The sequence below is a fragment of the Cellulophaga sp. F20128 genome, from assembly GCF_023015805.1.
Lineage (GTDB): Bacteria > Bacteroidota > Bacteroidia > Flavobacteriales > Flavobacteriaceae > Cellulophaga.
On the sequence record NZ_JALKBA010000003.1, the window covers coordinates 57672 to 288357 of the forward strand.

Here is a 230686-nt window from a genome sequence, read left to right on the forward strand (position 1 = left end):
GGGCTGCGTATTCTAATTTTGAAGAAGAAGAAAAGGGAAGTATTGAAATCGGTAAAAAAGCAGATTTTGTCCTTTTAAATAAGGATATTATGAAGATAGAAGAAAATGAAATACCAAATACTATTGCTGAGCAGGTGTATATTGGAGGTGTTAAGGTTAAATAAAACAAGTAACATGCTTTCTGAAAAACAAAAACCCGAAACGGTATAGTTTCGGGTTTTATTATGCGTTGTAGTCAAGGAATTATTCAGGAATAGCAAAAGGAACAGAAACTAAAGTAGTTCCCCAGCCCATTACCATTGCGCTATCTGTAAAAGTAATTGAGAAGGCATCTAAAGATTCTTCGCCTTTAGAAACTTTACCAGAAACTCTTGCTATGTCATTTTCTTTTTTATAAGAATAAGCGCCCCATTGGTTTAAATCGCTGTTTAAGATTACAGTCCATTCTTTAGAACCAGGAACAGTAAACAAAGAGTATGTGCCGGCCTTGATGGTTTTTCCTCCAAAGTTGGTAGTACCATAAAAAGTAATTTCAACAGCTTCATTAGCACCAGTTCTCCAAACTTTACCTTCTGGAGCCAAATCGTTTACTACTCTTCCTTTTAGTTGTGGTCTACTATAGATTACACGAATATCCTTTTTTGAGTTTTTATAACTAGAGGGATAAGCGGCCATGTCGGCAGGACTTTTGTCTAGTCCACTAAATTGTTGTGCAGTAGCATTGGTAGAAAATACCATAGCTAATACGAATACTGATAATGCAAATAAGTTTTTCATAAATGTTGTTTTTTGTTTTTTTCAAATTTAGCGACATTTTCGCAGTAATAGTATATATGGTCGCTAAAATTATACCAACTTACAAAATGCTTGTTTTATTTTCTATTCTATGGTGAAATTATATAATTTATAATTAAAATACATATTTATAGTTATAAATTGAAATCAATTAAGGTAATTATGTTTTTAAATTGAAAGTTTAATTACATCTTTGTAATCAAATTGATATTAAATAAAATAGTATGTGTGGAATAGTTTGTGCATTTGATGTTAAAGAGAGTACAGAGGATTTAAGGCCTCAATTATTAGATATGTCTAAAAAAATAAGACATAGGGGACCAGACTGGAGCGGTATATATGCAAATGAAAAAGCGATTTTAGCACATGAGCGTTTGGCTATAGTAGATCCTGCATCTGGAAAACAACCTTTGTTTAGTAAAGATGGTAAATTGGTTTTAGCTGCTAACGGTGAAATCTATAACCATCAAGAGTTAAGAGCTCAATTTGAAGGAAAGTATGATTTTCAGACACAATCAGATTGCGAAGTTATTTTGGCTTTATACCAAGAAAAAGGTCCTGCTTTCTTAGATGAATTAAACGGTATTTTTGGGTTTGCTATCTATGATGTTGATAAGGATGAATATTTTATTGCCCGTGATCATATGGGTATTATTCCTTTGTATATGGGTTGGGATGCTAATGGAACATTTTACGTTGCATCAGAATTAAAAGCCTTGGAAGGTGTATGTACCAAAATTGAATTATTTCCACCAGGACATTATTTGTTAAGTAAAGAAGGTGAAGTAAAACAATGGTATTCTCGTGATTGGATGGAGTACGATGCGGTAAAGGAAAACGAAACCAGCATACAAGAGATAAAGGAAGCCTTAGAAGCAGCAGTTCATAGGCAGTTAATGTCAGATGTACCTTATGGGGTACTATTATCTGGAGGCTTAGATTCTTCAGTAACATCGGCAATAGCTAAAAAATATTCTCAAAAAAGAATTGAATCTGGCGATACAACTGATGCATGGTGGCCGCAATTGCATTCTTTTTCTGTAGGGCTGGAAGGTTCTCCAGATTTGGCAGCAGCACAAAAAGTTGCAGAACATATTGGAACGGTACACCATGAAATTAAATTTACTATTCAAGAGGGGTTAGATGCCATAAGAGATGTGGTGTATAACTTAGAAACATATGACGTTACTACAATTAGAGCCTCTACACCAATGTATTTAATGGCACGTGTTATTAAATCGATGGGCATTAAAATGGTGTTGTCTGGTGAAGGTGCAGATGAATTGTTTGGAGGATACTTGTATTTCCATAAAGCACCCAATGCTAGAGAATTCCACGAAGAAACGGTTCGTAAATTAAGTAAACTTCATATGTATGATTGCCTTAGAGCAAACAAAAGCTTAGCTGCTTGGGGTATAGAAGGTAGGGTTCCGTTTTTAGACAAAGAATTTATAGACGTTGCTATGCGTATTAACCCTCAGGATAAAATGATCAATGGAGAGCGTATGGAGAAATGGGTTGTTCGTAAGGCTTTTGAGGAAATGTTACCCGAAAGTGTAGCGTGGAGGCAAAAAGAACAATTCTCAGATGGTGTTGGATACAGTTGGATAGATACCTTGAAAGAAGTTGTAAGTGTAGAGGTTACAGATGAGCAATTGACCAATGCCAAGTATAGATTTCCATTGCAAACGCCAACTTCTAAAGAAGAATTCTATTACAGAGCTATTTTTGAAGAGCATTTTCCAAGTGATGCAGCTGCCATGTGTGTCCCTCAAGAGGCATCCGTAGCCTGTAGTACAAAAATTGCATTGGAGTGGGATGAAGCATTTAAAAATATGAACGATCCATCGGGTAGGGCAGTGGCAAAAGTCCATACAGATGCCTATGTAAAACAATAATTTTTTACGATGAACTGGTCCCAGTTCTAGACGGTTTAAAAAATATATAATCTATAAGGAGCGCCAAATTTTGGCGCTCCTACTTATTTAAAGACCTTCTAAGGCACTCTTTTTTTTTAACTTAGTTTTAATATTATTTTTTTTCATGAAATTGACCTTAAAATTATTTTAAGCGCGTTTAAGAGGTTTTTTGGTTAAAAGCAAAAATGTTGATAACTATTTTAAAAGAGCCTTAGAACGATTTAAAATTAGGGAAGCAAAACTTTATCTTTGTTAGATTGTATTTTTTAGGATGAAATTAAGCACAATAATTTATATATAATGAGCGAAGAAGCAAAAAAAGATAATTATTCAGCGGATAGTATTCAGGCGCTAGAGGGAATGGAGCATGTGCGTATGCGGCCTTCCATGTATATTGGAGATGTAGGTGTTAGAGGTTTACATCATTTGGTGTACGAGGTAGTAGATAACTCTATTGATGAGGCAATGGGTGGTCATTGTGATACTATAAGTGTAACAATAAATGAAGATGGTTCTATTACTACCAAGGATAACGGTAGAGGAATCCCGGTAGATTTACATAAAAAAGAAGGAATATCTGCATTAGAGGTTGTAATGACCAAAATTGGTGCAGGTGGTAAGTTTGATAAAGATTCGTATAAAGTATCTGGGGGGTTACACGGTGTAGGTGTATCCTGTGTGAACGCACTTTCTAGCCATTTAAGAGCTACGGTCTATAGAGAAGGTAAGGTATGGGAACAGGAGTATGAAAGAGGCAAGTCTTTATATCCTGTTAAGAATATTGGAGAAACTACAGAAAGAGGAACAGTAGTTACTTTTTATCCAGATCAAACTATTTTTACCCAAACGGTAGAGTATAGTTATGAAACCCTTTCCAATAGAATGAGAGAGTTGTCATTCTTAAACAAGGGGGTAACGATCACAATGACCGATAAGCGTCAGAAAGATGAAAAAGGGGAGTTTGTTTCTGAAGTGTTTTATTCAGAAGAAGGTCTTAAAGAATTTATCAAATTTTTAGACGGGAACAGAGAGCAACTTATAAGAGAAGTTATTTCAATGGAAGGGGAAAAGAACGAAATCCCTGTAGAAGTAGCAATGGTCTACAATACATCTTATACTGAAAACCTTCATTCCTATGTGAATAATATTAATACACATGAAGGAGGAACGCATTTATCTGGATTTAGAAGAGGATTAACATCAACCTTAAAGAAGTATGCAGATGCTTCAGGGATGTTAGATAAATTAAAATTTGAGGTACAAGGAGACGATTTTAGAGAAGGGCTTACGGCTATAATCTCTGTAAAAGTTGCCGAGCCACAGTTTGAGGGTCAGACCAAAACGAAACTGGGGAATAGAGAAGTTTCTGCCGCTGTGAGTCAGGCTGTTTCTGAAATGTTAACCAACTACCTAGAAGAAAATCCGGATGATGCTAAGATCATTGTACAGAAAGTAATTTTAGCGGCACAAGCACGTCATGCAGCAACAAAAGCGCGTGAAATGGTGCAACGTAAAACGGTAATGAGTATCGGTGGTTTACCCGGAAAATTATCAGATTGTTCTGATCAAGATCCAGTAAACTGTGAAGTTTTCCTTGTTGAGGGAGATTCGGCGGGTGGTACTGCCAAACAAGGTCGTGATAGAGCGTTTCAGGCCATCCTTCCACTCCGAGGGAAAATCTTAAATGTTGAAAAGGCAATGCAACATAAAGTTTTTGAAAATGAAGAAATCAAAAACATTTATACGGCCTTAGGTGTAACCATCGGAACAGATGACGATAGTAAAGCGTTAAACTTAGATAAATTGCGTTACCATAAAGTAGTGATTATGTGTGATGCCGATGTAGATGGTAGTCACATTGAAACATTAATTCTTACTTTTTTCTTTAGATATATGAGAGAGCTAATAGAAGCTGGTCATATTTATATTGCTACTCCGCCTTTATACTTAGTTAAAAAAGGAACTAAGAAAAGATACGCTTGGTCAGACAAGGAAAGGGATGAAATAGCGGATAGCTTTAACGGTAGTGTAGGAATACAGCGATATAAGGGTCTGGGGGAGATGAATGCCGAGCAGTTGTGGGATACTACAATGAATCCAGATTTTAGAACATTAAGACAAATTACAATTGATAGCGCAACAGAGTCAGATCGTGTTTTTTCTATGCTAATGGGGGATGAAGTACCTCCTAGAAGAGAATTTATTGAGAAAAATGCTGTTTATGCGAACATTGACGTATAAAAACAACGCTTACACAACAAAAACTCGCACCATTGGTGCGAGTTTTTTAGTTTTACGTAAAACCTATGGTTTTATTTAAAATAGTATTATGAAAAAAGTAAGTATAATGGCTTTATTGTTGTGGGGTGGGTACGCATCCGCACAATCTAATGCAAACGAAATTTTTGCTGCCGGTGTAGCAGATGCAAATACATTTATTAACGGCTATTTGTCCCCGGCATCCGAGGGAATGTTGTACAGCCTTTCTGGCGGATGGTATAATACGGCAGATGCTAAACCCTTAGGAGGTTTTGAGATTTCTATTATTGGAAATATGGCCCAAACTCCAGATGATAAAAAATCTTTTGTTTTAAATACATCAGACTATGAAAACCTGCAGTTTGATGATGGTAGTCTGTCAAAATCTGTTTCAACAGCTTTAGGAGACATACAAGGTATTGGGGTATATGTAGAAGGTGAAATTGCACCTGGTGTATCTTCCCGGGAAGATTTTGAACTTCCCACGGGCCTGGCTTCGGAAAATATAAACTTTGTACCCGCTGCCTTTTTGCAAGTTAGTGTTGGGTTGTTTAAAGGAACAGAGCTTAAAGCTCGTTTCTTACCTAAAATAGATACCGAAGAAGCAAACTTAGGCTTGTATGGGTTAGGAATTCAGCACGATTTTACAAAATTACTGCCGGCAGATAAGATTTGGCCTGTGGCTTTGTCAGCAGTGATTGGTTATACTCATTTAGTTGGAAGTTATGATTTTACAGAGCAAAGCGCTATCGCCGGTGAAGACCAGCGATTAGAGATGGAGATGAATACTTGGGTTTTTCAAGCAGTAGTTTCAACAAAATTACCGATTATAAATTTTTATGGAGGTCTAGGGTATTTATCGGGTAAGTCTACAGTAGATGTATTAGGTACGTATAGAGTGCAATCTGGTCCTTTTGTAGGGGATACGTATACAGATCCGTTTTCTGTGCATACAGATGCTAATGGAGTTGTGGCAAATGTAGGCGCAAAGCTGAAGCTTGGCTTCTTTAGGTTAAATGCAGATTATTCTATTGGAGAATTTAACAATCTATCGGTAGGTATTAACTTTGGTTTTAGATAGTAGAAAAAAATAGTATAAAACGAACAAAGCCTTCTATATCAATAGAAGGCTTTGTTCGTTTTATAAGGGAGCTTTTATTTATTCCCGGACTGCTAAAGTTTCACCATTTGTTTCTTCTAAAACAAAGGTCAACTCATTGTTTGCAGATGTTTCTGTTTTTTCGACACTATTCGATTTGGATTTTATTCTAACAATATCATTGGGCATTTCTGTGCCGGGGTAAGAAATTGTATAGGTGTCGCCATCAAATGTCCAGCTGAAATCTGTTAAAAAAGCAATGTTATCGTTCGTATAGCTATGATACCTCCCTAAGTAAGCATCATTAAATATCCATTCTTGCTTTGATGCTGTGGATTCCTGTTTTGATTCTTCGGATTCCGGGCTTGATGTTTTTGACCAAATTCCAATAATTGGGTCGTTGTTTTCTGGAATTTCAGAGCAACTAAAAAATGCTAAAGCAGCAAAAGTAGCAATGAAAAAAAGTAGGGTTTTTTTCATAAGTAGGTATTTTAATTAATTTGGGTAGGACAAATATCCTGAATTTTTGTTGTGAATCTTATTTTTTTCGATGTATGCACCTTTTTGTTGTGTTTTTTCGATTAAATGCAATTTTCTTTAACATTAGGCTGTTTTTAAACGGTTTTATCTGTGAAAAAGAATATTAAAGTTAGGGTATTGGCATTGGTATTTGTTTAAATTCTTTATTTTTGGCAAACATTAATAAAATCATTAAACATTAAATAAATAGATAGGTATGAAAGTAACGGTAGTAGGTGCAGGTGCAGTAGGCGCTAGTTGTGCAGAATACATTGCAATTAAAAATTTTGCATCGGAAGTTGTTGTACTAGATATTAAAGAAGGATATGCAGAAGGCAAAGCAATGGACTTAATGCAGACGGCATCTTTAAACGGTTTTGACACTAAAATTGTGGGTTCTACTAATGATTATGCCAAAACAGCAAATAGTGATGTTGCTGTTATTACTTCAGGTATTCCTCGTAAACCAGGGATGACTAGAGAAGAATTAATAGGTATTAATGCAGGTATTGTAAAAACAGTATCAGAAAACCTAATTAAGCACTCGCCAAACGTTATCCTAATTGTTGTAAGTAACCCAATGGATACCATGACGTATTTGGTGCATAAAACAACAGGATTGCCAAAACACAGAATTATTGGAATGGGTGGTGCTTTAGATAGTGCACGTTTTAAATACAGATTGGCAGAAGCTTTAGAAGCGCCAATTTCTGATGTTGATGGTATGGTAATTGGAGGTCATAGCGATACAGGTATGGTGCCATTAACAGCACATGCTACAAGAAATAGTGTTAAGGTTTCTGAATTTTTATCCAAAGAAAGATTAGAGCAAGTAGCGGCAGATACTAAGGTAGGGGGTGCTACATTAACTAAATTGTTAGGAACTAGTGCTTGGTATGCTCCTGGAGCAGCCGTTTCGGGTATGGTACAGGCAATTGCCTGCGACCAAAAGAAAATGTTCCCTTGTTCTACCTTATTAGAAGGTGAGTACGGTTTAAATGATCTTTGTATTGGTGTTCCTGTAATTTTAGGTAAAAACGGAATCGAGAAGGTTGTAGAAATAGAACTAAGTGATGCTGAAAAGTCAAAAATGCAAGAAAGTGCAGCGGGAGTTTCTAAAACCAACGCCCTTTTAGATTTATAATACAATAAAAAACAGTGTAAAAAAGGGTGGCAAATTTATTTGTACACCCTTTTTTATATAATATAGATAAATATATTGTCAGTTCTTATCTTATATGATATATTTGCACGCTATATAAAAATTACCAATAATAAACAAAAACTAATGTATAATAAAGGACTTATAAAGCTGTTTGCTTTTTTATTTGGAATCGTAAGTATCTACCAGTTATCCTATACTTTTATAAGTAGTAAGATTGAAAATGAAGCCGCAGTTTACGCTTCAAGTAAAATTTCTGATACAGAAGCTAATTTTTCTAAGGAGAGAGAAGCTTTAGAAACAAAGTACTTAGATTCAATTGGAGATAATTCTATTCTTGGGTATACAAACTACAATGAAGCTAAGAAAAAGGAATTAAATAAAGGGTTAGATTTAAAAGGTGGTATTAACGTAACACTTCAAATTAAGATTAGAGATATCTTATTGGGGTTAGCTAACAACACGAAGAACCCAGCATTTATAAAGTCATTGAACGATGCAGATCTTGCGTCTCACAATAGTGATAAAACATATATTGATTTATTTTTTGAAGCCTGGGATGCCAATAAAGGGGATACTAAATTAGCTTCTCCAGATATATTCTTTACAAAAACGTTAAGTGAAGATATTAAAACGATGGATGCTTCGGATGATGAAGTAAAGACTATTATTCATCAAAAAGTTGATGAATCTGTAGAATCTGCTTTTGAAGTACTAAGAGAACGTATTGATGGTTTTGGTGTAACACAACCCAACATACAAAGAGAAGGTAAATCTGGTCGTATTTTAGTAGAATTACCGGGAGCCAAAGATAAAGCAAGAGCACAAGAATTATTGTCTAGTACTGCGCAATTGGAGTTTTGGGAAACTTATCCTCAAAATGATCCTAATGTAATGCAGTTTATTAATGCAGCTAATGAGAAATTAAGATCATTAGTGAAAACAGATACTCCTAAGGATATTTCTAAGCCAGAATCTGAAATAGATTCATTGTTGTCTGATGTTACACAAGATTCATTGGGTGTCGCCAACCAAGTAAATCCATTAGGAGATTTAATTGTAGGTATCCCTAATAATTTTGCAGTAGCAAACTTTGCAATTAAAGACACGGCTAAGGTGATGGAATACCTTAGAATGCCAGAAATTAAACGATTAATTCCTAATGCCATTCAGCATATCAAATTTATTTGGGAGCGTCCAGCAAAAGGTGTTGAGGTAGTAGGTCTTTTTCCTATAAAAGGAAATAGAGATAATGAACCAAAAATGAGTGGTGACGTCGTAAGTGCGGCACGTGCACAATTTGACCAATTGAGTAACCCAACCGTTGGTATGGATATGAACGTTAAGGGTGCTAAAGAATGGCAAAAATTTACGAGTGAAGTTAATTTAAACCAAACAGGTATTGCTGTGGTTTTGGATAACAGAGTATATACAGCTCCTGGTTGTTCGGTAGTTGGTGGTATCTCTGGAGGTAGTACAGAAATTTCAGGAGACTTTACCATTACAGAAACACAAGATATTGCAAATGTATTAAGAGCAGGAAAGTTGCCAGCCAGAGCAGAAATTATTGCATCTGAAGTTGTTGGACCATCTTTAGGGCATGAGTCGATTAATAGTGGTTTAATGTCTTTCTTAATTGCAATGGCATTGGTATTGGTTTGGATGGTTTTTTACTATGGTAAAGCAGGTGTAGCCGCAGATATTGCGTTGTTGTTAAACATATTGCTGATTTTTGGTGTATTGGTTAGTTTAAATGCGGTATTAACCTTACCAGGGATAGCAGGTATTGTTTTAACTATTGGTATGTCTGTAGATGCAAACGTACTTATTTTTGAACGTATAAAAGAAGAACTCGCAAAAGGTAAAGGGCAATCCTTAGCCATTTCTGATGGTTTTGGAAATGCCTTGTCATCAATCTTAGATGCAAACATAACAACAGGACTTACAGCAATAATTTTATTTATTTTTGGATCAGGACCTATCAAAGGTTTTGCAACTACATTATTGATAGGTATTGCAACTTCTTTGTTTACTGCAATTTTTGTGACAAGATTAGTAATTGAAGCGTATGCTGCTGGTAAAGGGAAACGTTTAGACTTTTATACAGGCTTAACCAAAAATCTTTTCAAAAATTTAAATATTGATTTTTTAAAGAAGAGAAAATTTGCCTATATATTCTCAGGAATTTTAGTATTAGTTGCTGTAGTTTCTTTGTTTACTACTGGATTACAACAAGGGGTAGATTTTATTGGAGGAAGAAGTTATCAGGTACGTTTTGATCAGAGTGTAAATACCTCTGAAATTCAATCGAGCTTGAATACTGTTTTTGATATGGGTACCAATGTAAAAACATTTGGAGAAGACAATCAGATTATGATTACCACTGCTTATAAAGTAGATGTGGAAGGGATTGAAGTAGATGAAGAAATTCAAGATAAATTATTTACTTCATTACAAAACTTACTGCCTTCTGGTTTGTCTAAGGATAATTTTGTAAATGGTCAAGTAGATGGTCATTCAATTGGAATTTTATCCTCTAAAAAAGTAGGACCAACAATTGCAGATGATATTAAGAAAAATGCTGTTTGGGCTATCTTAGGCTCCTTACTTGTGGTCTTCTTGTATATCCTATTGCGTTTCCGTAAATGGCAATTCTCTTTGGGAGCGGTTGTAGCTGTATTCCATGATGTTCTTATTGTATTGGGTGTGTTCTCTATTTTTGGAAAGATAATGCCATTTAATATGGAGATAGATCAAGCATTTATAGCGGCCATATTAACGGTAATTGGGTATTCCTTAAACGATACGGTGGTTGTATTTGACCGTATTCGAGAAATAGTAAAAGAAAGAGGTTGGAAATCGGGTGAAAATGTAGGTATCGCTTTAAACAGCACCTTGAGTAGAACTTTAAATACCTCTTTAACGACCTTGGTAGTGTTGTTGGCGATCTTTATTTTTGGAGGTGAATCCTTAAGAGGATTTATGTTTGGAATGATCGTTGGTGTAATGGTAGGTACGTATTCCTCACTATTTATTGCAACTCCAGTAATGTATGACACATTGAACAAAAAATTACAAGCAGGAGAAGAAGAGTAAAATCCCCTGCAATAGCTAAAGAATTAAAAAGCTGCTTTCAATATATTGGAAGCAGCTTTTTTTTTTTAAGTTGTGATTTTTCCAAGGGATCCAGCGGCACTTTTACAGAGTTCAAAAGTACATCTCGGTTTTAAATGGGGCTCATTTCTATGAGAGACAAAAATGATGGCTGTATTATGTAAGGCTGCAATCTTATTTACCAAAGCAACAAACAGAGCTGCGCTTGCATCATCTAGGCCTGCAGTAGGTTCATCTAAGATTAATAATAAAGGTTGTTTAATCATAGCTCTAATCAACATGGCTAAACGTTGCTGTCCAACAGAAACATCGCAAAAACGCTTGTTCCTTAAATGCAGTAAATCCGTTAGCTCCAACCATTTTTTTGCAGTTCCTAACTGTAGTTCGGTGGGCTTGGTATAAAGACCTACAGAATCGTTAAAGCCAGAAATTAGCATATTCTCGAGACTGTGATTTCCTGTAAAATTTTCTGTCATCGTAGGCGTATAGTAGCCTATTTGCTTTTTGATGTCCCAAATGCTTTCCCCGCTTCCTTTTTGTTTGCCAAATAGGTATAGCTCCTTTCCATATCCTTTGCTGTTTTCTCCAATAAGCATGGAGAGTAGTGTTGTTTTTCCGCTACCATTTTCTCCAATCAGTTGCCAAAAATCTCCTTTGTTTACCGTCCAGTTAATGTTGTGTAAGACTTGGTTCCCCTCAAAATCTACAGAAACGTTTGTAAACCTGATAAGTTCCGAATGTGGATATGACGCTGCTTTTTGGTTTATAGGAATTTGGAGCCCTTCTAGGGTAGATTTAGGATGTAATGATGCTATATAGTCACCTATGTTTTGAAACGGCTGTAGGTTGCTTTGTTCTAGTTTAAATATCTTAGAATTTAAAGGCAATACATCTTCTGACCTACTTATGATTAAAAGTAAGGTCGTGTGTTTTGCAATTTCAAGTAAGAGTTCCTTTAGCTTTCTTTGAAAAGCAGCATCAAGATTGTCAAACGGATTATCTAGAATTAAATAATTGGGTTTTAATTCTAGTAAATACTGTAACAACACTTTTTTTTGCTCACCACTAGACATGGATTTAAGACTTTGTATACTGTGTTTCGTGATTATCTTTTTATCGTGAATTTCCTCCTCATCAATAAATTTTTGGATGGTAATTTTTGAAAAAAGGGCAACACTTTTATGTGATAAAAACAGAAAGTCCTTCGGTTTGTTTTTTTGAACTAAAGAGGCTATAAATTCTTTTTTGTTAGAATTGTTAGTCGTAAATATGGTATAATGATTTTGCATAAATTAATTGGTTCTAATCCATTCGTCTGTAGTTTTCCATAAGGAATTTTTAAAATGAGGTCTAAAAAAGCCAAAATGCTTCAGTTTAGCTAAGTCGGCTGCAGCGGGTATGTAATGAACTCGCTTTGTTTTTGCAGAATTAAATTGGGTTGTAAGCCAATCTACAGCTTCTTTGGGTGCAAAATTGTCCTTCGGGAAGCTATAGGAGAGTATCGGAATATTAAGGTTGCTAAAAAAATGAGAGGCCTCACTGTGGTAATGCATAAAGTAGTTTTTTTTTCTGCCCCATCTTGCCCATTCATACGCCATATTTTTAGGTAAGTTTTCAAATAATCCCATTTTTTTTGCGGGAAAGTAACCGAAAATTTTAGTGGCAATAGGAAGTACTGCGGACCAAAAAAGAAGCATTTTTAATTTATGAATTCCACCAAATAAATTCCAATAACCACTTTGAGATGCGACAAGTACTAGTTTGTCTATCATTTTGTAATTGCCATTAAAACCTACTATTTGCCCGCCAATACTGTGGGTAATTACGGTAAGTTTATGAAGTGGATTTTTTTGCTTTGCATATAAGGTTATAGCAGCTTGATCAATACTGCCCCATTCTTTTAAAGTGGAAGTATTTTTCCTTACTTGTTTTATATGTCCGCCAGAACTTCCTATTCCATTATAGTCAAAAGTGTAGACAGTATACCCTTTAGTAGCGAAAAAGGTAGCGAATTTATAGTAGTATTTTTGAAGAACCCCGGTGGCAGAACTAATTAAAATGGTTTCGCCATTTCCTTTAACAGAAGAAAACTCTGTTGCGGTAATAGTGTGCCCCTTGGTAGTATTTATTTTTATTTTTCTAGAACCAATTCTCAATGGTTTGTTCTTTCAAATTGAATACGATCACCAACTTCTAGGCCATACTTATCTGCTAAACCGGCATTTATTTCCAAAACGTACTGTACTGGAACTTCCGAGGATAGGCTAGACTCGTCTAGCGGTTTTGCATTTTTTTTAAAGCTAACAATTTTTAAATTGTCATCTATATAGAGTAGGTCTAGTGCAATTTTAGTATTTTTCATATAAAAGGAATGCATGGAAACATCAGGGAATATAAATAGCATTCCTTGGTTTTCATCCATACTATCGCGGTCCATTAAGCCTGTTTGTGTCTCGTATTCCGTTTCTGCAATTTCAATATCCAATTGCAAGGCTAGGGTACTGTCTTTTGCTTTAGTTATTGTTAGAGTGGCTTCTTTTGAAAATGTTGCCGTAGCCCTTTCAATAATTTTTACTGGCTTTTCTTTACAGCCTACAATTATAAAAAGTACTGAGAGTATTAATAATGTCTTGTTTTTTAGGGCATTCATTTTATGCTTTTTTAGGTCTAAAAACAAAATAGGCTCCAATTAAAATAAAGGGGATACTTAACCATTGACCTGTTGATAGGGCGCCTTCTATGCCAGATTCAAACCCACCTTGACTTTTCTTTACATATTCAACAAAGAAACGAATAGTCCACAAGAGAATTAAAAATAGACCAAATAAAAATCCAGCTTTGTCTTTCTTATTCGTTTTCCAGTAGAAATAAGATAGAATTATAAAGACAAATATATAGCAAATCCCCTCGTACAATTGTGCTGGGTGTCTAAAAGGAATACTCTCTAGGATGCTAGCAAATTTTGGATTGTTTTCAATGGCATTATAGGCAGCACTAACTGTTTTTTCTTGGGTTAATGCCAATGCTTTATAGGCTGGCATATCATCAGAATCGCGAATAAATTTAGTGGCAAATACAAATGTTTTCTCCGTTATTTTCCCGTTTATCTCAGAGTTGAAAAAGTTACCCAATCGAACAAAAAATGCACCAATAGCTACAGGGATCACTAATCTATCCAACAACCATAATACTTTAAATTCCGGGTATTTTCTGTAGTATAAAAACATCCCTATTATAATACCTATGGCGGCACCGTGGCTGGCTAAACCGGCAAAACCTGTAAATTCATATCCTTGTATTAATCCAAAAAGTCGGCCACTCGCCGTTTCTCGTATTGGCAGTAGTATTTCTATCAAATGGTTTTGGTAGTAAGCCCAATCATAAAATAAGACGTGGCCTAAGCGTGCGCCAAGCATCGTTGCAATTACCGTATATAGAAATAGGGAATCTAGCTGCTCTATCGGCTTCTTTTCATGAGCAAAAATCTTTTTTATAATAAACCATCCTAGTGTAAAAGCTACTATCCATAACAGGTTGTAGTATTTTATCTGTATTGGTCCAAGGGTGAACAAGGTTTCATTAGGATTCCATAATATACTTAAAAAATGCATCTATTTTATTTTAGGAATGGCTAAGATAGGGAATGCATAAAGAATATTGAAAAATGAATAATTAAAAGTTTACTAAACTTTAAGGTACAGGGTCATAACCGTTGCCTCCCCATGGATGGCAGCTAAAGATGCGTTTAATTGCCAGCCATCCACCTTTGAATAAGCCGTATTTTTTTAAGGCATCTACCGTGTAATGAGAACAGCTAGGGGTGTATCTACAACTGGCTGGAGTGAATGGTGATATAACGGTTTGATATATTTTTACCAATAGTAGAAAGGGTGCTATTAGTATTTTCTTTATCATTTTAAACGAATTTAAGAAACGTTAAATGTTGTGCCGTCTTTGCCGTCCTTTAATTGTATGCCCATAGCTAATAATTGATCGCGTATCTGATCTGATAATGCAAAATCTTTATTGCTACGTGCATCATTGCGAAGTTGTATTAATAAGTTTACAACCTCTTCTAGCTTTTTAGAATTGCCGTTGCCATCTTCATTGACTCCTGTAAGACCTAATATTTCAAAAACAAAGGTGTTTAGCGTTTCTTCTAAAATGGTTTTGTCATTTGCTGTAATGCTTTCTTTTCCATCTTTAATAAGGTTGATGTGTTTTACAGCTTCAAATAAATGAGCAATTAAGATGGGTGAATTAAAGTCATCATTCATTGCGTCATAACATTTTTGCTTCCAAGCATCCACATTGAGGTTGCTTGAAGAACCCGTTGGTAGTCCCTTGAGATTTGTTATGGCCTCCATTAATTTTAGATATCCCTTTTCTGACGCTAATAAGGCGTCATTACTTAGGTCTAAGATACTGGTGTAGTGCGCTTGCATCATAAAAAAGCGAACTGCTGATGGAGAAAAAGGTTTACTTAATATTGGATTTTCACCAGTAAACATTTCATTTGGGTAAATATTGTTGCCGGTTGATTTAGACATTTTTTTACCATTGAGTGTGAGCATATTAGCATGTAGCCAATAATTTACGGGAGAAACTCCGTTACTGGCTTCTGCCTGTGCAATTTCACACTCATGATGCGGAAATTTTAAATCCATTCCACCGCCGTGAATATCAAAAGTTTTCCCCAAATATTTAGTGCTCATAGCGGTACACTCTAGGTGCCAGCCCGGAAAACCGTCTCCCCAAGGGGATGGCCAGCGCATAATATGTTCTGGTTCCGCTTTTTTCCAAAGGGCAAAATCTTGTGGATTTTTCTTGTCACTTTGTGCTGATAACTCACGAGTATTGGCTATCATATCTTCTAGTTTTCTGCCACTTAATTTTCCGTAATTGTTGGTTTTGTTAAACGTTACAACATCAAAATAAACAGAGCCATTTACCTCATATGCAAATCCTTTTTCAATAATTTCCTTAATTATTTCTATTTGCTCAATAATATGACCCGTTGCAGTAGGTTCTATGCTTGGTGGTAAAAAATTGAATTTTTGTAAAGTGTTGTGAAAATCTACGGTGTAGCGTTGTACTACTTCCATAGGTTCTATTTGCTCTAACAGTGCTTTTTTTGCAATCTTATCTTCGCCCTCGTCTGCGTCGTCAACCAAATGTCCGGCATCTGTTATATTACGAACATACCGAACCTTGTATCCCAAATGCTTAAAATATCTAAATATCATATCAAAAGACATAAATGTACGGCAGTTTCCTAAGTGTACATTGCTGTATACTGTAGGTCCACATACATACATACCAATATGTCCTTCGTTTATGGGTTTAAATACTTCTTTTTTTCCTGCAATGGAGTTATAGATTTTAAGGGTTTGGTTTTTATAGATTTGCATGCTTTGGTGCGCTATTAAAAGTTGGTGTCAAGATTTATGTAATCCAAAAATTCACTACGGGTAGCGTCCTCTTTAAATTTACCGCCATATTCCGCAGTTACAGTACTACTTTGTATGTCTCTAATGCCTCGAGAGTTTACGCATAAGTGTTTTGCATCAATAACGCAAGCTACATCATCTGTGCCTAAAACCTCTTGTAGTTCTCTAACTATTTGAAGAGTTAGTCGCTCTTGAACTTGTGGTCTTTTTGCAAAATAATCTACAATTCGGTTCATTTTTGATAAACCAACTACAGTACCTTTAGAAATATAGGCAACGTGTGCAACACCAACAATAGGTAATAAATGGTGTTCGCAAGTAGAGTATAGGGTTATGTTTTTCTCTACCAACATTTCTCCATACTTATATTTGTTGTCAAAAGTTGAAGATTTTGGTTTCTTATCTGGATGTAATCCTCCAAAAATTTCTTTTACAAACATCTTGGCAACGCGTTTGGGAGTTGCGCTTAGACTATCATCTTGTAAGTCCATTCCCAATACGCTTAAAATATCTTTTACGCTGGCTTGTATCCTGTCTATTTTTTCATCATCACTCAATTCAAACGCATCATTTCTTAAAGGGGTGTCTTCAGCTGCTGATAAATGGTCGTTGTCCATTTCTTCATCTAGCCCTTCTATAGTGCTTTCTATTTTCATTAATCTAAATTTTAGAACTGCAAAGATAAACATAATCTGTCATTTTATGTTATTGTTTGGGGTGTTTGCCTGTTTAAAAAATTCTAACCTTTACTTGGAATAAATCACAGTTAACTTCTTCTGTTTTTTAGAATTGTGCGAACCCAATTAAAACACTGTAAAACCTATGGTTATTAGTTCAAAAAGTACGCTTATAGTAAGTAGTTTTAAGCTAGTATGGACTTGTTTACTGCGTATTTCATCGATAAAGCGAAAAAATATTCGGTGTAATGCAATAAAAAGTAGTTCTTCACGCTTATATTATGATTATTCAGTAGTGCTTAAGTTTTTCATAATCTATGCGAGTACATATTAAATTAGTGTTTTGCTTTATTTTATTTACGGCAATTGGGAATGCGCAAAACTCACCAGATTGTAGGTCTGCAATACCAGTTTGTGGTGATGCACCTATTGTTGTAATGGCCGATGGTAGTGGAGATATTGATGATTTTGATCCAGATGTTATTCGTCAAACAGGTTGTTTGGAAAAAGGGAGTAATAGTTCTGCAAATATAGAAAATAACACATCTTGGTTTGCTTTTAGGGCATTGTCAGATGGACGTATTGGTTTTGATCTTGAAGCTACTCCGGTTGCTGGAAATGCAACGATTACGGCAGAATGGGATTTTGCAGTTTACGGACCAGACACAGACTGTGTAAGTATTAGTAATGGTACAGCTCAACCCATACGGTGTAACTATGAAGTAAATCCAACTCCTTTTACGGGGCTAGGGGTAAATCCTGAAACCGGACAAGCAGGTCATTCTTTTGTTAAGGGAAGTCAAAATACTTATGATGATTGGTTAGACATTGTTGCTGGTGAAATTTATTATATTCTGATCAATAATTACAACACCAATTTTGATGGTGATCCAGAATCGTATACTTTAACATTTACGGGAGAAGCCGATGCTTTGGACTGCACCTTTAGAGATGAGTTTTTAGGTTTGGATATTATTGGTTGTGAGGGAGATCCAGATATTGTGCTGAGTGCTTTGCGTTCGCCTGCCGGACCAGATGTAGCCAGTGTCACTTGGTCTGTAGATTATGATGATGACGGTGTAATAGACGTTCCTAATATAGGATCAGGAACTGAGTATACCGTAGCAAGTCCAAATTCAGGAAGGTATTTTGTGGAGATTACCACGGCCTCAGGAATGCCACCTACCGTAGTGGATGATGGAGGAATTCTTATTCTTTTTCACGCCCCACCAAATCCTGCAGATATAGAAATATTGGTTTTAGATTATTTGGTAGATCGGAACAGAATAGAGGTAGTTGTGAATGGAAATAGTAGTTATGAATATGCAATAAATGGTGGCGATTTTCAAGATGATCCCATTTTTAACGATGTGCCACCCGGACAAAACACTTTAATTGTAAATGATAAAAACAATTGCGGTATTACGGATGAAATTCCGTTTTTAGTCATCGGGTATCCCAAATTTTTTACACCAAACCAAGATGGGGTGCATGATACATGGAACATTCTAGGTATTGAAGAATTGATAGATCCTAAAGTGTATATTTTTGATCGTTACGGAAAATTATTAAAACAATTAAATGCGAATTCTTCTTGGAACGGAACATTTAATGGTAAGAAAATGCCAGAATCTGATTATTGGTTTCGTATGGAATATGCAGAGGATGAGCAAACCATCATTGTTGCTAAAACGCTGCAAAATCATTTTACCTTAAAGCGATAGTATAAAAAAAGCCGTCCCTTAGAACAGCTTTCTTATAGGTGTAATTTGTGTTTCTTTAGAAATTTACGGTATATCCTAAAGTAACATTTGTTTGCTTGTGATTTATCCGAGCTGGTGTTGTTAGTCCGGCATCAAATAATTGCTTATCTGCATCTTGTTCGGTTGTGTTAAAGGCCAAATCCAATCTACTTGGGCCAAAATTATAACCAATACCTAAGGAGTAGCCGTTTAAATCACCAATAATGTTTCCGTTCGCATATGGACTTTGTTCATACCGATATCCGCCTCGTAAACTAACTTCATCTATTCTGTACTCGCCACCTAGTCTGTACGTAGTAACAGTTCCTAATTGATTTGCAATAGCAGTGTTGGACATAGAAAAAGAAGCGTCATTTGTGGGGCGTAATTCAGCGTCTCTCATATCTTGAAAACCGTAGTCAAAACTCAATAATCCATCTTTTCCAAATACAACTGCTAAACTTCCTGTTACTTTACTCGGTGTTTTTATCGTGTATTTTTCAAATAAATTAACAACCTTAAAGTTGATGAAATTTATGTCATCCGCGGCTATATCTGAAGAAATTCGTTGTGAGGTGTCATCCGTTAACTGATACCAAGTAGGAGATTGGTAGCTACCTCCAATGCGTATATTGTCATTTAGTTTTGCAATAGCACCAAGTGTAAAGGAAAAGGCACTTCCTTCCGTATGTAAGAAATTATCAAAAGTGGTTCTTTGTATTTGAGAGCTAGTGTCGTAACCAATTTCTGTAAATTCAGTGTATTTGTCGTATAAAATACTATGGATATTTATAGCAGCACCCACATATAAATTTTCTTGGTATTGGGAGGCTAAGTTTAAGGTGAATTTGTTATTGTAGCCCGTGGTGTTTTGTAAGAAATTTTGCGTTACAGTGCTGTAATCAGCGGTACTAACATAATCAATATTATTGTCATTACTTTCATCTACAGGGTCTATTAATCCGCCGTAATACCCTAGAAAGGCTTGTTGATCTGCAAAACCTAATTTCTCACCAATATCCAAATAGGCTTCTTCAATATATTCTCCGTCTTGTATTAATAAGGGGCCAAAGGGAGTGCCTTGAGCATATGCTAAAAAATACTGGTCTATACCTTGGTTGCTAATGCCAGAAATTGAAATGTTGTTATCAAAATTTTGAACAATGCCGTAGTTGGCTGCAATGGCAAGTTTACGCCAATTGGAATTATTCGATTTAAAAACCATTACCCCCCCAATTTGGTTAATTTCTAAATAATTTTCATCAAGCTCACTATTTCTATTAAAATAGGTTGCATTGTTTTTTTTGTAATAAAGGGATAGGGTTGCTGTGAATTGGTGGTGGTTAAAAACGGCAGCCCCTGCAGGATTAACGGCTATGGCAGACATATCGCCACCCAGGGCTCCAAAAGCACCACTCATACCTTGATACCGTGCTGTTCCTATAACGTTTTCTTGGCTGTATTGAAGTACATCGTTCATGTTTTGGGCAGATGCTAACGTGCATACCAAACCCAAGAAGAATGTGATTTGTTTTTTCATTCTTTATGTTTTATAAAGTTTGTTTTTTGTGATTTCAAAGACTTTTTATTCATTTTACCTTCCTCTACCAGAAGACCTACTGCTGCTTGATGATGACGATGATCTACTGCTACTAGATGATCTTGTGCTAGAGCTAGAAGATGATGATCTTGTTGGAGCCGTAGTTGTACTTCTAGTGCTACTAGGTGTGCTTCTATAGCTACTACTTCTATTGCTGCTAGATGAGCTAGGAGCCGGTCTAGTGTAGGTAGAGTTGGTTCTTGTAGAACTTCTTGTTGTAGTTGTAGGCCTAGGGCTCGTCGTTGTAGTACGTTGATAGGTGCTACTGTTTGTTGAGCTACTACTAGTCCTTGGTGTGCTATTGTATGAGGTGTAATTTCTAGAGCTCGTATTGTATTTTGGTTGGGTTCGCGTAGAACGACTAGTTCTATATGAAGAATTTCTTTCTATACCGTCAACACTAACATTAGATCTTGCGCTGTAGTTGCTTGGAGTTCTTAGGTTAGCTGAGCTATTGGTGGTCGTTGCCGACTTTCCAGAACGATATCTTGTTGTAGCCGTTCCTCTAGTAGGGCTAGTAGTTAGATTGGAGCGTTGCGCGCTCGTTCTGTAGTTATTGTTTGAGATTGTATTTGTGTTATAAGAACCACGTCTACTGTTGTTGTAGACATAAGAGTTTCTTCCGTGATTGCTATAATATGGGCTATAGTTGTTGTAATAAGGACTGTAATAATGATTGCCCCAGCCGTAGCCATATCCATAACCGTATCCAAATCCGATGCCACTCCACCCATATCCAAATCTGTGTGGTCTCCAAGAAGGCCCCCACCAAGAATTGTAATGTCCGTAGCCACCGTAATATCCGTAACCACCATATCTACCATACCCATAATCACCCCAAGGGCTATAATAACCGTAGTTGCCCCATCCGCCGTTATCGTGAATGTTAATACTTATGGAAGTTGGGTTGTCTCCCCATCCAGGGTTTCCTTCATAATTATTGTCTAAGCCTTCATCTTGTACATCGCTATAGTATCCATCAACATCTGTAAATAGATCGCCTTCTATAATATCATTGTATTCATTCGCTTTTTCGCCAAAATATTCTTGGTAGGCGTTATTTTGGTTTTCCGCAGTATTAACTTCTACTGTTTTTGTAGCACGGCTTGAATAAATACCATCATTGTCGTAATACGAGGCTTCTTGATAGGAACCACATGAAACAATTAAGACAGTAGTTATTGCAGTAAAAACAACTCTTTTAATATTTTGAATGGAGTACGAATGTATCATGATGTTAAATTTTATTGTTGTACAATGTAAAAATAGTTAGTTTTGCCGAACTATTTATTTTTAATTGATTAAAACACAATTTTTGTGCCAAACTACTAATAATGAGCAAGAAGTTAACGAAAAGAGCAGAAGATTATTCCAAATGGTATAATGAACTAGTAGTGAAGGCGGATCTAGCTGAAAACTCTGGTGTACGTGGATGCATGGTGATTAAGCCTTATGGCTATGCTATTTGGGAAAAAATGCAGGCAGAACTGGATAGAATGTTTAAGGAAACCGGACATGAAAATGCCTATTTTCCAATTTTTATTCCAAAATCATACTTGAGTAAAGAAGCCAGTCATGTAGAGGGGTTTGCTAAGGAATGTGCTGTGGTTACCCACTATCGTTTAAAGACCGCAGAAGATGGTTCTATTGTTGTGGATGAGGATGCAAAATTAGAAGAAGAGCTTATTGTAAGGCCTACATCGGAAACAATTATATGGGACACCTATAGAAAATGGATTCAGTCTTATAGAGATTTGCCTTTACTTATAAACCAATGGGCAAATGTAGTGCGTTGGGAGATGCGTACACGTTTGTTTTTACGAACGGCCGAGTTTTTATGGCAAGAAGGTCATACTGCGCATGCAACAGAAGCTGAGGCCATTGCTGAAGCAGAACAAATGATGAATGTATATGCCGATTTTGCTGAGGATTTTATGGCAATGCCTGTTATAAAAGGTGTTAAAACAGCAAGTGAACGTTTTGCAGGAGCCATTGAAACGTATTGTATAGAAGCATTAATGCAGGATGGTAAGGCATTACAGGCCGGAACTTCCCATTTTTTAGGACAAAATTTTGCAAAGGCATTTGATGTTAAATTTGCAACCAAAGAAGGAAAGCAAGAGTATGTGTGGGCAACTTCATGGGGTGTTTCTACTCGCTTAATGGGAGCCTTGGTGATGACGCATAGTGATGATAATGGATTGGTTCTACCTCCTAAATTGGCGCCTATACAGGTGGTTATAATTCCGATATACAAAGGTTTAGAGCAGTTAGATGCCATTGCAGAAAGAGTTGCGCCTTTAGTAAAAGAATTACGGGCTAAGGGAATATCTGTAAAGTTTGATAATAGAGATACGCATAAACCTGGCTTTAAATTCAATGAATATGAGTTAAAAGGAGTACCTATACGTATTGCTTTGGGGCAAAGAGATATGGATAATGGAACTTTTGAAGTTGCTCGTAGAGATACCTTGGAAAAGCAAATTATACCAGCAGATGAGATTGTGGTGAAAATTGAAGGTTTGCTAGAGGATATTCAAGAGAATATTTATAAAAAAGCAATTGATCACAGGGCTAATCATATAACAGAAGTAAACTCTTATGATGAGTTTAAAGAAATTTTAGCGTCTAAAGGAGGATTTATTTCAGCACATTGGGACGGGACAGATGAAACCGAAGAGTTGATTAAAAATGAAACAAAAGCTACGATACGGTGCATTCCTATTGATGTTAAAGCAGAAAATGGAAGCTGTATGGTAACGGGAAAACCTTCTAAAAATAGGGTGTTGTTTGCAAAGGCATATTAAAATTGTAAAAAATTACAGTTAGGTGTTGCAATAATTAAAAATAGTTGTATTTTTGCATCCGCAATACGCGAAAAATAATGGTCCGTTCGTCTAGGGGTTAGGACGCCAGGTTTTCATCCTGGTAACAGGGGTTCGATTCCCCTACGGACTACAAGTTCTTAAGCAGTACAGCTTGTTTTGAAATTGAGTAAGTGTTGTGCTTGCTTTAATTTTATACTGTACAACAGACAAACAATGGTCCGTTCGTCTAGGGGTTAGGACGCCAGGTTTTCATCCTGGTAACAGGGGTTCGATTCCCCTACGGACTACAATTTTTGGGTATCGACCCTATAGAAAAAAAACAAAATAATAAAAACAAAATGGCAAATCACAAGTCAGCATTAAAGAGAATTAGAAGAAACGAAGCAGCACGTGTACGTAACAAGTACCAGCATAAAACAATGCGTAATGCGTTGAAAAAATTGCGCGCTGAGGAAGATAAGAAAGCTGCTGAAACAATGTTGCCAACAGTTATTAGTATGTTAGATAAATTGGCAAAGCGTAACATCATTCACGTAAACAAGGCTTCTAACCTTAAAAGTAAATTATCAAAGCAGATTGCAGCTTTATAGGTTGTAATTTCTAAAGTATAAAAAAGCGCTCTTTTTTTAAAAGAGCGCTTTTTCTTGTTTTAATCTTTTAGTAGCTTCCTTTTCATTTTAATAAAACCAACAATAAAGCATAAATACATTACAGGAATTAATGTTAAATGCAATCTTCTTACCCATAGGTAATTGTCTATGTTAGTGATCACCCTAAAATTGTTAGAGATTTTAATGGGTAGGTATCCAGAGTAAAATATAAGCAAACCCCAGCCAAGCCAAAATAGAATGTTTTTGGTGGGATCTAATTTATTTTGATGCCAATCAATCTGATTGAAATAGGTTAAAATAATCAGGATGAGGGTGCTACTTCCAAATATAAAAGTAAATAGCAAGGATTCTTTAAGTGGATCCTGTATGCAGATATTTGCAATACTCCCAACTATAAAAATAATCGAGGCATAAAAGATCAGTTTTTTATAGAGAATAGTTTGTATGTGATTCCTAAATAGATTGAAAAAATATAAAAAGTATACTACATAAAAAATATTGTATAAAACAACATTATAATTAGTGTAAAAGGCATTCATTGATAGGCTAAATATATCGGGATATTCTGCTATTAAAAATCCTAATATCTCATTTAATAAGGTATAGATAAGAATAATTGGAAAAAACCTTAGCGGTGTGTTGTAATATTTAGGGTACCGCCAAATCGATACAATAAAAGTTAGGGCGTACATTGGTTCTGCTATATTGTCTAAGACGGTATCAAAAATAGTCATATAGTACTATGGGGTTTTATTCTCAACGAGTTATTAGTAGGGTGGTGGAACTATATTTGACTCATTTAAAATAAGGCTGGTGGTGTCTTCTGCAAAAAATGGTAGCATAGGCATATAAGTAGCATATGTTTTAGTACGCCCAGCTTTTGTTGCTCCTAGTTTTGTGTTAGGCTGTAGTAAGAAATTATTTTTTAGAAGCTCTGCTTTATAGTTTCCGTTGCCATCAGACAGTACCGAAAATCCATAGTCTTTTCCTTCAGCATTTGTTGTTGGTACGATAAAGAAAGAGTTTTGCCTTGGGTGTTTTGCTTTGGGGTCATTGGAATAATTGGCAAAGTAAAATCGAAGTGTAGAAATATCTACTTGTGCCTTTTTGGCTTCTTGTTCAATGAATTCAATATATTTTTTTAAGGTTTTGTAATCGTAAGACCCATAACGTGCAACATCAAATTGTTCCTTAGGAACAACAGAGTCTTCGTATTTTTGAATAATTGGTACTCTTCTGTCTGTATAATTATCAAACATAAGTTGAGCTTGTTTGGTTGTAATTATTTGTTTGGGTGGGTCAACTGGAGTGTCTTTTGGTGGGTGTTCCCTTTCTTCACAACTCAATAACAGAGAAAAGACAAATGTGCTTAATAAACTAAATGTAAGATTTTTCATAATTTTAGTGTTTGCGTTTAGTATAAATATAATCACAATTTTAATATAATGTGAGCTAGTAGTAGAATAAAAAAATCCCGATGCCTTATGACATCGGGATCCTTGTTAGTTTAATAGCGAGATTTTATTGATTCATAGTCATTAAAAACTCTTCATTATTTTTTGTTTGTTTTATACGTTGCTCTATAAACTCCATTGCTTCTACGGGGTTCATATCTGCTAAGTATTTGCGTAAAATCCACATGCGTTGAATTGTACTTTCATCCAAAAGTAAGTCGTCTCTACGTGTACTTGAGGAGGTCAGGTCAATAGCAGGGAAAATTCTTCGGTTAGAAATTTTACGGTCTAATTGAAGTTCCATGTTACCGGTTCCTTTAAATTCTTCAAAGATTACCTCGTCCATTTTAGATCCAGTTTCAGTAAGGGCTGTTGCGATTATAGATAATGAGCCTCCATTTTCTATATTACGGGCAGCACCAAAGAAACGTTTTGGTTTGTGTAAAGCATTGGCATCTACACCACCACTTAATACTTTACCAGACGCTGGTTGTACGGTGTTGTATGCTCTGGCTAAACGTGTAATAGAATCTAATAAGATAACAACGTCATGGCCGCATTCTACCAGTCTTTTTGCTTTTTCTAAAACAATATTTGCCACGCGTACGTGTTCAACTGCTTCTTTATCAAACGTAGAAGCAACAACCTCGCCGCGTACGTTACGCTGCATGTCTGTAACTTCTTCAGGGCGTTCATCTATCAATAGTATAATTTGATAAACTTCAGGATGGTTTGCTGCAATACCATTAGCAATGTCTTTTAATAACATTGTTTTACCCGTTTTAGGCTGTGCTACGATCATACCCCGTTGTCCCTTTCCAATAGGAGAGAATAAATCGATGATGCGAGTAGATATTTTACCTTGTCTGTCTGATAAATTAAATTTTTCTTGTGGAAACAAAGGAGTCAAGTGCTCAAAAGAAACACGATCTCTTACCACTTGTGGGTCAATCCCATTTATCTTACTTACTTTAATAAGTGGAAAGTATTTTTCACCTTCTTTTGGAGGGCGTACATTTCCTAAAACCGTATCCCCAGTTTTTAAGCCAAATAATCTAATTTGAGATTGAGAAACATAAATATCATCTGGAGATGATAAGTAATTGTAATCTGATGACCTTAAAAAACCATAACCATCTTGCATGATATCTAAAACCCCTTCGCTAGCAATAATACTATCGAATTCAAATTCTGGTTCACGATATCTATTTTTTAAATCCTTGTCAAAATTGCTCTTATCTCTTGGTTCTCTTGCCGGTTTTTGGTGTTGCGGTTTTTTAGGCTGATTTTTATTGGGATTGTTGTTTTTTGGCTGAACTGGATTATTGTTTTTATGTACTGGTTTTTTATCTGAAACTGGCTTAGGTGCTGTTTTAACAACCTCTGTAGTCTCAGGTTTAGTACTGTCCTCTGGTTTGCTAGGATCGGTTGGTGCAATAGGGGCTTTTTTTACAGCAGCTTTTGGCTTTTCTCTAAGCACCCGTTCTCTTTTTTGTATCGGACGTGGCTTTGGCTTTTCTACTGTTTTAGAATCAGTTGGCAAAATATCTTTGACTACTTCAACTGCTTTTGGATTTGCAGCTTGAACGTCTAGAATTTGATACACCAAATCTAATTTTTTTAATGTTTTGTATTTAGGAACATTTAAACCTTTTGCAATATCCTGTAACTCAGGAAGCTTTTTTGCTTTTAAATCGGAAATCTCAAACATGTAATGTTGAATAAATTATACTTTTTGAATATAAAAATTATGAAGTGTGTAATAGGGTACTTATTTAGAACGATAAGTCCTTATGGGTAAGCGATATTACTATAATTTACCACAATATTACAAATTATTTTTAATATTTCGTTGATAAATCTTAAAAAGACTCTTATTTTTGTGACTGAAAAAAGGAGAAATGATCCAAAGGGTACAAACAATTTTTATGTTTTTGGTAGCAATACTGGCAAGTGTATTGCCTTTTTTTGCTAGCTTGTGGACCTTAGAGGAAGGGACAATAATTTTTGCAAAGGATGAATTTTATATTTCAATAGCCTTTTATACCTCTGCTGCCTTGGCATTTATAGCCATTTTGTTGTTTAAAAATAGGAAAAATCAATTTGTAGTAAACAGATTGAATATGATATGTAATCTTTTTATACTAGGATTTTTCGTTTACCGATCGCTAAACTTATCCGGAGAAGCAGTTGTTTCTGAGAAGGGTATTGGGATGTTGATTCCATTATTTTCTATCGTATTTTTAGTGTTTGCCAATAGGCTCATTAAAAAGGATGAAGATCTTGTAAAATCTGTGGATCGTTTGCGTTAAACCTAACATCTTAGTTATATTAGTGCGTAAACCCGGGGTTGTTCCCGGGTTTTTTAATTTCAAAAGTTTGTGTTTCAATCCTAAGCTAGGACATTCTTTTCTATTTCAATGGGATAGTTACTTTATTGAATAGTGCTAGATGGTACCTTTTGTGTTAACGTTTTCCCAGTTCAATTACTTCCAAATCTGTGATGTCACTTTTGTTTATTTTAAAACGAACCATAGTACGCACTTGATGAAATCCATGTTTACCACAGGCACCAGGATTTATGTGTAAAAGGTTTAGTTTTTTATCAAACATTACTTTTAAGATATGAGAGTGACCACTTATAAAGATTTTGGGAGGCCTTTCTTTTATTTGTTCTCGAATCCGAACGTTGTACTTGTTTGGGTAACCGCCAATATGGGTCATCCAAACGGAAACATCTTCACACATAAATTGATTGTCTAAAGGGAATTCTAAGCGAGCTTTGTCGTCATCTATATTTCCGTACACCGCTTTTAGTGGCTTTTTCTTTTTCAACGTATCGGTAACACTAAGGTTGCCAATGTCTCCGGCATGCCATACTTCATCGGCTTGGGCTACATATTTTAAAATGGCATCGTCCATATAACTGTGTGTATCTGATAAGAGAAGTATTTTGGTCATTTTTTAATTTTAATAGGAGTTGTAATGGCATCAATCCGTTTCCTGGATCCATACATATCTAAGTAAGATTAAGTATCTTTGTTTTTTTACAAAAATAGGGATTCATTTGAGATATTTTGTGGCTTTTTCATACAATGGTGCGGCATACCATGGTTGGCAGTATCAACCCAATGCTATTAGTGTACAAGAAGTTTTAGAAACTGCTTTTACAACCTTGTTAAAAAAGGATATTTCATTGATGGGTGCTGGTAGAACCGATGCTGGAGTGCATGCCAAAGAGATGTATGCGCATTTTGATTGTGATAAAATCTTGGAAATAGATGGATTGGTTCGTAGATTAAATGCTTTTTTACCTGATGATATTGCTGTACAACGAATCACTGAGGTGGTTACAGATGCACACGCACGCTTTCATGCGACAGAAAGAACCTATGAATATTGGGTAACCCAAACTAAAGATCCATTTGTAACAGAGACCACCCATTATGTGCGTAGAAGTTTGGATATTGACAAAATGAACCAAGCTGCTGCTATACTTTTAGGGCGCCAGGATTTTGAATGTTTTTCAAAATCAAAAACAGATGTTAATACCTACCTCTGTGATGTTAAAAAAGCACATTGGGAACAAAAAGATGGTAAATTTGTATTTACAATAACGGCCGATAGGTTTTTACGCAATATGGTGCGGGCTATTGTTGGGACACTTTTAGACGTAGGTACTGGTAAAAAATCCATAGCCGATGTACATACCATCTTGGCAAGTAAAAGTAGGGCAGAAGCAGGTACGTCAGTACCCGCAAAAGCTTTGTATTTAATTGAGGTTTTATACCCCAATACAATTATCAAATAAGAGAATGACTAAAACAAAAAAAGACACAGGTAAGGCTTTTGATTATCAATTACTTAGGCGATTGTTACACTATGTTAAACCGTATAGAATTACCTTTTTTGGGGTTGTAATTGCGGCAATATTATTATCTGTATTTGCTATATTAAGTCCTGTGTTGTTGCGAGAAGTAGTGAATACCGCACTTGAAAATAAAGACCAATCTTTACTGCTTAACCTTATTGTTTTAATGCTGGTTGTTTTGCTGTTAGAGGTAACAAGTCAATTGGCATTTGTGTATTATGCCAATTGGTTGGGAGAGTCTGTAATAAAGGATATCCGTATAAAACTGTTTCAACATATGCTAAACTTTAAAATGAAGTATTTTGATACTTCATCTGTGGGTTTATTGGTTACCCGTGCGGTAACGGATATACAGCGTATAGGAGAGATATTTAGTCAAGGCTTCTTTATGATTGTAGCCGACTTATTAAAGATGGTTATTGTAGCGGGTGTAATGCTTTTTTATAGTTGGAAACTGGCACTCATAGTTTTTGCTATCATGCCTATTCTGTTGTACGCTATAAAAATTTTTCAAAGAGCAATGAAAGGAGCTTTTATAGACGTTAGGGCGCAAGTTTCTAATTTAAATACCTTTGTGCAGGAACGATTAACTGGAATGAAGATTGTCCAACTTTTTAATCGCGAAAAAATAGAACAAGAAAAATTTAGAGAAATCAATGAAAAACACCAAAATGCATGGTTAAAAACGGTGTGGTATAACTCTATATTTTTTCCTATAGCGGAAATAGTTTCCTCGGTGGCAATCGGACTTATTGTATGGTACGGCGGATTACGGGTAGTGCTTAATAATGATATTGGGGAGTTGGGTACCATTTTTATGTTTATTCAATTGTCGCAAATGTTGTTTCGACCATTGCGTCAAATTGCAGACAAATTTAATGTGCTGCAAATGGGTATGGTTGCAGCCAATAGAGTTTTTGCAATCTTAGATAAGGATACGGTAATTTCAGATGAAGGGGAGTATTCTAAGAGTAGTATTACTGGTGATATATCATTTAGAAATGTCCGGTTTGGATATATTGAAGGAGAAGAGGTGTTACACGGTATTTCATTTGAAGTCAAGGCAGGTGAAACCATTGCCATTGTTGGCGCAACAGGAGCAGGAAAGTCGACCATTATAAATTTACTGAATCGTTTTTATGAAATAAATGCAGGTCAAATACTGGTTGATGGGGTAGATGTGAAGGAGTATAAATTAGCATCCTTGAGAAGTAAAATTGCAGTGGTGTTACAGGATGTATTTTTGTTTGCAGATACTGTTGAAAATAATATTTCATTAAAAAATGAGGAAATATCATTGGAAACCATAATCCAAGCTGCACAAGAAATTTCGGTACACGAATTTATTACTAGTTTGCCTAATGACTACCAATATAATGTAAAGGAACGGGGGTCTATGCTGTCTAGTGGACAACGACAGCTGCTGGCCTTTCTTAGAGCTTATGTAAGTAATCCTAGTATTTTAATATTGGATGAGGCTACATCTTCCGTAGATACTTATTCAGAGCAATTGATTCAAAAAGCAACAGAAAAAATTACACAAGGTAGAACGTCAATTGTAATAGCGCACCGCTTGGCAACCATTAAAAAAGCAGATAAAATATTGGTTATGGATTCTGGTGAAATCATAGAAAGTGGTACTCATGAGGAGTTGCTTAAAAAAGGGGGGTATTACCGTAACTTGTATGAAGCACAGTTTTTAGCAGAGGACGTAGCCTAGAATATTTTGGCGGTACAAAATCTGCACTACTAGGAGGAGCTCTAGAAAAAGTACACTAACTAGGAATGTATAAAGAATAGATTTGTGGAGTAGCTATAAGGGAAATCCATCAGTTTAAATTTGTGACCTCGTAAATAAGAAGATATACGAACTAGTGGCTCTATTAAAATGAAGATCTGTGCGGTCTTGAAATAAACTGTTTTGAGTAGTCTATTTCGTAAGGCCCAACGGCACAATCCATTTTAAGAAAGTACCAAAAGTTTTATTTTTACGACTTAGCGCAGTTTTTATATTCCATAAGTTATGAAATTAAGTCTTCGGTAATGATGGTATTTAGCTCTTTTAAATCTTTATAGAGCACAAATTCTCCATTTTTAATATAAGAAATGGTTCCAGTTTCTTCACTTACAACTAATGCCAAGCAATCTGTTTTTTCTGTAATTCCCACAGCTGCCCTATGGCGTAAGCCAAAACGCAAGGGTATAGTGCGTTCTTGTGAAACTGGTAAAATTACCCTCGTGGCAACAATGGTATTGTTTACGATTACAGCAGCCCCGTCATGAAGCGGACTATTTTTATAAAATATACTTTCTAAAATAGGCTGGGTAACTTCAATATTCATTTTATCTCCCGTAATTTTTACAAAATCTAAAGAATTGGCGCGTTCTAAAATAAGAATAGCTCCCGTTTTACTTTTACTCATTTTATCACTAGCACTGAGAATGGCATCTACATCCGTTTCCGTTGTCATTGCCTCTTGTTTTAAAAACTTAAAGTGCTTTACAAAATTACGTTTGTTTGCAAAATTGGTAGAGCCAATTAATAATAGAAATTTTCTAATTTCTTGCTGAAACACAATAATAAGTGCAATTAAGCCAATGTTCATAAAGCCACCAACCATACTGCTAATCATTTTCATGTCTAATAATTCGGTAAGTTTCCAAAGTGCCCAAACGATTACAATACCAATAAAAATGTTTATCGCCACCGTACCACGTACAAGTTTGTAAATGTAATACAGTAATATAGCCACCAAGATAATATCGATGATGTCTGTAATTTTAAAATCAAGAAAATTTAGAAAATCCAACTATTGAGGGTTTTTTGTAAAATTAGAAAAAAATGAACAATCATATTAGTTATCGTCATTTAACTTTAATGCTTCTGTTAATTTTATGCATTCTATAGCCTCCTTAACATCATGTACACGTAAAATAGAAGCTCCTTTAAGAATTGCAATAGTGTTTAGTGCAGTAGTTCCGTTTAATGCATTTTTAGCATCACTTTTTAGTGTTTTGTAAATCATTGATTTTCTACTTAAACCAGCAAGTATAGGAATACCCATACTTTTAAAGAGGTCTAAATTTTGTAAGAGCGTAAAATTTTGATTTGTCGTTTTTGCGAAGCCAAAACCAACATCTAAAATAATATCATTGATTTCTTTTGCTCTAGCGCTCGCTAGTTTCTCTGCAAAATATTGTTTTAGCTCAAAAACAATATCTGTGTAGTTGGTTAGCTGCTGCATTGTTTTTGGAGTGCCGCGCATGTGCATCATCACATAGGGAACTTTATGTTTTGCAACTACATTCATCATCAAATGGTCTAGGCTTCCTGCTGAAATATCGTTAATTAGTGCAGCTCCATGGGCAAGACAAGTATCGGCTACCTTGCTTCTAAAAGTATCGACAGATAATAAAATTCCGGGAAACTCCTTTGTTAATAGCTTTACAATGGGGATTATTCGATGTAGCTCTTCTGTTTCTAAAATGTCATCCGCACTGGGCTTGGAACTATAAGCCCCAACATCTACAAAAGTAGCGCCTTCTGCAAGCATAGTTTCTACGCGGGATAAAACATCTTTTTCATTTTTATAACTTCCGCCATCATAAAAAGAATCTGGCGTAAGATTTAAAATACCCATAACTTTTGGGGTGGATAGCTCTATTAGATTTCCATTGCAATTCAGCGTCATATTGTTAAGTAAATACGGTAAGGGTTTAATATTAAACCTTTACTTTTGAATAGTAAAATATTTATGCGAAATTTACACAAATTAGATAAGATAAATGCAGAATACTTCAGAACAATATGATGCTGTTATAAAAGAATGTAGAAATCTGTTTCAGAAAAAGATGAAAGATTATGGTAGTGCTTGGCGCATATTGCGATTGCCATCTTTAACAGATCAGATCTATATTAAAGCGCAACGCATTAGAGGCTTACAAGAAAATGATGTAAGAAAGGTAGACGAAGGTGAAAAACCAGAGTTTATAGGCATCATTAATTACGCAACAATGGCATTGATACAACTAGAAATAGGGGTTGTAGAACAACCGGATTTGGATGGTTTAAAAGCTGTTGAGTTGTTTGATAAGCACATTGCTAGGACCAAGGCATTAATGGAAAATAAAAACCATGATTACGGTGAGGCCTGGCGAGAAATGAGGGTTAGCTCATTAACGGATCTTATTTTACAAAAATTATTACGCGTAAAGCAGATAGAAGATAATAAAGGGAAAACTTTGGTTAGCGAAGGAATAGATGCGAACTACCAAGATATTATAAATTATTCTGTCTTTGCATTAATTCATTTAAACGGCTAATAAATTAAAAAAAGTCAAGGTAGGCGCAGCTTGTGTAAAGGGCTTTTGAATGTTAATTTTTCATTTTAATAGGTATATGAAGTATTTGGTAGGAATAAGTAGAATTGTAGTTGGGGTATTGTTTATCATAAGTGGACTCATAAAATTAAACGATCCCGTTGGATTTTCTTTTAAACTAGAAGAGTATTTTAGTTTGGGAGTTTTAAATTTGCCTTCTTTAGAGCCACATGCTTTAAAAATTTCACTAATCGTAGTTATTTTGGAGGTATTATTAGGCGTAATGCTTTTGGTTGGTTTTAGGATCAAATTTACGGTAATCAGTTTATTGGGGATGATTATCTTTTTCACTTTTCTTACTTTTTATTCTGCGTATTTTAATAAGGTTACAGATTGTGGTTGTTTTGGAGATGCAATTAAACTAACGCCTTGGGAATCATTTACAAAAGACATTATTTTACTACTGCTTATCGTAATTCTGTTTGTAGGTATAAAGCACATAAAACCTATTTTTGGGTTTAGTGCCAAACGAGTCCTGGTCGTAGGATCATTGGTTGCTTGTGTTGTTTTTGCCTACCATGTGTTAAACCACTTGCCATCAGTAGATTTTAGACCCTATAAAATTGGGGCAAATATAGAATCAGGTATGACGATGCCTGAGAACGCACCCCAGCCAATTTTTGATTATGCTTGGACGTTTCAAGTGAACGGTGAAGAAAAGGTTATTGTAACTCAAGGCGATTATCCGGAAGTAGATGGAGAATACATAAGTGTAGAGACTACGGAAGTACAAAAGGGATATGAGCCACCTATTCACGATTTTACGATAGAAAGGGATGGAGAAAACGTGGCAACTTCTATGTTGCAAGAAGAGAAACTTATCATGGTTATTGCTTACGATTTAGCAAAAACTAGATTCGATGCGTTTACAGAGGTAAAAGAGGTTACAGATAGGGCAATAAAACTAGGGTATAAGGTAATTGGTATGTCGTCTTCCACCACAGATTTTGCAGATAAAGTAGTGAAAGAATACAGCTTGGGCTTTGATTTTTACTTTACAGATGAGACAGCACTTAAAACAATTGTACGTTCTAATCCTGCTGTGCTAGTATTGCGGAAAGGTACAATTGAGCAAAAAGTACATTACAAGGATATTGATAACTTAGAACTGTAAGAAAACCAATTAATATTGCCCGAGATTGGAAGAGCGTTCTGGGCAACCAATTAAAAAAAGGTAACGGTTTTGTTAGAAAAAATGAGGTGCAATGAATGGTTTACAAAGTACAAAACCTGAGATTAAAACACTGACAGAAAAATGGTTGGTGGGTATTAAAAAAGAGGAGTCCGTATTAACTATGAATGCTACTGCACATTGGAAAGAATTTATGCAGCGCAGAAAAGAAATTTTTGGTTCCGTTGAGAACGAATATTATTCCGTTCAAGAGTATGGCATAGATTATTCCTTTTCTAATTTTAATCCGGCAGCTGTATTTAAGAAATGGGCAGCAGTAGCGGTTGTTGAAAAGGGGCATATACCTACCGGAATGGAAAATTTAATTTTACCAGCCGGAAAGTATGCTGTATTTGTATACAAGGGAGTTGCCAAAGAATTTTCAAAGATAGTACACTATATATTTAAGGATTGGTTACCAAGTTCTGAATATGAGTTAGATCAAAGACCACATTTTGAGTTTCTGGATAAAAAATACCTAGGGGCTACGAATCCCAATTCGGAGGAAGAAGTTTGGATTCCCATTAGAAATAAAATACGTTAACTTTTTAAGTGAAGAAGCCGGTATAGGTTTCAAAGTAGGTTTCATTGAGATAGCCGAATATTATATGTTATCTTTGGGGCTTTAAAAATTGAAATAAACGAATAAATAGATATTAAGATGAGATCAAAAATTGTTGCAGGGAACTGGAAAATGAATAAAACTTTAGCAGAAACTAATGTATTATTATCAGAACTTACAGGTAAATTACCAGATACAACGGCTGAGGTTATGGTTGCACCTACTTTTGTAAACTTGGCTGCAGCTGTTCAAGATGTTAGTGCTTCTTCTATTCAGGTCATAGCACAGAATATGCATTTTGCTGAAAATGGAGCCTATACAGGTGAGATTTCGGCTGATATGCTGTTAGATATTGGTGTAGACACGGTAATCATTGGACATTCTGAGCGTCGTGCTTATTTTGGTGAAACAGATGCCATTCTAGCGAAAAAAGTTGTGGCAGCATTGGCAAAGAATTTACGAGTGGTTTTTTGTTTTGGTGAAGAATTAGAAGATCGTAAAACTGATAATCATTTTAAGCTAGTTGCAGAACAATTGAAAAACGGACTTTTTCAATTAGACGCTTCTGCTTGGTCTAAAATAGTATTGGCTTATGAGCCAGTTTGGGCTATAGGAACAGGGGAAACGGCTTCTCCAGAACAGGCTCAAGAAATGCACGCTTTTATTCGGAAAACAATTGCTAACCAATACAACACAGAAATAGCGGACTCTGTTTCTATCTTATATGGAGGTAGTGTTAAGCCTGCAAATGCAAAAGAAATATTTTCTAAGGAAGATGTTGATGGTGGATTAATTGGTGGAGCAGCCTTAAATGCAGATGATTTTATTGCGATTATTAGCGCCATATAATTTTTTTTGATTGATAATACATATTTACAGCACTACTAAAAATGGCAGATTTAATCTATATAGAATATGATTTTGCAGTTGCGCCTTTGCAACCTGCATCCGATATATTAATAGCGCAATTAGGGGAAGTTGGTTTCGATAGTTTTGTTGAAAATGAAGAAGGGGTTCTAGCCTATATTCTTAAGGATGCTTGGAATAAAGATATTCTTTCTGGTATACAGATTCTTGAAAACTCTAATTTTAGTATTACACATCAGTTTAAAGAAATTGAACAGCAAAATTGGAACTCGGAATGGGAAAAGAATTTTGAACAAATCGTTGTAGGAGATATATGCACTGTTCGAGCTCCTTTTCACAAGGCACCAGAAACCAAGTTTGATATTGTTATAGAACCTAAAATGAGTTTTGGAACTGGTCATCATGAAACTACTCACATGATGTTACAACACGTCCTTGATCATGATTTTAAGGGTAAATCTGTGCTAGATATGGGGAGTGGTACCGGAGTATTAGCAATTCTAACAGCGATGAAAAATGCAGCCTCTGTAGATGCCATAGATATAGATAATTGGTGTTATTTAAATGCCATAGAAAATAAAGAACGGAATCATTGTAATCAGATCAATGTTTATGAAGGGGATGTTCGTTTGTTGAAAGACAAAAAATACGATGTGATTATTGCGAATATAAACAGGAATATACTACTGGAAGATGTTCCTGCTTATGCGCAATGTCTCCATGAAGGTGGAATTTTATTTTTAAGTGGTTTTTATGTTGAGGATATGCCAAGTATTACAAAGAAATGTGAGGACTCGGGACTGACCTTTGAAAAAAATCTGGAAAAAAATAATTGGGTTGCTGTAAAATATGTATTTTAGTTAGGACTAATATGAATTAGTATGAGTAATCAAGAAAAATATTTAGAAGAATTACTAGTAGAAGAGGAGGTTTCAAACAATAACGAAATAGTATTGTTTAATGATGATGTAAATACTTTTGATCACGTAATTGATACTTTAATTGATGTTTGTGACCATACGCCAATACAGGCAGAACAATGTGCTTATTTGGTACACCACAAAGGGAAATGTACTGTTAAAACTGGTGTTTACAAAGATTTAGAACCAAAATGCAGTAAATTATTACAAGCGGGACTTAGCGCAGAAATAATTTAATTCACAATAATTTCATCCACAAATACCCAGCTTTTACCTCCTGGATTTGGATGCCATGATGGATTTTTTAAAATACTTTGCACTTCTATTTTGATATACTTTGCCGTTGTTGGAGCAAAGGTAATATCATAAAATATTTGGCTGTCATTTGTTACTTTTTTTGGAATTTCTATTTTTTTGGTAGCGATTTGTTTAAAATCATTGGGAGTTTCAGAAGTCCAAATGGTATAGCCTACGGGATGAAAAACCCAACTAGACTGCCTCGATAAGGAGCCAATGGATACCGTAGATATTTGGGTTGGTTGTTTTAATTCTAAGGTAGTTGTAAAACTAGACCCCTGAAAGCCCAACCAATGGCCATCTTGAAAATTTTCTGAACCGCGTTTTAAGTCAATTAAAGTTTTGGCGCCCTTGCCTGCGTAGCTTTTGTTAGGCTTTATGTCTAACCAAATAGAATCATAGGCGATCCCAGCCTTTTTAAATTTCATAGTAACCGTTTCACTTTGTTTCCAGTCTTTTTTCTGAGCAAAAACTTTGAGCGTAGTAGATTCTTTAATGGTAAACGGACTGGTATATTTTCTAGAAGTGGTGTCAGGTTCTGAACCATCTGTTGTATAGAATAGATTGGCAGTTTTAAAAACATGTTCTATTTTAATTTCTTGTCCGTCATTAAAAAAATCGGTGGCATCAACAAAATAGGGTTTGTTTAATAGGGCTTCATTAAAAAGAGAATCTGCCACATGTTTGGTTAATATATTTGGTCTTTCCTTTTTAAAAGCAAGCAATTCACTTTCGGTGACAGGGGTTTGGTATAAATATAGATTTTTCAAATGAGCAAGGTCCTTTACATAAGATAGGGAATTACCAGAAACATGGGTTCCATACAAATTTAAGGATTCAAGAAAACTCATTTTTTTTAACTTTTCAATGGTTTTATCGGAAATGGCGGTACGTTGTAATTGTAGTTTGGTTAGATTTTTAAAATTGGAAAGCGCACTTGCCATTTCATCGGTAAAATTGGAATAGGCCAGGTTTAATTCCACAATATTATTGGCGTATTTTTTTAGCTTATTAAAATCGCCTTTTGCAATGTGTTTCTTGTTTGATAAGTTAACAAGTAATAATTTTCTATTTTCTGCTATAGGGTATATACTATACCCATTTCTATTCATTTCTGTAACCCATTCAGAAGGCACATCATCCACAGTTTTGGTAATTATGCCCCTTGGTGAGGTGTCGGTTTCTAAGGACTTTAAAATAGCTGCAGTTTGCTCGTTCTTATCCAAGAAGCCAGCTGTACAATCGAAACAATTTTTATTTTCTAACCACCATTTCAACAGTACTATTTCTTCGTCGGTGAGTTGAACTTTTCCTTTTGGAGGCATATGCTCTTCATCGGTAACTGGCAGGTGTATTCTGGTGTAAAAAGAACTTGGATTGGAGTCAATAGAATCTAAAATACTGCCATTTTCTCCTCCTGCTACTATAGTTGTTGGGTCTGTAAGTAGCAACTCCCCTTTGGCTTTATTTGGGTTGTGGCAACTAACACATTTGTTATCTAAAATAGGTTGAATAATCTCTGCATATACCTTAGCCTTGTTCACATCTGTAATTACAATTTCCTTAATGGTGTTATCCTGGAATAAAAAATCTTCACCGTGGGTCATATTTCCACCCAAATGACCTGTTATACCTAATAAAATTAGGGTAATAACGAACAATGGCATATAGGTTTTTTTACACCATACTACAGGACTTATTTTTAGGATATATAGTGCTACACTGCAAACGGTAAGGCCAACAGCCATCCATCGATGCCTAAATAAGGCAACTTCATCATAACTGCCATCTTCCCCCAATAACCAACCAGTACCTAAGGATAATAGGGCAGAAATTGCTGCGACGCCTATTGCTAGTTTTGTGATCTGAGTCGTCTCCTTAGACGTTCTATTTCGTAAATAGAGCTCTAGTATAAAAGCAAAAATTAAAATGCCAATTGGAAGATGAACAAATAATGGATGTAAATTACCAATTTGTATTGCTAGTGTGTATATCTGCATTATTCTACAATGATTTCGTCAATAAATAACCAGGGCGTTTGGTTTGCTGCAGGATGCCAATCTGGAATTTTTTCTAAGTTATGTACTACAATTTTAAAGGATTCATAAGTTGCTTGTTCTATTGGAATCTCTATAAAATTTAAGCTGGCATCCCCGGGAAATTTTTCAGCAGCTGTTTCATTCAAGTATTGACCTATTAATTTGGAACCAGAAAAAACAGCTATTTTCTGAGGTGAAAAAATCCAACTATTTTGGGAGGTCATTTGGTGAACAATTAATTTAGAGAGTTCTAGTTTTTTTGGTAAACTAAGGTTAATTACTACTTCATCTTTGTTAAAGCCAAGCCAACGATCACTATTTCTAAATTGTAAGGTACCACTTTTAGCATCTACTAAACTTTTTGTTCCATTGGCAGTATAGTTGTTCCCTGGGGAGGGAGCTATGGTAATAATGGCTTTAGAGATGTTGTGTTTCAGTTGTTTAGCATCAAACTCTACAATATCACTTGTTTTAAAATCCTCGTGAAATACCTTAGCTTTTACCTTGCAACTTTTTCGCACGTTAAACGGATGGGTGTATAATGGGGAGGCGGCAGTTACTTCACTACCATCAGTTGTATATCTTATTTCTGAATTAGGATAGGCAAAAGTAAACGCCACGGTAGCTTTATTTTTAAAAAAGACAGAGTCTATTTTATAGGTCGGCGCTATTAATTGTATATCACCCGTATCAACAAATGTTCCAATAGTTTCCTTTTGTCGTTGACAAGAAAAAATGAGAGCCAAAGAAAAAAAGCATAAGAGGTACTTCATCTTTTTAAATTTAAACTCGAGTTAATTTTATAGGGTATGTTTTACCAGAATTCCATTGTGCAATATAAAGGTTGTCATCATCATCTATACATACATCATGTGGATTTTGGAAAATCTTTAAGGCCTGATGCATCGGTTGCAAAGTGCCGTCATCATTATAGGTTGGGGTGCTTCCGCCTGGTGCAGAAACTAATTTGTTTTCTCCATCAAGGATAGAAATAAATCCAGTACCCATAGATCCATCTCCAGACCAAATTGTAGCAGTATAAATGTTTTCTTTGTGGATCACAGGCCGGCAAACATATGCGCCAGGTAGGTGAGTGGTACTTAAATACTTTCCGTCCATACTAAAACGTTTGAACTTATTTTGCATGCGATCTGTTATCAATAAGGTTGGATCTGCATTGTTACGAGTGTCTATTACAATGCCATGTGCATTTCCAAATAAATGATCTTCTGTACCTCGACCTCCAAAAGTATTTAGAAGTTCTCCTTTTTCATTGTAATGCATAATGTACTGGGAACCATAGCCATCAGCAACATAAACATCGCCATTGGCAGCAATAGCGGTTTCTGTAGGGATGTATTTTGCAGGATCATCATATTTTCCTGATTCTTTCGGGAATTTAAATACTTGTACAACTTTACCATCAATCGTAGTTTTTATTACTTCATGACGTTTGTTGTCTGCTATATATAAAAAATCTTTTCCGTTTTCTACATTTAATGTGAGCCCGTGTGCCCCAGGATATTCTGTTCCCCAAGCCTCTATTAGTTTCCCTGATTTATCGTAAACTATTACGTTGTTTTTGGTGTCATCGGTCAATAAAATAATACGTCCTTTAGAATCTTGTACCATTTCATGGCAATTGTTTACCGGATAAAAATTTGAATTTAAAGCGCCCCAGTTTAAATCCACTTTGTATTTGTGATTGTTATGACCAATAATAACATCCTTATATAATTCCATTGCGTTTAAAACAGGAGAACCAAATAATATTCCTGCAGTAGCAAGACTAGAATTTTGTATAAAATTTCTTCTCTTCATAATTAATTTTTTGGTTGGTTAGGCTAATATATTTTTTATAATATGTCCTTCTACGTCGGTAAGTCTAAATCTTCTACCTTGATATTTGTAGGTTAATTTTTTATGATCAATACCTAATAAATGGAGCATGGTTGCTTGAAAATCATGAACATGTACGGGATCTCGAACAATATTGTATCCAAAGTCATCCGTTTCACCATGTACAATACCTGGCTTAATGCCACCCCCGGCCATCCACATAGAAAAACTTCTAGGATGGTGATCTCTTCCATAGGTATCTGCGGTAAGAGGTCCTTGAGAATAATTAGTTCTACCAAATTCACCACCCCAAACAATAAGCGTGTCTTCTAGTAACCCTCGTTGTTTTAAGTCGGCTACCAATGCAGCAGAAGCCTGGTCTACATCTTTGGCTTGTTTTGAAAGTGCATTGGGTAAATCCGCATGTTGATCCCAACCCATATGATACAATTGAATAAAACGAACGTCTTTTTCTGCTAATTTTCGAGCCAATAAACAATTGGCAGCATAGGTGCCTGGTATTTTGGCATCTGTACCATACATTTTATAGATATAATCTGGTTCGTCATCTATGTTCATAACATTAGGAACAGAAGTCTGCATTCTATAGGCCATTTCGTATTGGGCAATTCTACTTTGAATCTCAGGATCCCCAAATTCTTGGTAATGCTTGTCATTTAATGCAGCTAACTGATCTAACATAGCCCGTTTGGTATCTTTTGTAGTCCCTTTTGGATCGTTTAAATACAAAACGGGGTCTTTTGCAGCCCTAAACTGAACACCCTGGTGTAATGAATGTAAAAATCCATTCCCCCAAAGTCTGGTATATAAGGGCTGACCTTGTGGCCTTCCTGTACCTCTAGATAGTAGTACCGTAAAGGCGGGTAGATTGTCATTTTCACTGCCAATACCATAACTTAACCAAGAACCTATACTAGGCCTTCCGGGTTGTTGAGATCCCGTTTGAAAAAAAGTAACTGCCGGATCATGATTAATGGCTTCGGTGTACATCGATTTAATAATGCAAATGTCGTCTACAATTTTTGAGGTATAGGGCAAAAGATCACTAATCCACGTTCCGTTTTTCCCATAGCGTTTAAAATCAAATTGAGAACCTACCAAAGGAAAGCTAGCTTGCCCAGAGGTCATCCCTGTTAGTCGTTGTCCGTTTCGTATTGATTCTGGTAATTCTTCACCCCTACGGACATTGAGCAAGGGTTTGTAGTCAAATAACTCTAATTGTGATGGTCCGCCACTTTGGAATAAGTAGATGACCCTTTTTATTTTAGCCGGGTGATGTAGGCCGTTTAAAATACCTTTAGCTCCAGATAAATTGTTTGCTGGTGACAGCACTCCGTTTTCACTGGTATCAAATAAATTGCACCCCATAACTGAGGCTAGTGCAGCACCACCTACTCCTAATGCAGATTTGCCTAAAAATGATCTACGGTTTAGGATCAAAGAACTTTCTTCTAATATTTTTTTCTCGCTCATAACTATCCTTTGGTTATGGTTTCATCTAAATTTAAAATAGTGTGCGCCGTTAAGGCCAAGGCTGCTAAATCTTCAACGGCCATTGTTTTATCTAACTTTGTTGCGCCAATAGATAAGTAATCGGCAGCATTTACTTCTTCATTCTTTATTTTACTTAGCATATTGGAATAATAGCCGTTAAGGGCTTCTAATTCTTCAGCGTCTGGTAGCCGGGAAGTGGCCGACTTAAAGATAGATTTTATTTGATTAGTTACATCTCCGCTACTGATCATTGCGTTACTAGCAAGAACCCTAGATGCCTCTACGAGTTGCGGATCGTTTAACAAAACCAAGGCTTGTAAAGGGGTATTTGTTTCTTGTCTTATCACAGAGCATAAATCTCTTGATGAAGCATCAAAAGTCATCATGCTTGGGGGTGGCACGGTTCTTTTCCAAAAAGTATACAAGCTTTTTCTGTACAAATCTTTTCCTTCACTTGGTATATAAGAAGCTGTACTCCCGCCGCCGCCGCCTGTAGTCTCTTTCCACAAGCCTTCAGGTTGATAAGGTTTTACACTTGGGCCACCAATTTCTTTGTTTAGTAGGCCACTGATAGCTAGTGCTTGATCACGTATCATTTCTGCAGATAAACGTATTCTAGGAGCACGAGCCAGTAATTTGTTCGTAGGGTCTTTCTCCAATGCCTCCTTCGTTATTATAGTCTGTTGTTGGTAGGTTGCAGATAGTGCTATATATTTTAGTATTTTTTTTGTATCCCAACCCTCATCTCGTAGTTTAATAGCAAGGAAATCTAACAATTCGGGATGGGTAGGTAAAGCTCCTTGGTTTCCAAAATCAAAGGAGGAGGCAACCAAGCCAGTGCCAAACATACGTTGCCAAAACCGATTTACGGCTACTCTGGCGGTAAGTGGATTATCCGGATTAAATAACCATTTTGCTAATCCCAATCTATTTTTTGGATAGGCTTCAGGAAAGGCTAAAATTGCTGTTGGTGTATTTGGAAATACTTCGGTAGTAGGTTGGTCATATGCACCTCGATCTAGTACATAGGTTTGTCTGGGTTTTTCCATTTCCTGCATAACCATAACGGGCAAGTTTTTCCGTGAAGATTTCTGAAGTTGTACAAAACTAAGTACATCTTCTTTTTCTTTTTCTGTGATGTTGATAAACGGTTTGGGAATGGTATTTCTTCCGCCAGGTACTAAACCTTGTTCATCTATATTATTAAAAAAGCTATAAAATGAGAAGTGCTCTTCTTGACTTATAGGATCGTATTTGTGGTCATGGCAACGAGCACATTCTAGAGTTAATCCTAAAAAAGCAGTGCCAAAGGTCTGAGTGCGATCTTCTACATATTCTACTCTGTATTCCTCAGGTATTACTCCGCCTTCATAGGTGATTTTATGATTTCTATTAAAACCAGTAGCCAAAATTTGTTCTAAGGATGCATTGGGTAGTAAGTCGCCAGCCAATTGATCTGTAACAAATTTATCATAGGGCATGTTTTTGTTAAAGGCGTGTATAACCCAATCTCTCCATGGCCACATAATTCTTTCAAAATCATCTTGATAGCCGTGGGTGTCTGCATATCGTGCAATATCCATCCATTCAGATGCCATATTTTCGGCATAATCTTGAGAGTCTAGAAGTTTGTCTATTACTTTTTCATAGGCATTTTCTGAAGTATCGGCTAAAAAATCATCAATATCCGAAGGAGAAGGGGGTAAACCTGTTAAATCAAAAGTGACCCGTCGGATTAGTTTTTCCTTTGGTGCGGTTGCTGAGGGAGATAAGTTATTTTCTTTTATTTTTTTAAGGATAAAAGCATCAATTTCGTTATTTCCCCAGTTTTCATTGTTATCAGGAATAGCTTGTTTTTGTGGAGGTGTAAATGCCCAATGTGTTTTGTATTCTGCCCCTTGTTCTATCCACTTTTTTAAGATTTCCTTTTCGTAATTCGTTAAATCTAAATTAGATTCAGGAGGTGGCATCACAACATTGGCATCCGTAGAAAAAATACGATTAACAAGTTCACTTTTTTCTACATTTCCTGGGACAATAGCATAGTGATCTTTTTCTTTGCCTAAAAGCTTGTAGGCATCTTCTGGGGTTACCATTGAAAAATCACCTTCAATCGCATTTTTGTCGGGACCATGGCATTTAAAACAGCGATCAGATATAATTGGTTTTACATGAAACGTAAAGTCTATTTTATCTGGAATTTTTGCCATATCCTTTGTAGACATAGCAATTTCTGAATAGTTTGCTTCATTTTTACAACTAAAAGCGCCAATCACAATGAGCAGTATTAGAGTAATTTTTTTGATGAAACGTATGCTTAAAATCTGCCATTCTATTTTTTTCATAGCACTTGAAATAAAAAAGGTGTTAGAAACGAGTATTAAATATGACCTATATTTTATAGGCAAGCAATAATTATCGACCAATAACCAATAGCCGTAGTTTAAATATATAAAAAACAACCATGGATGTTTTACATTAAGAATCTATCGGTGAAGTTCAAGATTCTCCGAGCAAGGTCTGTTTCACATCATTTAAATAACTTCTGCCAATGGTGTATCGAATTCCTCCAATTTCTAAGCTATTCCCTTCTATTGCAGTAACCTTGGCAATAGATACAGTATACGACCTGTGTATTCTTGAAAACTTATCACTTGGTAATTCATCAGTGAAACTACTCAATGTTCGGTGAATAATATATTTTTCTGAGGTAGTTTTTATGCGGATGTAATCTTTTAAGCTTTCAATGACCAAAATATCATCCAAAAATATTTTCTGTAATTTCTTTTTGTCAATTTTTATAAAAATACTTGGATTTTCGGTTGTAGATAGATTGGAGCTGTTTTGTTTTAATTCAATAATGCGCTGAACTGCCTGTAAAAATCTTGGGAAAGGAATGGGTTTTACCAAATAGTCTATGGCTTGTAGTTCATAACTTGTTAGCGCATATTCTTCATGGGCCGTGGTCATAACAACCATTGGTTTTATTTGTAAATTTTTCAAAAAATCCAAACCGTCCAAAATAGGCATATTAATATCTAAAAAGATAATGTCAATTTTGTTGTTTTGAACGTAGGTAGCCGCTGCTACCGCATTAGAAAATGTTTCGATTAAATCTAATTCCTTTATTTGAGAAACATAATTTTTTAATACATTAATCGCAAGTGGTTCATCATCAATAATTATGGTTCTTAATTTGGTCATACTCTAAGTTTTAGAATTACATTAAACATGTTTTCTTTTTCAAAAATGGTTAGGTTGAAGTCTTCTTTCTTATACCCTAATTCTAGGCGTTTTTTTACATTGCTAAGACCAATACCGCCGCTTGTGGTTGGAAGTGTTTTTACGGGGGATTTATTCGGAATGGTATTGGAAACTTTAAAATGAAGAAAATCTCCACTTACTTTTATATCTATATTAATAGTCATATCTCCAATGTTTTTACTGGCCCCATGTTTAAAACAATTTTCAATTAGGGGAATTAGGAGCATGGGTGAAATGGTTTTATTTTCCAAATCTCCAGAAATGGAAATGTTTATATCTAAAGAATCATCAAAACGGAGTCGTTCTAGGTCTAGATAGTTATGAATACAGTCTATTTCGCTTTTTAAATCCTGTTTGTTCTTTTTGGTGGCATAGAGTAAATAGCGCATTAACTCAGAGAGTTTTAAGATAACTTCTGGTGCTTTGTTCGATTTTTCTAAAGTTAAGGAGTAAATATTGTTCAAGGTGTTAAAAAAGAAATGCGGGGATATTTGTGAGCGTAAAAACCGCAGTTCAGTACTCAGTTGTCTTTTTTCTAATTCGTGTAATTTACTGTGTTCTTTGAGCCAGTCTATGGTAAGTTTTATGGCAGCGACAAAAGATGAAACATATAATTCGCCTACCATTGTAGTTATTGCATAGTTAAGTGTTAATCCTTGTAATTCCTCTGGCCCTTCTGGCCATACATCTGGACCAATTAAAATATAGGTTGCAAAGTATTTTACCAATAACATAACAAACAAAGTGAGTACTACAAAAAAAGCATACCTATAGTATTTTTTTTGAAATACAAATTTGGGCATGAGGTAGTACACATTAAAATACGCGATAGACATGTGAATGGGGAAGCCAATTAAGTTCATTTTTAAAGACAGGGCATAGTCTTGGTGAATGTTGCTATATCGTAGCATATTGAATATAAAATAGATAAGCCAAAAAATGATATGATGCTTATAATTTACATCAAAACTTTTTGAAGAATTACCCTTGATAAAAGATCCAATATTGTTATTTGTACTCATTGCTATAAATTCGTTATTTCTTGTCTGTTTCATTTAATCGTTTAGCATAAACCAACCGTTATTGGTCTAAATTTATTTTTGGTATAGATAAAAAATGAAATATTTATACTATAAAATGCAACACCCTAAGAAATAACACAAGTCTGTATAGAATGGTACAGAAAAGAACCTTCGAAAATTAAAAAAAAAAAATCAAATAGTAATTAGAATTCGGTAAGTATATCTAATTATTACTTTTAGTATAAGAATATGAATAAAAATAACCACTTAAATCAAAAAATTAATAACCTACTTCTTTGTGTTTTATGTTTCAGTAGTTTTTCTTTGTTTTCACAAGAAATTCCAAAGCAATATATTGCACATTATGTAGAAGATAGTTTAAGAATAGATGGTAAGGATGATGATAAATCTTGGAATGGCGTTCAGTGGACAGATTATTTTATAGATATTGAAGGAGAGAAAATACCCAAGTACAAGACACAGGTAAAAATGGTTTGGGATGCCAAGTATTTGTATTTTTTCGCCAAGCTAAAAGAGCCACATGTTTGGGGAGATATTACCAAGCGTGATGCTGTAATATTTCATAATAACGATTTTGAAATCTTTGTTGACCCTACGGGAGATACTCATAATTATTTAGAATTTGAGATAAATGCCTTAAATACGGTGTGGGATTTATTGCTGACTAAGCCATACGGGCAAGGCGGTGTTGTTGTGAATAATTGGGATATTAAAGGGTTAAAAACTGCAGTTGACGTAAAAGGCACCTTGAATAATAGCGCTGATATTGATACCTATTGGACCATTGAAATTGCTATTCCATGGACAGCTTTACTAGAAACAAGTAATGTAAGAAGAATACCTGCAAATAAATTTTGGCGTGTTAATTTTTCAAGAGTCCATTGGGATCATACCATAGAAAATGGCGAATATCAGAAAAAGAAGGACGATCAAGGTAAGAAGCTACCAGAGTACAATTGGGTGTGGTCCCCGCAAGGAGTAATTAGTATGCATAAACCTAATAAGTGGGGATATGTTTATTTTTCCGATAAGAAAGTTGATGATGGTTTTGAGTGGGAAATTCCCAAAGATGAGTATATTAAGTGGTATTTGTATGATTTGTATTACAGTACTCGACATCAAATAAGTAAAAGTTCTACGAGTAGTATGGTATTAGAATCAAAAGAAGTTTTAGGTAAATTAATTGTGCCAAAAGTTGAGAAACATAGATCGGGTTGGAATATTTGGGCCATAAGTCCATTTACAAACAAAACATTAATAATTAAGGAAGATGGAAAATTTAGTAGTAATGAAGAAAAAAAGTAAGCTATTTATTTGTAGTATTTTAATAGGATTTACAATGGTTTCTTGTGATTTTAAGGAATCTACTAAAGAAGAAAATTTAGTTGAAGACATTGTAAAAGATGAATTTCAATTTTGGACCTGGACTAGTGCTAATGCTAAAAAGTCAGATGAAGCTTACCAACAAGAATTTGCAAAATACAAGGCCAATGGTATTAATGATGTCCTAATTAATACGGGTACAGATGCGGAACTTTTAGCACGTATAACACCAATAGCAAAGAAAGAAGGTTTAGAAGTTCATGCATGGATGTTTACAATTAATAGACCTGGTGATAAAATTGCCAATGAACATCCAGAGTGGTTTGCTGTTAGTCGTGATGGAAAATCTTGTTATGATGAGCCTCCATATGTAGGATACTACAAATGGTTGTGTCCAACACGGGCAGAATCAAAGGCCCATATTTTAAGTTTGGTAGAAGGTTTGGCTAAGGTAGAAGGGGTTGCAAGTGTGCATTTAGATTATATTAGATATTCTGATATCTATTTACCTATAGGATTATTGCCTAAATATAATTTGAAACAAGAAACTGAATTGCCAGAATTTGATTTCTGTTATTGTGATGTTTGTTTGGAAACCTTCGAAAAAGAACATCATAAAAATCCAAAAGATTTCGAAAACCCAGCTATTGATATGGAGTGGAAGAATTTTCGATTAAATAAGGTAAAGGATATTGTAGATGCTGCCTATGAAATAGCACACAAAAATAATAAAATTTTAACAGCCGCTGTATTTCCATATCCAGAAATGGCAGACCATATGGTGCGTCAACGTTGGGATAAATGGAATATTGATAAAGTATTACCCATGATATATCACGGTTTTTATAATGAAGAAATTGATTGGATAGGATATGCAACCGGTCAGGGTGTTAAAGATTTAAAAAACACAAATACAGAATTGCATACTGGTATTTACATCCCAGGGATGTCTGCAGAAGAATTGGAAGAGGCAATTGTATTAGCTAAAGAAAATGGGGCTAAGGGTGTTTCTTTCTTTGACGGGGGAGCACTTAAAGAGGAGCACTTAGCTGTGATTAAAAAGCTTAAAAATAAACTAACTTTATAAGATGAAGAATTTCATAAATTTAATAGTACTTGTTGCCCTAGTTCTGTTGGCTAGTTGCGATCAGAAAACAAAGAAAATTTTTACGGAAGCAGATCTTTCTGTTATTCCAAAGCCAGTTGCTATGAAACTTACGGATGGTACTTTTCAATTTACGGGCAAAACAAAATTGGTAGCACATTCAGATCAACAGCAAACAGCTCAGTCTTTTTCTGAGGATTTCGCTAAAGTTTCTGGTTTTACAATGGAAGTGTCGGATAAATTGCCGGCAAAAAATTTCCTGCAATTTGTTGTAGATGATACGCTTGAGGACGAAGGGTATACCCTTGTGGTAAAGGGGTCTGAAATTATTATTTCAGCAAAGGGAAGAAACGGTTTTGTTTACGCTTTGGAAACTATTAAACAATTATTGCCCGCTACTTTTGAAGGCAGTGTTCTAGTTGAAGATGAAGAGTGGGTCATACCCAACGTTGAGGTTTCGGATGCCCCTCGTTTTAAGTGGCGTGGTTTAATGTTAGATGTATCCCGTCATTTTTTTGATACAGCATACATAAAACGTACTATAGATCGTATGGCGATGCTTAAGATGAATACGTTACATTGGCATTTGGTTGATGATCAAGGATGGCGTATTGAAATTAAAAAATATCCAAAACTTACAGAGGTAGGTGGGTTTAGAGTAGATCAAGAGGATAAAAGCTGGAATACAAGGCCTAATGCAGCCCTTGGTACGGAAGCTACCTATGGTGGGTTTTACACTCAGGAAGAAATAAAGGAGGTTGTAGCCTATGCTACAGCAAGAGGAATTACAGTAGTTCCTGAAATAGAAATGCCAGCGCATGTAAGTAGTGCAGTTGCTGCCTATCCCATACTTTCATGCCTTGAAAATGAAATTATGGTGCCTTCAGGAGGTGTATGGCCAATTACAGATATTTATTGCCCAGGCAAGGAAACTACCTTTACTTTTTTAGAAGATGTTCTAACAGAAGTTATGGCATTGTTTCCGTCAAAATATATCCACGTAGGTGGTGATGAGGCAACCAAAACCAATTGGAAAACTTGTGATCACTGTCAGGCGCGAATACAGTCAGAAAACCTGGAAAGTGTAGAGGAATTGCAGAGTTATTTTATAAAAAGAATGGAACGTTTTATAAGTTCCAACGACCGAATTTTAATAGGCTGGGATGAGATCTTGGAAGGAGGCTTAGCTCCGGGGGCAACAGTAATGAGTTGGCGTGGTGTAAAAGGTGGCTTGGAGGCTTCTGCCGAAGGCCATGATGTGGTGATGACACCTGGGTCTCATTGTTATTTTGATCATTATCAAGGCGATCAAGATCAAGAGCCTTTGGCTTGGGGTGGGTATTTGCCTTTAAGTAAAGTGTATCAATTTGATCCGGTCGTTGAAGGTATGACGCCTGCACAAGAAAAACACGTTTTAGGCGGACAAGCAAATCTGTGGGCAGAATACATACCAACCACACAACAGTCTGAATATATGATTTTTCCAAGGTTAGCAGCCATGTCTGAAGCTGTTTGGAGTCCCAAAGAAAGTAAAGATTGGACCGATTTTTCAAAGCGGGTTAAAGGTTTGTTTAAACGGTATGATGTTATGGGTATCAATTATGCTAAAAGTGCCTATCAAATTACAGCAAACACAGAAATCGATTTGGCAAAAGGAAGTTTACTGGTTACCTTAAAAAATGAGTTTCCTGGTTCTGATATACGGTATTCTTTGGATGGTAGCGATCTAGATACAACTTCTATAAAATATACAGCGCCTTTTCAAATTTCTTCATCTACCAGCATTAAAGCAGCTATGTTCGAGGATAATAAGCTGTTGGGGCCTGTTTTAGCAAAGTACATTAATTATCATAAGGCAGCTGGTAAAAAAGTAAGCTATAAGGAACAGTATCACAAAAGTTACCAAGGAGCAAAAGAAGTAGGTATGGTCAACGTTCTGCGAGGGTCTAAACACTTTCATGACGGACAATGGCAAGCTTGGTTAGGGAATAATATGGAGGTAGTTATAGATATGGAAAATGATACAGAAATATCTAAAATTTCCGTAGGTGCAATGGAAGCGCAAGGCTCTGGAATATATTTCCCAACCAAAGTTGAGGCATTTGTTTCTAAAGATGGTAAGAAGTATACGAGTGTAGGGGCAATTACTAGAGCCTACGTATCAAATGGCGATACAGAACTTAAGGATTTTGAAATTTCTTTTGAGGCAAGCCAAAACCGTTATGTTAAAGTAATAGCAACTAATTTGGGAAGTGCACCAAATGGAGGAGGATCATGGCTGTTTGTGGATGAGATTGTAGTAGAATAGAAGAACATTATAAAAATGTACAGTTATGAAATTTAAGATTCTTTTTCTTTTTGCTCTTGTTGCCAATTTTGCAATAGGACAAGAACCCGTGGATTATGTAAATCCGTTTATTGGAACCTCTAACTATGGGGCAACAAATCCCGGCGCTATTGCACCTAGAGGAATGGCGAGCGTATCTCCATTTAATGTGGCTATTGAAAAAGACAAAGGTTGGCTGTCTAACCCTTATGTAAAACAAAATACATTTTTAACCGGATTTACCCATGTGAATTTAAGTGGTGTTGGTTGTCCAGATTTAGGAGTCATACTAGCCATGCCCACAACAGGGGAACTAAAAACAAATCATTTAGATTACGGAACAACCTATACTGATGAGGTTTCCAAAGCGGGTTATTATTCCGTTAATTTATCAAAATACAATGTAAAAACGGAGTTAACTGCAACGACAAGAACAGGGATATCCAGGTATTCTTTTCCAGCAGGGAAATCTAATATTTTATTGAATTTAGGATTGGGTTTAACCAATGAGCAGGGGGCAATGGTGAAAATTGTATCGCCAACGGAAATAGAAGGTATGCGCACCGTTGGATCCTTTTGCTACAATAGCCCAGAACAAGCCTATCCGGTTTATTTTGTGGCTCAATTTTCTAAACCAGCGGCATCCTTTGGTGCTTGGAAAAAGCCATATACCTATGATGGGGTAGAGGCGCAATGGATGGGGTATAACGGCAAGACGCGCTTAATGGAAGGATATACTAAGGAAGTTGTAGGAGATAGTATTGGGGCGTTTATGCGTTATGATTTTAAAGAACCAACTGCAGTAGAGGTTAAAATAGGGGTGTCTTATGTGAGTATTGAAAATGCAAGAGAGAATTTAGAAAAGGAAACCACCGGCAAAAATTTTGATGCCATTTATGCAACCACTAAAAAGGCTTGGAACACATCTTTGTCTAATGTAGAAGTCAGCGGCGGTACTGAAGACGATAAAACAATATTTTATACAGCCTTATACCACACTCAAATTCATCCAAATACCTTAAATGACTACAATGGGGATTATCCAGAGATAGCAACGGGGAAAATTGGAAATACTAAGGGTACGCGATATACGGTTTTCTCACTTTGGGATACCTATAGAAACTACCACCAGTTAATGAGTATGCTGTATCCTGCGCAACAGTCTAATATGGTAAAAACCATGTTGTCTATGTATGATGAAAATGGTTGGTTGCCCAAATGGGAATTGAATTCCACAGAAACCTTTACAATGGTGGGAGACCCTGCTTCGGTGGTGATCGCCGATACTTATTTGCGTGGTATTCAAGATTTTGATGTCAATAAGGCTTATGAAGCTATGGTAAAAGGATCTACCCAGTTAGAAAATAATCCCTTACGTCCTGGAGTTAAAGAATATTGGGCCAATGGTTACCTCAGTGTTGATGGAGGAACAGGAGGATCGGTTTCTACAACGGAAGAATACAATATTTCAGATTTTGCCATTTCACAATTGGCAAAACAATTGGGTAAACCTGAAGATCATAAAAAGTTTTATAATCAATCCTTATCCTATAGAAAGTTGTTTGATAAGGAGTTAAAACTAATGCGTCCAAAAAATAGTGACGGTAGTTGGTATACACCATTTGACCCCTATAAAGGAGCTAATTTTGAAAAAAATGTGGGATATATAGAGGGGAATGCTTGGCAGTATGCCTTTATGGTGCCCCATGATATAAAAGGCTTGTTAAAATTAATGGGGGGTAAAAAACAATTTGTACAGCATTTGGATTATATTTTTGATAACAAGCAGTATGATATGGCGAATGAACCAGATATTGCCTATCCGTTTTTGTACAATTATAGCAAGGGAGACGAATGGAAAACCCAAGAAAAGGTACAGCAATTAATCAATGAATATTTTACCAATACACCAGGTGGTTTACCAGGGAATGATGATACGGGTACTATGTCTGCTTGGTTAGTTTATGCAATGATGGGTATTTACCCCGTTAGCCCAGCTATGCCTGTGTATACCATTACAACGCCGAGGTTTGATTCGGTGACCATTCATTTGGATCAGAAATACTATAAAAATGATAAGTTGATCATTACAAAGAGCGGGAATACCTCAGGAAAGATAAAGGAGATCAAACTAAATACTAAAAATCACCCGAGTTATTTTATTGACCATGAGGAATTGTTGTCAGCCAAAGAATTGGAAATAATTTTGGAATAAGGCAAATACCAACGAAAACAATTGAATCTTATGAAGAATAGAAAAAGTGTACTTCTTGTATTTTTAATTGTTTCAATGGTGCTTTTTCAATCGTGTACAGAAACAACAGAGGAGCTAGTAATAGTGGCTAATGGAGCCTCCAATTATGAAATTGTTTATAGGGGAGATGCAACGGAGAGTCAGTATCAATCGGCGCAACTTATTCAGGATTATATTTTTAAAATTACAGCGGTAAAACTCCCAATTACTGATGAAAGTTCTCAAGGCTTTGCAGCCTCTAAAATTTACGTTGGAACATTGGATTCAGATGTTTTAGAAGGACATGCGATTTCTATAAAAACAGAAAATAAAAATATTTTTATTTCAGGAGGGTCTGATGCTGCTACAAGAGATGCTGTGTATTCTTTTTTAGAAAATCAGTTGGGTTGTAAGTGGTATGCTCCCAATGTTGAGGTTTTGCCTAAGAAAGATAAATTGGTTGTGAATCCAATTGAATATACCTACAAGCCAGAGATAACCACTCGTACAGTACACTCTAAATTATATTATGATAATCACGCCTATGCAGATCAGCAAAAGGTGACCTATGAAGCCTTTCCAAACTATGCGCCTGGAGCTAGAGTGCATACGTTTCATAGGTTTGTGCCAGAGGAGTATTATTACAAATCTCACCCGGAGTATTATGCCTTAAGAGGCGATAAAAGATTGCCAACACAACTTTGTTTAACCAATATAAAAGTGCTGCAGATTGTAAAAGATTCTGTGGCTATGTTGTTTAAAAAATACCCTGGAGCAACCGTGGTGTCTGTGAGTCAAGATGACAATCAACAACATTGTCAATGTGAAGATTGTAGTCGTATAGATACGGAAGAAGGAAGTCCGTCTGGTACTATGATTCGATTTGTGAATAAGGTGGCTGCAGAATTTCCAACGAAAACAATTTCTACATTGGCCTATCAATATACCCGTAAGCCTTGTAAAACTAAGCCTTTAGATAATGTATTGATAACATTGTGTTCTATTGAATGCGATAGAAGTGCGCCCATTGAAGAGAAATGCAAAGATTTTGCTGATGATTTAAAAGGGTGGGGCAAAATTTCTAATAACATTAGAATTTGGGATTATACAACACAATTCACTAATTTTTTAAGCCCATTTCCCAACCTACATACATTGCAATCCAACATACAATTGTTTAGAGATAATAATGCAAAATGGGTTTTTGAGCAACATAGTAACCACCCTAGTGATTTGTTTGAGTTACGGTCTTATATCACCGCTAAATTATTGTGGAATCCCGATTTGGATTTTAATGATTTGCTTACGGAATTTACAGACGGATACTATGAGGAGGCAGGTGTTTATGTAAAGCAGTATGTAGATCTAATCCACAGTAAAATAAAAGAAGACAAGGATTTCTTTTTGTTCCTGTATGGTGATCCATCGGAAGCCTTTTCGTCTTATTTAAGTAAAGATTTGCTGGTAGAATATAGCGAACTATTTAAGGAAGCGCTTCTGGCTGTTGCTGCCAAGCCCAAAATAATAGCACGCGTAAAAATGGCTCGCCTAGGATTGGATTATGCAATTTTAGAGGCAAGCAGAAAAAACATCTCTGATGATTTTAGTTTAACAAGGAAAGGTACAGGAGGCGCTTTGGAAATAAACCCAAGGGCCAAACAACGATTAGAAGATTTTAAGGCGACTTGTGCCAGTAATAATGTAACTCTAATGAATGAGATGGGGTTTACCGTTAAAGAGTATTATTCCAATTATATGCTTGCCTTGGAAATTTCACAAAAACCCAATAAAGCCTTAGGGAAAAATGTAATAGCCCTGACAACACCAAAGAAATACGCAAATGAAAATCCAATGGTACTAACAGACGGTGCTTTGGGTGGAAGTAGCTTTTATTCAAACTGGTTGGGTTTTGAGGGGAATGATATGAAAGTTGTCTTAGATTTAGGGAAAACCGAAGCCATAAGCTCAATTTCATTGGCTTTTTTACAAGTGACCAATCATATTGTATTTTTGCCAGAAACTGTGAGTTATTTTGGTTCCTTAGATGGGGTTTCCTACGCTAAAATAGGGGAAGTTAATAACACAATGCCCTTAGATAAGAAAAGTAAGGTAAATGATATTAAATACTTTGATTTTGAGTTTGCAACAAAAAATATGAGGTATTTAAAAATTGAAGCAAAGAATACCAAAACACCGTATTGGCATCATGCGGCGGGCTTGCCTTCTTGGATTTTTGCGGATGAAATAATGGTTAATTAAATTAAATATAGAATGATGAGAATTTTTCAAGGGAATAAAAGTAAAATTTTACACTTGCTAGTATTGCTAGCTATCTGTCAATTGGGTAACGCTCAAGCAATTTATGAAGATGAACGTTATGTTCCAGAAACAGATCCATTGGTTTTAGAGAAATTGGATCAATGGCAAGATATTAAATTTGGCTTATTAATGCATTGGGGTTCCTATAGTCAATGGGGTATCGTAGAATCTTGGTCGCTATGTCCAGAAGAATACGGCTGGTGCGAAAGAACCAAGGGCTCTAATCCAGAAGATTATAATACCTATAAAAAAGAATACGAAGGGTTAAAGTCTACCTTTAATCCCGTTCAATTTAACCCTGAAAAATGGGCGGCTGCAGCGAAAGATGCGGGTATGAAATACGTTGTGTTTACAACCAAGCATCACGATGGTTTTTCAATGTTCGATTCTAAGTATACGGATTATAAAGTAACGGATCCTGGTTGTGCTTTTTCAAGCAACCCCAGAGCAAACATTGCCAAGGAAATTTTTAATGCATTTAGAAATGAGGGCTTATGGGCTGGTGCTTATTTTTCTAAGCCAGATTGGAATGTGAATTCTTATTGGGACCCTAAGTTTCCGCCTAGAGATAGGAACGTAAATTATGAGCCAGAGGCCTATCCCGAAAAATGGGCAGAGTACGTAAATTTCACCCACAATCAGATTATGGAATTAATGACAGATTATGGGAAGATTGATATTCTGTGGCTAGATGGCGGTTGGGTTGCTAAAAAACCAGCTGAAGATATAGCCGATTGGTATACAAATCAACTTAAGGGGAATGAAAACGGGTATATAAAAGAGCGCAATATTAATCAAGATATAAAGATGGATGAGCTTGTGGTTAAGGCCCGTAAGGAACAACCCGGACTTATCGTTGTAGATAGAGCTGTTCACGGTAAGAATCAGAATTATTTAACACCAGAGAATAGAGTGCCAGAAAAAACACTGCCATATCCTTGGGAATCTTGCATTATATCAGGGGGTGGATGGTCTTATACACCAGATGCTACTTATATGAGTCCAAAACAAGGAATTCATACCTTAATAGATGTTGTAGCCAAAGGAGGTAATCTTTTGCTGAATGTTGCCCCAGGACCAGATGGAACCTGGCAACAAGGTGCTTACGATCTTTTAGAAGGGTATGGGAAGTGGATGAAAATAAACGCGGAAGGAATATATAATAGTAAGCCCTTAGCGCCATTCAAAGAGAATAATATTTGTATAACTCAGCAAGACAATGGTACTACCTATTTCTTTTACCTAGCCAAAGAAAATGAGAATAAAGTACCATCTGAAATCGTAATTAGCTCACATCAACCAGTTAAAAATGCCAAGGTTACCTTATTGGGGAGTACTATTAGTTTAAAATGGCAGGCAAAAGATAACGGTTTTATAGTGGCTATTCCTGAAAAGCTGCAAAATAGTTTGCCAGTAGAACACGCTTGGACAATTAAGGTTTCTAAATTGAAGGAATAAAAATAAATTGACTTTTATTTAAAGTCTCTTATATATTTTAACAAATAATTTTACCTAAGGGGCTAATTTTTATTAGTCCCTTTTTTTTGCGTGAAACAATGTTTATAAATGTTATATAGCTTTTCTCTAAAGTTGTTAGTCGAATTACGTCCTGTACGTTAACATAAATTTATAATTTTAGCTTAAATTTTATTACCAAGGATAGGTTTATCCTTAACGATTTACTAACTATTATTTAATTTAACTCTATTAGTATGAACAAAAAAATTCATTACTTATTAATGTTTGCAATGTTGCTCTTTTTAAATGGGCTAATGGCGCAAAACAAAACTGTTACAGGTGTGGTGGCGGATGAAGAAGGAATTCCTCTATTGGGCGTGAATGTCTTGGAAAAAGGAACAAAAAACGGAACTTCTACAGACTTTGATGGAAAATTTTCTATTAAGGTATCAGGAAATTCTGCAGTATTAGAATTTACATCAATAGGTTTATTGCTGCAAGAGATTTCAGTAGGCAGTAAATCTGTTATTAATGTAACAATGGTTGAAGATGCAGAGCAATTGGATGATATCGTAGTTACGGCTTTAGGTATTAAAAGAGATCAGAAATCTTTAGGCTACGCTGTAAGTAAGATTGATGCGGAATCTCTGACTGTTGCAGGTGTATCTACAAACCCTGTAAGTAGTATGTATGGTAAAGCAGCCGGTGTGGGTATAACCACAAATGCAGCGGGTCCTACAGGAGCAGTAGATATCAAGATTAGAGGAGCTGCTGGTTTAGAATCTTCTGCCAATACGCGTCCTTTGTTTGTGGTAGATGGTATGCCAATTTATGACACAGGATCTAATATGGCGTCTAGAGGATATGATCCTTTGAATTCATTTGATTACGGTTCGGGAATTAACGATATTAACCCAGAAGACATTGCTTCTATAGAAATTTTAAAAGGAGCTAAGGCATCTGTACTTTATGGTGGAGAAGGCGCCAATGGGGTAGTTTTGATTACCACTAAAAGAGGAGGAAAAACCAAAGGGCTAGGGGTGAGCTATAGCTCACAATTTACCTTTGAAATGCCACGTACTTATATCGATTTTCAAAATGAATACGGTTCTGGGACTAACCAGTACAGTGAGCAATATGAAACCTTAGAAGGTGGTGGTCAAGGGCCAAGACAAAATGTATGGTCCAGGTACAATTATGGGCCAAAATTTGATGGAACTCCTTTGCAGTTTTTAGATGGTTCTATTCGTCCATATCAGGCATATCCTAATAATTATCTTGATTTATTTAGAACAGGAAGTAATACAGTGAATACGGTAGCAATTTCTGGAGGTAACGAGAAGGGAAGTATGAGATTATCATATACAAATCAAGATTATCAAGGTTTGTTGCCTAATAATTCTCAAAAAAAGCATGTTTATAATTTTAGTGGACAATTGAGACCTTCTGATTTTGTGAATGTAGAGGTAAATACAAATTTGTATAAAATAAAGACTCATAACAGAAATCCTAATCTTGGTAATATTGTAGCTTGGGGTATAAATAGAGATTATGATTTTAATGCTATTACTGATTTGTACAAAAATGAAGATGGTTCTAAGTTTAATTCAGAAGATAGAGGATGGCCAGGTCAATTTGCGCCAGTTTATTTAATGGATGCTTTGTGGGAGCAAAATGAAAATAGTGATTTAGATGATAAATTTCACTTAATAGGGTCTATTAAAGCAACTGTTAATTTAACAGATGATTTATCCTTTATTGGACAAGCGGGTATAGATTATACAGATACAGATTTTACAACTAAAAATCCAATTGTAAGATATGAACCAGAAAATGTAGGTGGTAGGTATGCTTATGGTCGTGATAATACTACAGTTGAAAATTACAGAGGTTTGTTAAACTATGAATTTAGTCTTTTAGATGACCGTATGAAAGTATTTGCATTTGGTGGTGGTGAGTATAAAAAAGTCGCCTACACTGGAATAAATGTTGCTACTTATGGAGATTTAAGATTTCCGGACTTTTGGTCACTTAATAATGAGCAAGATTGGCCAGATGGTAGTCAAAGAGGAAGGGTTAGAGGACATAGTTATGCTTCGCAGGTTTTATACAGTGCCTTAGGTTCTGCTACAATTTCTTGGGATGATGATTTGTATTTGGAGTTACAAGGTAGACAAGATTGGTCTTCTACTTTGCCACCAGAGAATAATACGTTTTTCTACCCTGGAATTGGTTTAAGCTGGAATTTTACAAATACGTTTGATATTCCTTTTATGGAATTTGGAAAATTTAGAGCTGGATGGGCAGATGTTGGTAGAGGTGCTCCTGGAGGAGTTTCAAGTTACTTTGCGAACAGATCATATAGTGTTGGAGGTGTAAATAATACCGATGCCTTGTCTATTAGTGCGCCGTCGTCATTGTTTGCTGGAGCTTTAAAGCCAGAACGTAAAAGAGAATTTGAAGTTGGTTTTGATGCTCGTTTCTTTGAAAATAGCAGGTTAGAAACTAGTTTTTCTTTTTACCATAATAATATATACGATCAGATTATGGGTGTGCCTTTATCTAGTACTACTGGTGCAGGCGATATAAAGATTAATGCTGGGGATGTAGCTAACTGGGGATATGAAGTTATGCTAAAAGGTGCAGTATTGGCCACTAAAAAATATAGATGGGATCTTACTTTAACGGCTGCCAAGCAACAATCTGAAGTTAAAAAATTATACCCTGGTATAACTCAAAAAACAACGGGATCTGTTGGAAATAGTATTGTGCAGGTTGCAGAAGAGGGTAGACCTTTTGGTGAATTGAGAATGTTCGATTATCTTAAGGATGATAGCGGAAATAGAGTTGTAGATAATTCAGGATACTATATTTTGGACAAATCAGAATTGAAAGCAGTAGCCAATACAACTCCTGATATTTTTGGTGGACTTACGAGTGATTTCTTCTTTAAAGGATTTAATTTCCATGTTTTATTAGATTATAAATTTGGAGCATCTATATTTTCACGTTCTAATTATTATTATAGAGGAATGGGGATAACTAAGGAAACTTTGGAGTTTAGAGATGAAGATCATGGAGGTTTAGCGTATTATGAAAATGCTAGCGGGGAAAGAATTCCTTGGCAACATGACCAAGCAGCTCCTTCCGATGCTGTAGAAGGAAGAGTTTATCATGATGGTGTTATTAACAAAGGAGTTGTGAATACTGGTACAGAAGATAATCCAGTTTATGTTCAAAATGATAAAATTTTGTCTGTTTATGAGTATAATTTAATCTATATCAATGATTTAGGTACAGATTACGCACCTGATGGGTTGTATAAAAATGATTATATTAAACTGAGAGAGTTAGCAGTTAGTTATTCACTTCCTGGAGATTTTATAAATAAAATGGGGCTGCAGAAATTGTCAGTTTCCTTAACGGCAAGGAATTTACTTTATGTATATAAAACGATTCCGAATGTAGATGCGGAATCTGCTTTAGGTACAGATTCATGGGTAGAAGACTCTGCTTATCCTAGCCCAGTTTCAGTAGGATTTGGACTTAATGTTAGTTTCTAAAAAATAAAAATATATATTATGAAAAGAATAATGTTATTAATGATTTCCTTGATTGTCTTGTCATCATGTCAAGATACTTTGGAAGAAGAGTTTAAAAACCCGCAGCAGTATGTGCCTGAGTCAGATCAGTTGGCATCTGGGATGTTTACTAATGCTTTGCTGCAGTACAAGTTTTATATTAAGGATTATGGCGAGTATTGGTGGCAACTAGGAGGTAATGGTATTCCAAGTTACGCTCAAATATCAAGTCGTTATATTACTCCGAGATATTCGTGGTTTATAGATTATGATGATTTGCAGAATGGTAATGGATTTGACCAAAGTGGATTCAATTGGTTTAATGACTATTACCTAAGAATGCGAAACTGGGGATTAATACAAGATGTAGTTGACGGACAAAGTGGACAACAATATGACGACAGTGTAGTTTATTTTAAACTAATTTCTATAGTTAAAGACTGGGGAGCCCTTAGAAATGTAGATTTATACAATTCAATCCCGTACTTGAATGCGTTTAAGGGATCCCAGGGGGAGTTTTTTACAACCTATGATGATCCAGAAGAAATTTATAAAGCGGTATTGGATGATTTAAAGTCTATAGCAGATGAGTTACCTGGTATTGCTTCTAAAATGTCATCAGAAGGTAAAGCTATTTTGGCTACGCAAGATATAGCCTTAGAAGGTGATATTGATAAGTGGGTGCAGTATGCCAATGCTTTGCGTTTGCGTTTTGCTGTTAAATTAGCAGGAGTGGATGCTCAGTTTGCGGCATCACACATAAGTGATGCGTTGACTAATTTACCTACTGAAGATTTAAGTTTTAATTTACCACATATAGATGCAGCTTCATCTCTTCCAGGCGGTGGTACATGGCAACGTGGCCTATATGAGAGATCATATGTGTTACACATTCCTAACGTGATTATGAACAGAATGAATTTTCATAATCAAGAATATGAAGAAACCATAGATGATCCAAGGCTTCCTGTAATTGCATTACCAACTAAATATAACGATTATAGAGGTGTGTCTATGGATGCTGATGGTCAAGATCAAGGTTATGTAGATGGGGATAGGTATTATACAGCTGCTGATAATTTAATGGAATCTTCATTAAACAATTCAAAGTCGCAGTATAGCCATGTAACATTAATTCATAACAATATTCCTGCAGACATGTTTACGTTGGCAGAGATAGATTTGTTATTGGCCGAAGTTGCAGCAAAACAAATAGCACCTACAGGAAAAGCTGCTGGTGACCATATTAAGGATGCAGTAATGCATTCAACAGATTATTGGTATTACCTTAATTCATTAAGTAACTATGGAGCAGATTTAACTGGGCCATGGGCAAGTTTAGTGAGACCTACCAAGCCAAGTTCGACAATCATTACTTCATATGCTGATAAGGTAAAAAATGCTTTTAATGCAGAAGGAGCGGTTGATGATCAAATGGAAATTATTATGCAGCAAAAATACATTCACCTTAATTTATTACGTCCAAATGAATTGTGGAGTGAATTAAGAAGAACAAGGCATCCAAAATTGGAACCAATGACATTTCAAGGAAAGGTGATGAAGCCACAGCCAGAACGATTAATGTATCCATCATCTGAGTTATCTAATAATACGGATGCTTTCTTAGAGGTCATAGATCAGAATAATTGGACAACACCTGTTTTTTGGAGAACAGATGCTAGTTCTTACTATAGGGATGATTATGTTACCTTTAAAACATCACTATTACCAGATTTTAATTAAAATAATAACATATATTTAACAAGAGGAACTAATGAGAATTAGTTCCTTTTTTTATGCAAAAGAGTTTGTCAGTAGCACACGATTGGACCACTGAGGTTTCTATATTGAAGAAATAATAAAAAAGAGGACTTTAATTAATGTCTTGGATATATTTTAACAATATTTTTCATATAAATTTAACATAAGGGGTTAATTTTTATTGGCCCTATTTTATTGGCTAAACTCTGTTTATTACTGTTACTTAGCTTTAAGCACTCGTTGTTAGTCGAATTACTTTCCATATTTTAACATTAATTTATAATATTAGGTAATATTTTATATCTTGGGGTAAAATTTACTCTTAACAATTTATTAACTAACTAAACTCTATTAGTATGAACAAAAAAATTCATTACTTATTAATGTTTGCAATGTTGCTCTTTATAAACGGGCTGATGGCGCAAAACAAAACTGTTACTGGTAAAGTAACTGATGATTCAGGAGTGCCTCTTTTGGGCGTAAATGTCTTAGAAAAAGGAACTTCAAATGGAACTTCAACAGATTTTGATGGAAACTACACAATTAATGTTTCCAACGATGCGTCTACCTTGGAGTTTACTTCAATTGGATATGTTCAGCAAAGTGTTGCTATAAATGGTAGATCTACTATTAATTTAACAATGGCTGAAGATGCAGAGCAACTTGGTGAAGTTGTTGTAACAGGGTTGGGTATTACTAAAGAAAAGAAAGCTTTAGGTTATGCCACGGCAATAGTTGAGTCTGATGCATTAACGCAAACAGCTACGCCAAACTTTGCAACTGCTTTATATGGTAAAGCTCCTGGTGTGCAAATAGCTACAACACCTGGTGGTTCTACTAGTGCTACCAATATTACAATTAGAGGTATTGCCTCTATCACAGGGAAAAGTCAACCCTTAATTGTTTTAGATGGTGTGCCAATTAGAGACGGAGAAGTTTCTAACAACAACTATTGGGGAGATCAACGTCTTAGAGGTAATGGTCTTTTAGATATTAACCCTGATGATATTGAAAACATTTCTATATTAAAAGGAGCTTCTGCAGCAGCGCTTTACGGTTCTGAAGCGGTAAACGGGGTTGTTTTAATTACATCTAAAGGTGCTAAGAAAGGTAAAAAAGGGATGTCTGTAGATTTTAATACATCATATACCTTTGATCAAGCCGCTTATTTTCCAGATTTTCAAGATGTTAGAGGTCCTGGGTATCCATTGACTCTTGCTGATGCAGGACAAGATGCAGATATGTTTGTGTATTATGATACAGACAACAACGGATCTGAAGAAACTAGAGGTTTAATAGGAACCAACGTTAACTTTGGTCCTAAATTTGACGGTCAGCCAATCCTTAGTTGGGATGGTGTTGTAAGACCTTATACTGCACAACCTGGAGTAGAAGGAATCTATGAAACTGCACATAACACACGTGCCAATGTTTCAGTTTCTAATGTAGGTGAAAGATCAAGAGTACGTTTCTCATACACACGTCAGGATAATGAAGGTGTAAGTCAAGGTGCTAAGGAGGCAAAAAATATTGTGAACCTTAACTCATCTTTTGAGTGGTCTGATAATATTAGAACAGATGTTCAAGTAAATTATATCAACCAAAAAGTGACCAACAGACCTTATTCTATTGATAGGTTAACAAACAACTTTGGTGGTATGATGACGAGGTTTGATAATGCTGAATGGTATAAGGACAGGTATAAAACTAGTGATGGTTATAGATATGTTACTGGTACTAGTGAGAGTACAACCCCAAGTGAGAATATTATATACCCAGGGTACAGAGGTGATCTTTTAGATTACTATTGGAGAGTAAATGAAAATAACGTTATTGAAAAAAGTAATAGAGTTATTGGTATTGTAACCAATACTTGGGATATAGCAGATGGATTAAGCTTAAGAGGAAGAATTTCGACCGATTTTACAAATCGTAATTCTGAAGCTTGGAGTACAACAGAAAGACCAGCTGTTTTTTATACCAACCCAGGAGGTGGCTTTAGTATGGCAAACAACTCATACGATATTACCTATGGCGAATTGCTAATGACGTATTCAAGAGAGTTAACGCCAGATTTAGAAATGTCTGTAATGGCAGGTTACAATGCTTCAGAAGAAAAGAGTTCTAGCTTAAGTAGAGGAACAAGTGGAGGCCTAAGTGTTAGAAACTGGTTTGATATTGCTGCGTCAATAAACACGCCTGGAAGTGGAAGTGGAAGAAGTGCTTTGGTAAAAGATGCATTACTGGCAACTGCAAACATTGATTATAAAGGATGGTTGTATTTAGAAGGTACTGTTCGTAAGGATAGAACATCTACTATGAACCCAGATAACAATAGTTTTGTATATCCATCTGTAAACTCAAGTTTTGTGTTTTCTGATGCTTTTGAATTACCACAAGCTATTAGCTTTGCAAAGCTTAGAGCTTCTTACGGTATAGTAGGTAACTATCCAGATCCTTATAGAGCAAATATTGCATACAATCAAAATACATTAGGAGCTCAAGGTGCTGGTTCTGTTATTTACAACAGTATATCTGGTAGTATGGGTAATGATGGTATTAAGCCAGAAGAAAAACGTGAGTTTGAATTTGGTTTGGATATGAAGTTTTTTGAAGGTAGATTAAGTTTAGATGCAGCGTATTACAACGCACAGGTAGTAGACCAGATTATTGGATTAACATTACCAGGTTCGTCAGGTGCTAGTTCTATACTTACTAATATTGGTACTTTAAGAAATAAAGGATACGAATTTGGAATTACAGGTACCCCAGTTGATACAGGTGATTTTAGATGGGATGCTATTGTTAACTTTGCTAAGAACGTTAACAAAGTAGAGAAATTAGCTCCAGGTTTAGATGAAATTCAACATGCCAATTGGGATGGTGATGCTGCTAAAATGGTCTCTACAGTTGGTAAGCCAATGGGAGATTTATACGCTCATCCAATAAAATTGGATGATAACGGTAATAAAATAGTAGATCCAAACGGATTGTACCAAGTAGATGCAAGCAAGCATGAAAAATTTGGTAACGCTATGCCTAAATGGGTTGGTGGTATTATAAATTCGTTTACTTATAAAAACTTTACATTAAATGCTAATGTAGATTTTAGAATTGGTGGACACGTAATGCCAACAGCATTAAACTGGATGATTAGCCGTGGGTTAACTACTGAAAGTTTAAAAGGAATGGATGCTGAGCATGGAGGTTTAAGTTTCTATGAAGATCAAAATACAGGTGATAGAGTGTTGAGTAGTGCAACTTCTGGTCCTAATGGAGAAGTAGTTTATGACAATGGTATTGTATTAGACGGTGTTAAATTAGATGGTACTCCAAATGATTATATCGCAACTAACCCTGAGTATTACAATAGTGTTTACAATTGGGGTGGACCTCAATACAGCCCTAACACACGTTATGAGCTTTATATTAAAGAGAATACCTATTTTAAAATGAGAGATATTTCTTTAACCTATAGTTTGCCAAGCAAAGCCTTGGATCAAATAGGTATTAAAAAGTTAGATTTCTCTGTGTATGCTAGAAACTTATTCTATATCTACAGAACAATAAAAGATATGGATGCAGAAGCTACTACGGCAGGTTCAAGATGGACTCAGAATGTTAATAATACGGGTACCAACCCGTCTACCAAATCATTTGGTTTATCATTACGTGCTAGTTTATAATAAGAATATAATGAATTATTTAAAAAAATATTTTATGAAAAAATTGTCAATAATACTTGGCGTTGTATTCGTTATGACATTCAATGCCTGTAGTGAAAGTGATTTTGCGGATAATTATGCAAATCCCTCTAAAATCTCTGATGCTACTGTAGAGAAACTATATTCTGGTTTTTTATATGCAAACCAAGGATATGTATTACCAGATTACTGGAACTATTTTGTTGTTTTAAGAACAACAATAACTAGATATACCCAAGCTGTTGGTTGGATTAATACTGCAGCTCAATATGTACCTGGAGAAGCAGGTATTGGTGGAAGATGGGGTAGCTATTATGGATTTTTAGCGCACTACAGAGAAATGGAAAAAGTATACAATGCTTTACCTACTGAAGAGCAAGCTAAATTGAGAATCTTTATGCTTACGGCTACTATCTACCTTTACGATCATACACAAAAAGTAGTTGATTTACATGGTGATATTCCATTTTCTGAAGCTGGAAAATTAAGTCAAAATGGAGGCGATTATCAAGCTTCTTTACCAGCTTATGATACAGCACAAGAAATATACACTACAATGTTAGATGGTTTGCAAGGTTTTGCAGATGAGTTAAATAGCATTAGCTTAGACCCAGCTGTTGCGGCAAGTTTAGAAACTCAAGATTTTGTAAACAATGGTGATTTGGTTCTTTGGAAAAAGTATTGTAATTCACTTCGTTTAAGAATGTTAACAAGAGTTTCTGCTTCAGCAGATTTTTCAGCGAGATCGCAATCTGAGATTGCTAGTATTTTAGGTAATGCAGTGCAGTATCCTTTGGTTGATGATAATTCTGAAAACATTCAAATAGATGTTGTAGATATAGATTCACCGATACACTCAAAAAGTTTTCAAGGTGGTTTGGAAGATTGGGATGGTAATTTAGCAGGTAAAGCAATGATAGATCATATGAATACCAATGCTGATCCTAGATTACGTGCAATGTTTGAAGAAGGTGAAGATGCAGTTCCTGGTGTTTTTATAGGTATAGACCCTTTAATGAATGAAGCTGATCAAACAGCTTTGTTTAATACAGGTACAGTATCTATTTACAACAGATCATCATTATCTCGTAACCAATATTTCCCTGGTTTATTAATTACTGCGGCGGAAGTAAGTTTTTTAAAGGCAGAAGCTTATGCAGCTACTAATGATGCAATGGCTAAGGCTAGTTATGAAGATGGTGTTACTCAGTCTACTGAGTTTTACTATGGAGTTCGTGATTTAAGTGCAGATGAGATTTCTGGACCTTTAACTCCTTTAGTACCTGCTGAGATAACTGCTTACTTAGGTAGTGCAGATGTTAATTGGGATAATGCAGCTACTACTGCCGATAAATTAGAGTTAATTGCAACTCAAAAATGGATTAGTTTTAGTGTATTGCAAATGCCAGAAAGTTGGGCAGAAATGAGAAGATTAGATGCTCCAAGTTTATCTTTTCAAGTAGATAACTCTAACCCACAAACACTTCCACCAACAAGATGGATTTATCCAAGTAATGAAAGTGTGTACAATACTGATAATTATAATGCAGTAAGTGGATCGGATAATTTAACAACTAAAATTTTCTGGGACGTTAATTAATAATCCAGATTAATTTTATTAAATATTAGTGTAAAGAGGAGGGATTTATCCCTCCTCTTTTTTTTGTTTAAAAAAACAATGGGAAATAACCAAATTAGACCTTAATTTAGGGGTTCGTTTTACCAATGAATAAAGGAATTTAAAAAGAAATAAAATGAGATTACTAAAATTACTAGTGCCTTTCCTTGTGTTGATACATACAGCGGTATCAGCTCAAAATAAAACAACTGTTTCCTATGTAGATTATGTAAATCCTTTAGTAGGTTCAGATTCTGAATTTGCCTTATCCAATGGAAATACTTATCCTGCCATTGCAACCCCTTGGGGTATGAACTTTTGGACACCCCAAACAGGTAAAATGGGTGACGGTTGGGGCTATACCTACGATGCCTTAAAACTTAGAGGTTTTAAACAAACTCATCAACCAAGTCCGTGGATTAATGATTATGCCGCCTTTTCTTTGTTTCCAGAAACCGGAACACTTAAAATAGATGAAGATGAAAGAGCAGCTTGGTATTCTCATAAATCTGAAATAAGTAAGCCGCATTACTACAGTGTTTATTTGGCAGACTATGATGTAACTACAGAAATAACACCTACAGAAAGAGGAGCGCAATTTCGTTTTACATTTCCTGAATCTAAAAAATCACATATTCTAATTGATGGATTTTTTAAGGGGTCTATGGTTAAAGTGATTCCAGAAGAGCGTAAAATAATTGGATATTGCCGAAACAACAGTGGTGGTGTACCTGAAAATTTTCACAATTATTTTGTTTTGGTCTTTGATAAAGATTTTGATGAAATCCTGACTTGGCAAAAAGAAGAAGGAGGAAACCTACAAACAACATTCGCTAAAGAAGCAGAAGGCTATCACGTTGGAGCAGCTATTAGTTTTACAACTAAGGATGGGGAACAGGTTACGGCCAAAGTAGCTTCTTCTTTTATTAGTTTGGCGCAGGCTGAAATTAATCTAGAAAGAGAGATTGGAGACGATACGTTTAATCAGACCAAAGAGAAAGCGGCAACAGCTTGGAACAAGGAGTTAGGTCGTATGGAGGTCGCTGGGGGAACGGTAGAACAATACAGAACATTTTATACGGCTTTGTACCGAGTACTGTTGTTTCCTAGAAAGTTTTATGAACTTAATGCCGCTAATGAAATAGTACATTATAGTCCCTACAATGGTAAAGTGCTACCAGGGTATATGTTTACTGATAATGGCTTCTGGGATACCTTTAGAGCTGTTTTTCCTTTCTTTACTATAATGTATCCAGAGTATTTAAGCAATGTAATGCAGGGCCTTGTAAATACGTATAATGAAAGTGGTTGGTTGCCAGAGTGGGCTAGTCCTGGGCATAGAGATTGTATGATAGGGTCTAATTCTGCCATAAATATTGCAGATGCATACCTCAGAGGTATTCGTGGATTTGATGTAGAAACCTTATATGAAGCTGTTGTTAAAAACTCAAAAAGTAAGGGGCCCGTTAATTCGGTTGGTCGTTTTGGAGCCGAATTTTATAATGATTTGGGTTATGTGCCCTATGATGTTGGTGTAAATGAAAATGCAGCACGTACCTTAGAATATGCTTTTGCAGATTGGAGTATTGCAGCATTGGGTGAAGCTTTAGGAAAGCCTAAAAAGGAAATTGAACTGTTTAGAAATCGATCTTTAAACTACAAAAACGTATTTGATCCAAAAATTGGCTTTATGCGCGGAAAGAATAAGGACGGTTCTTGGGCAACAACATACACCCCAGACAAATGGGGAGATGCTTTTACAGAAGGGGCTGCTTGGCACTGGACCTGGTGTGTTTTTCACGATCCATTGGGACTGGCAGAAGATTTTGGCGGTGTCGCTAAAATGCGCGCTAGATTGGATGATGTTTTTACGGCAGCACCAACTTTTAATGATTCGTATTACGGACAACAAATTCATGAAATTACAGAAATGTTAGTGGCAGATATGGGGCAATATGCACACGGCAATCAGCCCATACAGCACGCCATTTATTTGTACAATTGGTTAGAACAACCTTGGAAAACGCAACGGCATGTGCGTAATGTAATGGATAAATTATACTCTTCTGCTCCAGATGGTTTGTGCGGGGATGAAGATAACGGACAAACATCAGCCTGGTATGTGTTTTCTGCGGCAGGATTTTATCCTGTAACTCCTGGCACTGGAGAATATGCCATAGGAAGCCCTTTGTTTAAAAGTGTGAAAATGCATTTGAGAAATGGCAATACATTTACCGTTAACGCCCCCGAGAATACCACAGAAAATATATATATTGATGAAGTAGAAAAGAACGGTACTATGTATAATAAAAACTACATTACGTTTGATGATATTATGAACGGAGCAACATATAATTTTTCAATGAAGAACAACCCTAATAAAAATAGGGGTATAGCGGCAGAGGCTAAGCCGTATTCTATGTCTGTTCGTAAATAGCATTTTTACTTTGAAATGAGAAGCGGGTGTAACCTATCTTAGATAGGTTACACCCGCTTTATAAATTAAACACTAGTGTTATAAAACTTTGTCGTCTTAAAAGTGTTTTCAAGACACTATTTCCATCCACCACCAAGGGCTTCGTATAAATTAACAATGGCTAGTAATTGTTGTAGTTTATTATCTACAACATTGAGTTCGGCACTTAAAGCACTTTGTCTAGCTGTTAACAAATCCAAATAGGTTGCATAACCATTTTTAAGGAGTTCTTCGGAGTTTGCTTCTGCATTGCGTAATGCAGTTACTTCGTTTTCCCTAAATTCAAATTTCTTAGTTTCAGATGTAAACGTGTATAAGGCATTGGATACTTCACCACCAGCTATTAAAAGTGTCTTCTTAAAGTTTAATAGTGCTTGCTCTTGTTGTGCTATAGCAACTTCTTTTTGTGTTTTTAATTTCCGCTGATTTAATAAAGGTTGCGTTAAGCCTCCAATTATTGTTGCAAATAAAGAGTTTGCATCTAATAATTCATCCAAGTCTAAACTTTGAAGACCTCCAGATGCTGTTAATTTTAGCGAGGGATAAAAACTGCTCCTCGCTATATTTGTAAACTCAAAAGATTGAATTAGACCATATTCTGCGGCCATCACATCAGGTCTGTTACGCAGTAAAGTTGCGGGTACTCCTAGCGTTAAATCTGATGTAATATTTTGTGTTTCTAGCGTGCTTCTTTCAAATGATTGTGGAGACGCACCCAACAAGATGCTTAGGGTGTTTTCTGCTTTAAAAATTGCAACTTCTAAATCTACCTGTAATGCTTTTGCATTATTGTATTGTGCTATATTTTGGTCTACCGCTACCTGTGTTACAATACCAGCATCTTTTAAAGCTTTAATAGTTGCTACACTACTTTCTCTTGTTTGTATTGTTTTTTTTGTCACCTCTAACTGTGCATCTAAAGCAACTAAAGTATAATAGGTAGATGCGATATTGGAAATTAGTTGTGTTTTAACAGCCTGATGGCCAGCAACGTTTTGTAAGTAAGCTGCTTGTGTAGCTCTTTTGTTGCTTCTTATTTTTCCCCAAATATCTGCTTCCCATGCTAAGTTTGCAGTAATATCATACTGGTCTGTAGATGTATTGGTTAAAAAGGATCCAAATTGGCTATTTTTAGATAATTCCTGATGTGTATAATTTGCACCAACATTTAAGGTTGGTAAATAGCCAGCCTTACCTTGTTTAGCGTAGGCTTCAGCTGCTATCATTTGCTGAATTGCAATTCTAATATCCATATTATTCGCTAACCCTTCCGCAATGTATTCTTTTAAAATAGGATCAGTAAATAGGGTTTTCCAGGATACATCTGCCATAGAAATACTATCTGTTGGCAGATTATCTGTTCTGTACAATGTTTCGGTTTCTGGCAATTCCGCTCGTGTATAGTCCTTTGCTACAAAACAACTTTGTAGTGTTAATGTGACCAATAAAACAAGAATTGTTTTGTTGAAAAATTTAAATTTATTTGTAGCTTTCATAGTTTTTATTCTTCAATAGTTTGTATTGCTGGTTTACTCGATACTTTTTCTTGTAACCACTGAAATAAGATAAATAAAATAGGAATTATAAAAACACCTAAAACAGTTCCTATTAACATGCCGCCTGCAGCACCCGTGCCAATAGAATTGTTTCCTTCCGCACCAACACCTTTAGCTAATACTAATGGCATTAATCCTAAAATAAAGGCAAATGAGGTCATTAAAATGGGACGTAAACGTGCTTTTGCACCATGAATGGCAGCATCCACAATACTTTCTCCATTCTTTCGCCTTTGAAGCGCAAACTCCACAATTAAAATGGCGTTTTTAGCGAGCAAACCAATAAGCATGATTAAGGCGATTTGGAAATATATATTGTTTTCCAACCCAAAAAGCTTCGTGCTAATGTACGCTCCAAATACTCCAAAAGGAATAGAGAATACCACGGCTAATGGCAGTAAATAACTCTCGTATTGTGCACTCAATAAGAAATACACAAACAATATACTTAAGATAAAAATAAAGGTGGTTTGGTTACCAGCATTAACTTCTTCTCGGGTTAAACCGGAATAAGCAACCGTATAATTACTAGGTAATTTTGCGACTTCTTCTTCTATAACTCTAATCGCATCTCCGGTACTATAGCCATCGTTTGTTGCGCCAGTTATCGTCGTTGAATTAAACAAGTTGAAGCGGGTTACCGATTGTGGCCCATACACACGTTTTAAGTTTACGAACTGAGTAATTGGTGTCATTTCACCAGAATCTGTCCGAACATACATGCTGTTTAAGTCATTAACATCTGCCCTGTCATCTGGTAGCGATTGAATATACACTCTAAATTGTTTACCAAATCGAGAGAAATCTGAGGCATAAACACCTCCAATATACCCTTGTAATGTTGAAAAAATGCTAGTAATAGGCACTCCTTTTTCTTTTGCTAAAGGCACATTCACTTCCATTTCATATTGTGGATAATTAGTACTGAAAGGGGATTGTGCGTATTTTATTTCTGGATGCTTCATTAAAGCCATCGAAAAGTCGGTATTGGCCTTGTCCAAATCCGTAAACTCTCCACTAAATTTATCTAATAAATTCACTTCAAATCCAGCAGAATTACCAAAACCACGAATACTTGGAGGAGAGAAGAAAATAATTTTTGCTTCAGGGACAGATGCGGCAATTCCAAATAGTTTACCTGTAATCGCTTGTACTGAAAGAGATGGGTCTGTACGTTCACTCCAATCGGCAAGTTTTATAATTCCAAAACCATAATTACTACCAGAACCACTAATGATACTACGGCCTTTAATAAAGTTGACTGCAACAATACCATCAATACCATTAATTTTTGAATATAGATTTTTGGCTACTGCGTCTGTTCTATCTAAAGAAGCACCAGCGGGTAATTCTAAGTTTGCAAAAATAATCCCTCTATCTTCATTAGGTACAAATCCTGTTGGTGTTGTATTTGATGCCCAGAAAATTCCAACAACAGCTAAGGCTAATAATAAAACTGGTATCCATTTTTTCTTGTATAAAAAATGAAGCGATTTTCCATATCTATCAACGGTAGCATTAAATCCACGATTAAATAGGGTGTAAAAACGTTTTAGAGGACTTTTACCTTTTAGTTCTTCATCTTCCTTATGTGGCTTTAATAGTAAGGCACAAAGCGCAGGACTTAATGTTAATGCATTTACGGCCGAAATAAGTATCGCGATAATTAATGTTACCCCAAATTGTTCATAAAACACACCGGTTGGTCCAGTCACAAATGTTACTGGAATAAATACAGCAGCCATAACTAAAGTGATAGAAATGATGGCTCCAGATATTTCATTCATAGCTGTTAAAGTTGCTTTTTTAGGATTCTTTTCACCTTGATCTAATTTGGCATGCACAGCTTCTACAACCACAATAGCATCATCTACTACAATACCAATGGCGAGGACTAGTGCAAATAGCGTTAACAAGTTAATAGAATACCCGAAAACACTTAAGAAAAAGAATGTTCCTATAATAGAAACAGGAACTGCAATGGCAGGTATTAGCGTAGAACGGAAATCCTGTAAGAAAAGAAAAACTACCAAAAACACCAATATAAATGCCTCCAATAAAGTCATTATTACCTTGTCTATAGACGCATTTAAAAACAAACTTGTATCATAGGGAACAAAAATATTTAATCCTTCTGGGAGGTCTTTTTTTACAGATTCTAATGTTATTTTAATGTTGTCAATAATTTCTTTTGCATTAGAACCTTTGGTTTGAAAAATCCCCATAAAAACAGCTGGGTTTCCTAAACTCATGGCATTAGATGCATAGGATTGAGCATCTAATTCAATGGTAGCTACATCATTTAAGCGAAGAAACTCACCATTTCCCAATGCTTTTATTATTATATCCCCATACTGTTTTTCATTTTTAAAACGACCACTATATGTCAATGTATACGAAAACGCTTCTCCATTATTTTGACCTAAAGCACCAGCTGCTGCTTCTAAGTTTTGTTCTGCCAAAGCCGCTGAAATATCGGAAGGGATTAGACTATATGCCGCTAGTTTTTCTGGTTTTAACCAAATTCGCATGGCATAATCTTGTTGTGAGAATACACTAACGTCTCCAACACCGCTAATACGCTGCATAGCCGGAATGACGTTTATTTTAAGGTAATTCTGAATAAAAGTGGCATCGTAATCGTCACTTTCTGAATACATTGATATAAACATTAGAGCACTAGTCTCTTGTTTTTGTGTAGTTACACCTGTCTGAATTACTTCTTGCGGTAGTAATGGATTAGCCCTTGATACACGGTTCTGAACGTTTACGGCAGCAATATCAGCATCCATTTCCTGGTTAAAATACACTGTAATTTCAGCGGTTCCAGTATTCGATGCTGTAGAGGTAATGTATGTCATTCCTTCTACGCCATTAATTTGCTCTTCAATAGGAATAATTACACTGGTTAAAACGGTTTCTGCATTGGCTCCAGGGTAAGATGCAACCACTTTAATTGTGGGGGGTGCAATATCTGGATACTCCTCTATTGGTAGGGTTGATATACTTATAATACCAAGAACAACGATGATAATAGAGATGACTGTTGAAAGCACAGGTCTTTCAATAAATGTTTTTAACATAACTAAATAAGTTTACGGTTTGTTAGTTTTTAAATAAAGTAGCTATAGGTTTAATAGCATCATCAAAAGCTGTTTCCTTTGGTGTAATAGCCATACCATTTCTTAACTGACCAACTCCAGATACAATAATTTGGTCTTCTAAAGTAACGCCTGTATCAACAACATATAAATTGTCTACAGCTGTTTTTACTTTAATAATTGAAGTGGTAACTTTATTGTCTTCCCCAAGTTTAAATACCATAATATTTCCTTGTTGTTCATAAGTTGCTTGCTGAGGAACGACAGTTACATCTTTAAAAATAGTAGGAATTTGAATTGTACCACTATTACCGTTTGTTACTAATTGGTTAGGATTCTCAAAAATAGCCCTGAAACTTACTGTTCCTGTATTTTGATTGATTTGGCCCGAACTAGTTTCAATTTTTCCTTTTTCGGAGTAGGTGCTGCCGTTGGCAAGGATTAAATTTACTGGAGGAAAATTGGTAAGTTTTTCTGCTAAATTTTCACCTTCTGAATTTTGTAGAAAGTCTAAATATTGGGTTTCATTTAAACTAAAAAACGCATAAACTTGTTTAATATCGCTAACAGTAGTTAATGGTGTAGCATCACTTGGGCTAATTAATGCCCCTTCTCTAAAATTAATTTTACCAACAAAACCATCAACAGAACTTTTAATAGTTGCGTAACTAATACTAGCAGAAACGCTACTGTAATTTGCTAAAGCTTGCGCTAAATTAGCCTTGGCAGTTTCTAATTGTACTGCACTAATAATATTTTTTTCTACTAGGGGAATTAGTTTTTTTACTTCAACTTCTGCTACATTAATTTGTGCTTTAGCAGCACCTGCATCTTGACTTAAAGATTGTGTTTCTAATTGAAATAAAATTTGACCTTTACGTACTTTTTGGCCTTCGTCTACCAAGACTTTTTTAATATATCCAGGAGCTTTGGCTCTTATATCACTGTTTACTATGCCTTCTATATTTGCAGGGTATTCTTGATAAGCAGTTACTGTTTTTGTCTGCATTTTAGCTACCGGAAAAGTAGGGGCAGGTCCTTGCATCATGGTCGTTGCTTGTTCTTCTTTGTTGCCACAGCTTAGGACAAGGAAAAATACGCTTAGCGTTAGTAGGGAGTATAGATTATTCTTTTTCATTTAGGCTTAAGTTTAAATATTGGATTTATTTGTTGATAATTTTGTTCTTAATTCTTCTATTGATAGGGTTGCTTCGTCTATAAATTTGATATAATCATCGTGGAAATTTAAATCGAATTTATCTTCCTCATTTTCGATTTTTTTATTGTTTATCGTTTCTTTGTAATTCTTCAACTCCATATGGATATCACGTTCTTCTTTCCATTTCGTTGTGATACTTTCTATGTGTTGAATAATTATATCTTTATTTATAATAAAATATTTTTTACGATCGCCAGTTTTAGTGAAATACACAATCTTATTTAAATCTTGTAAATGATTGAGGTGGGTTGAAATTGTACTTTTACTTGCGCAAAGAATGGTAACCATATCTTCAAATGTGGTTCCTTTTTTCCCCGTAAGAATGATGTAAGCTAATATGCGAGCAGCAACAGGTGCTAATTGCTCTCTGAATTCTAAATGAACTCCTAGTTTTTCAACCAAGCGCATTTTTTCTTTGCAGATATTTTCTTTCATTTTAAATAGTTTTGCTACTGTTTATACAACAAACGTAATCATAATACAGTAAAATTCTGCGCAAAAATAATTATTAGTTCGGAACAAACCGAACTAATCGAAGTTAATTAATTGTTAAATAATTAAACGGGTAGGTGCAAACCTAGAAATAGGATGCTTAGTTTATTTGTGAGTGGCTTTAAAGGGATTTCCGGTAAATTAAATTAAACGGATTTTTCACTTTCCCTTTTTCGTTATCAAGAATCATATTTGCAGCCGTCATTCCCATCTTTTTAAAATCGGTTGAAATAACTGTAATTCCTAATAATTCCTTAAGTGGAGTTTCATTGTAAGAGATTATCCCAATGTCTTTACCTAATTGAAGATTATTGTCTCTAACTTGTTTTATTAAATTTACAAGATCTGATTCTTCAATGGTAATAAATAAATCTCCTTTTTTAAGGATTATATCCTCGTATATTTCATCTAGAACCTCAGATTCTATTGAAAATTCTGCGCAAAATTTACGGAACCCATGCAGAATTCTACGAGGGTATGGGTACACTATACTTTCGGGATAGGCTAAAATTAATCTGTTGTATTTTTTTATTTTGGACAAGCCTCCTTTTAGTCCATTATAGATATCGTTCTCAAAATCTTGGTAAACTTCGATGGCAGCCCCTTTAAGGTTGAGATTGTTATTGTCCATTATGACCAATTTTTCCTTTGGAATCTTATTTATCGTTGCTAGTATTTTGTTAGAAAAACTAATGTGTTTAAGATTGTCAGTTTTAAAATGGGGCATAATTATATAATAATCATAGGCTCCAAGGTTTTTGTCAATAGTGTTTATAAAGAGTGATTCGTCACAATGGTAAATGTGCAGGTCTGTATGAGAATTGTTGCCAATATTATTAATAAACGAATTGTAAATATTCATTTTATAGGAACTCAATTTATTTATCAAGAACAAAATATTAATTTTTGAAATTAACTTCGTCCGAGTAACATAATATCCTTTCCCTCGAATGGAAGAAATTATTTTTCGTTCCTTCAATATATTGTAGGCCTTTTCTACCGTATCTCTTGACAGATCAAAATCTTCACTAAGTCCATTTATTGACGGAATTTTTTGATCTATTTTTAACGTTCCAGTACGGATGTTGTCAATGATCGAATTTACAATTTGCTGGTATTTAGGAATTCTTGAATTTGTATTTATTTTTATAATCATAATTAGTTCCTCTAAATTCCCAATACTTTATTTGCCTAAAGTCGTCATTATACTATTGACTTTACAAAAATAGACAACATAATTGATTTTAAGAAAAATCAATTATTAGTTTGCAATTTCTCATTTATTTTATTAAAAATGTATAAAAACAGCACAGTACAGGATAGAATGTTGTTATAGCTATATTACATTAGCAAATATTAATAAACAAGATTCATATTATGATTAACCCCGTTAAGAAGTTTAGCCACGTAAATTACTTGTGGAATAAGAAAAAGGAAGAAGAGTTAGGTGATGATCAAATTGCATTATTTTTATACAGGTCAAATATTCTTGGAGCAGATTTAAGAATCACGAATTATGGAGGAGGAAATACCAGTTGTAAAACCGTTGAAAAGGATCCCTTAACCAATGAAGAAGTTGAAGTAATGTGGGTAAAAGGTTCTGGGGGTGATATAGGAACGCTTACAAGGTCGGGAATAGCGGGTTTGTATACAGAACGATTACGTAATTTAAAAAATGTTTATGGAGGCTTGAATGATGAAGATCGAATGGTTGGACTTTTTAACCATTGTATTTATGATTTGGATAGTAAAGCACCTTCAATAGATACACCATTACATGGGTTATTACCTTTTAAACATATAGATCATTTGCACCCCGATGCCTTAATAGCTGTGGCAGCGGCCAAGGATAGTGAAAAAGTAACCAAAGAAATTTGGGGCGGTACTATGGGATGGGTGCCTTGGCAACGTCCTGGTTTTGATTTGGGACTTCAATTGGAAAAATGTTTGAATGATAACCCAGGTATTAGGGGAATTGTTTTAGGAAGTCACGGGTTGTTTACTTGGGGTGATACTTCGTATGAGTGTTATATGAATAGTTTGGAAGTTATAGAAACAGCTTCTGAATATATTGAGAAAAAGATAAAAGAGAAAGGAGCAGTTTTTGGGGGTCAGAAAATAGAAAGTCTACCTAAAGAGGAACGTTTAGAGAAAGCAGCACAATTAATGCCGTTGTTAAGAGGTTTGTGTTCTTCAGAAAATAGAATGATAGGTCACTTTAGTGATGCCGAAGTTGTGTTAGAGTATATAAATAGTAATGATTTAGAACGATTGGCTCCTATGGGAACTTCTTGTCCTGATCATTTTTTACGTACAAAAATTCAACCCTTGGTACTTACGCTTACTACTGCGGAAGATATATCTGATACAAAAGGGATTTTAAAGAAGCTAGAGCCTGCTTTTGCAGCATACAGAGATGAATATAAAAACTATTATGATACCTGTAAGCGCTCTAATAGTCCAGCGATGCGAGATCCTAACCCAGTAATCATTATTTACCCAGGTGTTGGGATGTTTAGCTTTGCTAAAAATAAACAAACAACGCGGGTAGCCAGTGAGTTTTATATTAATGCTATAAATGTTATGCGTGGTGCTGAGGCAATTACGGCATATACTTCATTACCAAGGCAAGAAGCTTTTGATATAGAATATTGGCTGTTGGAAGAGGCTAAATTATCTAGAATGCCAAAAGAACAGCCTTTGTCTAGAAAAGTAGCATTTATTACTGGAAGTGGAGGAGGAATAGGTAAAGCCATTGCTGATAAATTAGCAGCAGAAGGGGCTAATATAGTATTGTCTGATATTGCTGAGGATAGATTAAAAGAAGGTGTAAAAACATACAAGTCAGATGTAGCTACCTATGCAGTTTGTGATGTTACCAATGCTGCCTCAATTGCTGACGCCTATAAAAAAGCGTGTTTAGAGTTTGGAGGTGTAGATATCGTAGTTCACAGTGCCGGACTAGCAATATCGAAACCAATTGAAGAAACTACGGAGAAAGATTGGGATATTCTACAAAATGTGCTGGTTAAAGGCCAGTTTGAATTGGCAAAACAAATGGTTGGAGTTATGCGTAAGCAAAACTTAGGAGGAGACTTTATTAGTATAGCCAGTAAAAACGGATTGGTTTCAGGACCAAACAATGTAGGTTATGGAACGGCTAAAGCAGCGCAACAACATATGGCCAGGTTGTTAGCGGCGGAATTAGCAGGAGATAAGATCCGCGTAAACACTGTTAATCCAGATGGTGTAATTGTGGGTAGTAAAATTTGGGAAGGTGACTGGGCAGAAGGCCGTGCTAAAGCTTATGGAATAACTGTAGATGAGTTGCCAGCACATTACGCAAAAAGAAATTTATTAAATGAAATTATATATCCAGAAGATATCGCAAACGGCGTATTTTCTTTGGTTGCTATTTTGGATAAAACCACTGGAAACATTATTAATGTAGACGGTGGAATGGCGAATGCATTTGTACGGTAATTAAGTAGAGTTAGTTGGAAGAAAGTTTCTATGGGTTGGTTACAACCCATAGCGGCTTCTTTGTTTAAGAATTTGGTTATTTTACGATACAAAAATAAGTATATATGAAAATAGAGAAAAGTCAAATAGGAGATGTAAATAAGGCAGCTGCAATAGTTCATAAAGAAGGGTTTGATTTTTTGGGACATACATTGACTAGAAACAATACCAATGTAGAAGCTGTTATTGAAAAATTGCAAAAATTTCAAGTTGCTATTCCAAGCTGGGCTTTAGGCGCCGGTGGCACGCGGTTTGGTAGGTTTGGTTTTTATGGAGAACCTTCTAGTCTAGAACAGAAAATTGATGATGTTGGGTTGCTGCATGCATTAACAAAAACAGCGGGAGCTGTTTCCTTGCATATTCCTTGGGATGTTCCTTCAGATTATACGGCAATTAAAGAATTAGCAAGTTCACATGAAATTCTTTTTGATGCTGTTAATTCTAATACTTTTCAAGATCAAAAAGGAACTTCAAATAGTTATAAGTTTGGTTCTTTAAGCAATCAATCTAATGATTCAAGAGCACAGGCTATACAGCATAATATTGATGTCATCAATATTGGGAATAAACTTGGTTCCAAAAGTCTTACAGTATGGTTAGCAGATGGTGCTTGCTTTCCTGGGCAGAGTAATTTTCAAACGGCTTTACAACATACACAAGATAGTTTAAAAGAAATATATAAAGAACTACCTGAAGATTGGAAGATGTTTATAGAATACAAGCCCTACGAACCTAATTTTTACAGCACCGTTATTCAAGATTGGGGAACTTCCTTTATGCTTGCTAACGAATGTGGAGATAAGGCCTTTACGTTGGTTGATTTAGGACACCATTTGCCCAATTCTAACATCGAACAAATTGTTGCAACTTTAATGTTAAAAGGGAAGCTTGGTGGTTTTCATTTTAACGATAGTAAATATGGAGATGATGATCTTACGGTTGGAAGCATAAAGCCGTATGCCTTGTTTCTTATTTTTAATGAGTTGGTTTATGGGATGGATAACAATCCGCAAAACCCGTATCCAGCTTGGATGATAGATGCAAGTCATAACGTAAAGGATCCTTTAGAGGATTTAATACAATCTTTAGAGGCCATTCAAGAAGCGTATGCAAAGGCACTTTTGATAGACCAAAAAGCGTTGAAAATTGCGCAGCAAGAGCATGATGTTGTAAAATGTCAAGAAATTTTGCAAAATGCTTATCGAACAGATGTTAGGCCTCTATTAAGAGAAGCGAGGTTAAGAGTTGGTGGAGCGTTGGAGCCAATTCAGGCATATAGATCCTTAAAAATTAGGGAAGGCCTAATTAAAGAAAGAGGAAAAAACAGTATTGCAACAGGCTTATAAAATTGAGAATGAAAAAGGAAGTAACGGCTGTTTTTGATATTGGAAAAACGAACAAAAAGTTTTTTTTATTTGACACTGACTTTAAGGAAGTGTATCGAGAATATAAAAAATTTGATCTTATAGCCGATGAAGATGGTCATCCAACTGAAAATCTACTCGCACTTCAAAATTGGTTAAAAGATGTTTTTGACAGTATCTTAAAAGCGGAAGAGTATGATGTAACAGCTATTAATTTTTCTACCTATGGGGCTAGTCTTGTCCATTTAGATGAAAATGGAGAAGTTGTAACACCTCTTTACGATTATACGAAACCACTTGATACAGAAATTACCCAATCTTTTTATGAAAAATATGGCCCAGAGTTAGAATTTTCAAAGGATACCGGGTCTACAAATTCAGGAATGTTGAATTCAGGAATGCAGTTATATTGGTTAAAATATGCCAAACCAGAGGTCTTTAAAAAAATTAAATATTCCTTACACCTTCCTCAATACATCAGTTATATTTTTACGGGAATACCGGTGAGTGAGTATACCAGTATTGGGTGTCATACAGCTCTGTGGGATTATACCAAGAAAGACTATCACGACTGGGTGTATCAAGAAAAAATTGATGTTAAATTACCGCCAATAGTTTCTACAGAGACCAGTATTAATATGAATTACAATGGAAAACGTATTAAAATTGGTGTTGGTATTCACGATAGTTCCTCGGCCTTATTGCCTTATGTGCGCAGTATAAAAAAACCTTTTGTACTTGTGTCTACAGGGACTTGGAGTATCACTTTAAACCCTTTTTCAAAAACACCGCTTTCGGCTACCGAAGTAAAAATGAATTGTATTAATTACATGCGTATTAATGGGAAGGCTGTAAAAGCATCACGTTTGTTTTTAGGTAACGAATATAAAATGCAACTTAAAGAACTCACAGCATATTTTAAAGTTTCAAAGGATTATCATAAGGAGATTCAGTTTAATTATGAGACCTATACCGAAATTAGGAAGGATTTTAAACACCTGTTTACTTGGTATGGTATTGAAACTGAAAAAGCACCTGAAGTAACAAAGATACCCTATGATACTTTTGAGTGCGCCTACCATCATTTGATGATAGAATTGGTATTGCTACAAGTGAAGAGTGTGGAACTTGCTGTAGGTGATATGGAAATTGGGCGTTTGTATATAGATGGAGGTTTTACAGATAATGATGTGTATATAAAACTATTATCTCATTATTTAAGAAAGATGAAATTACGAACAACAAACGCTTCTTTAGGATCAGCACTAGGAGCGGCAATTTCCATTTCAGATAGTAAATTAAATTCAAAATTTTTAAAGAAAAATTATTCCTTAAAAAAGCATGTTCCCTTTATTATTAAATAAGTGGAAAGAGTGATAACCAATGAAAAACCTTTAACCTGAAATCTTATGAGTCAATACCCAATTGAAGAAGAAATTATTGAAGACATTGCAGGAGGTGAGTTTGAAAGAGAACCAGTTCCCCAGTCTAAATTAAAAAGTTGGAAAAGCTTTTTAGGGATGTATGCCGGTGAACATGCTGCTGGAACTGAATTTATGATTGGCCCACTATTTTTAACGGCAGGAGTAAGTGCATTTGATCTTATCATAGGGTTGTTGTTAGGGAATTTATTAGCGGTGTTGAGTTGGAGATTCCTAACGGCTAAAATTGCTGTTAAAAACCGTTTAACACTTTATTTTCAATTGGAAAAAATTTGTGGAAAAAAATTAGTCACTGGGTATAATTTGGCCAATGGTATCTTGTTTTGCTTTTTGGCAGGTTCTATGATTACGGTTTCAGCAACAGCAGTAGGGATCCCCTTTGATATGCCTATGCCACAATTATCGGATACCATGCCAAATGGTATTACATGGGTAATTATTGTTATTTTAATAGGAGCTGCTATTTCAATAATTGCGGCCCGCGGTTACGATACCGTTTCTAAAGCAGCAAATTGGATGTCGCCTTTTATTGTATTGGCCTTTTTGGCGTGTGGTATTGTTGCGTTAAATCAATTAGGCGTAAAAAGTTTTTCTGATTTTTGGAATATTTGGGGAGAAGGTTCAGAACCATTTCCTGGTCAAATAAAATATACTTTTTGGCACGTAGTTATTTGGTCTTGGTTTGCTAATGCAGCCATGCATGTGGGAATGTCAGATTTATCCGTTTTTAGATTCGCGAAAAAAGCGAGTTCAGGATGGACAACCGCTGCAGGAATGTATGTTGGACATTATATGGCGTGGATTGCAGCAGCTTTACTGTATGCAGTCTATTTAAAATCTCCTGAAGCACTTGCATTTTTATCTGATGGGCAAGCACCACCAGTTGCTCCAGGACCCTTAGCGCATAATGCTATCGGTATTTTTGGAATTATTGCGGTAGTCCTTGCGGGTTGGACCACTGCTAATCCTACTATCTATAGAGCAGGATTGGCTTTTCAAGCGATTCTACCAAAATTGTCAACTGCAAAAGTTACTTTGCTTGCAGGGGCAATAGCTACAATTGCGGGCCTTTTCCCTGCATTTGCGATGAAATTATTGGGTTTTGTTGCGTTATATGGATTTATCCTAGCTCCATTTGGAGCCATTATTGTGTTTGAACATTTCTTTCATAAAAAAGTGGGTATTGTAAAAAACTATGCAGAAGTCGCTAATTTATCATTTAATAAATCCGTGTTTTGGGCTTGGGCAATCAGCTTTGGAATCTTTTACTTTATTTCTGTCCAATTTGATGTCTTCCTCTCTTTTGTAACTTTACCTGCTTGGCTGCTTTGTGGTGTTTTGTTTTTGTTTTTAAGTAAAGTATCGCAGAAAAAAAATTGATAAAAATTATCAATTAAGAGATAAAGAAAATGAGAAAAATAACAATATATGGCATTGAAAAATAATATTAACCATAGTGTTTGTAGGTGGTGTTATGATGATATCGCACTGGAAGATTTCTTGAAAATACTAAACAATATAGGTGTTAAGGCTATAGATCTAGTTGGACCAAGTGACTGGGACTTGTTAAAGAAATACGGTCTAGACTCCTCCATGTGTAATGGGGCAGAAATAAGTCTTGAAAAAGGATGGAATAACAAAGAATACCACAGTACGTTAATAAAAAATTATACAGAAATGATTCCGTTGGTTGCAGAAGCAGGCTATACCAATTTAATTTGTTTTAGCGGAAATAGAGACGGGATGGATGATAAAACTGGAATGCAAAACTGTATTTCGGGTCTTAAAGAAATTTTAGCTTTGGCAGAAAAGCACCAGGTAGTGTTGCAAATGGAACTTTTCAATCAAATAGATCATCCAGATTATATGTGTGATTCCTCTGCTTGGGGTGTAGCGCTATGTAAGGAACTATCTTCTGATAGTTTTAAGCTGTTGTATGATATATACCACATGCAAATCCAAGAAGGCGATATTATTCAAACAATAAGAAACAATCATCAATATTTTGGACACTATCATACCGCAGGTGTTCCTGGGAGAAATGAGATTAATAACACCCAAGAGCTTAATTATCCTGCTATTATGTGCGCTATAGTAGAAACAGGCTATCAAGGCTATGTGGCTCAAGAATTTTTGGCACTTCAGGAGGATAAAATAAAGGCGCTTACAGAATCTATTTTAATATGTGATGTATAGTTGCAACCCAGCCTATACTCATTGAAAGTCTACATTACCCCATTAGAAAACTGAAGCAAATGACATCCTTAGGTTATTTTTAGTTTCCTACGCTAATTCAATATTTATTTTCTATTTTACAACTTTAAATTTAACCGTATATTCAAGAGAGTTGCGAAGGTGCTAGGTTTTCCGTAACCTAGGATAATTTCTTCACCCTCGCTTTTTGTGATTTGGTTTTAAATTGTGTTTAATATCTTTTTAATTTTATATTTATAAGTTAGTAAGTTGTTCCGTTTTTTAGTTTAAAAATATTTTATTTCTAATAGTTTATAATTAATTATTTTATGTAATCAATTAAAATACAGTTGCTTGTGTAGTTGTTATTAATTTAAATAGTATTGTCATATATATTAAAAAGTTATTTTAATACCTTTGAAAAGTTAATATTTGATAATATGAAAAAGGAATACGCTAAAATGGATGCTGGTTTGTTGCACTTAGTAAATAAAAAGGTTGTACTAAAACTTATAAACCATAATAAGCAAATCAGTCGGTCTGCTTTAGCAAAAAAGTCGGGATTAACGCCACCCTCGATTGCTAGAATTGTAGATGAATTAATTCAAATAGATGGTTTAGTAGAGAGTCTTGGTGTTGGTGATTCTAGTGGAGGAAGGCCTCCTATGATTGTTAAATTTAAAAACGAAAAGAACTGTATTATTGGAATAGATTTAGGAGCCACCTATATAAGGGGTTGTCTGGTAGATTTAAATGCCAATTTTATTTCAGAGATACAAGTGCCAACCGAATTGGAAAAGGGATTTGCAAGTATCGTTGATAAAGTAGTAAAGGTCATACGCAAGCTTCAAAAAAGAAAAGATCCTAATGCAAAAATATGGGGTGTTGGTATCGGTGTTGCTGGTCTTGTAAATAGTGAAACAGGAATCATTGAGTCTTCCCCTGATTTTGGATGGTCTAATATTGATTTGCGAAAGGAATTGGAAAAATACTTAGATCTACCGTTCTTTTATGATAACTCTACCCGTTTGATGGCCTTGGGCGAATTGAAGATGAGTGGTAAAGAGGGGCAAAGAAACTTTACATTTATCAATATAGGGTATGGTATAGCTTCGGGGATTGTAGTAGAAGGGAATCTATTAAAAGGATTTTCCGGATTCGCTGGTGAATTTGGACATATTTCAGTCGATACAGATAGTGATGTACGCTGTAAATGCGGAATGTATGGCTGCTTAGAAGCCTTAGCTTCGGGGCATAGAATAGCGTCATTAGGAAAGGAAATATTAAAAAATAAAGGCTCAGAATTGTTGGAAGAATTATGTATGGGGAATCAAGATTTGATCACTGCAGAACTAGTTGCAAAAGCAGCCAAAGATGGTGATGCAGCTTGTCTTAAAATCTATGACGAAGTAGCCGAATATTTATGTAAGGGAATCGGAAACATATCCAATTTACTGAACCCAGAAACCGTATATATTGGTGGTGGTATTTCATTAAGCGGGGATTTGTTATTCAATCTAATTGAAGCAAAAAGAGATAAGTATTTATTGTCTGCCAATGTAAAGGTCAAAATTAGTCCATCTACTTATGGAGATCAGGCCACAACCATTGGGGCGGTATCCTTAATATTAGAAAAAATATTAAACTTGGAATTATCGGGAACAAAAAGCAGTGATATGACTATTGTTTAAGGATAGAGACACTACAGAGATTAATATTACATAAATGAGAAAATTAAAATATAGTTTAGCAATACCACTAATTGCTTTGTTTTTTTTTAGCTGTAAGGATGCTTCTAATAGAAAAATTATTCAACCTGACCGCAAAAAACCTAACGTTATTCTAATCATGACCGATGATCAGGGTTATGGGGATTTGGGTAGACACGGTAGTCCCTATGTAAAAACACCTGCTTTAGATGCCTTGTATGATGAAAGTGTTCGACTTACAGATTTTCATGTAGATCCATCCTGTTCGCCTACGAGATCCGCCTTATTAACAGGGAATTATTCTGCAAGGGCAGGGGTGTGGCACACCATAGGAGGAAGGTCTTTACTGAAAGAAGGAATGCCGACTATGCCCGAAATATTTGCGGCTAATGGTTATGAAACGGGAATTTTTGGTAAATGGCATCTGGGAGAAAATTATCCATTTAGGCCAATGGACAGGGGTTTTAAAGAGTCTATTGTACACGGTGGAGGTGGTATTGGCCAGAACCCTGATTATTGGGGAAATAACTATTATGATGATACCTATAAGCATAACGGTGCATTTGAAAAATATGAAGGGTATTGCAATAATGTATGGTTTGGTGAGGCTATTAATTATATAAAAGAGAATAAGGATAAACCTTTTTTTTGTTATATCCCTACAAATTTACCCCATGCGCCATTATTGGTAGATGAAAAGTATGTAGACCCATACAAAGGGCAAGTTTCAGATCGCTTGGCTAAATATTATGGGATGATTAGCAAGATGGATGAAGATGTTGCGACCTTGCTGAATGAAGTTAAAAAGATGGGATTAGAAGAAAATACCATCGTAATTTTTATGACAGATAATGGACCTTGCCCATGGTTCGGAGGTGTTGTGATTGATTTTGAAACTGGATTTGCAGAAGAGGGCTATACCGACGGATTAAGAGGTGGTAAGATTTGGGGGTATGAAAATGCGCATCGCGTACCCTTTTTTATGCGCTGGCCTAATGGTGGTATAGAAGGAGGTAAAGATTTAGATATGCTTTCTGGACATATTGATGTGATGCCAACCTTACTGGAACTATGTGGTTTAGAATTACCAAAAGAGTTGCAAATTGATGGCCGTAGTATTGTGCCATTTTTAGAGGGTGAAACTAAAGAATGGAAAGATGATAGAACTTTTTTCACGCATAACCAACGGGTAGAATATCCTGTAAAGGATAAAGAATACGAAGTGCTTACTGAAAAATGGCGACTGGTTAAAAGAGCGGAAAACGAGTTGTATGATATCGATAATGATCGAGAGGAAAAATTTAATATTGCAGATCAACATCCAGAAGTTGTAAAAGAACTTTATGGAAGATATGATGAATGGTGGACAGATGTCTCTGTAGATTTTGATAAATACGCTGCAATACATGTGGGCACACCTTTTGAAAATCCAGTGAAATTATATTCACATGATGCGCATACGCGTAAAGGAAAGAAGGTTTGGGTTATTGATGTGGCCAAAACAGGGAAATATAAAATTGAAGTAAATCGTTGGCGGGCAGAATCGGGCAAACGAATGGTAGAAAATTACGCTGGCGATAAAGAAATTGCAATAAAAGACGCCTGGTTAAAAATTGGAAACTTAGAACAGTTGAAAACAGTTGATCATAAAATGAAAGCAGCAACATTTGAGGTTGCTTTAAAAGCAGGTACAACATGTTTTGAGGCTGCTATCAACCTTATGGATAATGGAAAAATAGTTAGTCCAGAATGTATTTATGTTACCTATTTAGGAGATGCTAAGGAAGACGAATTAGGCGTTTATGTTGCTTCCGTGCCAGACGAGCGATTAAGAGAAGGTTATGAACAGAAAGTAATTCCTTTCGATTAACCATTTTAGAATGAATTATTTTTCAGCGGTCCTCTGAGAATAAAAAAATAGTAATAAGTAAAGAATTTATAATGATACAAAAAATGAAAAAAATTAAAGGGATAGCACTTATCCTTTTTTTAGTAGGCTTAATTGGTGGATGTGCAGAGAAGAAACAAGCACAAGACGAGGTTAAAGAAACGCAAAAGCCGAATATTATATTTGTATTAACCGATGACCAACGCTGGGATGCCCTTGGATTTTCTGGAAATTCTATTATTAAGACACCCAATATGGATCAACTGGCAGGGGAAGGGGTGTACTTCAAAAACGCATTTGTTACCACACCAATTTGTGCAGCCAGTAGGGCAACCATCCTTACGGGATTGTATGAAAGAACGCATGATTTTAATTTTGGAAAGCCTAATTTGAAAAATGAGTATATGAATCATAGTTACCCAGCCTTACTAAAGAACGCAGGGTATACAACAGGGTTTGTTGGTAAATTTGGCGTTAAAGTAAATGGTGGTATTGAAGGCGGAATGTTTGATACAATTATTAAAACCTATTATCCATATTTAAAAAATATTAATGGTAAAGAAGTTCATCTGGCAGACATCAATGGGAACCATGCAATAGATTTTATTAAAGCAAAAAAAGATGCGCCATTTTGTTTGTCATTATCCTTTTGGTCTCCGCATGCAGACGATGGATCTGAGGAACAATATTTTTGGCCTAAATATATGGACAGCCTATATGTTCAAGATGAAATTCCTACACCTACTACAGCAGACCCTGCTTTTTTTACTGCCTTACCAGATTTTATGAAACATTCTATGAATAGAAAAAGATGGTACTGGCGTTATGATACCCCTGAAAAATTTCAAAAAATGGTAAAAGGGTATTATAAAATGATCAGTACGGTAGATAGTGTGTTGGGGCGTTTAAGAGCAACATTAGAAGCGGAAGGTATTGCCGATAATACCGTTATTATTTTTATGGGAGATAATGGATATTATTTAGGCGAACGTGGTTTTGCTGGCAAATGGCTTATGCATGAACAATCGCTTCGTGTTCCTATGATGATTTATGATCCAAGGGCCGATGTAGCCATGCAAGGAAAAACCTTTGATGAAATGGTTCTAAACTTAGACATAGCACCTACAATTTTAGACTTGGCGGGTGTTGCCATTCCAGAAAGTTACCAAGGTAAAAGTTTGTTGCCGTTTTATAAAGGAGATACCCAAGGTTGGCGTACTTCTGGGTTTTTTGAGCATCAACGTGCCGGTGAATCGTTATTGCCAAAGACAGAAAGCATTAGGGATGATACTTGGAAATTTATCAGGTATGAAGCTAACCCAGAATTTATAGAATTTTACAATCATAAGGAAGATCTTAATGAGGTGAATAATTTGGCACTTGATCCCAAGTATAAAGACCAAATAGAAATCTATGCCCAGAAATGCGATTCAATTGTTGCCAGTCTTATGGCACAACGGAAATAATTAGTTTGTCTTTATGTAAACATAGTACAGTATTCGGATAATTTTGTAGTATAAGATGGAGTGCTGATACGTTACTTTTACCTCTGAGTAAATTCGTTTATTAATTAGAACTAAAAAAGGTAATATGAGGAGATTGTTTGGCACTATTTTTTTTGTTTTGGGTGTGATTTTTTGTGCCCATTCACAATCCAACAATAGATCAAAAATAGCGTGGAGTGAAAAGGAGTTGGATGCTTTTATTGAAAAATCTGAACTGATTCCTATTCAAATTACTGGTGATAAAGATAATAGAATTAACATCGTTATAATTAATCAGTGGACTTCAAAAGAAAAGGCGCCTTATAACACTCCTGAAATGAGAGGTGAGTTTGTAAAGGATATAGAAGAGTCATTGTTTGCAGCTTTAACTTATGGCGATGAAAGAGCACAAACAGCATATGCTAATTATAAGGAGTTTTTTAATGTGTACGGGTTTTGGGCGCCGCATACACCAGAATTTAGAAATGGAATAGAAATTGAAAACATCGATGCTATTCGTGAGAAATTATTTTTGCCGTGGAAGGATGAACATAAAGGTTGGGTAACATTCCTAATTATGCCTAACTTGGAAAATGGAGGTGGTGGAGCTGCCAGAAATTTAGAGGCAAGAGTAGGGAATGCCGTAATTGCTGGAAATGGAATAGGGAAAATGTTGCACGAAATTTCTCATACGTGCATGAGTTTGGGGGATGAGTATACCACACACCAAACCGGGACAGATGCTTTTCCTACCTATTCTGCTGATATAAATTATGAAAGAAATAAAGTAAAATGGAGAAAGTGGATAGAGCCAACAACTCCTGTCCCAACTCCATATGAAGCAGAATATTTAGATAAAATAGGTGCGTTTGAAGGAAATCAATATCATTTGGTAGATTACTTTAGATCAACGGCTCAGGGTTGTATAATGGGGGCTGGCATTTTTGATAATACTGAAGAAATGTGTCCACCGTGTAACCAAAGAGTATCTATGCGTGTTTACGATTTGGTAGATCCAATAAATTCTTTTGTTCCAGAGAATACTTCAATTGAAATAAATGGGCAGGAAAAAATAAAGTTTTCAGTAGATCATATTAAGCCAGAACCTAATACTCAGGTTGTTCGATGGTTTTTAAATGAAAAATTAATAGCTACGGGAGTAGATGAATTGGAGGTCGAATTCGGCGCAATTTCTAAGTATAAATTGGTGTGTGAAATTACAGATGAAACCCCAAATATTAGACCTGATCCGCCATACGCCAGGTTCCCTAAATTTGAAGTGAAATGGAATGTTAATAATAGCGCCCCTACTTCTAACAGTAATAAACAGCTCTCTGTAAAACTAAACCCGAAACAAAAGGATAAGAATGCTACGTTTTCCCATTCCATTGAATCTAAAGTAATAGGAGGTGTGCCACCTTATAGTTATAAGTGGTCTAATGGATCAACAGAAAATAGTTTAAACGAAGTGGGTGTTGGTGTGTACGACCTTACAGTAATAGATAGCGAGTATAGCACTGTAACAGCAAAAAGCGCTATTTATAAAAGTAGTGTTAGTGGAAAATTAAGCAAGCCTAAAAAAACAGCTAAAAATAAATCAGATATTCAGGTAGTTACAAATGTTAAAGCATCTGAAATTGGTAAGGGTAATGGCTCTTTGGTATTGGATGTAAAAGGAGCAGTAGAACCGTATAAAGTGCAATGGAAAAATGCCGACTATACCTATGGTGAATCTAGAATTTACGAAGCGGAAAATGGTGTTTTTGATATTTCAGGTTATGAAATGAAATCACTTTCTAGCGCTAGTAATAACTCCTATGTTTCTTTTAAAGGAAATGAAGGTGAAGTCTCATGGAATATTGAGGTGGGCAATAGTGGTATATATCCTATAGATATCATATATGGGGGTATACAAATGAATGGATCTACAGTTCAGCTAAAGGTTAATGGTAAACTGATGGATAAAAACATACAATTTGCCAAAACACTTCCATTGTATACCGGGTGGGCAGCTGCATCGGTAAATGTGTTTTTAACGGAGGGAGAAAATAAATTAAGCTTACAATCTATAGGAGAATCTATCCCAAATATTAACTATTTAAGAGTGCCTACTAGTGTTACAGCTAATACATTAAATCAGAAAGAATTAATTAATCTTAAAGGCGGCGATTATGACTATGTTGTGATAGATGCTGACAATAACACGCTTCAAGGTTCAGTACAGGTCCCAGAGGTATATCCTTTTAAAATTAATGATGTAAAAATAAAGAGTGACACTAATGGTACAATTAGTATTGTAGCTCCGATAGATGGGTATACCTATAAATGGTACGCAAATGATGCTCCTTTAACAAAGGGTGAAACTTATGAGAAGCCATTAAAAATTGGAACTTCATTTAAGCCGCAACAAAGAGGTAATTATTATGTGTCGGCACAAAATAAACTTTCCAAAGCAGAAAGTAGCAATAGAATTGGTATTGCGATAGATGATGTTTCTAATAAAAGAGCAATTGCAATTTCACCATCTGAAATAGGTAATAGAAGTGTAAAATTATGGCTTGATGCTAGTGATATTGATGGAAATGGGAGTGAAGACTCGGTTTTACCACTAAGAGGGCCGGTTAAAGCATGGAAAAGTAAAACTTGGCGTACACCAAACGACCTATTTATTAAATACGAGCCTAACACCTTGAATGGTAAAGGAGTTGCTGCTTTTGATAAGGTGTGGGTAGAATCTATGGAAAACGAAATAAAGGATTTTCATACCGTTATAATGGTGTATAAGGAAAGTAGTGTTTCCACTCCAGGAACTAGTCTTTATAGAGGCTTAAATCAATTTATAGGAAAAAGTAAAGATCATAAAAAGTCGATGTTTGATATAGAATCGATAGATGATCGAACAAAAAATGGTGAAGTATACCTTAATGGCGAAAAAATAAACCCATTTACAACTCCAAACCCAATGGACTACTGCATATTAACTGTGCAATTGGCTTCCCCATCAGACGTAGGCTTAAAAAGAACAGAAGGTTTGTGGGAAGGTGCTATTGCAGAATTGATTGTGATTGATAGAAAATTAACAGAATGGGAGCGAAAAGGTATTGAAGAATACCTGAGAAGAAAGTGGTTTTCTACCATTGATATTGAATTTAAATAAGTCACCAATACGTAAAGTATACCCTTTAAATATTTTAGATGAAACAAATAATTTATACCTTGATACTGTGTTTTTTACTACTGCTTAGTGGTATTGCCTGTAAAGACAAACCTGTAGAAGTTAAGAAACAAGCGAAACCAAATATAGTTTATATTATGACCGATGACCACGGTTATCAGGCAATAAGTAGCTATAATGGAGAGCTAAATCAGACGCCAAATATAGATAGGATAGCAACTGAAGGTGCTAAGTTTACGCGTAGTTTTGTAACCAACTCTATCTGTTCACCAAGTAGGGCCGTAATGTTGACAGGTAAATTTTCTCATTTAAATGGGCAGCAAATTAATAGCCAAAGGTTTGACGGGAGTCAGGTTACCTTCCCTAAAATTTTACAACAAACCGGCTACCAAACAGCAATGATTGGCAAGTGGCACTTAGGGAGTGATCCTACTGGTTTTGATTATTGGAATATTTTACCAGGTCAAGGAGATTACTACAATCCCGATTTTAACGAAATGGGAGAAAAGAGCAGGGTAGAAGGGTACGTCACGAGTCTTATTACGGAGTTTAGTTTAGACTGGTTAAAAAATAGAGATACTGAGAAGCCATTTGCGTTGCTAATGCACCATAAGGCACCTCACAGATGTTGGATGCCAGATACTACCTACTTGGAAAAGTACAACGATGTTAAATTTAAACTGCCAGAGAATTTTTATGATGACTATGAAGGGCGTACGGCTGCAGCCAGTCAAAAAATGCATATCAAAGATTTTTGTCCGGTAAACGATTTAAAAATGTATGATAAAGAAGGCGAAATTGATGGGCCTCTTCGTAAATATTTTGAAAATCAGATCAACCGTATGAATCCTGCCCAACGGGCTGCATGGGATAAGGCCTATGAAAAGGAAATTACCTATTTTAAAGAAGCAGGTTTAGAAGGTAAGGAATTGATGGAATGGAGGTACCAGCGGTATTTAGAAGATTATTTAAGATGTATTGCTTCTGTTGATGATAGTGTAGGTGAAGTGTTAGATTATTTGGAAGAAAATGGATTGGCAGAAAACACCTTGGTTGTATATACGTCTGACCAAGGATTTTATTTGGGAGAACACGGCTGGTTCGACAAGCGTTTTATGTACGAAGAATCTTTCCGTACCCCATTGTTGATGAAATTACCATCTAGATTTAAAAATAAAACCATTCCAGATTTGGTTCAAAATATTGATTATGCACCAACCTTTTTAGAACTTGCAGGGGCAGAGATTCCTATAGATATGCAAGGAAATTCGTTGCTTCCTTTGTTAGAAGGTGAAGCCGCGGAATGGAGAGATGCGGTCTATTATCATTACTATGAATATCCAGGACCACATTCGGTTAAAAGACATTATGGGGTTAGAACGGATCGCTATAAGTTAATTCATTTTTATGAGGATATTGACCAATGGGAGTTGTATGACCTTAAAGAAGATCCTACTGAAGTAAACAACCTTTATGGAAAAGAAGGATATGAAGAAGTAACACAAACTATGTATACAGAATTGCTTAAACTGCAAAAACAGTATAAAGATACTACCGTTACAAATGTTAAATTAAACTAAGGAATGGCCCTTAGGATTGTAATTTTATAGAAATTATATCGCTGATAAAAATTTCAAAACTGGAGTTTTGTTCTCGATATATTTTCTGTTTAATATCAAATTGAAAAAACCCTAGGAGTGTATGAATCTTATGATTTTATTAAATTTTAATGTTACCCAAACTTATGTTGTATAAAAATTCTTTAGTGTTGTTTTTAATTATTGTTCTTTTTACTGTTTCTAGTAACGGCCAAAGCAAACAAGATCAATTACCGGTTAAAGTTTTTATTTTAGGTGGCCAATCCAATATGGATGGTACCGGAAAATCAGAAGAACTTCCTGAGAAATACCAAACCCATTCAGACAAGATTATGATGTGGGACAATAAAGAAAATAAGTGGATGGCTTTGGGAACAGACTCTTTTGCAAGCCGAAGAAAATTTAAATTTGGGCCTGAAATTGCATTTTCACATTTAATGGCTAAAAAGTTTCCGAAGCACAGAATAGCGGTAGTAAAGACTTCTGCAGGAGGAACAAAATTATGGAAACATTGGCTTCCTAATCAGCCAATGTATAGCCGATTTCTTAAAAACATGAACAATGCATTAGAAAATCTAGAGCAATCTGGAGCTACCTATGAAGTTGAGGGAATGTTATGGATGCAGGGGGAGTCAGATGCTGAAACCATAGAATGGGCCAATGATTACGAGAAAAATTTAAAAATCTTCTTCAAGGACGTACGGATCCAAATTGGTAAACCGGACTTTCCCATTGTAATGGGACGAATATCAATAGGGCTATTGCGTGAAACACCTTGGGTTTTTGATTATACTGCTACGGTACAAGCCGCTCAAGATACGGTAGCTGCACAAGACAAAAACGTTTTTATTATCAATACAGATAAACTGGAAACGCTTAAGGACAATACTCATTTTAATTCTGAATCTAATCTTTGGTTGGGGAAAAAAATGGGTAAATTAATGATAAAAGCAATTAAGTAATTATATAATATTGTACTAAACTTAAATTAATGAAGAAAATACTCGTTTTTCTTGTAGTTGCTCAACTAATTGTAATTAGTTGTACAAATAAAAATAAAGAAACAAAAACCGATTTGGTTGATGTACCTGTATCATTTTTACCATTTAAAACCATTGACTTAAACGATAAGTCTGGGTTTTTAAAAAATGGTGACAATTGGCAAATTGTTGAAGATGCTTATGTGGATAGAAAAAAAGACAAATCACTTTCTGGCACTCCAGGTACAGGTGTTTTAATAAACTTACCTACTCCAAACTCAAAAGACCATCTTTTTACAGCCTTTGAACATGGAGATATAGAAGTTGAGGTTGATGTTATGATGCCGGTAAATTCTAATTCAGGTTTGTATTTTCAAGGGAGATATGAGATTCAATTATTTGATAGCTGGGGTGTTTTAAATCCTACCGCTGCAGATATGGGTGGTATTTACCAGCGTTGGGATAATGAGAGAGCGGAAGAAAAGGGGTATGAAGGCCATGCGCCTCATTTAAACGCAGCTAAGGCGCCAGGTTTATGGCAACATTTTAGGATTGTATTTCATGCGCCGAAATTTAATCCTGAAGGTGAAAAAATCAAGAATGCAGTGTTTAAAGAAGTTTGGCTAAATAATCAGTTACTACATGAAAATGTAGAAGTTACGGGGCCAACAAGAGCCGCAGCTTTTACAGATGAAAAACCATTAGGACCATTTATGATTCAAGGTGATCATGGGCCTGTAGCCATTAAAAATTTAAAGTATAAATTGTATGGAGAAAATAGGGTAACTTTAACTAATCTTAAAATGACCGAGTATGATAGTAAGTCAGAAACACTACCTGGTTTGGATACCATTACCTCGCTTCGTACCCTAGACACAGATTCTATTTCAGCTTTGATGGCAACAGGTGAGCGTCCTCGAAAAATTCTTGAATACAAGGGAGAGTTAGAAGTGCCAACTACTGGGGATTATGTTTTTAATTACAAAGTAAATGTGGCTGGAGGCTTCTTATTACTAAATAATGATACAATAATCAAGCTTGATCAGAATTTTAATGGCTATGCCAAAATAGCGCTTCAAAAAGGGAAGACACCATTTGCGTTAATCTATAATAAATACAATGGTAGAACTAGTGGATTAGGGCTATCTGTTGAAGGTCCTGAGATGGAAAAGCACGATTTACATGCTAAAAATTCATTTGTACCTAGGAGGAGAAACCCAAAAAATGATGTCATTATAGAGGTTAAAAATGAGCCAGTTACACAACGTAGTTATTTAATGCATAAGGGGGAGAAACGTACCCATGTAATTTCGGTTGGTATGCCAGAAGGCGTTAGTTATGCCTACGATTTAGAGTTAGGATCGCTGTTAAAAGTTTGGGACGGACAATTTTTAGACGCAACCCATATGTGGTATGTTCGCGGAATTGAACAACTAGGGGTTCCCAATGAATTTAATATTTCTTTTACCGGAAATCCAGATTTTGCTTTTTTAGAAGATGAAAGAACGGTTTGGCCAGATAGTATTGCTAGCACTATAATCCAAAAGCAATTGGGGTATGAGTTTGATGCCACTGGAATTCCTACTTTTTCCTATCAAATGAACGAATCTACCATCGCCAATAAAATAGAGGCATTAAAGAATGGTAGAGGGTTTAAAAGAGTAATTTCAATTGCAGGAAGTCAAGAGATTTGGTTTAAAATGGCAGACGGTAAAGAAATTAAAAAATTACCAGATGGGACATATGTGATTCGGGACGAGAACTACTTTATAGATTTTTCTACTTCTGATGGCATAACCCCGATAATCAGAAATGTGAATGGTAAAGATGAGTTATTGGTAAAAATAGCTCCTGGAAATAAAAGTATAAATTATAATATTATCTGGTAAATTAAAAGAATGCATATGTATCATAGTATAAAAATATCATTAGTACTAGTTTTTATAATTTTCAGCACTTTGCTCAGTGCGCAAGCTCCTTCTGAAATGGCTCAAAAAGAAGCTGTTTACTATGAAATTGTAGATGTTGCAATTCCCAAAGATGTTATTTTGGAAGTTGGTGGTTTAGTGCTAACCAATGAGGATAAGCTTGGCGTATCTACAAGAAGAGGAGAAGTATGGGTAATAGATAAGCCTTATAGTGATAATCCTATTTATAAAAGATTTGCGCACGGGTTGCATGAGTCTCTCGGACTTAATTTTAAAGACAATAGTTTTTACCTTGCCCAAAGGGGAGAATTAACACGTTTAACGGACACCAATGGCGACGGAAAAGCAAATTTGTACAAGACCATTTATTCTTGGCCGTTATCCGGTAACTATCACGATTACTCCTATGGACCTAAATTCACGGCCAATGGAGATATGTTGGTTACCCTTAATTTGTCATGGACGGGCCACGGTAACAGCTTGGTTAAATGGCGTGGATGGTTATTGAAAATTACACCAGAAGGCGAAATGGAACCTATTGCAACTGGTTTGCGTTCGCCATCTGGTTTTGAAATAAATGAAGAAGGCGATGTTTTTTATACTGAAAATCAAGGCGATTGGGTAGGTTCTGGACGAATGACGCATTTGGAAAAAGGTGATTTTGCAGGAAATCCAGCAGGATTAAAGTGGTCTTCAGATCCTAAATCTCCTATAAAATTAAAACAAAGTGATATAGAAGATGATTCTGGGCTTACACTTTATGAGTATTCTAAAAAGTTGCCAGCACTTAAAGCACCAGCCATTTGGTTTCCACATACCGTTTTGGGGATCGCTACTTCAGATATTTTGTACGATACTACGGCAAGTAAGTTTGGTCCTTTTGAAGGACAAATGTTTATCGGTGATCAAGGTCACAGTAAGATTACCCGAGTATTTATGGAAAAGATAAACGGCGTTTACCAAGGTGCAGCTTTTCCTTTTAGGGAAGGTTTTTCTTCCGGAGTTTTACGTATGATTTGGGGAAGTGATGCAAGTATGTTTGTTGGGATGACAAGTAGGGGATGGGCTTCTACTGGAAAAAAACAGTATGGACTACAACGATTAAAATGGACAGGGAAAATGCCTTTTGAAATAAAAACAATGAAGGCTTTAAACGACGGGTTTAAACTTGAATTTACTAAGCCTGTAAATAAAAAATTGGCTGCTGATGTGTCTTCGTACAACCTAACTACATTTACGTATAATTACCATAGTACATATGGGAGTGATATCATTGACAAACAATCGGCAATGATTCATGCGGCACAAGTTTCAGAAGATGGGCTTAGTGTAACCCTAAAAATCCACGGTTTGCGTTTGGGGTATATTCATCAATTAGAAGTACCAGGTGCAAAAGCAACTTCAGGGGAATTACTATTACACAATACAGGGTACTACACCCTAAACGAAGTGCCTGGAGGAAAATTAAATTCTCCATCCATGACCGTAGTTTCGAAATCCGATAAAAAGGTTAATCAACCAAAACGCACTAATACGATGCCTGCAACATGGAACAATAAGGTTGATCAAAAACTGGCTATAGGTACCAAACCAGGGTTAAAATATGATGTTGAAGAAGTAACTGTAAAAAGAGGAACTAAGGTTGAATTAACATTTAATAATAATGATGATATGCTTCATAACCTTGTGATTACAGAAAAAGGGAAAGCAGCTGTAGATGAAGTAGGTAAAATGGCATTATCACTTGGTTTAGATGGTGCAGATTACAATTATGTTCCGGATACCGATTTGGTATTGTACCACACTGGAATACTTCAGCCAGAAAGTTCTGAAAAGATATATGTTCAAATTCCTGATACTCCAGGTCAATATTGGATAGTTTGTACCTTCCCAGGACACTCTTCGGTAATGCGAGCCAAATTAATTGTGGAGTAAGGATATTTAGGAATTAGCGTAGGGAAACGCAATTAAGTTATAGGATAAAAGCCATTGTAAATGAAAACATTTACAATGGCTTTTTTTAGGTAATCTAAACAAGAATGTACTCTGGTCTCCCTATAGATTAGGTTTATGTATAATTGTCATTCCCAAAAGCGAGGGTAAGCAACTTGGTGGAAACTAATTTTAGTTTATAGGTGCTGACTTTAGATAGATGAGGGAATTGCTTTCTAAGTAATAAAGTGACTTACAAGGTTTTTGTGGCTAGAATGATGTTTTAACTAAGACTTAGCTGATTCTATTAAAAAAAATCTCTCACTAGTGCTTAAAAGACGTATAGCAGGTGAATTTGTGGCAAACATACTGCTTAGTAGAAATGGGTAACTAAATGCCGATTGGAATACGTGATAACATAAAAAAAGAGCCGGTCTCTATTTTGACCGGCTCTTTTGTAATGGGTGTTAATGATATTTTAATTTTACCAATTAGGGTTCTGATCTATTTTGTTGTTTAAGGTTATCTCCGTTGATGGTATTGGTAATAAATAGTCTCTTGTAGGGTCAAATCCATAAGTTCCTGTATTTAAGTAATCCCTGAATGGATCAAGGAAGCCATCGTTATTAACCACTAAATTAGGAAACTCTGCTTCAATATCAGCGGTGTACGTTGTTCCTGTTGGCCTTTTGTCTACAAAGAGCTTATGCGCTCTCCATCGCATTAAATCATCTAGCCTATTTCCCTCACCAAATAGCTCTACAACACGTTCTCTTCTAATCTCGTATAAGTAATCTGGCATTGCATATCCATAATCTGGCCATTCCGGATCAACCGTTATGTTTGTTATATCTAAATCTGGCATCCCAACTCTATCTCTTAATAAGTTAATTGACATATTAACATCAGCTTGGGTTATAGTTCCTAGTTCTGCTTTAGCCTCCGCGTATATTAAAAGAGATTCCGCGTATCTAAAAATAATATAACCAATGTCTCTAGTTCTTTGATTGTTTAATTCTGCAAACAATTGTTTTGATCTCCATTTTTCAATGGAATATCCTGTAGGATTACGCGTCATAAAAGGAACTGAAAATAAAACTTCATCACCGTTTATACCAATAAAATCTAAATCCCCAGGTGCCATTACGGATTGTGCTAATCTTGGATCGCGATTTTCTTGTATTTCAGCAAGAGTAGCATCTCCTGTAAATTCAGGACTCACAGCTATGGGTAATCCATCTGAAGCTAGATAGTATTTAGTCATTTCCCGTGTCATTCCATGTGCATTGGGTTGGTTCCACAACGAATTCTGGATGTTGTAGGTTAAATAATCATACTGTTTGTACAACATAACTTCTGGATGCCCACTGTAGTCTGTTTGCACAAATAAATTATAATAAGCCTCATTTACATTTCCTGTAGCTAGTGAATAATTTTCAGCATCCATTACACTTTTTGCTGCGTCGGCAGCTTGTTGTAAAAAACCTGCTCCATTAGTGCTTCCTGCAAAATCAGTTCCTTGGTGGTATTTTTCCCATGTACCTTCATACAAGGCAACCCTAGCTTTAAATTGTAAAGCTATATCTTTATTTAATCGTGATGGTTCTTGTAATTCGCTAGCATCCTTCATCTTAGAAATGGCCAAATCCAATTCAGCTAAAATAAAATTTGCAACCTCTGTTCTAGGGCTACGCTCACTGTATAAAATGTCATTATCCTCAACATTTAATACTTTAGTAATTATGGGAAGGTCTCCAAAATTTCTCATTAAATTATAATAAAAGTAAGCTCTAAAAAAGTGACCTTCTCCGATATAATGTTCTACTAAATCACCACTTTCCGCACGCGCTGCATTTTCAAGAAAAAAGTTGATTTCACGAACATTTCCCCAGTTCCAGCCTCCGCCAGTTGCTGGTACATTAAGCGTTCCATCTAAACGAGGAGTTGAAGATCCTCCAAACCACTCAGAAGATTCAATAACAATATCGGTTCCTAAATCTGGCGATGGTGCCGCACCTCCACCAGCCCAGCCTGGAAACTTGCCATAAAGGTCATTTAAATACAATTGTAAATCACCTTCTGTCTTCCAAAAATCAGCATTTGAAATTTCATCTAGTGGATTTTTTTCCAATAAATCATCGGTACAGGAATTAAAAAATATTCCTATTGTGAATATCAAGAATATATAATATATATTTTTCATTGTTTTAGTTTTAGAAGTTAATATTTAAGCCTAATGAGTATACCTTGCTCAACGGATATTGGTCACCAGTACGACCTGTTCTTCCATTAAAAGCTTCAGGATCATAGATCATTAAATCTGTAAACGTTAATAGATTCTCTCCAGACAAATAGATTCTAGCCTTAGAAATTTTTAATTTTTCAGTTACGTTAGTGGGGAGTGTAAACCCTATTTGAAGATTTTTAAGTCTAGTATATGCTCCATTTTGAAGGAATCTAGTTGTTGTAAAACGATAGTTTTTATTATTTTGCCCCGTAAACTGAGAATATGAATTTGGAAAATAAGCATCTGTATTAGGGCCTAAGGGGTTTGTTGTGTCTTCTGGCCTGAAAAAATCTAAGTGCTCTTCATATACATTAGCGTGTAAAGGTCCGTTTGCTGGTCCTCTAAAAGTTCCAAGTCCCCTAAGATCCAAATCTCTTTTGGCTACACCTTGTACAAGGAATGAAATGTCAACTCCTTTCCAGGATGCATGACCACTTAAACCAAATTGAAATCTAGGCGTACTATTTCCTATGATTTTTCTATCCCCTGGATTATCTCTTGTATTGTCTCCGGTATTAATTATGTCGTCACCATCCAAATCTACATATTTAACATCACCAGGAAACCAATTTCCAGAGTATATAAACGATTGATCTATGGGATAGTTTGTAACTTCATCTTCTGTCTGGAAAAGACCTGCAGTTTCCATACCCCAAATTTCTCCCAATTCTTGTCCAATGTGGTACGCATTTAGAAGTTTTGTTGGATTATTGTATTCTGTTACTCGTCTTCTATAATCAGATAAAACACCTTTTACACCGTAAGAAAAATTATCTGAAGTATTTTTCCAGGATACTTCAACTTCCCATCCCTTTGTAGTTATTTCTCCTGCATTGGTTAGTGGAACGCTAGTTCCTAATAGTGCTGGGGCTGTAAGACCGGGACCAACAAGGTCGTTATTTACAGTTTTATACCATTCAAAGGTAATGCCTAGTCTTCTGTCTAGTGCCTGTAAGTCTAACCCTAAATTTAATGTATTCACTTTATCCCATGTTAAATCAACACTAGATAGATTTGGGATTCCCACGGTCCATAACCGTTCTCCACCAAACAACCAATTGGACTCCCTTGTTGGTAAATTGGGAATGTATAAATAATTGGCAACGTTTTGGTTTCCGACAGAACCATAAGACCCTCGGAATTTTAAGAATTCAATTTGATCTTTTAATGGGTAAAATGATTCTTTTGAAACTACCCATCCAGCTGATGCAGAAGGAAAGGTTCCCCATTCCTTGCCTGGCTCAAACCTTGAAGATCCATCTCTTCTAATATTCATTTCCAGTAAATATTTTTCATCAAAATTATATTTAAACCTTCCAAAAACACCTTGAGTAGACCAATGTCCTTTTCCATCAGAAACTGTTGATTCACCTACTGCTGTACTAATTGAAGGAATGGCATCTGTTAATAAATGAAAAGCTTGGGCATTTAAATTAAAGTAGTTATATACTTCTTGCTGGTAACCAGCCATTATGTTGAAGTTATGCTTGCCAAAACTCTTTGAATAGTTAGAATAGATGTTTGGAGATAAATAGGTGTTTGTATTAGTGCTCGCTTGGTAACGCGTATTTAATCGGCTAGTAGAGCTAACTATTGATCCACCTAGACCATCTGGTATTGCAGTTGGTACTGTTGGAAATTCAGATTGACTGCTATTGTCATTTGTCCTGTAGTTAAGATCAATGTTTGTTACCCAATCTTTGATTGGTTCTAGTGTTAATCTAGGAGAAATAACTAATTGTCTACTTTTATCCATAGCCCTGTGTAATTCTTGTTCTCCAACTCTTCCGGTCCATACATCTGTGCCAGGGTAAAATGCAGGTTTCGTTGGTTTTAACCTAGTCATAAGTAACATCACAAAGGATCTGCCATTACCAGCATGATCTGGATATTCTTGCTTTTCGTACTTATATTTTGCCAAAAAGGAAATATTTGCCCAAGGGGAAATCTTTGCATCAATTTTTGCATCAATATTATACCTGTCATATAAATCATCGCCTTGTTTTAATAACCCTTCCTCTTGATAAAGACCACCAGAAAGGTAAAAAGTTAAATCTTCACCACCACCACTCATACTAAGGTTGTGTTTTAGTCTGGATCCAGAACTTTTAAATAAAAGTGATTCCCAATCTGTAGCTGCAGAAGCATTAAGTCCGTCTACTCCAAGGTTCCAAGCTTGTCCATTAGGTGTTGGCAATACTTCAGGAGCACTTCCAGGATTTGCTAGATTTTGTGCAATTCTGTCGAGCGCATCATCATTAAAGTAAGGACCTGCTCCCATATTAGCCCTTGCTTGGTTCATAGTATGTGCAAATGAAAGTGCATCTGCATTTTGTGGCATATTCAATAAGGAGTTAAGTGCATAGTTGGTAGAATATGAAAATTTAACACCACTATTCTTTTTACCTCTTTTTGTGGTAATTAAAATGACACCGTAGGCTGCTCTTGCACCATATATGGCAGAAGAAGCTACATCTTTTAGTACTGATACAGACGCAATATCATTTGGGTCAATATCGTTTATCCCCATAGGAATACCATCAACTAATACCAAAGGAGAGGTACTTCCTCCAGCAAATGAACTTAACCCCCTAAGGTTAACATTCATCCCTGCGCCAGGTTCGCCAGTCGCATTTGATGTTGTGATTTGTAAATTTGGTGCAGCTCCTTGCAAAGCTTGCATCGCATTAGCAACAGGCCTGTCTTCTAATACTTCACTGTTTACAATTGAGATGGCACCTGTTAAATTTGATTTTTTCTGAGTACCGTAACCTACAACGACTACTTCATCTAGACCAGCTGCATTTTCTTCTAAATTCACAACAATGTTTTTGCGGCCTTTAAGAGGGATTTCTTTAGTAGCATAACCTACATAGGATATGATCAATATAGCATTTTCATTGGTGACTTTGATTGTAAATTTACCATCAAAATCTGCTTGTGTTCCATTAGTTGTTCCTTTTTCTAGAATACTGGCACCTAATAGGGGACCATCGATACTGGAAACTGATCCAGTAATTGTTTGAGCTAAGGCAAAGGCCGTACTAAACAGAAATAGTAAGACAACAACACCAAGCTTTAACTTACTGTTCATTGGTTCATTTTTTTTCATAGTTTTCTTTTAAATTATGTATTGAGTTTGTTTGCAATGGGCTCAAGGTAAAACTTCAACTGTTAAAATGTATCCTGTACTGTCCTGTTTTAGTTAAAAAAATGTTAAGAAAATAAGTGTATTTAAAGTCGATTTTACGCTTTATACATGTACTGTTAGTACATTATGATTGGCTTTATTTTGATCGAAACAACCTATTTTTTATATGTAAAATAGTGATAATGAGTGTTTTATTGAGAATAGCGAGGAAGGTATTTTATTTCAAAACAAATTTTTTATATCTATGGATACTGTTTTTTGGTTGCCAACAAATTCTTAAAAAATTCTTAAAAAAATAAAGAAATTTTTTAAGTAGAGCCTTAACTTTTTTGTAGAATTCTAAACGCAAGCAATAAAAATTGATCGTTTTTAGCGGCTTTTAGAGAGAGAAAAGTAATGTTTTAGCTCTGGAGGAATTCTTCCTTGAAGGAAATAGGATAGGACTTAAACAGTGGTTAAACAATAGCAACTAAAGGTAGATTGGGTTAACGCTTATATAGATTCAATTTTGACATAAAAAGGTTTTATGTAAAACCCTTTTTCTTCTGGAAGAAATGGCGTTAATCTGGTTGTTGCTTCCTCTAGTTTTAAAGCGTCAATAGTAATTATATCGTCATTGATGGAATTCATTGCAACATCTGTAAATACATCAGAACAGTAACCCTCACTTTGTATCATTTGTCCATTTTTTCGTGTGGATTTACACAATACCCTAAATCCCCAAAACCTTGATCGTCTGTTCCAATTAGAATGACATTTGGTTGGTTTTGTGCATTTGGATTCTAAGAATGGAAAGAAAATAAAACAAAATCTAGAGCCTATAAAAGAATGTTGTTATTATGGTTCATTTTAATGTTTTAAAGTTGTGTTCAAGCCACTTCGGTTATGTTGTATAACGGAATTAATTTAAATGTAATTAATGAGTATATGGAATAGTCCCTGTTTTATCCACTGTATACCCCCATTTTTTAATGTATTCGGGGCCAGGTAGGAATTGGTCATTATTGGCTTTCAATTTTTGATCTAATTGCTTGTCTAATGTAGCTTGTACGCTTGTATACTTTTCGTTTCCAATAAGATTATTTTCTTGGTATGGATCTTCTTGGTTATCGAACAAAAGCCACGGGCCTTTTAAATCTCGAGCATAGGTAAATCTAGGGGTCTTTAACCCTCTGTATTCGCGTCCGCCTCGACCTCTATTCCATGAGCCGAAAGGTTGTATGGACCTAATAAGACCTGCATTTTCTATATCCTCGTTATTTGTAATAAGAGCACTAAAGTCGGTACCTTCTATGGTATTGGGAATAGCAATTGAGGTAAGGCCTAATAGTGTTGGTAAAATATCTTCTGAGTTAATAACTGTTTGTTTTATACTCGGTTTAATGTCAGCATTGGAAGGTAATTTCAGTAAAAAAGGAACTCCAATTGATTCATCATAGGGTTGTTGTTTTTTTAATTCACCATGAGAACCAAGGAGATCACCATGATCCGAAGTGAATAGGACAATGGTGTTATCCCATTGGCCATTCTCTTTGAGTTCTTTTTTTATTTTACCGATCATATCATCCAAAGCGGCTATATGAGCATAATAACCAGCGAGATCTTTTTTGGCTTTTTCTTTTAGGTTGTCCGGTACATTTTGTCGAAGTTGTATCTTTTCTGGGTCAAACCGATTTCTATAGGCCTCCGGTGCTGTATGATAGGGGCCATGGGGTGTACCATACGAAAGGACCATCAAATACGGGTTGTCGGCGGTTTTATGTTCCTTGATAAAGTGTAATGCAGCATCGGTCTGATCAAAAGTATCATAATTCTCCCATATTTTCCTGTTGGGATCGTCATTGTCATAATATACAGAATGGTTATAATCATGGGTACATTCATTTCCGTTCCAAAATTGAAAACCCTGTCTTCTGGGACCTTCTGGTACATTCTGTAACCTACCATGACCATCTAAATGCCACTTGCCAATATAGCCCGTGTTATAATCCTGCTCTGCAAATATTTCAGCCATAGTCAAGGCATTGGGGTTCAGTTGCAGGTCGTTCATAAAAATACCTGTAGTTAATGGTAACTGCCCTGTTAAAAGAGCGGCTCTAAAAGGCGTACAAACGGGAGTGCCAGAAATGGCATTTTTGAAGTTGATGCTTTCGGAGGCTAAATTGTCAAGGTTGGGTGTTACAGCGTTAGGGTCACCAGCATATCCCGTGGCTTGGGCGCGCCATTGATCGGTTAATATAATAAGAACATTGGGTTTCGTGGTATGCTTAACAATTGTATTTTTTTTAGGTGTTTCTTTGCAAGAAACACCTAAAAAAAACAGGCTAACAATGAGAAGGCGTACGTACAGTAAGGGTTGAAATCTTCTGGTAATTGTAAGTTTCATATTATCAAATTTCTATGAGCTATTAATTATTTTTTTTCTATTGTGTTTATCCGTAAAGTTTTACTCTACTTCCCAGGCATCTGTTCTAAAAGAAGATGCAGGCAAACCTTCTGTATTGTGTAATTCCCCAATTACAAAGTCGTCAAAGGCATAGCGAACTGCTACGGGCTCTTTTACAAAGGCCGAAAACAACGTAATTCCTTGCCAATTAATAGTGGCGTTAGCTGGATAAAAACGCTTGTCTTTCCCTGCAATTTTAAAATTAACAAGTGGTTTTCCAAAGGTGTTTAAGCCATTTTTGGCATGATCAAAGGATAATTTGACAACAGACCCTTCAATTTTCATTTCTTTTAAAACAGGCCCTGAATAGGCAATGCCCTTAAGATTGTATGTTTTAGCTAAGGCTAGATATGCCAATCGTTCACCCCCTACTTGTTTGTTAGCAGGGTGAATAATATGCTCTTCGCCAATATCCATTAAACTCACCATACCTGTATTGGTCGTCTGGCTTAAGGTTTGTAGTTGTGCCTCTCTTAATAAGGCAGAATTTAAACCGGCAGTTCCATAGTTATAGGGAGCAATTTGCACATAATAGAAAGGGAATTCGCCAATGTTCCATTCGTTTCGCCAATTGTTGATCATACCAGCTAACAATGCACTATACTTTTCAGGATTATTACGATTAGACTCTCCTTGGTACCATAAAACGCCTTTCATTGCAAAGCCTTTCATTGGATGTATCATACCATTAAAGAGAGCCGCAGGAATCCTTTGAGTTACTCTCCCTTTAGCATCTAGTCCAGGTTTTGGCACCCAATCAAAAGATTGAAGACCACTCTCGCTAATCCATGGTTCAATAGCCGTTCCACCCCAACTTGAGCTTACGATGCCCACGGGTACTTGTAATACTTCTTGAAGCATTTTTGCAAAATGATAGGCCGTAGCACTAAAATTAACGGCATTTTCGGGATTACTAGCTAACCACTCTCCTGAAAAATCATCTAGTTTCTCAAGGCTAGCCTTTAATTTTACATTGAAAAATCGAATCTCATTATTGGTAGAAGTCGCAATAGTTTTATTGGCATCCAATACAGGTTGGTTTACAAGACCTTTTAATCGCATATACATATTAGACTGTCCAGAGCAAACCCATACTTCTCCAATTAAAATATCGGTTAGTGTTATTGGAGTGCCGTCTGTGATTCTAATATCATAAGGGCCACCTGCACTAGGAGTTTTAACTTTTAAGTGCCACTTTCCTTTTCTGTCCGCCTTTGTGGTATAGGATTTACCATCCCAAGAAGTGGTTACTTCCACATTTTTATTAGGGTCTGCCATACCCCAAATTGCGGCATCTGTCTGTTGTTGCAATACCATATGACTTCCAAAAATAGAAGGTAGTTTTATTTCTGCAGTTGCCATATGGGTAATGCAGAATAGCACAATCAGTAAGAAACTATTTGGTATTGATTTTTTAAACATACTTAATATTTTTAATTAAAAATAGAATTCGTTTTACTCCCTGCTTAATGTTAGTTTTATTTTTTTAAAGGGTTGTGGATAAGCCGTAATCCATAATTCAGGATTAAAACTGAGGTTTTCTTTATCATACCCCATCACAAAAACATCAATTTCTTTTCCTACCATACTAGCGTCAAGTGGAATATAATAGGTGTAGTTACTGTCTCTGCGGGCGGTCATAAACTCCCAGTTATTCGCTGGGTAAGACGATGCTCTGTCTGGTGCGCCAATATAAGTATCTCCCATTTTGGCAGCAGCATAGGCGCCTTCTACACCGTGTTTTCCGTTTAACGCAATACAGAGGTAACTTCCTTCAGCAATTTCGTCTAAAACTATTTTAGACTTCCATACTTTTTGTGCCTTTTTTTTGCTTGGATGAGCGAACAAGTTAGACGCTCTCCATAAGCTTCTGTCTACTTTTTTTCCGTTGGCGATTCCTTCAATTTCTACCAATTGCTGTGGACTATTTTTAAATCGTAGGTAACGTACTTTTTTTCCGATGCTTATTTCTGATTTTATCGCAGCTAAATAGGTTAATTCTTCCCAGTGTACCAAATCGGTAGATATTTCAACAAAATTTCCTTCGCCGATTAATAAAGGCTGTAATCCAAACTCATTAGGAACACTGATTAGAAGTTTATCTAAAAAAGTGATTTCTCCTAAATCTAAGCGAAAAGCTCCTCCTTCAATACGAGTATCTACGCGATACCGCTTAGAAGGCCAAAACCCAGTGTCTAAATCTCCATCAAACAAATTTTTATCCCAGATACCTCTATTCACAAATGCATCTTGATTGAAAAATGCATCTCGTGCAGCTTTAACCGCTGGTATTGTGGTTTCGCCAGAACGTTCTAAAGAACGTACTTCTAAGGCATTGTTGTCTGCAGCAAACATGCTTGCTTCGTAGATGGCTTCAACATCAACCGGAATGGTTGTTTCTGCAAATGAATTAAGTTTGCGGTGATAGTTGTTTTTTAATTTGGTTCCTGAAAAATTAACTTTTAATTTTTTTCCATCCGCTAATTTTTGGGTGTTTTTTCCATTGATTTTAGCGGAACTAAATAAATTGTTGTTAAGGAGCTCAATGTTTGCAGTAGTTCCAGGCATTCCTAAAATTTCAATTTCAATTGGAGAACCAGGGATATTTTTAACGGTTTGGAAATTTGTTCCAGCTAAAATAGGATCGTTATCGGCTTCGGTAGTAGCAATAAATAGAGCTGATCTAAACGGAAGCACATCCACAGGAATGGTCTCACCTTTTGAAAATGTACCAATTAATTTTTCACTAGGATGTACTTGAAGTAATGTAATTTTTCCATCAGCTTTAAGTCCAATTTCTTCATCCAACTTTACAGAATACGTTGAAGTTTCCCAATTTAAGTTTCTAAGGCTTATTAATTGGGTTTTTCCATTTCCTCTAGACACAGCATTTGGTCCATAGGATTTATCTAACACCATACCATCTAGAAGGATATCTCTATACTTTTTGTGTAAATTATAGATGTATGCTAATTTTGAAAATTCATTCTCATTTAGTAACCAAGGGTTGCCATATATTTCTGGAGAAAGAATTAGGGCCCTGTTAAATGCCTGTAATATTAAATCATCTTCCCAATAATCGATACAAGACGAAATACATACCCCATGGTCTTCTGTTAAACGTTGTAGTTCTGGTACAAGTCCTCTAGACAATGCAGCAGCTCTGTTGTGAGGAGCTGTTACATTATTAGTCATGTGAATGTCTATATACGTTTCATTGCCTCCAAATAAGAAAGTTGTGGCATACGGTTTTGCTTTATCAAGACCCAGTCTGTGGTTTAATAAAATTAAATCAGGACTATGCACACGCGCTTCTTTCATCATCTTTATAAAAGCATCTTCTTTTTCTGGTCGTAATGGGCCGCAAACGGCATCAAATTTAAAGAGTGCAAATTCATAATCTCTACACAACTTAACCATTTCGTCAATACGCTTTTTTTCTTCTTCAGGCGTGTCTCCAAAACCATCAGGTCCACCCCAAACTCCTAAGCGTATACCAAGATCTTTTGCTTGCTTGTAAATAGGGTCAAAACCATTGGGGAATTGCTTTTTAAATCGATCTGAATAAATACTGCCATAGAAATTCTTACCATCAATAGCGCCGGCATCCATAGCATAAATGTCTAATTGCATCCCATACTCACTTTTAAGCCAACCAAAGAATTCTAGGTTAATTCTTGTGTGTTCATCAGTGGGCCCTTCATTTGTATTGTTGATCCAGCTAAAATATTGTGCTTTAGATGGTGTTCTTTCATCAGCACCAGGGAAAACTTTTTCTTGCGCGGTTAAGCTTAAAAAAGAAATAAATACAAGTAAAAAAAGAAAAGGCTTCTTGTTAAAAAAGGACTGTAATGTTGTTTGTGTCATTGTTTTTAATTCTAATGATTCGGTATTGTTAAGTGTAGCGCACTAATATGGGTATGTACTTATTTTGGTGCTATAACAATGGTGTAATTGCCTTCGTTGAGTTCAAAATCAGCCGTTTTTAGCTCTTTATTAAAGGGTGCACCATCTTTGATAATGTTAATTTCTTGAGTAGTATTGAATTCCAATTGAATCAAAGCACTACTCGCTGCAGGAATTACAAAGGTGTATTCATATGAGTTAGGGGCAAGCTTCTTCCAATTGGATACAATGGTTCCATAAGGTGAATTGTATTTTGTATTCACAAATTCAAGTCCTTCAGGGGTGGCCGGTGTTAAAAAGAATCTTTTAAAACCAGGGTTTTCAGGATCGGGTTGTATACCACCTAACCATCTGTAAAACCATTCAGTTACAGAACCAAACATAGGGTGGTTGTTAGAAAATACGCCATCACTTTCTTTCCAAGTTTCCCACAGGGTGGTGGCTCCATTATCTACCATAAACCCCCATCCTGGGTATGTTCTGCTATTTACAATATCAAATACAGTATCGGGTGAAATGTTTTTAGAAGCGGCTTCTAAAACGTATTTGGTGCCAAAAATGCCTGTATTGAAATGTCCGGAAGGGCCGTTGTTTATTGCTTTTTGTAAAGAATCTTTGGCAGCTCCAAGTTCAGCTTCTGGTATAATATTATGATAAAGTAAGGTAGAAAATAAAGTCTGACGGTTTATTTTATTGGTTATAGGAGTGTCCCAAAATTTTGTTTTAATCAATCCTCTTAAATGTTTAGCAAGATCCCTATATTTAGATGCATTTTCTTCGTCGTTCATGACCTTAGCAAAGGTTTCCATAATTTCAGCACTTTGCAGGTAATGAGCTGTACCTGTTAATTGGACAGGCACGGGTTCTAAAGACTCATGATCGCTCAAACCTTTTTCAACCAAACCGTCAGGGTGAATTCTGGCTACTTTTTCCATCCACGTTTTATTCTTTTCATACATTTCCTTTACAAAATCGGTGTCATTGTAATAGAGGTATAAGTAGTACTGCGTGGTTAAATAAGCAGACTCCCAGCTGATACCACAGTATTGAACTCCTGCAAAAGGGGCAGTATCTACAAAGGAAGAATCTTTCATCGCGTCTACCCAGTCATAAACTGTTTTGCGGTAAATTCCGCGCATATCATAGTTGTTGATATAGGCTTCGCTGGTTGCATTTAAATCGCCCCCATAACCAAATTTTTCTCGGGCAGGGCAATCAGACTGTACACTGATTAGATTTGATAAAAATGACCTTTGTGTGATATCTTGGATGTTATTCAGTAAGGCTGATGAACTGTTAAAACTATTGGAAGTATCAACACTAGTATTAAAGAAAAGACCTTGGATGTCTTGTAGTTTTGGTTCTTTTTCTAAGCCGATAATTTCCATATATCTGTAAGTATGGTATGTAAATTGGGGTTGAAACCAGGCTTCTTTAGAATCACCAATAATATAGCTATCAGTTTGCCAAGCGATATCTGGAGCACCAGGTCCGCCCACACCTTTTCTTTTAATTTGTCCTATAACAGTGGTCATTGGGTTTAATGTTCCGTCCTCATAAATACGCTCCCCAAACCTGAAATTGATACTATCTCCAGGCTTTCCGCTTAGTTTAATTTTATAAGTACCCGTAAAATTAACACCCATATCTACAATATAAACTCCCTTTTCAGGACTAGTAATGCCAGTGGGTTTTATAGTTTGAGTGACTTGTACTGGTGGAAAAAATGCCTTCTGTAATTCGCCGCCTGGGCCATCGCTAAGTTTGGCAAAAGTCCATTGCTTATCGTCATAACCAACGGTGTTCCAATCTGCTATTTCTTGTCGTGCATCATAAACAGTCCCAATATAAACACTGTTTTTTTGAATGGGACCATACGTGTACTTCCATGTGTTGTCTGTACTTATTTCTTCAGTTTCTCCATTAGCATACTCAATTAATAGTTTTGCCGTAAGTGTAGGTTTTCCTACTGTAAGGTCTTTCCTTAAGTTTCTGCGTCCCCACTTTCTTAAAGGAAGAGGATTGTAAAAACCATTCCCAAGGCTAACTCCTAAACAGTTGGCGTTCTTGGTTATTTGGGCTGTGATATCGTACTCAGAAAAATAAATACGTTTGCTAAAATTGGTCCAAGCAGGGTCTAGAATGTTTTTTCCTATTGGCTCACCGTTTATGGTAGCTTGGTAGTATCCAGCCGAAGTTATTAATAAACGAGCTGATGAAATTGAACTCTTTGGAGTAAACTCTTTCCGAAACAATGGAGCAGGATGCGTTAAGTAAAACAAAGAATCAGTTTCTGGTAATTTTCTGTCGTACGTAATCCATTTGGCATCCTCTAATTTTAATTTTGCCACTTCATCGCTCAGGGCAAGTAAAGGTTTTTGAGGTTCTGAACTAAAAAATGTTGGTACTATGAAACCAATAAGTACTACGACAACCAGTAGTAAAATTATGAGCGATAATCTGTTTTTGTTTTTCATGTATTCCGTATTGAAATTATTTTTTTATACTCCTACTCAGGGTAGTCATTGTTGCTATCGATCTGTTGTAAAACAGTCTTTATTAATTAGAAATTACCTTGGTATCTCCCCAGTTTCCAAACACTTTTTTACCAGAAAAATCTAGTAATATAAAGTTTAACCCGCTAACATCGATATCTATTTTAACAGGAGCATCTCCTTTTTTCATAGGGCCACTATCAAAAAGTACACGTCCTCCAAACTTTTCTTCAACCATAACTTGAAAACGGCCTGTTGCTCCTTTGGGTGAATTTTTACCCAAAGAAACCACGGCTTTAAAACGATCGGCTTTTCCGTTCAGGTTATACATCATTTCTGAATTGCTTTTAACCCCAAACCCTTTTTTATATTTCTTACGACCTATTTTCAGATGCTTTCCATGAAAATTTTTATCTTCAACTGGGGCATTTCCTTTTTTAAGCATATAATAGATATCACTTAAATAGGTGATTCCTGACTGGGTTACTGTATATTTTTCCTCAGACACTGGGATTGGCCCGCCTATAGGTGTACTGCCAACTGTGCCAATTTTAAGTAATAGGTGTTCGTGTTTACCAAGGTTTTTAGTTGTAAAGGATCCATTAAATTCTCCAAGGTCTTTTTCTAACCAAAGGTCTCTTACATTTTGTGAACCCATTACGCCAATTTGTTCCCAAAGAACGGTTATAGCTGCTATTTTTTCACTCTTGTTTAATAGTAAAACAGCTGTAGTACCATCGGCTAGCGGCTTATTGTAGATTTCAATACTATCTTTATTGTAGACTCTATATCCTTGATGTGCCCTTGTGTCTTGATTGATAGCGATAACTTCAGAGGCAGTAAGAATATTTTTAACGTCATCAGACATCACGCGTAAATCATTACCCGCCATAATTGGTGCTGCTAAAATACTCCATAGGCTAAAATGTGCTTTATCTTCTACAGTACTTTTTAGGTTTCCAACCTGCAACATATCAGGATCATTCCAACTATCGGGCCCAGCAAATTGCCACAAACCATTAAAGGCAGGGTGAATGGCACCATCCCCTCCAGAGGTTTCAGCACATCGGTACACAGATTGGATTCTTGGAAAAATATCACCTGAAGTACGCCAAAGTTGTCCGTAGTTTTTTCCGCCCCAAGCCCAAGCACCACTTCCAAAATCGGAAATACTCAAAATCATAGGTCTGCCAGTGTTTAAGATTGCCTTGTGGTATACATCAAAATCCTCTGTAGACAGTCTCCCGTTTTTTCTAGCAAAACAAGCATCTAATTTAATATAATCTACGCCCCACTCAGCAAAAGAATCCATATCTGTTTGTTCGTGTTCAAAACTACCCGGTAAATTCTGACAGGTTAAATCTCCTCTACATTCGTAAATTCCGTATTTAAGGCCCTTGCTATGGATGTAATCACCAATCGCTTTCATTCCACTAGGGAATTTAATTGAATCAGCTACCAACTGTCCCTTTTCATTTCTTTCTGCAGCCATCCAAGCGTCGTCTAAAACCAAATATTTATAGCCTGCATCTCGCATACCAGAACTCACCATAATATCGGCAATTTCCTTTATTTTGTTTTCGTCGATATCCTTTTCAAAGGCATTCCAGCTATTCCATCCCACGGGTGGGGTAGGAGTTAGGTAGTTGTTGTCATAGCTGGCAACAGTTCTAGTTTTTTGAGAAATATTTTGAGCAGTTTGTGCCTTTTTTAAGGCTACCATAGCTTTGCCCATACCTTCTCCAATTTGAAGGTAAGCTTCCGCATTTCTATTCCAGTGATAAAATTGGTTTGCAGGTGAATTAGCGCTGTCAATATAAAAATCTCGTGTGTCCACAACCGATACGTTATCCTTAAATTCCGGGTAGTTCGTCATGGCCAACTGTGCATTCATTATGGAAAGTGCTCTTGGGTCCTTGTCTGCCCAACCCTTCATTCCTGTAGTTGCAATTACTACAGGGAGATTAGGTGTTCCTAGATCCTTGCGAACATCTTTAATAAAATGCACCAAATTTTCTTCATAGTATGGGTTTGCACTTTTTGTAACCCTATCATTCCATCCTTGATGCCAGCCAAAGCCTGAAATTTCATAGCCTTCGCCTTTGTAGCCAGGAACATAATTTTGCAGACTGTCTAATACTTGATAAATGTTAGAAAGCATTTTAACATAATAATAGCCAGTATCCTTTTCTTTAGCAGGCAATTTATGATACCCATTTGGGCCTACCGCGCTAGGGGAACGAAAATCTACCGCTATGGTTTTGCCACCCCAAGAAGTTTTAATAAGTAGGACTTTAGACCCATATTGATCACCTACTACGTTTCCAAATTCTAACTCGGGTCCAATTGTATGGTCCAATGCTCCGTAACCGGCACTTAATTTTCCGGTTTTTAATTTTTCAAATTTGTCTTGGGTGTAAATAAAAACATCATCTCTTTTTGCCCAATCCCCATTGTCTTGGCGTAGGTGCTTGTAGGTACCCGTTTTATCGTTGTTAACTACCCAATTAAGATTGCCTTTCGCTCCTTTTTCCATTTCTCCGTGCCCTTGCATGTTCGATTGCCCAGCCAAAATAAAAACCTTAATTGGTTCTTGTGCGTTGGCTTTTAAACCAAACAAGAGGGTGATTAGCAATAAAAAACAATGCTTGAAATAGGATGTAGTTTGTCTGTTCATAGTGGAAATTATAATATTTTATTTGTTGCTATAGAAATAGCGGATTCTACAAGCGTTGCCTACCCTTTGTGAAGGATCTTCATTTTCTATAATTTTAATCTGTAGCTTGTGTTTTGTATTTTTTAACCCACTAGCTAATGTAAAAAACCAAGGCAAATGTAAACTTCTACTCCAATTGGTTAGTAGGTCTAATTTTTGCCAAGTACCACCATCAATTCTGTAGCTAATTGTGCCAGAATCTGGTCCCGCGGCAACGGCTATTCCAACTGTATTACCAGTGAAAGTTAAAGTAGCCTTGCCTGAATTAATTTGTTCACTGATGAGCATGGGTACATCGGTGTAGTTATGTCTTGTTCCTTTACCGTCTTGAGGTTTCCAATTTTCTACTATTCTCCAATCGCCACTTAGTTTTGCAGTGTTAATATCTATGAGCATGCCTTTGTCATAATTAAACGGATCTATGGGGTCTGGTAAGTGGTAGCTGCCAATTTTATCATCTTCAGCCATAGGTCTGGTCCAAGCATTGTCTAAAAGGGTAAGCATGGAATGTGCATAGATACCTTGCCCAAATGGAGAGGGATGAAGGTTTTTAAAATCCTTGGTCCAGCTAAATTCACCAGCATCTATTCTATCTGTAACTTCCTTAGCTAGGTTTATTGTGGGAATGTTGTAGTGTTTTGCCACTTTTTCGTGGTTTTGTATGACCTGTGGAATGATGCCGTTGCGATACGATTTCATTTTCCCTGGATCTACAAAATGCATGATGACAATATCAGTTGCAGGGTTTTTATAGCGGGCATGGCGCACAATACCTTCCATAGCGCGTATTTGCTCTTCGTTTGTTCTGCCATTTGTGTCATCATTTACGGCGGCTTCTTCAAAAAGTAAATCTACAGGGCCTCCTTTAAAAAGATCACGTTCCATTCTAAAAGCAGCTGGAGTACTACCTGTTGAAGGAATTCCTGCAGCGATAAACTCAAATTTTGTCTCTGGGAATTTAGTTTTTAAATAGTTTGTAATACTATCGCGCCAACCCCCATTATAGGTGATAGAACCTCCTAAAAAAGCCACTCGGCCCGTTTTTTCTCGCTGAAATTTAAGAAAGCTGTTTTGCAAACCACCCCTTAGGTTGTGATAGGCTGCTGAGTTCAAAATTGTAGGCTCCTTTTTTGTGTGGTATTTTATAAAATCGGCTCCCAAGCGTGGTGTTTCAATGGGAAAATGATGGCCGTGTAAGGTTTGCTTTCCTTCGGTACAAGTAACTACAGTGGCTATTCCGCCCAGTTCAATATATTTGTTTATCAAGGGGAAGGTGTTCTCTTTTGGGGGTACCACAGAATCTGTTAAACTAATCATATGTAAGATGGGTACTTTTGCTTTGGCCAAGGCCTCAAGATTGTCTATAGGATTGTCCGCATATTGCTTGGCTTCAGCATCGGAAGAAAATCCATATTCTTCCTTTAAAATTTTCCAGTTCCTTTCAGAGCCAATACCGGTACCAAATCCGCCTGGCCAACTTGTAAAATCACATACAGGAGCTTCTGCATAGATACAACTTACAAGTTCTGGGTTTTTCTTGGCCCAGTTGTAAACAAATAAGCCACCACGACTAACGCCTTCCAAAGCAACTTTTACGCTAAAGTCATGAGACCTTATAAGGTATTTATAAAAACTATCCCAAGATTTAACAGCTTTTGGGCTACCAAATTGATCGTCTGTATTTAGATAAGCAATATGATATCCTTCTGAAAGTAGAATGCTATCCATTTCAGTATGCCAACCAGGAAAACGTGCTCTCCATACCCATGGTTTACCACTGAGTGCGTTTGTAGGTTCAATAACAAAAGCATTTGTCTTGTTAAATTCAAACGTATATTTGGTGAATCCTTTCCAATCGGATTTTTTCCCAGGGAAATTTTGTTCTACTAGAGTGGCTTTGTTTCCTGTAATTCCAGTGTAAACTAATTTTGCGATCTCACTAGCTCCTTTGGCATTCGGGTGGATATCATCCGGGAAAAAATCACCCTTTCTTAGCATTGGAGTATAAAGGTCAATTAAATTCAAATTTTGAGTGCGGGCAATTTCTGTAATTTTTGGATTAACCTCTTTTTCAACAATATCTGCACTAATTTTTTTGCCTCGTTGGTAGACTGGAACAGCTAGGCATAAATGAATTGTAGGTTTTGATGGTAAACTTTGAAAAGATTTAATTAATTTCAAATAATCAGCAGTAAACTCATCTTTATAAATCCAATTAAAGTCCTTGCTATCATTAGTACCTAATTTAATTAGGATGATGTCTGGGTTGTAAGCTAAAGCTTGTTTGTAAGCACCTGTTTCAATATAAGGAGAATTTCCTTTGCTTAAAAGTGTTCGACCGCTGACACCAAAATTTTTAACCTCATAGTCTTCTCCTAACATGCGTTCTAATTGTACAGGGTAGGCATCTTTAAGTCGGTCTTTAATACCATGGCCAACAGTAATACTATTGCCAATACAAGCCACTTTTATTTTTTCTTTTTTCTGAGCTGTTCCAAAGGTGATAGCCAGTATAAAAAGCAAGGTAAATATGAATTTCATTTGTTTCATTCTGTATGTTCTTAAGACATTAAATTGTGTTCAAAAAAAAAGGTTTAGTTCAAAGGGGCTTTTTTAACAAACTCCTTTGGAAATTTGGCATTAACTTCATCCCACCAGTCGAATAATTTTTTATACAAATGGTTTGTTATTTCAGGTAATTCTGAAGCTAAATTATGGCGCTCACCAATATCATTCTTTATGTTGTACAATTCTAGTTTGTTGTCGTCTAGAAAAATAATAAGCTTGTAGTCTCCGTCGCGGATGGCACTACTAGGGCCTCCTTTTTGATTGGAACGATGTGGGTAGTGGTAATAAGTGACATCGTGTACCTTTTTAGATTCATTTTTAAGTAGCGGTACTAAACTTTTTCCATCCATATGCAAATCTGGACGAAGTGGTTGCCCTGTCATTTCAAGGATGGTTGGGTAAAAATCCATACTTGTAATTACAGCATCAGACACTGTTCCTGGTTGTATTGTTCCTGGCCATTTAATTATTGCAGGTTCTCTAATTCCTCCTTCGTACAACCAACCTTTTCCAGCTCTCAATGGAGCATTAGAGGTGGGTGTCCCTTCAGACGTAGATAAGCCTCCATTGTCGGCGAAAAATATAACAACCGTATTGTCGGCTATTTTCTTGTCCTTAAGTTTATTAAGAATTTTGCCTACGGCCATATCCATAGATTCTACCATAGCAGCATAAGTAGGATGATCTTGTGTTGTTCTATAGGTGAATGGTTTTCCTCCATTGTCTTCTTCCGCAAATCGTTGTTGATCCGTAAGACCTAATTTCTCCTTCTTTTTAGTGTATTTTGCAACTCTATCAGCAGGAGCGTCAAACGGAGCGTGTACTGAGTACAATGAGAAATAAAGTAGGAATGGGTTTTTATCGTTTTTGTCAATAAAATTAACGGCTTCATTAGCCAGTCGGTCTGTCATATATTCACCCTCAGGACCGTTTTCTAGGTTTGGTATATTCCAAGGTGAAAAGTATTTGTTTTTAATATAAAGTCCCCCCCTAAAATGGCCAGCGATATTAATATCAAAACCTTGCTTGTTGGGCCAAAATTTTTCTTCACCTGCCACATTATTTAAATGCCATTTACCTAAGAAGATTGTTTTGTACCCCGCTTCTTGTAACACTTCAGGGAATAAAACTTCTTCAAGCGGTAAATTTCTTTCGTAATCTGGGTTTCCAGGACCTCCAATCCATTGGGTAAGATTAATTCTAGCTGGGTTTTTACCTGTTAAAATAGAAGCTCTAGCTGGGGAGCAAATGGGAGATGCAACATAAGCCTGCGTAAAACGAACACCTTCTTTTGCCAATTGGTCAATATTTGGGGTTTCGTAAAAAGAACTACCATTGGCACCGATATCCATCCAACCTAAATCATCTACTAAGATGAAAACTACATTCGGGTTTTTTGTGTCTTGAGCAGATAGACTAAAGCAAAATAAGGCTACTACTGCAAATAAGGATACTTTTTTAGAAATTTGATGAAATTGCATATATAATATTTTCCGGATTATTTTGTACTGTATAAAAGACGATTAGTAAAGGGTGTTACCCTATGTTGACGAGTAAAAGAATTATAATTTTCTGTATCTGTTCTGGTTGGTTATTTAATTTTTAAAATTCATTCTGAAGTTGTTCCGAAAGTTCTTGTAATGCTTTTGAATTTTCTGGGTTATGCGCTATATTATTATTTTCTTGTGGATCAGTGTAATGATTGTAAAGTTCGCTAGTTAGGTAGGCACCTTTCTTTTTTAATTCTTTATTCCAATCATACCATTCTATATATCGGTATTGATCTGTTTTAACGGAATAACCCATTCTTTCCTTTTTTCGTGTTTCTGCGGCACCAAATCTTCCCAATAGGTATTGGCTATACACGGCAGTTTTCCAGCTTGTATCTGGGTTTTCTAATAAGGGAACAAAACTTTTGCCTTGTAGATGATCAGGCACAGCTAAACCTGCCATTTCACAAAGGGAAGGGTAGATGTCTATCAGTTCTGTAAGAGCATTACTTTTTCTGCCTTTTGCTTTTACCTTTGCGCCACTTATAATCATAGGAACATGTGCGTCTATGTCGTAGTTAGACATTTTGCTCCATCCGTTGTGTTCTCCCAGTTTATAGCCATGGTCACCCCAAAGGACAATAATGGTGTTATCCATCAGGTTTAATCGTTCTAATTCGTCAATCAATTTTCCAATTTGTGCATCTGTATAGGATACACTTGCGTAATAACCATGCTTTAATTCGCGTTGTCTATTTTCGTCCCAAGGCCCTTCATGTGGTTTTGTTAAATCATGGCTGTCGTCATAATTTCTAAGTTCTTGGTCGCCATGTACGGCAAATTCAGGGCTGCCAACTGGAACAAATTGGTTGGTAGCCAAGGGAATAGAATCTCTAGTGTATAAATCCCAGTATTTTTTGGGAGCATTAAAAGGTAGGTGTGGTTTATAGTAACCCACAGATAAAAAGAAAGGTTCCTTTTGTGTGGCAAGTTTTTGCAACCTTTTTATAGCATAGGAAGTTTGAGCGCCATCATAATAAGCATCGTCGTCTACCTCTGCACTTTCTACGGCATTTGCTTTTAAGTACCATTGGCCCAAAGGATCTATTCTGTTTTTGCCCTCAGCTATTAATTTTTGTTTTTTATTTTCAAGAATTTCAAGATTTACGGCATCTGCGTATACGGCATCTGGGTCATATGGGAAACCTTTAAGATGTGGTCTTTCTGTCCAGGATATAGAATCAGGGATGTCATTATGAAATGTTTTTCCGATTCCTATTGTTGTATAACCATTTTGTTTAAAATATTGGGGAAGCGTTACTACATCAGGTAGATTGTCTCTAAATTTTGTGGCTAAGTCCCAAACCTGAATTGAGTCTGGCCGTAATCCTGTAAGTAAGCTTGCTCTAGACGGGTTACAAACGGCTTGTTGGCAGTAGGTTCTAGAGAAAACTACACCTTGTGTGGCTAGTCGGTCTATGTTTGGTGTTTTTATAAAGTCGTTTCCATAACATCCCAATTCTGGACGTAAATCATCAACTGGGATAAAAAGTATATTTGGAGGGGTTTGAGCTACAATTTTTTCTTTAGTATTATCCGATTTGCAAGAAAAAATAAGGACAAGCGAAAAAATTAAAACGAAACTCCTAAGTGTATTACTATTAAACTCCATATGTGTTGTTTTTGTGCTAGCTAAATGTTTTATGTTAAGGGTGAAAATTAAAAAAACACAAGACTTTTTAAAAATATGTTTAAAAGTATATTTTTTTATTGATTTTATCAAAATGATGGGCTATTAATTATTATTTTATTTTTTTAATTAAAAAATAACTAATTTTTAATATACTGATTATTAGTACAATACAGTAATTTGTTCTTCCCAACTAAAAATTTGTATATATATGAAAGTTATTTTAATATCTTTATGGCGAATAATAGTCTTTATTACGAGTGTTGTTTTTGGTATAATGATCTAAAGTGTATAAATAGATTTAATTAAGAGTTTTGGTAACATAGTATATTGATACGAATTATGAGGTTTAGGAAAAATAATACATCATTAGTTTTTAATAGAGCGTTCTTTTTTATTTTGATCGTAATTTTAAGTGGTGGATGTTCAGGTTTGGTGAAAGATAAAAAGAAAGGTGATGATCAGGCGTTGACTGTCCAAAAACCAAATGTGATCTTTATTTATGCTGACGACTTGGGTAGAGGTTTGCTTTCTGTGGAAGGTCAGCAAATTATTAAAACTCCCAACATTGATAAACTAGCAAAAGAAGGAATGCGTTTTGAAAATGCATACGGCAGTATGTTTTGTGCACCAGCGAGGGCTAGCCTTATTACGGGTTATCATGATGCCCATGGTGATAAGTGGAAGATTACTGGTGGTGGGGCTTATAAAAATATATCATCGGGTAGATTTACTCAAAAAGAAATTGAGGATAAGTTGAATGCTCAAATTGGTGAAGTTCCTAAAGAAGAAGTGTTTTTAGCAGAAGTTATGAAGAGTGCCGGCTATGTAACAGGGGAGGTTGGAAAATTAGAATGGGGATTTTCTACTACTGATAAACAAATGAAAAGACATGGTTGGGATTATTATTATGGCTTTTTAGATCACGTAAGATGTCATGGGTTTTATCCTGCCTTTTTATTTGAAAATGGTACTATGGTGAACATAGCCGGAAATACTAGAAGTGATAGTGGTAAGAGTATAGAGTTGGAAACTGAAGAAACCTATAAGAAAAGGTGGGATATGGAAGGGAAAACAACCTATTCTCAAAATATCTTCTTAGAAAAAATAGTAGGCTTTATTCGCGAGAATAAAGATCGACCATTTTTTCTGTACCATCCTACACAGTTGCCTCATGGGCCGGTTTCAATTCCAGAAGTCCATAGTGATTTTGTACATGATAATAGGTTAACTCAGATTGAAAAAGAATACGCTTCAATGGTACGGATGCTAGACGACCATGTTGGAGTAATCATGCAAGAGCTGAAAGATTTAGGTATTGATGACAATACTATGGTGGTTTTTGGATCAGATAATGGGCACGAGATATACTATACCCAAGAAGGTAGGGTGTTGAAGCCTGTGAGAAATATGGAAACCGGTGAGTTTTTTGATGATGTAGAGACCAAGTATTACAGTGATATTGGAGGAGATGTTTTTGATGGTAATGATGGTATGGCCGGTGTTAAAAGAAGCAATTGGGAAGGTGGTGTTAGAGTGCCATTAATTGTTAGATGGCCAGGGAAAATAAAAGCAGATGTTACTTCTGAAGCTTTGGTTGCCAATTATGATTTTATGGCAACTCTGGCCGATTTGGTTGGCTATGATTTGCCAAGTAATAAAGATGGTTTGTCTTATTTGCCAGAATTACTAGGACAAAAAGAAGCTGGGCATCAATATGTGGTTTATGCGTCATTTTTTGGTCCGGCAATAGTTGCAAAGGATGGATGGAAACTTAGATATTTTGCGGAAAAAGATATTTATCAGTTGTATTACTTACCTAATGATTATAAAGAGAAGCATAATGTATTAGCGAGTAATCCTGAGAAGGCGGAAGAATTAAAGCGGCTATTAATTATGGAATGTGATGGAGATATTAAAAATGGCAGGTTTGCCGTTAGAACATCCATCTTGAAAGGCATAAAATAATGTCAGAATTTTTAGAAAATGCATGTGACGGGAAACATTAGATGAATGTTGTTGATATGGGTTTTTAATGCGCTAACCTCAAAACCCCATACTTGTAAGCGTAAGTGTTATTAAAACTAAATTTAAAATGGTAGTCAAAGAATTTACTTCAGATGATTTTTTAATCTCTGAACTACAGAAAAGTAACGAAGCTGCTTTTGATTATTTGTTTCGTAAATATTACAAAGGACTTTGTGTTAACGCAAAAAGTTATGTGCATGATATGGATAAAGCTCAAAGTTTGGTTCAAGATTGCTTTGTTAAATTATGGTCCTCCAGGGAGAACATCTGTGAAATAAGCAACCTATCGGCTTATTTAGCGTTTATGGTACGCAACAGATGTATAGATCACATTCGTAAAACGAGAGCCCAAGAAAATGTTTACGAAAAATTAGAAAAAAAGGAAGCGGTGTCAAATACTGATGAACACTTGCTGCATAGTGAATTTGAAGAGAAGTTGAGATGTGCAATTTCGGTTTTGCCAAAAAGAAGCAAGTTGGCCTTTGAATATAGTAGGTTTGAAAATCTTACCTATAAAGAAATAGGAGATAAAATGGATATTTCAGGAAAAGCAGTTGAGGCGCTGGTTAGTAGGGCGTTGCGCTTATTGCGGAATGATTTAAATGGCTATTTTTATACTGTTACCATCGGATTGTTGGTCTTGTGTAAATTCTTTCAGGCCTAGGATTTAGGTTGTAATTCACATAGTTTTCCTTTCCTTTTATAATCTATTTTATAAGTTACCTTAAATGGTTATACAGATGAACAAGCAATACTTATAATCTTGTCATTCCCTTTATAAAGGCGTTTTAGTTCAAATCCTCTCGTTTAGAAAACTTTCTAATTAATAGTCCTTTTGTAGAGGTTTGTACCTTCAATTCTATGAAAAATGGAATAAATATGTTAAAATTTAAAATAATTTTAAGAAGCACATAGGGTGTGTCTGGGTGAGATACGTCTACTAGTTAAAGAAGTCATTTATTGTGAAGAAAAAAGAGATTCAACGTTTAATTGCCAAGTCATTTGATGGCACCTTAACTGCGTCAGAAAAAGTGTTTTTGGATGGTTGGCTATTAGACTCCATAGAAAACGAGAAAAAGTATGAAGAGTACACGGAATTATGGAAAAAAACAGAATCCTTAGCTTTAATAGAAGCTATTAATGTGGAATCTTCGCTTGTAGCAACAAAAAAGAGAATTAATAAAAATAGAACCCAGCGAAAAGTTCTTTTTTATGCAGGCCGCTTGGCAGCAGTTTTAATTTTGGCAATATTTCTGTCATTTACATTGAATTACTTCGTTGGAGATGATGTTGTAGGTAGTGCTGAAAAGGAAATAGTGTACCAAGAAGTACGGGCCGCATATGGAACTAAAACCAAATTTGTTTTAAATGATAGTACAGTTGTTTGGCTTAACTCGGGAAGTACACTTCGTTTTCCAATTTCTTTTGAAGGTATGGATGAGCGAAAAGTAGCATTGGAAGGGGAGGCGTATTTTGAAGTAACAAAGAATGTAAATAAGCCATTTATTGTAGATACCAAAAAATTAGATGTAAAAGTATATGGCACTTCTTTTAATGTGAATGCATATGACGATTATAATTCATTGTTAGTTGTATTGGTTGAAGGTAAAGTGAGTTTACTTCAAGATGGAAATGACGGACAAAAAGAAGTTATGGTATTGCGACCAAATGATGTTGTATCCTATGATGTGGATTCTGAAATACTAAGGCGTTCAAGAGATTCGAGATTAGAAAAGTACACGGCTTGGAAAGAGGGTTCCATTTTATTTTATAATGATCCAATTGATGCTGTCATCAAGCGATTGGAAAAATGGTATAATATTGAAATTCAAATTGAAGATGCGGCATTAAAAGAGTATCGGTTTACGGCCACCTTTAATAATGAATCCTTAGAACAAGTTTTAGAATTATTGAGTTTATCATCGGCAATGGACTATGAAATTGTGATGTCTGAAAACCAAAGCAATGATGATAGCGGCAAACGAAAAATTCTGTTACGAACCAAAAATAACTAACCTCAATGTGTAACTAATAGTAATGCGAATGAAGAAAAACTAGAATAAATAAAAACAGGAAAGTGTTGGAGCACTTCCCTGAATGTTTAAACCTGACGTATGAAATCAGGGAATTAATTAGTATTAACAAATACCATATCAAAATTATGAAAAAAAAATTAACGGATGGGAAATCTAGCAATAGGTTTTCGCTCTCTAAAATGTTCTTGATTATGAAATTAATGATCATTATCGTCTGTCTGTCATCATTTGGGGTAATTATACCTTCAAATTCGTATGCCCAAAGCAAAAAGATTACAATGAATGTAAACAATACCTCTATAAAAGAAGTATTGTTGAAAATTGAAAACGAAAGTAAGTTCTTCTTTCTGTATAACAACAACTTAGTTGATGTGGAAAAGAAAGTAAGTCTGAATTTTAAGAAGAGAAAAATAGCACACATACTTGATGCTCTTTTTAAAAATGAAAACATAGCTGTTTCCTTAAAAGACAAACAGATTGTACTTTCTCCTAAACTTTCAAGTGCTGCTCCTTCAACTACTATTCAAAATATGGTAGAAGGTATTGTGCAAGATGAGTTTGGAGTACCCCTTTTAGGGGTAACCGTAATGGTAAAAGGTACTACCAATGGGGTAACAACAGATTTCGATGGTAAATATGCAATTGCAGCAAAAACTGGAGACACTTTGGTATTTTCTTACCTAGGGATGAAATCTCAAGAAATCACAGTTGGGAGTCAAGCAAAAGTGAATATTAGCCTTGAAAGCGATGCCATTGGCTTGGATGAGTTTGTTGCTATTGGGTATGGTGTATCCAAAAAGAGCGATTTAACAGGGGCAGTTGCTAGTTTTAATGTTGATGATATAGAAGAAATACCCAATGTATCAGTAATACAAGCATTGCAAGGAACTGTAGCAGGATTAAATGTTGGTGCGGTAGATGCTGCGGGAGAAAATCCTTCAATTACGGTTAGAGGGCAAACTTCATTGTCTAGTGGCGCTGCAGCAAATGCACCATTAATTGTAGTTGATGGTATTATTTATCGTGGTAGTTTGGTTGATTTGAACAAGGCAGATATTGAGTCTATTGATGTGTTAAAAGATGCTAGTTCGGCTGCTATATACGGATCTCAGGCTGCTAATGGTGTAATTTTAATTACTTCTAAAAAAGGAAAGACTATTGGTAAACCAGTAATTAGTTATTCTGCAAGTTACACGGTCCAAACTCCTACAGGTAATGCATTGGAACCTATGGAGTCTGCGGAGTTAAAAGAGTTTTTGGCGGATGCGTATCCCGGTGAGGATGTGCAATCATTATTGAATACACAGGAAATGAAGGATGGTTATGCCAGTGGATTTAATAACGGTTTGTGGGACATTATAACAGGAGATGGTTATATAAATACTCATAATTTAAGTGTTAGAGGAAGGTCAGAAGATTTTGGCTATTTCTTTTCTGGAGGTTTTACGGATGTTGAAGGTTTTGTTATTAATGATAATTATAAAAAGGTTAATTACCGGATGAACTTGGATGCTAAAATTAACAATTGGTTAGATGTTGGTACAGAAGCTTTTGTTACCACAAGTGATTATTCTGGTGTTACTCCAAGATCAGACTTATCTTCTTTAGTGCACCCATGGACACCTATATATGAGGCGGATGGAACAACACCAAGACAAGTGCTTCAAAATACATGGTTAAATCCACTTTTGGATTTGGAAACATTAGATAGCGATAAAAGATTGAATTTGTTTGCCAATATTCATGCAGATGTTAAACTGCCTATAGATGGTTTAAATTACCGTGTTAATTTTTCTCAAAATTACAGAACAACTAATCGTGATAATTTTGATCCTAATGCAGCTAATGAATTAGGTTATGCGTATAAGAATTCTTCCATTAATTACAATTGGACCCTGGATAATATTCTAACGTATACTAAAACCATTAATAATAAGCATAATATTAATGCAACCTTAGTATACGGTGTTGAAGAGATTATAACCTCTTTTACCAATGCAAATGCTACAAATTTCACCAACGATTTATTAGGATACAATAGATTACAAGCTGGTGATGCTGCGCTTAATGGTGTTAGTTCTGGTAAGGAGAAAGAGACCAGTTTATATACTATGGGACGATTGCAGTATAGTTTTGATAACAAATACTTGCTTACTGGTACAGTAAGGCGCGATGGGTTTTCTGGTTTTGGATCTGAAGAAAAAATCGGAGTTTTTCCTTCTGTTGCTGCTGGTTGGGTTGTAAGTGAAGAGAATTTTATGACCGGTGTTGATACCTGGTTAAATTATTTGAAATTCAGAGGTTCTTATGGTACTACAGGAAGAAGAGCCGTAGGTAGGTATGATACTCAAGCCGTAGTAGCTGCAGGTGATAGTTATGTTTTCGGAGATGGCGGAGCAACCGTTATCGGTCAAGATATTTCAAGCTTAGCCAATAATAGTTTGGGTTGGGAAACAACAACAGGACTTAATGTGGGTATGGACTTTGCTTTTTTAAACTCTAGGTTAAGGGGTAACGTTGAGTATTATGATAATGAATCAAAAGATATACTTTATGCAATTCAAATACCTTATGCTACCGGTTTTACAAGTATCAACACAAACATCGGAAAATTTGCCAACCATGGACTTGAATTTACGGTAACAGGGCAAGTAATCAAGAGTCAAGATTTTCAATGGGAATCATCTATTAATTTTTCAAGAAATAGAAATGAAATTGTTTCCATTTTAGGAGCAGATGAGGATGGTGATGGTATAGAAGATGATTTGGTTAATAATAGATTGTTTATTGGTGAGCCAACGGGCGTAATCTATGATTATGAAATTCTTGGCATTTGGCAACAAACAGATGCCGATGCAGGTATTATTCCCGATAGATTTAATGTGGGCGAATATAGAATTGCAGATTTAGACGAAAGTGGTGACTTTTCTGCAATCAGTGATAAAAAAATATTAGGCTATACAGATCCTGGTTTCCGTATGGGAATTGCCAATACCTTTAAGTATAAACAGTTAAGTTTATACACTTTTATCAATACCATCCAAGGAGGTAAGGATTATTATTACGGAACAGATGCCCTTATTTTTGGTGCAGGTAACACTGGTGATGATCGCTACTATAGTCAAAATGTACCTAAAGGTGCATGGGACTATTGGACAACAGAGAACACCGATGCCAGGTTTAGGACATTAGTAGGTCCAGGGACCTATGAGCCAAATCGTTATTTGCAGCGTAATTTTGTACGTATCCAAGATGTTAGTTTAACGTATTCGTTTAAACGAAATGCATTGGAAAAGATGGGATTCAGCAAAATGAAATTATATGTGAGTGGAAAAAACTTAGCAACCTTTACAAAGTGGAGAGGTTGGGACCCGGAAACAGGTCAAGGATTTACACAGGGAACTCCTTTAATGGCAAATTACACGGTTGGACTAAATGTTGAATTTTAAAAAGGAAATTATGAAAAATACTAAATATTTAATTTTATTGGTTACACTTTTCTTGGGTTTATCTGCTTGTAATGAAGATAAATGGCTAGAAGAAGAAGCATTTGGTTTTTATAGTGCTGACAATTCTTATGTATCAGAAGATCAGTTCAATGCAGCGGTAACTAAAATTTACCAAGAAACGGATCAATACAGTACTTGGAGCAATAATGCCAATTTTTTTATATCGCTTTATACCTCTGATTTAGCATTTGGTGCAAATCGACAAAATATAAACCTGAACAATTATGGTGCACAGCTAGTACCGGGGAATGGACATGTTAGAATTAATTGGCAGCGATATTATTCTGTTATTGCAAATACAAATACGGTGCTTGGTAGAATTGATTTAGAAGGTACGGTATTTACATCCGAAGCAAAACGTACCACATTAAAAGCAGAAGCCTCATTTTTTAGGGGATATTTATACAAGTATCTAGCTACGCAATATGGTGGTGTACCCTTAATTTTAGAAGAAGTAACCTCTGCTAAAAGAGATTTTGTTAGGGCTACCCAAGCAGAAGTTTATGCACAGTGTATTCTAGATTTAGAATATGCTGCCGCTAATCTTCCCGATGTAACAGAGTTAGGAGATGAAGTTAGGTTAACCAAAGCTGCAGCCAATCATTTATTGGCAGAACTATATATTATAGTGGGGGAATACGACAAGGCAATTGCTAAAGCTTCTGCTGTTATTGATAACCCTAGTTATGAATTAATGAAAACCCGTTTTGGTTCACGTAAAGATGAGCCTGGTGATGTCTATTGGGATTTGTTCCGTAGAGGAAACCAAAACAGAAGTTCAGGTAATACTGAAGCCATATGGGTAGCACAGTATGAGTATTTAACACCAGGTGGTGGAAACGGTAGTACTATTACACAGTTTTTAGGCCCTGGATATTATAACATACAGGGTCCAGATGGTTCAAATTTATTTTTAGGACCAACAACTCAAAATGGAGGACGTGGTATTAGTTGGTTAGCACCATCAGATTACATATTGGAAGATGTATGGACGGATAGCCCTGGGGATATGCGAAATTCAGAATATAATATCATTAGGGATCTTGTAGCGGATAATCCAAATTCACCATATTTTGGGCAAAAGATGGTTGAAAACAACCTTATATCCAATGATAATAGTCTCAGTAAATTGTGGTCGGCTATTTTTGTTAAAACCACGCCTATTAATAATTTCCCTGAAGAATTGTTTGTAGATGCATCTACCGGTGAAGTTACAAGGAATGCATCCCAAACTTTTAGTGATCATTATCACATTCGTTTAGCGGAAACCTACCTGTTAAGAGCAGAAGCTTATTTGTTAGACAGCAAGCCAGGGTTGGCCGCAGATGATATTAATAAGTTAAGAGAAAGAGCAAATGCCCCATTAGTTGACGGGAGCGATATTGACATTGATTTTATACTGGATGAAAGAGCAAGGGAATTGCATTTTGAAGAATTCAGAACATTAACCCTTAAACGTATGGGGAAATTAGTAGAGCGTGTAAGAGCTAGTAACCCTTGGTATAATGGTAAATTTAGTCCAGAGCTATCTACCATAGACGAGTACCATAGTTTATGGCCAATACCTTCTCAAGAGATAGAAAGAAATACAGAGGCTGAATTAGTGCAGAATCCTGGTTATCCCAATTAAATTTTGAAAATTATTTAATTAACAATATAAACTTTATAATTAGGGTGGGGATCAATTATCCTTGCCCTAATTTATAATTAATAGGTTTAGGTAGAGTACTACAAGCCAAATTGTAATAACGCTTTAATTATAGTGTAGAAAGGACTAAATATAAATAAAATGAAAGTAATAAGTAAAACATTTCTATTTGCAATATTGATTGTAAATGCATTCATCCTAGTAAGTTGTTCACAAGGGAATGCCTCAGAAGTACCCAGAGAAAAAATTAATTTTGATTTTGATTGGAAGTTTTCTAAAGGAGACTTTCCAATGGCTAACAAAAATGATTTTCAGGATGATTCTTGGGAAGATATTGATGTACCGCATGACTGGAGTATTGCAGGTCCTTTTCTTAAAACAAACCCAGCAGGGAATGTAGGCGCTTATGCCCTAGGAGGAATTGGATGGTATAGAAAAGCTTTTACTTTAGATAAGTCAGATGCCAATTCAAAAATAAGTATTGAATTTGGTGGGGTTTATATGAATAGTGAAGTGTGGATCAACGGACATTATTTAGGCATACGTCCTTATGGCTATATTAGTTTTCATTACGATTTAACACCCTATTTAAAGTACGATGAAGAAAATATTATTGCAGTTCGTGTAAATAACTCTAAAGAACCTAGTGCCCGTTGGTTTACGGGTTCTGGTATTTATAGACATGTATGGTTGGTTAAAACCAATAAACTACATATAGACCGATACGGGGTGTATGTAACCACAAAATCTGTAGAAGAAAACAACGCGGTTATTGAGTTAAAAACAGCAGTAAAAAATAATGAGGACGCTTCTAAGGATTATGTTTTGGTCAATGAAATATATTCTGCTCAAGATGAACTATTAGGAAAAGTAGAAACCAATACACAATTGACCAGTACATCAACTCAGGATATAGTGCAAAATATTACTGTAAATAATCCAAAATTATGGTCGCCAGAATCTCCTTATTTGTACAAGGTAAAGACCAAAATAATGAATGGTGATAAAGTAATAGATGTTGTTGAAACCAATATGGGAATTCGCAGTTTTAGCTTTTCTGCAGATAACGGATTTACCTTAAACGGAAAAAACATCAAGTTAAAAGGGGTAAACAATCATAGTGATTTAGGGGCTTTAGGTGCAGCTATGAATGATAGAGTTTTAGAACGTAGGTTAGAGATTTTAAAAGAAATGGGATGTAATGCCATTCGTACGGCGCATAACCCACCAAGTGCTACGCTTTTAGATTTGTGTGATAAAATGGGCTTTATGGTGATGGATGAAGCTTTTGACGAATGGATAGAATCTTGGCCTTTTGGGAATAAAGTAAAAGAAGGGAAAGCAAAATATGGCTATCATTTATATTTTGAAGAGTGGGCAGAAAAAGATTTGGCTGAATTAATTCGTAGAGACCGCAACCACCCATCTATCATTCTTTGGAGTGTTGGGAATGAAATACCAGATGCTTGTTTTGAAATAGGTACAGAACGTCTTAAAAATTTAATGAGTGTTGTTAGAGAACACGATGCTACCAGACCTATTACCTGTGGTATTACACATATGCATTTGGCTAATGAAAGTGGTTTTGCAAGTGCATTAGATGTAACTGGGTATAATGGCGGCGGTGGTTCTGTTTTTATGTATGAAAAAGATCATGAGACTTATCCTGAAAGAAAATTTATAGCTACTGAGGTGCCACATACGTTTCAAACCCGAGGGGAGTACCAATCACAATCGTGGTATAGAGGACAAAATCCTTTGGGCGGAATTATGAAAATTCCAAACCTTTCAGAAGAGGAAGTTTTTGATCCTATTAGTAAATATTACAGTTCTTCCTATGACAATTCAACCGTTCGTATTTCAGCAAGAGACTCATGGAAACTTACCACTGATTTTTCATTTATGTCCGGTGAATTTAGATGGACAGGTTTTGATTACTTGGGTGAATCTATGTTTGGATGGCCAGCAAAATTATGGAACTTCGGAATTATAGACATGTGTGGTTTTCCTAAAGATACCTACTATTTTTATCAAAGTCAATGGACAGCAGAACCAATGGTTCATATACTTCCACATTGGAATTGGGAAGGGAAAGAAGGTGTTAATATTCCAGTTGTAGCTTACTCCAATTGCGACAGTGTAGAATTGTTTTTAAACGGTAAATCGCTTGGTGTAAAAGAAATGGGAGAAGACATGGATTTGGTATGGCAAGTGCCGTATACAGCTGGGGTTTTAGAAGCTAAAGGAATAAAAGACGGTAAAGTAGTTGCCGAAAAGAAAATAGAAACTGCCGGAAATGCTAAAAAAATAGAATTGTTAGCAGACAATACAACGGTAAAGGCAGACGGCAGAGATGTAGTTCATGTAGAAATCAATATTTTAGATGCTAACAATCGCTTTGTCCCTAAGGCCCTAAATGCTTTAACATTTAAGGTTGAAGGTGAGGCTACTATTTTAGCCGTAGATAATGGAGATCCTAAGAGTGAAGAAAGTTTTGTTGGGAACCAACGATCAGCCTTTAATGGGAAAGCCTTGGTGATTTTAAAAACCACTAAACAAGCCGGTGAAATAACTTTAACGGTTACTTCAGAAGGCTTAGAAAGTGCTCAAATTAAAGTAAGTTCAAAGTAAATCTAGCTGGATATATAATATAAAACAAATGAATAAAAAATTAAGTAAGGCAATACTACTCCTTTTAGGATTGGTCTTTATGCCTATTCAAGAATCTTATAGTCAAACAAAGTCTGATACTCCAACTAATATACAAGACGCTTTTGAAAATACCCTATGGTATACCGCTCCTGCTAAAGAATGGATAGAGGCTCTGCCTGTGGGTAACGGTAGATTAGGCGCTATGGTTTATGGTGGGGTTATCAATGAAAAAATACAATTAAATGAGGAGTCTGTTTGGGCAGGCCCTCCAATTCCAACAGGGAAACCAGGCGCATGGACGTCTATTGAAGAAGCCAGAAAGTTAATTTTTAATGGGCAATATACAGAGGCTAACACGCTAGTGCAAGACAATGTATTAGATAGGCGTATTGCGCCACGTAGCTACCAAACCCTGGGGGAGTTAAATCTTAATTTTAAGATAGAAGGGGAAGCTAAAAACTATAAAAGAGCGTTGAACCTTGATAATGCCATTACAAAAACAAGTTTTACCGTAAACGGAATAACATATGTGAGAGAGGTTTTTTCAACACCGATAGATCAGGTAATTGTGGTGTTGCTAACGGCAGACAAACCAAATGCTATTTCAGTAGATTTAAATTTAGACAGACCTGCAGATTTTGAAGTTGCCAGTATAGGTAAAAACAAAATTAAAATGTGGGGTCAGGCAAGTCACAAAGGAAAGCACTTGGGAGTTAAATATGAAACCCAACTTATGGCAGTGCCTAAAGGAGGAAAACTAACTTCTGTAGATGGGGTGATTTCTATTGAGAATGCTACTTCGGTTAAATTGTTAATTTCAGCGGCTACCGATTATAATAGAGAAGATCCTTTTTCTCCTTTAAAACACAATTTAAGCAAGGAATGTACATCAGATCTTAATGCTGCCAATAAAAAACAATTAAAAAAGTTAATTGAAGCCCATACCAATGAATACCAAAGGCTTTTTAGAAGGGTTTCTATTAACCTTGGAAATTTTACCGCGCATGAATTGCCTACAGATGAGCGTTTAGAAGCCGTTAAAAATGGGGCGGATGATGCTGGTTTATTGGCACTGTATTTTCAATATGGGCGCTATTTATTAATCTCATCTTCTAGAGAAGGTTCATTACCAGCAAATTTACAAGGCATATGGAACAACCATTTAAATGCACCTTGGAATAGTGATTACCACACCAATATTAACATGCAAATGAACTATTGGCCTGCAGAGGTTACCAATCTTTCAGAATGCCATGAACCTTTTTTTAGTTTTATAGAATCGTTAGTGCCTTCGGGCCAAAAAACAGCCAAGGAAATCTATAACAATGATGGTTTTGTGGTGCATCATACTACGGATGTTTGGCATTGGACGGTTCCTATAGGTAGAGTAGGATATGGGATGTGGCCAATGGGTGGCGCATGGGCAACAAGTCACTTTATGGAACATTATAACTATACCGGAGATAAAATGTTTTTGGCAGAACGTGCCTATCCTATAATCAAAGAATCTAGTAAATTTTTATTAGACTGGCTTACTACAGATCCAAGGTCTGGTAAATTAGTTTCAGGTCCTTCTACGTCGCCTGAAAATAAATTTTTTCCCCCAAATGGTACCGGCGATAGCTATGTAAATTTAGGGATGGGGAATGCTATGGATCAAGAGATTGTATGGGAAAATTTTACCAATCTATTGGAAGCAGCAGAAGTATTGGGTATAAATGATGAGTTTACAGCGAAAGTTACTGTTGCCTTAGAAAATTTAGCGCTTCCTAAAATTGGATCAGATGGGCGATTAATGGAATGGTCTGAAGAATTTAAAGAAGTAGACCCGGGACATAGACATTTAAGTCATTTGTATGGTTTGTATCCAGGGAAACAATTCAATAAAAAAGACACTCCTTATATTATAGATGCTATTTATAGAAGTATAAACCATAGGTTGGCCAATGGAGGCGGACACACCGGATGGAGTAGGGCTTGGATCATTAATTTTTATGCTCGTTTGGGTGATGCTGATAAATCGTATGAAAACCTAAAGGCGCTTTTACAAAAATCAACCTCTACCAATTTATTTGATTTTCACCCTCCTTTTCAAATTGACGGTAATTTTGGTGGGACAGCAGGTATTGCAGAAATGTTGTTACAATCTCATATTAAGGATGCAAATGGTAATGTAATTTTAGATTTACTACCAGCCTTGCCTAAAGAATGGGCATCAGGAAGCATAAAAGGTTTGATCTCTAGAGGTGGTTTTGAAGTGGATTTAGAATGGGAAAATGGCACGTTAAAAACGGCCACAATTGCATCAAAAGGAGGCGGAAATTGTAACGTACAATTTGGTGAGATTTCTATAGATTTGGCATTAGCTGCTGGTGAAAAACGTATTTTAAATAATAAATTAAAATAAAACGAAATGAAAATTTTACGAATAGTAGCTTTTATGACCTTATTGATTCTTACTGTTGTAGGATGCAAGAATGAAGCTACTGATTTAAATATTGCTAGTGATTCTAATACAATTTGGTATAGTGCACCTGCAAAAAAATGGACAGATGCTTTTCCAATAGGGAATGGAAAGCTAGCTGCAATGAGTTTTGGAGGTATAGAAACTGAAAGATTTCAGTTGAATGAAGAAAGTTTATGGGCAGGAACACCAGAAAACCCTTATGCTGAAAATTTTCGTGAGCATCTAACAAAAGTGCAGCAGCTGGTACTGGCGGGAAAGTACAAGGAAGCAAATGCTTATGGAATAGAAAATTTAACAGCTGGTCCTACCTCATTTAGGTCCTATGAACCCTTAGGAGATTTGTTAATTGACTTTGATAATCATAGTCAGGTAGCCAATTACAAGCGATCATTGGATATGGCTACAGGAGTTAGTAAAGTGACTTTTGAATTGAACGGTTCCACAATTGTTCGTGAATCCTTTATTTCTGCCATTGATAATGTTTTGTGTATTCGAATTGCGACTACAGGTGCTCAAAAAATAAACTGTAGCATAGGTCTGGAACGACAAAAAGATGCTGAAATTAAAGTTTTGGCTGATGGATCTATACAAATGGATGGGCAAATTGTTGATGTAGAAGCTCCAGAGGCACGAGATGAAAACGCAGGAGGATCGGGAAAAGGTGGTGCACATATGCGTTTTGCAGCAAGGCTATCATCGGATGTTAAGGGTGGCAATGTTAGTGCTGAAAAGGGTAAATTAAAGATTAGCAATGCCACTGAAGTTGTTCTAAAGTTAGCAGCAGCAACAGATTATAATTTAGAAGTATTGAATTTTGATGCTAGTATTGACCCTAGTAGTAAGGCCGAAAAAGTTTTAGCAGCCACTTCTAATAAAACTTGGGAAGGCATAAAAAAAGCACATACTAAAGAGCACTCCGCCTTGTTTAACAGAGTGAGCCTTGATTTGGGAAATCCAGCATTAGATTCCTTAGCTATGGATGTGCGATTAAAACAATACAAAGCAGGAGCAGAGGATGCAGGATTAGAAGCTCATTTGTTCCAGTTTGGAAGGTATTTGTTAATAGGTAGTTCTCGTTCAAATTCAGTTCTTCCGGCAAATTTACAGGGAAAATGGAGTGAACGTATGTGGGCACCATGGGAAGCAGATTACCATCTTAATGTGAACTTGCAAATGAACTATTGGTCTGCAGATGTCGCTAATTTGTCTGAAACAATGGATCCATTGATTACTTGGTTTGAAAAAATTACGGAAGTTAGCAAACCCTATGCGAAAGAAATGTACGGTTCTGATGGCTGGTTTTCACATCATGCCTCAAATCCTTTTGGAAGAGTTACTCCTTCTGCGTCTACAATTTCATCGCAATTTAATAATGGTGTTTTAGATCCGCTACCAGGGGCTTGGATGATGATGAACTTATGGGATCATTATGAATTTACACAGGATCAGGTCTTTTTAAAGAATCAATTGTACCCTATGTTAACAGGGGCAAGTGAGTTTATTTTAGATGTCCTAGTTGAAGATCAAAACGGAGTGCTTCATTTTGTTCCTTCCTCTTCTCCAGAGAATCAATACCTGGACCCTCAAACCAATGAAATGATGCGAATCACTTCAACTTCTACCTATCACTTAACTATTATTCAGGCGGTTTTTGAAGCTACTTTAGAGGCAAGTGCAATTTTAGATGAAGGCGGTACTATGAAAAGGCGCATTCTAGAGGCTCAAGATAAATTGCCAGACTTTCCAGTTGCTGATAATGGACGGATGATGGAATGGCGAGAGGACTGGCAAGAGAAAGAACCGGGACACAGACATCTGTCTCATCTGTTAGGGATTCATCCATTTACATTAATTACAGAAAAAACACCAAAGCTGTACGAAGCTGTAAGAACTAGCCTAACATGGCGTGAAGAAAATGGACACGGTGGAATGGGCTGGGCATATGCCCATAGTTTGTTAATGCATGCTAGGCTTTTAGAAGGAGAAAAAGCCTATAATAGTTTACATACATTATTAAGTAAAGGAAATAAAAATAGCTTAATGAATACCATTGGACCCTTTCAAATTGATGGTAATTTAGGGGCTACTGCTGGTATATCAGAAATGTTACTTCAAAGTCATTTAAAAAATGATAAGGGTAATTTTATACTACATTTGTTGCCTGCCATACCGGCTCAATGGGCAGAAGGTAAGGTAGCTGGCTTACATGCTAGAGGAGGTTTTGAACTCGATATGGAATGGAATGCTACAGAATTGGTAGTTACTATTATTTCAGAAAAAGGCGGTTCATGTGTTGTTCGTGCCCGAGGTGTTGAAAAAGAAGTGACCTTAGCAGCTGGTGAAAAATTAGAATTAATTTTTTAGGTAGGCTTGGCTATCTATAATTAGATAGCTAACAACACCATTAATCTGTGAAATTTAAAGCGGGTATCGTTTAGAAAGTGATAATTTCTAATCGATACCCGCGCTTTATTTTGTCGCTAAAATGAAACAGAATTATTCCACGTTTTTTATAGCGATGTTAAGTTGTTTCCCAGTTTCATCAATGGTTTCAAAAATGAGCTGTGGACTTTTGCCAAGTGCTGGGGCAGTTAACTTCACTAAAATAAAACCGCCAGTAGGTTCTTCCTGAATATACGGTTGTTTAATAAACCCTAAAGGGTCTGTGGAACCTGCTTCTCCTGGTTTTCTTCCAGGTCTAGAGTTTTGACCGTTGATAGATCCTGTGCCAAATTCCTCAAAACCGGCTGGGTGAATGGAGTGGTATTGCCAATGGCGATCCCCAGTTATGATATAAAAATTCTTATCTAAGTTGTTTTTTTTCAACCAATGAAAAAAGGCATCTCTTTCTTGCTGAAAGCCACCATAGCTCACATGGTTGTCGTGTTTGGTAGCATCGTCTGGTCCCACTAAGGGAGAAGCCACAATAAAGACTTTAAAACTGGCGGTGCTTTCTAGTAGGGATTTTTTAATCCAGGCCAGTTGTTCCTTGCCCCAAATAGATTTATGAGGTCCGTCTGGTGTATCATTTCCATCCCTATAATCTCGTCCTTCAGGCATCCAAATTTGTAAATGCTTGTTTATTTGCCGGGTTCGGAAGGTGACTGCCTGTTCATCAGCTGGGTGGGCTATGGGTGTTTGTTCTAAAAAAGTGGACCTCGCCAATTGCGGTGAAGGTTCTTTTCCGTTTTCCTCGTTATCACTGTCGTTATACCGGTATTCGTGATCATCCTTCATGAAATAAACAGGCACATTGCCTAGGAAGTTCTGCATGCGGGGCATGGCCATTTGTCGGTGCCATTTAGCCCGTAATTCGGTCTGGGTTTTTGCAATGCCTTTATTTGGATAATCATAATATACAGTATCCCCGGTTTGCACCCAAAAATTAGGTTTTAAAGCAGACATTGCTGCTAAAGACGGAAATCCAAGTTTCCGATCTTCACCTTGGGCTGCTTGGCTCTTGCTTCCTGCCCTAAGTGCGCCACCACCCAAAAAGAATTTACCCAAATTCAAACAAGAGGTGACTACAAACGAAACTTGTTTTTCATCGTTAATAGACTGCAGCGTGGTAAATTTACTTATCGGTCCTGTTTTGGTTTTAGAAGTTGTGGTCCCATAATGAACCCGTACGTAATATGTAGTGTCTGGATTTAATTCTTCCACTTTGTGTTTGATGACAAAATCCTTAGCCGGACTTGTCTCTTGCCATGGAGATGTTTTAGATCTTTTAAATTTAGGATTGTCAGCAATCTCAAAATTGGCAGTACCTAAAGTTCCTTTTATATCATAACTTAAAAGTTCTTTAGCGGAATCAAAACCATTTTCAGGCATCTTGTTTTCACTGGTAAGTCGAGTTTGTAAAATAGCTGAAGACTGGCTTACTTCGCCAATCATTTGAGGAAAACTGTACATAGTAGGATTTTTATCTAAATATTCCCAAGTTGGTTTAAACGACAAGGCTGTAGCACCTGCTCCAGATAATTTTAAAAAAAGACGACGCTTCATATTTTATTTTTTTATTTCTGTTGGATATCTATCCCATAAAACGCTATGGCATTTTTACCCATAATTTTATTTTTCTCTTGTTCAGAAAATTTAGATATATATTGGTCAATAATGCCTTTTACCTCCACATAAGAAGCGCTTAGTAAACAAACTGGCCAATCTGAACCAAATAATACCCTGTTTGTTCCAAAAGATTCAAAAACCACATCTAAATAGGGTTCAAAATCTTCATACTTCCACGTATGCCATTTAGTTTCAGTGACCATTCCAGATACTTTACACCATACATTGTCAAATGTACTTAGCGCTTGCATATGACTTTTCCATACGTTAATTTCCTTTTTTTCGATATAGGGTTTTGCAATATGGTCTATTATAAATTTTTGATTTGGATGTGCTTTTATAAATTGTATTGTGGCTTCTAAATGTATGGGAAAGATTAGAATATCATAGGTGAGGTTGTACTTTTCCAATTGGCTTATTCCGTAATTAAAGGCTTTTCCAAGAATAAAATTGGCGTTAGGTTCGTCATGCACTACATGCCTAAAGCCTTTTATAGTTGTGCATGAGTCTATAAAATAACTGAGTCGTTCATCAATATTTTTAGCCCTTAAATCTGCCCAACCCACAATAGCTTTTATGCTTTTGTTTTCTTTGGCTAATGAAATCAGAAAATTAGTTTCTGCTTCAGATTGACTAGCTTGTACAGCAACACTTCCATCGATGGCAGTTTTTCCGAATTCTTTTTTAAGATCTTCAGGTAAATAGTCTCTTTTTAAGATAGACATAGTATCATTAATCCATATATGATCTGCGGGATTATACTTCCAAAAATGCTGATGTGAATCGATTTTCATATTTATTTTTTTGCCACCTTATTTAATTTTTCCCAATATGGGCCTTCATCTCTAATCTCTTTCCATTGGGAGATCATTATGGGTTTTAATTTGGCTACGATGTCTTGTTCAGTTGTTGCAAGGTCATTTTGTTGTTCGGGATCATTGGCTAAATTGTATAGCGCAAACCTAACAGGTGTGGAAGTTTTCATCCATTCCATAATAGATCTTTCTTTAGTTTTCTCAGGAAGCCAGCCAATAAGTGTAAGGTCATTATAACGCATTGCCATATGCGGCATTCTAAAATAGGAATCCTCATGTGCCGGGAAAATCCATAGGTAGGGTTTTTCTCTTTCAATCTTCTGTCCAAGAAATGCAGGTAGGGCATTTGTGCCATCAAAGTTTATGTTATTGGGTAATTGTACTTGTGCAAGTTTGGCTGCTGTGGCTATAAAGTCTGTCGCTACCACCATTTCATCACTAGTGGTACCCGCTGGAATTTTAGCTGGGTAGCGTACAATACCCGGAACCCTGTGGCCGCCTTCATACGGAAATCGTTTCATTCCTCTGTAAATGCCTGGGTTGCCAAAACAGAAATCACGGGTAGGGGCTGCCCATTCACCTTGAGACTCTTCTAAGTTAACAGGAGATTCGGGACCATTATCACTAGTAAAAATAACCATTGTGTTTTCCGTTAAGTTTTCTGCATCTACAGTTATTAGTAAGTTTTCAAAAGCTTTGTCTAACTGAGAAACAGTGCCGTAGTATTCTTTTTTGTTCTGACTTATATCATAATCGGGTCTGGCAATGCCCCCATAACTAATGGATTGTTCTAAGCTATCAACAAGAGCATTGTTGTACAGATCACTATAATCCTCTGGCGGTGCAAGGGGCGTATGTGGTTCATGTGTTGAAACTATCAATAGAAACGGTTTGCTTTTATCTCTTTTGTGAGTGAGCCAGTCCGATGCTTCTTGGGTAAGAACATCACAATACCATCCACTTACTTCACCAACATCTTCTCCATTTCTGATAAATTTTCTAAAATTTTGAGGACCCTCATAAGCATTATGGGTAGAAGCAAACCAATAATCAAACCCTTGGTCACCAGGATTGGGCTCTTTAGCTTTACTTGTTTTTTCTAGTCGAGATAAGTGCCATTTTCCCATAAAAGCAGTTTCGTACCCTCCAGATTTTAGAAGTTCAGCGATAGTTACTTCACTATCTCTTAAATGTGTGCCTGCAAACCCTTGTAGGTAATAAAATCCACTTCTATACGGATTTTTTCCGGTTAATAGGCCAGCTCTCGAAGGAGAACAAACGGTTCCTGCCGAATGTACATCTGTAAGTAAAACACCTTCAGATGCAAATTTATCAATGGCAGGCGTGCTAATGATTGGGTTTCCGTAACAGCCCAAATCACCATATCCTAAATCATCAGTTAGATAAATGATAATGTTGGGTTTTATTTCTTTTGTTTTAGTTTCCTTAGAATTACAACTAGTTAATGATAAAGCGATTATTAAAAAAGAAACAAGGGCTATTTTAATTTCGGTTCTCATAATTCCTGCGATATATAATTAAAGTTTACTATTTATTTTTTAACAGTTTGGTTTAATTTCTCCCAGTAAGGACCTTCATCTCTTATCGATATCCATTCGGATAGCATAATAGGTTTTAATTTAGCAAGGACATCTTGCTTGGAGGCTATAAGATCATTTTTTTGTTCAGGATCTGTTGCCAAATTATACAGTTCAAAGGTTACTGGAATAGAGGTTTTCATCCATTCCATGATCGTAACGTCATCTTTCTTATCTGGAAACTGGCCAATAAGGGTATAATCATTATATCGCATAGCCATATGTGGCATTCTAAAATAGGTATCCTCATGTGTAGGGAAAAGCCATAGATATGGTTTTTCTCTTTCTATTTTTTGCCCTAGAAAGGCAGGGAAAGCATCGACTGCATCTAACTTTAAATCGTTAGGGATTGGCACGCCTGCTAGGGCGGCGGCAGTGACTATAAAGTCAGTGGCTACAACCATTTCATCACTGGTTGTACCTGCTGTAATTTTAGCAGGGTAACGCACAATACCTGGTACTCTATGTCCGCCTTCGTAGGGGTACCTTTTCATTCCTCTTAAAGGGCCAGGCGTTCCAAAACAGAAATCGCGAATTGGATCTTCCCATTCCCCTTTAGATTCTTCTAGGTTAACGGGAGTTTCTGGGCCATTGTCACTAGTAAAAATAACCATGGTATTTTCAGTTAAATTTTGGTTCTCAACTGTTTGTAGTAAGTTGTCAAAAGCTTTGTCTAATTGTGAAATAGTACCGTAATATTCTTTTTTGTTTGCGCTAATATCATAATCAGGTCTTGCTACGCCACCGTAGCTAATAGATTGCTCTAAACTGTCTACTGTTGCATTATTATACATTTCGCTATACGCTTCTGGTGGAGCAAGTGGAGTGTGAGGTTCATGAGTAGAAACAATAAGAAAGAAAGGTTTACTCTTGTCTCTTTTATTAGTGATCCAATCTGATGCTTCCTCAGTTAATACATCACAATACCATCCATCTACTTCACCAACATCTTCACCATTTCTAATGAATTTTCTGAAATTTTTAGGACCTTGAAATGCATTATGGGTAGAAGCAAACCAATAGTCGAAGCCTTGGTCACTAGGACTAGGTTCTTTGGCTCTTGTAGTTTTTTCTAATCTAGAAAGGTGCCATTTTCCCATAAAAGCAGTTTCGTACCCTCCTGATTTTAGGAGTTCTGCAATGGTTAATTCACTATCTCTTAAATGTGTACCCGCATACCCTTGTAGGTAATAAAACCCACTCCTATAAGGGTTTTTTCCGGTTAAGAGTCCAGCCCTAGACGGAGAACATACCGTTCCTGCAGAGTGTAAATCTGTAAGTAAAACACCTTCAGAAGCAAATTTATCTATACCAGGTGTTTTAACAATAGGGTTACCATAAACACCTAAGTCACCATAACCCAAATCATCAGTGAGGTATATAATTATATTGGGTTTTATGGCTACTTCCTCTTTATGTTCTTTTTCCTTTTTTTTAGTATTGCAACTAAAAGTTAGGGTTACTATTAAAAAAAGAAATGCGTATTGTATTAATTTAAAAGGTTTTCTCATTTTGAGTTATTGATTTAATAGAGTATAATTTATCATTGAAATATAAAATATAATATTCCAATAGTTACTAATAAGAGACCGGCATACAATCGCACATCCTTAAGGCCAGTAAATTCTTTATTTGTTAGGAATTGTAATGGATTATCCCAAGTGTATTTTAATTGTTCAATATTAGGTTTTGGTGTAGCATAACTAATTGTAAAATACACTACTGAACAGATACAGAATAACCACCAAGCTTGCATCATAAATGGTATTCCCCAGAGGTCTGTTATTATACTGGGTTGTTCTGAAAGTGTGGGTATGAAATCTGCAGAAAATGCAGCTATTCCCAATAGAAACCCAAAGATTAAAGTAACTAATGATGCTTCTTTTGTTCCTCGTTTACTAAAAACACCAAAGAGGAATACAGTTGCAATTGGTGGTGCCAAAGCAGCAGCAATTTTATTAATTGCTTCAAAAATACTATTAAATCTTCCTCCCTGAGTAGACCAAGCTATGGCTAATATCATAACTACAACCGCAACATACTTTCCTATTTGTACTTGTTTTTTATCCGATAATGAAGGTTTTATTCTTTTTGCGATATCAATTGCTACTAAGGTAGAACAACTATTAAGGGCTGCAGCAATGGTACTCATTAGGGCTGATAATAAAGCAGCGGCAAAAATACCCTTAATTCCGATTGGTAATAATTCATTTATAAGTACAGGTAAGGTTTCATTACTATCTGTTATCTTGTCTTTAAATAAAACATAACCTAGTACGCCTGGGAGCACCATAATAAATACAGGCAATATTTTTAAAAATCCGGCAAAAATCGGACCTTTTTGAGCATCATCTTCGCTTTTTGCAGCTAAAACCCGTTGAACTATAGTTTGGTCTGAACACCAATACCAAAGGCCTAAAATGGGATAACCTAAGAAAATAGCATACCAAGACAAGCCGGAATTACCGGCATTATCTCCGCTTCTGAGCATACTTAATTGGTCTGGTTTTATATTCTCTTTTAAATCAGCTAAGGAGTTAATGCCAACCTCGGGGAGTTCATTAATTGCGAATATAGTGAGGATTACAGCGCCTACAATTAGAACTACGGTTTGCACTGTTTCTGTCACCACAACAGCTTTTAAACCTCCTAAAATTGTGTAGGTTGCGGTTATAACAGAAATTATTAATATAGAAACAAAAACATCGATCCCGAAAAAGGATTTAAATACGATAGCCCCAGCATAAAGACTCATTCCAATATGGACAAATAACGCACCAATGATAGCCATAAATGCTAAAAAAGAACGTGATGAAGACCCGTATCTTTTTTCTAAAAATTCAGGCAAAGTTGAGATTCTACTTTTAAAGTAAAAAGGAGCAAAAATGAGCCCTAAAAATATAAGGACAATAGAGGCCATCCATTCAAAATTACCCCAAACCAAGCCATCTTCAAAGCCTGAAGCAGCCAATCCTACTAAATGAATTGTAGATATATTACTAGCAAAAAGAGCAGCACCAATTACAATCCAATTTAAACTACGCCCTGCTAGGAAATAGTTATCGGAGGTCATCTTTGTTTTTCTTGTAGTATAAATACCAAGTGCAACTATACCTATTAAATAAACTACTATTATTGCTAAATCTATATTTTCCATGTTAATCGTTGTATGAGCCGAAATCGAAGTCTATATTTCTCAATGGTTCTAAGATGGAACAAACTTCTTGAATTACGGTATCATCGAGCGGTTCCTCAATCCAATCGACATTTTTGCCAAGAATTTGTGCATTGGTACAGCTAAATAAGGTTGTGGGTATTTCAACATTGCTCAAGGCAAACTGTAATGCAATTTTCTCAAAAGTAACATTGTGTTGCGAGCAAAATTGAATCGCTTTATTAATGCAGCAAATTTCTTTAGAGGTTACAGGGTACCAGTCTGGAGGCCCTTGATGTGTTAATAACCCACTAGCGAAAGGAGAAGCACTGATTAATCCCATTTTTTTAGCTTTTATTTTTGGCATTAAATCTAGTAATAAATCATTAATTAGTGTATAATGATTGTGAACTAAAATGGCATCCATATCATAATTTTGAATTACTTTTTGTAAGACATCAACAGAATAACAAGAAATGCCAAAATTCCTAATTTTTCCTTCCTTTTTTAATTGGGTAAGGGCATTTAGCCCTTCGCTCATGGCAAGGTTTAAATGCATTCCTTTATTGTATTCGATATCATGTAAAAAAACGATGTCTATATAGTCTGTTTGTAACCGCTTTAAGCTAGATTCAACAGAATTTATAATGGAGTTGTATTTAAAATTAAATTCCGGTGGTAAGGAAGCATTTTTCCCTGCTTTTGTAGATAAGACAATTTTAGAACGATCAATATCTTTAAGCCCTTTACCCAAGATGATTTCGGAGGTAACTGGACCAAAAATGGAACTATTTCTTCCATAAGCTGGCGAGGTATCAAAATAATTTATACCTCTATCAAATGCACTGTGAATGGTATTAAGTGCATCACTTTCATTTATCTTTTCGAACATGCCACCAAGTCCTGAAGCTCCAAAACCCAATTCACTTACTAGTAAGTCAGTTTCTCCTAATGTATTATAGTTCATGGTTATTTAGTTTTCTATGATGATTTTTATATCATTTAGTGAGCAGGAAGCCTTTTCTATAGCATCTGGAATTCTATCGTACGGAAATCGATCAGAAATAATCTGAGTTAAATCTATTTGTTTGGTTTGTAAAAGTTCTAGGGCTTTTTCGTACTCATTATTAAAACGAAAAGACGGTTGGTATGTTAATTCGTTTTTCATAAAGGCTGCAAAAGGAAATTGTGCACCATCTCCAAACATTCCTAATTGAATTACTTTTCCTCCTTTTTTTAAAAATTTCACAGAATTGGTTAATATAGTATTGGCACCTGAGGCTTCCAGTAAAATATCATATCCTTCCGGAGCATAGGATATTACCTCTGTTTCAAAATTGGAGTTTTTTGGATTTAGGGCCGCAGTTGTTCCAATTTCTTGTGCTTTTTCTAAGGCAGAATCTCTGATGTCTGTAATTACAACGGCTTCATCTGTGTAGAGATTGGCAACCATATGACACAACTGACCAATAGTTCCTGCGCCTGTGATTAAAACAGATTTTCTTTTGATGTCACCTGCTAAGGATAGGGCGTGTAGAACCACAGAAAGTGGTTCTAAAAGAGCCGCAGTTTCAAAACTGATAAAATCTTCAAGAGTCACACAATTTTCCGCAGGTATTTTAATGTATTCAGAAAACCCTCCATTAAGATGTGGGTAAACACTTGCGGATCCAATGTATTTCATATCGGGACATAAATTCTGCTTTCCAGCTTTACATGTAGTACATGTTTTACAGGGTCTAGACGGATTGATACTTACTCTGGTTCCAATTTTTAGCCTTGGGTGTAATGGAGATGCTTTTTCTATAACGCCAGAAAATTCATGACCCAAAGCAAAGGGTTCTTTTGGAATAAAATCTCCAATTTTACCATCCTTGTAATAATGAATGTCTGAGCCACAAATTCCTACAGATTTCACTTTTACTATAACTTCATGATTTTCAGTAGGTTCTGGGTATGGTATATCGGAATAACGGACATCTTTTTTTCCGTATAATAAGAATGATTTCATATTTATTTAATCGTGTATGTTTTACCTTTAACGGTAGCAAATTCTATAGTTTGGTTGGGTTGTTTTTTTGTTTTAACCTGCTTACCATCTACATAAACTTTGGTGTTTTTTGCCGCTTTAATACGACAAACAGTACCCGCTTTTGACAAGATATCTACAGTGGTAATTTTTTGATCTTTCCAACTAAAATTAAGCTCAAATCCGCCTCTGGCTACAACACCATTAAATTGACCTTCGAACCATTCACCTGGTAAGGCTGGCAATAGGTCTATATAGCCTTCATGGGACTGAATTAACATTTCTGTAATACCAGCGGTTACTCCAAAAGAGCCATCAACCTGCAGTGGTTTGCCACATTTAGCAAATAGAGAGGTGTAGCACTGTTCCTTTAGATATCCTTTAAAAATACTGTTAGCCCTGTCGCCATCATAAAGCCTTGCCCATAGTGCCATTTTCCATGCTCTTGAAAATCCAGTTCCGCCATCGCCACGTTGCTCTAATACTTTTTTTACGGGCCCTATAAATTCAGGGGTTCTATTCGATGAAATAACGTTTCCAGGATATAAACCATAGAGATGAGAAAAATGTCTGTGTTTATCTTCCATTTGTTCATAATCCTTAGTCCACTCTTGCAACATACCATCTTTTCCTATTTGTGATGGAGGGAAACGTTTTCTAGCTTCTGATACCTTCTTTGCGAATTCCGTGTCTACACCTAAGACCTTAGCTGCCGAGTTGTAATAGCTAAATAAATCTTTTAATATTTGCATATCCATAGTTGCGCCTGCAACTATAGTAGTGAAATAATACATTCCAGTTACCTCATCATAAAAGTATTTGTATCCTTTTCCTTTTGGCGGATTCTCAGGGGAATTTGATGGGTTGGTTACCAACCAACCAGTTCCGGGGTACTCAACAAGAAAATCCATAAAAAATTCAACAGACCCTTTCATTGTAGGGTAGATTTCCTCTAGGTATTCTTTGTCTTGTGTAAAAAGATAATGTTCCCACATATGGGTAGTTAGCCATGCACCGCCAACAGTAAACGTTCCCCAAGTAGGTCCGTCCATTGGAGCAGCAACTCTCCATAAATCTGTGTTTTGATGAAATACCCATCCTTTTGCGCCGTAGTGCTCTTTAGCTACTTCAGAACCTTGATCTGTTAGTTCTTTAATCATTGTGGTTAATGGCTCAGTAAGTTCAGATAAATTAGCGCTTTCAGCAGCCCAATAATTCATTTCAGTATTAATATTGGTTGTGTATTTGGAGTCCCAAGCCGGATTCATATCATTATTCCAAATTCCTTGCAAGTTGGCGGGTTGAGTGCCGGGTCTAGAAGAAGAAATAAGAAGGTAACGCCCAAAGTTATAACACAATGTCGCTAATTGGGGGTCAGGGTTCGATTGTATTTCTGTCATTCTCTCATCTGTAGTAAGGTAAGAGTTTTCCGTTGTTGGTAGGGTCAGGGATACCCTGTCAAAATAATTTTTGTAATCTTTAAGGGCTAATTTTTTAATGTTGTCGTAATTGGTATTCTCTACATGGGCTAGCATGTTTTGTACGCGTTCATGTTCATTTGCGCTAACATCTTTGTAGTTTACAAAATTTGTGGCCGCTACAAAATATAAAGTAACTGAATTTGCATTTTTTATAGATAGGATTGTATCATCACGTTGCATTTCCCCGCCATCTTGATAGGCTTTAATCTGCGCTTCGTATCTTAACTTTCCATCTACACCCATATAATCTGTAGATTTTCCAGTTAATTTTAGTTGATTTTCTCCTATGCCATCCATTCTAAAGTAATCCGTTGCATAGTTGGAGTGAGATCCGTTTCTAACCCCCCTTAGCTGAGCCTCTAGTGATATACTTTTAGGTTTGTCGGCTGTAATCCTAATTGCAATAGTTTGATCTACGGCAGAAGCAAAAATTTCTCTTTTAAAATTAACTCCATTCGTAGTATAAGTTACACTAACGATTCCTGTTTTTAAATCTAAGGACCTTTTGTAATTTACTACACTGTCTTTTTTGAAGTTCAAATGAAGGTTTGCTAAGGATTGGTATTTTTGTTGTTCTACAGGATACCCCATAAGTGCACGTCCAAATAGCTTATGAGCTTTTATTGGCTCGTCATTGAATAGATATTCTTGAATTTCTGGAAGTTTTTTAAAGCCTCCTTTTGTAACCGTAGAATAAGGGCCGCCAGACCAGTAGGTTTCTTCATTAAACTGAATCTTTTCCTCATCCTGTTTTCCATAAACCATTGCACCAATACGACCGTTACCAACAGGTAAAGCTTCTTCCCAAATGGTTGCAGGTTCGTCAAACCACAGTACAGTTCCTGGATCAAAATCACTTTGTTTGGTTGTACTAACTGTTGCCGTATCCGCAGTTTGGCCTATACTAACGACCGTGATACATAAAAAATAGAAAAATAAGAAATGCTTTGTGTTCATGTTATTGAATTTTTTTTTTAAAAAAACTGTGCTTCTCAGAAATAATTTTGGCGTTAATCAAATTGGTTAATCTTATAATTTTTTTTAATATAGTAAGCTATTCAAGGTGTCAATTTTTTCTGGTTGTATAGTCTAAAAAAAAGGAGTAGCAGAGATAAATCTGGTGCTACTCCTAACTAAACTAATTCAACTCAAAATAAAAACTATAATTTAATTTATATCAAGCTACTAATTCCATAATTATGTACTTTATATAATCTTAATTGGTAGTTGATAATATTTAGTATTACTCTATTAAATCTTACCATTATTACTATAGTATTAGCTGTCTTACGGCTTGTATTTTTAAACGTTTTTCTACAGTAAGAACTAGAATATAAATTTAAGAATATTAGAAGTATAATAGTAGGCTTATGTTGACATTAGACTGTACTATTTTGTTTATTTAAGTCCTTGAAGTGTTTTTTTAATGGATTTGGGTAAGTTATTCAAAAGTTTAATCAAGAAGTATACAGTATTTTGTGGTATTAGCTTTGATTGTAACTCCTAAATTTTTAGAGATTGAATTTAATGTAATAATTAATTTAGAAAATGCCGTAATAAAGTTTGATAAGTGGGAAGAGAATCTCTTGATTGGTCTCAAGTTTATTCAACAAGGTAGCATAACCTTTTTTGTAGTATTAATGAGAAGAATAGTCATTGCTTTATAAAAAAGGTTCCTTGGCATTTCCAAAGAACCTTTTTGTCACCACTGATTTTAAATGTTTGTAACAGTATATGTTTTTCCTTTTTTTGTGTTGAATGTTATTAACCCGTTATTAAGTCTCTTGAATACTACTTGTTTGCCTTCAGAAATGACTTTTGTTTTAGTTCCAGCTCTTAAAGAGCAGGGCATACCTGCTTTGGATAAGATGGTAGCTGAAGTTATTTTTTGATCTTTCCATTTAAAGTCTAGTTCAAAGCCTCCTCTTGCACATACACCGTCAAATTGACCGTCTGTCCATTCTAATGGTAATGCAGGTAATAAATCGATATAGCCTTCATGGGATTGAATTAGCATTTCAGTAACCCCAGCAGCTACTCCAAATGAGCCATCTACTTGGAATTGATTGGCACAGATTGCGAATAGTGATGAATAAGCTTGATCATTTAAATAGCCTTTGAATATTTTATTAGATCTATCGCCATCACGGAGTCTAGCCCATAAATTCATTTTCCATGCTCTAGACCATCCAGAAGCTTCATCACCTCTTAGTTCCAATACTTTTTTTACTGGTTCAATTAATTCCGGGGTTTTATCAATAGATATTACATTGCCAGGGTATAAACCATATAAATGAGAAGCATGTCTGTGATTTGGTTCCATTTGTTCATAATCCTCAGTCCATTCTTGAAGCGTACCGTCTTTACCTACCTGTGAAGGAACTAATTTACTTCTTGCTTCAAGAACTTCCTTAGCAAATTCTTTATCCTTTCCTAAAACTTCTGTGGCAGAAGCATAATAATTAAAAAGATCTTTTAGAATTTGCATATCTATGGTAGAACCAGCAACTATGGTGGTAAAGTAATACATACCCGTTATTTCGTCATAGAAGTATTTATACCCTTTTCCTTTTGGTGGATTTTCTGGTGAATTTGATGGATTGGTTACCAACCAATCTTGTCCAGGGTATTTAACTAGGAAGTCCATAAAAAATTGAACAGAACCTTTCATTGTTGGATAAAATTCTTCTAGAAATTCTTTGTCTTGTGTAAAAAGATAGTGTTCCCACATATGTGTTGTTAACCAGGCGCCGCCAACGGTAAAAGTACCCCAAGTAGGGCCATCCATTGGAGCAACTACTCTCCATAAGTCAGTGTTTTGATGGAAAACCCAGCCTCTTGCCCCATAAAGCTCCTTCGCTGCTTGTGAACCTTGGTCGGTAAGTTCTTCTACCATAGTGGTTAAAGGTTCTAATAACTCTGGAAGGTTGGCAGTCTCTACAGCCCAATAATTCATTTGAATATTTATATTGGTGGTATATTTGGAATCCCAAGCTGGGTTCATCTTATTGTTCCAAATACCTTGTAAATTAGCGGGTTGGGTGCCTGGTCTTGAGGATGATATTAGAAGGTAACGACCAAAGTTATAGGCTAGACTAGCTAATTGAGGGTCAGGATTAGTTTGCACGTTCTTCATCCGTTCGTCTGTGGGAAGGAAAGAGTTTTCCGTAGTAGGTAAAGTAATAGAAACTCTGTCAAAAAACTTTTTGTGGTCGTTTAAGGCATCGACTTTGATGTTGGCATATGAACGTTGCTCTAATTTTGCTAACATTTTTTCAACTAAGGCATGTTGGTCAGCGCTTACATCTTTGTAATTCACAAAATTTGTTGCAGCTACAAAATATAGGGTTACTGCATTGGCATTTTTAATGCTAAGTACAGTATCGTCAATTTCTATAGTTCCACCTTCAGGTATAGCCTTTATTCTAGCTTCGTAACGTAATTTACCTTCTACTCCTAGATAGTCAGCAGATTTCCCAGTTAATTTTAATTGATTGTTATCAACTCCGTCCATTCGAAAATAATCAGTGGCATAATTAGAATGAGCATTGTTTCTTACGCCTCTAAGTTGCGCATCTAAAGTTATACTTTCCGGTGTATCGGCAGTAATACGTATTGCAATTGTTTGGTCTATAGCTGAAGAAAATACTTCTCGGGTATAATTTACGCCTTTGTGTTTATATTTTACTGTAACCACACCCGTTTTTAGATCTAAAGATCTTACATAGTTTTGTACACTATCTACTTTGAAAGATAGGTGGAGGTTTGCCAATGATTGATATTTCATTTGTTCAACAGGCATACCCATCATAGTTCTGCCAAAGAGCTTATGAGCTTTTATAGGTTCACCGTTAAAGATAAGTTGTTGAATTTCTGGTAAGTTTTTGTAAGCACCTTTATTTACGGTATTATAAGGGCCTCCAGTGTAATAGGTGTCTTCGTTAAATTGTATTATTTCTTCTCCTTGTCTACCATACACCATACCCCCTAATCTACCATTGCCAACAGGTAAGGCTTCTTCCCAAATAGAAGCAGGCTTAGAGTACCACATGACTGTAGCTGGGTCAAAATTATTTTGAGAGTTTATACTTTTATTGTTTTGACCGATGGAACTATAGCCATAGATAAGAAAAAGAGTAAGAATTAATATTTTATTTGCCTTCATAAGTTATTGATTTTTATAAAAAATTGATTGAATTACTTTAATTGATGTTCGTGTTTTTTAGCTGTATTGAAAGTGGGTTGTTTGTTTTATATGTTTCTCTTTCTAAGTTTTTTTTCTCGGATTGTTGTGCTGTTTTACGTCTTAACTCATTTAAAATTTTAGAGCCTTCATAATCACCTATTATGTTATTCATTTCATTTGGGTCATCCTTTAAGTTGAATAATTGTTCAAACGCTATGGTTTTTTCTTTAAAATCAATATCATTTTCTGTCCAGCTCCATTTGTGATGCTCATACATTCTAATGTATTTCCAATCGCCTACTCGTATGCCTTCAGAAAAAGGGTTGTCTCTTCCCGTAAATAAGCTCTCTAGAAAGAGTTCTTTTCTCCATTCATCTGTAGTACCATTTATTAATGGTATTAAACTTCCGCCTTGCATATCTTCGGCAGGTTTTATTCCTGCATAATCTAGAATTGTAGATGGGATATCAATAGTTGAAACTAATTCTTCGATTTTTATTCCTCTCTTGTTTTTAGGAAGCCTAGGGTCATAAATGAAAAACGGTATTTTACTGGCCTTGTCATACAATAAAGCTTTTCCAGACATTCCATATTCTCCCATCAAAAGGCCGTGATCACTGGCAAAAATTATGATGGTATTATCACTTAACCCTTTTTCTTCTAGGGATGCAACCATATCTCCAATTACTTTGTCCATAGCGGATATTTGCTGATAATAGCGAACGTAATGTTCCTTACAGCTTTCTATTTCATAATCATATTTGTAAGTGCCTGTGGCTCTTCCTTTCGTTTGGTCAAGCACGTTTTTTGGGATATGAATATAAGGGTTTGTAGCAGTTTCTTCAGGGATGGATATGTTTACATCTCTGTATAAAGTATCGTAAAATGGCATGCCTTTTAATTTAGAATACTCATTAGCGTGAACCCTGCATCTTGCGGCTATTTTATTGTCTGGGTACATAGATGCTATTTGGCTGCCGTGGGGTACAGAAAAACTTACTGATAAAGTAAACGGTTTGTTTGTGGGAACAGTGTTTAGGAAATCTTCAATTTTTTCTCCCATAATTGGGGTAATGATTTCAGATTTGGCATCTGAATAAATTTCAAAACCCTCAACTCCTTTTGGCCAGAAATCTGCCCAACCGTCATGTGCTGCCCAGTAGTCAAATTTCTCAGAAGTTTGTCCTTTAAATGTATAATACTCAAGACCAAATTTACCTACAAAACCAGAATAGTATCCATTAGATTTAAGTACATGTGGGTACGAATTTTTCCATTGATTTTCTGTGATTTGATAGCTCGATGAAAAGCCTACACCATGCACTCGTTGATACATTCCTGTAAATATTGAGACTCTACTAGGAGAGCATACAGGTGCTACGGCGTAGGTATTATTAAACCAGACACCATCATTAATTAGTTTATCTGCATGAGGGGTTTTTAAAACGGGGTGCCCCATAGCACCGAAAGTTTTATCGCGTTGATCGTCTGTTAGTAAAAAAATAATGTTTGGCCGTTCATTGCTTGGAACCCTAGGGAGTTCTTTTTTTAAGGAAACACTAGTAACCCATAATACACCAACGGATAGGGTTAATAGCGATGGTATAATCTTGTTTACTTTCATATGCATTATTAAAATTACTTATTGTGCATTATAATTAAAATTAATATGGAATATATTCATAGTGTTATGAATATATTCCATATTAATTTGATGAATTGATACTTCCTTTATTCAAAAAAAAGAGACAAAAGGTTCATCGTTTTTTAGGTATTGTTTTTAGTCTATTTAATCAACATCCCACCAAACACCAGCACCAAATTTTTCGTCTATAATACCGGGTTGTGCTTCTAAGGCACCATTGAAACCATCTGGGTTAGAAACAGCTTCTGTATGTGGGTATGGTTTTCTAACCATTATTCCTTTTCCTGGAAAAAGGGATTCAACTGGTTCTGTGGTTGCTACATATGTAGGGTATCCAGAACGGCGAACTTCTGCCCAGCCTTGATTTCCATCAGGGTATAGTGCACACCATTTTTGATCACCAATTAATTCCCGTTGATCTTCTCCTCCGTTAAAATCAACTAGTGGTTCTGATAGATAGCTACCAGGTTCTAAGCCATATTCATTAAAACTTGCAGTGATTGCTGCTTCATAGGCCTCTTGTGCAGTCATCCCTACATTCCATCCGTTTAATGCGGCTTCGGCAATAATAAAAAGGACTTCAGAATAACGCATTATTCGGGTAGGGGAATCTAAGGATCTAAATTCTGCTACCCCCATTATTGATAAATCTGGGGTGTTTTGTCCCAATGTTCCCAGTGGAATACCTACATATTCTCCTGAGCTAGCAGCAGGTTCCGCATAGACGGCTAATCGATCTGTGTCATTTCTGGTTTTCAAAAAATCAATTAGAAAAGCAGAGGTTACATTTTCTTGTTTAGCAGCTTGGGTAGGGTTCATATAGTAAGGACTACGGTATACTGCGTCATCGGCCAACCAATATTTGAACGCCGCGTTTTCATTAGAATCTATTATAGGATACGTGTTAGAATCAGCCATAATTTCTTCAATACCATTTTGTGCAGTAATAGGGTCTTTTAGAGACATTCTCATATACACACGTAGTAGTAGGGAGTTAGCAAATCTTTTCCATTGCAACATATCTCCATTAAAAATAACATCAGCAGAACCGATATTTTTTGATGCATCGATCATTGCATTGGCCGATTTTAATTGAGCTATAATATCGGTGTAAATGCTTTGTTGTGAATCATATTTTGGGTATATGGTTGCATTTTCAGAACTGTCCGCATTTAATGCCTCAGAGTAAGGAATATCTCCATACCAATCGGTTAAATTTTGAAATGCGTATGAAGTTAAGATTTTAGCTACCGCTATAGCATTATTATCTTCAGCTTCAGAGGCTAGTTTAGTGGCAACTTGTAAATTTTTAAGATGCCCGCTATACACATTGAAATTTGTTTCACTTCCCGTCATCTGATATCTGTCATTATGTACGTATACATCACGGACATTATACCTAGCCCAGCTTACCACTTCATTTATTACAGGGTTGTAAGAATTTAAAATGCTTATTTGTGCATTTGTAATAAGTGTTTTATAGGGTACCTCCGTTAAGCTATTGGGACTTGTGTTTATACTTTGGAAATCATCTGTACATGCAACTGTGAAAGTGAGAAGTACACTAGCGCATAATAGTTTTATATGTGTTTTCATTTTGTTATTTGATTTAAAATTATAATGAATCATACCTTGAAATACTAAAAAGTAATTTTTACTCGTGCCCCAATATTTCTAGCTGATGGGTTAGAGGCAAATTCTGAACCTTGTGAAGATAAACTGGCATCTTTGTTTGATACTTCGGGATCAAAGTTTTCACTTTTCTTATATAATATGGCTATGTTTCTTGCGAATATTGATAAATCGATATTCTTTAGTTTAAGTTTGTTTGCAAATGATTTTGGCATTGAATAACTCAAAGTCATTTGACGTAGTTTAACATATGAAGCATCGTATAACCATCTTTCTGCTCTTGCAAATGAGTTCCATCTAAAATCATCTAAATTTTTATAGACATCATTTGGCGTTCCGTCTTCAAAAACACCTTCAAATAAATACCCACCTCCAGCATCTAGTGGGTCCCTTACTGAAACCCCATTAGCATTTTGGCCAATCGTACTGGTAAGTGCACCTGTTGCCCATCCGTCCTGATTGGTTCTTGAGTAAATATTTCCTCCTATTTTAGCATCAATTAAGAAACTAAAGTTAACGTTTCCAAATGTAAGGGAGTTGTTAATGCCGCCTACCCAATCAGGCATAAGGCTTCCTAGTTTTTTTAGATCACTTGTTAAGGGAACGCCATTTGCATCTACAATTGGTTTTCCATTTTCGTGGTAAACAAAACCTTTGCCCCACATATCACCATAGGAGCCTCCTACGTCTGCAACTACAATTATTTGATTGCCTTCCGCTTTAAATAACTCTAATCTTTCCACGTCTCCATTGAGCGCAACTATTTTACTGGTGTTTGTACTCCAGTTTACCGTAACATCCCAAGAGAATTTATCAGTAAGGATTGGTGTTCCATTTAAAATTACTTCAGCACCTTTATTGTCTACTTGTCCTGCATTAATGGTTTGTGAGGTATAGCCTGATGTCGGAGAAATTGGAGCGCTTAATATTTGATTTTTAGCCACCGAATTGTATAAGGTAAGATCTAATCCAAGCCTGTTATTAAAAAACTTTACATCAAAACCAAGTTCCTTAGATGTTACTAGTTCATTAACTAAGTCAGCTGGCGGCATTACAGAGCTTAGGCTAAATGAAGGGTTATTCCCATAAGGTGATGATGCATTGTAGATTGAGTTTAATCTATACGGGTCAGTATCATTACCAACTTGGGCTATACTTAAACGTAATTTACCAAAACTAACTACATTTCTATCTAAATTAAAAGTTTCAGAAAAGATCCAACTGGTTGTAGCAGATGGGTAGAAATAGGAATTGTTAGCAGCTGGTAAGGTTGTAGACCAGTCGTTACGCCCTGTTAAATCAAGGTAAAGTTGATTTTTATATCCAAATGAAAATGCGGCATACATACTTTGGATTTCTTTTTCTCTTTGATAAAAAGTAGTCGTTGGAGTTTCTTTTGCATTGGATAAAGAGTAAACGTTTGGTACAACTAGTTTGTCTACATATGAATCTTGCAGTCTAAACTTGTTATTCATAATGCTACCACCAACGTTTGCGGAAAACGAAATATCATCTGATATGTTTTTGTTGGCAGAAAGAAGGAAATCTGAATTTATTTCTTGGCGGAAGTAATTACTTACACTGTATCTACCTTCTGGATCATTGTTGCTGTAATAAGCACGTATTAATTCTACTTGTTCATTTGAATAATCAATACCAGCTCTAGTAGTTAAGCTCAACCAGTCATTAAATTGGTACTTCAAAGAAGTAGAACCAATCATTCTATTTTTAGTTTGTGGATTTAGATTTTTATACTGGGTCCAGTATGGGTTATTGTGCCATCTGTCAATCCAGCTAATCATAGTTCCATCAGGATTCTCTATATTATTTTTTAAGTACTCCCAGTCTACCTGTCTGGCTGTCCATATCGTTTGCATTCCAATATTGTTAAAGGTGTAGCCAGATCCGTTAAGATTACCATTTGAATTGATATAAGAAGCTTTGGTGTCAAAAGAAAGTTTGTCTGTTAGTTTAGTGCTTCCTGAAAAATTAATTGTATTCTTTACTTGGTTGGTGTTTGGCACCATTCCTGTTTGGTCAGAATTAGTAATGGATAAACGAATGTTTCCCCAACTACCACTATTGCTTAACGCAGCGTTGGTAACACGTGTTATGCCAGTTTCATAAAAGTTCTTTATGTTGTTTGGGTTTGAAACCCATGGTGTTGGAATTCTTTCGCCAGTAACTGGGTCAAGAGGTGAATTAAATTGTGGGAGTGATAAAATTTCACCTACAGTTTGAGGAAATCCAGCCTCTACGGCCCAATATAATTTACCCCCAGGGGTAATATCATCTGCTTGAACCCTATAGTCTAGGCGTGGTCCAAAACTTTCGTCTACACCATCATTTTTACCTCCATTTAAACCATCTTCGTACCAGTATTGTAAACCACCTCCTTGACCATATTCATTTTGATAGTCGGGAAGTAAGAGTGGATTGCTTAAGGTTAATGAGTTTTCAATGGAAACAGAAAACCCTTTTCCCTTACCTGATTTTGTGGTAATAAGTACTACTCCATTTGCTCCCCTTGATCCATATAGAGCTGCGGCATTTCCTCCTTTTAATATAGTTACTTCAGCGATATCAGATGGGTTTATGTCGGCAGCCCCACTTCCCATATCCGTAAAATCATACCCACCTCTAGTACTAGAAACAATAGTATTGTCAATAGGAATACCATCTACTACAAACAAAGGTTGATTGTCTCCAGTTAAAGACTGATTTCCTCTAATTGTAATCCTTGACGATGCCCCAACATTACCATTTGAACTATTTACAAGGACTCCTGCCGATTTTCCTGCCAAGGCATTAATGACATTAGTTTCAGACGTGTTTTTAATGTCGTCACCAGATAAATCTTGTACCGCATAGCCTAAGGCTTTTTTCTCTCTAGTTATACCAAGAGCGGTTACAACAACTTCCTTTAGGGATTCTACGTCAGGTTGCATACTTATATTGATTGTTGTTTTTGAATTAACGGAAACAACTTGCTCTAGATAACCTACATAACGATATATTAGCATATCACTTGAATTAGCAGTGATACTATACTTGCCGTCCATATCGGTTGTAGTTCCTTGTCCTGAATTTTTGGTAATTACAGTGACACCCAACATTGGAATGCCTTCCTCATCTGTAATTGTACCAGAAACGGTAGTGCTTTGGGCTAATAATGTCCCAGAGAAAAACAGTGATATTCCCAAAAGAAATAGCTGTTTTACTAAATGTTTTTTTAGAGTGTTTTTCATATGTTATTAATATAAGTTTAATAATTAGTTAAATTTATATTAATTTGGGTAGCATAAGAGCGACTATATTAACATTATACTATACTATATTAACAAGTTATTGAAGTAAATGTGTTTTTTTGATTATTCTGTATAGCTTTTTAAGATAAAGTAGTCTTTTATAATGCATTGTAAATTACAGTACAAAAGACTACCTTCAAGGTTATTCGAGATTTTTTATTGTTTGATAAAGAACTTTATATCGCTAATACTGTTCCAATCATCGGTTTCGTTACCACGACAAATAATTTTAATATAGCGTGCTTTTCTCGAAACGGAATAGGTGTCAAAAGAGGCTGTTGTTTTACTACTTGATAAACCTTGTTTTACCTCCATATAAGTTTTGTTCTCTCTAGAAACTTGAATGTCAAAATAATTCAATCTTGTTCGTCTATTTGTAAATTTTATCTCCAAATCGCAAAGCTCGTAAATAGCTCCTAAATCATAAATAAGGTATTCTCCATTTCCTTTAGCAGCCCATTGGGTATCCGGGTTGTTGTCTAAGGTGTTTTCTGGGTTTAAAGCCGAACTTGCTTGTACAGAAACCGGTGTAATTTCAAGACAGGTTTCATTTTTTCCTTCTGGTCTACCAGTAGGGAAGTACATGTCTATGATATCTTGTAATTGATGTACTGTAGCACCTGCTTCTGATTTATGATACTTATCCCACCACTTTTTAAGGAAACCCTTATAGTAGCTTTGTGATATGTTATCATGATAAGTAGCTTTTTTTATTTCAGCCTCGCTAAAATCTACTAATCCAAAAGATCTAAAGGCTTCATTATTCATTGGAACGATGGTTTTGTAGTAGGACAATTGATCATAAATTGCGGTAGATTGACTTAAGTTGTTTTTTTGAATTTCTTTTTCTAAGCCATTGAAATCAATTGGGTGAATACCCCAAAAATGGAGCAGTGGTCGTAAATCGTAACCAGCTGCTTGAGACATTCTTAATATTCTGTCATCCGTAGGAATGTCGTTTACACGGTTGGGGTTAGAATAATCTATTTCTCCCTTGTCATACATTTTACTTGTGTTTGCATAAAATTGCTCAATAGCCTCCCAATTAAAAAGTCGTACTAAATCAGCATATTTTGCATGTCCCCTTGGTTGGTATGAAAACTCCTGTCGGTATTGCCCTGTTTGAGAACTCATAGGATTACCAGATCTAAAATTTTCAGTTATCATCCAGCTAATGGCGGCTTCTTCAATGGAGTGTGATATGCCATACCCATTAAAGGACTCTTCAAAAGCCTTGTTCAATTCTACGCCAAATTTTTTGTTGTGCACAGCTACCCAAAGGAAATTAATCATCGATTCAATTTCACCTTTAAATTTGTAGATTTTTTCGGCATGGCCCTGTTCATGGAACAATACATTGGTTAGATATCCTCTTTCATTTCTTGGTCCATCTGTTAAATAGCTACTATGGTATCCTTTATAATCAATGTAGGGATCGTATGATACGTTTGATTGTGGGTAACCTGGGAAATTTGCTTTTCCTCTTTTTATAACATCTACCTGCATGTATATTACAGTCTTTGATCTAAGAAGTGGTCTGCCTAAAAGTGTTGAAATAGCATCCATAGACATATCCCAATCATCCATAGTTGTTTCAATATCATCAAAAGCATATATCCATGACGTTGGTACTTGCATCATTACTTTATCCGTTTCAATATCTGTCCATGGGGCCTTACGTAGTCTTTCTACATTTTTCCATTGGCTTGTACTTGTATGGTTGGCTACAGTTCTAGCATAATAAGGAGAGCGCACAACATTTTCTAAGGAAATGTTAAGGATGCCGAAATCATTTTGAAATGGGATATTGATATAAACACCTCCTCCTAATGGATTGGCAATTGTAGTTGTTGTTTTGTTTATCTCATATTTAGTGGTAACCCGATCTATTCTTTTAATGTCATTTTTCTTGGTTAAATCCCAAGTATGTGCGCCTACTAATATTGTTGCGCCTATACCGACTAATGAAGGAGGAACGGTTACTTTAGCAATACTTCCAGGTGCTAAATAACAGCCTGTTGGCCGCCTGGCATCTTCTGTTTCGTAATTGGCTGGTGTTCCTGGTTTTCTTACATGGGTTCCATTTATTTTAATGGTGTAAGTTTGCTTGGGATCTGCTGGTTGTTCTACGGCGCCAGGGAAATAGGAAGATGTTTTAAACAATCTATTTTTAAATAGTTTAGGATTGGTTGTTAGGTTTGCAGTGGTGTAAGCGTAATCCAGAACAGATTGCATAATGACAAGGATTACATTCTCTAGTTCAAAACCCGGTGCTAACCGTGCATATCCACCTTCTGATGGAGTGCCTTTCGTGAATAGTCCTCCGTGATTGTTCTCATATAATGCAATTACATCTAATGCTAGCTTTATGACTTTGTAATTGTCTTTAAAAAATAAGCTATCCGTTGTGATGGTATTGCTTACTGTTGTTAATTTGGTTGCTGTTAATTTAGATTTGCCTAAGAGATGTTTTTTAAGCTTTTTTAATTCAGCTAAGGATTTAGGATTTTCTATAGCAACGCTAAGGTTAATTTTTTCACTGCTAACGAAATCCAATTTCTCAAATGTCAATGCGGTGTCATTTCTAGATGTAAAAGACAGGTTGTGGGCAAAAATTTGGGAGGTTGGTATGGCCAACAAAAGCAATAACAGAAGATTTTTGTATGATAGATTTTTTTGCATTATTTAGATAGTTATATTAATAGTTTACGGTTGTATTAAAGAAAGCCTTGGTCTAGTTGCTCTGGGCTACAGTTCTAATACCTTTATATATACGACTGTGTTTGACTTGTTTCAATTTTAAAAATTGATTAGCAATTTTTAAAGGATACGGTATTTGTGTTACTTTTATTTTGGTTTAAGCGCGCTTCTATTTCCTTGGCTGTTTTGGTAATCGCTAAGCCCCCAAGGCCTGTACATCTAAGGGTATGTGGAATGGCGTCACCAACTTTTTTCATTGTTTCAATAACTTCATCAAGCGGTATAACCTGATCGTAATCAGATAAGGCCATATTGGCAGAGGAAATAGCTGTAGATGCGGCCATAACATTTCTGTTAAGGCAAGGAGCTTCTACTCGGTCTGCTACTGTATCACAAATAAGGCCAAGAGAACTTTGTAAAGCCATAGATGCCGCTGCTAAAGATTGATTTAAAGTTCCGTTTTTCAACACTACCACACCTGCTGCTGCCATACCAGAAGCCGATCCGCATTCTCCCATACAACCGCCAACTTCGGCAGAAAATGTTGCGTGGGCCGTTATAAAAACTCCAATTAGTCCTGCCGCAAGCATAGCTTCAATTATTTGTTTTCTGGGTAAATCTAGGGTGGTAGCAGTTCCTATTAGAGTTCCAGGAATAGCACCACATGATCCAGCGGTAGGTGCGGCTACAATTACACCCATTGAACTTTTAACCTCCATCATAGAAGAAGTGTATAGTATTGCATTGTTTAAGACATCCCCAGGGACAAGTGTTTTTTTGTCCATATTCTTTTTAAAAGATACTGATTGGCTTCCTAAAATCCTGTCTTTATAATTTGTTCCTTTTAATCCAAGATTTATAGAGTTTTGCATGACGTCAACGATCTCTCCCATCTTTTCAAAAACTTCGATAGGTGAGATGTTTCCTCTAATACTTTCATATTCAACAGCTAATTCCCATAGATTTAGATTTTTATTTTCGTTGTATTTTAATAACTCTTCAACCGTGATAAAAGGTACTGTGACCTCCTTTCTAGATTTAATAGGGAGTACTGGTGCAATTACTTTAATGTCATTTATAGAATTAATTTCCTGACACTTATGTATTAATTTTTTTTGCGCTGTACTGTCAGAATTTACAAGTATATACGAAGATAACCCCTTGTGTATGGTGGCATCTCCGAGATTTAAATCGGTTATGACTTTTTCTATTTCTTCAGGAGTATTTGTGTAAAGAAGTGTAGTGTAAAAATCACCCATCATGGAAACTGATGCTCCGTCTATTTCAATAATTTCGATCATTCCACCTCCGGTAGATATTCCTATGACTTGGTGGGATTCCTTATGGTTTTTTAATGTGATTTTATAAGTATTGGGATGCGTAGCGCCAATGGGGTGTATGTCTATTTTTATATGGATACCAGCTTCCTTAATATAAAGCTCATAATCTTTGAGACGCTCGTCATCTGCATTCCAGCCTAGTAATCCTCCAAACAAACCCATATCTGATCCTTGTCCAGAATGAGTAGTTGCTAAGGAGCCATTTGGATCAAATTCAATATATACATCGTCAATGTTGTCATTCATTAAGTTTCTACATATTCTTCCAATTCTTAATGCAGCTGCACAATGAGAACTAGAGGGTCCTCTCATAACAGGGCCAATTACATCATTAAAAATACTTGGATATAATTTCATAGTATGTGTATTATTTTGATTATCAGTTAAATATAAATATATACTTGAAATTAAATAAATTAAAAAGTCACATCACTATGTGTTAAAATTTAAATTTGATTTAAAATCATGCGTAAAATTACAATTTTTTTGTAATTTAGACTTTTTAATTTAAGTTTAAAAACTTTTAACACTTGAAATTATGACGACACCAATTGGCTTTAAAGTTCCCTTTCATAATAATAGTTGTGTACGTGCTTTGGAATGGAATGATGATTGTTTTTATGAAGCAGTACACTTTCACGAAGAATGCCAATTAACATATATTATTGAGGGTGAGGGAGATTTAGTCGTTGGTTCATCTACCTATAAATTTAATTCTGGTGACGCATATTTATTTGGAAAAAATTTGCCTCACGTATTTAAGAATACTAGTTTAAAAAGTAAATCATCAAGGGCTCGAACTATCAGTGTTTTTTTTAATTTAGATTCATTTCGGTCCATTCTTAATCTTGAGGATAATGATGAGGTTATAAGGTTAGAGCGCTTGTTAGATAAGGCATCTGTTGGTTTAAGATTGCCTCTTGATCAATCATTTAATTTAAACGATAGGATGGAAACCTTGTTTAAAATGAATGATTTTGATAAAGTTTTAGAATTATTAAATATTCTGAATGATGTCTCACTAAGTACAAAAATTAAGTTTTTAAACTCAGAGAGTATTTCGGATCAAGTATTTGATATTCGTGATATACATAGAATTAAAGAGGTTTTCAATTTTGTGAAGAATAATTGCCATACTAAAATTACCCTAGTAGATATGGCTCACAAATTTAAAATGACCCCAAGTGCTTTTTGTCGTTTTTTTAAATTGAGAACACAACAGACTTTTTCAAGTTTTTTATTGGAAGTACGAATTGAAAAAGCTTGTAAGTTGTTAAGAGAAGGAGCTCATAATGCCACTGAAAGTTGTTATGATTCTGGGTTTACCAATATATCTAATTATCATAGGCACTTTAAAAAGATTAAAGGAATGACGCCAACGCAGTATGTACTAGATTATGCGTGTTAATTAAGGTGTTTTTTGTAAGAGAGATTAGTTTCTAAAATGTTTAGTACCCTTGTGAATTAAAAAAACTTAAAGTATGAATCATTTAAAATATGCGCCAACGTTTAGTCAAAGTTCTTCGTTTTGTATAGAAAATGACACTATAGAAAGTTCTCATACACAACCACACAAACAATTTAAAGTAACATTAATTGTATCAGGAAAAGGGTCTCTTGTAGTTTTAGATAGGGTCGTAAAATTTAAAAAAGGAGATGTTTTTCTTTTTGGGATAAATTCGCCTAACGTTTTACTTAATTCAGAAAAAACAAAAAAGGATCATGAGGCTTCAAGTCTTAAAACAGTTTCATTATTATGTGATCAAGATAAGATTGAGAATTCTCTTAAGAATGTAAATGAAGCATACCGTATTAAAAAGTTATTGGAACAGATAGATTTTGGTGTTAAAGTGTCAAAAAGTTGTTCCAAACAATTAGGTGTGTATTTGAGTGATATTACAGAAGCTAAAGGCATTAAAAGGTTGTTGTTGTTTTTAAAAATATTGCACCTTGTTTCTAGAGATGAAGGGACAAAATTTTTGTCCTCGAAGGCTTTTCCAAAAAGAATGGACTATGATGTTAACTCTAAGATTTCCAACGTATATAAGTATGTCAAAGTAAATCATCATAAAAAAATTAGCTTGGAACAAGTGGCCGAAAAAGCAAATATGTCACCAACTGCTTTTTGTCGTTTTTTTAAAGCAAAGAGTAAAAAGACCTTTTCACAATATCTTATAGAAATTAGAATAGGCAATGCTTGTACATTATTATATGATCAGAATATAAGTGTGGAAGATTCTTGTTACAGTAGTGGATATAACAGTTTGTCAAACTTTCACAAACATTTTAAAAGGGTAATGGGTATGTCTCCTTCTGAATACCGCACCATTGTTTTAAATAAATAACCCAAGCAGTAAAAAGGTACTTTATTTTTTCAATTTTGTACTCTAATCCTTCTATTTACTATTTTTTTAGAAATATCTTAGCATAATAGTATAAAGATTAGCTAAAATGTGTGACAAAGGAATGGTCTTTTATTAATAGTATTGCTCTTGGTAAATGTAGTTTTAGTGGTGCTTTTTTCTCAATTGAAAATCATATAGTTACCTATTATACAGCTGCCAAAATGCAATTAATAATTAATTTAATAAAGAATGATTAAGAAAGGATTTTTTACTACGATGCTTTTTGTTTTGTTTTTTGCCTTGTATGGCGAAGCACAAAATACAACACCTTTGGTATTGGAAGACATTTATAAAAACAATGTTTATGGTCAAAAAGGCTTTGGACCTGTACGTTGGATGAAAGACAGTAAAGGCTATTCAACTCTAGAAAACAATAAAGGTGTAGGAGGAAAAGATATTGTAAAGTATGATGCAGCTTCAGGAAAAAGATCTGTTGTTGTGTCTGCTACTCAGCTGATTCCAAAAGGAGAAAAGGAACCAATTTCAATTTCTGATTACGAATGGTCTGCCAATAATAAGAAACTTCTTTTATTTACAAATACAAGAAAAGTATGGCGGTACCATACGCGTGGAGATTATTGGGTATTGAATTTAGAGACTAATAATTTGGTGCAGTTGGGAAAAAATTTACCAGAAGCAACATTAATGTTTGCTAAGTTTTCACCAGATGCTTCAAAAATAGCCTATGTAAGTGAACTGAATATTTATGTAGAAGATTTAATGCAACACAATATTAGTCCGTTAACCACAGATGGTGGTGATACTATCATAAACGGTACTTTTGATTGGGTGTATGAAGAAGAATTAAGTTGTAGAGATGGGTTTAGATGGAGTCCTGATGGAACTCATATCGCTTATTGGCAATCGGATACAAAGAATGTAGGTACTTTTTACATGATAAACAATGTGGATTCTATTTATTCTAAGCCAATTCCAATGCCGTATCCTAAGGTAGGGACGGAGCTTTCTTCAGTTAAAGTTGGAGTAGCGGCAATAGCAGGTGGAGCTACAAAATGGTTCGATATTCCTGGAGATCCAGCGAACAATTATTTGGCTCGTATGGATTTTATTCCTAACTCTAAAGAAGTAATGATTCAGCAATTAAACCGCAAGCAAAATACAAATAAGGTTTGGATTGGAGATACAGAAACTATGGATCTTACTACCATTTTGGTAGAGAAAAATGAAGGTTTTTTAGATGTACATGATGATATTCGTTGGTTAGACAATGAAAAATATTTCACATGGTCTAGCGAGAGAGATGGTTGGTTGCACTTGTATAAAGTGTCAAGGGATGGTAAAACAGTAGAACCTATTACAAAAGGGGAGTTTGATGTGGTAAATATAAATTGTATAGACCCAAAAGGAGGGTATGTCTATTATATTGCTTCCCCAGATAATTTTACGCAACGGTATTTGTACAGAAGTCGTATAGATGGTAAGGGGAAAGCAGAAAAAATAACACCGGCTTCTAATTCTGGTCAAAATTCCTATCAGATTTCGGATAATGCTAAATGGGGAATACAAACATTTCAAAATGCTATTACCCCACCAAAGTTTTCTTTAGTAAGTCTTCCTAATCATAAAGAAAAAAGAGTTTTAGAAGAGAACAAAGAATTAAAAGCAAAGTTTGATGCCTTGGGATTAAATCCAAAAGAGTTTGTAAAAGTAGATATAGGCGAAGAAGTTTTTGATGCCTTTATGATTAAACCAATTAATTTTGATGCTTCTAAAAAATATCCCCTACTTTTTTATGTGTATGGAGAACCTGCAGGTTCTACAGTACAAGATAACTGGAGTGGTGGTGATCTTTGGCACCAATATATGGCGCAAGAGGGGTATATTGTTATGAGTGTAGATAACCGAGGTACAAAAACACCTCGTGGAAGAGATTGGCGTCAGTCTATTTACGGTCAAATAGGTATTTTAGCAGCCAAAGATCAAAGTAAAATAGCGACAAAAATATTAAGTACTTATGATTTTCTAGATGCTGATAGAGTTGGTATTTGGGGATGGAGTGGTGGCGGACAAATGACGCTTAATTGTATGTTTAAATATCCGGAAATTTATAAATCGGGATTAGCGGTGTCTTTTGTTTCTGATCAAAAATTGTATGATGCAACCTATCAAGAAAGGTATATGGGATTAATTACAGAAAATGCGAAAGGCTATTTTGAAGGATCTCCCATAAATTATGCTCAAAACCTAGAAGGTAATCTAATGATAATGCACGGTACTGCAGATGATAACGTACACTATCAAAGTTATGAGATGCTAATTAATAGGTTAATTAAACACAATAAAATTTTTAATATGATGTCTTATCCAATGCGGGCACACTCTATATATGAAAGAGAAAACACCTCGTATCATTTGAGAGAAACAATGGAGGTTTTTTGGAAAAATAATCTGCCAGCAGGTGGAAAATAAGAATTGAATAATTAAGTAAATCCATAATTTGTAATATGCAGTTAAGAGATGAGTTTATAAAAAGAAGGCAAAATTTAAAGGAGATTGTTGGTGACGGTGTTGTTCTTTTTATAGGTAATGAAGAAAGTAGTATTAACTTTAAGGACAATTGGTACCCCTTTCGTCAGGATAGTACATTTGCATACTTTTTTGGATTAAATCATCCAGATTTATTAGGTGTTATTGATATTGATGCCGATAAAGAAATAATTTTTGGAGATGATGTATCTATTGATGATATCGTTTTTACAGGGCCATTGCCATTGTTAGAAGACGAGGCAGCGGAGGTAGGTGTTTCTGAAGTTGTTGAATTGTCAGGTTTACAAAGTTATTTTCAAAAGGCAATTCAAGAAGGTAGGAAGATACATTTTATTCCGCCGTACCGCCCAGAGCAAACACTTCTTTTGTCCTCAACTTTGGATATTCCAGTAGCTAATGTTAAAGAAAATTTCTCGGTTGCTTTGGTAAAAGCAGTTGTAGCCCTGCGTTCTATAAAATCTGAATATGAAGTACAAGAAATAGAAAAGGCGGTAAATGTAACAGTGAATATGCACTATAAAGCTATGGAGATGGCTAAGGAAGGCTTAATTGAAGCTGATTTATATGGAGCTGTTACTAATATTGCACTGGCAGAAGGAAGTGGTACTTCATTTCCGGTTATTATGACAATCAATGGTCATATTTTACACAATCACTACCGTGGTAATAAACTAAAAAGCGGCGATATGGTATTGTGCGACTGTGGTGCCGAAATAAGTTCAAATTATGTTGGTGATCTAACCCGTACTTTTCCGGTGGATGAAAAGTTTACTACAAAGCAAAAAGAGATTTACGATATTGTGTATTCCTCGTATAGCACTGCAGTTTCTAAATTAAAACCTGGAGAATTATTTTACAATATTCATGTAGCTGCTTCTGTTGCCATTGTTGAAGGTTTAATTTCGGTAGGTTTAATGAAAGGAGATCCCGTTAAAGCCGTAGAAAATGGAGCACACACTTTATTCTTTCAATGTGGTTTAGGACATATGATGGGTATGGATGTTCATGATATGGAGAATTTAGGAGAGCAATATGTAGGTTATTCAGATGATTTTATTCAGAGTAAAGAATTTGGATTTAAGTCGTTGCGAATGGGTAGAAAACTTGAAGCAGGAATGGTGGTCACTATTGAGCCTGGAATTTATATCATTCCCGAATTGATAACGCTAAGAAAAAGTCAGAATTTGTATATGGATTTTGTTGAATACGATAACCTAGAAGCATACTTAGACTTTGGTGGTATCCGTATTGAAGATGATTTTTTAATTACGCCAGAAGGGAGTCGACTTTTAGGAAATAGATTACCATCAACTTCAGATGAAATTGAAGCCTTTAGAAAAACTAAAAAAAGAATGTAAATTCTTTAATACCAATCTAGTCTAACTACTTTTAACAAGCAGTAAAACCATATACGAAAGTGTATGGTTTTTTTGGTTTAAGATTCTATTCCTTTACTGCAAAATGCACAACACTAGAATGGCTTTTATGGTGTTTAATATGTTCATGGTCGTAAGGAATTGGAGTATACCTACTAATTGAAGTGGGGTGTAACGCTATTTTAATGTTAGAATAAAGGTTTTATTGGTCATTATGTAGTTTAATTGGTGTTATAATTCTATCTATTTTTGAAAATGATTCCAATTACTTAATCTATATTTAAAGGGAGTATTAGGAAAAAAATAAAAAAGGTAAGGCAGAGTTTAAATTCTAAGTGAGATGAATATTGTAATTGTACCAGATTCTTTTAAAGAATGCTTATCGGCAAAAGCGGTTGCTGCCAATATTTCTATTGGAATTTTGCAAGTTTTCCCAAAAGCAACACTAGTAGAAATTCCTATATCAGACGGGGGGGAAGGAATGCTTGAAAGTATTGCCTATGGAATTGAAGTGAAATTGGTTACCGTAGAAGTTATGGATCCATTGATGAGAAATATAGAAGCACAATACGGTATTCTAAAAGACAAGAAAACAGCGGTTATAGAAATGGCAAAGGCATCTGGCCTGGAACTGTTGAAAGAGGAGGAGAAAAATCCGATGATAACTTCAACCTATGGTACGGGGCAATTAATAAAAGATGCTTTAGACAAAGGATGCACTAAGATTATTATTGGTATTGGGGGTACTGCCACCAATGATGGGGGAGCAGGGATGGTAAAGGCGCTTGGTGCTAGATTATTGGACAGTAAGGAAAAACTCATAAAAGAAGGAGGAGGGTATTTAAATGAGCTTCATACTATTGATATGTCCAATTTTGATGAAAGAATTCTACAATGTGAGCTTGTGGTTGCTTGTGATGTAAGGAATCCGTTAACAGGTAAAAATGGAGCTTCCTTAGTTTATGGAAAGCAAAAAGGTGGGAAAACCAAAGACCTGGAGCAATTGGATGCCAATTTAACTCACTACGCAAAATGTATAGATGCCACCCTAGGTATTGCGGTAGCAAACATCCCGGGTGCTGGAGCTGCAGGAGGAACAGGAGCTGCATTATTGGCTTTTTTAAAGGGAAAATTAAGCACAGGAATTGAATTAATGATGGAAACTTTACAATTGGAGGAGCATATAAAAAATGCAGATTTGGTAATAACAGCTGAAGGCAAAATAGATGGGCAAACGCTCCACGGAAAGACCATTGCAGGTGTTGCAAAATTAGCTCAAAAACAGCATGTTCCAGTAATTGTGATCACCGGGAATATTGATGACAATATAGAAGAAATATATACCATGGGTGTTTGCGCAGTTCACGCTATAGTAAATAAGCCAATGAATTTAAGTGAAGCAATAGCACAAGCACCTAACTTAATACAACAATGTGCAAAAAATATTATGGGTACAATAGCTCCTTTTGCAAGGAATTGAATAGGTCCAAGCTAAAAACTATAAATTAAAATGAAGCGTATACAAAACCATAACTTAAGAAAAGATAGCAGTATAGTTATGGTGGGTTGTTTTGATACCAAAGCAGAAGATTTTGAGTATCTCTACAGCTGCCTGTCAAAGAAAGGATTTAAGGTTATAACCATCAATACAGGTGTTTACGGAACTACAAAATTATTTCCGGTAGATTTTGAAGCCAAAGACGTGGCTCAAAATACGGGCGCTAGTATTTTGTCACTACAGAAAAATAAAGAAAGGGGAAAGGCCATAGCAGTAATGGGAGCCGGAGCTGCTCAAATTGTCACCAATCTTTATAGTGAAAATAAGATTGGAGGGATCATAGGTATGGGGGGTGGTGGTGGAACCTTTATCGCTCTTCAGGTGATGCGTGTCTTACCTTTTGGATTTCCTAAATTGTGTATTAGTACCTTGGCCACCAAAGATTTAACAGCGCAGATAGGTAGTAAGGATATTACCTTAGTACCTTCTATTGTAGATATTGCAGGCCTAAATAGTATTAGCAAACATGTCATGCAACAGGCGGCGGCGGCCCTATGTGGAATGATGGATGCCATAGAATTGGTGGAAGAAAGGGATGTTAAAAGCATTGCAATTAGTGTTTTTGGGAATACTACTGTATGTGTTGATGTATGTTCAGAATTATTAAAATCTGAAGACTTTGAGGTGCTTGCTTTTCATTCCGTAGGAATAGGAGGGCAGACCATGGAAGAACTAACTTTAGAAGGATGTTTTGATGCTATTTTAGATATTACAACTACAGAATTGGCCGATGAACTTTGTGGTGGAATCTGCAGTGCTGGGCCCGACCGACTAACGGCGGCTTCAAATATGGGAATTCCGCAAATTGTTGTTCCTGGGTGTTTAGATATGGTGAATTTTGGTCCTTTGGATTCAGTACCAGTAAAGTATAAAAAAAGGCAGTTGTTTTCTTGGGCACCCAATGTAACTCTTATGCGGACTAATAAAGATGAAAATAGAATATTAGGAAGAATAATTGCAGAAAGTTTGAATACATCCAAGGGCCCAGTAACTGTATTGTTGCCTTTAGGCGGATTATCAAAAATTGGCGCCACTGGAGAAGTTTTTCATAATCCTGAAATAGATAAGGAGTTGTTCAATTCCCTAAAAAGTACATTAAATAATAACATAAAAGTAGTAGAAGTGGATGCAAATATTAATACATCCCATTTTGCAACATATGCTGTAAATGAGTTATTGAAATTCATTAAAAAATAAAAAATACGGTAGCCTAGTCACTATTTTTGTACTTGATTTATTTCATATAATGAGATTATAAATTGAGGAATTAGGTATAATACAGTTACTATTGGCAATATTTCAGATAGATATTCGGGAAAATATATTCCAATTTTGTAATTAGATTTAAAAAATATTCAATCATGCCAAATATATGGACAGGTAAGGGAAACCCTTACACCAAACAAGAAGTTAGAGATAGATTGCAAGCTGTAGTAAACCAAAATAAGGCCATTATTGCAGCCGGTGCAGGAACGGGAATAAGCGCTAAGTTTATTGAAAAAGGGGGAGCCGATTTAATTATTGTTTATAATTCGGGCAGATTTAGAATGTCTGGACATGGTTCTACCGCTGGTATGATGGCTTACGGGGATGCTAATGCAGTTGCTATGGAAATCGGTGAGTTTGAGGTGCTGCCAGTAGTTGAGGAAATTCCAGTGATATGCGGAGTCCATGGTAGTGACCCGCGCAGAAGAATGTGGCATTTTTTAGGAAAAGTGAAAGATATGGGATTTTCCGGAGTAAATAATTTTCCAACCCATTCCATTATAGATGGTCATTTTAGAAATGTGCTCGAAGAAACAGGGATGAGCTTTCAAAAAGAGGTTGAAATGATCCGTTTGGCAACAAAAATGGATTTATTTTCGGTTGTATATGTTGGCAAACCTGAAGAAGCAGTGCAAATGGCAGACGTTGGAGCAGATGCCATCATTGCTCATGTAGGAACAACCGTTGGGGGATCTATTGGCGTTACACAGGCTACCGCATCTATGGATGATGCTTTAGAGCGCACCCAACGCATCATAGATGCTGTTAAGCAATCTAACCCTAATACTTTGTTTCTTGCCCATGGCGGCCCTATAAATACACCAAAGGATGTAAAATATGTCCTTGAAAATACCAATGGATTGCATGGATTTGTTGGTGCTTCTTCCTTAGAAAGAATGGGAATAGAACAGTCATTAACCAATTTAACAAAAGAGTTCAAGGCAATAACCTTATAATTTCTGATGGATAAAAAGTGGAAATTTGTCAAAGAAAAAGACCTGCTGTTGGAAAGGGTTTTGGGGCGTGTTCACTATTGGCATAGTCATCCCGAAATAATTGAAAACGGAAGCACCTATCTGGTAAAGGTTGTGATGCCAAAGGGAGGTTGCCATGATTTTCATATACATCCAGAAATGAACGAGATCTTGTATATTTTAAAGGGCACTGCAGAACAATGGATTGAAAATGAAATGGAAATTTTAAAGGAAGGAGATTCTGTGTTTTTAGACCAAAATATAGCCCATGCTACTTTTAATGTAGGGGATGATGATTTAGAGTTTTTAGCGATGCTATCTCCAGTAGATGGGTGGGCCGCGGGAACTGTGGATGTCAGTGAAGACTTGCCGTACTCTGAATATAGAAAGCACAAATAAACTGAATGTGGGGGGCTTAAAACTCTTTTGCATCAAATCAAATTGGTTCGTAATTGTTAAAATAGTATAGATGAAAAAAGTAAAATTTTGTTTTGTATTTCTAAGTTGTTTGTTATTGCTTTTTACAGCGTGCAAAGAACGAAATGAAAAGTTACCTGCTTTAACCTATTCGGGTGAAAACCCTAGAGTACAAAACCCATTAAGCCCAGAAGATTCTCAAAAGCATATTCAATTACCTGAAGGATTTAAGGCCGAATTATATGCTGCTGAACCAGACATCATTAACCCAATAGCTTTTGCTTGGGATGCAAAGGGAAGGCTCTGGGTTGTACAATCTAAAGATTATCCACATGGATTAAATAATGATGTAGGCGGGGATAGGATAACCATTTGCGAAGATACTACTGGAAATGGCAAGGCAGATACCTTTACAGATTTTGCCACCAACCAAAATCTAATAACAGGTATAACGATTGTTAAGGGCGGAATTATAGTTGCTCAAGCTCCAAATATGGTTTTTCTACAAGATACCAATGGTGATGATAAGATGGATAAAAGCACTATTTTGTTTGCAGGTTTTGGAACTTTTGATACTCATGCAGGGCCTTCAAATTTGCGGTATGGTCTGGATAACATGATTTGGGGTTCTGTGGGTTACTCTGGCTTTGAAAACTCATTTCAGGGCAAGGGTGTAAACTTTAAAATGGGGGTATTTAAATTTGCTAAAGATGGTTCTTCTTTTGAGCCAGTGGGTCAATTTAATAATAATACCTGGGGCCTCGGATTTAATGAGAATTTTGAAATTTTTGGATCAACAGCAAATAACAATCATTGTTGTTATGTAGGTATTCCGTTACGTCATTATGAATATTTAAGTAAAATGCCTTCATGGGCTGTAAACGCAGATTTTATACAAGGGCACTATGAAATTACTGCCGCAGATACCATCCCATTACAGCAAGTAGATGTACGTGGAGGCTATACGGCAGCAGCAGGTGCTAATTTTTATACAGCAAGGAATTATCCAGAAATCTATCAGAACCAAATGTATGTTTGTGAGCCTACTGGGCATTTGGTTCATATCGCAAAAATTGTGGAAGAGGGCGCAGGGTATAAAGAAGTTGATGGAGGGAATATTTTTGCCAGTACAGATGCATGGACAGCGCCTGTGTTTGCAGAAACTGGTCCCGATGGAAATTTATGGGTTGCCGATTGGTACAATCCAGTAATTCAACACAACCCAGACAATAGGGGAATGGATAATCAAATATGGAACGAAGAAAAAGGGGAAGGAAATGCTCATATAAATACGTTAAGAGATTATGGTCATGGCCGTATCTATAAAATTACCTATGACGATGGTAAGAAATCTGGTATAACTTCCTTGAGCCCTGAAGGAGATGTAGCACTTCTAGAAGGGTTAAAAAGCGATAATATGTTTTGGAGGACTACAGCACAACGCATCATCGTTGAAGAACAGAGAACAGGTTTAATTCCAGAATTAATAGATTTTATTCATAAGGATGTTAGTAGTCCAGGGGCTTTACACGCCTTATGGACACTGAAAGGACTAGGTGCTTTCGAAGATGGTAATCTAGATCTTAATGATTTAATTAGTATGGCATTAGAGAAGGGTACTTTTGCGGTTAAAAGAGCCGCTATGGCCATGTTGCCAAATTCCCAAAAAGGGAGTGATATTTTGGCCAAATCAGGAGTTTTAACGAGCGAAAACCCCAAGCTTTGTTTGGCAGCTGTTCTCAAGGCAAGTGAACTGCCAGAATCTAGTGACCTATATGCGGAAATGGATAAATTATCTCGGGACCAAATTAGTGCCTCAGACAAATGGATTAATGCAGCTATAAAAATATATTTTAAGGAATTAAACGTGGAAGAAGTAAACCCTTCATCTGTAGTTATGCTATTGCCTACTGCGCAAGATAAAAAGTCCTTATGGAAGTATACAACTACCAAACCCAATATGGATTGGACAAAAGAAAGTTTTAATGATGATGCTTGGAAAAACGGAGCTGCTATGTTTGGTAGTGAAAATAAAGAAGCAGTGAATACAGCATGGACTTCTTCTGATATTTGGATGCGAAGAGAAGTAAACCTTTCGGAAACAATAAGTGAACCAATTCTTAAAATAGCCCATGATGATGATTACGAGATATTTATAAATGGACAACTTTTACATACAGATACGGGAGCTAGTGGTACCTATAAATATATTAAATTGGATACTGAAAAAGGACAATTGTTTAAAAAGGGAAAAAATGTAATTGCAGTGCATTGTGTGAATACGGGAGGTGTTCAACATATTGATGTGGGACTAGGGAAAATTGGTGCTGTAAAAACAGATGCAACCTTTGTTCTCAATACAGTTAATCAAGAAATGGCTTTTGATAAAAATAAGTTATATGCAACAGCCGGGCAGACTATTGAAATAATAGTGAATAATAAAGATCAGATGCCCCATAATTTAGTGTTGCTTCAGCCTAATAGTTTGGATACCTTTGGAAAAATGGTTGATGAATTTGTAACAAATCCAGACGCACAGAAAATGGGCTATGTCCCAAAATCTAGATATCTTTTAGGTGCTACCAATATGTTAGGTCCCGGTGATAAAGGATCACTAATTGTTACATTACCGGATACGCCTGGAATTTATCCCTATGTATGTACATTTCCTGGACATTGGCGTATGATGCAAGGTGTTCTAATAGTTACCGCTCCAGGTTCCTATATTTCTGAAACTAAAGATGCTTTAAAGATTTCAGTCATGGGTGGGGGTGGATCTCATGACTTTCTTAAGTATTTTGGAGTTGTGGATGGAAAAATACTTAGTGATTCAGGGAAGAATACGGTCATTTATACAGAAAACTCTTTAGAATTAGGAGAATTAATTCAAAGCTCAAACATCTTAATGTTAAGTAATAATAAACCTTTAGATATACAGACCAAAAATACTATAATGTCTAGGGTAAATGAAGGTTCTTTGAACCTACTCATTTATCATCCAAGTACATGGTATAATTGGGAAGATTGGCCAGAATACAATAAAACCCTTGTGGGTGGAGGATCAAGATCTCATGAAGCCTTGCAGGAGTTTGAAGTTATAGTGGTCAAGCCAAACCATCCAATAATGAAAGGCATACCTTCAAAATTTAAAATTGTTGATGAACTTTATAGATGGGAAAAAGAACCCGAGGCAAACATTGAAGTGTTGGCAATGGCTCGCGGAATAGAATCTGGTAAGGAATACCCCGCTGTTTGGGTTGTAAAACACCCTAAAGCAAAAATAGTAGGCAATACATTAGGACATGATGAAAGAGCACACGATCACAAGGCATATCAAACCATTTTAAAAAATAGCTTAGATTGGGTAAAACCGAATAAATAATAGAAAGTGGTTTTAGTTATGATTTAGGTTATATTGTGGAATCTGTAGCTGATTTAAAGGGGTTAGCTGTTGTATCCTTGCTCTATTATCATTGAACCCATAAGTCCCCTATAAGCTAGAGTCACTTTTGTTAGGGGTATTTAATTATTATATTTGGGTTCCTTATCCAACATGCTATATTTATGAAATCTGCAATAGGAAAATCTCCAATATCTGCTTCTAAATGTTTTAAAATTGAGGAGCTTATAGCACCTCATTTTGATCCCAACTGGCATTTTCATCCAGAGTACCAACTGGCCGCTGTTTTTGAAGGAACAGGAACTAGGTTTGTTGGGGACAATATTAGTTCTTTTGAGGCAGGGGATACCGTTCTTACTGGGGCTAATTTACCGCATGTATGGCGAAATGATGATGCTTACTTTGAAAGAAAAGATTTGCAAACCCATGTGGTTGTCATTTATTTTTCATTAGACTTTCTAGGAGACGTTTTCTTAAAGAAGGATGAGATGCAAGATTTTAATCAGTTACTATTAAAAGCGAATCGCGGTATAGAAATTTGTGGAGCTACCAAGTTAGAAATTCGACAAATCATGCAGTCTATGCTATTTCAAAAAGGATTTAATAGTATATTTTCACTGTTTAAAATCTTACACCTAATTACTTATTCTAAGGATTTAAAATTTATTAATAGGGAAGGCTATTCACCAAATACTGTTTCAAATTTAGATTCAAAGCGTATAAAAGCGGTTTACGAATATATTTTAGACAACTATAAGAGTGATATTAAAATTGCTGAGGTGGCAGCCTTGGCAAATCTTGCTCCTACTTCTTTTAGTCGCTATTTTAAAATTAGAACAAACAAAACTTTTTCAGATTTTGTATCCGAGTTGCGTATTAGTTTAGCATGTAAATTATTGCAAAACAAGGATTATACGATTCTACAAATAGCACATATGTGTGGTTATAATACCTTGTCTAATTTTAACCGTAAATTTAAAGATATAACCTGCGAGAATCCCAATAAATATAGAGACCGATTTAAGGTGGTATCGTAATTTTACGATTATATATGTAAGTCTATTGGCTTACAGGTTGGTCAGCTGCGAAATACAAAGAAATAAAAAGCAACAATCTGGTGATTAGATCGTTGCTTTTTTTATAAATTAAGCAATACGGAATGCAGAAATTAAGTATTGGAAAGGGTGAAATCTGGTAGTTTTATAAGTTCTCCGCCCTTTAGTGCAGATGCATGTGCAAGGATACCTACACAGGTTATATTGGCCGACTGTTGTGCATTGGGGTAGGGTGATTTATGCTGTACAAGGGCGTTGACAAATTCGTGTACTAGATGAGGGTGAGATCCACCATGTCCTGCTCCTTGGGTAAATGACAAATGTTGATGTTCATCCGAGTCGTACACCCCATTAGAAGTAAAATGTTGTATTTCCTTAGGTAACAATTTTGCAAAATCTGGACTTTCTACCTCCTCTGGGATTTCAGGTTCTGGTTTTTTTGCGGTATGAACAACCAAGGGTTTCCCTTCAATCAAGGGCCATTCTACAGATTTTTTTGATCCATAAACTTCAAAACTTTCCCGATACTGTCGGGCTACATCAAAAAGTGAACGATATACTTGTGCGCTTAAATCGGAATTTCTGAATTTGATATGGGTTGTTTCAACAGCATAGGGAGAATTATAATGTCCTATTAATTCTTCTCGAATAGTTCCTGAACCAAAGCAGGATACATATTCAGCTTCTCCTTTTGTCAGGGCAAGAACAGGCGCAACACAATGCGTAGCGTAGTGCATGGGTGGAAGTCCGGGCCAATAATTTGGCCATCCATCCATATCCTGTTGGTGGCTCGCTTTTAAAAATTGAATTTTGCCCAATTCGCCTTGCTCATACAGTTCCTTCATGTATAAAAACTCCCTGGCATATACCACGGTTTCCATCATCATATAGGTAAGTCCGGTTTCTTGGGTGAGACGTACAATTTCTTCGCACTCTTCCAATGTCGTTGCCATAGGAACAGTACAGGCCACATGTTTCCCAGCCTTTAAGGCTTTTATAGATTGCGCCCCATGATCAGGTATGGGTGTGTTAATGTGTACGGCATCTATTTCTGGGTCTTGCAATAGTTCATCATAGGAGGTATATCTTTTTTCGATATTGAATAGGTCTGCCAATTCTTTTAGCTTGTCCGGATTTCGTTGAGAAATTGCCACGAGATTGGCATTTGGGTGCTTTTGATAAATGGGAATAAATTCTGCCCCAAATCCTAAACCCACAATGGCGATATTTATTTTTTTGTCACTCATTTCTTTTTTAATTTTATGTAAATGTTTTTTTTAAGAATGAAATTCCTTCGGATGCAAATTGGTCCTGACTCGCTGCCAGATTTTTCCAGATGCAAACGGCTGCCGCCAGCTCCTTTATTTCAGGTGTAAAACTCTCTATTACTATAGCTCCTTTATAATCAATAGCCTTAAGGCCGGCAGCAAAATCTGTCCAAGGTGTTAATCCAGTTCCAGGGACACCTCTGTGATTCTCCGAAACCTGTACATGTATTAATTTATCACCTACGGTTTTTATAGCATCGGCAATATTCTTTTCTTCAATAGTCATATGAAATCCGTCCAACAATACTTTGGCACTTTTGTGGTTTACATCCTTTATAAAACGCATCACATCCGCTGCGGTATTGATTAAATCAGATTCAAAACGATTTAAGGGTTCCAAGGCAATTGATAAACCCTGGTTCTGGGCCATATTGCAAACTTTAGATATATTGTTAACCGCTAAGTCCCATTCCTTTTTGCGTTCTTCTTTAGGAAGCATTCTGGCTTTTCCTACCGCAGCATACATAGGGCCAGCAAAAAAATCGACCTCCCATAGGTTACAGAGTTCAAAACACTTTTGAATGTATTCAAAACAGTTTTTATGCACTGCTCTGTCTTCATGGGTCAGATCCTTTGTAGCTCCAAAAGCACCACACACTGTAGCTTGTAATCCGTTGTCTTTTAATGCCTTCTTAATGGTTTTTCCATCAATCAAATGAGGGTCTTCTACCGGAATTTCGACGATATCATAGCCCATTTTTTTAATTTTGGGAAACAATGCGACGGATTGAGTGTTAAACGGAGATTCCCAAAGCCAGGTACTTAGGCCGAATTTTATCTGATTAGTCATGCTTTCAGTTTTACTATATATTGTTTCTAAATGCGAATTTCCATCTTAGGCATTTTCTATTCTTTTACGACCTTCATAACTCCTTGCATAATTCGCCAGTGGCCCGGAAAGGTACAGATAAAGGGGTATTCTCCAGGCTCTGTGGGAGCTATGAATTTGAGTATTCCTTTTTCTTCCGGGTTTATAATGTCGGTTGCAAAGAGTACCTCAGGCATATCAGGAACATAATTTTTTGCTTCCCCATTAGGGTCCATCGCCAATTTATCGGCAGCCATTCCAACTTTTTCTTTTGCATCAATTTTGGTTATGACTAAGTTGTGTTGCATAAAATCTACATTCTCAAAAACCAGTTTAACCGCCTTTCCTGCCGTCACAACAAATTCGCTTACGTCATATTTCATCTCATTTTTAATGCTCTTGATGTTAATGATTACAGCTTTCGTATTGCGGTCTCGATTTTCGCCTTTGCCTAAGGTGATGGTATTTATATAGGTCTCTACCAAGCGTTCGGCTATAGAAGTATCCGAGAAAAGGTTCTTTGAGGCTTTGTTATAATCCAAAGCAACTTTGTATTTCCAGTCGCCTGCCAAGGAAACCTTAGCGGTTCCAGTTTTTATAAATAGTTGTTCTTTCTTGCCCCAAATTCCACCCCCGGCACCAGTATCATCAACCCGTACTGCAATTGTATTTTTGCCGGCTTTTAATATTCCAGCAGGAATTTTATAATTCCTATTGGCGATATAATCTTGCTCAGTTGCCCCTACAAGGGTTCCATTAACATAAACTTGGTCAGAATCGTCTATTGGACCAAGGGAAATACTAGCTAACCTATCAGTATTATGAGACGGAACATCAATATAAGTTCTAAACCAAATAACACCATCTATATGTAAGCCAGCATCCTCTATGAGTTGTGGAAGGCGCATGCTTTTCCATTTGGAATCATCCAATGTTCTAGTTTTATATTGGTTTTTTGCTTTTGATCCAAGCTTAAAATTTGGGTTCGAAGCCATAAATGCGGTTATTAACCCTTTGTGGTGTCTACTTCCGGCTACATAAAGTGCTTTGGCTAGCCATTCATCAGCCACAACTTCCTCATTTGTACTATAGTCATACAATTGTTGCCCGATTTCAGCATTAGGTTCTCTTTCTGAAAAATAGAGTAGCGCTGCCAATTGCACTGCGGCATCCTTGTCTTGAAGAATATTACTTTGCAATAACAAAGCATCTGTAGCTTCATTTTTTTGCAGAATCTGTAGCGCAGCTTTTCTCACCGCTGCCGCAGGATGGTGTATTGCCGTTGTAAGCACATCTATATGCTCATCGCTGTGAAAAGCACCAAGACCCTCTAGCGTCCATAACCCATGTAAAGCACCAGGATTCAGACCCAAACCGTCGAGCTCAGTATTCTGGATTAACGTGATTAGATCTGGCACAACCTCTGTAGCACCTTTTTCAACCAATAAACGCTGGGCAGTTATGCGCCAAAATAGATTGGTATTGGAAAGGGCTGTTACCAACCCTTTTGAATCGTCCTTATCCAAGGTTATGGGTTTCCTGTCCTTGTTATCCTTTGGAACAATACGCCAAACACGCCCTTTAGATTTATCTCGTAAAGGGTTTTCATAAGCATTTCCTTTACCATTGACAGCATCATATCCTCCTCTAGCTACATTAGGAGTTGGGTTGTGTTGAATGATAAAATTATACCAATCCAATACCCAAACGGCACCGTCAGGACCTACTTTGGCTTCTACAGGGGAAACCCATTCGTCTGCACTTGCCATTAAATTACCACCGTCCTTTTCTATATATCCAGCTCCATCTTTTTTTATGATCGCATTATGTACTAAACCTCCCGTGGGTTCACAAACAAAGGCATAGGAATTCCAATATTGTTTTGGAAAACTACGGGCTGTATAAAAATGGTGACCTGCAGCAGCTGTAAAACCACCGAAAACGTCTACCTGTCGTATGTTTTGGGTTATGGGAGATATATTGTAATGTCCGTCTATTTTAGCACTTCCCTTTATTGAAATACCCTCAATGTCTTTTAAGGTTTTATTCGGAATACCCATGAAAACGCTGTGTGTATTATTGGCGGTGGATGCAAAAATGGAATTATCCTCGGTAATGCCCAATCCCCAAGTATTGTTACTCGTATTGGTTAGAAACTCAAAATTACGATAGTCCTTGTTAAAGCGATAGATGCCTTGACTAAATTCGAAATTTTCACCAGAGATAGTTCCTTTAAAACCTGAATAGCCAACGGCACCATAGATAGCATTGTCAATTCCCAGCTGCAAGTTAGAAGGTCCGGCATGGGTATCAAAAACACCCCAACCGTTAATCGCTATTTCCTTGATATCGGCCTTGTCGTCCCCATCGGTATCTTTTAAAAACAAAAAATAGGGGGCTTGGGAAACCAAAATTCCCCCATTTACAAAGGTAAAACTGGTAGGGATATTTAACTTATCGGCGAATATGGTAAATTTATCCGCTTTTCCATCTCCGTTGGTGTCTTCGCAAATTTTAATTCGGTCATCTCCTGAGCCTTTATCATTGCGCACTGTATTGGGGTAATCAACCGTTTCTATCACCCAAAGTCGCCCTTTTTCATCCCAGTTCATTGCTATGGGGTTTATAATATTTGGTTCGGAAGCAAATAGTTCAAGTTGAAATCCGGCTGGGACTTGAATTAATTTTGCAGATTCTTCAGGAGACAGAGGTAATTGGTATTTGGGGGCAGGATCTCTTTTTTCATAATTGGGTATATTGGCCATTTCCTTATACTGTAGGGTTGGCATATCTTTAGTAAATACTTCCCAGTTTTTTTTAACTTGGTCACTAACCGCCCAAAGAATACCTTCTTTAATCAGGTCTTGAAATTCTGGCTTATTCCAAGTTCGTTCATCATGCCCATAGGCGGTATAAAAAACTTTTCCCTTTCCAAATGGCTTTACCCAGGTCCAAGGCTCGTGATGATCACCATCAACCCTTTCCATTAAAACCGTAATATCTGTGGCCAATTTATCGTGAACGTAAGTTTCATCCCAGGTAGAGAATTCTTTTGCATTATGCATACTTGGGTGAGTTGCATTAATAATAGTAGCCGTAAACGTATCCGTGCCATGGGTTTTAAATTGTCCTCCTACCAAATCTATATACGCATCAGACTCATTAAAACAAAAACTAGCACAATGGATAGGAATAAACGCATGTCCATCCGCAACATAATCTAATAACGCTTTTTCTTGTTCGGGAAACCTGGCCTCATGATTAGCGTACAGAATTAGTCCGGTGTATCGTTTTAAATTTTCAGGATTTAAGTCTTCAACGGTTTCAGTATAGGTAATATTAATACCATTTTTGGTCAGGGCAGCAGCTAATATGGGCATATATGCCTTAGAATTATGGTGTTCTTGGGCATGTCCTAAAAACAATAATTCTATGCGTCTGGGCTGGTCATCTTTCTTTTTTCTCTGAGACGAATTACAAGCTACGAATGCGACTACAATTAGTAATGAGAACAAAGCTGACTTTATATTTTTCATGGTACCTTGTATTTGATTAGAACAATGATAAGAATTAAACGGTCGCAAAGCGTGCTATATATTGTCTACCCTTGACTGTATTATATCATAATATTAGTTTTTTACATATATTTACTGATATATAATTATAAATAACTGCCTTTTTAGTAAAAATTTGATTCCCGAAGGAATCATAATTAGACCCCTTATATACGTGAAATCTGCCTTACAAAAATCCCCCATTCCAAACGCCCAAGCCTTTGTAGCAAAGTTGTTGCGCCAACCTAATTTTGACCCCATCTGGCATTTTCATGCGGAGTACCAATTATTTATGGTGTTAAAAGGTAGTGGCACTCGTTTTATAGGAGACCATGTAAAACAATTTAAGAAAGGGGATATTACTTTTACAGGTCCCAATTTACCGCACATGTGGCGGAGTGATAATGAGGGGATGACCGTAGAAGAAATTGCCTGGTCTGAAGGTATTGTGGTCTATTTTCACGAGGATTTCATAGGCAATAGCCTTTTGCAGAAGGAAGAAATGATTAAACTGCGGCAGTTATTTCAAAAGAGTTTACGAGGCTTGGATGTTACTGGGAAAACAGCCCAAAATATTTCAGCCATGATGGCCAATTTACTGCATTTAGAGGGTCTCGATAGCGTATTTGAATTGTTTAAAATTTTACGCTGCCTAACGCATACAAACGAAACTAACTTATTGGCTAGTCCTGGATATACCAATTCTTTAAAAGAAGGTGATACGGAACGGATGAATACTGTGCATGCCTATGTTATGAAAAATTTTAGGGGAAAAATAGAATTGCGCACGGTAGCAACCTTGGCAAATATGACGCCTACTTCCTTTAGTCGATATTTTAAAACCCATGCCAATAAATCTTTTTCTGTGTTTTTAAGTGAAATCAGAATTGGCTATGCCTGTAAACTCTTAATAGAAGAAAAAATGAATATTGGTGAGGCATGTTATAAGAGTGGTTTTCAAACGCTATCGAATTTTAATAAGCAGTTTAAGGCCATCACAAAAAGAACGCCAATGTCCTACAAAAAAAAATATACCATGTAAACATTGACATTTGGCAACTGAAACTGCAACTGTTTTTTTATAACGTATAGAAGACAGTGCATGGGTAGCAGATTGTCTACCTAGATTTTTTGAAGGGATTGTTGTGTTTAACGAAACAATACAATTGTTGCAACAAGCTTTATGAATGTATAAATTGGTATTTGTTTGATAATTTTAAACATAATAGCATCCTAAAAAGGAAAACGATATTCCTTTCCTTTGGGTTTTCATTGTTTTATGTGCCTTGTAAAATCTTGTTCTCTATTTATTTGCAAAACAATGCTAGCCCTATAATCTACTGAGGTTGGTGTAATAAAAAAAATATATTCCGTTGTTGTTTTTTAATTCTATCCATATATCGGCATTATTTGTCCATAGTGTTAACAGTCTTTTAACATTAAATTGCTATCAATTAACTAAACAATTAGAAAATGGAAAAACTAAAACTCTTATTTATTGTCCTTATAATGGGCTTTACAAGTAGTGTAATGGCGCAGAGTACGGTGACTGGTATAGTAACGGATAGTCAAAATGTTCCGATCTTAGGCGTAAACGTTCTTGTTAAGGGTACCGTTAATGGTACAGCCACCGATTTTGATGGTAAATACCAAATAGCAGCTAAAAATGGGGATATCTTACTATTCTCCTTTGTTGGTTATAAAGCCAAGGAAGTTACCTTTACTGGGCAAACTCAATTAAATATTGTATTGGAAGAGGATGCTTCACAATTAGATGAGGTCGTAGTTATTGGGTATGGTTCAATTAAAAAAAGCGATTTAACAGGAGCGGTGGTTTCTTTGGATAACGAAACACTTACGGCTCAGAAGAAAACCGATATTGGACAGGCTCTTAAAGGGCAGGTTTCAGGGGTTGATGTACGATCATTAAGTAATAAACCAGGTGCACCATTAAATATTCGAATTAGAGGAAATACAGCTATTCGAAATGATGCATTTGTAGGTCGTGATGGGGTAAGTGATGCTGCTTCAGCGGATAGATCTAAACCTTTATATGTAGTAGATGGTATCTTTTTTGAAGACATCAATATTTTAAATCCTGCAGATATTCAACAAATGGATATATTAAAAGATGCCTCTGCAACCGCTATATATGGATCTAGAGGAGCTAATGGTGTTGTAATTATAACTACCAAAAATGGTATTGAGGGCAAAACCGTCTTTACCTATGAAGCAACCCTAGGAATTCATTCTGTTACAAATGAGCCTGATTATTTTACAGGTGATGAATATGTAAATTTTGTAAATGATGTTATTAGAAGTAGAGAATGGAAGAAGCTTTTTAGCACCAGTACGCCTACTGCGGCAGATTATGACAATATAAATGTTGCAAGTTTTATTTCTAATGAAATACGAAATACTAATGAAGAAGCAAGTAATGCCGCGAACGGACGTTTTACAAATTGGAGAAAAGACTACCAAAAAACAGGTGTACAAACGAGTCATAATTTAGGGATGTCGGGAGGAAGTAATGGGTTAACCTACAATGGTTCTATTGGTTATTTGAGTGATGAAGGTGTGATAGGTATAGAAGGTTATGAACGTTACAATTTAAGCGCATCTTTATCTAAAAAAGTGTCAGATAAATTTTCAGTAGGTTTAAAAGCTTATTTAGCTTTTTCTGAACGTGAAGAAGGTAGTAGAGAATTGTATAGAAGCACACAAAGATTACCACCTACCGTAAATTCTCGTGATACTGATGGCAATCTTATTTTGTTTCCAGACGATCAAGATTTACGTTTTACGAATCCTTATTATGATGCAAATGGAGCGTGGAGAGTGAATACAAAGTCCTTGGATGTTATAGCTAATGTGTTTTTAAACTATAAGCCTACTGATTGGATTAATTTTAAAACGCAGTTTGCGCCAAATATAAAGAACACAAGATTTGGTGAATTTAGAGGTTTGTACACAAAGGCTGCCCGAAATGACCCGGGGAGAATCCAATCCCATTATGATGCCTATTTTAATACATCGTATTCTTGGGATAATATTGTTGATTTAAATTTTGATGTTGCAGAAGGACATAATTTAAAAACGACTTTTATTTCTTCTTTGTATTATAACCAACGTGATTGGAGTAATATTGAAACTAGAGATTTTGATACCGATGCGTATTTATTTTACAATACACAATCAGGACTTAATATAAGAGACTATAATTCGCAATATAGAAAAGAATCCATAGCTTCTTTTGCGGGAAGATTAAACTATAGTATTGATGATAAATACCTTTTTACGTTTTCAGGTAGATATGATGGCTCATCTAAATTAGCTGCAAATAATAAATGGGCTTTCTTCCCTGCAGCAGCGTTTGCATGGAAAGCTAGTGATGAACAGTTTTTACAGGATACAGATTGGTTAAGTAATTTAAAATTACGTTTAAGTTATGGCGAATCTGGAAACGATACCTCAGCAAGTGCCTATGGATCACTAGCACTTTTAGGAGGGGCAGATTATTTATTTGGAAACACGCTTGTAAATGGAGCTAATGTAAACAGTTTTTCAAACTATGATTTAACGTGGGAGAGATCTAAAGAATTTAACGTAGGTCTCGATTTTGGTGTTTTAGACAATAAAATACGCCTTGGTTTAGAAGTCTATAATAAAAAGACTGTCGGCAGTATCTTAGGACGAACCTTATCTCCAATAACAGGTTTTAGTGCTGCTACAGGAAACTATGGTTCTATTCGCAATAAAGGGGTGGAAATCACCTTAAATACTAGAAATATACAGACTGAAAACTTTAGCTGGACGACCAATTTAAATTTTTCTAAAAACAAAAATGAAATAATAGAATTGGATGGGAATTTAGATCTAATACCTTATGAAAACCATGGAGTATTACAAGTAGGACAACCAGCTGATGCCATTTGGTCTTATGAAAAACTAGGTATTTGGCAATTAGACGAAGCAGCTGAGGCAGCAGTGTATAATAGATTTCCTGGCGAGTACAAATTTAAAGACCAAAATAATGATGGTGTTTTAGATAACGAGGATAAAGTAGTCTTAGGGCAATTGTCACCAGATTGGATAGCAGGTATGATCAATACCTTTACTTATAATAATTTCGACCTTTCAATCCAGGCATATACAAGACAAGGTAGTTTTGGACATTCCGAATTTAATCAGCTTTCTGTGCCTTGGCAGGGAGATGATGCTAAATTCAATAAAGTAGATTTGGACTATTGGACACCTAATAATCCTACTGCTAATAATCCAGCTTTGGAATATGGTGCAAATACAGATTATTATTATACAGATTTTGATTTTGTACGTATCGGAAACATTGGTTTGGGATATAAACTTCCAAAAGATATTTTAGATACCTTGAAAATGTCTAGTTTACGTTTTTCATTAGATATTCAAAATCCATTTACTTTTACAGATTATGCTGGTTCAGATCCAGAAACAGGTCTTCAAAATAACTATAACGGAGGGTATTTGACTCAAACAGTGTTGTTTGGACTAAAATTGTCATACTAATTTTAAAAATATATAAATATGGAATTATTAAAAAACATAAAATATATATCAGCTATACTAGCTTTTATGGTTTTATTAAATGCTTGTGATAACTTTATAGAAGAAGATATTTACTCAAGTGTTACAAGTGAAAATTTTATAACAGAAGATAATGCAGACCAATTGGTTGCAGGTATTTACCCCCACGTTCGCTCGGTTTATAAAAACTATGGTTATAAGTTTGAAGGGACTGATATCTTTACATCTAGAGGTGATGTTAATTCTATTAGTGCTGGTAATGATTATGTAGGTTTTGAGGCACCAACTGGCAACGGGGTGTGGTCAGGTAATTATGATATTATTGCCAAAGCAAGTACAGCTCTTAATCGTTATGAAAATCAAATAAAATGGAGTGATGGAAGATTAGCTGAAAAAGCCTATGGTATTGCACAAGCAAAAGCATTAAGAGCCTTGGCCTTTTTTAATTTAGCACAACAATACGGTGGTGTAGTTTTAGAATTAGATGAGCCTCAAACTATTCGTGACGATTATAAAAGATCGTCAGAAGAAGAAACTTATGCCCTAATTATTTCAGAATTGGAAGCGGCTATTCCAGATTTAGAAAATGACCCACAAACAGGAAGGTTTTCAAAAAGAGCAGCACAACATGTATTGGCAGAGGTTTATTTAACGAAAGCATATACTTCCTTTGGTACTCCCTCAGATTATACAACTGCTGTAACTTTGGCTGAATTAGCGATAGGTAATTACGACCTTAGAAGTCAGACTTTTGCACAGGTATTTGATTATGACAATCAAGTAAATGATGAAGTGCTTTTTGCAGCGCAATGGGGTACGGATGGTACATCAGCTGATAAAAACAACAATAAACATGCTATGTTTATGTATTCAGTAGCTAATTTACCAGGTATAAACAGAACAACAACCCCTTATGGTTTTGCTATTGGTAGCCCTATGCCTACACCATTCTTTTATTCACTTTTCGCAGACAATGACTCAAGAGAGGATGTTACAATTCACCGTGCGCTCCTTGCAGATGCAGATGAACCTGGTGGGCCAGATAATATAGTCGCTGGAGATACAGTGGTATATTTTCCTAAAGTTGCTTTAGATGCGGTTGAATTAGCAGAACGTTTAGATCGTTATTGGGTATACCAACCCGATCAATATCTATGGGGAAGTCCTGCTGATATTCCAGGAGTAAATTACTTATATTCTTTAAATACGGAACTTACGAATTTTCCAATTTTTAAAAAATTTGATGATGAAAATTTTAATGAATCCGCTGAAGGTGCTCGTGATACTTTTATATATAGAATCGCTGAAACTCATTTAATTGCGGCGGAGGCTCATTTAGGCGCAGGAAATACAGCAGGAGCATTAGCACATATTAATCGAGTTAGAGAACGAGCAACTGGAGTAGCAAATGAATATACCAGCATAACCATTGATGATATTTTAAATGAACGCGCATTAGAGCTTGCAGGCGAAGATAATAGATGGGCCGTATTAAAGAGAACTGGTAAATTACAAGAACGGATAGAACTTTACAATCCACATATAATTAACCACGGAGCTTTTGATCCTACAAAGCATTTATTGCGACCAATTCCAACGCAAGAGATATCACTTTCACCAGGGACTATGACTCAAAATCCTAAATACTAAGATCGTATTTATAAAAAATAAAGTGTATTAGAGTTAGTTTAAGTTGAATTATAGGCAGGCGATAATTTGTCTGCCTATTTTTTTAAAAAATGGTTTAAAATAATCCTATTTTAATTTGTAATTCCACAAACCCACCCTATTGTATGACCAATTTTTTTTGTAGAATTAAAGTAATTTTGTGTTCACTTTATGTACTGTTCTTTATGTTATTTTCGTGTTCAAAATCTCAGCCTGAAAACTGTTACGTAATCGTTGGAGCAGCTGCAAATAATGTGGAATTAAATACTATTGATGATTTTAAAAAAGATCTTAAAAAAGTTATTGATAGCGAAGTAATACTCTTATCAGAAACTGATGAATTGCCAGGTACAGGTACTATTTTTGTATTAGGAACAACTTTTTCAAACGGATTAATTAAGGAAATGGCAGCACAAAAAAAAATTGTATTGTCCAGTTCATTTCCAGGTTCAAGAGGTGGAATATGGGCCACAACAACACTTTCAAATGGACAAGATGCTATTGTAATTGGCGGGTCTGATGTACAAGGTTTTCAATATGCTACCTACGATTATTCAAAAGAAGTATTAGGAGTTGATCCATTTGAATATTGGACAGGGAAATTACCCAGTAAAAAATTGGCAACTGATTTGTCTCACTTCACTTCAAAAACAATTAACCCTCCAAAGGTTCCCATACTCACTTATTTTGAAAATGATGTAGATGAACTGGCAAATTATAGAGGGAAGTTGCTAGAGTACGATTGGGAGAGTTATACCGAAATGGTTAATTCACTAGTGCGATTGCGCTATAATTCCATCCAATTGTTTGATATGCTGGGCAGACCAGAATTTTTTATTCGCCCAGAATACAAAAAACTAGCGCCAGACTACCAAATAGATATAGCCTATGTGGATAAGATGATCAACTATGCACATGCGAAGGGAATGCAAATTGCAATCGACTTTGCATTAGGGTATCAAATTCACCCTATGGCTGCCGATAAGGCAGATTGTTGGAAAACTTACAAGGAAGACTGGTTGCAGGCTTGGCGCTATTATTTAGAAAAAACGCCTTTAGCCAAAACCGATATTTTTATACTTAGACCATGGCATCAAGTTTGGGATTGGGAGTATAAAAGCAGTTGTGGCGAAAGTAAAATTGATGTTTTTAATGAGGTATATGCTGCTTTTGGCGATTTGGTAGACGAATACAAGCCAGATGCAACAAAAGTATTGGTTTGTTATTCTGATGGGATGCAAATGTGGAATGAAGGTTTTAGACCACCAAAAGACTGGACCGTATTGTGGTCCGATCACGGTTTTGGTGATTTTGAACACTTGCCAAATACCACAGATGGCTATAAGTTTGGAACCTACATGCATGCTGGGTATTGGTTAAACCATACTGTACATAATCCCTATCCCAAGAAAGTGGAATCTGTGATGAAAGATATGTTTCAGACGTATAATACAACTAATTATTGCTTGGTAAACGGACAAAATTTTAGACCATTTTTACTGAATATTGAGGCGTATAGTGAAGTGTGTAATAATCCAGAAACCTTTAACGGGGATACGTTTTATAAAGCATGGACGGAACGTTATTTTACTGAAGAAGTAGCAAATCACGCCCGTAATTCTATGAAATGGCTTCATGAAGCACAAGAAGGAAGAAAAGGCTATGTAGAACATTTGTGGGAAATTAGGGAGGCAGTTTCCTATTTATCCAATGCACCTATACGGAGACCGGGTAAAACGGATGTGCCTTATGACTATAAAAGGGTAGCAAATGACTTTATACATACAGCGCGTGCTAAAGACAATTTACAAAAGGCCTTATCCGAAGCCAAAATAGGATACGACAAAGTGGAGCTAGATGGTAATTTTTATCACTCCTATATCCTATTGCCAACAATTTTATATGCAGATTTAATCGATTTTGAAACAACTTTGCATTCTATGGCAGTCTTAAAAAGGGAGTTTGAAGTTAGTAAAAATAAGGACGCTTTAGAAGAAGCAAAGTCGTTGGTAACAATTGCAAAACAAAAGCTTAAAACGATCTATCAAAATAGAACTTCAGGAGATTTGGATTCAAAATGGCAACATTGGTATTCCATAAAAATACGAAGACAAAACAATGGATTTCCGACCTTAGAAATGATGGAAGAAATTGAAAGTAATTTAAATAAAATGACACTTTAATCAGATAAATAATGAAGCTAAACCAAAAAATCAGAAATAGCGTTGTGGGAATAGGTTTTATACTATGCGCTCTAATTTCCTGTAAAAATGAGGACAAAAGAGTAGCTGTTGTTGATAGCGATGAACCAACGGATTATGTAGCCAAAGTATATCCTCAACTTGATTCTGAAAACTCCAGATGGTTTTTCTTTGCTTCTGCTAATCGTCCATTTGGAATGGTAAATTTAAGTCCAGACACTCAAATTGGCGGAGCTTGGGGTAGTGGCTATCGCTATAAAACGGATACGATAAAAGGGTTTAGTCATATTCATGCATGGCAAATGTCTGGTGTTTCTGTAATGCCTGTAACGGTATCGGAGTCAAATAAAGCGACAGTTTTTACAGACTTTTATTCAAAATTTAGTCATGAAACAGAAAAAATTGCACCGGGTTACCATTATTTAGAATTAGATAGGTATCAAATCACTTCAGAATTAACGAGTACCAAAAGGGTAGGGTTTCATCAATACACATTTCCTGAAAATGAAAAAGCAGCCATTCTTTTTAATCTAAATACCTTATTGGGACCCTGTGAAAATTCAGCCGGGGTATTGCAACAAAACGGTCCAAAAGAAATTACGGGCTCATTGGTTATGGAGCCAACACGCCGAAGACCTAAACCACTAACTGTTTATTTTAAAGCACTTTTTAATACGCCTATTTCTTCCATTGAAAAGGATGAAACTACAGGCAATTATCTTGTGAATCTAAAAGAAACCACATCAAAAGTTCTGATGAAAATAGGTATTTCATATACGTCGGTAGCGAATGCAGGGAACAATTTAAAAGAAGAACTAGGGCATTGGAATTTTGATACAATTGTCTCCCAATCAAAAACAGAATGGAATGATTTACTTCGTAGAATTGACGTCCAAGGTGGTACAGAAAAAAGTCAAAAAAGATTTTATACAGACTTGTGGCATGCCTTACAAGGACGTAGAATTATTAATGATATAAATGGTGCCTATCCAGACAATACAGCCAAGGAATTTAGAATAGGTCAATTGCCTTTAGATGATAATGGTATTCCAAAATTCAATCATTTTAATTCAGATTCTTTTTGGGGAGCTCAGTGGACAATTAACACTCTTTGGGGCCTTGCTTATCCTGAAATTATGGAAGATTTTACCCATTCCTTGCTTCAGTATTATAAGGACGGTGGCTTAATTCCTCGCGGACCTTCAGGTGGTAATTATACCTACGTGATGACCGGAGCTTCATCTACCCCCTTTATTGTGAGTGCCATTCAAAAGGGTATTGTTAAGGATGATATAGAAGGTATTTATCAGGCCTTGAAAAAGAACCATATGCCAAATGGAATTATGGAAAAATCTGGGTATGAACACATCACTAATAAAGGAGGTGGATTGGCTCATTATATTAAAAATGGATATGTGCCTTATCCAATTCCAGAAGGGCAATTTGGAGGGCACCAAGATGGTGCTAGTTTAACGATGGAATATGCATACCAAGATTGGACCTTAGCACAATTAGCTAAAAAGTTGGGTCACACGGCAGATTATGATTATTTTATGGAGCGTTCTAAAAACTATGGGAATGTTTTTGATAAAAATACCGGCTGGATGCGGCCTAAAAACTTAGAAGGCGAATGGTATCAAAAATTTGATCCATATGAAGTAAAGGTTGGTTTTATAGAGTCTAATAGCGCTCAATCTACATGGTTTGTACCGCATGATTTGGAAGGCTTGGCAACACTAATGGGAGGAACAGAAAAGGCCGTAGAGAAATTAAATCAGCAGTTTGTAAAAGCAGCAGAAATAAACTTTACATCGGGTACCTCTCATTCCCTAGAAAATCACCCAGAGTATAGTAGGATTCCCGTTAATTTTGGAAATCAACCATCGATACAAACCTCTTTTGTATTTAATATGTTACAAAGACCAGACCTTACGCAATATTGGACCAGAAATGTTATTGATAAAACATTTAGTGGGTTGTCTCCTGCCACCGGTTATAATGGAGATGAAGATCAAGGTTTAATGGGAAGTTTAAATGTACTTCTCAAAATAGGGTTGTTTCAAATGAATGGAGGTACGGAGGATAATCCAGAATATCAAATTGGGAGTCCAATTTTTGACAAAATTACCATTGCGCTACATCCAAAGTATTATTCAAAGAATACCTTTGTTATAAAAACCATTAACAATAGCCCCACAAACGTTTATGTCAATAAGGTTACCTTCAATAATAAAACAATTGATGGTTATAAAATTACGCAGAAGGAAATTGCAAATGGAGGGGAATTAGTGCTAGAAATGAGTGAAAAACCAAAGGAATAATTCGTTGTATTTTCACACCCTATTGTATGTGTATTTACGTACATAATAGGGTTGTGATAAGGTAAAAGCCAACAGGAATGCCTATTATTGTAAATAGGTAAGGGTTTTTAAATAACCTTAATTTTAAGCTAAAGTATGAAGATTATTGTAATAGCTATAGGTGTCTTTTTTTCCTGTTCGGTTACGGCTCAAACTAGAGATACACTTTTGTTGTGGAATGATAAAGTGCCAAATGAAACCCGGGAAAAACAGCGAGCAAGACAGACAGACGACACTAGCGGTGGCGTTATTCGATTAACTGATGTCACCAATCCTATACTTACGGTTTTTAAACCTAAAATTCCAAATGGTTCTAAGGCCGGGATTATAATTTGTCCGGGTGGAGGATATAAAATATTGGCAATAGATAAAGGGGGTACTGAAGTTGCCGAATGGATAAACAGCTTGGGATATACAGCCTTTGTACTGCAATATCGTGTTCCAAATAAACAACAGGGTGCCCTACAAGATGCCCAGCGTGCTATTCGATTGGTGCGGGCCAATGCCACTTTATACGATGTAGACCCTCAGAAAATTGGTTTTATGGGTTTTTCAGCAGGCGGACATTTAGCGGCAAATGCGGCTACAAATTTTCAGAAGAATACCTATGTCCAAGTTGATGCAATAGACGATTTATCAAGTCGCCCAGATTTTACAATGCTTATTTACCCAGCTTATCTAGATAAAGGGGAAAACAGGAGTTTAAGTCCAGAACTTAAATTAGAAGAAAATACATCACCATTTTTTATTTTCGGGACCGTTGATGACCCCTATGGAAATAGTTCTTTGGTGATGACTACGGCCTTGCGAGATACTAAAATACCTGTTACGTTACACATGTTGCCCCAAGGTGGACACGGTTATGGGTTGCGAAAAGGAAATATAGCGGCAGAAACATGGCCTCTATTAGCTGAAAATTGGTTGCATAAGATGGTACCGCCTAAGGAAGGAGTCAAATTTAAAAGGACCCATAATTTTCCAAAAATAGTTGAGTACCCAAAAAATATACCGCCTAAGAAGGATGTATGGGTATTTCTAATGGCAGGACAATCCAATATGGCTGGTCGCGGGTTAGTAGAACCGTTAGATACCATATCTTCAACTCGAATTTTAACCATTAATAAAAACAACGAAATTATACTAGCCAAAGAACCACTGCATTTTTATGAGCCTACAATGGCAGGCTTAGACAGTGGTATGTCCTTTGCTAGAAATCTTATAAAAGAGGTTCCAGAAAACGTATCTGTTTTGTTAATTCCAACCGCTGTGGGGGGAAGTGCTATAGGCCAATGGATAGGAGATTCTCTCCATCGAAATGTAAAATTATTATCCAACTTTAAACAGAAGGTAGTATTGGCTAAAAAATATGGAACTGTAAAAGGAATTTTGTGGCATCAAGGCGAGAGTGATGCATCACCACAAGGGGTTGCCGCCTACGCCAAAAATATGAGCATTTTAGCGAAGGAGTTTAGAAGTGCTGTTGGCCAAAAAAACCTACCAATTGTGGCTGGGGAACTTGGGAATTATTCAAAAAAAGAAGCATTATGGATGGCTCTAAATCGTGAGCTTCATAACTATACCAAAAAAGATAAAAACTTCGCTGTCATTAGTGCAGCGGACTTGGATGATAAAGGCGACAGGGTGCATTTTAATTCAGAAGGTCAAAGAATGTTGGGACTCAGGTATGCTGAGGCATATCTTAAAATTAAAAAATAGAGGCATGTTTAGAATAAAAATTAGTATACTTTTAGGTGCTGTCTTGGCAGTGTCAGCTTGTAGTGAAAACCAAATAGCACTTCAGGATGTGCAAGTGATTGGGAGTCATAATTCCTATAAAATTCCAATTGAGCCTGCGCTTTTCGAGTATTTAAAAACTGTAGATTCTTCAAGAGCAAATGCCTTGCAATACGGGCATATATCAGTGGAGGCCCAACTGGATTTAGGCCTGCGGAATTTAGAGTTCGATGTATTTCACGATCCATTAGGTGGCCGTTATTCAAGCCCCAAAGGATTGGATATTGTTAAGGCTAGTGGAGACAAACCATTGGTGTTTGATAAAGAACAAAAACTACAAACCCCTGGTTTAAAAATGTTTCATATTCAGGATATAGATTTTAGAAGCCATCACTTGGTTTTTAAGGAAGGCTTAGAAACCTTAAAAAAATGGTCCGATGCCAACCCCAATCACAGTCCAATTTATATTCTGATAAATGCCAAAGATCAAAAAATAGTGGGCACCACAGAACCTTTGCCTTTTACCAAAGAGGCATTAGATAATATAGATGTTGAAATTAAGAGTGTTTTTTCTGACGATAAATTAATTACCCCAGATTTGGTACGAGGTGATTTTGAAACGCTTGAAGCTGCAATTCTAGCTAAAGGTTGGCCAAAGTTATCAGCGGTTAAAGGGCGATTCCTTTTTGTGCTCGACGAGAAGGAAGAAAAAATAAATCGTTATATTGAAAATCATGCCGCATTAAAAAATAGGATCTTGTTTGTAAATAGTAAAGAAGGAAAACCAGAGGCGGCTTTTAGGATTGTAAACGACCCCATTAAAGATTTTAATTATATTCAAGAATTAGTGGCCAAAGGGTATATGGTTCGTACACGGGCAGACGCTAGTACCAAAGAAGCTCGTACTGCTAATTACGATAGATTTGAAAAGGCAAAAGCATCAGGAGCACAAGTAATTTCAACGGATTATTATAGTCCTTCTACACTTTTTCCATCTACATTTGAAATAAATTTCGGAAAAGGCACCTATGAGAAAATCAAAAACTAAATTGTTAATTAAGGGGCTATATGTACTGTTAGTTGTGGTTTGTTTTTCCTGTACAGAAAAACAGTTTAAAAAAGGGCAAAACATACAAGTTGCTTTTTTAGCCGATGTTCATTTGCAGGATATTTATGGTGCATTTCAGGATACCGATTATAAGGGTGTTAAAAATACGAAGACCGGTAAATTTACTTTGGCGCGTACTATGAAGTCACAATTAGAATCAACTCGCTTGTTCAATGAGAATTATTATGCTTTCTTATCGGCCTTAGATGATGTGGCTGCCAGAGGTGTAAAATATGTGGTATTACCCGGAGATTTTAGCGATGATGGGCAGCTTATTAATATCAGAGGCCTACAGCGTATTCTTGCAGCTTATGCCAAGGAACACAGTATCAATTTTTTGTTGACAACAGGCAATCACGATCCGGTAAAACCATTTTTTCAAGATGCAGGTAAAAGTGATTTTTTGGGTGAAGGAGGTAAGGCACAACCAATTTTTAGTAGCTCAGATCTCTATAGTGTTCAAGATACCTTAGCCTTACCCTTAGTTATTACAAAAGATATTGCAAAACTAGGGTATGATGAAATTTTAAAAGAATTACATGCCTTTGGCTTTTTTCCCAAGAAATCTGATGTTTATTGGGAAACTCCCTTTACGAACTATACGTATGATGAGTATTCATTTAGTACAGCAGCCAGCCAAGCAGTAGTAGACAATAGGGTATACCGTCTGCCAGATACCGCTTATAAGATACCAGATGTAAGCTATTTGGTGGAGCCAAGTGAAGATTTATGGTTTTTAGCTATAGATGCTAATGTTTATATACCAAAAGGGAACAGTGAAGAAGATGGCTTTACTCCCTCAAACTATGGCAGTGCAAGTGTAGGGTATAACCATGTTCTAACACATAAAAAACATTTAATTTCTTGGGTCAATACAGTGACAAAACGTGCAGAACAATTAGGGAAAACATTAATTACTTTTAGTCATTACCCTATGGTAGATTTTAATGATGATGCTTCAAACGAATTAAAGTTATTGTTTGGAGAAGATAAAATGCAGTTGCATCGGGTGCCAAATGATCAAGTAGCTGAGGCCTTTGCGGATGCTGGACTAAAAATTCATTTTGGGGGTCATATGCATAGTAATGATACAGGGGTCAGGACTACAAAGCTTGGAAACAAATTAGTAAATATTCAAATACCATCCTTGGCAGCTTATATTCCAGCTTATAAACTACTTACTATCCATTCTCCTACAGCCTTTGAAATAGAAACTATAGTTATCGATTCCGTGCAAGGGTTTACTGATTTGTTTCCTTTGTATGAAGAAGAGTATCGGCATTTAAAAGAAACGAAAGATAGTAGTAGCCTTTGGAATGCGAATGTTTTAACGGCTAAAACGTATAAAGAATTTACCCAATGGCATTTAAAAGAATTGGTGAGACTGCGATTTTTACCAAGAGATTGGCCAGCTGAGTTTAAGAATGATTTGGTCCATTTAACGGGGGAAGACCTCATGAGACTTGCTGCCAATGATAAAACCATAAACTATCCTGAATATAAAGAATGGACAGGGGCCGATATGATTTTTGATTTTTATCAATTGCGAAGTGCAGATGAAATGGCGGTACCTGATATTGGGCTAAAGCGGTTAGAGCAGTATAAGATTGTTTGTGATAGGCTAAAGACATCTGACAATGTGCAATTTGCATTGTGGGGAAAAATTTTCAACAAAACAGCAGCTGGACAACCATCAAATCATTTTAAAATAAATTTAAATACGAATGCAATGCAACGAATTTCGCCTCAAGAATGATTTAAATGGAAGTTGCCATTTAAATTTATAAATTGCAGCTACGGTATACACTACAATGAAACTAAAAGTATTCATAGTCATAAGTTTTGTTTTTTTATTTTGGAAGGTAAATGGGCAAAACATAAAGTTTGAACACTATAATGATAACGATGGATTATCGCACAATTCCGTACGCCATATTGTTCAAGATAAACATGGGTTTTTATGGTTGGGAACTTTTCACGGCCTCAATAGGTTTGATGGGTATGAATTTAAGTCGTATTTAAGTAAAACTTCAACAGAAAACACTCTGTACAATGATGATATTACGGCACTAGAACTCGATGAAGAGTCTAATAATTTGTGGATAGGAACAAGAAAAGGTTTATCTCTTTTTAAAACCGACACCCATAAATTCACAACCTTTTTACCGGAAGCAGATGGGGCTAATGGCTTGGAAGACGAAGAGATTAGGTCGGTTCATATTGATAAATACAAACGTGTTTGGGTAGGGACAAAGACCAAAGGGCTTTATGTTTTTTATGTTGCAGAGAATAGGTTTAAAAAGGTTGAAATTGAAGGTTTTAATTATATTAAGGAGATTTTTGAAGATAAAAATGGGACCATTTGGGTGGGAAGTTATATCAGCGGTTCTGTGGCCCGAATCAAGGTTAGCCAAAATGGAGATATTGACCAAATAATTACTTATTCCTTAGATATTCCTAACTCAACAGATAAGAACCCTTACGTTAACTTTATATACGAAGATCGTAAGTCCGATATTTTTGTTGGGTCAAGAGAGGGCTTGTATAAATTAGATAAGTTAACAAATACCTTCGTTAATTTATATATAGAAGATGATGAGGTTCGAGATGATTTAGGGCCTTATTTTCTGTCGGTAGCCCAAGCACCAGATGGTAAATATTGGGTGGGAACTCTTGGGGGACTTTTAGAATGTAACCAACTAGAAGACATTGCTAAAGGGGAATTTAAGAATCATTATGCCGTGTTGTCAGAAGACACATCACTTGTTGATAATTTGGTTTCTTCACTCTATTTTGATGCCTCTGGAGTGCTTTGGATTGGTACAGAAGATGGCTTAGATAAGTACGATCCATTTGAAAATCAGTTTAATTTTAATAAGGATATTTCTTCATATATAGGTAACAAAGCTCCAAGGATACGTGGGTTTTCTAAAACATATGATAAAAAAATAATTGTAGCCACCAGACACAACGGATTGTTCATTACTAAGGATACAAGATTTATTCCACTTTATAATAACGAAAAAGATATCGCTAGTATTTATTCAATCGATGGTAGTATATTTTATTGCGGTTTGTGGAATGGAGAAGTCTTGGTGTATAATTATAAAACAAACACTTCTAAAGTAATCTATGTTGGCTTTAACCAATCTCCGGTAACGGCCTTTGAGCAGTTAGAAGATGGTAGGCTCGTATTAGGTTCTTTTGGCGAAGGCGCAGTAATCTTAGACAGCAAAACACAAAAAATACAAACTGATTTTGGCGTTTTATTACCTGATTATGAGATAAATGAAATTAGGAATGACAAAAATGGTTCTTTGTGGTTTGCGACAGAAACAGGTGTTGTAAAATACAAGATGGCCCCCAAAGAAAAACGGTCTTATATGGCTTCTTCTTATCCTGAAGAAGGGCTATTGCATGACAATGTAAGTGATATAATTTTTGATAAAAACGGAAAACTCTGGGCTTCTACTCGTAAGGGAATTAGCTTTTTTGATGCCGAAACTAATGCGTTTGTAGCTTTAAAAGAACCAGAAGAACTGGTCGGTAAATGGGTAACCGATATGCTAACAGATGCCAATGGAGATCTGTGGTTTAACATTAATAATAATAGCGTTGCAAAACTTAATTTAAGCACGCAAGGTTTTAATCTTTATCATGTGAATAGTGGAAATAGGTTAGACTTTTTTAGTTCTGGTGGTTTTTATAATTTTGAAAACTCCAACATTTATTTGGGTGGAAAAAATGGAGTTATTTACTTTTCTCCTTATACCATACAAGAAAATCAATTGGCACCAAATCCAGTAATTACGGGCTTTAAAATTCAAAATAAAGAGGTATTTCCTGGGATGGAAATTAATGGTCAAATTCCATTAGAAAAAGACTTTAACGATACCAAAAGTATAGCACTTAATTATAAAAATAGAAACTTTTCAATTCAGTTTACAGCTCCGTCTTATGCCAATGAAAAACTGAACAAGTTTGAATATATGTTGGAAGGTTTTGATGAGGATTGGATTGCTGCCAATAGTAATTCTAGAGCCATACAGTACACTAATTTATTTCCCGGAGCCTATGTTTTTAAAATAAAAGCGAGTAATAGTGATGGGCAATGGAGTAAGGTAGTACCCTATAAAATAAAGATTAACCCCCCATTTTGGTTAACTTATCCAGCGCTTTTACTATTCTTATTGATTGTATTTTTAGCCTTCTATTTTATAAGAAAGGAAGTTAAAAATAGGATGCGATTAAAGCAAGAATTGGTTACTGAAAAAGTAAACAGAGAGCGAGATATTAAACTAAATAACGAAAAACTTCGTTTTTTTACGAATATTTCACATGAACTTAGAACTCCCTTAACCCTTATTTTAGGCCCCGTAAAACAATTGATAGAAGAGGGGAAAGAGAAAAGTAGTGCATATCAAAAAAGCAGATTTAATCTCATACATCAAAATGCAAGTAGGCTCTTAAATCTAGTAAATCAAGTACTCGATTTTAGAAAGGCACAAACAGGAGAACTTAAGCTTAAAGTGTCAAAAACAGATATTCTGTTATATACAAAAAACATTTTTGATACCATTAAAGAATTTGCCTATAACAAACAAATTGAATTAATTTTTAATACGGAAGAGAAGACTCTTTTTGGATGGATAGACAGGGATAAATACGATAAAATTTTATACAATTTATTGTCTAATGCTATAAAATTCACCAATAAATACGGACATGTAGAACTGTATGTAAACTTAGGAGAACAGCACTTAATTGTGGAAGTGACCGATGATGGTATTGGTATTCCATTAAACAGTCAAGAAAAAATATTTACTAGATTTTACCAGGCAACCAATAGTAAAGCAAACAATACAGGTTCTGGTATTGGGTTATCGTTGGTAAAATCTTTGGTAGAACTTCATAAAGGTGTTATAAAAGTTAAAAGTATTCCAGGTAAAGGAAGTGTGTTTACGCTTGAAATTCCCATAGATCGTAATTCCTACAGTAAGGAAGAGGTTTTTGAATATGTTACCAAGGAAAACGAACCAGAAACTGTGGTGTATGCACCCGTGAAAAAAGCGGTTAGTACGACTACTATCAAAGAAAAAATCCTTGTTGTTGAAGACAATATGGAACTTCGGAATTATTTAAAGGACTATTTGTCTGACTACTACAAAGTGTATGAGGCTGAAAATGGCGAAGAAGGACTTCAAATTTGTCGTCAAGTAAAACCCATCCTATGTGTGGCAGATGTAATGATGCCGGTTATGGACGGACTCCAATTTTGTGAAGAATTAAAAAACGATGAATTTATTAGTCATATTCCCGTTGTTCTATTAACGGCACTTTCCGAAAATGAAGATAAGGTGAAAGGGTATAATATGGGTGCTGATGGGTACTTAGTAAAACCTTTTGATCCTGCTTTATTAAAAACCGTTATACAAAATGTTATAAAAACCAGGTTGGAATTAAAAGCAAAATTTTCGGGCGAAGTAGAAAGTGAAATAAGTTTACTTACACACTCACCTATAGATAAAGCTTTAATGGAAAAAATAACAAACCTTATCGATGAAAATTTAAATGATACGGAGTTAACTACGACTTACCTGTGCAGCGAACTAGGTATGAGTTCATCAAAGTTATACAGAAAAGTAAAAGAATTAACAGATTTAGCACCCAACGAATTTCTCAGGACAGTTCGACTAAAGAAATCGGCTCACTTCTTAAAAACTAAAAAATACAACGTGTCTGAAGTAGCTAACTTGGTGGGCTTTAATGATCCTTTGTATTTTAGTAGGTGTTTTAAAAAGCAATTTGGTTTTCCACCGAGCAAATTGTTATAATCCCAATAGGGATAGTATCCATATTTTTGATGTATTCATCCATCTACGTAATTCGTTAATATTCTAAATTGCATAAGACTATGGTTTATGGTGTTAGTTGGTTATACCTTAAAATTAATGATTAAATTTAGTTGATGAATTAGTGTTGGTTTTTTACCAGTAAATAGAAGAGATATGAGAAAAGATGCACTTAAGAATGAACAAAACCCTATGGGTAATATAGACGATTGGGAAGAAAACTTGTTAGACAGATATCCAGATCCTTCTGAGCAGGTAAAGGAAAAGGAGGAGTTTAGAAATTATATAGATTCCGAACGTTTAGATACCGTTAAAGAGTTCTATAGAATAAATCACCAGTATCAAACCTATGATTTTGTTTGTGAAAAGGAAGCCGAGTTCTTAAAATTTGATCGCAAGGAAATGTCTATTTGGGAAGCTGTCGATTTTTTAAATACTTTGGTGGATGATAGTGATCCTGATATTGACTTAGACCAATTACAACACTTGTTACAAACGTCGGAGGCAATTAGAGGAGATGGGCACCCAGATTGGTTTGTACTCACTGGATTTATTCATGATTTAGGTAAAATTTTATGCTTGTTTGACGAACCACAATGGGCCGTTGTTGGTGATACGTTTCCTGTTGGTTGTGCCTATTCAGATAAGATAGTATATGCTGAATTCTTTAAAGAAAATCCAGATTACACCAATAAACGCTTCAATACAAAGTATGGTGTTTACAAGCCCAATTGCGGTTTAGATAAGGTAAAGATGAGTTGGGGACATGATGAATATTTATACCAAATAATGAAAGATTATTTGCCAGAGCCAGCATTGTATATGATTCGTTATCATTCCTTTTATGCACAACATAAAGAAAATGAGTACAGGCATTTGATGAATGAAAAGGATGTTGAAATGTTTGAATGGGTAAAGAAATTTAATCCATACGATTTATATTCAAAAGCACCAGAACCGCCAAATGTTGAAGAATTATTGCCCTATTATAAGGAGCTTGTGGCAAAATATTTACCTGAAAAGCTAAAATTTTAAACAACCTATAATTCATATAGTTTAATTGAATGGGTGTAAGACATTAATTCAATTGCCTTTTTGTGCTTTTCATTAACCAAACCAAACCACCTTTATGTACACCTTTCTTACCTTTTTTGCGTTTACAGCCTTTGTTGCGCTTTATTCTTGGTACAAACTCCGAAGCGAAAAACTCGACTCAAAAGATGGTTATTTTCTTGGCGGAAGAAGTCTTACCGGGGTTGTTATTGCGGGTTCCATGTTGCTCACCAATATTTCTACCGAACACCTAATAGGTATGAACGGGTCATCTTATAAAAACGGATTTATTATTATAGCATGGGAAGTAACATCGGCCTTAGCCCTAGTGGCAGCGGCAATTTATTTTGTGCCCAAATATTTAAAAATGGGACTTACCACCATCCCAGAGTATCTAGAGAAGCGATTTGATAGTACCACGCGAACTTTAGTGGCCCTATTTTTAATGATTTCGTTTATCGTTACCTTATTGCCAATTGTTCTCTATACTGGAGCCATAAATATTGAAAGCATTTTTAATATTTCAGAAGTTTTAGAAGTTTCAAAGGGACAGGGACTTTGGATTACGGTGGTTGCCATTGGAGTTTTAGGTTCTATTTATGCCATCTTTGGCGGATTAAAAGCAGTGGCGGTATCTGACACCATAAATGGGTATGGATTATTAATAGGCGGGTTAGCCATACCCCTAATTGCCTTGGTTAGTATTGGCGAAGGCAACCCAGTAGATGGATTGGTAAAGGTGTATAATCACAGTCCAGAAAAATTTAATGTGATAGGGGCAAAGGATTCTGTATTGCCTTTTGGGGTTTTGTTTACAGGCTTAATCATCAATCAGTTGTATTTTTGGAGTATGAATCAAACCATAATTCAACGTGCCTTAGGTGCAAAAAATTTGGTGGAAGCACAAAAAGGTTTATTGTTTACAGGGGTTTTGAAAATATTGGTTCCCATAATCATCATCTTGCCAGGGGTTATTGGTTTTTATTACTTTGGAGATTCCTTGTATGATGATCAAGATATGATTTATCCAGAACTCATTAAAAAAGTGCTACCCGTTGGTTTGGTTGGGGTTTTTGCTGCCATTGTAATGGGGGCGGTATTAAGTACCTTTAATAGCGTTTTAAATAGTGCGGCAACTATTTTTAGTATCGATGTTTATAAAAGACATATCAGAAAAAATAGCAGTGATAAAAATTTGGTGAGAGTAGGGAAGCTCACTTCTGCCATCTTAGCTATTTTTGCTATTCTTGTAGCGCCTATGGTGGCCAATGCCCCTGATGGTTTGTATCAACTTCTCCAACAATTAAATGGTATCTTTTTTATTCCCATCGCTTCTATTATGTTGGCAGGATTCTTTCTTAAGAAAATATCGGCTATGGGAGCCAAAGTAGCCTTGTTTGTAGGGCTTGCATTTTATATTCTAACCACTTTTGTTTTTAAAGTCGATATTCATTTTGTACATATTTGGGGTATAGAATTTTTACTGAATTTGGCCGTGATGTTTGGCGTTTCCTATATGTACCCTGCAAACAGTGAAGACAACCAAGAAGATATGCATGTGGTCGATTTAAAGGAATGGAAATATACCAAGCCAATGGCTATCTTTTTATGTATTGTTACCATTGTTATCTACATTTTATTGGGTAGCAACTAAATAGGTTCCTCTGCTGGGTTTTATTTTACTTGGAATAGTTTTTTGTAAACTTTCATTAGATCCATATAATGTTATTTAAACCAATTTTGAGTGATTTCAAAAGAACTTTTAAAATTCTAAGGTTGCCCAGATCTACTTCAATTAAACTGTATGCTTTTAAATAAATCCAAGGCGAACTTAGTAGCTATTTTTTTATTCCTAAGCGTTTTAAAATAGTTTCTAGTAAGCACCATTTTGTAAATGCAGATTGAATTAAATTGACACCTATAAATACGGTAAACCACATCCAATTGGGACTTACAAAGGCACTTAGTACCACGCTTAATAATACCATTACTCCAACAATAACTCTAAAATATGTATTTAGCATTTTAATTAATTTTAAATTAAACAACTTCTTTATATAAATTTCTCAATAGGAACAACAATCCCTTTAATTGGATTATTAGATTCTAAATTGGAATTGAATTCTTTTATGAATTCAAACAAAACATCAATATTCTCGGCTTCAGTAAAGGAGAAGAATAATCTTGATTCATGACCAAATTTTTCGCCTGGAAACCAACTCGAGGCTATTAAAACAGAGGCGCCGTTTTTATATCCATCAATGTCAGAACTACTAAAGTTTTCAATATTTGCTTTTTTAAATAGTTTCAAAAGATCTTTTTGAAATTCTTCCACTGCAGTAACTATAACTAATTTCATGATTTCTATTTTTTTATGTTTTCGTCAGTTCCGGTAATTTTGAATACTTTCTTACTTGTTTGGAAGAGCATTAGAACTTCTTGTTACAATTTTTTTAAAGCTGATTTTCGTTATCTTCAATCAAAATATATTTTGATTTCAAAAATCAGGTTAAGAGATCTAACTTTATTTATAATTCTTCCGCTCTATCATATAATACACCAAGGGTACTACCAACAGTGTCAAGACGGTTGAAACAATAGTTCCACCCATTAATGAAATGGCTAAACCTTGAAAAATTGGATCAAACAAAATCACAAAGGCTCCAATAACAACCGTACCAGCGGTTAATAATATTGGTGTTGTTCTCACGGCTCCTGCTTCTATGGCCGCTTGTTTTAAAGGGACCCCTTCTGCTGTTCTCAGATTTATAAAGTCGATGAGCAATACGGAGTTTCGCACCATAATTCCTGCTAGAGCAATCATTCCAATAAACGAAGTTGCCGTAAAAAAGGCACCCATAATCCAATGCCCTAAAATAATTCCGATCAATGATAACGGAATCGCAACCATCATAACAATGGGGGCTTTAAAGTTTTGGAACCAACCTACAATTAAGATGTAAATCAATATGATTGCTCCTAAAAAGGCAATCCCTAAATCCCGAAAGACCTCCAAGGTGATTTGCCATTCTCCGTCCCATTTTACGGTATAATTATCTTCAAATTCCGGTTGGCCTAAATACAATTCGTTTAACTCATATCCTTGAGGTAATGGAATCTCTTTCAATTTGTCTTCCATTCCTAAAATAGCGTAGGCAGGACTTTCTAATTCTCCAGCCATATCTGCTAATACATAAACCACACGCTTTTGGTTTTTACGATATATGCTTTTTGCAGCGGTCGTTTCTGTAATAGTTACCAAATCTGAAATTGGAACCATATTGCCTTGTTTCGACTTTACTTTTAATTGAGAAATATCAGTAATTGTAGACTTCTCTTTTTCGTCTAAAGCTAGTATTAAACCTATTTGGCTTACCGCATCTTCATCATATAAATTTGTAATAGGTCTGTTAGCCATGGCCAATTGCATGGTATGTGTTATTTGTTGTGGTGCAATACCATACAACATTGCTTTTTCTTTATTGATTTCAAACAGGTATTCAATTTGGTCATCTTCAACCATCCAATCAATATCTACCACATCAGCAGTATGGTGCAAAATATCCTGAATGCTATTTGCAATTCTAATTTGCTCTTGATAATCGGGGCCATAAACTTCTGCAACAATTGTGGAGAGTACTGGTGGTCCTGGCGGAACTTCAACTAGTTTTACATTGGCATTGTATTTGGCTGCAATCTTCTGAATATCTGGGCGTAATAATTTTGCAATACCATGGCTTTGAAGGTCACGCTCATCTTTACCAATAAGGTTCACTTGAATATCTGCCATATTGCTACCGCCACGTAAATCGTAATGTCGCACCAAACCATTAAAGGTTATAGGCGCAGAAGTACCAACATAATTTTGATAATTCACCACTTCGGGTCTCGTAGACAAATACTGTGATATCTCTTGAGTTACTACCCCAGTACGTTCTAATGTTGTGCCTTCTGGCATATCAATAACCACTTGAAATTCATTCTTATTATCAAACGGTAACATTTTTACAGCCACTGAATTGGTGAAAAATAGAACCATTGTTACCATAAGAATTACAAAGGTACCTCCTAAAAACAACCAACGTTTGGATTTGCTTTCTAATAAAGGACGTTCCAACTTATTATAAATTCGGTAAATAAAGGTTTCTTCTAAGGGTTTTTCTACCTTTTTAGGGAGGCCTTTTTTATCTTTTTCTCTTAAGAAAATATAGCCCAAATAAGGTGTAATGGTTAAGGCTACAAAGAGTGATAAAATCATAGCAATTGATGCTCCAATGGGCATCGGTGCCATATAAGGACCCATTAATCCAGAAACAAAAGCCATCGGTAAAACAGAGGCAATTACAGTAAAGGTTGCCAGAATTGTTGGATTACCAACCTCATTTATCGCATATAAGGCTGCTTGTTTAAAGGGCAGGCGTTTCATTTTAAAATGCCGGTGCATATTTTCGGCAATAATAATGGAGTCATCTACAACGATTCCTGTAACAAATACCAAGGCAAATAGGGTAATTCGGTTTAGAGTATAGTCCATCATATAATAACTCAACAACGTTAAGGCAAACGTAATTGGAACCGATAAGAATACAACCAAGCCACCACGCCAACCCATGGCTAACATAACAACTAGGGTTACCGCGAAGATAGAACCTATAAGATGCCATAAGAGTTCAGCTACTTTTTGTGAAGCTGTTTCCCCATAATTTCGGGTTATTTCAACATGTACATCATCAGGAATTAAGCTGCCCCGTAAATGTTCTACCTTGTCAATAATCACTTCCGAAATTTTCATGGCATCTGCACCTTTTCGTTTAGCGATAGAAATGGTGACCGCTGGATATTCAGAATTATAGTCCGATGATTTTAGGCTTCCTTTTCCAAACCCTAAACTGACATAATTTAATGGCACTTCTGGCCCATCAATTATTTGAGCAATTTGTTTTAAGTAGATCGGCTGATTTTGTTGTACACCAACCACCAAATTTTCAACATCAGCAGCAGATTCTAAAAACGTACCGGTTTTAATTAAAAATTCGGTATCATTTTTATCAAAACTTCCAGTGCTTAATTGACTGTTGTTGGCCCTAATCATTTCAGAAACCGATAAAAAATCCAAACCGCTGGCCACTAATTTGTCTTTATCTAATACCACACGCAATTGCCTGTTTCTTCCACCAATTTTATGTGTAATTGCCACATCATTTACCTTTTTAACTTCAGCCTCTAACTCTTGTGCTATCTGACTTAGTTGGTAATCGTCATACTGTTCACTCCACAGGGTTAAGCCCAACATGGGTACATCATCAATGGCACGGGTTTTTACTAATGGAAAGGTAACACCTTGCGGCATTTGGTCCATATGCTTGTTAATTTCATTGTATAATTTCACAAATGAACGCTCAATATCTTCCCCAACATAAAACTGGACAATGACCATACCTTGCTCCTTCATCGAGGTAGAATACACATATTCTACCCCTTTAATATTGGAAATTAACTGCTCTAATGGCTTAATCACGCGCGATTCTACTTCCGTAGGGCTAGCCCCAGGATACCCCACAAAAATGTCGGCCATTGGCACATCAATTTGTGGCTCTTCCTCACGCGGAATTAAAAACGAACTATAGACTCCAACGACCATAAACACAATCATTAACAATACAGTTAATTTTGATTGCATAAAGACTTTGGCAATTTTTCCTGCGATACCTTCTTTCATTTTATTTTTTTTTGACGTTTTAACAGGCTATCCACTATATCTTTTTACTTGTTCTCGATACAAATTTGCTCGGGCAAATTCACTCGAATTGACGTAAAAAGGATGTCGTTTCTATCCTTAACGCGATATTTTTTATTTTTTAGTGCACCATGATTTTTAAAACCTAGTCGTATCTTCAATACAACCTATTGAAGATTAACCCTCACCCCATTGTAAAGTTTGCCTTCAGCAGAGACGATATAGGCTTCATCTGCTTGTAAGCCCGATAATACCTCTACCTGATCTCCAAAACTTCGTCCCAGACGTAACCAGCGCAGTAAGGCTGTATTACGCTGACTTACGGTATAAACACCCGATAACTGTCCGTTTGTAACAATAGCTTGCTTTGGTATCATAACCGTCCTTACTTGCTCTTTTCTTTCCACTGGAAATTGTACCGTTGTAAACATGCCAGATAAGATATTTGCATCTGTTTTATCCAATTCTATTTTTACTAAGTATTGACCTCCTGTATTTTTTGCCGAACTGCTCACTTCCATAACTTTTCCTGCGATCGTTTTATGGATTGATTTTACCACCACAGCAACAGTTGTTCCCTTTTTAATTTCAGTAATTTCCGTTTCAGGGACTAGCGCCATCACTTCAAAATTCCCTGGTGCTTCCATACTTATTATAGGCATACCCGGATTTGCCATAGCACCTTCTTTACTGTTTTGAGCCGTAATAACTCCGCTAAACGGAGCCGTTATATTACTGTAAGCAAACTGAGCGTTAACTTCGTTTTTCATTTGGTTTGCAGATTCTAATTGTGCCTTTGCTATTTCAAAATTCGCCGTCATATCATCCATCTCCTTTTGAGATGCACTTTGTTTTGCAAACAAATTTTTATAGCGTTTGTAATCCGTTTGTGCAGTAGTGAAAGCAACTGTAGCTTGGGTTATTCCAGCATTTACTTGCGCTCTTTTTGCCTGTAAGTCTGTATTGTTAATCGCTACTAACAACTGACCTTTTTGTACGTTATCGCCCACATTAACATATACTTTAGAAACATAACCCATTATCCTGGTACTTATATCAGCACTTTGGATTGCTTGTATTTTTCCACTTACACTTAAAAAAGGACTGCTGCCATTTACGGCAACCAGACTGGTTGTAACAGATATTGCTGGTGAATTATCTTCCACCAATTTTTGGTCTTTTGGTCCACAACTCCCAACGAAAAGGACTATAGAAAATGTTAGTATGGTATGAATTTTTTTCATTGTATTGATTTTTTTCATGTTTTTAAGTTTTGTTGCATTTCCACAAGTTTCACTTGCTCCTGTATTACATTATATTTTAATGCTGCTTTTCCTTCATGTTCATTGTGGTACTCTCTAAATACAGCAACTACCAGATGAACTCTTCTTTTATTCTTTTGTTAAAAATTGTAAATAGGCCTGTGCGTAGTTGTATTCAAAAATGGTTTGATAGTATGCCAGTTGTTTTTGGGCATATTTTGTTTCTGCCAATAATACATCTGAAGTTTTTTCAAGCCCTTCTTTAAATCGGTTGCTAAATATTCTTAGCGATTCTTCCGATTGTTCCATAGCTAAGGAGGTCAGTTTTAATTTGTTTTCAGCGTCTGTAAAAGCCCGTTTTGCTTTATTCAACTCCAAATTACTTTGCGAAACATATTGCTTGTATTCTAATTTCGATTTTTGAACTTCGGCGGTACTTTTTTGAACCTTTCCAAAACGCTTAGAACCTTTAAAAATATCCCACTGTATTTGTGCGCCAAAGAGGTAACCCTTGGCATCCCCTTGAAAAATTTCATCATCATAAAGTTCAAAGCTCCCAAACGCATTCAGTCTTGGTAAAAATGCCATTTTATCCGCTTTATTCATTGCTTCATAGGCATTGGTTGCCAACTGCATAGCTTTAATGTCCGACCTGTTTTTAGAAATGTTTTTGGAGGTGTTACTATTTAATGCATTAATAGACAGGCTATCGCTAGGTTGGTAGATCACGTAGGTTTCATCATTCATTAAATAGGACAAATAATTAGAGGCATTTTGCAGATTGCTTTTAGCCTGTTGTAATTGATTTTGTACCTCGGTCATATGCACTTCTACTTGTAATACATCTGTACGTTGTACATAGCCTTGTGTAAAACTGTTTGCAATAAAATTTTTATTGGCTTGGGCAGCTTCCAATGCTTTTTCTAAAACAGCTACGGCCTTATATGCTAATTGTAATTCCATATAGGACTTATCAACTTCCAATGCTAAATAATCGGAAGTCCGTGCTGTTTTTAATAACATTGCTTCCATTGTAGACTTTGCCGCTTTGCGCTGAAAAAAACCGTCTAAATTAAGTAAGGGTTGCTGAATTTCGAATTTTGTAGCAAAGTTTTCAATTTGAGAAGGGTTGTTTAATACTGAAGGATTAAAATCGTTTGATGCTAAAATTTCCTGATTTAATTTAGATCCAAATGCCATCAAGGGGTTGGTGGTAGCAATACCAGTATGACTTGCCGTTATATTGGGTAAAAAAACAGCATTGGTTTGTCTATAATCACCCTTAGCAGCATTAAAATCTTCTTCAGAAATTTTAATAGAAGTATTCTTGTCTGTAACCTTAACTAAAACCTCGGTTTTGGAAATAGGGATTACATCTTGGCTTTGAACGGACAAGGTGAAAGTGAAGAGTACAAGAAGATAGAAAATATGCTTTTTCATTAACTATTAATTTAGGTAACAAATGTAGCGTAGATAAAATCTCTGGTCAGTAACAAAGGTTACCTAGGCACAACTTTGTTTGTAGGTGAACAAGTTTGCCTTTTAATAGCTATCTCGCCTTTTCTAGAGCAGTCTAAAAAAAGTAAATTTTTATTGTGAATTTTAGTTTTGTTCTACCTAAATATCTTAGCCATTTATTCCTTCAGGTTTTTTAATGAAAGGGCTAGAGGATGGGCATACAACTATAGTAAGACGGAATGAATAGAGTGTGACAATGGGTGAGACCTTTAGTATGCTATTGAATTTTTAATGCAAACTCGCTGTAAGACATTACCAATCTCCTACAAGTTTTCCTCATTGAAAAACGGCTTTGGTTGTATCTGGGCTGTAAAAGGGACTATTAAATTTCTAAAAAAAAGGATTGGAGTAGTCTTATTTATTTAGGAAATAATTAGGTTTTCTTTTCAATTTTAAAAAATAATTCTTTCCCTTTTCTACTCTCGATAGAGTTCGTTGCTTTCTCCATTTTTAGAATGTAAAAATAAGGGTCAAAATAGGGTAAATACTCTTCTTTACTACCACCAAACGGCGGATGTGTAGTGTTTAGGGGAACATTAAAAAGTAAGCCTACAACCTTTCCTTTCGTATGTAATAAATCATAGGTTTTTTTTGCATACGTTGGTCTCAATTTTGGGTGAATAGCGCAGAAAAAAGTTTGTTCAAGAATTAAATCGAAAGTCATTTCTAGCTCAAAAAAATCGAGCTGTATAAGATGTGATTCCGGAAAAGAGGGAACCCTGGATTTTAAATGGTGGAGTGCTGTTTTTGATACATCTACAACATATACATTTTTGAAACCATTTAAATGGAGATATTCGGCTTCATAGCTATGTCCACCACCTGGAATTAGAATCTGGATGTCTTTTTGAGACAGTTGATCAATATAGGTTTTTATTGGAGGTGAAACAACACCTAAATCCCAACCAATATCGTTAGAGATATATCTGTCATCCCAAAAGGTCTCTGTTAGATCCATACTTAGGATGCTGTAATTATTTGAATGAGTTCCTCTTTTTGCACCACTCCAGATTGTCTCCAAACCTGTGCCCCATTTTTAAAGAGTATCATAGTGGGTACGCCTCTTACTTGGTATTTTGCTGCTAAGGGCTGATTTTTGTCAACGTCTATTTTAAGGATCGAAACACGATCACCTAAATTATCTTTAACCTGTTTTAAAATGGGACTCATCATTTTACATGGTCCACACCATTCGGCAAAAAAATCGACTAAAACAGGTTTGTCTTGATTTATTATTTCTGAAAATTTGCTCATACCTTTTTTAATTTATTGATCAAATGTAATACGCCATATGCCCCTCACTTCATTTAAAGAACTGAAAGATACTTATCTTTTTTTTATAGCCATATCAATGCCTAAAATATATTGTATTTCAGACATTTTTGTTGTTATCGTATGGGTGCAACGCTTACATTTTGTATAACTAGCGATGCCGTCATAGGTTTAGTTGTAGTTAGATATGCCACCTTTTAAATCGTAAATTTCGTTAAACCCCATGGCCGATAGCTTGTTGGCTGCTTGTCTGCTCCGGGCGCCACTTCTACAGTAGATATAAACGGGCATATCTTTGTCTAATTTATTAAATTCTGTTTGAAATACGCCAGAAAAGTAATCTATATTTTTGGCTCGGACTATATGCCCAGACTGAAACTCATTTGGGGTTCTTACATCAATTAATTGGATTTTTTTAGAAGCTATAGCCTCTTTAAATGTTTGAGCATCTAATTTTTTAATAGCATTATTTTGCTTTGACTTTATGCCGAAAATTGTTCTTAATAGTGATATCATTGTTTATCGTTTATTTTTTTATAGGGTTGTTGGGCAAATAAAGTGAGATACCTCTATGCCTATTTCTTTAATAGAAGTAAAGCCTTCTTCAATATTAATGAAGTTATGAATACCGCGATTTTTTAAAATAGAGGCAGCAATCATACTTCTATATCCTCCGGCACAATGTATGTAAAACAGTTCATTTGTTGGGAACTCGGCTAAATGGTTGTTAATAGCACCCAAAGGCGTATTAATTGCATTTAAAACATGTTCTGATGCAAATTCATTTTCTTTTCGAACATCAAAAACGGGCACATCAGTTACCTCTATAATTTCTTTAAATGTTATGGCCTTTATGGATGAAACCGTATCATATTCATTAGCTGTTTTTTTCCAGGCTTCAAACCCACCTTTTAAATATCCTAAGGTATTGTCAAAACCAACTCTAGAAAGTCGCGTAATAGTTTCTTTTATCCGGTCTTTATGGGCCACTAAAAGAATGGGCTGTTGCACATCTTTTATCAAATCGCCTACCCATGGCGCAAAATTTCCATCAATACCGATAAAGATTGCACCTGGGATATGACCTTTAGCGAAATCATCTTGATGTCGCACATCGAGAATAACAGCTCCTGTTTCATTAGCAGCAACTTCAAAGGCTTTAGGGCTCAATGCATTTTCTCCCTGGGCTAGAACCTCGTTAATATCTTTGTAGCCCTCTTTATTCATCTTTACATTCATTGGAAAATAGGCTGGTGGAGGTAAAAGCCCCTCTGTTACTTCATTGATGAATTCTTCCTTGGTCATATCGCTTCGTAAGGCGTAATTAACTTCCTTTTGATTCCCTAAGGTGTCTACGGTTTCTTTCATCATATTTTTACCACAGGCAGAACCAGCGCCATGTGCAGGATATACGATAACATCATCGGCCAATGGCATTATTTTAGTACGTAGGCTGTCAAATAAGGTTCCAGCAAGTTCTTCTTGTGTCATATTTGATGCTTTTTGAGCAAGATCTGGCCGACCAACATCACCTAGAAATAAGGTATCTCCTGTGAACAAGGCGTGGTCTTTACCATTCTTATCTCTTAAAAGGTAGGAGGTACTTTCCATTGTATGCCCTGGCGTATGTAGCGCTGTAATTGTAATTTCACCTAACGCAAAATCCTGACCATCCTTTGCGATGGTAGCTTCAAATGAAGGATCTGCATTTGGACCATAAATGATCTTAGCACCAGTTGCTTTTGCAAGGGTTATATGGCCGCTAACAAAGTCTGCGTGAAAATGTGTTTCAAAGATGTATTTAATTTTGCCCTTGTCTAATTTTGTCCTATCTAAATAAGGGCTAACCTCTCTTAAAGGGTCAATTATAGCTACTTCTCCCTTGCTTTCTATATAGTAAGCTCCTTGTGCTAAGCAACCTGTATAAATTTGTTCTATTTTCATTTTTCTATAATTAATAGGTCAAAGGTATAATCTATTGTCTTTACTCACAGTAACATAAGTTACAGTGTTTATTTCTTTAAAACCACTGCTATTGGAAGCTTAATACTGATAGTTTTACTAGGAAGTTGGCGAATTTTACTGTTTTAAGAAAATCAAAATTTCGCGCAGGAGGTAGGATAAAAGTAGCTGGTTAAGAGAGGATACAACCAGTAGATTTAGGGTTAAAATATTAATTAGTACAATAAATGTAAAAACCCCAACAGCCTTCTATAGTACTTTTTTAGTTGATTATTTGTATGCCTCCCAGAACGACATAGTATGGGGTAAATATGGCAATGATGAGTTTATAAATTTATTATTTTTATAAAATTTCTGTGCAATTCTATTTTACCCAACTGTTCTAGTTTTTTTAATAATCTAGAGATCACTACTCTTGAAGTGTGAAGGTCATACGCAATTTCTTGATGTGTATTTTTAATGCGATGATCATTATTAATCCTTGCCTTTTCTTTTAAATATTGTATTAGGCGTTCATCCAATTTATAGAAGGCAATACTGTCTACCGTAGTCAGTAGTTCATTGATTCTATTGTGGTAACTTTCAAAAACAAAATTACGCCAAGATTTATAGTTTTTTGTCCATTCTTCCATTTTAGAAACGGGTACCATAATGAGTTTGGCGTCTGTTTCAGCGATAGCTCTTATTTCACTTTTCTGTTGGCCTAGGCAACATGCCATAGTCATGGAACATGTTTCTCCTTTTTCTAAATAGTACAATAATAATTCATCCCCATTACTATCTTCTCTCATAATTTTAATTGCGCCAGAAATAAGCAAAGGCATTGATTTTACATAGTCTCCTATTTCCATCATTTTATGGCCTTCTGGTATTTCTTTATAGGTGCCTACTTGAATGATCTCATTGATTAAAGCGTCTTCAAATAAATGTCCATAGCTAGTTTTCAATTCTTGAATCATCTTGTAAAGTTATTTTTTTTAAACATAGTAACCAAATAGGTTGGGATACTGCTTCACTAGTAAAACCGCTGTAAATGAAGATCAATATTCCCTTAGATCCAATCATAAAACTAAGTGATATAATAATGATATATAGCAATTCATTTCGTTTTATTGTAAACCCTAAACTTAATAAGGAATTAAATTAATAAAAATTAGCTATTTGGATGAGACGTTCAATGTTTAATAATTGAATTTTACGACCATCAATAGTAATAAGTTTATCGTATTTAAAATCATGTAGTACACGAGCCAAGGTTTCAACAACTGTACCTGCCATATTCGCTAAATCGGAGCGAGAGAGCTTAATCGTTGTTGTTAAAACACCGTCAACTTTATATTTATCTTGTAAAATTAATAAATTAAGAGCTACTCGCTCTCTTACGGTACGCTGTGATAGTACCGCCATTAGATTTGCCAATACATTAAATTCATGGCTTAAGCTTTTTAATAATAAACGTGAAAATGATGAAGAATTTTCAAGTATTTCATTAAAATCTTTTGTACTAATAAATGAGATAATAGAATTTTCTATAGCAACTGCAGTATCTCCATAGCTGCTCTCGCTTAAAACAGATGAATAGCCAAAAAATTCCCCTTGCTTATAGATGTATATGATTTGTTCACGTCCGTCATTGTCCATTTTATATTTTTTTACTTTCCCGCTTTGTAAGTAAAAAATACCAGGAGGCAATGTCCCTTCCGTAAATATAGGTTGGTTTTTACGGAACTTTTTATCGTGCATAATTTTTTCAAGCATTGCCTTTTCAGCAGAAGGTAATTCGCTTAAGATATATTGGCTATTGAATTTAAATTTAGTAATCATAATTGTGCCGTAAAGTTAAATCTTAATTTGTTTTCTAATTCAAAACTTGATTTAAATCAAATTTTTGCAAGATTCCAATTAAGCTCCATTGCTTTTTGGCCTTGTACTTTTACACCTAAGAATAGAGTTCATTCCGAATTAACAAAATAACAATGAAATCTACTATGAAGCACTATAAATTACTTGAAAATTAAATAAATACAGCCTATGCTAAAAAACAATAAAGAAGCTATGATGTGCTGTCCTAACTGCGGCTCAAAATACAAACAAAAAATGCCACTAATAGGTAAACATATTAATAATCAGTGTGTTTTTTGTCATACTTTTTTTGGAATAACCAATAGTGACGATTGTTGTGTTTATTGTAAATATAGTAATGTGTTATGTCCAAAGGCACAAAAAAATATAGAAATAAAATAAGTATTTCAAAATACTTTTAAAGTCTGGGTGATAATAAAAATCATCTACGTTGTCAAAAATGGCCATTGAAAGTATAGATATTTGGAGAAGGTAGGAAGGCAGAACAAATAAGGAAAAATAACAAACAGTAAAAATGGGTAGTAGTTGCCTTATTTCCATTGTAAAATAATATACAATTTATAAAATGATATTCAAAAACCTGCGATTACATATCGACATAGGTGACAAACTTTTTAATACCCTTTACCCCTTGAGTATCCAAAGGCTTTCAGAACACCATTGGACGTCTGTAGAAGTAGCTCAAATATCAGCTGATTATTTAGTTCATAAACCTAATTGTAAAGTTTTGGATATTGGCTCTGGAGTAGGGAAATTTTGTTTGATAGGAGCTACGTCTACAAAAGGTCATTTTTATGGTGTTGAGCAACGAGAGAGGCTCATTAAGTTGTCACAAAAAATTGCAAAAACTCATAAAGTCAATAATGTAACCTTTATTCACTCCAATATTACAGAGGTTTCCTTTTCGGATTATGATGCATTTTATTTTTATAATCCTTTTTATGAAAACATAGATCATTCATTTTTAATAGACAACAAAGTTGTTTTAGACGAGAAATTATATACCACGTATTCAGAATATGTAGCAAATCAATTAAAAAATACAGCCATAGGTACTAAACTGGTGACCTATTGGAGTACCTGGGTAGAAATTCCTGAGGGTTTTGATTTAGAATTTACGGCCTATAATGGGAAACTAAACTTTTGGAAAAAGAAATTTTAACGTTTATGGATAAGCAATTAAAACGAATACAAAAAAGTAAGGAATTACTATTAGTTCAGGGTGTTAAAAAACTCCAAATCATTGGTTTTACAAATGTTACTATGCATAATATTTTGACAGATGAAACTTATCGGATTTACTTCTTAAGTTTTCTTAAAAACAGATCTATTTCTAAAACCGATGATGAAATTAATGCAATAAAAGAACTAAAGTCATTCATTGCTAAACTACTTAAAATGTAAAAAGTGAACAACATTATAATTAATTTTAAACTTAATTTATGAATATACTTGAAAAACTAGAAACACGTCTAGGTCCCTTGGGTGAACACGCACACTATGCACATGGTTATTATGCCTATCCACGACTAGAAGGTGAAATTAGCAACAAAATGATTTTTAATGGGAAAGAGAAATTAGTATGGAGTCTTAATAATTACTTAGGATTGGCAAACCACCCAGAAGTTAGAACGGCCGATAGGGAAGGGGCAAGGCGTTATGGATTAGCATATCCTATGGGAGCTAGAATGATGAGTGGAAATACTGAACTCCATGAAAGCTTTGAAACAGAAATTGCAGATTATGTAGGCAAAGAAGATGCTTTTCTGTTAAACTATGGCTATCAAGGTATGGTATCCATAATTGATAGTTTGGTAGATAGGAATGATGTTATTGTGTACGATGCAGAGTCTCACGCTTGTATTTTAGACGGTGCAAGATTACATATGGGACAACGGTTTGTTTTTAAACATAATGATATTGAAGATTGTGAAAAACAATTACGCCGTGCTCAAAAAATAACACAAAAAACCAAAGGTGCAATTTTAGTAATTACCGAAGGAGTTTTTGGCATGCGTGGTGACCAAGGGAAACTTAAAGAAATTGTCTCTTTAAAAGAAAAATATTGCTTTTCATTATTAGTCGATGATGCACATGGCATAGGCTGTATGGGAAAAACAGGGGCAGGGACAGGTGAAGAACAAGGAGTTCAAGATGGGATTGACTTTTATTTTGGGACCTTTGCAAAGTCATTTGCAGGAATAGGAGCCTTTATTGCAAGTACTAAAGAGGCCATAATGTTTTTCAAATATAATATGCGGTCTCAAATCTTTGCAAAAGCTTTACCCATGCCAATGGTTTTTGGAGCTTTAAAGCGTCTTGAATTGATGCGAACAAGACCACTATTAAGAGAAAGATTATGGCGAACCACAGAAGCATTGCAAAATGGATTAACAGATGCAGGTTTTGATATTGGCAATACAAACTCACCTATTACTCCAATATATTTAAATGGAACAATTGAAGAAGCTACAGCATTGGTTAGTGATTTACGTGAAAACCACCATATTTTTTGTTCCATGGTAGTATATCCTGTGGTTCCAAAAGGGATGATTATTTTAAGATTAATTCCAACGGCAGATCATAGCTTAGAAGATGTAAGTAGAACTATTACTGCTTTTAGTGAGATAAAATTAAAGCTTATAAATGGTCATTATAAAAAGGAGGAGATTGAAACAGTAATGTGATTCAATTTTTCAATATAGAATTAAGACAAAAAGGCTTTACATTTGATCATGAATAGCCTTTTTGTTCTTGTCCATTCTGCTGAACTACAAAAATTCTTTGGCCTTTTTAATAGCGGTATCAATATCTTCTACAACAAGATCATCTGCTATAAAGGAGAAAATTTCATTTTTTTTAAAATCTTTCCGCAAGGGTTTCCCGATACCTGAAATTATGACCTTTATTTTTCTGGTCTTATAGGTTTTTATAATTGCTTTGATACTCTGGTATCCTGTAGCATCTATTAATGGTACATAGCGCATTCTAATGATAATAACTTGGGGCTGTATATGAGTATTGGTAATGGTTTCCTGAAATTGTCTGGCCGCTCCAAAGAATAGGGGGCCATTAATTTCATACAAAATAACTCCTTTAGGTATATCCAATAGTTCTTCATCAAAAAGATGCTCGTCATTACCATTTTCGGACGAAAAATCCTGTATTTTAATAGATTCACTCATTCTTTTCATAAACATAAAACTGGATAATACGATACCAATTTCTATGGCTATTACCAAATCAAAGATAACGGTGAGAAAAAATGTAGTCAGTAAGATAACAACATCCATTCTATTGCCTTTTAGAATAGATCTGAATTGTTTCCATTCGCTCATATGATACGCAACAACCATTAGAATACCGGCTAAACATGACATAGGGATTAATTTGGCATAGGGTGCAAATAAAAGCATAATAGCCAATAAGACTAGAGCGTGCACGATACCGGCAATAGGGGTGCGTCCTCCGTTTTTTACATTGGTTGCGGTTCTTGCAATGGCCCCCGTAGCGGGGATTCCACCAAAGAGAGAAGAGAAGATATTGGCCGCTCCTTGTGCTATTAACTCCATATTTGAACGGTGTTTACCACCTATCATCGAATCGGATACCACGGCAGAAAGGAGCGATTCTATACTTCCTAAAATGGCAATAGCAAATGCAGGTTGAATAAGCGCTTTAATGGTATCAAAATTAACATTGGGTATATGGGGCAAGCCCAACTGGTTGGGGATATTCCCAAAATTACTTTCAATGGTATCTACCGGAAGATCAAATACAACGACAACTATGGTAGATAGAATTATGGCAATAATAGACCCCGGAATTTTTTTTATAATTTTTTGGAAATAAAGTGTAATCAGTACGGTTGCCAAGGCAATACTAATTGCATACCAATTAATTTTATGAAAATTACTAAAATATACCATCCATTTATCTATAAAATCAGCAGGTAATTTAGTAATATGAAGGCCAAAAAAGTCATTAATTTGAGAGGAGAAAATAATAAGGGCAATCCCACTTGTGAATCCAACAATTAGAGAATATGGGATGTATTTTAATAAATTTCCGAGTCGTGCTAATCCAAATCCGATAATTATAAAACCAGCCATAAAAGTAGCGATGGTTAAGCCGTCTGTCCCGTATTGTTGAACAATGCCATAAACAATAACAATAAAAGCTCCGGTAGGACCCCCTATTTGAACCCGACTACCTCCAAAAGTCGAAATAATGATTCCAGCTATAATTGCGGTTACTATTCCCTTTTCAGGAGAAACACCGGAGGCTATGGCAAAGGCAATAGCCAAGGGCAAAGCAACTATCCCCACAATTAATCCCGAAAGAGTATCTTTTGTTATAGTTTCCTTGGATATCCCCTGTTTTAAAAGGGAAAATAATTTTGGTATAAATTCTTTGCCCATTGGTTTATAGATTAATCATTTAATAAATAAGGCGCTTAAAATTTTAGTATGTTTTACCTGTTTGTTGTATAATCTATGGTCATATTCAACAAAATAGCTCTTGAGATACGCATTAATGGAATCTGTAACATAAAACTAAAGAGTATAATAAAGGGGTATATAATTGTAAAAAAACCGTTTAGACTATGTAAAGAGAATCCTAGTATTAGTAACGGTATAAAAATTAGTACTACCATAGGATAGCTTATCCATAAAGCAGCTGTATAAAACCCTGGTTCCATCTTAAAATTTTGCTTGCAAGAAGAGCATTTATCTGGCATTTCTAAGATTCTTGAAAATACAAATAATCCTGGATTATTGAATAAATTTCCAATTTGACAACGTGGACATTTTAATTTTAAAATACTGTACAGCTTGGTTCCCCTTTTCATTGACTATTTTCTTTTAAAGTGAACAATTTTTTCTCAAATAAATTTACATATTGTCAACTATTGCTTTCCCAAATTCAGAACATTTAAGTAACGTGGCATCCTTCATTAATCTTTCGAAATCATAGGTGACGGTTTTGTTGTGAATAGCACCTTTTAAACCTTTAACTATTAGATCAGCGGCTTCTTGCCATCCTAAATATTCCAACATCATGACACCAGAAAGGATTTCTGAAGATGGGTTTACCTTATCTTGATCTTTGTATTTGGGCGCTGTACCATGTGTTGCTTCAAATATGGAAACTCCTGTTTTATAATTGATGTTGGCACCTGGTGCAATTCCAATTCCACCTACTATGGCAGCCAAAGCATCAGAAATGTAATCCCCATTTAAGTTTAATGTTGCAATAATATCATATTGCTCAGGTCTCAAAATAATTTGTTGCAAAAAAGCATCGGCAATGACATCCTTTATAATTAGTTGATGTCCACCGCTATGAATAACCTGCCAAGGACCACCTTCATAATCTTTCGCGGAAAATTCATCTTGGGCCAACTGATAGCCCCATTCTTTGAATTTGCCTTCGGTAAATTTCATAATATTCCCTTTATGAACAATAGTTACCGAATCTTTTTTATGGTCAATGGCATATTGAATAGCAGCTCTCACCAAACGCTCGGTTCCTTCTTTTGAAACGGGTTTAATTCCTATAGATACAGTATTGGGAAAGCGAATGTCAGTTACACCCATCTCATTGATTAGAAAGTTTTTTACTTTTTCGAGTTCAGGAGTACCATTCATCCATTCAATACCTGCGTAAATATCTTCCGTGTTTTCCCTAAAAATAACCATATCTACCTTTTCGGGATTTTTAACAGGGGAGGGTACGCCTTTATACCATTTAACAGGTCTAACACATGCATATAAATCAAGTTGTTGCCGTAAAGCCACATTAAGAGATCGCATTCCACCACCTATAGGTGTAGTTAAAGGTCCTTTAATGGCTACAAGATATTTCTCAATACTTTTAATAGTAGTTTCTGGTAACCATTCCCCAGTTTTTTCAAAAGCCTTTTCACCGGCATATACTTCTTTCCATTTAATTGCTCTGTAATCACCATATGCTTTTAGAATAGCAGTATCAATTACCATTTTAGTGGCTTTCCAAATATCTGGACCAGTCCCGTCACCTTCAATAAATGGGATTATGGGTTTATTGGGAACGTGGAGCTTTCCATTAACTAAACTTATTTTACTTTCATTCATATTGAAAACTAAGTTAAATTGAATGCAAATATACCATAAATGTTATTTAAAAACATAACAATTGTTATGTTTTTATGTGTTTTTTATTATATATTTGATTGATGAAAAATTTCTATACACAATTTGATTTTCAGAGTGATCAACTTTTTGAGGTATTGACTTCTGAAGAAAAGAAAGTAGTTTATAATACTATGGAGCCATTGACCATAAAGAAAGGTGGGCTCTTGTTTTATGAAGAAGGAATCCCTACCGGTATTTTTCAAATTAAAAAAGGAAAAGCAAAAAAATTTAAGCACGGTTTTTCTGGAGTAGAACAAATTTTTTATATATACACCAATGGAGATGTATTAGGATATCACGCTTTATTTGGAGAAGAACGGTATCAAGATTCTTGCGAAGCATTGGAAGATTTGGAAGTGAATTTTATAGCTAAAGATGTTTTTTTTCAATTGTTACAAGACATACCTACTTTGCAACACACTTTTACAAAAAATATTGGTCATGAATTTGGGGTTCTGGCCAATATTATTGCTGTACTTGCTCAAAAAAATCTAAATGCACGCTTAGCTATTAATTTGCTAATTCTAGAAAATCGTTTTCAGAAGCATTTCAACGTTGGAGGTATTGATTTAACGCGAGAAGATTTGGCTAATATTATAGGCACTTCCCCTGAAAGCTTAGGAAGGATATTAAAACAGTTTAAGGATGAAGGAGTAATTGCAATAGATAAAAGAATTATTTCTATAAAAAACAAAGGTACCCTATTTCAATTGTTAAATATAGATATGAATTCCTGAGCTTAAGTAAACTTAGTGATTCATTGGGGAACCAAATCATCTTTTTTATAATTTCAAAAGGGATTTTAGAGAACTACTTTTTCTACGTCTGATATTTTTGGAATGCAAACATTCCAGCCATATACCTGTTCTATTTTAACTCTAAAAGCATCTAGGGCAATTGGTTCTCCATGAAGTAAATAAACTTTTTCTGGAATATTTTTAATTGTTTTCATCCAGTTTAGCAACCCTTGTTGATCGGCATGTCCAGATAAGCTTTCAATATTTTTTATAGTGGCCTTAACTGGGTAATATTTACCGAAAAATCTAATTTCGTGTGCGCCTTCCTGAAGTTGTCTGCCCCGAGTACCTTCCGCTTGATACCCAGCTAATAAAACGGTCGTAGAGGGCTCATCTATAAGCTGTTGTAAATAGGTTAATACACGTCCGCCCGTAACCATACCACTACCTGCAATTATAATTTTAGATCTAGGGTCGTCAATAGTTTCCCATGTTTCTTTATAGCATTCTATGATCTTAAAATGGTTACACATTGCATTGTATTCTTGACTAGTTAATTTATGCCAATCCGGGAAATTTTTAAAAACTTCAAGCACATTGTTTCCCATAGGACTATCAATAAATATGGGGATATTTGGAATTTTATTGAGTTTATACAATTTCCAAAGGATATACATTAAAGTTTGAAGCCTTTCCACTGCAAAACTAGGAATGATTAAATTTCCATGGTTCTGTATTGTTTCTGTAATGATTTCTACTAAAGTGTTCTCCACACTCACTTCCGGGTGATTTTTGTTGCCATATGTACTCTCCATAAACAAGAAATCTGCCCATTCTGGAGTTTTAGGATTATTCAATAAATAATCATCCTGTCTGCCAATATCCCCAGAAAAGACAAAGCGCTTCCCTTTAATTTCAATTTCAATAAAAGTTGCACCTATAATATGACCGTTGTATTGAAAACGATAGGAAATATGAGCCGATAACTGTACCCATTTGTCTTCCTCCTCTACTTCAAATAATGCTATAATAGCCTCAGCCTCCCTTTTGGTGTAAAAGGGTAATGCAGGGTTATGTTTGCTATAATTTTCTTTATTTGCCTTACTAGCTTCTTCTTCATGGATTTTTGCGCTATCCCTTAGAATAATAGTCGCTATAGCCAAGCTTGGTGCGGTTCCCGTAATTCGACCTTTAAAACCTTGTTTAAGTAGACGGGGTAAATAACCAATATGGTCTAAGTGACCATGGGTTATTAATACAATATCAACGGAAGCAACTTCTATTGGTAGGTCACTCCAGTTTAATTCTCTTAGTTCTTTTAATCCTTGAAACATTCCACAATCAACAAGTATGTTTTTTTCTGAGGTTTCAATAAGAAATTTAGAACCAGTGACAACTCCGGCTGCACCTAAAAAGTTTATTTTTCCAAATTTTTCCATGGTATTATTAGTTGGCACATAATAGTGAAATTTCTTGTAAAATTTTTGTTTTCCGTACTTCAGAAACTCCCAAGTGATCTAAGTAAAATTTATCATTAATTAAATCTCTACAGAGCACAATAGACCTACTTAAAAGAAATTGTTTTTCTCGGTTGCTAAGTAATGTTGAAACTGTAATTGGATACAAGCCCAAACGATCTATTCTGTCTTTTAAACCGTCGTTTAATGGATAATCCCAACTTAATAAATACAAACCAACACAATTGCCAAATTGAATTGCATCTTGCGTAAATCGTGTATTGGTCACAACCCAGCCTTGCGTAAGTGCACTTTTCTTTTTAGTGCTATTAGTCCAGTTGGCTTTAACATCTTGATACCTTGAGTTGATATATAAAGGTATTTTAACATTGCAATTAAGACCTTGGGCACTGTGAAATTTACACTCAATAATTGTAGCTTCGGAATTTTTAGAGGCTATTATATCTATCTCGTGCGATACACATTTACCTTGTAAAATGGTGCCCACTTCAGTACTGTACCCTGAATAACTGAGAATTGCACTCACAAAGCGTTCAAATGGGAAGCCAGTGGGACCTAGTTCATAAATAGCTTTTTTGAGCTTGTACTTTGAGGCCAAATGACTATTGTTTTTTTTAAGTAAGGCGAAGGCCCTATTGTAAATTTCCTTGGTGGATATGCCTTGATAAAGTTCATCTCGAACTTTGTCTAAAATTTGATTCACAATTTTGGTATCTGCTCCAGTTCTGTTTAAGGATGTACGTAATTTTTCCAGTGAAAATTTCACCTTTTCACCTGAAGATTTAATTATTTCTATATTTTGTATATCCATATTGAACGGTATTTGAAATTTATTAAAATCAATTACTTACGCAGTTTAATCCAACGATCTCATAAAAGCAATAATTATTGAATTCGTTGTTACAGCTAAATTTAGCCAGAAGCGGTTTCCTGAAATTTTAAGAATACGGATAACTTCCCTTGTAAAAATTGTAGTAACCCGGTAACTATTCTGGTATTACTAGCAAAGGAATTAAAGGTTGAAATCCAATTTTTTTGATCACAGGTTCTTTAATAATATCTTCTATAAAACTGTGCTTATAATTTACCATTACAAGTAAATTAATGTCTAATTCATCAATAAAATTATTTATCTCTTGTGTTTTCTTTGCATATTCTGGCATCCAATGGAAACTACAGGAATAATCCTTTAGATATAATTTTAGCATCTCCAAGTTATTACTTTGCGCTGCTGTTAATTTATCTTTTTCGTTAATATGTACTATTCTTAGTTTAGAATTAAACAAAGATGCCATATGTTTTAAAGGAAGTAATACTTCTCCATAAGTACGATTATAATCTGTAGGGAAGGCTATTTGCTTCGGTTCAACATAATCATATTCATCTGGTACAACTAATACCGGTGCTAATTTTATTTTTTCAATAGTGTTTACGGTATTACTTCCAAAAAAAAGTCCTTTGGCTTTTGTAGCACCTTTAGTTCCCATAACTACAAGGTCTATACTGAATTTTTTCACAGCTTTTTCTATGGCTGTATTTAAATCGTCAGAGCTTAAAATGCTGTTAAATTCATGCTTAACATTCGTATTTGAAGCTTCTGCCATTTCCTTTAGCTCTGTTAGTTCTTTTAGTGCGTTAACTTCCATAATTTTTGACAGCTTATTTGTCATATTAGACATTCGAGATACTGTCACTTTCGTGGAGTTCAAAAAATAAAAGGTACATTTTTCGTGAGCATAGAGATTTAAGGCGTAAACCGCAGCGCTCCATGCATTGTCTGAAAAATCTGTTGGGAATAGAATCTTTTTTCTCATAGTCGTTCGTCTTACGTTTATATATAATTTTTATGGTTTAATTGCTATTTATTATCAAGGTCTGTGGCCATTGATGGTATTACCAAAAATGGAATCGTTAAATGAAATCCAATCTGATTGATAGTATTTTTAAAGAACAAACTTTCAAAA

General features: G+C 35.8%; 149 protein-coding genes and 2 tRNA genes (2 of these 151 only partly in view). 77 read left to right on the plus strand and 74 right to left on the minus strand.

Annotated features, from left to right (window positions below):
• On the plus strand, positions 1-164 hold the 3' end of the coding sequence (locus MWU65_RS04325; protein ID WP_247075950.1) for an amidohydrolase. Its footprint begins 1456 nt before the window's first position; 164 of the gene's 1620 nt are visible here — the last part of the coding sequence; its start codon lies beyond the left edge, outside the window; the stop codon is at positions 162-164.
• A 79-nt stretch (positions 165-243) separates the two neighbouring features.
• Here MWU65_RS04325 and MWU65_RS04330 read toward each other — a convergent pair whose 3' ends face one another.
• A complete protein-coding gene (locus tag MWU65_RS04330; RefSeq protein ID WP_247075951.1) occupies positions 244-777 on the minus strand; it encodes a DUF2911 domain-containing protein in 534 nt (177 codons plus the stop codon).
• A 242-nt stretch (positions 778-1019) separates the two neighbouring features.
• Here MWU65_RS04330 and asnB point away from each other — a divergent pair, with 242 nt between their 5' ends.
• The 3 genes from asnB (at position 1020) to MWU65_RS04345 (ending at position 6054) form a co-directional block, all read left to right on the plus strand.
• The gene (asnB, locus tag MWU65_RS04335; protein WP_247075952.1) at positions 1020-2693 is read left to right on the plus strand and encodes an asparagine synthase B; all 1674 of its coding nucleotides are present in this window, start codon (positions 1020-1022) and stop codon (positions 2691-2693) included.
• Positions 2694-3014: 321 nt separating this feature from the next.
• On the plus strand, positions 3015-4955 hold the full coding sequence (gyrB, locus tag MWU65_RS04340) for a DNA topoisomerase (ATP-hydrolyzing) subunit B (RefSeq protein ID WP_247075953.1): 1941 nt from the start codon (positions 3015-3017) through the stop codon (positions 4953-4955).
• A gap of 88 nt (positions 4956-5043) precedes the next feature.
• Entirely contained in the window at positions 5044-6054 is a 1011-nt protein-coding gene (locus MWU65_RS04345) for a DUF6588 family protein (RefSeq protein ID WP_247075954.1), read from the plus strand.
• A gap of 78 nt (positions 6055-6132) precedes the next feature.
• On the opposite strand, the gene MWU65_RS04350 is transcribed toward MWU65_RS04345, so the two are convergent.
• Complete coding sequence (locus MWU65_RS04350) at positions 6133-6552, minus strand: hypothetical protein (RefSeq protein ID WP_247075955.1); 420 nt, start codon at positions 6550-6552, stop codon at positions 6133-6135.
• A gap of 256 nt (positions 6553-6808) precedes the next feature.
• Between MWU65_RS04350 and MWU65_RS04355 the strand changes: the two genes are divergently transcribed.
• Both MWU65_RS04355 and secDF read left to right on the plus strand, forming a co-directional pair.
• The gene (locus MWU65_RS04355; protein WP_247075956.1) at positions 6809-7735 is read left to right on the plus strand and encodes a malate dehydrogenase; all 927 of its coding nucleotides are present in this window, start codon (positions 6809-6811) and stop codon (positions 7733-7735) included.
• Between the two features lie 144 nt (positions 7736-7879).
• Positions 7880-10849, plus strand: a complete 2970-nt coding sequence (gene secDF, locus MWU65_RS04360; protein WP_247075957.1) for a protein translocase subunit SecDF — start codon at positions 7880-7882, stop codon at positions 10847-10849.
• A gap of 65 nt (positions 10850-10914) precedes the next feature.
• On the opposite strand, the gene MWU65_RS04365 is transcribed toward secDF, so the two are convergent.
• From MWU65_RS04365 to folE, 7 genes are all read right to left on the minus strand, one after another.
• The gene (locus tag MWU65_RS04365) at positions 10915-12156 is read right to left on the minus strand and encodes an ATP-binding cassette domain-containing protein (protein WP_247075958.1); all 1242 of its coding nucleotides are present in this window, start codon (positions 12154-12156) and stop codon (positions 10915-10917) included.
• Between the two features lie 3 nt (positions 12157-12159).
• On the minus strand, positions 12160-13023 hold the full coding sequence (locus MWU65_RS04370) for an alpha/beta fold hydrolase (protein ID WP_247075959.1): 864 nt from the start codon (positions 13021-13023) through the stop codon (positions 12160-12162).
• Complete coding sequence (locus MWU65_RS04375; protein WP_247075960.1) at positions 13020-13517, minus strand: DUF192 domain-containing protein; 498 nt, start codon at positions 13515-13517, stop codon at positions 13020-13022. Before MWU65_RS04375 ends, MWU65_RS04370 begins: the two co-directional genes overlap by 4 nt.
• 1 nt (position 13518) lies before the next feature.
• Positions 13519-14478, minus strand: coding sequence for a prolipoprotein diacylglyceryl transferase (gene lgt, locus MWU65_RS04380; protein WP_247075961.1), 960 nt, complete (start codon positions 14476-14478; stop codon positions 13519-13521).
• A 79-nt stretch (positions 14479-14557) separates the two neighbouring features.
• A complete protein-coding gene (yidD, locus tag MWU65_RS04385; RefSeq protein ID WP_247075962.1) occupies positions 14558-14782 on the minus strand; it encodes a membrane protein insertion efficiency factor YidD in 225 nt (74 codons plus the stop codon).
• A gap of 11 nt (positions 14783-14793) precedes the next feature.
• The gene (gene cysS / locus MWU65_RS04390) at positions 14794-16278 is read right to left on the minus strand and encodes a cysteine--tRNA ligase (protein ID WP_247075963.1); all 1485 of its coding nucleotides are present in this window, start codon (positions 16276-16278) and stop codon (positions 14794-14796) included.
• 14 nt (positions 16279-16292) lie between these two features.
• On the minus strand, positions 16293-16973 hold the full coding sequence (gene folE / locus MWU65_RS04395; protein ID WP_247075964.1) for a GTP cyclohydrolase I FolE: 681 nt from the start codon (positions 16971-16973) through the stop codon (positions 16293-16295).
• A 338-nt stretch (positions 16974-17311) separates the two neighbouring features.
• Here folE and MWU65_RS04400 point away from each other — a divergent pair, with 338 nt between their 5' ends.
• Positions 17312-18718, plus strand: coding sequence for a T9SS type B sorting domain-containing protein (locus tag MWU65_RS04400; protein ID WP_247075965.1), 1407 nt, complete (start codon positions 17312-17314; stop codon positions 18716-18718).
• Positions 18719-18773: 55 nt separating this feature from the next.
• On the opposite strand, the gene MWU65_RS04405 is transcribed toward MWU65_RS04400, so the two are convergent.
• Together MWU65_RS04405 and MWU65_RS04410 are read right to left on the minus strand one after the other, a co-directional pair.
• A complete protein-coding gene (locus MWU65_RS04405; RefSeq protein WP_247075966.1) occupies positions 18774-20276 on the minus strand; it encodes an outer membrane protein transport protein in 1503 nt (500 codons plus the stop codon).
• Between the two features lie 54 nt (positions 20277-20330).
• On the minus strand, positions 20331-21569 hold the full coding sequence (locus tag MWU65_RS04410) for a hypothetical protein (RefSeq protein WP_247075967.1): 1239 nt from the start codon (positions 21567-21569) through the stop codon (positions 20331-20333).
• A gap of 101 nt (positions 21570-21670) precedes the next feature.
• Here MWU65_RS04410 and proS point away from each other — a divergent pair, with 101 nt between their 5' ends.
• The 4 genes from proS to rpsT all read left to right on the plus strand — a co-directional run bounded on the left by proS (position 21671) and on the right by rpsT (position 23754).
• Complete coding sequence (proS, locus tag MWU65_RS04415; protein WP_247075968.1) at positions 21671-23143, plus strand: proline--tRNA ligase; 1473 nt, start codon at positions 21671-21673, stop codon at positions 23141-23143.
• 79 nt (positions 23144-23222) lie between these two features.
• Positions 23223-23294 (plus strand) — tRNA-Glu (locus MWU65_RS04420).
• 85 nt (positions 23295-23379) lie between these two features.
• Positions 23380-23451 (plus strand) — tRNA-Glu (locus tag MWU65_RS04425).
• A gap of 51 nt (positions 23452-23502) precedes the next feature.
• Positions 23503-23754, plus strand: coding sequence for a 30S ribosomal protein S20 (gene rpsT / locus MWU65_RS04430; RefSeq protein ID WP_247075969.1), 252 nt, complete (start codon positions 23503-23505; stop codon positions 23752-23754).
• 788 nt (positions 23755-24542) lie between these two features.
• Here rpsT and MWU65_RS04435 read toward each other — a convergent pair.
• Both MWU65_RS04435 and rho read right to left on the minus strand, forming a co-directional pair.
• Positions 24543-25172: a hypothetical protein gene (locus MWU65_RS04435; RefSeq protein WP_247075970.1), complete on the minus strand. Its 630-nt coding sequence runs from the start codon at positions 25170-25172 to the stop codon at positions 24543-24545.
• Positions 25173-25296: 124 nt separating this feature from the next.
• Entirely contained in the window at positions 25297-26940 is a 1644-nt protein-coding gene (gene rho / locus MWU65_RS04440) for a transcription termination factor Rho (RefSeq protein ID WP_247075971.1), read from the minus strand.
• A gap of 190 nt (positions 26941-27130) precedes the next feature.
• On the opposite strand from rho, the gene MWU65_RS04445 reads away from it, so the two are divergent.
• Positions 27131-27541 (plus strand): DUF4293 domain-containing protein, encoded by a 411-nt coding sequence (locus MWU65_RS04445; RefSeq protein WP_247075972.1) that lies wholly within the window; start codon positions 27131-27133, stop codon positions 27539-27541.
• Positions 27542-27695: 154 nt separating this feature from the next.
• Here the strand turns inward: MWU65_RS04445 and MWU65_RS04450 are convergent, their stop codons facing one another.
• The gene (locus MWU65_RS04450) at positions 27696-28190 is read right to left on the minus strand and encodes a metallophosphoesterase family protein (protein ID WP_247075973.1); all 495 of its coding nucleotides are present in this window, start codon (positions 28188-28190) and stop codon (positions 27696-27698) included.
• Positions 28191-28296: 106 nt separating this feature from the next.
• Between MWU65_RS04450 and truA the strand changes: the two genes are divergently transcribed.
• Together truA and MWU65_RS04460 are read left to right on the plus strand one after the other, a co-directional pair.
• Positions 28297-29040 carry a tRNA pseudouridine(38-40) synthase TruA gene (gene truA / locus MWU65_RS04455; RefSeq protein WP_247075974.1) on the plus strand — a complete coding sequence of 248 codons (744 nt, stop codon included), beginning with the start codon at positions 28297-28299 and terminating at the stop codon, positions 29038-29040.
• A 4-nt stretch (positions 29041-29044) separates the two neighbouring features.
• A complete protein-coding gene (locus MWU65_RS04460) occupies positions 29045-30820 on the plus strand; it encodes an ABC transporter ATP-binding protein (protein ID WP_247075975.1) in 1776 nt (591 codons plus the stop codon).
• 301 nt (positions 30821-31121) lie between these two features.
• Here MWU65_RS04460 and cdaA read toward each other — a convergent pair whose 3' ends face one another.
• Positions 31122-31910, minus strand: coding sequence for a diadenylate cyclase CdaA (gene cdaA, locus MWU65_RS04465; protein WP_247075976.1), 789 nt, complete (start codon positions 31908-31910; stop codon positions 31122-31124).
• A 45-nt stretch (positions 31911-31955) separates the two neighbouring features.
• Complete coding sequence (gene folP / locus MWU65_RS04470) at positions 31956-32792, minus strand: dihydropteroate synthase (RefSeq protein ID WP_247075977.1); 837 nt, start codon at positions 32790-32792, stop codon at positions 31956-31958.
• Between the two features lie 94 nt (positions 32793-32886).
• Here folP and MWU65_RS04475 point away from each other — a divergent pair, with 94 nt between their 5' ends.
• From MWU65_RS04475 to MWU65_RS04500, 6 genes are all read left to right on the plus strand, one after another.
• Positions 32887-33423: a DUF1599 domain-containing protein gene (locus tag MWU65_RS04475; protein WP_247075978.1), complete on the plus strand. Its 537-nt coding sequence runs from the start codon at positions 32887-32889 to the stop codon at positions 33421-33423.
• A 76-nt stretch (positions 33424-33499) separates the two neighbouring features.
• Positions 33500-34594, plus strand: a complete 1095-nt coding sequence (locus MWU65_RS04480; RefSeq protein ID WP_247075979.1) for a BT_3928 family protein — start codon at positions 33500-33502, stop codon at positions 34592-34594.
• Between the two features lie 91 nt (positions 34595-34685).
• Positions 34686-35195, plus strand: coding sequence for a GyrI-like domain-containing protein (locus MWU65_RS04485; RefSeq protein ID WP_247075980.1), 510 nt, complete (start codon positions 34686-34688; stop codon positions 35193-35195).
• Between the two features lie 117 nt (positions 35196-35312).
• Positions 35313-36062, plus strand: a complete 750-nt coding sequence (gene tpiA, locus MWU65_RS04490; protein ID WP_247075981.1) for a triose-phosphate isomerase — start codon at positions 35313-35315, stop codon at positions 36060-36062.
• Positions 36063-36103: 41 nt separating this feature from the next.
• Positions 36104-36940 carry a 50S ribosomal protein L11 methyltransferase gene (gene prmA, locus MWU65_RS04495; RefSeq protein WP_247075982.1) on the plus strand — a complete coding sequence of 279 codons (837 nt, stop codon included), beginning with the start codon at positions 36104-36106 and terminating at the stop codon, positions 36938-36940.
• A 21-nt stretch (positions 36941-36961) separates the two neighbouring features.
• Complete coding sequence (locus MWU65_RS04500) at positions 36962-37237, plus strand: ATP-dependent Clp protease adaptor ClpS (RefSeq protein WP_247075983.1); 276 nt, start codon at positions 36962-36964, stop codon at positions 37235-37237.
• Here MWU65_RS04500 and MWU65_RS04505 read toward each other — a convergent pair.
• The 7 genes from MWU65_RS04505 to MWU65_RS04535 all read right to left on the minus strand — a co-directional run bounded on the left by MWU65_RS04505 (position 37234) and on the right by MWU65_RS04535 (position 47009).
• Positions 37234-39297, minus strand: a complete 2064-nt coding sequence (locus MWU65_RS04505) for a chitobiase/beta-hexosaminidase C-terminal domain-containing protein (RefSeq protein ID WP_247075984.1) — start codon at positions 39295-39297, stop codon at positions 37234-37236. The genes MWU65_RS04500 and MWU65_RS04505 overlap by 4 nt on opposite strands.
• Entirely contained in the window at positions 39297-40109 is an 813-nt protein-coding gene (locus MWU65_RS04510) for a chitobiase/beta-hexosaminidase C-terminal domain-containing protein (RefSeq protein ID WP_247075985.1), read from the minus strand. The genes MWU65_RS04505 and MWU65_RS04510 overlap by 1 nt, the downstream gene beginning before the upstream one ends.
• Positions 40110-40119: 10 nt before the next feature.
• Positions 40120-41157, minus strand: coding sequence for a 6-bladed beta-propeller (locus tag MWU65_RS04515; RefSeq protein ID WP_247075986.1), 1038 nt, complete (start codon positions 41155-41157; stop codon positions 40120-40122).
• Positions 41158-41175: 18 nt separating this feature from the next.
• Positions 41176-42669 carry a DUF1501 domain-containing protein gene (locus MWU65_RS04520; protein WP_247075987.1) on the minus strand — a complete coding sequence of 498 codons (1494 nt, stop codon included), beginning with the start codon at positions 42667-42669 and terminating at the stop codon, positions 41176-41178.
• Positions 42670-42671: 2 nt separating this feature from the next.
• Entirely contained in the window at positions 42672-45035 is a 2364-nt protein-coding gene (locus MWU65_RS04525; RefSeq protein ID WP_247075988.1) for a PSD1 and planctomycete cytochrome C domain-containing protein, read from the minus strand.
• 154 nt (positions 45036-45189) lie between these two features.
• Positions 45190-45894 carry a response regulator transcription factor gene (locus MWU65_RS04530; protein WP_247075989.1) on the minus strand — a complete coding sequence of 235 codons (705 nt, stop codon included), beginning with the start codon at positions 45892-45894 and terminating at the stop codon, positions 45190-45192.
• Positions 45891-47009 carry a histidine kinase gene (locus tag MWU65_RS04535; RefSeq protein ID WP_348646020.1) on the minus strand — a complete coding sequence of 373 codons (1119 nt, stop codon included), beginning with the start codon at positions 47007-47009 and terminating at the stop codon, positions 45891-45893. The genes MWU65_RS04530 and MWU65_RS04535 overlap by 4 nt, the downstream gene beginning before the upstream one ends.
• Positions 47010-47225: 216 nt before the next feature.
• Here MWU65_RS04535 and MWU65_RS04540 point away from each other — a divergent pair, with 216 nt between their 5' ends.
• The 11 genes from MWU65_RS04540 to MWU65_RS04590 all read left to right on the plus strand — a co-directional run bounded on the left by MWU65_RS04540 (position 47226) and on the right by MWU65_RS04590 (position 70862).
• A complete protein-coding gene (locus MWU65_RS04540) occupies positions 47226-48302 on the plus strand; it encodes a carbohydrate-binding family 9-like protein (protein WP_247075990.1) in 1077 nt (358 codons plus the stop codon).
• Positions 48286-49407, plus strand: a complete 1122-nt coding sequence (locus MWU65_RS04545) for a family 10 glycosylhydrolase (protein WP_247075991.1) — start codon at positions 48286-48288, stop codon at positions 49405-49407. Before MWU65_RS04540 ends, MWU65_RS04545 begins: the two co-directional genes overlap by 17 nt.
• 1 nt (position 49408) lies before the next feature.
• Entirely contained in the window at positions 49409-51733 is a 2325-nt protein-coding gene (locus tag MWU65_RS04550) for a family 20 glycosylhydrolase (RefSeq protein ID WP_247075992.1), read from the plus strand.
• Between the two features lie 25 nt (positions 51734-51758).
• Positions 51759-53966: a GH92 family glycosyl hydrolase gene (locus tag MWU65_RS04555; RefSeq protein WP_247075993.1), complete on the plus strand. Its 2208-nt coding sequence runs from the start codon at positions 51759-51761 to the stop codon at positions 53964-53966.
• Positions 53967-53996: 30 nt separating this feature from the next.
• Positions 53997-56243 (plus strand): DUF4838 domain-containing protein, encoded by a 2247-nt coding sequence (locus MWU65_RS04560; RefSeq protein ID WP_247075994.1) that lies wholly within the window; start codon positions 53997-53999, stop codon positions 56241-56243.
• Between the two features lie 12 nt (positions 56244-56255).
• Complete coding sequence (locus MWU65_RS04565; RefSeq protein WP_247075995.1) at positions 56256-57761, plus strand: alpha-L-fucosidase; 1506 nt, start codon at positions 56256-56258, stop codon at positions 57759-57761.
• 254 nt (positions 57762-58015) lie between these two features.
• On the plus strand, positions 58016-61324 hold the full coding sequence (locus MWU65_RS04570) for a SusC/RagA family TonB-linked outer membrane protein (RefSeq protein ID WP_247075996.1): 3309 nt from the start codon (positions 58016-58018) through the stop codon (positions 61322-61324).
• 18 nt (positions 61325-61342) lie between these two features.
• Positions 61343-63085: a SusD/RagB family nutrient-binding outer membrane lipoprotein gene (locus tag MWU65_RS04575; RefSeq protein ID WP_247075997.1), complete on the plus strand. Its 1743-nt coding sequence runs from the start codon at positions 61343-61345 to the stop codon at positions 63083-63085.
• Positions 63086-63459: 374 nt separating this feature from the next.
• Positions 63460-66789 carry a SusC/RagA family TonB-linked outer membrane protein gene (locus MWU65_RS04580; protein ID WP_247075998.1) on the plus strand — a complete coding sequence of 1110 codons (3330 nt, stop codon included), beginning with the start codon at positions 63460-63462 and terminating at the stop codon, positions 66787-66789.
• 34 nt (positions 66790-66823) lie between these two features.
• Positions 66824-68407, plus strand: a complete 1584-nt coding sequence (locus tag MWU65_RS04585) for a SusD/RagB family nutrient-binding outer membrane lipoprotein (RefSeq protein ID WP_247075999.1) — start codon at positions 66824-66826, stop codon at positions 68405-68407.
• A gap of 154 nt (positions 68408-68561) precedes the next feature.
• Positions 68562-70862 carry a GH92 family glycosyl hydrolase gene (locus MWU65_RS04590; protein ID WP_247076000.1) on the plus strand — a complete coding sequence of 767 codons (2301 nt, stop codon included), beginning with the start codon at positions 68562-68564 and terminating at the stop codon, positions 70860-70862.
• A 116-nt stretch (positions 70863-70978) separates the two neighbouring features.
• Here MWU65_RS04590 and MWU65_RS04595 read toward each other — a convergent pair whose 3' ends face one another.
• The 5 genes from MWU65_RS04595 to MWU65_RS04615 form a co-directional block, all read right to left on the minus strand.
• A complete protein-coding gene (locus MWU65_RS04595; protein WP_247076001.1) occupies positions 70979-72397 on the minus strand; it encodes an efflux transporter outer membrane subunit in 1419 nt (472 codons plus the stop codon).
• Between the two features lie 5 nt (positions 72398-72402).
• The gene (locus MWU65_RS04600; protein WP_247076002.1) at positions 72403-75540 is read right to left on the minus strand and encodes an efflux RND transporter permease subunit; all 3138 of its coding nucleotides are present in this window, start codon (positions 75538-75540) and stop codon (positions 72403-72405) included.
• A 22-nt stretch (positions 75541-75562) separates the two neighbouring features.
• Complete coding sequence (locus MWU65_RS04605) at positions 75563-76696, minus strand: efflux RND transporter periplasmic adaptor subunit (protein ID WP_247076003.1); 1134 nt, start codon at positions 76694-76696, stop codon at positions 75563-75565.
• 12 nt (positions 76697-76708) lie between these two features.
• Positions 76709-77212, minus strand: coding sequence for a transcriptional regulator (locus MWU65_RS04610; RefSeq protein WP_247076004.1), 504 nt, complete (start codon positions 77210-77212; stop codon positions 76709-76711).
• Between the two features lie 178 nt (positions 77213-77390).
• Positions 77391-78425: a GntR family transcriptional regulator gene (locus tag MWU65_RS04615; protein ID WP_247076005.1), complete on the minus strand. Its 1035-nt coding sequence runs from the start codon at positions 78423-78425 to the stop codon at positions 77391-77393.
• Between the two features lie 221 nt (positions 78426-78646).
• Here MWU65_RS04615 and MWU65_RS04620 point away from each other — a divergent pair, with 221 nt between their 5' ends.
• The 13 genes from MWU65_RS04620 to MWU65_RS04680 all read left to right on the plus strand — a co-directional run bounded on the left by MWU65_RS04620 (position 78647) and on the right by MWU65_RS04680 (position 100487).
• Positions 78647-80752: a bifunctional aldolase/short-chain dehydrogenase gene (locus tag MWU65_RS04620; RefSeq protein ID WP_247076006.1), complete on the plus strand. Its 2106-nt coding sequence runs from the start codon at positions 78647-78649 to the stop codon at positions 80750-80752.
• 104 nt (positions 80753-80856) lie between these two features.
• The gene (locus tag MWU65_RS04625; protein WP_247076007.1) at positions 80857-82137 is read left to right on the plus strand and encodes a sugar isomerase; all 1281 of its coding nucleotides are present in this window, start codon (positions 80857-80859) and stop codon (positions 82135-82137) included.
• Positions 82138-82145: 8 nt separating this feature from the next.
• Positions 82146-83519: an FGGY family carbohydrate kinase gene (locus MWU65_RS04630; RefSeq protein WP_247076008.1), complete on the plus strand. Its 1374-nt coding sequence runs from the start codon at positions 82146-82148 to the stop codon at positions 83517-83519.
• A 45-nt stretch (positions 83520-83564) separates the two neighbouring features.
• Positions 83565-84977 carry a hypothetical protein gene (locus MWU65_RS04635; RefSeq protein WP_247076009.1) on the plus strand — a complete coding sequence of 471 codons (1413 nt, stop codon included), beginning with the start codon at positions 83565-83567 and terminating at the stop codon, positions 84975-84977.
• Between the two features lie 48 nt (positions 84978-85025).
• Positions 85026-85793, plus strand: a complete 768-nt coding sequence (locus tag MWU65_RS04640; RefSeq protein ID WP_247076010.1) for a TIM barrel protein — start codon at positions 85026-85028, stop codon at positions 85791-85793.
• Positions 85794-86230: 437 nt separating this feature from the next.
• Positions 86231-87481 carry an ROK family transcriptional regulator gene (locus MWU65_RS04645; protein ID WP_247076011.1) on the plus strand — a complete coding sequence of 417 codons (1251 nt, stop codon included), beginning with the start codon at positions 86231-86233 and terminating at the stop codon, positions 87479-87481.
• A gap of 34 nt (positions 87482-87515) precedes the next feature.
• Positions 87516-89369, plus strand: a complete 1854-nt coding sequence (locus MWU65_RS04650; RefSeq protein ID WP_247076012.1) for an arylsulfatase — start codon at positions 87516-87518, stop codon at positions 89367-89369.
• A gap of 83 nt (positions 89370-89452) precedes the next feature.
• Positions 89453-90853 (plus strand): sulfatase, encoded by a 1401-nt coding sequence (locus MWU65_RS04655; protein ID WP_247076013.1) that lies wholly within the window; start codon positions 89453-89455, stop codon positions 90851-90853.
• A 124-nt stretch (positions 90854-90977) separates the two neighbouring features.
• Entirely contained in the window at positions 90978-94028 is a 3051-nt protein-coding gene (locus tag MWU65_RS04660) for a M64 family metallopeptidase (protein ID WP_247076014.1), read from the plus strand.
• A gap of 38 nt (positions 94029-94066) precedes the next feature.
• A complete protein-coding gene (locus MWU65_RS04665; RefSeq protein WP_247076015.1) occupies positions 94067-95626 on the plus strand; it encodes a sulfatase in 1560 nt (519 codons plus the stop codon).
• Between the two features lie 149 nt (positions 95627-95775).
• Positions 95776-96606 carry a sialate O-acetylesterase gene (locus MWU65_RS04670; RefSeq protein WP_247076016.1) on the plus strand — a complete coding sequence of 277 codons (831 nt, stop codon included), beginning with the start codon at positions 95776-95778 and terminating at the stop codon, positions 96604-96606.
• 29 nt (positions 96607-96635) lie between these two features.
• Complete coding sequence (locus MWU65_RS04675) at positions 96636-98513, plus strand: DUF1080 domain-containing protein (RefSeq protein WP_247076017.1); 1878 nt, start codon at positions 96636-96638, stop codon at positions 98511-98513.
• 15 nt (positions 98514-98528) lie between these two features.
• Positions 98529-100487, plus strand: coding sequence for a plastocyanin/azurin family copper-binding protein (locus tag MWU65_RS04680; RefSeq protein ID WP_247076018.1), 1959 nt, complete (start codon positions 98529-98531; stop codon positions 100485-100487).
• 481 nt (positions 100488-100968) lie between these two features.
• Here MWU65_RS04680 and MWU65_RS04685 read toward each other — a convergent pair whose 3' ends face one another.
• The 11 genes from MWU65_RS04685 to MWU65_RS04735 form a co-directional block, all read right to left on the minus strand.
• Entirely contained in the window at positions 100969-102687 is a 1719-nt protein-coding gene (locus MWU65_RS04685) for a RagB/SusD family nutrient uptake outer membrane protein (RefSeq protein WP_247076019.1), read from the minus strand.
• A 10-nt stretch (positions 102688-102697) separates the two neighbouring features.
• Complete coding sequence (locus tag MWU65_RS04690) at positions 102698-105883, minus strand: TonB-dependent receptor (RefSeq protein ID WP_247076020.1); 3186 nt, start codon at positions 105881-105883, stop codon at positions 102698-102700.
• Positions 105884-106414: 531 nt separating this feature from the next.
• Complete coding sequence (locus MWU65_RS04695; RefSeq protein ID WP_247076021.1) at positions 106415-106600, minus strand: hypothetical protein; 186 nt, start codon at positions 106598-106600, stop codon at positions 106415-106417.
• Positions 106601-106838: 238 nt separating this feature from the next.
• Positions 106839-108308 (minus strand): sulfatase-like hydrolase/transferase, encoded by a 1470-nt coding sequence (locus tag MWU65_RS04700; RefSeq protein WP_247076022.1) that lies wholly within the window; start codon positions 108306-108308, stop codon positions 106839-106841.
• Between the two features lie 60 nt (positions 108309-108368).
• The gene (locus tag MWU65_RS04705) at positions 108369-109790 is read right to left on the minus strand and encodes a sialate O-acetylesterase (RefSeq protein WP_247076023.1); all 1422 of its coding nucleotides are present in this window, start codon (positions 109788-109790) and stop codon (positions 108369-108371) included.
• A gap of 33 nt (positions 109791-109823) precedes the next feature.
• Positions 109824-112235, minus strand: coding sequence for a hypothetical protein (locus MWU65_RS04710; RefSeq protein ID WP_247076024.1), 2412 nt, complete (start codon positions 112233-112235; stop codon positions 109824-109826).
• A 59-nt stretch (positions 112236-112294) separates the two neighbouring features.
• Complete coding sequence (locus MWU65_RS04715) at positions 112295-114751, minus strand: alpha-L-rhamnosidase (RefSeq protein ID WP_247076025.1); 2457 nt, start codon at positions 114749-114751, stop codon at positions 112295-112297.
• A gap of 82 nt (positions 114752-114833) precedes the next feature.
• The gene (locus tag MWU65_RS04720) at positions 114834-117446 is read right to left on the minus strand and encodes a sialate O-acetylesterase (RefSeq protein WP_247076026.1); all 2613 of its coding nucleotides are present in this window, start codon (positions 117444-117446) and stop codon (positions 114834-114836) included.
• An 18-nt stretch (positions 117447-117464) separates the two neighbouring features.
• Positions 117465-120026: a GDSL-type esterase/lipase family protein gene (locus tag MWU65_RS04725; protein WP_247076027.1), complete on the minus strand. Its 2562-nt coding sequence runs from the start codon at positions 120024-120026 to the stop codon at positions 117465-117467.
• Between the two features lie 53 nt (positions 120027-120079).
• Positions 120080-121534 (minus strand): sulfatase, encoded by a 1455-nt coding sequence (locus tag MWU65_RS04730; RefSeq protein ID WP_247076028.1) that lies wholly within the window; start codon positions 121532-121534, stop codon positions 120080-120082.
• Positions 121535-121655: 121 nt separating this feature from the next.
• Complete coding sequence (locus MWU65_RS04735) at positions 121656-123215, minus strand: sulfatase (RefSeq protein ID WP_247076029.1); 1560 nt, start codon at positions 123213-123215, stop codon at positions 121656-121658.
• A gap of 360 nt (positions 123216-123575) precedes the next feature.
• Here MWU65_RS04735 and MWU65_RS04740 point away from each other — a divergent pair, with 360 nt between their 5' ends.
• The 8 genes from MWU65_RS04740 to MWU65_RS04775 all read left to right on the plus strand — a co-directional run bounded on the left by MWU65_RS04740 (position 123576) and on the right by MWU65_RS04775 (position 139937).
• Positions 123576-125201, plus strand: coding sequence for an arylsulfatase (locus MWU65_RS04740; protein WP_247076030.1), 1626 nt, complete (start codon positions 123576-123578; stop codon positions 125199-125201).
• A 127-nt stretch (positions 125202-125328) separates the two neighbouring features.
• Positions 125329-125925: an RNA polymerase sigma-70 factor gene (locus tag MWU65_RS04745; RefSeq protein ID WP_247076031.1), complete on the plus strand. Its 597-nt coding sequence runs from the start codon at positions 125329-125331 to the stop codon at positions 125923-125925.
• A 298-nt stretch (positions 125926-126223) separates the two neighbouring features.
• Positions 126224-127276 carry a FecR domain-containing protein gene (locus tag MWU65_RS04750; RefSeq protein ID WP_247076032.1) on the plus strand — a complete coding sequence of 351 codons (1053 nt, stop codon included), beginning with the start codon at positions 126224-126226 and terminating at the stop codon, positions 127274-127276.
• A gap of 146 nt (positions 127277-127422) precedes the next feature.
• Positions 127423-130746: a TonB-dependent receptor gene (locus tag MWU65_RS04755; RefSeq protein ID WP_247076033.1), complete on the plus strand. Its 3324-nt coding sequence runs from the start codon at positions 127423-127425 to the stop codon at positions 130744-130746.
• A gap of 10 nt (positions 130747-130756) precedes the next feature.
• Positions 130757-132436 carry a RagB/SusD family nutrient uptake outer membrane protein gene (locus tag MWU65_RS04760; RefSeq protein ID WP_247076034.1) on the plus strand — a complete coding sequence of 560 codons (1680 nt, stop codon included), beginning with the start codon at positions 130757-130759 and terminating at the stop codon, positions 132434-132436.
• 159 nt (positions 132437-132595) lie between these two features.
• The gene (locus tag MWU65_RS04765; protein ID WP_247076035.1) at positions 132596-135085 is read left to right on the plus strand and encodes a glycoside hydrolase family 2 TIM barrel-domain containing protein; all 2490 of its coding nucleotides are present in this window, start codon (positions 132596-132598) and stop codon (positions 135083-135085) included.
• A gap of 28 nt (positions 135086-135113) precedes the next feature.
• The gene (locus tag MWU65_RS04770; protein WP_247076036.1) at positions 135114-137513 is read left to right on the plus strand and encodes a glycoside hydrolase N-terminal domain-containing protein; all 2400 of its coding nucleotides are present in this window, start codon (positions 135114-135116) and stop codon (positions 137511-137513) included.
• 6 nt (positions 137514-137519) lie between these two features.
• On the plus strand, positions 137520-139937 hold the full coding sequence (locus MWU65_RS04775; RefSeq protein WP_247076037.1) for a glycoside hydrolase family 95 protein: 2418 nt from the start codon (positions 137520-137522) through the stop codon (positions 139935-139937).
• Between the two features lie 132 nt (positions 139938-140069).
• On the opposite strand, the gene MWU65_RS04780 is transcribed toward MWU65_RS04775, so the two are convergent.
• The 14 genes from MWU65_RS04780 to MWU65_RS04845 all read right to left on the minus strand — a co-directional run bounded on the left by MWU65_RS04780 (position 140070) and on the right by MWU65_RS04845 (position 165886).
• Positions 140070-141578: an alkaline phosphatase D family protein gene (locus MWU65_RS04780; protein WP_247076038.1), complete on the minus strand. Its 1509-nt coding sequence runs from the start codon at positions 141576-141578 to the stop codon at positions 140070-140072.
• An 11-nt stretch (positions 141579-141589) separates the two neighbouring features.
• On the minus strand, positions 141590-142435 hold the full coding sequence (locus tag MWU65_RS04785) for an amidohydrolase family protein (RefSeq protein WP_247076039.1): 846 nt from the start codon (positions 142433-142435) through the stop codon (positions 141590-141592).
• A 2-nt stretch (positions 142436-142437) separates the two neighbouring features.
• Positions 142438-143976, minus strand: a complete 1539-nt coding sequence (locus MWU65_RS04790) for a sulfatase-like hydrolase/transferase (protein ID WP_247076040.1) — start codon at positions 143974-143976, stop codon at positions 142438-142440.
• A gap of 32 nt (positions 143977-144008) precedes the next feature.
• A complete protein-coding gene (locus MWU65_RS04795) occupies positions 144009-145565 on the minus strand; it encodes a sulfatase-like hydrolase/transferase (protein WP_247076041.1) in 1557 nt (518 codons plus the stop codon).
• Between the two features lie 32 nt (positions 145566-145597).
• Positions 145598-147211: a sodium:solute symporter gene (locus MWU65_RS04800; RefSeq protein WP_247076042.1), complete on the minus strand. Its 1614-nt coding sequence runs from the start codon at positions 147209-147211 to the stop codon at positions 145598-145600.
• Position 147212: 1 nt separating this feature from the next.
• Positions 147213-148175: an aldo/keto reductase gene (locus MWU65_RS04805; RefSeq protein WP_247076043.1), complete on the minus strand. Its 963-nt coding sequence runs from the start codon at positions 148173-148175 to the stop codon at positions 147213-147215.
• 6 nt (positions 148176-148181) lie between these two features.
• Complete coding sequence (locus MWU65_RS04810; RefSeq protein WP_247076044.1) at positions 148182-149219, minus strand: alcohol dehydrogenase catalytic domain-containing protein; 1038 nt, start codon at positions 149217-149219, stop codon at positions 148182-148184.
• Between the two features lie 2 nt (positions 149220-149221).
• Complete coding sequence (locus MWU65_RS04815) at positions 149222-151675, minus strand: glycoside hydrolase family 95 protein (protein ID WP_247076045.1); 2454 nt, start codon at positions 151673-151675, stop codon at positions 149222-149224.
• Positions 151676-152432: 757 nt separating this feature from the next.
• Positions 152433-154883, minus strand: coding sequence for a glycoside hydrolase family 95 protein (locus tag MWU65_RS04820; RefSeq protein WP_247076046.1), 2451 nt, complete (start codon positions 154881-154883; stop codon positions 152433-152435).
• Between the two features lie 37 nt (positions 154884-154920).
• Positions 154921-156528, minus strand: coding sequence for a sulfatase-like hydrolase/transferase (locus MWU65_RS04825; RefSeq protein WP_247076047.1), 1608 nt, complete (start codon positions 156526-156528; stop codon positions 154921-154923).
• A gap of 165 nt (positions 156529-156693) precedes the next feature.
• Entirely contained in the window at positions 156694-158145 is a 1452-nt protein-coding gene (locus tag MWU65_RS04830) for a SusD/RagB family nutrient-binding outer membrane lipoprotein (RefSeq protein ID WP_247076048.1), read from the minus strand.
• Between the two features lie 44 nt (positions 158146-158189).
• Positions 158190-161429: a SusC/RagA family TonB-linked outer membrane protein gene (locus tag MWU65_RS04835; RefSeq protein WP_247076049.1), complete on the minus strand. Its 3240-nt coding sequence runs from the start codon at positions 161427-161429 to the stop codon at positions 158190-158192.
• A 216-nt stretch (positions 161430-161645) separates the two neighbouring features.
• Entirely contained in the window at positions 161646-164171 is a 2526-nt protein-coding gene (locus MWU65_RS04840; protein WP_247076050.1) for a M60 family peptidase N-terminal accessory domain-containing protein, read from the minus strand.
• A 128-nt stretch (positions 164172-164299) separates the two neighbouring features.
• On the minus strand, positions 164300-165886 hold the full coding sequence (locus MWU65_RS04845) for an L-serine ammonia-lyase, iron-sulfur-dependent, subunit alpha (RefSeq protein ID WP_247076051.1): 1587 nt from the start codon (positions 165884-165886) through the stop codon (positions 164300-164302).
• A 181-nt stretch (positions 165887-166067) separates the two neighbouring features.
• Here MWU65_RS04845 and MWU65_RS04850 point away from each other — a divergent pair, with 181 nt between their 5' ends.
• The 10 genes from MWU65_RS04850 to MWU65_RS04895 all read left to right on the plus strand — a co-directional run bounded on the left by MWU65_RS04850 (position 166068) and on the right by MWU65_RS04895 (position 180470).
• Positions 166068-166937, plus strand: a complete 870-nt coding sequence (locus tag MWU65_RS04850) for an AraC family transcriptional regulator (RefSeq protein ID WP_247076052.1) — start codon at positions 166068-166070, stop codon at positions 166935-166937.
• A gap of 73 nt (positions 166938-167010) precedes the next feature.
• Positions 167011-167874, plus strand: a complete 864-nt coding sequence (locus MWU65_RS04855) for an AraC family transcriptional regulator (protein ID WP_247076053.1) — start codon at positions 167011-167013, stop codon at positions 167872-167874.
• Positions 167875-168123: 249 nt separating this feature from the next.
• Positions 168124-170364: a S9 family peptidase gene (locus MWU65_RS04860; protein WP_247076054.1), complete on the plus strand. Its 2241-nt coding sequence runs from the start codon at positions 168124-168126 to the stop codon at positions 170362-170364.
• 35 nt (positions 170365-170399) lie between these two features.
• Positions 170400-171800, plus strand: coding sequence for an aminopeptidase P family protein (locus MWU65_RS04865; protein ID WP_247076055.1), 1401 nt, complete (start codon positions 170400-170402; stop codon positions 171798-171800).
• A 358-nt stretch (positions 171801-172158) separates the two neighbouring features.
• Positions 172159-173298: a glycerate kinase gene (locus tag MWU65_RS04870; protein WP_247076056.1), complete on the plus strand. Its 1140-nt coding sequence runs from the start codon at positions 172159-172161 to the stop codon at positions 173296-173298.
• A gap of 30 nt (positions 173299-173328) precedes the next feature.
• A complete protein-coding gene (locus MWU65_RS04875) occupies positions 173329-174573 on the plus strand; it encodes a Tm-1-like ATP-binding domain-containing protein (RefSeq protein ID WP_247076057.1) in 1245 nt (414 codons plus the stop codon).
• A 164-nt stretch (positions 174574-174737) separates the two neighbouring features.
• Positions 174738-175598 carry a phosphoenolpyruvate hydrolase family protein gene (locus MWU65_RS04880; RefSeq protein WP_247076058.1) on the plus strand — a complete coding sequence of 287 codons (861 nt, stop codon included), beginning with the start codon at positions 174738-174740 and terminating at the stop codon, positions 175596-175598.
• A gap of 6 nt (positions 175599-175604) precedes the next feature.
• Positions 175605-176015, plus strand: a complete 411-nt coding sequence (locus MWU65_RS04885; RefSeq protein ID WP_247076059.1) for a cupin domain-containing protein — start codon at positions 175605-175607, stop codon at positions 176013-176015.
• A 70-nt stretch (positions 176016-176085) separates the two neighbouring features.
• Positions 176086-179415: a PVC-type heme-binding CxxCH protein gene (locus MWU65_RS04890; RefSeq protein ID WP_247076060.1), complete on the plus strand. Its 3330-nt coding sequence runs from the start codon at positions 176086-176088 to the stop codon at positions 179413-179415.
• Positions 179416-179597: 182 nt separating this feature from the next.
• Positions 179598-180470, plus strand: coding sequence for an AraC family transcriptional regulator (locus tag MWU65_RS04895; protein WP_247076061.1), 873 nt, complete (start codon positions 179598-179600; stop codon positions 180468-180470).
• A gap of 131 nt (positions 180471-180601) precedes the next feature.
• On the opposite strand, the gene MWU65_RS04900 is transcribed toward MWU65_RS04895, so the two are convergent.
• Genes MWU65_RS04900 through MWU65_RS04910 form a run of 3 tightly spaced genes read right to left on the minus strand, consistent with a single transcriptional unit; the run spans position 180602 to position 186160 of the window.
• Complete coding sequence (locus MWU65_RS04900) at positions 180602-181735, minus strand: Gfo/Idh/MocA family oxidoreductase (RefSeq protein WP_247076062.1); 1134 nt, start codon at positions 181733-181735, stop codon at positions 180602-180604.
• Between the two features lie 13 nt (positions 181736-181748).
• Entirely contained in the window at positions 181749-182606 is an 858-nt protein-coding gene (locus tag MWU65_RS04905; protein ID WP_247076063.1) for a sugar phosphate isomerase/epimerase family protein, read from the minus strand.
• Positions 182607-182662: 56 nt separating this feature from the next.
• Positions 182663-186160: a PVC-type heme-binding CxxCH protein gene (locus MWU65_RS04910; RefSeq protein ID WP_247076064.1), complete on the minus strand. Its 3498-nt coding sequence runs from the start codon at positions 186158-186160 to the stop codon at positions 182663-182665.
• Between the two features lie 154 nt (positions 186161-186314).
• Here MWU65_RS04910 and MWU65_RS04915 point away from each other — a divergent pair, with 154 nt between their 5' ends.
• The 11 genes from MWU65_RS04915 to MWU65_RS04965 all read left to right on the plus strand — a co-directional run bounded on the left by MWU65_RS04915 (position 186315) and on the right by MWU65_RS04965 (position 208371).
• Positions 186315-187220, plus strand: coding sequence for an AraC family transcriptional regulator (locus MWU65_RS04915; RefSeq protein WP_247076065.1), 906 nt, complete (start codon positions 186315-186317; stop codon positions 187218-187220).
• 431 nt (positions 187221-187651) lie between these two features.
• Complete coding sequence (locus tag MWU65_RS04920; RefSeq protein ID WP_247076066.1) at positions 187652-190723, plus strand: TonB-dependent receptor; 3072 nt, start codon at positions 187652-187654, stop codon at positions 190721-190723.
• 18 nt (positions 190724-190741) lie between these two features.
• Positions 190742-192391: a RagB/SusD family nutrient uptake outer membrane protein gene (locus MWU65_RS04925; RefSeq protein ID WP_247076067.1), complete on the plus strand. Its 1650-nt coding sequence runs from the start codon at positions 190742-190744 to the stop codon at positions 192389-192391.
• A 203-nt stretch (positions 192392-192594) separates the two neighbouring features.
• Positions 192595-194592, plus strand: coding sequence for a glycosyl hydrolase 115 family protein (locus tag MWU65_RS04930; RefSeq protein WP_247076068.1), 1998 nt, complete (start codon positions 192595-192597; stop codon positions 194590-194592).
• Between the two features lie 11 nt (positions 194593-194603).
• Positions 194604-196931, plus strand: coding sequence for a GH92 family glycosyl hydrolase (locus tag MWU65_RS04935; protein WP_247076069.1), 2328 nt, complete (start codon positions 194604-194606; stop codon positions 196929-196931).
• A gap of 135 nt (positions 196932-197066) precedes the next feature.
• The gene (locus MWU65_RS04940) at positions 197067-198686 is read left to right on the plus strand and encodes a sialate O-acetylesterase (protein WP_247076070.1); all 1620 of its coding nucleotides are present in this window, start codon (positions 197067-197069) and stop codon (positions 198684-198686) included.
• A gap of 4 nt (positions 198687-198690) precedes the next feature.
• Positions 198691-199752 (plus strand): phosphatidylinositol-specific phospholipase C1-like protein, encoded by a 1062-nt coding sequence (locus MWU65_RS04945; protein WP_247076071.1) that lies wholly within the window; start codon positions 198691-198693, stop codon positions 199750-199752.
• Positions 199733-201568, plus strand: coding sequence for a metallophosphoesterase (locus MWU65_RS04950; RefSeq protein ID WP_247076072.1), 1836 nt, complete (start codon positions 199733-199735; stop codon positions 201566-201568). The genes MWU65_RS04945 and MWU65_RS04950 overlap by 20 nt, the downstream gene beginning before the upstream one ends.
• A gap of 55 nt (positions 201569-201623) precedes the next feature.
• A complete protein-coding gene (locus MWU65_RS04955) occupies positions 201624-205646 on the plus strand; it encodes a hybrid sensor histidine kinase/response regulator transcription factor (protein ID WP_247076073.1) in 4023 nt (1340 codons plus the stop codon).
• Positions 205647-205820: 174 nt separating this feature from the next.
• Positions 205821-206699, plus strand: a complete 879-nt coding sequence (locus tag MWU65_RS04960) for an inositol oxygenase (protein WP_247076074.1) — start codon at positions 205821-205823, stop codon at positions 206697-206699.
• 94 nt (positions 206700-206793) lie between these two features.
• Positions 206794-208371 (plus strand): solute:sodium symporter family transporter, encoded by a 1578-nt coding sequence (locus MWU65_RS04965; RefSeq protein ID WP_247076075.1) that lies wholly within the window; start codon positions 206794-206796, stop codon positions 208369-208371.
• Between the two features lie 184 nt (positions 208372-208555).
• Here MWU65_RS04965 and MWU65_RS04970 read toward each other — a convergent pair whose 3' ends face one another.
• From MWU65_RS04970 to MWU65_RS05020, 11 genes are all read right to left on the minus strand, one after another.
• The gene (locus MWU65_RS04970) at positions 208556-208741 is read right to left on the minus strand and encodes a DUF2892 domain-containing protein (protein ID WP_247076076.1); all 186 of its coding nucleotides are present in this window, start codon (positions 208739-208741) and stop codon (positions 208556-208558) included.
• Between the two features lie 29 nt (positions 208742-208770).
• On the minus strand, positions 208771-209076 hold the full coding sequence (locus tag MWU65_RS04975; RefSeq protein WP_247076077.1) for a hypothetical protein: 306 nt from the start codon (positions 209074-209076) through the stop codon (positions 208771-208773).
• A 165-nt stretch (positions 209077-209241) separates the two neighbouring features.
• On the minus strand, positions 209242-212436 hold the full coding sequence (locus tag MWU65_RS04980) for an efflux RND transporter permease subunit (protein WP_247076078.1): 3195 nt from the start codon (positions 212434-212436) through the stop codon (positions 209242-209244).
• Positions 212437-212621: 185 nt separating this feature from the next.
• Complete coding sequence (locus MWU65_RS04985; RefSeq protein ID WP_247076079.1) at positions 212622-213698, minus strand: efflux RND transporter periplasmic adaptor subunit; 1077 nt, start codon at positions 213696-213698, stop codon at positions 212622-212624.
• Positions 213699-213845: 147 nt separating this feature from the next.
• On the minus strand, positions 213846-215156 hold the full coding sequence (locus MWU65_RS04990; RefSeq protein ID WP_247076080.1) for a TolC family protein: 1311 nt from the start codon (positions 215154-215156) through the stop codon (positions 213846-213848).
• A 451-nt stretch (positions 215157-215607) separates the two neighbouring features.
• Complete coding sequence (locus MWU65_RS04995) at positions 215608-216192, minus strand: TPMT family class I SAM-dependent methyltransferase (RefSeq protein ID WP_247076081.1); 585 nt, start codon at positions 216190-216192, stop codon at positions 215608-215610.
• Positions 216193-216194: 2 nt separating this feature from the next.
• Positions 216195-216488, minus strand: coding sequence for a thioredoxin (gene trxA, locus MWU65_RS05000; protein WP_247076082.1), 294 nt, complete (start codon positions 216486-216488; stop codon positions 216195-216197).
• A gap of 189 nt (positions 216489-216677) precedes the next feature.
• Positions 216678-217022: a rhodanese-like domain-containing protein gene (locus MWU65_RS05005; RefSeq protein WP_281501006.1), complete on the minus strand. Its 345-nt coding sequence runs from the start codon at positions 217020-217022 to the stop codon at positions 216678-216680.
• Between the two features lie 18 nt (positions 217023-217040).
• Positions 217041-218450 (minus strand): MBL fold metallo-hydrolase, encoded by a 1410-nt coding sequence (locus tag MWU65_RS05010; RefSeq protein WP_247076083.1) that lies wholly within the window; start codon positions 218448-218450, stop codon positions 217041-217043.
• 344 nt (positions 218451-218794) lie between these two features.
• Positions 218795-219427 carry a Crp/Fnr family transcriptional regulator gene (locus tag MWU65_RS05015; protein WP_247076084.1) on the minus strand — a complete coding sequence of 211 codons (633 nt, stop codon included), beginning with the start codon at positions 219425-219427 and terminating at the stop codon, positions 218795-218797.
• Positions 219428-219611: 184 nt separating this feature from the next.
• A complete protein-coding gene (locus tag MWU65_RS05020; RefSeq protein ID WP_247076085.1) occupies positions 219612-220292 on the minus strand; it encodes a Crp/Fnr family transcriptional regulator in 681 nt (226 codons plus the stop codon).
• A 604-nt stretch (positions 220293-220896) separates the two neighbouring features.
• Between MWU65_RS05020 and MWU65_RS05025 the strand changes: the two genes are divergently transcribed.
• From MWU65_RS05025 to MWU65_RS05035, 3 genes are read left to right on the plus strand one after another with little or no spacing between them, the layout of a single operon-like run.
• Positions 220897-221493, plus strand: a complete 597-nt coding sequence (locus MWU65_RS05025; protein WP_247076086.1) for a class I SAM-dependent methyltransferase — start codon at positions 220897-220899, stop codon at positions 221491-221493.
• A complete protein-coding gene (locus tag MWU65_RS05030; protein ID WP_247076087.1) occupies positions 221475-221735 on the plus strand; it encodes a hypothetical protein in 261 nt (86 codons plus the stop codon). The genes MWU65_RS05025 and MWU65_RS05030 overlap by 19 nt, the downstream gene beginning before the upstream one ends.
• A gap of 38 nt (positions 221736-221773) precedes the next feature.
• On the plus strand, positions 221774-223018 hold the full coding sequence (locus tag MWU65_RS05035) for an aminotransferase class I/II-fold pyridoxal phosphate-dependent enzyme (protein WP_247076088.1): 1245 nt from the start codon (positions 221774-221776) through the stop codon (positions 223016-223018).
• A gap of 84 nt (positions 223019-223102) precedes the next feature.
• Here the strand turns inward: MWU65_RS05035 and MWU65_RS05040 are convergent, their stop codons facing one another.
• Genes MWU65_RS05040 through icd form a run of 3 tightly spaced genes read right to left on the minus strand, consistent with a single transcriptional unit; the run spans position 223103 to position 226447 of the window.
• Complete coding sequence (locus MWU65_RS05040; protein WP_247076089.1) at positions 223103-224752, minus strand: SulP family inorganic anion transporter; 1650 nt, start codon at positions 224750-224752, stop codon at positions 223103-223105.
• 53 nt (positions 224753-224805) lie between these two features.
• Positions 224806-225183, minus strand: a complete 378-nt coding sequence (locus tag MWU65_RS17690; RefSeq protein WP_281501007.1) for a DUF983 domain-containing protein — start codon at positions 225181-225183, stop codon at positions 224806-224808.
• Positions 225184-225226: 43 nt separating this feature from the next.
• The gene (gene icd, locus MWU65_RS05050; protein ID WP_247076090.1) at positions 225227-226447 is read right to left on the minus strand and encodes an NADP-dependent isocitrate dehydrogenase; all 1221 of its coding nucleotides are present in this window, start codon (positions 226445-226447) and stop codon (positions 225227-225229) included.
• Between the two features lie 101 nt (positions 226448-226548).
• Between icd and MWU65_RS05055 the strand changes: the two genes are divergently transcribed.
• Positions 226549-227244 (plus strand): Crp/Fnr family transcriptional regulator, encoded by a 696-nt coding sequence (locus tag MWU65_RS05055; protein ID WP_247076091.1) that lies wholly within the window; start codon positions 226549-226551, stop codon positions 227242-227244.
• A gap of 65 nt (positions 227245-227309) precedes the next feature.
• Here MWU65_RS05055 and MWU65_RS05060 read toward each other — a convergent pair whose 3' ends face one another.
• The 4 genes from MWU65_RS05060 to MWU65_RS05075 form a co-directional block, all read right to left on the minus strand.
• Positions 227310-228683 (minus strand): MBL fold metallo-hydrolase, encoded by a 1374-nt coding sequence (locus tag MWU65_RS05060; RefSeq protein ID WP_247076092.1) that lies wholly within the window; start codon positions 228681-228683, stop codon positions 227310-227312.
• Positions 228684-228690: 7 nt separating this feature from the next.
• Positions 228691-229533 (minus strand): ATP cone domain-containing protein, encoded by an 843-nt coding sequence (locus tag MWU65_RS05065; protein WP_247076093.1) that lies wholly within the window; start codon positions 229531-229533, stop codon positions 228691-228693.
• A gap of 175 nt (positions 229534-229708) precedes the next feature.
• Positions 229709-230536: a universal stress protein gene (locus MWU65_RS05070; RefSeq protein ID WP_247076094.1), complete on the minus strand. Its 828-nt coding sequence runs from the start codon at positions 230534-230536 to the stop codon at positions 229709-229711.
• Between the two features lie 44 nt (positions 230537-230580).
• Positions 230581-230686: the final stretch of a universal stress protein gene (locus MWU65_RS05075; protein WP_247076095.1), read on the minus strand. 758 nt of this gene lie beyond the right edge of the window; 106 of the gene's 864 nt are visible here — the last part of the coding sequence; the start codon falls outside the window, past its right edge — the gene reads right to left on this strand; the stop codon is at positions 230581-230583.

Bases quoted from the DNA above. Each gene is read 5' to 3' on its own strand.
- MWU65_RS04600 (WP_247076002.1), bottom strand. From the start codon at position 75,540: ATGTTAAAAACATTTATTGAAAGACCTGTGCTTTCAACAGTCATCTCT.
- MWU65_RS04870 (WP_247076056.1), top strand. From the start codon at position 172,159: ATGAATATTGTAATTGTACCAGATTCTTTTAAAGAATGCTTATCGGCA.
- MWU65_RS04675 (WP_247076017.1), top strand. From the start codon at position 96,636: ATGAAGAAAATACTCGTTTTTCTTGTAGTTGCTCAACTAATTGTAATT.
- secDF (WP_247075957.1), top strand. From the start codon at position 7,880: ATGTATAATAAAGGACTTATAAAGCTGTTTGCTTTTTTATTTGGAATC.
- MWU65_RS04990 (WP_247076080.1), bottom strand. From the start codon at position 215,156: ATGAAAAAGCATATTTTCTATCTTCTTGTACTCTTCACTTTCACCTTG.
- icd (WP_247076090.1), bottom strand. From the start codon at position 226,447: ATGAATGAAAGTAAAATAAGTTTAGTTAATGGAAAGCTCCACGTTCCC.
- MWU65_RS04920 (WP_247076066.1), top strand. From the start codon at position 187,652: ATGGAAAAACTAAAACTCTTATTTATTGTCCTTATAATGGGCTTTACA.
- MWU65_RS04710 (WP_247076024.1), bottom strand. From the start codon at position 112,235: ATGACACAAACAACATTACAGTCCTTTTTTAACAAGAAGCCTTTTCTT.
- MWU65_RS04520 (WP_247075987.1), bottom strand. From the start codon at position 42,669: ATGAGCGAGAAAAAAATATTAGAAGAAAGTTCTTTGATCCTAAACCGT.
- MWU65_RS04505 (WP_247075984.1), bottom strand. From the start codon at position 39,297: ATGCAGATATACACACTAGCAATACAAATTGGTAATTTACATCCATTA.
- MWU65_RS04835 (WP_247076049.1), bottom strand. From the start codon at position 161,429: ATGAAAAACACTCTAAAAAAACATTTAGTAAAACAGCTATTTCTTTTG.
- MWU65_RS04940 (WP_247076070.1), top strand. From the start codon at position 197,067: ATGAAGATTATTGTAATAGCTATAGGTGTCTTTTTTTCCTGTTCGGTT.
- MWU65_RS04575 (WP_247075997.1), top strand. From the start codon at position 61,343: ATGAAAAGAATAATGTTATTAATGATTTCCTTGATTGTCTTGTCATCA.
- MWU65_RS04900 (WP_247076062.1), bottom strand. From the start codon at position 181,735: ATGAGTGACAAAAAAATAAATATCGCCATTGTGGGTTTAGGATTTGGG.
- MWU65_RS04650 (WP_247076012.1), top strand. From the start codon at position 87,516: ATGAGAAAATTAAAATATAGTTTAGCAATACCACTAATTGCTTTGTTT.
- MWU65_RS04540 (WP_247075990.1), top strand. From the start codon at position 47,226: ATGAATAAAAATAACCACTTAAATCAAAAAATTAATAACCTACTTCTT.
- MWU65_RS04680 (WP_247076018.1), top strand. From the start codon at position 98,529: ATGTATCATAGTATAAAAATATCATTAGTACTAGTTTTTATAATTTTC.
- MWU65_RS04975 (WP_247076077.1), bottom strand. From the start codon at position 209,076: ATGAAATTAGTTATAGTTACTGCAGTGGAAGAATTTCAAAAAGATCTT.
- MWU65_RS04755 (WP_247076033.1), top strand. From the start codon at position 127,423: ATGAAAAAAAAATTAACGGATGGGAAATCTAGCAATAGGTTTTCGCTC.
- MWU65_RS04815 (WP_247076045.1), bottom strand. From the start codon at position 151,675: ATGAACACAAAGCATTTCTTATTTTTCTATTTTTTATGTATCACGGTC.
- MWU65_RS04365 (WP_247075958.1), bottom strand. From the start codon at position 12,156: ATGCAAAATCATTATACCATATTTACGACTAACAATTCTAACAAAAAA.
- MWU65_RS04615 (WP_247076005.1), bottom strand. From the start codon at position 78,425: ATGATTATAAAAATAAATACAAATTCAAGAATTCCTAAATACCAGCAA.
- MWU65_RS04485 (WP_247075980.1), top strand. From the start codon at position 34,686: ATGAATGGTTTACAAAGTACAAAACCTGAGATTAAAACACTGACAGAA.
- MWU65_RS04550 (WP_247075992.1), top strand. From the start codon at position 49,409: ATGAAGAATTTCATAAATTTAATAGTACTTGTTGCCCTAGTTCTGTTG.
- MWU65_RS04930 (WP_247076068.1), top strand. From the start codon at position 192,595: ATGTTATTTTCGTGTTCAAAATCTCAGCCTGAAAACTGTTACGTAATC.
- MWU65_RS04905 (WP_247076063.1), bottom strand. From the start codon at position 182,606: ATGACTAATCAGATAAAATTCGGCCTAAGTACCTGGCTTTGGGAATCT.
- MWU65_RS04605 (WP_247076003.1), bottom strand. From the start codon at position 76,696: ATGAAAAAGAATAATCTATACTCCCTACTAACGCTAAGCGTATTTTTC.
- trxA (WP_247076082.1), bottom strand. From the start codon at position 216,488: ATGAGCAAATTTTCAGAAATAATAAATCAAGACAAACCTGTTTTAGTC.
- MWU65_RS04790 (WP_247076040.1), bottom strand. From the start codon at position 143,976: ATGAGAACCGAAATTAAAATAGCCCTTGTTTCTTTTTTAATAATCGCT.
- MWU65_RS04860 (WP_247076054.1), top strand. From the start codon at position 168,124: ATGATTAAGAAAGGATTTTTTACTACGATGCTTTTTGTTTTGTTTTTT.
- MWU65_RS04350 (WP_247075955.1), bottom strand. From the start codon at position 6,552: ATGAAAAAAACCCTACTTTTTTTCATTGCTACTTTTGCTGCTTTAGCA.
- MWU65_RS04925 (WP_247076067.1), top strand. From the start codon at position 190,742: ATGGAATTATTAAAAAACATAAAATATATATCAGCTATACTAGCTTTT.
- rho (WP_247075971.1), bottom strand. From the start codon at position 26,940: ATGTTTGAGATTTCCGATTTAAAAGCAAAAAAGCTTCCTGAGTTACAG.
- MWU65_RS04475 (WP_247075978.1), top strand. From the start codon at position 32,887: ATGCAGAATACTTCAGAACAATATGATGCTGTTATAAAAGAATGTAGA.
- MWU65_RS04785 (WP_247076039.1), bottom strand. From the start codon at position 142,435: ATGAAAATCGATTCACATCAGCATTTTTGGAAGTATAATCCCGCAGAT.
- MWU65_RS04655 (WP_247076013.1), top strand. From the start codon at position 89,453: ATGAAAAAAATTAAAGGGATAGCACTTATCCTTTTTTTAGTAGGCTTA.
- MWU65_RS04665 (WP_247076015.1), top strand. From the start codon at position 94,067: ATGAAACAAATAATTTATACCTTGATACTGTGTTTTTTACTACTGCTT.
- MWU65_RS04880 (WP_247076058.1), top strand. From the start codon at position 174,738: ATGCCAAATATATGGACAGGTAAGGGAAACCCTTACACCAAACAAGAA.
- MWU65_RS04955 (WP_247076073.1), top strand. From the start codon at position 201,624: ATGAAACTAAAAGTATTCATAGTCATAAGTTTTGTTTTTTTATTTTGG.
- MWU65_RS04410 (WP_247075967.1), bottom strand. From the start codon at position 21,569: ATGATACATTCGTACTCCATTCAAAATATTAAAAGAGTTGTTTTTACT.
- MWU65_RS04590 (WP_247076000.1), top strand. From the start codon at position 68,562: ATGAGATTACTAAAATTACTAGTGCCTTTCCTTGTGTTGATACATACA.
- MWU65_RS04980 (WP_247076078.1), bottom strand. From the start codon at position 212,436: ATGAAAGAAGGTATCGCAGGAAAAATTGCCAAAGTCTTTATGCAATCA.
- MWU65_RS04580 (WP_247075998.1), top strand. From the start codon at position 63,460: ATGAACAAAAAAATTCATTACTTATTAATGTTTGCAATGTTGCTCTTT.
- yidD (WP_247075962.1), bottom strand. From the start codon at position 14,782: ATGATAAAGAAAATACTAATAGCACCCTTTCTACTATTGGTAAAAATA.
- rpsT (WP_247075969.1), top strand. From the start codon at position 23,503: ATGGCAAATCACAAGTCAGCATTAAAGAGAATTAGAAGAAACGAAGCA.
- MWU65_RS04740 (WP_247076030.1), top strand. From the start codon at position 123,576: ATGAGGTTTAGGAAAAATAATACATCATTAGTTTTTAATAGAGCGTTC.
- MWU65_RS05040 (WP_247076089.1), bottom strand. From the start codon at position 224,752: ATGGGCAAAGAATTTATACCAAAATTATTTTCCCTTTTAAAACAGGGG.
- MWU65_RS04535 (WP_348646020.1), bottom strand. From the start codon at position 47,009: ATGAAACAGACAAGAAATAACGAATTTATAGCAATGAGTACAAATAAC.
- MWU65_RS05035 (WP_247076088.1), top strand. From the start codon at position 221,774: ATGAATATACTTGAAAAACTAGAAACACGTCTAGGTCCCTTGGGTGAA.
- MWU65_RS04770 (WP_247076036.1), top strand. From the start codon at position 135,114: ATGAATAAAAAATTAAGTAAGGCAATACTACTCCTTTTAGGATTGGTC.
- prmA (WP_247075982.1), top strand. From the start codon at position 36,104: ATGGCAGATTTAATCTATATAGAATATGATTTTGCAGTTGCGCCTTTG.
- MWU65_RS04435 (WP_247075970.1), bottom strand. From the start codon at position 25,172: ATGAAAAATCTTACATTTAGTTTATTAAGCACATTTGTCTTTTCTCTG.
- folP (WP_247075977.1), bottom strand. From the start codon at position 32,792: ATGACGCTGAATTGCAATGGAAATCTAATAGAGCTATCCACCCCAAAA.
- MWU65_RS04685 (WP_247076019.1), bottom strand. From the start codon at position 102,687: ATGAAAAATATATATTATATATTCTTGATATTCACAATAGGAATATTT.
- MWU65_RS04530 (WP_247075989.1), bottom strand. From the start codon at position 45,894: ATGACCAAATTAAGAACCATAATTATTGATGATGAACCACTTGCGATT.
- MWU65_RS04810 (WP_247076044.1), bottom strand. From the start codon at position 149,219: ATGAAATCATTCTTATTATACGGAAAAAAAGATGTCCGTTATTCCGAT.
- MWU65_RS04765 (WP_247076035.1), top strand. From the start codon at position 132,596: ATGAAAGTAATAAGTAAAACATTTCTATTTGCAATATTGATTGTAAAT.
- MWU65_RS05065 (WP_247076093.1), bottom strand. From the start codon at position 229,533: ATGGATATACAAAATATAGAAATAATTAAATCTTCAGGTGAAAAGGTG.
- MWU65_RS04970 (WP_247076076.1), bottom strand. From the start codon at position 208,741: ATGCTAAATACATATTTTAGAGTTATTGTTGGAGTAATGGTATTATTA.
- MWU65_RS04855 (WP_247076053.1), top strand. From the start codon at position 167,011: ATGAATCATTTAAAATATGCGCCAACGTTTAGTCAAAGTTCTTCGTTT.
- MWU65_RS04660 (WP_247076014.1), top strand. From the start codon at position 90,978: ATGAGGAGATTGTTTGGCACTATTTTTTTTGTTTTGGGTGTGATTTTT.
- MWU65_RS04610 (WP_247076004.1), bottom strand. From the start codon at position 77,212: ATGAAAGAAAATATCTGCAAAGAAAAAATGCGCTTGGTTGAAAAACTA.
- MWU65_RS04780 (WP_247076038.1), bottom strand. From the start codon at position 141,578: ATGAAGCGTCGTCTTTTTTTAAAATTATCTGGAGCAGGTGCTACAGCC.
- MWU65_RS04525 (WP_247075988.1), bottom strand. From the start codon at position 45,035: ATGAAAAAAATAGAATGGCAGATTTTAAGCATACGTTTCATCAAAAAA.
- MWU65_RS04400 (WP_247075965.1), top strand. From the start codon at position 17,312: ATGCGAGTACATATTAAATTAGTGTTTTGCTTTATTTTATTTACGGCA.
- MWU65_RS04460 (WP_247075975.1), top strand. From the start codon at position 29,045: ATGACTAAAACAAAAAAAGACACAGGTAAGGCTTTTGATTATCAATTA.
- MWU65_RS04960 (WP_247076074.1), top strand. From the start codon at position 205,821: ATGAGAAAAGATGCACTTAAGAATGAACAAAACCCTATGGGTAATATA.
- MWU65_RS04760 (WP_247076034.1), top strand. From the start codon at position 130,757: ATGAAAAATACTAAATATTTAATTTTATTGGTTACACTTTTCTTGGGT.
- MWU65_RS04745 (WP_247076031.1), top strand. From the start codon at position 125,329: ATGGTAGTCAAAGAATTTACTTCAGATGATTTTTTAATCTCTGAACTA.
- MWU65_RS04405 (WP_247075966.1), bottom strand. From the start codon at position 20,276: ATGAAAAAACAAATCACATTCTTCTTGGGTTTGGTATGCACGTTAGCA.
- asnB (WP_247075952.1), top strand. From the start codon at position 1,020: ATGTGTGGAATAGTTTGTGCATTTGATGTTAAAGAGAGTACAGAGGAT.
- tpiA (WP_247075981.1), top strand. From the start codon at position 35,313: ATGAGATCAAAAATTGTTGCAGGGAACTGGAAAATGAATAAAACTTTA.
- lgt (WP_247075961.1), bottom strand. From the start codon at position 14,478: ATGCATTTTTTAAGTATATTATGGAATCCTAATGAAACCTTGTTCACC.
- MWU65_RS04640 (WP_247076010.1), top strand. From the start codon at position 85,026: ATGGCATTGAAAAATAATATTAACCATAGTGTTTGTAGGTGGTGTTAT.
- MWU65_RS04735 (WP_247076029.1), bottom strand. From the start codon at position 123,215: ATGGAGTTTAATAGTAATACACTTAGGAGTTTCGTTTTAATTTTTTCG.
- MWU65_RS04700 (WP_247076022.1), bottom strand. From the start codon at position 108,308: ATGAAACTTACAATTACCAGAAGATTTCAACCCTTACTGTACGTACGC.
- MWU65_RS05025 (WP_247076086.1), top strand. From the start codon at position 220,897: ATGATATTCAAAAACCTGCGATTACATATCGACATAGGTGACAAACTT.
- MWU65_RS04730 (WP_247076028.1), bottom strand. From the start codon at position 121,534: ATGCAATTTCATCAAATTTCTAAAAAAGTATCCTTATTTGCAGTAGTA.
- MWU65_RS04805 (WP_247076043.1), bottom strand. From the start codon at position 148,175: ATGAACTATAATACATTAGGAGAAACTGACTTACTAGTAAGTGAATTG.
- MWU65_RS04570 (WP_247075996.1), top strand. From the start codon at position 58,016: ATGAACAAAAAAATTCATTACTTATTAATGTTTGCAATGTTGCTCTTT.
- MWU65_RS04865 (WP_247076055.1), top strand. From the start codon at position 170,400: ATGCAGTTAAGAGATGAGTTTATAAAAAGAAGGCAAAATTTAAAGGAG.
- MWU65_RS04715 (WP_247076025.1), bottom strand. From the start codon at position 114,751: ATGAAAAACAAAAACAGATTATCGCTCATAATTTTACTACTGGTTGTC.
- MWU65_RS04825 (WP_247076047.1), bottom strand. From the start codon at position 156,528: ATGAAAGTAAACAAGATTATACCATCGCTATTAACCCTATCCGTTGGT.
- MWU65_RS04630 (WP_247076008.1), top strand. From the start codon at position 82,146: ATGAAAAAGGAAGTAACGGCTGTTTTTGATATTGGAAAAACGAACAAA.
- MWU65_RS04850 (WP_247076052.1), top strand. From the start codon at position 166,068: ATGACGACACCAATTGGCTTTAAAGTTCCCTTTCATAATAATAGTTGT.
- gyrB (WP_247075953.1), top strand. From the start codon at position 3,015: ATGAGCGAAGAAGCAAAAAAAGATAATTATTCAGCGGATAGTATTCAG.
- MWU65_RS05015 (WP_247076084.1), bottom strand. From the start codon at position 219,427: ATGATTCAAGAATTGAAAACTAGCTATGGACATTTATTTGAAGACGCT.
- MWU65_RS04510 (WP_247075985.1), bottom strand. From the start codon at position 40,109: ATGAAGTACCTCTTATGCTTTTTTTCTTTGGCTCTCATTTTTTCTTGT.
- MWU65_RS05070 (WP_247076094.1), bottom strand. From the start codon at position 230,536: ATGAGAAAAAAGATTCTATTCCCAACAGATTTTTCAGACAATGCATGG.
- MWU65_RS04595 (WP_247076001.1), bottom strand. From the start codon at position 72,397: ATGAAAGCTACAAATAAATTTAAATTTTTCAACAAAACAATTCTTGTT.
- MWU65_RS04565 (WP_247075995.1), top strand. From the start codon at position 56,256: ATGATGAGAATTTTTCAAGGGAATAAAAGTAAAATTTTACACTTGCTA.
- MWU65_RS04935 (WP_247076069.1), top strand. From the start codon at position 194,604: ATGAAGCTAAACCAAAAAATCAGAAATAGCGTTGTGGGAATAGGTTTT.
- MWU65_RS04985 (WP_247076079.1), bottom strand. From the start codon at position 213,698: ATGAAAAAAATTCATACCATACTAACATTTTCTATAGTCCTTTTCGTT.
- MWU65_RS04635 (WP_247076009.1), top strand. From the start codon at position 83,565: ATGAGTCAATACCCAATTGAAGAAGAAATTATTGAAGACATTGCAGGA.
- MWU65_RS04375 (WP_247075960.1), bottom strand. From the start codon at position 13,517: ATGAATGCCCTAAAAAACAAGACATTATTAATACTCTCAGTACTTTTT.
- MWU65_RS04845 (WP_247076051.1), bottom strand. From the start codon at position 165,886: ATGAAATTATATCCAAGTATTTTTAATGATGTAATTGGCCCTGTTATG.
- MWU65_RS04775 (WP_247076037.1), top strand. From the start codon at position 137,520: ATGAAAATTTTACGAATAGTAGCTTTTATGACCTTATTGATTCTTACT.
- MWU65_RS04445 (WP_247075972.1), top strand. From the start codon at position 27,131: ATGATCCAAAGGGTACAAACAATTTTTATGTTTTTGGTAGCAATACTG.
- MWU65_RS04560 (WP_247075994.1), top strand. From the start codon at position 53,997: ATGAAGAATAGAAAAAGTGTACTTCTTGTATTTTTAATTGTTTCAATG.
- MWU65_RS04885 (WP_247076059.1), top strand. From the start codon at position 175,605: ATGGATAAAAAGTGGAAATTTGTCAAAGAAAAAGACCTGCTGTTGGAA.
- MWU65_RS04820 (WP_247076046.1), bottom strand. From the start codon at position 154,883: ATGAAGGCAAATAAAATATTAATTCTTACTCTTTTTCTTATCTATGGC.
- proS (WP_247075968.1), top strand. From the start codon at position 21,671: ATGAGCAAGAAGTTAACGAAAAGAGCAGAAGATTATTCCAAATGGTAT.
- MWU65_RS04500 (WP_247075983.1), top strand. From the start codon at position 36,962: ATGAGTAATCAAGAAAAATATTTAGAAGAATTACTAGTAGAAGAGGAG.
- MWU65_RS04720 (WP_247076026.1), bottom strand. From the start codon at position 117,446: ATGAACAGACAAACTACATCCTATTTCAAGCATTGTTTTTTATTGCTA.
- MWU65_RS04555 (WP_247075993.1), top strand. From the start codon at position 51,759: ATGAAATTTAAGATTCTTTTTCTTTTTGCTCTTGTTGCCAATTTTGCA.
- MWU65_RS04345 (WP_247075954.1), top strand. From the start codon at position 5,044: ATGAAAAAAGTAAGTATAATGGCTTTATTGTTGTGGGGTGGGTACGCA.
- MWU65_RS05010 (WP_247076083.1), bottom strand. From the start codon at position 218,450: ATGAAAATAGAACAAATTTATACAGGTTGCTTAGCACAAGGAGCTTAC.
- cysS (WP_247075963.1), bottom strand. From the start codon at position 16,278: ATGCAAATCTATAAAAACCAAACCCTTAAAATCTATAACTCCATTGCA.
- MWU65_RS04725 (WP_247076027.1), bottom strand. From the start codon at position 120,026: ATGAAATTCATATTTACCTTGCTTTTTATACTGGCTATCACCTTTGGA.
- MWU65_RS04830 (WP_247076048.1), bottom strand. From the start codon at position 158,145: ATGAAAACACATATAAAACTATTATGCGCTAGTGTACTTCTCACTTTC.
- MWU65_RS04795 (WP_247076041.1), bottom strand. From the start codon at position 145,565: ATGAGAAAACCTTTTAAATTAATACAATACGCATTTCTTTTTTTAATA.
- MWU65_RS04840 (WP_247076050.1), bottom strand. From the start codon at position 164,171: ATGCAAAAAAATCTATCATACAAAAATCTTCTGTTATTGCTTTTGTTG.
- MWU65_RS04890 (WP_247076060.1), top strand. From the start codon at position 176,086: ATGAAAAAAGTAAAATTTTGTTTTGTATTTCTAAGTTGTTTGTTATTG.
- MWU65_RS05020 (WP_247076085.1), bottom strand. From the start codon at position 220,292: ATGATTACTAAATTTAAATTCAATAGCCAATATATCTTAAGCGAATTA.
- MWU65_RS04450 (WP_247075973.1), bottom strand. From the start codon at position 28,190: ATGACCAAAATACTTCTCTTATCAGATACACACAGTTATATGGACGAT.
- MWU65_RS04690 (WP_247076020.1), bottom strand. From the start codon at position 105,883: ATGAAAAAAAATGAACCAATGAACAGTAAGTTAAAGCTTGGTGTTGTT.
- MWU65_RS04545 (WP_247075991.1), top strand. From the start codon at position 48,286: ATGAAGAAAAAAAGTAAGCTATTTATTTGTAGTATTTTAATAGGATTT.
- MWU65_RS05005 (WP_281501006.1), bottom strand. From the start codon at position 217,022: ATGATATCACTATTAAGAACAATTTTCGGCATAAAGTCAAAGCAAAAT.
- MWU65_RS04695 (WP_247076021.1), bottom strand. From the start codon at position 106,600: ATGATACAAAGTGAGGGTTACTGTTCTGATGTATTTACAGATGTTGCA.
- MWU65_RS04895 (WP_247076061.1), top strand. From the start codon at position 179,598: ATGAAATCTGCAATAGGAAAATCTCCAATATCTGCTTCTAAATGTTTT.
- MWU65_RS04910 (WP_247076064.1), bottom strand. From the start codon at position 186,160: ATGAAAAATATAAAGTCAGCTTTGTTCTCATTACTAATTGTAGTCGCA.
- MWU65_RS04670 (WP_247076016.1), top strand. From the start codon at position 95,776: ATGTTACCCAAACTTATGTTGTATAAAAATTCTTTAGTGTTGTTTTTA.
- MWU65_RS05055 (WP_247076091.1), top strand. From the start codon at position 226,549: ATGAAAAATTTCTATACACAATTTGATTTTCAGAGTGATCAACTTTTT.
- MWU65_RS04330 (WP_247075951.1), bottom strand. From the start codon at position 777: ATGAAAAACTTATTTGCATTATCAGTATTCGTATTAGCTATGGTATTT.
- MWU65_RS04875 (WP_247076057.1), top strand. From the start codon at position 173,329: ATGAAGCGTATACAAAACCATAACTTAAGAAAAGATAGCAGTATAGTT.
- MWU65_RS04625 (WP_247076007.1), top strand. From the start codon at position 80,857: ATGAAAATAGAGAAAAGTCAAATAGGAGATGTAAATAAGGCAGCTGCA.
- MWU65_RS04480 (WP_247075979.1), top strand. From the start codon at position 33,500: ATGAAGTATTTGGTAGGAATAAGTAGAATTGTAGTTGGGGTATTGTTT.
- MWU65_RS04945 (WP_247076071.1), top strand. From the start codon at position 198,691: ATGTTTAGAATAAAAATTAGTATACTTTTAGGTGCTGTCTTGGCAGTG.
- MWU65_RS04965 (WP_247076075.1), top strand. From the start codon at position 206,794: ATGTACACCTTTCTTACCTTTTTTGCGTTTACAGCCTTTGTTGCGCTT.
- MWU65_RS05060 (WP_247076092.1), bottom strand. From the start codon at position 228,683: ATGGAAAAATTTGGAAAAATAAACTTTTTAGGTGCAGCCGGAGTTGTC.
- MWU65_RS04995 (WP_247076081.1), bottom strand. From the start codon at position 216,192: ATGGATCTAACAGAGACCTTTTGGGATGACAGATATATCTCTAACGAT.
- folE (WP_247075964.1), bottom strand. From the start codon at position 16,973: ATGAAAATAGAAAGCACTATAGAAGGGCTAGATGAAGAAATGGACAAC.
- MWU65_RS04800 (WP_247076042.1), bottom strand. From the start codon at position 147,211: ATGGAAAATATAGATTTAGCAATAATAGTAGTTTATTTAATAGGTATA.
- MWU65_RS04645 (WP_247076011.1), top strand. From the start codon at position 86,231: ATGAAAAAGGAATACGCTAAAATGGATGCTGGTTTGTTGCACTTAGTA.
- MWU65_RS04705 (WP_247076023.1), bottom strand. From the start codon at position 109,790: ATGTTTAAAAAATCAATACCAAATAGTTTCTTACTGATTGTGCTATTC.
- MWU65_RS17690 (WP_281501007.1), bottom strand. From the start codon at position 225,183: ATGAAAAGGGGAACCAAGCTGTACAGTATTTTAAAATTAAAATGTCCA.
- MWU65_RS04585 (WP_247075999.1), top strand. From the start codon at position 66,824: ATGAAAAAATTGTCAATAATACTTGGCGTTGTATTCGTTATGACATTC.
- MWU65_RS04515 (WP_247075986.1), bottom strand. From the start codon at position 41,157: ATGAAGAGAAGAAATTTTATACAAAATTCTAGTCTTGCTACTGCAGGA.
- MWU65_RS04355 (WP_247075956.1), top strand. From the start codon at position 6,809: ATGAAAGTAACGGTAGTAGGTGCAGGTGCAGTAGGCGCTAGTTGTGCA.
- MWU65_RS04950 (WP_247076072.1), top strand. From the start codon at position 199,733: ATGAGAAAATCAAAAACTAAATTGTTAATTAAGGGGCTATATGTACTG.
- MWU65_RS04620 (WP_247076006.1), top strand. From the start codon at position 78,647: ATGATTAACCCCGTTAAGAAGTTTAGCCACGTAAATTACTTGTGGAAT.